Annotated in this window: 201 protein-coding genes, 1 tRNA gene and 2 pseudogenes (2 of these 204 cut by a window edge); 114 read left to right on the forward strand and 90 right to left on the reverse strand. The window is 63.3% G+C overall.

The window, feature by feature from the left end; all coding sequences use genetic code 11:
* The 3 genes in view from PanNE5_RS15405 to PanNE5_RS15415 are tightly spaced (at most 16 nt apart) and all read left to right on the forward strand, a layout consistent with a single transcriptional unit that may run on beyond the window.
* Positions 1–673, forward strand: the 3' end of a protein-coding gene (locus PanNE5_RS15405; protein ID WP_261938317.1) for an MFS transporter. It extends 680 nt beyond the left edge of the window; only the last 673 of its 1353 coding nucleotides appear in the window; its start codon lies off the left edge, out of view; it ends in the stop codon at positions 671–673.
* Between the two features lie 6 nt (positions 674–679).
* Positions 680–1696, forward strand: a complete 1017-nt coding sequence (locus PanNE5_RS15410) for a dipeptide epimerase (protein ID WP_261938318.1) — start codon at positions 680–682, stop codon at positions 1694–1696.
* A 16-nt stretch (positions 1697–1712) separates the two neighbouring features.
* Positions 1713–3401 carry a serine hydrolase domain-containing protein gene (locus PanNE5_RS15415; RefSeq protein WP_261938319.1) on the forward strand — a complete coding sequence of 563 codons (1689 nt, stop codon included), beginning with the start codon at positions 1713–1715 and terminating at the stop codon, positions 3399–3401.
* A gap of 67 nt (positions 3402–3468) precedes the next feature.
* On the opposite strand, the gene PanNE5_RS15420 is transcribed toward PanNE5_RS15415, so the two are convergent.
* Both PanNE5_RS15420 and PanNE5_RS15425 read right to left on the reverse strand, forming a co-directional pair.
* Entirely contained in the window at positions 3469–5103 is a 1635-nt protein-coding gene (locus PanNE5_RS15420) for a serine hydrolase domain-containing protein (RefSeq protein ID WP_261938320.1), read from the reverse strand.
* A gap of 30 nt (positions 5104–5133) precedes the next feature.
* Positions 5134–7452, reverse strand: a complete 2319-nt coding sequence (locus PanNE5_RS15425; protein ID WP_083902173.1) for a TonB-dependent receptor — start codon at positions 7450–7452, stop codon at positions 5134–5136.
* Between the two features lie 288 nt (positions 7453–7740).
* Here PanNE5_RS15425 and PanNE5_RS15430 point away from each other — a divergent pair, with 288 nt between their 5' ends.
* Both PanNE5_RS15430 and PanNE5_RS15435 read left to right on the forward strand, forming a co-directional pair.
* Positions 7741–8811, forward strand: coding sequence for an ATP-binding protein (locus tag PanNE5_RS15430; RefSeq protein ID WP_261938321.1), 1071 nt, complete (start codon positions 7741–7743; stop codon positions 8809–8811).
* Positions 8812–8935: 124 nt separating this feature from the next.
* The gene (locus tag PanNE5_RS15435) at positions 8936–10393 is read left to right on the forward strand and encodes a M81 family metallopeptidase (protein ID WP_261938322.1); all 1458 of its coding nucleotides are present in this window, start codon (positions 8936–8938) and stop codon (positions 10391–10393) included.
* Between the two features lie 180 nt (positions 10394–10573).
* Here PanNE5_RS15435 and PanNE5_RS15440 read toward each other — a convergent pair whose 3' ends face one another.
* Positions 10574–11806: an NAD(P)/FAD-dependent oxidoreductase gene (locus PanNE5_RS15440; protein WP_261938323.1), complete on the reverse strand. Its 1233-nt coding sequence runs from the start codon at positions 11804–11806 to the stop codon at positions 10574–10576.
* A gap of 147 nt (positions 11807–11953) precedes the next feature.
* Positions 11954–12307: a RidA family protein gene (locus PanNE5_RS15445; RefSeq protein WP_017231942.1), complete on the reverse strand. Its 354-nt coding sequence runs from the start codon at positions 12305–12307 to the stop codon at positions 11954–11956.
* A 185-nt stretch (positions 12308–12492) separates the two neighbouring features.
* On the opposite strand from PanNE5_RS15445, the gene PanNE5_RS15450 reads away from it, so the two are divergent.
* Complete coding sequence (locus tag PanNE5_RS15450; protein ID WP_017231943.1) at positions 12493–13149, forward strand: helix-turn-helix domain-containing protein; 657 nt, start codon at positions 12493–12495, stop codon at positions 13147–13149.
* Positions 13150–13381: 232 nt separating this feature from the next.
* On the opposite strand, the gene PanNE5_RS15455 is transcribed toward PanNE5_RS15450, so the two are convergent.
* From PanNE5_RS15455 to PanNE5_RS15465, 3 genes are all read right to left on the reverse strand, one after another.
* Positions 13382–13612 (reverse strand): hypothetical protein, encoded by a 231-nt coding sequence (locus tag PanNE5_RS15455; protein WP_017231944.1) that lies wholly within the window; start codon positions 13610–13612, stop codon positions 13382–13384.
* A 203-nt stretch (positions 13613–13815) separates the two neighbouring features.
* A complete protein-coding gene (locus PanNE5_RS15460; RefSeq protein ID WP_017231945.1) occupies positions 13816–14019 on the reverse strand; it encodes a cold-shock protein in 204 nt (67 codons plus the stop codon).
* A gap of 317 nt (positions 14020–14336) precedes the next feature.
* Positions 14337–15047: an IclR family transcriptional regulator gene (locus PanNE5_RS15465; protein ID WP_017231946.1), complete on the reverse strand. Its 711-nt coding sequence runs from the start codon at positions 15045–15047 to the stop codon at positions 14337–14339.
* Between the two features lie 161 nt (positions 15048–15208).
* Between PanNE5_RS15465 and PanNE5_RS15470 the strand changes: the two genes are divergently transcribed.
* The 10 genes from PanNE5_RS15470 (at position 15209) to PanNE5_RS15515 (ending at position 25434) form a co-directional block, all read left to right on the forward strand.
* The gene (locus PanNE5_RS15470) at positions 15209–15907 is read left to right on the forward strand and encodes an RraA family protein (protein ID WP_017231947.1); all 699 of its coding nucleotides are present in this window, start codon (positions 15209–15211) and stop codon (positions 15905–15907) included.
* Positions 15907–16854, forward strand: coding sequence for an NAD(P)-dependent oxidoreductase (locus tag PanNE5_RS15475; protein WP_261938324.1), 948 nt, complete (start codon positions 15907–15909; stop codon positions 16852–16854). The genes PanNE5_RS15470 and PanNE5_RS15475 overlap by 1 nt, the downstream gene beginning before the upstream one ends.
* Positions 16855–16877: 23 nt before the next feature.
* Positions 16878–17807 carry an SMP-30/gluconolactonase/LRE family protein gene (locus tag PanNE5_RS15480; protein WP_017231949.1) on the forward strand — a complete coding sequence of 310 codons (930 nt, stop codon included), beginning with the start codon at positions 16878–16880 and terminating at the stop codon, positions 17805–17807.
* A 77-nt stretch (positions 17808–17884) separates the two neighbouring features.
* Positions 17885–19303: an MFS transporter gene (locus tag PanNE5_RS15485; protein ID WP_017231950.1), complete on the forward strand. Its 1419-nt coding sequence runs from the start codon at positions 17885–17887 to the stop codon at positions 19301–19303.
* A 13-nt stretch (positions 19304–19316) separates the two neighbouring features.
* Positions 19317–20363 carry an amidohydrolase family protein gene (locus PanNE5_RS15490; protein ID WP_017231951.1) on the forward strand — a complete coding sequence of 349 codons (1047 nt, stop codon included), beginning with the start codon at positions 19317–19319 and terminating at the stop codon, positions 20361–20363.
* Entirely contained in the window at positions 20360–21640 is a 1281-nt protein-coding gene (locus PanNE5_RS15495) for an MFS transporter (RefSeq protein WP_261938325.1), read from the forward strand. The genes PanNE5_RS15490 and PanNE5_RS15495 overlap by 4 nt, the downstream gene beginning before the upstream one ends.
* 148 nt (positions 21641–21788) lie before the next feature.
* Positions 21789–23114 (forward strand): MFS transporter, encoded by a 1326-nt coding sequence (locus PanNE5_RS15500; RefSeq protein WP_017231953.1) that lies wholly within the window; start codon positions 21789–21791, stop codon positions 23112–23114.
* 118 nt (positions 23115–23232) lie between these two features.
* A complete protein-coding gene (locus PanNE5_RS15505; RefSeq protein WP_017231954.1) occupies positions 23233–23382 on the forward strand; it encodes a hypothetical protein in 150 nt (49 codons plus the stop codon).
* Between the two features lie 270 nt (positions 23383–23652).
* Positions 23653–24663, forward strand: coding sequence for an asparaginase (locus PanNE5_RS15510; protein WP_017231955.1), 1011 nt, complete (start codon positions 23653–23655; stop codon positions 24661–24663).
* Between the two features lie 18 nt (positions 24664–24681).
* The gene (locus PanNE5_RS15515) at positions 24682–25434 is read left to right on the forward strand and encodes a GntR family transcriptional regulator (RefSeq protein ID WP_083902174.1); all 753 of its coding nucleotides are present in this window, start codon (positions 24682–24684) and stop codon (positions 25432–25434) included.
* Between the two features lie 334 nt (positions 25435–25768).
* On the opposite strand, the gene PanNE5_RS15520 is transcribed toward PanNE5_RS15515, so the two are convergent.
* The gene (locus tag PanNE5_RS15520; protein WP_017231957.1) at positions 25769–27265 is read right to left on the reverse strand and encodes an acetyl-CoA hydrolase/transferase family protein; all 1497 of its coding nucleotides are present in this window, start codon (positions 27263–27265) and stop codon (positions 25769–25771) included.
* Between the two features lie 195 nt (positions 27266–27460).
* On the opposite strand from PanNE5_RS15520, the gene PanNE5_RS15525 reads away from it, so the two are divergent.
* Complete coding sequence (locus PanNE5_RS15525) at positions 27461–28378, forward strand: LysR family transcriptional regulator (protein ID WP_261938326.1); 918 nt, start codon at positions 27461–27463, stop codon at positions 28376–28378.
* Between the two features lie 34 nt (positions 28379–28412).
* On the opposite strand, the gene PanNE5_RS15530 is transcribed toward PanNE5_RS15525, so the two are convergent.
* On the reverse strand, positions 28413–28826 hold the full coding sequence (locus tag PanNE5_RS15530) for a hypothetical protein (RefSeq protein WP_261938327.1): 414 nt from the start codon (positions 28824–28826) through the stop codon (positions 28413–28415).
* 1290 nt (positions 28827–30116) lie between these two features.
* Between PanNE5_RS15530 and PanNE5_RS15535 the strand changes: the two genes are divergently transcribed.
* Both PanNE5_RS15535 and PanNE5_RS15540 read left to right on the forward strand, forming a co-directional pair.
* Complete coding sequence (locus tag PanNE5_RS15535; protein WP_017231961.1) at positions 30117–31472, forward strand: MFS transporter; 1356 nt, start codon at positions 30117–30119, stop codon at positions 31470–31472.
* 175 nt (positions 31473–31647) lie between these two features.
* Positions 31648–32862, forward strand: coding sequence for a multidrug effflux MFS transporter (locus PanNE5_RS15540; RefSeq protein ID WP_083902175.1), 1215 nt, complete (start codon positions 31648–31650; stop codon positions 32860–32862).
* Positions 32863–32896: 34 nt separating this feature from the next.
* Here the strand turns inward: PanNE5_RS15540 and PanNE5_RS15545 are convergent, their stop codons facing one another.
* The gene (locus PanNE5_RS15545; RefSeq protein WP_017231963.1) at positions 32897–35251 is read right to left on the reverse strand and encodes a cytochrome P450/oxidoreductase; all 2355 of its coding nucleotides are present in this window, start codon (positions 35249–35251) and stop codon (positions 32897–32899) included.
* A gap of 230 nt (positions 35252–35481) precedes the next feature.
* On the opposite strand from PanNE5_RS15545, the gene PanNE5_RS15550 reads away from it, so the two are divergent.
* The 3 genes from PanNE5_RS15550 to PanNE5_RS15560 all read left to right on the forward strand — a co-directional run bounded on the left by PanNE5_RS15550 (position 35482) and on the right by PanNE5_RS15560 (position 38676).
* A complete protein-coding gene (locus PanNE5_RS15550) occupies positions 35482–36405 on the forward strand; it encodes an IclR family transcriptional regulator (RefSeq protein ID WP_261938328.1) in 924 nt (307 codons plus the stop codon).
* Between the two features lie 150 nt (positions 36406–36555).
* Positions 36556–38160: an ABC transporter substrate-binding protein gene (locus PanNE5_RS15555; protein ID WP_261938329.1), complete on the forward strand. Its 1605-nt coding sequence runs from the start codon at positions 36556–36558 to the stop codon at positions 38158–38160.
* A gap of 390 nt (positions 38161–38550) precedes the next feature.
* A complete protein-coding gene (locus PanNE5_RS15560; RefSeq protein WP_017231966.1) occupies positions 38551–38676 on the forward strand; it encodes a hypothetical protein in 126 nt (41 codons plus the stop codon).
* A gap of 132 nt (positions 38677–38808) precedes the next feature.
* Here the strand turns inward: PanNE5_RS15560 and PanNE5_RS15565 are convergent, their stop codons facing one another.
* Positions 38809–39450 (reverse strand): hypothetical protein, encoded by a 642-nt coding sequence (locus tag PanNE5_RS15565; protein ID WP_261938330.1) that lies wholly within the window; start codon positions 39448–39450, stop codon positions 38809–38811.
* A 338-nt stretch (positions 39451–39788) separates the two neighbouring features.
* On the opposite strand from PanNE5_RS15565, the gene PanNE5_RS15570 reads away from it, so the two are divergent.
* The gene (locus PanNE5_RS15570) at positions 39789–40598 is read left to right on the forward strand and encodes a MetQ/NlpA family ABC transporter substrate-binding protein (RefSeq protein ID WP_017233376.1); all 810 of its coding nucleotides are present in this window, start codon (positions 39789–39791) and stop codon (positions 40596–40598) included.
* A gap of 167 nt (positions 40599–40765) precedes the next feature.
* Positions 40766–40927: a hypothetical protein gene (locus PanNE5_RS15575; RefSeq protein WP_017233377.1), complete on the forward strand. Its 162-nt coding sequence runs from the start codon at positions 40766–40768 to the stop codon at positions 40925–40927.
* Positions 40928–40955: 28 nt separating this feature from the next.
* On the opposite strand, the gene prpR is transcribed toward PanNE5_RS15575, so the two are convergent.
* A complete protein-coding gene (gene prpR, locus PanNE5_RS15580) occupies positions 40956–43085 on the reverse strand; it encodes a propionate catabolism operon regulatory protein PrpR (protein WP_261938331.1) in 2130 nt (709 codons plus the stop codon).
* 353 nt (positions 43086–43438) lie between these two features.
* Between prpR and prpB the strand changes: the two genes are divergently transcribed.
* The 5 genes from prpB (at position 43439) to PanNE5_RS15605 (ending at position 51067) form a co-directional block, all read left to right on the forward strand.
* Positions 43439–44329 (forward strand): methylisocitrate lyase, encoded by an 891-nt coding sequence (prpB, locus tag PanNE5_RS15585; RefSeq protein WP_017233380.1) that lies wholly within the window; start codon positions 43439–43441, stop codon positions 44327–44329.
* Between the two features lie 28 nt (positions 44330–44357).
* On the forward strand, positions 44358–45509 hold the full coding sequence (gene prpC, locus PanNE5_RS15590; protein ID WP_017233381.1) for a 2-methylcitrate synthase: 1152 nt from the start codon (positions 44358–44360) through the stop codon (positions 45507–45509).
* Between the two features lie 146 nt (positions 45510–45655).
* Positions 45656–48253, forward strand: a complete 2598-nt coding sequence (gene acnD, locus PanNE5_RS15595) for a Fe/S-dependent 2-methylisocitrate dehydratase AcnD (protein ID WP_261939855.1) — start codon at positions 45656–45658, stop codon at positions 48251–48253.
* A 20-nt stretch (positions 48254–48273) separates the two neighbouring features.
* Positions 48274–49464 (forward strand): 2-methylaconitate cis-trans isomerase PrpF, encoded by a 1191-nt coding sequence (gene prpF, locus PanNE5_RS15600; RefSeq protein WP_017233383.1) that lies wholly within the window; start codon positions 48274–48276, stop codon positions 49462–49464.
* Positions 49465–49618: 154 nt separating this feature from the next.
* Positions 49619–51067 (forward strand): bifunctional 2-methylcitrate dehydratase/aconitate hydratase, encoded by a 1449-nt coding sequence (locus tag PanNE5_RS15605; protein WP_150564022.1) that lies wholly within the window; start codon positions 49619–49621, stop codon positions 51065–51067.
* A 122-nt stretch (positions 51068–51189) separates the two neighbouring features.
* Here PanNE5_RS15605 and PanNE5_RS15610 read toward each other — a convergent pair whose 3' ends face one another.
* Positions 51190–52341, reverse strand: a complete 1152-nt coding sequence (locus PanNE5_RS15610; protein ID WP_150564023.1) for a glycerate kinase — start codon at positions 52339–52341, stop codon at positions 51190–51192.
* Between the two features lie 384 nt (positions 52342–52725).
* On the opposite strand from PanNE5_RS15610, the gene PanNE5_RS15615 reads away from it, so the two are divergent.
* From PanNE5_RS15615 to glpK, 4 genes are all read left to right on the forward strand, one after another.
* Positions 52726–53238 (forward strand): hypothetical protein, encoded by a 513-nt coding sequence (locus tag PanNE5_RS15615; protein ID WP_261938332.1) that lies wholly within the window; start codon positions 52726–52728, stop codon positions 53236–53238.
* A 130-nt stretch (positions 53239–53368) separates the two neighbouring features.
* Positions 53369–54193 carry a DeoR/GlpR family DNA-binding transcription regulator gene (locus PanNE5_RS15620; protein WP_017233387.1) on the forward strand — a complete coding sequence of 275 codons (825 nt, stop codon included), beginning with the start codon at positions 53369–53371 and terminating at the stop codon, positions 54191–54193.
* A gap of 177 nt (positions 54194–54370) precedes the next feature.
* Positions 54371–55909 carry a glycerol-3-phosphate dehydrogenase gene (gene glpD, locus PanNE5_RS15625; protein ID WP_017233388.1) on the forward strand — a complete coding sequence of 513 codons (1539 nt, stop codon included), beginning with the start codon at positions 54371–54373 and terminating at the stop codon, positions 55907–55909.
* Positions 55910–55939: 30 nt separating this feature from the next.
* Complete coding sequence (gene glpK / locus PanNE5_RS15630) at positions 55940–57451, forward strand: glycerol kinase GlpK (RefSeq protein ID WP_261938333.1); 1512 nt, start codon at positions 55940–55942, stop codon at positions 57449–57451.
* A 693-nt stretch (positions 57452–58144) separates the two neighbouring features.
* On the opposite strand, the gene PanNE5_RS15635 is transcribed toward glpK, so the two are convergent.
* Both PanNE5_RS15635 and PanNE5_RS15640 read right to left on the reverse strand, forming a co-directional pair.
* Positions 58145–58849 (reverse strand): fumarylacetoacetate hydrolase family protein, encoded by a 705-nt coding sequence (locus PanNE5_RS15635; RefSeq protein ID WP_017233390.1) that lies wholly within the window; start codon positions 58847–58849, stop codon positions 58145–58147.
* Between the two features lie 110 nt (positions 58850–58959).
* Entirely contained in the window at positions 58960–59379 is a 420-nt protein-coding gene (locus tag PanNE5_RS15640; RefSeq protein ID WP_017233391.1) for a VOC family protein, read from the reverse strand.
* Between the two features lie 179 nt (positions 59380–59558).
* Between PanNE5_RS15640 and PanNE5_RS15645 the strand changes: the two genes are divergently transcribed.
* Positions 59559–60476: a LysR family transcriptional regulator gene (locus PanNE5_RS15645; RefSeq protein ID WP_261938334.1), complete on the forward strand. Its 918-nt coding sequence runs from the start codon at positions 59559–59561 to the stop codon at positions 60474–60476.
* On the opposite strand, the gene PanNE5_RS15650 is transcribed toward PanNE5_RS15645, so the two are convergent.
* From PanNE5_RS15650 to PanNE5_RS15665, 4 genes are read right to left on the reverse strand one after another with little or no spacing between them, the layout of a single operon-like run.
* On the reverse strand, positions 60473–61981 hold the full coding sequence (locus PanNE5_RS15650; protein ID WP_261938335.1) for an efflux transporter outer membrane subunit: 1509 nt from the start codon (positions 61979–61981) through the stop codon (positions 60473–60475). The genes PanNE5_RS15645 and PanNE5_RS15650 overlap by 4 nt on opposite strands.
* Before the next feature lie 7 nt (positions 61982–61988).
* Positions 61989–63131, reverse strand: a complete 1143-nt coding sequence (locus tag PanNE5_RS15655) for an ABC transporter permease (protein ID WP_017233394.1) — start codon at positions 63129–63131, stop codon at positions 61989–61991.
* Complete coding sequence (locus tag PanNE5_RS15660) at positions 63128–64111, reverse strand: ABC transporter ATP-binding protein (protein ID WP_017233395.1); 984 nt, start codon at positions 64109–64111, stop codon at positions 63128–63130. The genes PanNE5_RS15655 and PanNE5_RS15660 overlap by 4 nt, the downstream gene beginning before the upstream one ends.
* Entirely contained in the window at positions 64108–65073 is a 966-nt protein-coding gene (locus PanNE5_RS15665; RefSeq protein ID WP_410007535.1) for an HlyD family secretion protein, read from the reverse strand. The genes PanNE5_RS15660 and PanNE5_RS15665 overlap by 4 nt, the downstream gene beginning before the upstream one ends.
* A 182-nt stretch (positions 65074–65255) precedes the next feature.
* On the opposite strand from PanNE5_RS15665, the gene folE reads away from it, so the two are divergent.
* Positions 65256–65822 carry a GTP cyclohydrolase I FolE gene (gene folE, locus PanNE5_RS15670; protein WP_150564032.1) on the forward strand — a complete coding sequence of 189 codons (567 nt, stop codon included), beginning with the start codon at positions 65256–65258 and terminating at the stop codon, positions 65820–65822.
* A gap of 78 nt (positions 65823–65900) precedes the next feature.
* Here the strand turns inward: folE and PanNE5_RS15675 are convergent, their stop codons facing one another.
* The 5 genes from PanNE5_RS15675 to PanNE5_RS15695 all read right to left on the reverse strand — a co-directional run bounded on the left by PanNE5_RS15675 (position 65901) and on the right by PanNE5_RS15695 (position 70045).
* Positions 65901–66479, reverse strand: coding sequence for a YbhB/YbcL family Raf kinase inhibitor-like protein (locus PanNE5_RS15675; protein ID WP_051060136.1), 579 nt, complete (start codon positions 66477–66479; stop codon positions 65901–65903).
* Between the two features lie 11 nt (positions 66480–66490).
* Complete coding sequence (locus tag PanNE5_RS15680) at positions 66491–66676, reverse strand: hypothetical protein (protein WP_157211419.1); 186 nt, start codon at positions 66674–66676, stop codon at positions 66491–66493.
* Positions 66660–67658 (reverse strand): cytochrome d ubiquinol oxidase subunit II, encoded by a 999-nt coding sequence (gene cydB / locus PanNE5_RS15685; protein ID WP_017233399.1) that lies wholly within the window; start codon positions 67656–67658, stop codon positions 66660–66662. Before cydB ends, PanNE5_RS15680 begins: the two co-directional genes overlap by 17 nt.
* Positions 67659–67697: 39 nt before the next feature.
* Positions 67698–69143 (reverse strand): cytochrome ubiquinol oxidase subunit I, encoded by a 1446-nt coding sequence (locus PanNE5_RS15690; RefSeq protein WP_261938336.1) that lies wholly within the window; start codon positions 69141–69143, stop codon positions 67698–67700.
* 230 nt (positions 69144–69373) lie between these two features.
* Positions 69374–70045, reverse strand: coding sequence for a DUF1345 domain-containing protein (locus tag PanNE5_RS15695; RefSeq protein WP_017233401.1), 672 nt, complete (start codon positions 70043–70045; stop codon positions 69374–69376).
* A 471-nt stretch (positions 70046–70516) separates the two neighbouring features.
* Here PanNE5_RS15695 and PanNE5_RS15700 point away from each other — a divergent pair, with 471 nt between their 5' ends.
* Positions 70517–71905, forward strand: a complete 1389-nt coding sequence (locus PanNE5_RS15700) for an MFS transporter (RefSeq protein WP_017233402.1) — start codon at positions 70517–70519, stop codon at positions 71903–71905.
* Between the two features lie 173 nt (positions 71906–72078).
* On the opposite strand, the gene PanNE5_RS15705 is transcribed toward PanNE5_RS15700, so the two are convergent.
* Complete coding sequence (locus PanNE5_RS15705; RefSeq protein WP_261938337.1) at positions 72079–72903, reverse strand: oxaloacetate decarboxylase; 825 nt, start codon at positions 72901–72903, stop codon at positions 72079–72081.
* 308 nt (positions 72904–73211) lie between these two features.
* Here PanNE5_RS15705 and PanNE5_RS15710 point away from each other — a divergent pair, with 308 nt between their 5' ends.
* The 4 genes from PanNE5_RS15710 to mnmH are packed head-to-tail and all read left to right on the forward strand — an operon-like array spanning position 73212 to position 77015.
* Entirely contained in the window at positions 73212–73793 is a 582-nt protein-coding gene (locus PanNE5_RS15710; RefSeq protein WP_017233404.1) for a cytochrome b, read from the forward strand.
* Positions 73790–75295 (forward strand): glycosyltransferase family 2 protein, encoded by a 1506-nt coding sequence (locus tag PanNE5_RS15715; protein WP_410007536.1) that lies wholly within the window; start codon positions 73790–73792, stop codon positions 75293–75295. The genes PanNE5_RS15710 and PanNE5_RS15715 overlap by 4 nt, the downstream gene beginning before the upstream one ends.
* Positions 75296–75318: 23 nt before the next feature.
* A complete protein-coding gene (locus PanNE5_RS15720) occupies positions 75319–75963 on the forward strand; it encodes a tetratricopeptide repeat protein (RefSeq protein ID WP_261938338.1) in 645 nt (214 codons plus the stop codon).
* Entirely contained in the window at positions 75960–77015 is a 1056-nt protein-coding gene (gene mnmH / locus PanNE5_RS15725) for a tRNA 2-selenouridine(34) synthase MnmH (protein ID WP_261938339.1), read from the forward strand. The genes PanNE5_RS15720 and mnmH overlap by 4 nt, the downstream gene beginning before the upstream one ends.
* Before the next feature lie 30 nt (positions 77016–77045).
* Here the strand turns inward: mnmH and arsH are convergent, their stop codons facing one another.
* From arsH to PanNE5_RS15750, 5 genes are all read right to left on the reverse strand, one after another.
* Entirely contained in the window at positions 77046–77810 is a 765-nt protein-coding gene (gene arsH / locus PanNE5_RS15730; protein WP_017233408.1) for an arsenical resistance protein ArsH, read from the reverse strand.
* The gene (gene arsC, locus PanNE5_RS15735; protein ID WP_261938340.1) at positions 77807–78229 is read right to left on the reverse strand and encodes an arsenate reductase (glutaredoxin); all 423 of its coding nucleotides are present in this window, start codon (positions 78227–78229) and stop codon (positions 77807–77809) included. The genes arsH and arsC overlap by 4 nt, the downstream gene beginning before the upstream one ends.
* 9 nt (positions 78230–78238) lie before the next feature.
* Positions 78239–79303, reverse strand: a complete 1065-nt coding sequence (arsB, locus tag PanNE5_RS15740; protein ID WP_017233410.1) for an ACR3 family arsenite efflux transporter — start codon at positions 79301–79303, stop codon at positions 78239–78241.
* Entirely contained in the window at positions 79300–79635 is a 336-nt protein-coding gene (locus tag PanNE5_RS15745; RefSeq protein WP_261938341.1) for an ArsR/SmtB family transcription factor, read from the reverse strand. Before PanNE5_RS15745 ends, arsB begins: the two co-directional genes overlap by 4 nt.
* An 87-nt stretch (positions 79636–79722) precedes the next feature.
* Positions 79723–80613 carry a LysR substrate-binding domain-containing protein gene (locus PanNE5_RS15750; protein ID WP_150564044.1) on the reverse strand — a complete coding sequence of 297 codons (891 nt, stop codon included), beginning with the start codon at positions 80611–80613 and terminating at the stop codon, positions 79723–79725.
* Positions 80614–80787: 174 nt separating this feature from the next.
* Between PanNE5_RS15750 and PanNE5_RS15755 the strand changes: the two genes are divergently transcribed.
* From PanNE5_RS15755 to PanNE5_RS15790, 8 genes are read left to right on the forward strand one after another with little or no spacing between them, the layout of a single operon-like run.
* Entirely contained in the window at positions 80788–81855 is a 1068-nt protein-coding gene (locus PanNE5_RS15755) for an ABC transporter substrate-binding protein (RefSeq protein ID WP_017233413.1), read from the forward strand.
* Between the two features lie 23 nt (positions 81856–81878).
* Positions 81879–82958 carry an ABC transporter ATP-binding protein gene (locus PanNE5_RS15760; RefSeq protein WP_261938342.1) on the forward strand — a complete coding sequence of 360 codons (1080 nt, stop codon included), beginning with the start codon at positions 81879–81881 and terminating at the stop codon, positions 82956–82958.
* A complete protein-coding gene (locus PanNE5_RS15765; protein ID WP_026131846.1) occupies positions 82955–83893 on the forward strand; it encodes an ABC transporter permease in 939 nt (312 codons plus the stop codon). Before PanNE5_RS15760 ends, PanNE5_RS15765 begins: the two co-directional genes overlap by 4 nt.
* A gap of 11 nt (positions 83894–83904) precedes the next feature.
* The gene (locus PanNE5_RS15770) at positions 83905–84720 is read left to right on the forward strand and encodes an ABC transporter permease (protein WP_039830192.1); all 816 of its coding nucleotides are present in this window, start codon (positions 83905–83907) and stop codon (positions 84718–84720) included.
* Positions 84721–84723: 3 nt separating this feature from the next.
* The gene (locus PanNE5_RS15775) at positions 84724–85824 is read left to right on the forward strand and encodes an NAD(P)/FAD-dependent oxidoreductase (RefSeq protein ID WP_017233417.1); all 1101 of its coding nucleotides are present in this window, start codon (positions 84724–84726) and stop codon (positions 85822–85824) included.
* On the forward strand, positions 85802–86110 hold the full coding sequence (locus PanNE5_RS15780; protein ID WP_261938343.1) for a (2Fe-2S)-binding protein: 309 nt from the start codon (positions 85802–85804) through the stop codon (positions 86108–86110). The genes PanNE5_RS15775 and PanNE5_RS15780 overlap by 23 nt, the downstream gene beginning before the upstream one ends.
* Entirely contained in the window at positions 86107–87540 is a 1434-nt protein-coding gene (locus PanNE5_RS15785; protein ID WP_261938344.1) for an NAD(P)/FAD-dependent oxidoreductase, read from the forward strand. The genes PanNE5_RS15780 and PanNE5_RS15785 overlap by 4 nt, the downstream gene beginning before the upstream one ends.
* Before the next feature lie 58 nt (positions 87541–87598).
* Positions 87599–87955, forward strand: coding sequence for a RidA family protein (locus tag PanNE5_RS15790; RefSeq protein ID WP_017233420.1), 357 nt, complete (start codon positions 87599–87601; stop codon positions 87953–87955).
* Between the two features lie 107 nt (positions 87956–88062).
* Here PanNE5_RS15790 and PanNE5_RS15795 read toward each other — a convergent pair whose 3' ends face one another.
* On the reverse strand, positions 88063–88734 hold the full coding sequence (locus PanNE5_RS15795) for a Crp/Fnr family transcriptional regulator (RefSeq protein WP_017233421.1): 672 nt from the start codon (positions 88732–88734) through the stop codon (positions 88063–88065).
* A gap of 334 nt (positions 88735–89068) precedes the next feature.
* On the opposite strand from PanNE5_RS15795, the gene PanNE5_RS15800 reads away from it, so the two are divergent.
* From PanNE5_RS15800 to PanNE5_RS15830, 7 genes are all read left to right on the forward strand, one after another.
* Entirely contained in the window at positions 89069–91042 is a 1974-nt protein-coding gene (locus PanNE5_RS15800; protein WP_261938345.1) for an AMP-dependent synthetase/ligase, read from the forward strand.
* Positions 91043–91108: 66 nt separating this feature from the next.
* Positions 91109–91915 (forward strand): ABC transporter ATP-binding protein, encoded by an 807-nt coding sequence (locus tag PanNE5_RS15805; protein ID WP_017233423.1) that lies wholly within the window; start codon positions 91109–91111, stop codon positions 91913–91915.
* Positions 91916–91967: 52 nt separating this feature from the next.
* The gene (locus tag PanNE5_RS15810) at positions 91968–92882 is read left to right on the forward strand and encodes a branched-chain amino acid ABC transporter permease (RefSeq protein WP_017233424.1); all 915 of its coding nucleotides are present in this window, start codon (positions 91968–91970) and stop codon (positions 92880–92882) included.
* 55 nt (positions 92883–92937) lie between these two features.
* Entirely contained in the window at positions 92938–94014 is a 1077-nt protein-coding gene (locus tag PanNE5_RS15815; protein ID WP_017233425.1) for a branched-chain amino acid ABC transporter permease, read from the forward strand.
* A 115-nt stretch (positions 94015–94129) separates the two neighbouring features.
* Entirely contained in the window at positions 94130–95422 is a 1293-nt protein-coding gene (locus tag PanNE5_RS15820) for an ABC transporter substrate-binding protein (protein WP_051060141.1), read from the forward strand.
* A gap of 80 nt (positions 95423–95502) precedes the next feature.
* Positions 95503–96315, forward strand: coding sequence for an ABC transporter ATP-binding protein (locus PanNE5_RS15825; RefSeq protein ID WP_017233427.1), 813 nt, complete (start codon positions 95503–95505; stop codon positions 96313–96315).
* 74 nt (positions 96316–96389) lie between these two features.
* On the forward strand, positions 96390–97628 hold the full coding sequence (locus PanNE5_RS15830) for a phenylacetate--CoA ligase family protein (RefSeq protein ID WP_017233428.1): 1239 nt from the start codon (positions 96390–96392) through the stop codon (positions 97626–97628).
* A 65-nt stretch (positions 97629–97693) separates the two neighbouring features.
* On the opposite strand, the gene PanNE5_RS15835 is transcribed toward PanNE5_RS15830, so the two are convergent.
* The 3 genes from PanNE5_RS15835 to PanNE5_RS15845 form a co-directional block, all read right to left on the reverse strand.
* Entirely contained in the window at positions 97694–99010 is a 1317-nt protein-coding gene (locus tag PanNE5_RS15835) for an MFS transporter (protein WP_261938346.1), read from the reverse strand.
* An 80-nt stretch (positions 99011–99090) separates the two neighbouring features.
* Entirely contained in the window at positions 99091–100281 is a 1191-nt protein-coding gene (locus tag PanNE5_RS15840; protein WP_261938347.1) for a CaiB/BaiF CoA transferase family protein, read from the reverse strand.
* Positions 100278–102032: an acyl-CoA dehydrogenase family protein gene (locus PanNE5_RS15845; protein WP_261938348.1), complete on the reverse strand. Its 1755-nt coding sequence runs from the start codon at positions 102030–102032 to the stop codon at positions 100278–100280. Before PanNE5_RS15845 ends, PanNE5_RS15840 begins: the two co-directional genes overlap by 4 nt.
* 142 nt (positions 102033–102174) lie before the next feature.
* Between PanNE5_RS15845 and PanNE5_RS15850 the strand changes: the two genes are divergently transcribed.
* From PanNE5_RS15850 to PanNE5_RS15895, 10 genes are all read left to right on the forward strand, one after another.
* Positions 102175–103068 carry a LysR family transcriptional regulator gene (locus PanNE5_RS15850; RefSeq protein ID WP_261938349.1) on the forward strand — a complete coding sequence of 298 codons (894 nt, stop codon included), beginning with the start codon at positions 102175–102177 and terminating at the stop codon, positions 103066–103068.
* A 186-nt stretch (positions 103069–103254) separates the two neighbouring features.
* Positions 103255–103764 carry a MaoC family dehydratase gene (locus tag PanNE5_RS15855; protein ID WP_150564050.1) on the forward strand — a complete coding sequence of 170 codons (510 nt, stop codon included), beginning with the start codon at positions 103255–103257 and terminating at the stop codon, positions 103762–103764.
* 112 nt (positions 103765–103876) lie between these two features.
* A complete protein-coding gene (locus PanNE5_RS15860) occupies positions 103877–104200 on the forward strand; it encodes a hypothetical protein (protein ID WP_017233434.1) in 324 nt (107 codons plus the stop codon).
* A complete protein-coding gene (locus tag PanNE5_RS15865; protein WP_261938350.1) occupies positions 104181–105692 on the forward strand; it encodes an amidase in 1512 nt (503 codons plus the stop codon). Before PanNE5_RS15860 ends, PanNE5_RS15865 begins: the two co-directional genes overlap by 20 nt.
* A gap of 105 nt (positions 105693–105797) precedes the next feature.
* Positions 105798–107195: an MFS transporter gene (locus tag PanNE5_RS15870; RefSeq protein ID WP_017233436.1), complete on the forward strand. Its 1398-nt coding sequence runs from the start codon at positions 105798–105800 to the stop codon at positions 107193–107195.
* A gap of 36 nt (positions 107196–107231) precedes the next feature.
* Positions 107232–108665, forward strand: a complete 1434-nt coding sequence (locus tag PanNE5_RS15875; protein ID WP_261938351.1) for an MmgE/PrpD family protein — start codon at positions 107232–107234, stop codon at positions 108663–108665.
* A gap of 29 nt (positions 108666–108694) precedes the next feature.
* Positions 108695–109867, forward strand: coding sequence for an acyl-CoA dehydrogenase family protein (locus PanNE5_RS15880; RefSeq protein ID WP_261938352.1), 1173 nt, complete (start codon positions 108695–108697; stop codon positions 109865–109867).
* Positions 109864–111054 (forward strand): CaiB/BaiF CoA transferase family protein, encoded by a 1191-nt coding sequence (locus tag PanNE5_RS15885; RefSeq protein WP_150610394.1) that lies wholly within the window; start codon positions 109864–109866, stop codon positions 111052–111054. Before PanNE5_RS15880 ends, PanNE5_RS15885 begins: the two co-directional genes overlap by 4 nt.
* A gap of 36 nt (positions 111055–111090) precedes the next feature.
* Positions 111091–111840 carry a GntR family transcriptional regulator gene (locus tag PanNE5_RS15890; RefSeq protein WP_261938353.1) on the forward strand — a complete coding sequence of 250 codons (750 nt, stop codon included), beginning with the start codon at positions 111091–111093 and terminating at the stop codon, positions 111838–111840.
* A 46-nt stretch (positions 111841–111886) separates the two neighbouring features.
* Positions 111887–112696, forward strand: a complete 810-nt coding sequence (locus PanNE5_RS15895; RefSeq protein WP_261938354.1) for an HpcH/HpaI aldolase/citrate lyase family protein — start codon at positions 111887–111889, stop codon at positions 112694–112696.
* Between the two features lie 33 nt (positions 112697–112729).
* Here the strand turns inward: PanNE5_RS15895 and PanNE5_RS15900 are convergent, their stop codons facing one another.
* Entirely contained in the window at positions 112730–113647 is a 918-nt protein-coding gene (locus tag PanNE5_RS15900) for a LysR family transcriptional regulator (RefSeq protein ID WP_150564057.1), read from the reverse strand.
* A 119-nt stretch (positions 113648–113766) separates the two neighbouring features.
* Here PanNE5_RS15900 and PanNE5_RS15905 point away from each other — a divergent pair, with 119 nt between their 5' ends.
* Together PanNE5_RS15905 and PanNE5_RS15910 are read left to right on the forward strand one after the other, a co-directional pair.
* Positions 113767–115053 (forward strand): MFS transporter, encoded by a 1287-nt coding sequence (locus PanNE5_RS15905; RefSeq protein ID WP_150564058.1) that lies wholly within the window; start codon positions 113767–113769, stop codon positions 115051–115053.
* Positions 115054–115103: 50 nt separating this feature from the next.
* Positions 115104–116606, forward strand: coding sequence for a M81 family metallopeptidase (locus PanNE5_RS15910; protein WP_261938355.1), 1503 nt, complete (start codon positions 115104–115106; stop codon positions 116604–116606).
* Between the two features lie 140 nt (positions 116607–116746).
* On the opposite strand, the gene PanNE5_RS15915 is transcribed toward PanNE5_RS15910, so the two are convergent.
* The 3 genes from PanNE5_RS15915 to PanNE5_RS15925 form a co-directional block, all read right to left on the reverse strand.
* Complete coding sequence (locus PanNE5_RS15915) at positions 116747–117025, reverse strand: hypothetical protein (protein ID WP_261938356.1); 279 nt, start codon at positions 117023–117025, stop codon at positions 116747–116749.
* Between the two features lie 28 nt (positions 117026–117053).
* Positions 117054–118223, reverse strand: a complete 1170-nt coding sequence (locus PanNE5_RS15920; RefSeq protein ID WP_261938357.1) for an HPP family protein — start codon at positions 118221–118223, stop codon at positions 117054–117056.
* Between the two features lie 86 nt (positions 118224–118309).
* Positions 118310–119587: an SAM-dependent methyltransferase gene (locus tag PanNE5_RS15925; RefSeq protein ID WP_261938358.1), complete on the reverse strand. Its 1278-nt coding sequence runs from the start codon at positions 119585–119587 to the stop codon at positions 118310–118312.
* 163 nt (positions 119588–119750) lie between these two features.
* On the opposite strand from PanNE5_RS15925, the gene cynR reads away from it, so the two are divergent.
* Positions 119751–120707, forward strand: a complete 957-nt coding sequence (gene cynR, locus PanNE5_RS15930) for a transcriptional regulator CynR (RefSeq protein WP_261938359.1) — start codon at positions 119751–119753, stop codon at positions 120705–120707.
* Here cynR and PanNE5_RS15935 read toward each other — a convergent pair.
* The 14 genes from PanNE5_RS15935 to PanNE5_RS16000 form a co-directional block, all read right to left on the reverse strand.
* Entirely contained in the window at positions 120688–121317 is a 630-nt protein-coding gene (locus PanNE5_RS15935; protein ID WP_286798178.1) for a methyltransferase family protein, read from the reverse strand. The two genes, cynR and PanNE5_RS15935, sit on opposite strands and share 20 nt — an antisense overlap.
* 214 nt (positions 121318–121531) lie before the next feature.
* A complete protein-coding gene (locus PanNE5_RS15940; protein ID WP_261938360.1) occupies positions 121532–122503 on the reverse strand; it encodes a type II secretion system F family protein in 972 nt (323 codons plus the stop codon).
* 23 nt (positions 122504–122526) lie between these two features.
* The gene (locus tag PanNE5_RS15945; RefSeq protein WP_261938361.1) at positions 122527–123504 is read right to left on the reverse strand and encodes a type II secretion system F family protein; all 978 of its coding nucleotides are present in this window, start codon (positions 123502–123504) and stop codon (positions 122527–122529) included.
* Between the two features lie 42 nt (positions 123505–123546).
* Positions 123547–124857: a CpaF family protein gene (locus tag PanNE5_RS15950; protein WP_261939858.1), complete on the reverse strand. Its 1311-nt coding sequence runs from the start codon at positions 124855–124857 to the stop codon at positions 123547–123549.
* 87 nt (positions 124858–124944) lie between these two features.
* Complete coding sequence (locus tag PanNE5_RS15955) at positions 124945–126153, reverse strand: AAA family ATPase (RefSeq protein WP_261938362.1); 1209 nt, start codon at positions 126151–126153, stop codon at positions 124945–124947.
* A 28-nt stretch (positions 126154–126181) separates the two neighbouring features.
* Positions 126182–126622 carry a TadE/TadG family type IV pilus assembly protein gene (locus PanNE5_RS15960; RefSeq protein ID WP_261938363.1) on the reverse strand — a complete coding sequence of 147 codons (441 nt, stop codon included), beginning with the start codon at positions 126620–126622 and terminating at the stop codon, positions 126182–126184.
* Positions 126619–127140: a TadE/TadG family type IV pilus assembly protein gene (locus PanNE5_RS15965; protein WP_130026360.1), complete on the reverse strand. Its 522-nt coding sequence runs from the start codon at positions 127138–127140 to the stop codon at positions 126619–126621. The genes PanNE5_RS15960 and PanNE5_RS15965 overlap by 4 nt, the downstream gene beginning before the upstream one ends.
* Before the next feature lie 9 nt (positions 127141–127149).
* Positions 127150–128382 (reverse strand): pilus assembly protein TadG-related protein, encoded by a 1233-nt coding sequence (locus tag PanNE5_RS15970; RefSeq protein WP_261938364.1) that lies wholly within the window; start codon positions 128380–128382, stop codon positions 127150–127152.
* 154 nt (positions 128383–128536) lie between these two features.
* Complete coding sequence (locus PanNE5_RS15975) at positions 128537–128869, reverse strand: hypothetical protein (protein ID WP_017233456.1); 333 nt, start codon at positions 128867–128869, stop codon at positions 128537–128539.
* Positions 128870–128893: 24 nt separating this feature from the next.
* The gene (locus tag PanNE5_RS15980; RefSeq protein WP_261938365.1) at positions 128894–130669 is read right to left on the reverse strand and encodes a type II and III secretion system protein family protein; all 1776 of its coding nucleotides are present in this window, start codon (positions 130667–130669) and stop codon (positions 128894–128896) included.
* 82 nt (positions 130670–130751) lie between these two features.
* Positions 130752–131594: a Flp pilus assembly protein CpaB gene (gene cpaB, locus PanNE5_RS15985; protein WP_017233458.1), complete on the reverse strand. Its 843-nt coding sequence runs from the start codon at positions 131592–131594 to the stop codon at positions 130752–130754.
* Positions 131595–131606: 12 nt separating this feature from the next.
* The gene (locus PanNE5_RS15990) at positions 131607–133040 is read right to left on the reverse strand and encodes an ATP-binding protein (protein ID WP_261938366.1); all 1434 of its coding nucleotides are present in this window, start codon (positions 133038–133040) and stop codon (positions 131607–131609) included.
* Positions 133041–133071: 31 nt separating this feature from the next.
* Entirely contained in the window at positions 133072–133611 is a 540-nt protein-coding gene (locus PanNE5_RS15995; RefSeq protein ID WP_261938367.1) for a prepilin peptidase, read from the reverse strand.
* Between the two features lie 120 nt (positions 133612–133731).
* Entirely contained in the window at positions 133732–133917 is a 186-nt protein-coding gene (locus PanNE5_RS16000; protein ID WP_017233461.1) for a Flp family type IVb pilin, read from the reverse strand.
* 1370 nt (positions 133918–135287) lie between these two features.
* On the opposite strand from PanNE5_RS16000, the gene PanNE5_RS16005 reads away from it, so the two are divergent.
* From PanNE5_RS16005 to PanNE5_RS16015, 3 genes are read left to right on the forward strand one after another with little or no spacing between them, the layout of a single operon-like run.
* Positions 135288–136418, forward strand: a complete 1131-nt coding sequence (locus PanNE5_RS16005; RefSeq protein WP_261938368.1) for a glycosyltransferase family 87 protein — start codon at positions 135288–135290, stop codon at positions 136416–136418.
* A complete protein-coding gene (locus PanNE5_RS16010; RefSeq protein WP_261938369.1) occupies positions 136415–137362 on the forward strand; it encodes a phosphatase PAP2 family protein in 948 nt (315 codons plus the stop codon). The genes PanNE5_RS16005 and PanNE5_RS16010 overlap by 4 nt, the downstream gene beginning before the upstream one ends.
* A complete protein-coding gene (locus tag PanNE5_RS16015; protein WP_261938370.1) occupies positions 137343–138404 on the forward strand; it encodes a glycosyltransferase family 2 protein in 1062 nt (353 codons plus the stop codon). Before PanNE5_RS16010 ends, PanNE5_RS16015 begins: the two co-directional genes overlap by 20 nt.
* 4 nt (positions 138405–138408) lie before the next feature.
* Here PanNE5_RS16015 and PanNE5_RS16020 read toward each other — a convergent pair whose 3' ends face one another.
* The 4 genes from PanNE5_RS16020 to PanNE5_RS16035 all read right to left on the reverse strand — a co-directional run bounded on the left by PanNE5_RS16020 (position 138409) and on the right by PanNE5_RS16035 (position 141033).
* On the reverse strand, positions 138409–138744 hold the full coding sequence (locus PanNE5_RS16020) for a GtrA family protein (protein ID WP_315973435.1): 336 nt from the start codon (positions 138742–138744) through the stop codon (positions 138409–138411).
* 42 nt (positions 138745–138786) lie between these two features.
* Complete coding sequence (locus PanNE5_RS16025; protein ID WP_261938372.1) at positions 138787–139524, reverse strand: class I SAM-dependent methyltransferase; 738 nt, start codon at positions 139522–139524, stop codon at positions 138787–138789.
* 178 nt (positions 139525–139702) lie between these two features.
* Positions 139703–140128, reverse strand: a complete 426-nt coding sequence (locus PanNE5_RS16030) for a cupin domain-containing protein (RefSeq protein WP_150610414.1) — start codon at positions 140126–140128, stop codon at positions 139703–139705.
* Between the two features lie 77 nt (positions 140129–140205).
* On the reverse strand, positions 140206–141033 hold the full coding sequence (locus PanNE5_RS16035; RefSeq protein ID WP_261938373.1) for an AraC family transcriptional regulator: 828 nt from the start codon (positions 141031–141033) through the stop codon (positions 140206–140208).
* A 213-nt stretch (positions 141034–141246) separates the two neighbouring features.
* Between PanNE5_RS16035 and PanNE5_RS16040 the strand changes: the two genes are divergently transcribed.
* Entirely contained in the window at positions 141247–142584 is a 1338-nt protein-coding gene (locus PanNE5_RS16040; RefSeq protein ID WP_261938374.1) for a DEAD/DEAH box helicase, read from the forward strand.
* Between the two features lie 265 nt (positions 142585–142849).
* Here PanNE5_RS16040 and PanNE5_RS16045 read toward each other — a convergent pair whose 3' ends face one another.
* Positions 142850–143869, reverse strand: coding sequence for an AraC family transcriptional regulator (locus tag PanNE5_RS16045; RefSeq protein ID WP_261938375.1), 1020 nt, complete (start codon positions 143867–143869; stop codon positions 142850–142852).
* A gap of 177 nt (positions 143870–144046) precedes the next feature.
* On the opposite strand from PanNE5_RS16045, the gene PanNE5_RS16050 reads away from it, so the two are divergent.
* From PanNE5_RS16050 to PanNE5_RS16125, 15 genes are all read left to right on the forward strand, one after another.
* Positions 144047–145027, forward strand: a complete 981-nt coding sequence (locus tag PanNE5_RS16050) for a quinone oxidoreductase family protein (RefSeq protein WP_261938376.1) — start codon at positions 144047–144049, stop codon at positions 145025–145027.
* 25 nt (positions 145028–145052) lie between these two features.
* Positions 145053–145901 (forward strand): TauD/TfdA dioxygenase family protein, encoded by an 849-nt coding sequence (locus PanNE5_RS16055; protein WP_261938377.1) that lies wholly within the window; start codon positions 145053–145055, stop codon positions 145899–145901.
* Positions 145902–145932: 31 nt separating this feature from the next.
* Positions 145933–146988: a 3-keto-5-aminohexanoate cleavage protein gene (locus PanNE5_RS16060; protein WP_261938378.1), complete on the forward strand. Its 1056-nt coding sequence runs from the start codon at positions 145933–145935 to the stop codon at positions 146986–146988.
* A 130-nt stretch (positions 146989–147118) separates the two neighbouring features.
* Positions 147119–148441, forward strand: a complete 1323-nt coding sequence (locus PanNE5_RS16065) for an MFS transporter (protein WP_410007591.1) — start codon at positions 147119–147121, stop codon at positions 148439–148441.
* A 40-nt stretch (positions 148442–148481) separates the two neighbouring features.
* Complete coding sequence (locus PanNE5_RS16070; RefSeq protein ID WP_261938380.1) at positions 148482–149045, forward strand: RBBP9/YdeN family alpha/beta hydrolase; 564 nt, start codon at positions 148482–148484, stop codon at positions 149043–149045.
* A gap of 151 nt (positions 149046–149196) precedes the next feature.
* Entirely contained in the window at positions 149197–149868 is a 672-nt protein-coding gene (locus PanNE5_RS16075) for a DsbA family oxidoreductase (protein WP_261938381.1), read from the forward strand.
* Positions 149869–149871: 3 nt separating this feature from the next.
* Positions 149872–150171, forward strand: a complete 300-nt coding sequence (locus PanNE5_RS22955) for a DUF1289 domain-containing protein (RefSeq protein ID WP_315973436.1) — start codon at positions 149872–149874, stop codon at positions 150169–150171.
* Positions 150168–151805 carry a 3-(methylthio)propionyl-CoA ligase gene (locus PanNE5_RS16085; protein ID WP_261939860.1) on the forward strand — a complete coding sequence of 546 codons (1638 nt, stop codon included), beginning with the start codon at positions 150168–150170 and terminating at the stop codon, positions 151803–151805. The genes PanNE5_RS22955 and PanNE5_RS16085 overlap by 4 nt, the downstream gene beginning before the upstream one ends.
* Positions 151806–151887: 82 nt before the next feature.
* Positions 151888–153015, forward strand: coding sequence for a porin (locus tag PanNE5_RS16090; protein WP_261939861.1), 1128 nt, complete (start codon positions 151888–151890; stop codon positions 153013–153015).
* A gap of 76 nt (positions 153016–153091) precedes the next feature.
* Positions 153092–154723, forward strand: a complete 1632-nt coding sequence (locus tag PanNE5_RS22960; RefSeq protein WP_315973437.1) for a methyl-accepting chemotaxis protein — start codon at positions 153092–153094, stop codon at positions 154721–154723.
* Positions 154720–155739, forward strand: coding sequence for an AraC family transcriptional regulator (locus PanNE5_RS16105; protein ID WP_261938382.1), 1020 nt, complete (start codon positions 154720–154722; stop codon positions 155737–155739). Before PanNE5_RS22960 ends, PanNE5_RS16105 begins: the two co-directional genes overlap by 4 nt.
* 152 nt (positions 155740–155891) lie before the next feature.
* Positions 155892–157682, forward strand: a complete 1791-nt coding sequence (locus PanNE5_RS16110; RefSeq protein WP_261938383.1) for an acyl-CoA dehydrogenase — start codon at positions 155892–155894, stop codon at positions 157680–157682.
* Between the two features lie 14 nt (positions 157683–157696).
* A complete protein-coding gene (locus PanNE5_RS16115; RefSeq protein ID WP_261938384.1) occupies positions 157697–159370 on the forward strand; it encodes an electron transfer flavoprotein-ubiquinone oxidoreductase in 1674 nt (557 codons plus the stop codon).
* A 57-nt stretch (positions 159371–159427) separates the two neighbouring features.
* A complete protein-coding gene (gene bktB / locus PanNE5_RS16120; RefSeq protein WP_261938385.1) occupies positions 159428–160621 on the forward strand; it encodes a beta-ketothiolase BktB in 1194 nt (397 codons plus the stop codon).
* A gap of 30 nt (positions 160622–160651) precedes the next feature.
* Positions 160652–161503 (forward strand): 3-hydroxybutyryl-CoA dehydrogenase, encoded by an 852-nt coding sequence (locus PanNE5_RS16125; protein ID WP_261938386.1) that lies wholly within the window; start codon positions 160652–160654, stop codon positions 161501–161503.
* Between the two features lie 229 nt (positions 161504–161732).
* Here the strand turns inward: PanNE5_RS16125 and PanNE5_RS16130 are convergent, their stop codons facing one another.
* The 8 genes from PanNE5_RS16130 to PanNE5_RS16165 form a co-directional block, all read right to left on the reverse strand.
* Positions 161733–163112, reverse strand: coding sequence for an MFS transporter (locus PanNE5_RS16130; RefSeq protein WP_261938387.1), 1380 nt, complete (start codon positions 163110–163112; stop codon positions 161733–161735).
* A 72-nt stretch (positions 163113–163184) separates the two neighbouring features.
* Positions 163185–164336: an FAD-dependent monooxygenase gene (locus PanNE5_RS16135; RefSeq protein ID WP_261938388.1), complete on the reverse strand. Its 1152-nt coding sequence runs from the start codon at positions 164334–164336 to the stop codon at positions 163185–163187.
* 41 nt (positions 164337–164377) lie between these two features.
* Entirely contained in the window at positions 164378–165157 is a 780-nt protein-coding gene (locus PanNE5_RS16140) for an Asp/Glu racemase (protein ID WP_261938389.1), read from the reverse strand.
* Positions 165154–165642: an acyl-CoA thioesterase gene (locus PanNE5_RS16145; protein ID WP_261938390.1), complete on the reverse strand. Its 489-nt coding sequence runs from the start codon at positions 165640–165642 to the stop codon at positions 165154–165156. The genes PanNE5_RS16140 and PanNE5_RS16145 overlap by 4 nt, the downstream gene beginning before the upstream one ends.
* Positions 165639–167348 (reverse strand): AMP-binding protein, encoded by a 1710-nt coding sequence (locus PanNE5_RS16150; protein WP_261938391.1) that lies wholly within the window; start codon positions 167346–167348, stop codon positions 165639–165641. Before PanNE5_RS16150 ends, PanNE5_RS16145 begins: the two co-directional genes overlap by 4 nt.
* Positions 167349–167377: 29 nt before the next feature.
* Positions 167378–167656: a hypothetical protein gene (locus PanNE5_RS16155; RefSeq protein WP_232424593.1), complete on the reverse strand. Its 279-nt coding sequence runs from the start codon at positions 167654–167656 to the stop codon at positions 167378–167380.
* Entirely contained in the window at positions 167653–168300 is a 648-nt protein-coding gene (locus tag PanNE5_RS16160) for a VOC family protein (RefSeq protein WP_254441123.1), read from the reverse strand. Before PanNE5_RS16160 ends, PanNE5_RS16155 begins: the two co-directional genes overlap by 4 nt.
* A gap of 52 nt (positions 168301–168352) precedes the next feature.
* Positions 168353–169639 carry an alpha/beta hydrolase gene (locus tag PanNE5_RS16165; protein ID WP_261938392.1) on the reverse strand — a complete coding sequence of 429 codons (1287 nt, stop codon included), beginning with the start codon at positions 169637–169639 and terminating at the stop codon, positions 168353–168355.
* 97 nt (positions 169640–169736) lie between these two features.
* Between PanNE5_RS16165 and PanNE5_RS16170 the strand changes: the two genes are divergently transcribed.
* Positions 169737–170507 (forward strand): TetR/AcrR family transcriptional regulator, encoded by a 771-nt coding sequence (locus PanNE5_RS16170; RefSeq protein WP_261938393.1) that lies wholly within the window; start codon positions 169737–169739, stop codon positions 170505–170507.
* Between the two features lie 360 nt (positions 170508–170867).
* Here PanNE5_RS16170 and PanNE5_RS16175 read toward each other — a convergent pair whose 3' ends face one another.
* Genes PanNE5_RS16175 through arsD form a run of 3 tightly spaced genes read right to left on the reverse strand, consistent with a single transcriptional unit; the run spans position 170868 to position 174615 of the window.
* Positions 170868–171920, reverse strand: a complete 1053-nt coding sequence (locus PanNE5_RS16175; protein WP_261938394.1) for an ArsO family NAD(P)H-dependent flavin-containing monooxygenase — start codon at positions 171918–171920, stop codon at positions 170868–170870.
* Positions 171921–171966: 46 nt separating this feature from the next.
* Positions 171967–173760, reverse strand: a complete 1794-nt coding sequence (gene arsA, locus PanNE5_RS16180; RefSeq protein WP_261938395.1) for an arsenical pump-driving ATPase — start codon at positions 173758–173760, stop codon at positions 171967–171969.
* A gap of 9 nt (positions 173761–173769) precedes the next feature.
* Positions 173770–174615, reverse strand: a complete 846-nt coding sequence (gene arsD / locus PanNE5_RS22965) for an arsenite efflux transporter metallochaperone ArsD (protein WP_150564084.1) — start codon at positions 174613–174615, stop codon at positions 173770–173772.
* A gap of 503 nt (positions 174616–175118) precedes the next feature.
* Between arsD and PanNE5_RS16200 the strand changes: the two genes are divergently transcribed.
* Both PanNE5_RS16200 and PanNE5_RS16205 read left to right on the forward strand, forming a co-directional pair.
* Complete coding sequence (locus PanNE5_RS16200) at positions 175119–176303, forward strand: thiolase family protein (protein ID WP_261938396.1); 1185 nt, start codon at positions 175119–175121, stop codon at positions 176301–176303.
* A 44-nt stretch (positions 176304–176347) separates the two neighbouring features.
* Positions 176348–176764 carry a DUF6088 family protein gene (locus PanNE5_RS16205; protein ID WP_261938397.1) on the forward strand — a complete coding sequence of 139 codons (417 nt, stop codon included), beginning with the start codon at positions 176348–176350 and terminating at the stop codon, positions 176762–176764.
* Positions 176765–176809: 45 nt separating this feature from the next.
* On the opposite strand, the gene PanNE5_RS16210 is transcribed toward PanNE5_RS16205, so the two are convergent.
* Positions 176810–177085, reverse strand: a complete 276-nt coding sequence (locus tag PanNE5_RS16210; RefSeq protein WP_410007592.1) for a BrnA antitoxin family protein — start codon at positions 177083–177085, stop codon at positions 176810–176812.
* A 52-nt stretch (positions 177086–177137) separates the two neighbouring features.
* The gene (locus tag PanNE5_RS16215) at positions 177138–177404 is read right to left on the reverse strand and encodes a BrnT family toxin (RefSeq protein WP_261938399.1); all 267 of its coding nucleotides are present in this window, start codon (positions 177402–177404) and stop codon (positions 177138–177140) included.
* 528 nt (positions 177405–177932) lie between these two features.
* Here PanNE5_RS16215 and PanNE5_RS16220 point away from each other — a divergent pair.
* On the forward strand, positions 177933–178733 hold the full coding sequence (locus tag PanNE5_RS16220; protein ID WP_261938400.1) for a tyrosine-type recombinase/integrase: 801 nt from the start codon (positions 177933–177935) through the stop codon (positions 178731–178733).
* A gap of 262 nt (positions 178734–178995) precedes the next feature.
* Here the strand turns inward: PanNE5_RS16220 and PanNE5_RS16225 are convergent, their stop codons facing one another.
* The 3 genes from PanNE5_RS16225 to PanNE5_RS16235 form a co-directional block, all read right to left on the reverse strand.
* Positions 178996–181971, reverse strand: coding sequence for a TrlF family AAA-like ATPase (locus tag PanNE5_RS16225; RefSeq protein WP_261938401.1), 2976 nt, complete (start codon positions 181969–181971; stop codon positions 178996–178998).
* A gap of 429 nt (positions 181972–182400) precedes the next feature.
* Positions 182401–187482: a hypothetical protein gene (locus PanNE5_RS16230; RefSeq protein WP_261938402.1), complete on the reverse strand. Its 5082-nt coding sequence runs from the start codon at positions 187480–187482 to the stop codon at positions 182401–182403.
* A 338-nt stretch (positions 187483–187820) separates the two neighbouring features.
* Positions 187821–187910, reverse strand: a tRNA-Ser gene (locus tag PanNE5_RS16235).
* Between the two features lie 313 nt (positions 187911–188223).
* On the opposite strand from PanNE5_RS16235, the gene PanNE5_RS16240 reads away from it, so the two are divergent.
* A complete protein-coding gene (locus PanNE5_RS16240) occupies positions 188224–189948 on the forward strand; it encodes an acyl-CoA synthetase (protein ID WP_261938403.1) in 1725 nt (574 codons plus the stop codon).
* 18 nt (positions 189949–189966) lie between these two features.
* Here PanNE5_RS16240 and hemW read toward each other — a convergent pair whose 3' ends face one another.
* The 3 genes from hemW to rph are packed head-to-tail and all read right to left on the reverse strand — an operon-like array spanning position 189967 to position 192541.
* Positions 189967–191187: a radical SAM family heme chaperone HemW gene (gene hemW, locus PanNE5_RS16245; RefSeq protein ID WP_261938404.1), complete on the reverse strand. Its 1221-nt coding sequence runs from the start codon at positions 191185–191187 to the stop codon at positions 189967–189969.
* A 5-nt stretch (positions 191188–191192) separates the two neighbouring features.
* Positions 191193–191810, reverse strand: coding sequence for an RdgB/HAM1 family non-canonical purine NTP pyrophosphatase (gene rdgB, locus PanNE5_RS16250; RefSeq protein WP_150564087.1), 618 nt, complete (start codon positions 191808–191810; stop codon positions 191193–191195).
* A 2-nt stretch (positions 191811–191812) separates the two neighbouring features.
* The gene (rph, locus tag PanNE5_RS16255; RefSeq protein WP_261938405.1) at positions 191813–192541 is read right to left on the reverse strand and encodes a ribonuclease PH; all 729 of its coding nucleotides are present in this window, start codon (positions 192539–192541) and stop codon (positions 191813–191815) included.
* Positions 192542–192752: 211 nt separating this feature from the next.
* Between rph and PanNE5_RS16260 the strand changes: the two genes are divergently transcribed.
* From PanNE5_RS16260 to PanNE5_RS16275, 4 genes are all read left to right on the forward strand, one after another.
* Positions 192753–193682, forward strand: a complete 930-nt coding sequence (locus PanNE5_RS16260) for a YicC/YloC family endoribonuclease (protein WP_165385319.1) — start codon at positions 192753–192755, stop codon at positions 193680–193682.
* Between the two features lie 5 nt (positions 193683–193687).
* Complete coding sequence (gene gmk / locus PanNE5_RS16265; RefSeq protein ID WP_017233498.1) at positions 193688–194365, forward strand: guanylate kinase; 678 nt, start codon at positions 193688–193690, stop codon at positions 194363–194365.
* 90 nt (positions 194366–194455) lie between these two features.
* On the forward strand, positions 194456–194662 hold the full coding sequence (rpoZ, locus tag PanNE5_RS16270) for a DNA-directed RNA polymerase subunit omega (protein ID WP_017233499.1): 207 nt from the start codon (positions 194456–194458) through the stop codon (positions 194660–194662).
* Between the two features lie 60 nt (positions 194663–194722).
* On the forward strand, positions 194723–197146 hold the full coding sequence (locus tag PanNE5_RS16275) for a RelA/SpoT family protein (protein WP_017233500.1): 2424 nt from the start codon (positions 194723–194725) through the stop codon (positions 197144–197146).
* 66 nt (positions 197147–197212) lie between these two features.
* On the opposite strand, the gene greB is transcribed toward PanNE5_RS16275, so the two are convergent.
* Positions 197213–197776 carry a transcription elongation factor GreB gene (greB, locus tag PanNE5_RS16280; RefSeq protein WP_017233501.1) on the reverse strand — a complete coding sequence of 188 codons (564 nt, stop codon included), beginning with the start codon at positions 197774–197776 and terminating at the stop codon, positions 197213–197215.
* 199 nt (positions 197777–197975) lie between these two features.
* On the opposite strand from greB, the gene PanNE5_RS16285 reads away from it, so the two are divergent.
* A complete protein-coding gene (locus PanNE5_RS16285) occupies positions 197976–198875 on the forward strand; it encodes a pirin family protein (RefSeq protein ID WP_150564088.1) in 900 nt (299 codons plus the stop codon).
* A 100-nt stretch (positions 198876–198975) separates the two neighbouring features.
* Here PanNE5_RS16285 and PanNE5_RS16290 read toward each other — a convergent pair whose 3' ends face one another.
* Positions 198976–201498, reverse strand: a complete 2523-nt coding sequence (locus tag PanNE5_RS16290; protein WP_261938406.1) for a cation:proton antiporter — start codon at positions 201496–201498, stop codon at positions 198976–198978.
* 191 nt (positions 201499–201689) lie between these two features.
* Between PanNE5_RS16290 and trxA the strand changes: the two genes are divergently transcribed.
* The 15 genes from trxA (at position 201690) to PanNE5_RS16365 (ending at position 218271) form a co-directional block, all read left to right on the forward strand.
* A complete protein-coding gene (gene trxA / locus PanNE5_RS16295) occupies positions 201690–202541 on the forward strand; it encodes a thioredoxin (protein ID WP_261939862.1) in 852 nt (283 codons plus the stop codon).
* A gap of 32 nt (positions 202542–202573) precedes the next feature.
* Positions 202574–202951 carry a cupin domain-containing protein gene (locus PanNE5_RS16300; RefSeq protein ID WP_017231675.1) on the forward strand — a complete coding sequence of 126 codons (378 nt, stop codon included), beginning with the start codon at positions 202574–202576 and terminating at the stop codon, positions 202949–202951.
* Positions 202948–203535 (forward strand): AAA family ATPase, encoded by a 588-nt coding sequence (locus PanNE5_RS16305; protein ID WP_017231676.1) that lies wholly within the window; start codon positions 202948–202950, stop codon positions 203533–203535. The genes PanNE5_RS16300 and PanNE5_RS16305 overlap by 4 nt, the downstream gene beginning before the upstream one ends.
* 110 nt (positions 203536–203645) lie before the next feature.
* Positions 203646–204791 carry an amino acid ABC transporter substrate-binding protein gene (locus PanNE5_RS16310; RefSeq protein WP_261938407.1) on the forward strand — a complete coding sequence of 382 codons (1146 nt, stop codon included), beginning with the start codon at positions 203646–203648 and terminating at the stop codon, positions 204789–204791.
* A 157-nt stretch (positions 204792–204948) separates the two neighbouring features.
* On the forward strand, positions 204949–205218 hold the full coding sequence (locus PanNE5_RS23075) for a hypothetical protein (protein ID WP_410007537.1): 270 nt from the start codon (positions 204949–204951) through the stop codon (positions 205216–205218).
* A gap of 98 nt (positions 205219–205316) precedes the next feature.
* A complete protein-coding gene (kdpF, locus tag PanNE5_RS16320; RefSeq protein ID WP_017231679.1) occupies positions 205317–205409 on the forward strand; it encodes a K(+)-transporting ATPase subunit F in 93 nt (30 codons plus the stop codon).
* Positions 205406–207211: a potassium-transporting ATPase subunit KdpA gene (gene kdpA, locus PanNE5_RS16325; protein ID WP_150550233.1), complete on the forward strand. Its 1806-nt coding sequence runs from the start codon at positions 205406–205408 to the stop codon at positions 207209–207211. Before kdpF ends, kdpA begins: the two co-directional genes overlap by 4 nt.
* Before the next feature lie 28 nt (positions 207212–207239).
* Entirely contained in the window at positions 207240–209366 is a 2127-nt protein-coding gene (gene kdpB, locus PanNE5_RS16330) for a potassium-transporting ATPase subunit KdpB (protein WP_150564094.1), read from the forward strand.
* Between the two features lie 77 nt (positions 209367–209443).
* Positions 209444–210028: a potassium-transporting ATPase subunit KdpC gene (gene kdpC / locus PanNE5_RS16335; RefSeq protein ID WP_017231682.1), complete on the forward strand. Its 585-nt coding sequence runs from the start codon at positions 209444–209446 to the stop codon at positions 210026–210028.
* Positions 210029–210211: 183 nt separating this feature from the next.
* Positions 210212–213028, forward strand: a complete 2817-nt coding sequence (locus tag PanNE5_RS16340; RefSeq protein ID WP_261938408.1) for a sensor histidine kinase — start codon at positions 210212–210214, stop codon at positions 213026–213028.
* Positions 213021–213731 (forward strand): two-component system response regulator KdpE, encoded by a 711-nt coding sequence (gene kdpE / locus PanNE5_RS16345; protein ID WP_017231396.1) that lies wholly within the window; start codon positions 213021–213023, stop codon positions 213729–213731. Before PanNE5_RS16340 ends, kdpE begins: the two co-directional genes overlap by 8 nt.
* Before the next feature lie 286 nt (positions 213732–214017).
* Positions 214018–214335, forward strand: coding sequence for a quaternary ammonium compound efflux SMR transporter SugE (sugE, locus tag PanNE5_RS16350; protein ID WP_017231395.1), 318 nt, complete (start codon positions 214018–214020; stop codon positions 214333–214335).
* A 280-nt stretch (positions 214336–214615) separates the two neighbouring features.
* Positions 214616–215212, forward strand: a complete 597-nt coding sequence (locus tag PanNE5_RS16355) for a DUF4126 domain-containing protein (protein ID WP_026131485.1) — start codon at positions 214616–214618, stop codon at positions 215210–215212.
* On the forward strand, positions 215199–217748 hold the full coding sequence (locus PanNE5_RS16360) for an ABC transporter permease (protein ID WP_261938409.1): 2550 nt from the start codon (positions 215199–215201) through the stop codon (positions 217746–217748). Before PanNE5_RS16355 ends, PanNE5_RS16360 begins: the two co-directional genes overlap by 14 nt.
* A 79-nt stretch (positions 217749–217827) precedes the next feature.
* Positions 217828–218271, forward strand: coding sequence for a group II truncated hemoglobin (locus PanNE5_RS16365; protein ID WP_017233267.1), 444 nt, complete (start codon positions 217828–217830; stop codon positions 218269–218271).
* Between the two features lie 67 nt (positions 218272–218338).
* On the opposite strand, the gene PanNE5_RS16370 is transcribed toward PanNE5_RS16365, so the two are convergent.
* The 4 genes from PanNE5_RS16370 to PanNE5_RS16385 form a co-directional block, all read right to left on the reverse strand.
* Positions 218339–219259: a hypothetical protein gene (locus PanNE5_RS16370; protein WP_261938410.1), complete on the reverse strand. Its 921-nt coding sequence runs from the start codon at positions 219257–219259 to the stop codon at positions 218339–218341.
* Between the two features lie 22 nt (positions 219260–219281).
* Positions 219282–219689 carry a hypothetical protein gene (locus PanNE5_RS16375; RefSeq protein WP_017233269.1) on the reverse strand — a complete coding sequence of 136 codons (408 nt, stop codon included), beginning with the start codon at positions 219687–219689 and terminating at the stop codon, positions 219282–219284.
* A 298-nt stretch (positions 219690–219987) separates the two neighbouring features.
* Complete coding sequence (locus PanNE5_RS16380) at positions 219988–221001, reverse strand: hypothetical protein (protein WP_017233270.1); 1014 nt, start codon at positions 220999–221001, stop codon at positions 219988–219990.
* 38 nt (positions 221002–221039) lie between these two features.
* The gene (locus PanNE5_RS16385) at positions 221040–221477 is read right to left on the reverse strand and encodes a tetratricopeptide repeat protein (protein ID WP_261938411.1); all 438 of its coding nucleotides are present in this window, start codon (positions 221475–221477) and stop codon (positions 221040–221042) included.
* Between the two features lie 369 nt (positions 221478–221846).
* On the opposite strand from PanNE5_RS16385, the gene PanNE5_RS16390 reads away from it, so the two are divergent.
* The gene (locus PanNE5_RS16390; RefSeq protein ID WP_017233272.1) at positions 221847–222578 is read left to right on the forward strand and encodes an alanyl-tRNA editing protein; all 732 of its coding nucleotides are present in this window, start codon (positions 221847–221849) and stop codon (positions 222576–222578) included.
* A gap of 55 nt (positions 222579–222633) precedes the next feature.
* A complete protein-coding gene (locus PanNE5_RS16395; RefSeq protein ID WP_039830161.1) occupies positions 222634–223245 on the forward strand; it encodes a DUF924 family protein in 612 nt (203 codons plus the stop codon).
* Positions 223246–223265: 20 nt separating this feature from the next.
* Here PanNE5_RS16395 and PanNE5_RS16400 read toward each other — a convergent pair whose 3' ends face one another.
* From PanNE5_RS16400 to PanNE5_RS16435, 8 genes and pseudogenes are all read right to left on the reverse strand, one after another.
* The gene (locus PanNE5_RS16400) at positions 223266–223799 is read right to left on the reverse strand and encodes a DUF2062 domain-containing protein (protein WP_261938412.1); all 534 of its coding nucleotides are present in this window, start codon (positions 223797–223799) and stop codon (positions 223266–223268) included.
* A gap of 267 nt (positions 223800–224066) precedes the next feature.
* Positions 224067–224663: a TIGR00730 family Rossman fold protein gene (locus tag PanNE5_RS16405; protein WP_017233275.1), complete on the reverse strand. Its 597-nt coding sequence runs from the start codon at positions 224661–224663 to the stop codon at positions 224067–224069.
* 3 nt (positions 224664–224666) lie between these two features.
* Entirely contained in the window at positions 224667–225335 is a 669-nt protein-coding gene (locus PanNE5_RS16410) for a TetR/AcrR family transcriptional regulator (RefSeq protein ID WP_017233276.1), read from the reverse strand.
* A gap of 142 nt (positions 225336–225477) precedes the next feature.
* Positions 225478–225873 (reverse strand): annotated as a pseudogene (locus tag PanNE5_RS16415) (diacylglycerol kinase); the annotation flags it as partial.
* Positions 225874–225950: 77 nt separating this feature from the next.
* Positions 225951–226985: a glycosyltransferase family 4 protein gene (locus tag PanNE5_RS16420; RefSeq protein WP_261938413.1), complete on the reverse strand. Its 1035-nt coding sequence runs from the start codon at positions 226983–226985 to the stop codon at positions 225951–225953.
* A gap of 205 nt (positions 226986–227190) precedes the next feature.
* A pseudogene (locus PanNE5_RS16425) lies at positions 227191–227961 on the reverse strand (UDP-2,3-diacylglucosamine diphosphatase); the annotation flags it as partial.
* A 320-nt stretch (positions 227962–228281) separates the two neighbouring features.
* Complete coding sequence (locus tag PanNE5_RS16430) at positions 228282–229238, reverse strand: esterase/lipase family protein (protein WP_017233280.1); 957 nt, start codon at positions 229236–229238, stop codon at positions 228282–228284.
* Positions 229235–229722: the 3' portion of an RDD family protein gene (locus PanNE5_RS16435; RefSeq protein WP_261938414.1), read on the reverse strand. 85 nt of this gene lie beyond the right edge of the window; only the last 488 of its 573 coding nucleotides appear in the window; its start codon lies off the right edge, out of view; it ends in the stop codon at positions 229235–229237. Before PanNE5_RS16435 ends, PanNE5_RS16430 begins: the two co-directional genes overlap by 4 nt.

A 229722-nucleotide genomic window follows, 5' to 3' on the forward strand; every position in this document is an offset into this window, starting at 1 on the left:
GGGCGCGACGGACAACGCGCTGGCACCCGGACTCGCGGCTCGGGAATACTTCCGCCGGGAGATGCCGATGATGATCCGCTTCTTTGGTGCGATCGCATTGGTCAACATGGCCTTCGCGGGCATTACGAGCTGGATGCCGGTCGTTGCCGTCCGCTTTTTTGGCGCAACGCCGGCAACGGCCGGCGCCGGACTGGGCGGCGCCGCGATGATCGGTAGCGTCATCGGATGCTTTCTCGGCTGGCTGCTCGCTCGCCGCCTTGGCACACGACTCGGCGTGCTCGCCCCGCTGCGCGTATGCGAGTGGGGCGCCCTCGGGGCCTGCGTCGTCAGCCTCGGCTATTTGATCGCGCCATCCGCGTCGTATGTCTACGTCCTGTTCGGCGCCCAGTTCATGTGCGTCGTGGCGGGCATGATCATGTTTCCCGGCTTGATGCAGAGCATTTGCCCGCCGTATCTGCGATCGAGAGTGGCGGCCATCGGGGTCCTGGCAACGGTGCTGATGCAGTCCGGCAGTCCTGTGGCCATCGGCCTGATGTCGGATCATCTTCATGGTACTGCCTCGGGTCTGATATGGGCCATCGTTGCCGTGGCGTTGACCGGATTCATCGTGGCCTGTCTCTTGATGCGCAGTGCGGCCAATACCGTACGTCTTGCCATCGAACGCTACGCCTGAGTTCACATGACCATTCCCTGCACACTTTCCGTTCGCATCGAACAGTGGCCGCTGGCCACGCCTTTTCACATCGCGGGTCACACGGTCGATGCGGCCCGCGTGTTAGTCGTGTCTTTGAGATCCGGCCAGTATGAAGGCCTAGGGGAAGCCGCCGGCGTCTACTACCGAGGCGAAACGCCGGACGCAATGGCTGAGCAGATTGCCGCGGTGCGCCCCGAAATTGAGCGCGGCATCTCGCGGGAGGACCTCATCAAGCTGCTGCCCGCTGGCGGTGCAAGAAATGCCATCGATGCGGCGCTATGGTCTCTGGCCGCTCAGCGTTGTGATACGACGGTCGCGCGATTGGCCGGACGCTCATGCCTGCGCCCACTGCGAACGTCATTCACGGTCGGTGTCGATGCCGCCGGGGCAATGGCCGACGCGGCTCGGGGTTACCAAGGCGCCATTGCGTTGAAGATCAAGCTGGACGGGAGCGTACTCGATGCAGACCGACTCCTCGCCATTCGAGCGGCTTGCCCTGGCGTTGCACTTTCCGTAGATGCCAACCAGGGATGGACGCCCGAACACATGATGCAATTGCTGCCGGTCATGCAGCGCGTCGGTGTCGACCTGCTCGAACAACCCTTGCCGGTCGGCGAGGACGAATGCCTTGAATCGATGCAGTACCCGATTCGCATGGCCGCGGATGAATCGTTTCAGGATCTGGACGATCTTGCCACTGTCGCGCGCAGGTACGACGTCGTCAACGTCAAGCTCGACAAATGCGGTGGACTCACCCGCGCGCTTTCGCTGGTTGCGCCAATTCGAGATCTCGGGCTTTCGGTCATGGTCGGCTGCATGCCTTGCACCTCGCTTGGCGTGGCCCCGGCCTACATCCTGGGACAGTCGTGCGACCGGGTTGACCTCGACGGGCCCTGCTTTCTGGCAAAAGATCGCAATCCCTCGTTCAGATACGGGAATGGATACGTACTAGGCCCTGATAGCCCCTGGGGCCTCGATGATGCGCAGCATGGGGGGCGTTGAGTCAGGAGAATATGCCGTGTCGGCACAGGAGAGATTTGACGGTAAAGCGCTTGCAGCGCTGTTTGAACCGTTCAGCCGAAGTGACGCGCCAGGCGTAGTCGTCGGTGCGGCCATTGATGGGGAGGTCGTGTTACGCAGTGCATTCGGCATGGCGAACGCTGAACTTGGACGGGGCCTGAATGTTCGAACCCGGCTGCGCATCGGATCCACCAGCAAGCACATGACTTGCCTCGCCGCCTTGCTGCTCCAGGAAGCGAACGCGCTGGATATCGATGCGCCGATGCGCCGATATTTGCCGGAGCTGACCGGGATAGCCGGTGACGCGACATTGCGCTCGCTCATGTTTCACACAAGCGGACAGCGCTGTGCGCTCGACATATCGCTCCTCACCAACGGATTGGCCGCGCCGCAGGCGGGCTACCTGCTCGACATTGAGCGTCGACAAACCAGCCTCAACTTTCCGGCCGGCGAGCGAATGATGTACTGCAACGGCGGATATCACCTGATTTCGCTGGCCATTGAGCGTGTCAGCGCGCAATCGTTCGCGGCGTTCCTCGCTTCCGAAATCTTCGAACCGTTGGGCATGAACGATACGTTCTGTTTGTCCGATGATTATCGGATTCGAAGCTATATGGCCACGTGCCATGTCAAAAACAGCGAAGGATCTTACAACCAAGGGATTTTCCCTTCGCGCGAGATTCTCGGGGAGGGCGGCATCGTCTCGTGCGTGGATGACATGCTCAAATGGTGCACGCATTTGCGCGGAGAAAAATCCGTCGGAAACGTCGCCACATGGGAAATGATGTTCTCGTCGCCGATGTTCTCCAGCGGTCTGCGTAGCGATTACATGATGGGCCTGAAGCGCACGCAATATCGCGGGTGTGAGGTGATCCACCATGCCGGAGGCGTCATCGGCGGCTCATGTCAAATGCTTTGCGTCCCCGCGCATGGCGTCGATGTCGTGTTGCTCAGTAACGGGGCAATTTCAGCGCCAACCGCGCTTTCGCTCCGCATGCTGGACGTCCTCTTGGACGATCCTATGAAGGGGTACCCAATTCCGACGCCCGCCACGAGGGTTTTCTCATCCGGACGCGTCGGCACCTATCGCGAAGCGAACGGAGACATCGTGTACGACATCGCCGAGCGCAGCGGCGACATCATGCTAAGCGGTCCGCTTGGACCGAGCGCCCCGTGGCTGTACCCGCTCGATTCCCCCGAAGGCGGCACGCGCGGATTTGCACTGGAGTCCACGGGCGACGGCACCTTCCTGTTGCAGTGGGGAACGGCCATCGAGCCGGAAGATGCAGCGCATTTGCGCATCGCGCATTGCGGACACACGACAACCTATCGCCGCGTCGAGAGGCCCGCGTCGGTCAGCATCGAAGACATCGATGTGCTGAGTGGCGCCTATGTCAGCGAAGAAGCAGACGCTCGCGCCACGCTACGCCCTGTGGAACTGGAGCAACAGGAATGCGGCGACGAGTGCGCGGTCATGTCGCTCGTGATCGCGGGGAGGGCGGGCGAATGCCACTACGATGTCTTTCCGGTCGACATCGGTCTTTTTCGCTTCTCGCCGAGCGAACCAAACGCCGTCACCGCCGGAACGCTTTCCATCGTCAGGCGCCCGGATACCGGGAACGTGGAAGGCTTTTCCATCAATACCCCCCGGACGCGAAACCTTCGATTCGTAAAGTCTCGCGCGTAAACGTTAGCGCCGGCCAACCGCGTCGGAGGGGAGGGGTGGGGACTGACGTTCCCACCCCGCTTTAACGTTATCCAATACGCGAGAACGTCAGAGCCCGCGTGCGGGACGTGTACAGGGAAAAGCGTGTCGCCTCGTCGCCACGACGCTCAATCAGTGCCGTGCCGGTCGACAGTGCCGAGGCATCGGCAGGCGCGAAGGTCCAAACATCACGGGTAAGCGCACTCAGGTGATAACGTGCATTTCCCGTGGCGCCACGAATGGACAACGTCAGAAGCCCCGCCTCATGGGAGAGACTGGCGTGGGCGTCGGCGTCGTGACTGAAGTATTGGCCGCAGATCCCATCCATCCCTAACGCCTCGGTCGGCGGGGCCACTTCGTATCGGCTCAGGGTAACGACATGTCCGCTCTCGATGAAATCGATGGCGGGAACTTCGCCTGCCGCCGTAAGCGCGTGGGGTACTACACGAGTCTGCGCACCCGCACCGTCGTCGATACGGAATTCGCGCTCAGCTGAGATAAGCGGCTGGGGATGGTGTGACTGGTTATGCGTCACAGCGTGCAATCGCTCGTCCCGCTCAACGATCTCCACAAACTGAAGGGGGGCCACGGACAGATATTTCCCGAGTAATCCGGGGTTTTCCGAAGTCGGTGCGGGGGCTTGTCGCGGCGGACCGAGCACGTCATCGCCAAGGACGATATCGACGATCTCGGTCGCCAACGCAGCGGGATCGACAGGCGCGCCGTTGCTCATCAGGACGATATCCAGGGCGTGCGAGGGAACCGTCAACATCTGGCTCGTTCCACCGAAAACCCCGCCTGCGTGATGAATGGTTTCGACGTTGCGGTACCGTGTGCGCATCAACCCCAACGCGTAGATGCCGAATTCCCCGCTGGAATATTGCGGCATCGTCAGCATCTCACGCCAAGTTTCCGGACGTCCGAGTCTGACGGGATCACGAAGATGCCTGGCCCACTTCAACATATCGTCGATCGTGGAGACGATACCGCCTTCACCCAACACGTCGACACTGGGAAACAATCCGCGCAAATACCCGCCAGCGCCGTCGGGAACATGCTGTGTGGCCATGCGTGGCCGGATTCGCAAGTCGTCACTGACCGATTCCGTGTCATGCATGCCCATGACGCGGAAGATCCGCTGGTCAAGAAACTGTTCGAACGGCATGCCACTGACGCGCCCGATGATCTGCGACAGAAGGTGGTAGCCCCCGTTGCAATAAATCATGCGCTCCCCCGGGGGGAAATTGACATCCCGCTGACGCAGCTCAACCGCCAGCGGCGTGCCTCGCGCAGTCATGGAAACCCCTTGCGTCATCACCGACAGGTCCAGATAGCATCGATATCCACTGGTATGTGTCATCAACTGGCGCAGCGTGGGTTCACCCGCCAACTCGGGCAGTTCCGGCATATACGTGCGAACACCCGCATCGATATCCAACTTGCCGTCCTCGGCAAGAAGCAGGGCGGCAAGGCAAGTGAAATGCTTGCTGGTCGAGCCAATCCGCATCCGGGTCGCCGGCGTGTTGGCGACGCCATGTTCGAGGCTCGTCATGCCGAACCCCTTGCGGAACAGTGCCCGTCCTTCACGGGCGACCCCGACCACGAGGCCCGGCGCGTCGCTCCGATTGAACCGCGCCAGATGCGCGTCGAGGCGAGCGTGCAAGTCTTTCTGCTGCAAAGTCATTTGAAGTTCTCCAATAGTCACTAACGCGTATCAGAACGGAACGGTGAGCACCGCGCCGATCGTGCGCGGCCGTTCCACGCTGACCAGTGCCGGCCCGCCAAGCGGCATCAACGCAGTCCCCGCGGCCAGAAGGGCGCGGCGGTCAAACAGATTGCGCACGTAGAAGTTCAGACTCGCCTTGCCGAAGTCGATCCCCGCCAGGAGGTCGGTCACTGCATAGCCAGGGAGCGGATAATCCGGCCGTCCGTTGCTGGTGCCGAACCCTGCGTGGCGACGGCCGACGAATCGTTGCGCAATACCCACGTATGAGGCATACGTGCCGAGCGAAAAGTGGTACGTCCCAGTTAGCGTGGCCGAGAACTTCGCGGAGTTCGGCAGGGGATCACCCGATTGCGTCCCGGTGGCAGCATTTCCCTGCGTCAACTTGGCGTCGATGTAGGAAAACCCCGCACCAAAATCCCAATGCCGATCGGGACGGAAGCTACTTGCCAACTCGAACCCTTTGATGCGCGCGTCCCCCGCATTGATCACCTGATTGACACCTTCCAGAGCGCCAAGCTGCTGGATGTTTTTCCACTCGATGTCATAGGCGGTTGCAGACAACGAAAGCCGCTTATCGAACAAATCTGCCTTGTAGCCTGCCTCATAGGTCCAAAGCGTATCGGGCTGAAACGTCGCACTCCCATTGCCGGGGCGCCCCGTGATGGGACTGACGAGCAGCGCGTTCGGCCCGCCCGGTCGATAGCCGCTTGCCGCGCGGACGTAGACGTTGCTGTTATCGGTCAATCCATAGCTGGCGGTCAGCATGTAGGTCTTGCTGGTATCGGACGACGGTGCGGAAATCGATTGAGGCGGTCCGCCCAGAAGGCCCGATGTGCTTTGGTTGTAACTCTGTTGGTTGTGGGCGATGCGAATACCGCCCGTGAGCGCCAGACGCTGTGTCACGTGATAGGTCAGATCTCCATATGCGGCGTATTCGGTATAGGTGCTGGGCGCCGTCAGTGCAGAGAGCGAAGGCGTGGTCCCGTCGGCAAATGCACCCACAATGCCCTGATCCGCCTCACTGCGCTCTCGGGTAAAGAAAAGCCCCCCGAGCCATTCAAGACGGCGGTTCGCGGGTGACGTCATGCGAAATTCCTGCGTCACCTTGTTCGTTGTCGCCAGGTTCATCGCGACAACCGAGTTCAGATTGAGCCCTTGCGCGGCCAGCGCCGGCACGTAGACCACTGACAGATCCTGAGGCTGGTCTGTCTTCACCGACTGATACGATGTGATCGAGTTGAAGCGCGACCATCCGAAGTCGTACTCCAAGCCGAGCGAGTAAAGTTCGACGTTTTGATGGAACGGTTCCGGCGCATAAATTCGCGTTGTCAGATCGCCATCGACGGGTTGGCCGCTCTTGTCGTATGCAACGTAATTGGGGGCGTTTCGATTGATGTTTTGCGTGATCGCGCTCAGACGCACGGTGAACTGACTCGTCGGCGTCAAGAGCAACGACGCGCGCGCGCCGTAGGTATCGCCTCTGTCGATTCGGCTACCCGCCTGCGGTCCGATGGCATCGACGTAACCTGCGTCGTGTTGGCTGAAAGCCGAAACGCGCACGGCAGCCACATCGTTCTTGATGGGAATATTCAGAACCGCGCTGGCAGTATTGCCAATACCGCCGTGCTTGGTTGCCGACATTCCCGCGCTCGCCTGGCCGGAGAATTCCTCCGTATCCGGCTCGTTGGTGACGTACTTCAGCAATCCGCCCATCGCCCCTGCGCCGTATAGCGTGCCCTGCGGCCCACGCAGCACTTCGATGTGATTCAGATCGAGCAGGCTCATGTCCAGCGCGAACGTCGCGCCTTGCGAGAAGACCGTGCTCCCACCGAAGGCGACGTCATCGACATAGACACCCACGGTCGGACCGGTTTGCTCCCCGGTCGTCACGCCGCGCATGCTGATCTGTCCGGCGCCGCTTCCGCCTTGGGAATTGAGGTCCACCCCAGGTTCCGACGAAAGATAATCAGACATCGTTTTCGCGCCGCTCTTCTGCAATGCGTCAGCCGAAATGACATTGATCTGCATAGGCACTTCGCGCGCGGGTTCACGGCGACGTGTTGCGGTCACCACCACAGTGTTGAGTGTCGCGCCGTCTTTGCCTGACGCTGGCGTCATGGTTTGCGCGTTGCCGTTCGTTCCGGCATTAGTGTCAGCCGATGATTTGGCGCTCTCGGCCTCGGCACTCACCGCCGAAGCCGCACTGGGCAGTGCGACCGTTTGCGCATGTCCATAGGCTGACGCAAGCCCCAGCAGTGAACCCACCAACCAGGTGCCCCCGCTCGGCCTAAGCCTGAATCGGCGCATAGTGACTGCGGTTTGCCTGCGATGCTGTCTGATTGCCACTGTCGTCTCCTTCGAGATTTCCGCACGTCGGCCGTCACAATCGCCTTCGCGGTATGGATCGTGTAGCGAGGGATGTCCACGCTGATTCGAGTCTTAGCTCTGGCTTCAACGTTATTTGTGCGATATTTCTGGTTCATGTGGACTTTGTATCTCGCGTGAAACATAGACCCACCGGCCGTGGCTTTCCATTGCTGCACAATCCAGGTGAGCGGTGATCCCTCCCGGATGTTTCCGTCCTGAAACAATCTGTTGACGAAGCGGCTACATAGGCGCCGGATAATAGCGACCATGTTCGCGTTTTCTTTCACGGCACCCGCCGCAACCATCATGCAAAAGCCATCGTTCGATTCCGCGTTCTATCGGCTACTGTTTGTCATGCTCGTCATGGTGGCGCTGACACAGGCTGGCACCGCGATATTGATGTACACGGTGTACTCCGCAGCGGCGTTCAAGGCGCCCCCCGGCATGTCGACCGGACTGCAGTTGAGCATCGCCGCTGCCGTGCAGATCGTTCCGCTGCTCTTCTCTTCCTGGGTCGGTGCGCGAATGCTGTCGGTACCGTTCAAGTCGCTGGCCGCAGGGGCCGCAGCCTTGTCTCGCAATATGGACGCGCCACCGATCCCGGAAGCGGGCCCGATTGAAGCGCGGCAGGCGGCTCGTGTTTTCAACTCGATGCAGGCGGCCATACGGCGCCAGGTCAACGATCGCAATCGCTTCCTTGCCGCCGTCTCGCATGATCTGCGCACGCCGCTTACGCGAATGCGTCTGCGGCTACGGACGCTTGAGCCCTCGGAGTTCAGCGATCGATTGGTTGCCGATATCGACGAAATGACGCAGTTGCTCGACGCAACGCTCTCGTTTCTACGCAATGAGGCCGTGACCGAAGCGTTCAGTCCAATTGACATCGACGCGCTCATGGATGCCATCGCGGAAGACGCGATGGAGCGTGGGCAGAAGGTCTCCGTTCACGGGGCGATCGCGCCTATGCTTGCGCAGCCCTTGGCGTTGAAACGTTGCCTGACCAATCTGGTCGCCAATGCGATTCGCTATGGAAGCGAAGCGCATATTCAATTGGTCGATGGCGATGAGCAAGTGCAGATCAACATCGTCGATCGCGGGCCCGGCATCCCGGAACGAGATCTCGAACGGGTGCTGGAGCCGTTCTTTCGACTCGAACAATCCCGTAATCGGGAAACCGGTGGTACCGGACTTGGGCTGGCCATTGCAAACGATGTCGTCAAGCGACATGGAGGCACGTTGACATTGCTCAATGGCAGCGACGTTGGGCTGATTGCACGCGTCGTGTTGCCAAGGCGATAGCCGCGAGCGCTTCGCAGACAATGCACCCGCTTCTGTGTCAATGTGGATACACACTGCTCACAATCAGGCAACGAGGTCCAAATACAGTGTGAAGGACACGCTTCTTCACACATCTGGACTCACCATGAAGATTTTCGCGGCACAACTCGCTACAGAAACCAACACCTTCGCGCCGTGCCCCACCGGGTGGGGGGGATTTCAGGAAAATGGGATTTTCCGGGGCGACGCCAGCATTCGCGCGCCGGAAGGCGTGGGCTATCTGATGGCGGAACTTCGGCGACTCGCCCGTTCGGACGGAAACGAAATCGCCGAAGGGCTCAGCGCCGAGGCGCAGCCGTCGGGCCCCGTCATTCGAGAGGTCTATGAAACGCTGCGTGACGAGATCGTCGCCGGTGTGCGCGCAGCGCTACCGCTCGACGCTGTCGTCCTCATGCTCCACGGTGCCATGGTGGCGCAGAATCATGACGACTGCGAAGGCGACCTGCTCGCGTGCATTCGTGAAGTTGTCGGCCCCGAGGTACCGATTGCCGCGACGCTTGATCCGCATTGCCACTTCACTGAGCTGATGCAGTGCGCGGCCAACATTCTTATCGCCTATAAAGAGTATCCGCATACCGATGCGATCGACCGATTGCGTGAAGTTTATCGACTTGTCACACAAGCCGCCGAGGGGGAGGTCACCCCGGTAACCGCCGTGCACGATTGCCGGATGGTGGGCGCTTGGCACACCACATCGGAACCCATGGCCGGCTTTGTGCGACGAATGCAGTCGTTCGAGGGGCGCGACGGCATTCTCTCTGTGTCGCTGGGCCATGGATTCCCCTGGGGCGATGTCCCCGAGGCCGGCGCAAAGCTTTGGGTGATTGCGGACGGTGACCCGGCGCGCGCCGGTGCGTTGGCGAAGCAACTCGGGAGTGAATTCTGGGCAATGCGACATGACGTCCAGCCCAAATGGTATGACCTGGATCAAGGGCTCGACGCCGCCTTGGCCGTCGGCCTCGGTCCGGTCGTCCTGGCAGATGTTGCCGACAACCCCGGTGGTGGCGCCCCTGGCGATAGCACCTTCATCCTTCGGCGAGTCGTCGAGCGATGCATTTCCGATGTTGCCCTGGGTTGCTTGTGGGATTTGGGGGCCATTCAAATCTGCGCGGACGCCGGCGTCGGCGCCACGCTGGATCTTCGCGTCGGTGGCAAATGCGGTGCCGCTTCAGGCGACCCCATTGACCTGCGCGTCACCGTTCGAGCCGTGCATGATACGCATTCGCAGAGCCTTGGCGGCATGTCGATTCCACTGGGCCGTTCGGTCTGGGTTGAAGGGCCAAACGGATTGGACATCGTGCTCGTTTCCGTACGAACCCAAGTCATTGGTGTGGACGCATTCACCGGCATAGGCGTTGCGATGGACGCGAAGCGACTTGTGATCGTGAAGTCGACACAGCACTTCCATGCCGAATTTGCCCCCCGGGCAAAAGCGATTCTTCACGTTGCAGCCCCTGGCGCACTGACCCCCGATTTCGCAAAACTCCCCTATCGACGCCGTAGCCTCGAGTACTGGCCTCGCGTCGAAAATCCGTTCGTCTGATCGGGTGGCGCCGCGACGCCACAGATCAATCCAATCGATCACGCGTAGGTTGACCCAATATTTTGCCGGGAATCGCCAAAACTCCGGCAAAGTTTGCCCTTCTTCTGGAAGGGCTTTTTTTCGACTGATGTGCCGCCTGGCGGCGGCACATCTCGAGTGGGGCGGCGAAGCGATACCGAGTCAGAAGCGATCGGCACGAAATGGAGAAGGGTCGACCAACGTCGGCGCGCCAGTGAGCATCTCGGCAATCAGACGCCCGGTCACGGGGCCGAGCGTCAGACCGTGATGCGCGTGACCGAAGGCGAACCAAAGATCCCGATGCCGGGGGGCCGGGCCGATGATCGGCAGCATATCGGGCGTGCACGGTCGACAACCCATCCATGGCTCGGATTCAACCGCTTTTCCCAGCGGGAACAGCCGTCTCGCCAGAGGTTCAACGGCCGCTAGCTGAACGGGCGTCCGCGGTGCATCGCGTAACGCAAGTTCGACGCCCGTTGTCAGACGAATTCCCTGGTTCATCGGTGCCAGCAAAAAGCCGCTCTCGGCATCCAATACCGGCTGATTCAGTTTTGTACCGATGTCGGGCAGGAAGTGCCGGTGATAGCCGCGCTTGACCGCCAGCGGCAGCCGGTAACCCAGCGCACGCGTAATCGTGTCGGACCAAGGCCCCATGGCCACGACGGCGTGCCGACCTTCGATTTCCCCCTCGAGGGTCTGTACGCGCCAATGGGGCTTCAACGTGGTCGCATCACCGCGCATGATCTGCCCACCTATCGCTGTGAAGTACTGCGCGTAGCGGGCAACCAATTCGCCGGGATCGCGAATCGAACTCGAAGCCGTATGGCGAATGGCGCCGATGAGCGTTGCCGAGAGCGACGGCTCATCCTTCTGAAGTTGCGCTGCATCGAGTCGCTCAAACGGTACGCCGTACTCACGTTGCCAGCGCTCGACATCGAGAAGCGCTGCGTCGAACGCATCACGCCGATGGAAGACCTTTAGCCACCCGCCTTCGCGTAGCAGATCATCCGCACCCGCACGTTTGATGAGTGCCTGGTGCTCGGTCAAGCAATGCTCGATCAGTGTGCTGTATTGACGGGCGATGCGGGCATGGCGTTGCGGCGCGGAGTGATGCCAATATCGTGCGAGAAATGGGGCGATGCTCGGCAGCGCCGACGGGTGATAACGCACATCCGTGGATTGATTCCGCGCATAGTGAAGCAGCGTTCCGATGTCGCGAGGAAACGCGTACGGATACACGCCTTCACGCTGTATCAATCCGGCGTTGCCAAATGACGTTTCCCGACCGGGCGTGCTGCGGTCGACGAGCGCGGTCGAAAGGCCACGACTCTGCAAATGGATAGCCGTCGAGACGCCGACGATCCCGGCGCCGAGTACGAGAACATCGAATTTCATGATGGAGACACTGTCGTTATCCCATTGCTGTGGCTAGCCGCGTGGTCGCGTCGCAATGCCACAGTGGACGGTTTGAATAGGTCAACCGATTCGCAATGGCGTCGTGAACGCCAAATCGTGGATGTCGCCTGGCAAATGTCGCACGGCCTAGGCCAACGCCGTCACGGCAACTTCCACGTCGAAGCCGGCTCTCATCAACAGCGATTGAACACACGCGCGCGTTGGTGCATGTCCCTGCGGAATCCAGGCGTCCCATACGCGGTTGAATTCGTCAAAATAACGAGCATCGGAAAGCCAGATGTTCGCCGTCAGAAGACGTGTTTTGTCGATGCCCGCCTCGGCGAGTAGCCCATCGATTTGCGTCAAGACTTCGTTCGTCTGCTCGGGAATCGTGGCGTATTGCGTCATCGGCACTTGCCCGGCCAGATATACGACACCCCCCGCAATGACCACCTGACTCATGCGGACATTGGTATGCAAACGTGTGATTTCTTTGTTCATTTTTTGGGCTCGGAGAAGAATGACAATGCGTCGGTCAACGCAGACGCAAGGCGTCCGTGACTGTTCCGGTTATCATATATGAGAATTTAAGTTCTCGTATACGAGAAAATGTCAAAAAATCAACGCAATCGGTTTCATGTGTTCGGTTCGTATTGTCTGGACCGTACACGCTCAGTGAAAGTCCTATGACGCCATCTACACCAAAGAAGCCTGCGTCGTCAGGCAAGCAGAAGCGCGACGACGGCCAGGTCAGTCATGAAACGGTGGGCGCCCGGCTGCGAAGCGCGCGCAAGGAGAACGGGCTGACACTCAAGACGTTGAGCGAGCGCTCAGGCGTCGCTGTATCGACCATCTCAAAGGCGGAGCGCGGCGACATTGCGCTCACCTACGACAAGTTTGGCGCGCTTGCCCGTGCACTCGGCCTGGATTACTCGGCCATCTTCGGGCATGGCAACGCCGAACTCAGCGCAGGGATGAGTCCATCGTTCACTGAAGCGGGAAAGCAAACGATATACGAGACCCCCAACTATCGCTATGGCATGATCGCTTCCGACCTTGCCAATAAGCGCATGGTGCCGATGCGTGCACACATTCGCGCGCGCAAGCTGGAAGATTTTCCTGACTATATTCGCCACGCGGGCGAAGAGTTCGTGTTTGTTTTGTCAGGCAGTTTGTTGCTGCAGTTTGAAAATGGCAGCGAATTTCGGCTGGCGCCAGGCGATAGTCTTTATTTCGACAGTGGCGTGGGGCACGTCTATCTGAGCGAGCACGATGCTGGCGTCGACGCCATCGTCTGCTGTGTAGACATGCATGTTCCACCCGCAATGTCGCGCTCGCGATGAGGGTCGCCAGGGACTCGCCACCCGTTGTTGAATCGGACACGCCGGCCGGACTGAGCGAACCTTTTCCGGTGGATCTCCACGTTTTTGTGGACGCCTATCGTCGGGTGCCGATCATCTGGGACTTCTGAGTGCTCGGGTATCCAGGCGGTGAAACGAAGTCAGTGAGCCCGCGACGGTGGCGTCAAGGGCTTTTTGCTTTTTGACTCAATCCGCTGCGAAATCGAAATGCGGTCTAGCCGCGATTGTCGACCCAGTCGCGCGCCCACGTGGTGGCGTGTCCCAGCGCCTGCGTTTCGTTGTCGAAATAGTCGAGCGCGTAGAAATTGTACGAAACCGGATCGGCGTCCAGGGGGCCGCCTCTGACGAGCACGAGGTTGGCCGCAAACCAGCCGTCCGATAGTTGGTGCGCGGATGGGGAAATTGAGTAGCCGTTGTATTGGTGGTGATGTTCGATATTTTGCATTAGCGATTGTCGAGCGCACACATGGCATTCGCGCCATACAAGCAAGACAATTTGAAAGTTGGGGGGAGACGGATTGTGTCTAAACGACAAACGATGCGCGCGTTGAGGTGTGGCGATCGGATCGGGGGGGAGCGTCGCTGCGCGAGGAAGCGCGCGCGTGAGGCAGACAAGCAAAGGGCCGGAAGACCGGCCCTTGAAATACGTTACAGCGGGGTGATATTCGAGGCTTGCATGCCCTTCGGGCCACGCTTCGTCTCGTAGCTTACCTTCTGGTTCTCCGCGAGCGTCTTGAATCCATCGCCGCGAACTTCCGAGAAGTGAGCGAAGAGATCATCGCCGCCAGCGTCAGGAGTAATGAAGCCAAAGCCCTTGCTATCGTTGAACCACTTAACAGTACCGGTATCCATATTGAATCCTTGAAATAAAAAAATACAGCTCCACCGCGGAGCGACAAAAACTTCAAGGAAGAGGAGAGGACAACGAGTACCGCGCAGACAAGGCGGAAAATGGTGATCAGCAATCGAGCTTCTTGAATATTTCGAGGCCCACAATACAGGGGCGGATCGGGAATGTCAAAGCATATCGTTATCCGCTCTCGCTATTGGGCAATACATTGTTTTGCGTAAGTCGTGCGCCAGAAAGGGGGGGCGGGCATCCACCGGCACCACACACGCGCATTTGATTGCGCTGCCGGCGTCAACAAGGATCCCACGTCCCACCGCGCTCATACGCCGTAGAACCGCTCGCAAAACGCGGCACTCGCCCCGAGCTTCCGCGACAAATCGGCCGCGGCGCGCAATTGCGGGACCACCAGCTCGCCGGATTCATGCGCAGCATTCAGTCTCGAGGCCGGACCGGAGAGCGTGAGTGCCGCCATGAACTTGTCATCGGTACCGAACACCGGCGTCGCAAACGCCGCGGTATGCACGTCGCGCGCACCCGACGTGAAGATGGGGATCGTCGGCGGTTGCTCGTACAGCGGCTCGTTCAACCCCCAGAACCGAATGACCTGGCCGATGGCCGTGTCGTCCAGCGGCAGCGACGTGCCCGGAAGGCGCGTCTCGCGCAGCCCCTCGGACGGCTCAACCCGGAACAGGCAAAGCCGGTTGCCATTCTCGTGCACGTAGTACGATGCGCTTTCCTTCGCCAGCGCAGCCAGATCAAACAACACCGGCTCGACCACCGTCGACAGGTGAAACGATTGCTCGAACAGCTTGCCCAGATATAGCAGTCGATGGCCGAGCGCATAGTTGCCCGATGACGAGCGCACCACATAGCCCATTCGTTCAAGCGAGTTCATCAGTCGGTACACGGTCGTCTTGTGCATCCCGGTCGCCTGCGAAAGCGTACCGAGAGAATGCGATTCCGCACCCGGCTTGAAACAGTCGAGCAGCGATAGCGCTTTCTCGACTGCGGCGACCCCGTCGTTCCCCATCCCGTTCCCCTGTCAAATAGATGCCATTTTACATGGTACAGCGACAATTTACCCAGTAAAAGGGTAAACGCTAGTGCCGGTCATGCGTCGCCTGTCTTATAGTTATTTCACTCTGTACATTAGCTCTGTACATCGTACAGCGCATCATTTGAGGTCAAATTATGAGCACGACTCCCGCAGGCACTTCCATCCAACGAAACATCGAGCGCGTCTCGCCCGAACTTGTCGAGGCGGCAGCCAAGTATCAGGCCGCCATTCTTGCCGACGTCGCTGGCCGTCGCGGCACGGTGCACGGGCGGGTGAAACCGCTGTCCCCCAAGATGAAAGTCGCGGGTCCGGCCATTACTGTCGAAGTCCGCCAGGGCGATAATCTGGCTATCCATGCCGCGTTGGCGATCGCCCAGCCGGGCGACGTCATCGTGGTCGACGGCAAGGGCGACGTGAGCTGCGCGCTGCTGGGAGAAATCATGGCCACTCAGGCAAAGGCGACCGGCATCGCGGGCATCATCATCGACGCTGCCGTGCGCGACGCGCACGAACTCGCCAACGGCGACTACCCGATTTTCTCGGCAGGCCTGAATCCGTGCGGCCCGACCAAGAGCGTGGCCGGCCTGGTGAACTCGCCCATCTCGCTGGGCGGCACCGCGGTGAATCCTGGTGACCTCGTGGTCGGCGATGCCGATGGCGTCGTCGTCATTGCACGGCAGGACGTGGCGCGCATCATCGATCTGGCGCAAAAGAAGCTCGAAGCAGAAACGGCGCGCATCGACGGCATTCTGCGCGGCGAGCAGTTGCGTCCGGCGTGGGTCGAGAAGGAATTGCGGGCCGCCGGCATGCTGGCCGAAGGTGAGACGCTGTAATGACTGCCGTGACGCAAAAGCCGGTTCTGCTGGTCACCGCCGCTGACCTCGCCCCCGAAGCCATCGCCATGCTCGATGCCTTCGAGCTGATCTTCGCGGGCAAGCAGCCCACGGAAGACGACATCGTCGCCCTGTGTGAACACCACAAGCCCGTTGCCATCATCGTGCGCTACGGGAAGATCAACGCCCGGATCATGGACGCGGCAGCGAATCTGCGCGTGATCTCCAAGCACGGCAGCGGCATAGACGTCATCGACCAAGCGGCGGCAAAGGAGCGGGGTATCGCCGTGCTGGCCGCCGTCGGGGCGAACGCCGCCGCCGTCGCCGAGCATGCCTGGGCGCTCATCCTCGCTTGCGCCAAGGCGGTCCCCCATCTGGACGCTCGCCTGCGAGCTGGCCATTGGGACAAGGCCACGCACAAGTCGGTCGAACTGGAGGGCCGCACGCTCGGTCTCGTGGGCTTGGGGGCCATTGGGCGCAGGGTCGCCGCCGTGGGCTTGTCATTCGGGATGACGGTCGTGGCGTTCGACCCGTATGCGAAAGAGGCACCGCAAGGCGTCAAGCTCGTGTCGCTCGAGGCGCTGTATGCGGCGTCGGACGTCGTGTCGCTGCACTGTCCGCTCACCGCTGAGAACCGCCAGATGCTCAACCGCGAAACGCTCAGCTGCTTCAAGCCGGGTGCCATTCTCGTCAACACGGCGCGCGGTGGCCTCATCGACGAAGCGGCGCTCGCGCAGGCACTCGCCAGCGGGCAACTGCGTGCGGCGGGTCTCGATAGTTTCGATGTCGAGCCGATGACCATGCCCCATCTGTTCCAGGGCATTCCCAACGTCATCTTGTCCCCGCACATCGGCGGCGTGAGCGACGCGGCCTACGTGAACATGGGGAAGGGCGCTGCCGCCAACGTGCTTGCCGTCTTCAACGCACAGGCGCGCGACGCCGCCTAGCGTTCGAATCCGGAGGGCAGAGCATGTTCTTTCTCACAACACCCGAAGTGCGCGAAGCGGAAGTCTTCACGCGCATGCCGGTGCGGTTCCGCAAGCCCGATGTCCAGACCGACTGGGCGCTAGCGAATCGCGGCGGCATGGCCACCGACTCGTTCCTGGAAGGACCCGTCTGGGATCCGGCCGGCTACCTGTTCGTGACCGACATTCCGCACGGGCGCATTTTCCGTATTTCGTCCTCGGGCGAATGGGATCTCGTCGTGCAGTACGACGGTGAACCGAATGGGATGAAGCGTTTCGACGACGCGCATCTGCTCATTACCGACTATCGCAACGGCCTGATGCTGCTCGATATCGCGCGCGGTGAGGTTCGTCCGTACCTCGAGCGTCGCAATACCGAGCGCTTTCGCGGTGTGAATGATCTCACCTTCGATTCGCGCGGCAACCTGTACTTCACCGATCAGGGACAGACCGGTCTGCACGACCCCACGGGCCGCGTCTATCGCCTCTCGCCAGACGGCAAGCTGGACACGCTGCTGAGCCAGTGCCCGAGCCCCAACGGGCTGGTGCTCTCGCCGGACGAAAAGGTCCTCTTCGTCGCCATGACGCGGGGCAACTGCGTCTGGCGTGTGCCATTGCAGTCCGACGGCTCGGTCAGCAAGGTCGGCCAGTTCTTCACCTCTTACGGCCCCAGTGGGCCTGATGGCCTGACGGTCGACGTCAACGGGCGGCTCTTTATCGCGAATCCGGGCCTCGGTCGCGCATGGGGGCTCAACCACCGCGCCGAGCCGGAGGTCATACTCATTAGCCCGGAAGGGGCGTCGCTCACGAATCTGTGCTTCGGTGGCCCCGACATGCAAACGCTGTTCATGACGGAGTCGGTCACGGGCACCGTGCTGAAAGCCGAGATGACGATTCCCGGGCCGTTGCCCAAACAGGCGAAGACGAAGTCCTGACGTTTGATCACCGGGTGGTCTGCCCGGTGCCCCCTATATCGATATCGCACCATAAGTAGTGCGGTGGAGGAGCAAGCATGACCCTTTCGCAAACCATCACCGCCGCGCCCGCCGCCACCGGGTGCGACACGCCGCACAGTCAGCACTTCGCGAGCGACGAGTATGCCGCGAGCGAGCGAACGCTTGCCAAGGCGTTCTGGCGGATTCTGCCTTTCATCTTTCTCTGCTATGTCGTGAGCTACCTCGACAGAACCAACGTCGGCTTCGCCGCGTTAACGATGAACAAGGATCTGGGGCTGACCGCAGAACAGTTTGGCCTTGGCGCAGGGTTGTTCTTCATCGGGTATTTCCTCTTCGAAATCCCCAGCAATCTCATCATGCAGAAGGTCGGCGCGCGCGTGTGGATCGCGCGCATCATGATTACCTGGGGCTTGTTCTCGATGGCCACGGCCTTCGTCGTCGGCCCCAAGAGCTTCGCGGCCGCGCGCTTTCTTCTCGGCCTCGCCGAAGCGGGCTTCACGCCCGGCATTTATCTCTATTTCACGCACTGGTTCCCGGGGAAATGGCGCGCGAAGGTCACCGCCGCGTTCCTCGTCGGCATTCCCGTCGCGAACATGATCGGCTCGCCAATTTCGGGGGCGTTGCTGCAACTGGGCGGCCTGCACGGTCTGCGCAGTTGGCAATGGCTGCTGCTCATGGAAGGCCTGCCAGCGGTGGTCCTCGGTGTGGTTTGCCTCTTCGTGCTGGCCGACCGGCCGGCGAAAGCGAAGTGGCTGACGCAGGCCGAGCGAACGCTCCTGGAGCGGCGCATCGCGCACGAGCAGCGCGACATCGGGACCAAGCATGGCAGCAGCCTGCGTGACGCCATGACGAACTGGCGAGTCTACGTGCTGGCGTTCATCAACTTCTGCGGCATCGTGGGGTCGCTGGGTGTCGGCCTCTGGATGCCGCAGATCATCAAGCAGTTTGGCGTTGCGCACTCGGTGGTGGGCTGGCTGACCGCGATTCCGTACGCCATCGGTGCGGTCGTCATGATCGTGTGGGCGCGCGTCGCGAATCGTGCGAAGCACCGCATTCCGTATGTCGCTGGCGCCCTGGGCGTCGCGGCGGTGGCGCTTTGCATCAGCACGTTCGTCGACGCGCCGGTGCTCAAGCTGATTGCGCTGAGCTTTACCGTGAGCGGCATTCTCGCGTTCCAGGCGACTTACTGGGCCATTCCGTCTGGCTTCCTCACAGGACGCGCCGCCGCCGGTGGCCTCGCGCTGATCGTCTCGGTCGGCAATCTCGGTGGGTTTGTCGGACCCTCGATGATCGGTGCGCTCAAGCAGTTCTCGGGCGGCTTCACCGCACCGTTGATTGCTGTGTCGGCCTTCTTGCTGGTGGGCGCACTGACCACGGCATGGCTGGCCGACCCCGGGGCGAACGCAGGCGAAGCGGTGTCCGATCCCGGACACGATCCGGTCGACGCCGCAAACGGCATGCGCTCGAACGGCTGACGGGGACCGCGCCATGCAAATTGTCCATGCGCCTCACCTGACGGTTCGCGAAGCGTGGCTGGCCTTGCGCGAAGAAGCCGCGCTCGAACCGGCGCTGCCCATCGTCGACGCGCATCACCATCTCTGGGACCGTCAAACCGGGCGGTATCTCGCCGATGAATTCGGCAAGGATGTCGCGAGCGGGCACCGCATTGTGTCGACGGTCTATGTCCAGTGTCGATCGATGCTCCGACGCGATGGTCCGGAGCCGATGAAACCGCTCGGAGAAGTCGAGTTCGCCAACGGTGTCGCGGCCATGTTCGCCAGTGGGGCTTACGGGCCGACGAGGGTCTGCCAGGCCATCGTCGGGGGCGCGGACCTGACGCTGGGGTGGGATCTGGAGGGCGTACTCGAGGCCATGCTGCAGGTGTCCGGGGGCAGGCTGCGCGGGATTCGCAATCCGCTCGCGTGGCACGAGAGTCCTGCGGTCAGTTCCAGTCCCGTCACGCCGCCGCGCGACCTCATGGAAAACCCGGCGTTTCAGCAGGGCGTGCGAACCCTCGCGAAGTACGGCCTGTCGCTCGATGCCTGGGTTTATCACACGCAACTCGATCAGCTGTATGCGCTGGCGCTGAGTGCACCGGAGGTGACTGTCGTCATCGATCACTTTGGCGGCCCCCTGGGCGTTGGGCCTCACGCCAACACCGCAGAGGACGTTTGGGCGCGCTGGACGCGCGGGCTGGCGCGACTGGCCAGTCTGCCGAACACCGTGATCAAGTTGGGTGGTGCGGGCCTGAGCGTGTTCGGTTTCGGGTTTGCCGCAAACGAATTGCCCCCGTCGTCCGACATGCTCGCCGCCGCATGGCGGCCGTATTTCGACACCTGCCTCGACCTCTTCGGTGCGAACCGCTGCCTGTTCGAGAGCAATTTCCCCGTCGACAAGGGGATGTTCAGCTACGGCGTTCTGTGGAATGCCTTCAAAAGATTGGCGAGTGCGATGTCGGCCGATGAAAAGGCGGCGCTGTTCAGCCGCACGGCCGCGTCAGTTTATCGCTTGGATATGTCAGGAGACAAAGAATGAAGACTAGTGCAAGCCTCTCCGAGGCAAGCCTCACCGATACGGGACACGCGAGCGGCTACAAGGCGATCACCAAGGGCGAATGGCGCTCGCTCTCGCTGGCTGGCCTGGGATGGACGTTCGAGAGCTACGACTCGTTCCTGCTCTCGCTTTTGCTGCCGACGCTGGCCCTTCAGTTTGGATTGAGCAAGGCGCAGCTCGGCCTGTTCACCAGCATCACGGCGGCCGGGCAGATCGTCGGCGGCATTCTCTTCGGCTACGTCTCCGACCGCTTGGGCCGCGTGCGCACGGCGCTGCTGTGCATTGGCATCTACTCACTGTTTTCCGGCTTGCTGGCGTTCGCGCCCAACGAGCATTGGTTTGCGACGCTGCGCTTTTTCGGGGCGTTGGGCATGGGCGGGACATGGACTGCCGGCGCAGCCCTCATTGCAGAGACCTGGCATGCGAGCCGTCGCGGCAAGGGTGGGGCGCTTATGCAGATGGGGCTGCCCATCGGCGCCATTCTCGCGATTGCGATTTCCGGCATCGTGAGCGCCGCGTACGGCGGTCTTGTCGACAGCGGTTGGCGTCTGCTTTTCCTGATTGGCGCGCTGCCGTTCTTCATCCTCTTCTGGGTGGCACGCAAGACGCCTGAGTCGCCCATCTGGCTCGAGCGGCGGCAGGCGAGCGCAACGCCCGCGAGTGGCACCCAGGCGGGCGACGAGAAGCTCAACGTTCGCGGTCTTCTGCTCGCGTTCACGTTCATCTTCTTCCTGCAATACCTCTACTGGGGTGTGTTCACCTGGACGCCGACATTCCTCGTCACGGTGAAACACATCGACTTCGTGCATAGCTTGAAGTTTGTGCTCGCGCTTCAGTTCGGCGCCATCACGGGGTTCCTGCTGTTCTCGGCCTTTGTCGACCGCCTTGGTCGCCGTCCGATGTTCCTGGCCTATCTGCTGGTGGGCGCGGGGGCTGTGCTCGTGTACATCCTGTCGTCGAACGCGATGCTGCTCATGGCGGCGATATTCCTCACGGGGTTCAGCGTCAACGGGATTTTTGCCGGCGCCGGGCCGTTCCTCGCAGAAATCATCGGAAACACCGCGAAGCGCGGTTTCTTCATGGGACTCGCCTACAACGGCGGACGACTTGGTGGCTTCATCGCACCGCTGGTCATCGGCGCGCTAGCGTCGACGTCGGGCGGCTTTGTCCTTGGGCTGTCCACGACGATCGTCGCCTTCATCGCCGCTGCGATCGTCGTCTTCTTCGCGCCGGAAACCCGCGGAACGACGCTTTCATAACGGCGTCGGACGCGCCAGGCGTGGGGACACCCATCGCGGCGATGGCTGCCGTATGGGACACCGTACTGGCCGCCGCGGGCGTGTCCGCTATCGCCACGCAACGACTCAGACAATAGCGCTCCGGTGCACAATAAATTGGGAGACAACGATGCAACTCACGGGTGTTAGGGAGCAATCCGCCATCGAGCGCGAGACCGTACGGAAGGTCGTGTGGCGTCTCGTCCCGTTCTTGATGGTGTGTTACCTGCTCGCCTTCATCGACCGAGGCAACGTCGGCATGGCCTCGCTCCAGATGAATCACGATCTTGGCATGTCGGCGCGCGTGTTCGGATTCGGTAGCAGCCTGTTCTTCATCTCCTACTTCTTCTGTGAAGTGCCGAGCAATCTCGCGCTTCAGAAGTATGGCGCGCGACTCTGGATCGCTCGCATCATGATCACGTGGGGCATTGTGTCGGCGGCGATGGCGTTGGTGCACAACGCGACGAGTTTCTACGTTCTTCGATTCCTGCTGGGTGCGGCCGAAGCCGGCTTCTTCCCGGGGGTCCTGCTGTACCTCTCGTACTGGATTCCGGCGTCGTATCGCGCGCGTATCGTGGCAACGTTCATGGTCGCCATTCCGGCAGCAAGTTTCATCGGTTCGCCGATTTCCGCGCTACTGCTTCAGATGGACGGTATCGCCGGTCTGCGCGGTTGGCACTGGCTCTTTATTCTCGAGGGTGTGCCCACGATCCTGCTGGGCATTGCCTGCCTGTTCCTCCTGGCCAACAAGCCGAAAGACGCGAAATGGCTAAATGAGGACGAGCGGACATGGCTCGCGAGCACGCTCGCCGCCGAGCACAAGGCGCCAAAGAAGGTCTTGTCGATGCCGTTGACGAAGCTCTTCCGCAACCGTTACGTGCTGTGCCTGGCACTCGTCGACACCTGTGCCTCGGCGGCGGGCAGCACGTTGTCCGTCTGGCAGCCGCAGTTGCTGAAATCGTTCGGCCTCACCGTCATGCAGACCGGCCTGCTGAACTCCGTGCCTTACGCGCTCTCATCCGTGCTGATGGTGTATTGGGGCCGCCGTTCGGACCGGCTCGGCGAACGCCGTTGGCATACGGTCGTGCCGATGCTGCTGATCGGTCTCGGGTTGTTTGGCACTTCGTTGAGCGGAACGCTGGTGCCGACGCTCGGTATGCTCTGCGCGGTGTTGGTCGGTGCGTACTCGTTCAAAGGCCCGTTCTGGGCACTGGCGACCGACATGCTTTCGAACAGTGCGGTTGCGGCCGGTCTTGCCACCGTCAACGCCATCGCCAACCTGCTTGGCGGCGGATTGATGGTGAATGTCTACGGATGGGTGAAGGCCGCGACGGGCAGCTATTCGCTCGCGCTGATGCCGCTCGCCGTGTTGACCCTCATCAGCGTGACGACGCTGCTGTTGCTGACGCGCAAGGGCGATGAAACACAACTGACCGGAAAGGCCGAGGTGGCTTGAGCCTGACGCACGGACATCGGCGTTATCGGTTCGCGTGACGGAGCAGTCCCCGTCACGCGCGGGCTTGCGAGACAGGTCACGGGTAGAATGACGACACATCATTCGGAGATACCCCCCAATGCGCAAGCTCTCCTTTCTGCTCGTCGCTACCACGGTCCTGCTGGCAAGTTGCGCCGTCTATCTTCCTGACGATGGCGGTTATGGCGGGCGTGGCGGCCCGGGGAATGGCTTCTGTCCGCCGGGACAGGCGAAGAAGGGCAACTGCTAAATGGCGTGAAGCGCCCGCCCCCGCATCGGTGGGCGAGCGCTTCACGTCGAATCAGGCCGATGCGTCCTGGCATCGCGCCGCCCCCCTTCCGGTCCAGCCCTTGACCGCACCGGCACAGCATCGCCAACACGCGCCCACCGCAGTCGCCACCGCAGTCGCGACAAACATCAACGAATAGCCGTATCTGGCTGACAGCATGCCGACGAGTGTCGATTATATATAATGCATAATGCATAATGCATATCGACTGAAATCAGATACCGATCCCCGATGCCCAATTCGCTTCCCGTGGTTGCCGTCGCCTCGCTTGGCGGCACGATCAGCATGACCCCCTCAGACGCCGCCGGTGGCGTCGTCCCCACGCTTGACGCCGCGCAACTGGCCCGCTCGGTGCCCGGATTGTCCGACGTGGCGATGATCACGACGGCATCGCTTCGACAACTGCCGAGCGCGTCGCTGCGCTATGACGACCTGATGGAGGCGCTCGCCTGGGCCGAGCAACAGGTCGCGGCAGGGGCAGTGGGCGTCGTGCTTACGCAGGGCACCGACACGCTCGAGGAAACGGCCTTCCTGCTGGATTTGTTCTGGACACTGCCCGCGCCGCTGATTCTCACGGGGGCGATGCGCGCGCCGCAGGCCGCAGGCGCGGACGGTCCTGCGAATCTGCTGGCGGCCGTCAGGGTAGCGGTGCATCCCGAGAGCGTCGAACGCGGCGTGCTCGTCGTGATGAACGACACGGCGCATTACGCGCGGTGGGTCAGCAAGGGCGATTCGCTCGCGGTGCAGGCGTTTGTGTCGCGCGACGGCGGCGTCGCCGCACGTCTCGTCGAAGGCGGCCCAGCGTTCTTTCATGCACGCCAGGCGCGCCCGCACGCCCTTACGCGACCCATGCGTGCGTGGCCGAAGGTCGCGCTGGTGGCAGCCGTGCTGGGCGATGACGGCGAACTGGCGGAGCTGGCGGTGAAGGGCGGCTACGAGGCCGTCGTGATTGCCGGGCAGGGCGCGGGACACGTCTCCTTTGGATTCGCGCAGCGCATCGGTGCGCTGGCCGAGCAAGTGCCGGTGGTGGTCGCCAGTCGCGCGGCGAGCGGGCCGACGGCGTGTGAAACCTATGGGTATGTCGGTGCTGAAATCGACCTGGTTCGGCGCGGCGCGCACATGGCCGGTTGGCTCTCGGCGCTCAAGGCCCGGCTTCTGGTGGCGGCGCTCATCGCGTCGGGCGTTGCGCCCGGCGCCGTTGGGGAAGCGCTGGCTAACTGGAGTACACTCGCGCGTCGATAATCCACACACGGCACTCCTTTGAAAAGCACGCCTTCTGCATCGGCCAGCGTGTCCGGCACACCGAGCCTATCGAGCGCATCGAGCGCATCGAGCGTCTCCGGCACGTCAGGCCGTCGCCGGCTCACGGCCTACCAATATGCCATCGAGACGTTGCGTGCTGAGATTCTGCAAGGCAAGTTGAAGGCGGGCGACCGGCTTCGGCAGGACGATCTCGCGCGGCGTCTGGAGATGTCGACGACGCCTGTGCGCGAAGCGCTGCGCACGCTGGTGTCCGAGGGGCTCGTGTTTTTCGACGTTCACCGTGGTGCCGTGGTACGCGGTCTTACGATCGACGACGTCAACGAGCTGTACCGTCTGCGCAAAACGCTCGAACCGATGATGGTCGAGCAAGCGATGGCCACGCTTCGGGAGGGGGACATCGCCAACGCCCAGGCGCTGCACACCGAGATGCTCGCGACGTCGGACGTCGCCAAATGGACCGAACTGAACCAGGCGTTTCACGCGGCGCTATGGGCGTCGCAGGACAACTCCCGACTGGCGCACCTGATCAAGACCCTGCGCGATGCGTCGGGCCCCTACATTGCGTTGTCGCTCCATATGCGTCCCGCGCATGTCGACGTGAGCAATGGGGAACACCAGACGATGCTCGACGAGTACCGCGCCCGCGACGTGGATGCGGCCCGGCGGCACATGCAATCACACCTCGACGCCACGCTGCGCATCATCGTCGAGGCCATCGAGCAGACTGAGGCCGAGGCGGCCAGCGAGTGACGGTCGCCGGTGGGACCTTCATGTGACGAAAGTGGCGACGCCGTGGAGAATTACCCACCCGCTGGATCGTCGAAGCAATGGCCGGTGCTTCCAGTTTCGATAACGACGCCACGCGCACACATATAAAAAGCGGCTCGCCTGCGCACGCCGGCGAGCCGCGAATGCCTGAACGCCCGCATCGGCGTTCGGCCCACAGGACCGCATGCGTCCCATGTTCTTCCCCGGCGTCGACAATGCGCGTCGGCGCCATCGCAATGGTTGAGCCCGTCGCATCCATCGCAACGGTCGTCGCATCCGGTCGCCCGCCCGTCGGCGTTGGCGACCGTCGGCGATGTCATCTGCCCGCCAGCATCGAGCCACGCTCGCGCAAGTTGACGTGCATGTCGAACGCGTGTTCCAGCGCGTGCGGCGTCTGCCCGCCATAGCGCAGGGCGTCGCGATAGTAGTCGCGCAACACTTCTCGGTAGCTCGGGTGCGCGCAATGATCGATCACCAGGTTCACGCGCTCGCGCGGGGCGAGCGTGCGCAGATCGGCCAGGCCTTGCTCCGTCACGAGGATGTCCACGTCGTGCTCGTTGTGGTCGACGTGCGGCACCATCGGCACGATGCTCGAGATCTTTCCGTCCTTTGCAATCGACTTGGTGGCGAAGATCGCCATGCGGGCGTTGCGAGCGAAGTCGCCCGAGCCGCCGATGCCGTTCATCATGTGCGTGCCACCGACGTGCGTGGAATTCACGTTGCCGTAAATGTCCGCTTCGAGCGCGGTGTTGAGTGCGATCAACCCCAGCCGTCGAATGACTTCAGGATGGTTGCTGACCTCCTGCGGACGCAGCACGAGCTTGTCGCGATAGCGCTCGAGATGCTTGAAAACACGATCCTGCACGGCTTGCGACACCGTGATCGACGACCCCGACGCGAACACCATCTTGCCCGCATCCATGAGTTCGAACGTCGAGTCCTGCAGCACCTCGGAGTACATCGTGAGGTTCTCGAACGGCGAGTCGATGAAGCCCGTGAGCACCGCATTGGCAATGGTGCCGATGCCCGACTGAATCGCAGGCAGCGTGCGCGGCAGGCGGCCGCGCGAGACTTCGTGCTGGAAAAATTCGATGAGGTGGCCGGCGATGTTCTGCGTGTCCGCATCGGGCGGCAGCGCGTTGGAGGCGCTGTCCGGCGTGTCGGTGATAACGATGGCGGCGATCTTCTCCGGCGCAATCTTCACCACGTTCGTGCCGACGCGATCGCGCACGTCGACGATGGGCAACGGTGCGCGATGCGGACGCTGACCCGGAATCCAGATGTCGTGCATGCCTTCGAAGGCGAGCGGCTGCGCGAGGTTGATCTCGACAATCACCTTGTCCGCGAGGATCGCAAAGCTCGCCGAATTGCCGACCGACGAACTCGGCACGAGCCCGCCGTCTTCCGTGATGGCGACCGCCTCGATCACGGCCACGTCGAGCGCGCCGAACTGTCCGGTGCGCAGGAATTCGACAGTCTCCGACAAATGCTGATCGACGAACATCACGTCGCCGCGATTGATCGCGCCGCGCAGTGTCGTGTCGACCTGGAACGGCAGACGCTTCGCCAGCACGCCCGCTTCGGTCAGCGTCTTGTCGGAATCGTGTCCGAGCGACGCCCCCGTGATCAGCGTGATCTTCATCGGGTGGGCCTTGGCCCGCTTGGCCAGCGCGATGGGCATGTCCTTGGCGTCGCCGGCGCGGGTGAACCCGCTCATGCCGACCACCATGCCGTCTCGCACCAACATTGCCGCTTCGTCGGCACTCATCACCCGGTCGCGCAGCGACGCCAGGCGGATGCGGTCTTCAAACATCTTCAGGCTCCTCGTCTCTCTTATTCGAATCCCTTGATCTTTCGGCGTGGCAGCTAAGGGCAAGCCTGTCCGCGCCTGATTCGCAGTGTATTGACCCATCGGTCACATTTCCAATATATTCAAGACGCTATTTGGATACCTTTTATGTATGAATGACGGGAACCCCAATGGGGCCGGGCAGACAGAGGAGCGGTCATGGAATTGCGACATTTGCAATATTTCATTGCGGTCGCCGAAGAACGCCACTTCACGCGGGCGGCGGCGCGTGTCGGCATTCAGCAACCGCCGTTGAGCTTGCAGATTCGGCAACTCGAGGCCGAATTGGGCGGGCCGTTGTTCGTGCGTCTGCCGCGCGATGTCGTCCTCACGGAGCTGGGGGAGGCGTTCCTGCCGGAAGCGCGGCAGGTGCTGGAGCGAGTAGAGCGCGTCAAGCGCCGGATGCAGCAGATCTCACGCGGCGAGGCGGGGCAGATCCGTATCGGGTTTGCGGGCGCGACCTACTTCGAGCCCCGCATTCCGGCGTGGATCCGTGACTTCCGCGCACGCTATCCGGACGTGCAACTGCATCCGCAACAGAGCAACACGGCCAGTCTGCTCACGGCGCTGGTCGACGAAGCGGTCGACGTGGCGTTTGTGCGCACGCCGTTCGAGGTGCCGCCCGGAATCGTCATGGTGCCGGTCGTCGACGAGCCGATGGTGCTGGTGTTGCCGCTCGGCCACGCGATGTGCGCGCGCAAGCGCGTGCCGCTGGCCGCGCTCGCCCGCGACGAGTTCATCCTGCTGCCGCGCGAGATCAGTCCCGCGCTGTATGACCGCACGATTGCGGCCTGCGAGTCGGCTGGATTTCACCCGAAGCTCGGGCAGGAGGCGCCGCAGATCACGTCGATCGTGCCCATGGTCGCGGCGGGGTTCGGGGTGTCGCTCGTGCCCGCGTCGGTCAGTCAGATCCGCACGCCCGGCATGGGGTTCTGGCCGATCGAGGGTGACGTGCCGCTCGCACCGATCAGCCTCGCTTATCGCGCCGAACACGCCTCGGCGGCGATCGATCGATTCATTGCAATGTCGCCGCAGGCCTCACCTGACACTGACGACAGCGTAACGTCGCCCGTCTGATCGCCTCGGTGCTGTTCGGGCACGGCTTGTCGCGTTACGCCGACGACTCGCCATCGTTGGCGGCAGGGCGTGGCGTCGCGGGGAGGGGGCGGCCTGCGTCCGCGCGCCGGAGGGCCGGCGCATCGCCGTACACGTCGTAGCCGCGCTGGCGAGGGCTGGGCACGGCGTCGTCGCGCGTGGGCAGCCAGCCATTCGCGCGCAGCTTGCCGATGAGCAGCGGATGAATCATCAGCGAGTAGAGCAGGCAAGTGGCGGGCAGCGAAAACGCTAACGCGGATTCCTTCCAGATCAACGCGGGTCCGATGGCGAGGAGGGTCCAGGCGAGCGCATGCCACGTGAATCCGTAGGCCATGAGGTAAAGCGGACCGAGGAAGAAGGCCGCGACACACGACAGACGCGTGATCTCGACGACATCTCCGTTCGCCGGATTGCGAAATTTGAGCGTCATGGCGAGGTCGTGGGAGGGAGGACGGGGAGCCTAACGTTACCGTAGCGCCGACCCCATTTCGTCCCCCCCTGTTTTGCGGTATCGGCTTGCCGGATTGTCGAGTATCTGCGGGCGATGTTGGCCGATGCGTTCCCTTCCGAGGACACGACGAGCGAGCGTGGCAGTCTCGCTTCGAGAACGACGTCGCGATGTCGACGACGGACAAACTATTTACGCCGGATCCGGACAATTACCGAGAATAGCGACAGTGATTCGGGGCTAGAGTGGAGTTGCCGTGGCTCAGATGTGCCCCCGACCTCCACGGACTATCCGGCTCGCCGATCAGGCGGGCCGCTTTTTTTTCGACCGTTTGTCGAGATTCCTTAACATGCTAGGATTTCCTGAAAAACAGCATCGGTCGGCAGCGTGATCGCTGCCGCTGGATTGAAGGGGACTTGTGATGCAATCTTTTCGGTTTTCCTGGCACTACGTCAGCCACACGCCGCCGGGGCGCCCGTTCGACTTGGAGGGGGCGGTTACGCCGCGTACCGACGAACGTTTTGATGGTGCCGTCGATGCCTATTGTGAGGGGCACTACATCGGACGTTGCGAATTTTCGAGCATCGATGCCCATGATGCGTCCGAGGCCGCGGCAATGGTCCGAAAACGGATCGAGCGCCGCATCGAAGATCGCGTCGCGCACGAGAGTCAGACATCCCACTGAATGCCCCTAAGGGCAGGATTGGCGAGCAAAAAAAACGGCCAGCAAGTTGCTGGCCGTGAAATCCACCAGGAGGAGGTGGAGGAGACAGGTGTAACTATATCAGGGAAATCCCTAGACGGGTTAACCTTCGTAAGAAAATTTGTAGAAAAACGCCAACTGCGACAATTCGTCGCTTTTCGTCGCATCCATCGCCCAATTCCCCCGCCTGTATAGCCCACTGGCATTTTGCCAGGGCGGCTCCCATCGTTCCGATGGAGAAAAACCACAAAGCTGAACGCCGTGTCCGTGAGCCGAGGTTCCACCGATCTCGCTCGGATTCCCGCACCCGTCGCGTTTGCATGTCCTGAAAATCTCAGTGTTAACACTAAGCATTGATTTACGTTTGGCGATATAAACTTCCGCAAAGCGTAATTTCATGCGCGACGGAATTGGGTGGATTCGCCGTTCGATCCGGCGCATGACATGCCTTGTTTGCTGGATTCGGGCAACGAGGCGCCTGGGACGAGGCCGCGACGGGAATATGCCGTCGCCAGCCCCTCGACCGGGAACGCAATGCCACGAAGTTGCGAAAAACGTTGGGAGACAAAATGAAAGCAGCAGAAGTGAATGTGGGCGCACTGATCGACGAGAGCCGTCTGGGCGCTTATCAGTGGTGGGTGATTGCATTGTGCGCGATGTGCCTGGTGGTCGATGGCTTCGATGTCCAGTCGATGGGGTATGTCGCGCCGGTGGTGATTCGGGAATGGGGCATTGCCAAGGAAACACTCTCGCCGGTATTCGGCGCGGGGCTGTTCGGCATGCTGGTCGGCTCGCTGACCTTTTCGGCGCTGGCCGACAAGCTGGGCCGTCGCCCGGTGCTCATTGGCGCGACCCTGTGCTTTTCGGCGTGCATGATCGTCACCGGTTTCGCCAACACGATTACGGAACTGGTCGTCTGGCGCTTTGCGGCCGGGCTGGGCCTGGGGTGCATCATGCCGAACGCGATGGCGCTTGCCGGCGAGTACAGCCCGCGCCGCATTCGCGTGTCGCTCATGATGATCGTGTCGTGCGGTTTCACGCTGGGCGGTGTGCTTGGCGGCCTCATCACGGCGGCGATCATTCCGAGCCTGGGCTGGCGCGCGGTGTTCTACATCGGTGGCGCCATTCCGTTGGTGCTCGGTGTGCTGATGTGGATCTCGCTGCCCGAGTCGATCCAGTTCCTGATGTTCGGCAAACGCGACAACGCACACATTCGCAAGCAACTGCTGCGCGTGGCACCCGGTGCCAACGTGCCGGTCGACGCCCGCTTCGTACTCGATGAGCAAAAGGCGAAAGGCGTGCCGTTCGTCGAGCTGTTCAAAGATGGCCGCGCACGGGTGACGCTGCTGCTCTGGGTCGTGAACTTCGCGAACTTGCTCGACATGTACTTCCTGTCGAACTGGTTGCCGACGGTGATTCGCGATGCGGGCTATTCGACACAGGTCGCCGTGATGGCGGGCACCGCGCTGTGGGCAGGCGGGGTGATCGGCACGCTACTGCTCGGCCGCGTGATCGATCGCGTCGGCTTCACGAGCGTGCTGGCCGTGACGTTCCTCATTGCGATGGCGGCGACGGCGGCGATCGGCAATCCGATGGTCATGGTGTCGATGGTCGCGGTGTTCATCGCCATATTCTTCGCGGGCTTCTCGATCATCGGCGGGCAACCGGCGCTCAACGCACTCGCCGCGACGTATTACCCCACCTCGTTGCGTTCCACCGGCATTGGCTGGAGCCTCGGTATCGGCCGCATCGGTTCAGTGCTCGGTCCGGTGCTGGGCGGCGCGCTGATGCATTGGCAATGGTCGTCGTCATCGCTGTTCCTGGCGGCGGCGGTGCCCGCGTGCGTTTCGTTGATCGGCGTGCTGGCGATTGCCCGCACGCAGCGCAGCGACGGCGGCAACCTGCAGGCGGCAACGGCCGGATGAGGTGGCGATGTCAAAAGATGCCGGACCCGAACGCTGCGCCATAAGCATTGGTTAGGGATCCGATAACCATCGAGTATGAAAGTGCGACGCCCGCCAGCGTTATCATGGCGGGCGTCGTTTTTTTGCGGCGTCTCCCGCGGCGCGACAGCCATTGCGCCGACTCATCAGAACGATCATGACATCGACGTCCGAACTCTCTCCTGCGTTGCCTTCCGAGCGTGTGTTGCTGGGCATTCTCGGCCTGTTCATGATGATCGCGCCCGCCTCCACGGACATGTATCTGCCGGGACTCGTGACGTTGCGCCACGAACTGGGTGCGAGTGTCGCGACCACGCAGCTCACGCTCTCCTACTTCTTCCTGGGGTTCGCCTTCGGGCAGCTCCTGTGGGGGCCGCTCGCGGACCGATTTGGGCGTCGTCGGCCGATGGCGGCGGGGATCGCGCTGTACATCTTCGGCAGCATCGGCTGTGCGTTTGCCGACACCATCGATCACATGATGGTGTGGCGCTTCGTGCAGGCGCTCGGTGGATGCGCCATGCCCGTGATTGCGCAAGCCATCGTGCGTGACGTCTACGGGCCGCGCCACAGTGCGCGCGCCTTTTCGATCATGCTGCTGGTGATGAGCGTTGCGCCGATCGTGGCGCCGCTCGTTGGCGGACAGATGCTGCGCGTCACGACGTGGCGCGCGATCTTCGGCATTCTCGCGGTGTTCGGCGCGGTGGCGATGCTGGCCTTGTGGCGTTTGCCGGAGACCGGGGCGGTGCATGCGCGTCAGTCGGGTGGACCGCGTGCCGTCCTGATGTCCTATTGGCATCTGTTGCGCGACCCGCATTTCGTCGGCTACATGCTGGCGGGCGGCGCGGTCTTTGGCGCGTCGTTCACCTACATTACGGGCACGCCGCTGGTGTACATGGAGTACTTCCATGTGTCGCCGCAGTTTTTCGGGGTGCTCTTCGGCATCAATATCGTCGGCATGGCCGCGATGACCATGTTCAACTCGCGCCGTGTGGGGCAGTTGGGTGCAGATCGCCTGATGCGTGCCGGCATTGTGGGCTGTGCGATCGTCACGACCGTGTTGTGCGCGAGCGCGTGGCTGGGGGGCGCGCGGCTGCCGTTGATGGTGGCACTACTGTTTCTGTTCATGTCGCTGCGCGGCATCATCACGGCGAATTCGGTGGCGGGGGCGCTCGCCAATCACCCGACCCGCGCCGGCGCGGCGGCGGCGCTCGTGGGCAGTGTGCAGTATGGTTTCGGCTTCGCGGCGGGCGGGCTGCTCGGCGTGCTCAACGACGGCTCGCCGCGTCCGCTCGCAACGGTCATGTGCGGTTTTGCATGGCTCGCGCTCGTCGCGCTGTTGGCGATGCTACGCAAGCCGCGGCACGCCCACTGAACCCATTGGGCGCGCCGGGCGCCGACGCGGCGACCTATAACGCCAGCACCAGCGATTTGCCGCAGGCGCGCGAGCAGCACGACATCATCTTCGTGTTCGCGTCGCGCTCGGCGCGTGTAAGCACCACATCGCGGTGATCCACGTCACCCTCCAGCACCTGCACCTCGCAGGAACCGCACAGTCCTTCCTCGCAGTCGCTCTGGACGTCGATGTTCGCCGCACGCAGCGCCGTGAGCAGCGTCTGATCGGCCGGCACCGTCACCGTAATGCCGGAATCCTTGAGCGTGACGTCGAACGCATGCTCCTTTGCGGGATCGAGCGTGCTCAGTTGCGACTGGAAGTGTTCGACGCGCAGCGTGTCGTCAGGCCAGGGCGCACAGCACTGTGCGAGGGCGTCGAGCATTCGCAGCGGGCCGCAGGCATAGACTTGCGTGCCGTCTTGCGGCGTGGCGAGCAGGCTGGCGTAGTCGGCGCGCTGGCCCTCGTCTTTCACCCACAAATGCAGGCGCTCGCCATGCAGCGCGTGGAGTTCGTCGATCAGCGCCATCGTGCGGCGGCTGCGGCCGCTGTAATGGATCACGTAGTCGATGCCCAGTGCTTTCGCGCGCCGCGCCATAGCGGCAATCGGCGTGACGCCGATGCCGCCCGCAACAAAGATGGCACGACGCGTCGTTTCATCGAGCCGGAAGTGATTGCGCGGACCGCGAATGCGCAGGCGGTCACCGACTTTCACTTGCGTATGAACCCAGTGCGAACCGCCACGGCCTTGCGGTTCGTGCAGGACGGCGATTTCCAGCGCGCCGGTGTCGGCCGGATCGCCGCACAGCGAATACTGACGCGACAGCCCCGTGTCGCCGCATTCGATGTCGATGTGCGAGCCCGGGGCCCAGCGCGGCATCGCGCGGCCGTCCGGGGCGACCAGGCGTAGCTTCACGATGCCGTCGGCCACCGGCAGCACGGACTCGACCACGACCGGACGCGTCACGCTGTGTCCCGAGGGTTCGCCAATGCGCACGGGCGAATGACGCGTGAGCACGGTGGGGTCGCGGCGCTCGGGGTTCTGCGCCGGATCCCACTCGACCCACACATGCTCCGGGCCGCGGAACGAGGTGTTCGGCACATACGTGAAGGTCTGCTTTGCCAGCGTCATGTGCGGCAGCCGGCGCGTGAATTCTTCGAGGAAGATCTGCATTTCCATGCGGGCGAGGTTCTTGCCCATGCATTGATGCGAGCCGTAGCCGAACGTCAACTGATCGCTCGCGTTTTCGCGGCGAATGTCGAACAGGTCGGCGTCGGCGAAGTGCGCTTCATCATGGTTTGCGGACGAGGTCACGATCAGCAGCTTCGCACCCGCGGCGATGTCGATGCCGCCAATGTTGACGTCCCGAGTGACCAGCCGGCGCCATGCGGCGACCGAGCCGTTATGACGCAGACACTCTTCGACGGCGTTCGGAATCAGCGATGGGTCGTCGCAGATCTCGCGCCAGACGTCCGGATGCTGGAGCAGCAGCTTCATGGCGTTCGCGGTGGCGTTGGCCGTCGTCTCGTGCGCGGCCACGATGCCCGCCATCATCATCGAATGCAGGTACGAATCGGTGACGACGTCGGGATAATCCTTTTGCTTGCGAATGCCGTACTGCATCCAGCCCGACCCCTCGGGGTGCTGGCGCATCTTGTCGAGAATCTTGCCCGCCAGTTGCCAGAAATTGCCTACGGCGTGGGCCACGGCCACCTGCTCTTCGGGCTTGGGGCGTCCCCATGTGTTGACCGTGTGCGCGATGGAATACTCGCGCAGCTTGTCCATGTCTTCCTCCGGCACGCCGAGGAAGTGCAGCGCTACCGTGAGCGGCACTTCCCACAGCATCTGGTCGACGAGATCGGCGCGGCCGTCGTTGATGAAGCGATCCACATAGTCGCGTGCGAGTTGGCGCACCAGCGGCTCGTGATGCTTGAGATGCTCGGGCGTGAACGGCTCCATCAACACGCGACGACGCGGCATGTGGGCGGGTTCGTCTTCGTTCACCAGCGTGCGGTTGAGCGCGAAGCCGTAGGAGGCGAGCACGGCATTCGCCTCCGGTCCGGTCGGCGTGATCTTTTCCAGCGCAATCGACGGGCTGAACGTGAGGTTGTCGCGGAAGATCGCCTTGATGTCGTCGTAGCGCGTGACAACCCAGTAGCCGAGCTTCGGGCTGTAGAACACCGGCTCTTGCTCGCGCGCCCAGCGCACGTACTCGGGCGGGTCTTGCTGGTAGCCGTCTTCGAACGGGTCGAAGTCCGCGGCACGGGCGCTCACAGGGCATCCGTTGGGGGCCGTGGCGGCAGGCGTCTGATGAAAGGGGCAGCCGCCGGCGGCGGCCGTGTCGGGGGTGGGGGCAATCGGTTGGCTCATCCGTTCACGCTCTCTGGGTCCGGTGTGACGAGCGCCGCGTTGGGCTCGCGACGACACGCGCAATATGGAACAAGTGTAGAGGAGCGATCACGCGATCGGGCGGTGCGCCTCTCCTCCCTGGAATTTATTAAGCGTAAATATAATACGCATTGCGTAATTTGGTGGACTGGGGTTAACCTCTAGCCTTGCCGATGCCGGACAATATCGCTTTGCATCATAAAATCTCGGCGATGACGACAAGCAAACGACCCACCGCAGACCTCCCGCGCAGCGCCGATACGCCTGTACGCGCGACGACCGGCCTCACGCCATCGCGCACCGATGCCCCTCATGACGACGATGTTACCGACGCACCGCGCGAGCGCGGGCGCCGTCAACGCGTGCAATCGGCCGAGACCGGCATGGTCGTGCTCAAGGGGCTGGCCCGGCTGGGCGGTCGCGCGAGCCTGACCGCGCTCGCCCAGCATGTACAGCAAAGTCCGGCCAAAGTGCATCGGTATCTAATGAGTCTCGTGGAGGAGGGCCTCGTCGCGCAGGACACCGACTCGCAGCACTACCATCTCGGACTCGAAGCGATGCTCATCGGCGTGGCGGCGATGCGGCAGGCCGACCCGGTGCGTGCGGCCGAACCGGCGCTCGTGCGCTTGCGCGAAGCCTTCGATGTCACCTGCTTCATCGCCGTCATGGGCAACAAGGGACCGACCATCGTGCGTTTCGAGGAGCCGGGCCTGCCCGTGACGATCAACGTGCGCATCGGGTCGGTAATGTCGATGCTCTGGTCGGCCGCCGGCCGTGTTTTTCTCGGATGCCTGGACGATCCGCAAGTGATGGCGATGGCCGAAGCCGAGTTGGCCCATGCCTCGCCGGAGCAACGCGCACAGCTCGATGCGTCCGATCCCATCGGCGCGCTGCGTGCCGAGGTGCGCGCCGCGCAGGGGGCAAGCGTTCGCGACACCAACCTGACGGGGATCAGCGCGCTGGCCGCGCCGGTCTTCAACTACGACGGCCGCTTGGTCGGCGTCGTCACCGCGCTGGGTGCCACGGGCGGGTTCGACGCGCGCATGGACGGCCCGATTGGCGAGGCGGTGCGCCGCGAAGCCTTGTCCGCAAGCCATGCGCTGGGCTATCGTCCGACGCTGCCGTCCGGCGCCTGATGGGGCGGCGTTTCGCAGAACTGACGATCGGTTTCAGGATTCGGGACAGCGAGTGTCGGCGCGGGCCCCAACGCAAGGGCGATTGGCCTGAATCTGCGCTATTCTGACCCGCTGTTTTTCACCGTCATCGACTTCCTGGAGGAGACACCCATGCGTCGTCGCTCGCGCCGTATTTTCGCTGCCGCTCTGACGGCCCTGTCGCTGCCGATGGTGCCGCTCGCCGTGCATGCCAAGGCGCTCACCGTATGCACCGAAGCCAGCCCCGAAGGCTTCGACGTCGTGCGCTACAACTCGCTGACGACGACCAATGCGTCGGCCGACCCGGTGTTCAATCGCCTGGTCGAGTTCGATGCGGCGCAACGCAAGGTCGTGCCCAGCCTGGCGACCCAGTGGAGCGTCAGCCCCGACGGCCTGACCTACACGTTCACGCTGCGCCCGAACGTGAGCTTCCACAGCAACAGCCTGTTCAAGCCGACGCGCGCGTTCAATGCCAACGACGTCGTCTTCACGTTCGAGCGCATGCTCGACGACAAGGCGCCGTGGCACAAGCTCACGCCGTCGGGCTTCCCGCATGCGCAATCGCTCTCGCTGGGCAAGCTGATCAAATCGGTGCAGAAGGTCGACGACCACACCGTTCGCTTCACGCTGTCCGAGCCGGATGCCGTGTTCCTGTCGATGCTCTCGATGGGCTTCGCGTCGATTTATTCGGCCGAGTACGCCGACAAGCTCATCGCGATCAACAAGCCGGGCGAGATGAACGCGCGGCCCATCGGCACGGGCCCGTTTGTCTTCCGTAGCTATCAGAAGGACAGCGTCGTGCGGTACGACGCCAACAAATCGTACTTCGGCGGCGCGCCGGCCTCGGATCGTCTCATCTACACGATTGTGCCGGACGCAGCCGTGCGCGCGCAGAAGGTGAAGGTGGGCGAGTGCCAGATCGCGCTCTCGCCCAAACCGGTCGACGTGCAGGCAGCGCGCAGCGACAAGGCGCTCCGGGTGGTCGAGACACCGGCATTCATGACGGCGTTCGTCGCGATCAACACCCAGCACAAGCCGCTCGACGATAAGCGAGTCCGTCAGGCGCTGAACATGGCGTTCGACCGCGCGAACTACGTCAAGCAGGTGTTCGAAGGGGCCGCAACGCCAGCCACCAACGTGTATCCGCCCAATACGTGGAGCTTCGCGAGGAATGTGGTCGCGTATCCGCTGGACATCGCCAAAGCGAAGCAGCTGCTCGCCGACGCGGGCTTCCCGCAAGGGTTCGAGACGACGATCTGGACGCGCCCGACGGGCAGTCTGTTGAACCCGAACCCACGTCTGAGCGCCGAGATGCTGCAAAGCGATCTCGCCAGGATTGGTGTTCGGGCGCGGATCAAGACCGTGGAGTGGGGCGAGCTGATTCGTCGCGGCAAGGCGGGAGAACATGATTTGCTCTTCATGGGCTGGTCGGGCGACAACGGCGACCCCGATAACTTTCTGACGCCGCAGTTCAGTTGCGCGGCCGTGCAATCAGGCACCAATTTCGCGCGCTTTTGCGACAAAGACCTTGACCAGTTGATCAGCGAAGGCAAACGCTCTCATGATCTCGCCGCGCGAACCGTGAAGTATCAGGTCGCGCAGCGCATGATCAAGGACGATGCGCTCTGGATTCCATTGGCGCACCCGATTGCTGCGGTCATCACGCGCGCGGACGTGACCGGATACGAGGTGAGTCCGTTCGGCCGACAGGACTTCTCCGCCGTGCAAGTCAAGTAAGCCCCACGCCGATGGTTCGACCATGCCCGCCGTCGGGGCATGGTCGAGCCGTTGGGTCCTTAAGGGCATTGTCGCGGCATCCCCCCCTCTGGCGAGCGCTCTGCTTCGCCAAACTGCACATCTGAAACCTTTCTGAATTCCACCATTTCGCGTTGAACGGCTACCGGGCGTTCTGTGACGCGAGCCGCTCATCATGCGCGCCTCATGCACCGCTCAACCTTGCCTCATGAACCGGTCGTCCGTGCGGTGGATTGCCACAATGATGGGGCGTGTTGTAGGCGTTTCAGGAACGATACGTTTTCGGCGCACCGCTTCACGATGTCTCGCAAATTAAGGTATTAATTTGTTTTAAATCAATAGTTTACAGTGATTGGCACGGAAATCGCGTATATGAATCGCGTATGGCGAAGCGCCAACCCGAACTTCCAGCAGGCTGTTGGCGAGGTACTCCTGTGCTCGCGTGCATGGGACGGCCAGCTATTGCCCGCGATTTTCGCTGACGTGCTCGCGCCGTAACGCAGCCTATGTTGGCCGAGGGGTGCGTGTGTCGAAGTGAGTGTGCGCGGGGAGGGAACCATGAACGGGTTCAAGGCGACTTTGGTGACGGCAGCCGCAGCGGTTGTGCTGTGCGGCATTTCGATCAACGCATTACATGCGGCGGGAGGCGGTGGGCACGGTGGTGGCGGTGGCATGGGCTTTGGTGGCGGCAGTAGCGGCGGGCTGGGTGCCTTTGGTGGCCCCGGAGGATTTGGGAATGGCTTTGGCGCCGGTGCCGGCATAGGTGGCGCAGGCGGCTGCGGTTGCGGCGGTCACAGTGGCGGCGGCGGTGGGCCCGGCGGCGGCGGAGGCGGGGGGCCCGGCGGCGGTGGCGGTGGTGGTGGTGGTGGTGGTGGTGGTGGTGGTGGTGGTGGTGGTGGCGGTGGTGGCGGTGGTGGCGGTGGCGGTGGCGGTGGCGGTGGCGGTGGCGGTGGCGGCGGCGGTGGCGGCGGTGGCGGTGGCGGTGGCGGTGGCGGCGGTGGCGGTGGCAACGCCCCCGGCGGCAGTGCCGGCGCCAGCAGCGGCGGAGGCGTGGGGGCTTCCGGACCGGGCGGTCGTGGCATCGGTGGCGCGGCCGGCGGAAACGGGCTTGCCGCGTTCGGCGGCCCCAGCGGTTTTGGCGGTGGCGGTGGATGTTCGATGAACGGCTTGAATGGTGAGGAGACGTGCCCCTGAGTCAGTCCCGCGTGGGCCGTCCGCGTTCGGCACAACGCGGGCGGGCGCTTGCCTGCGGCATTTGCCGATGCCTGCCAACGCGCTTTGCAGGTTTATCGTCGGTTCCTGATGCGACCGGCTGACGGCCTCGCCGTCAGCCGTGCCACCCCCCCGGCCCGTGATCAGGCAGTTCTCCCGGCGACACGCCCCTTCGGATGACCGAAGGGGCGTTTTTTTATGCGACCGATGAATCGACGCGCGGAGGATATCGAAATGCCGATTGTGTATTTCGCGTAAACCCGTATCTATGGCAGCATCCTGGGTCTGGGCCGTGCAAGGGCGTTGCCGTCCCTTGTGCGACCGTTGTGGACCCATCAAGTCCGCCCCATCGAACGGGCGCTCAACAGGCGCCAAATGAGCAATAGGAGAAATCGCACATGCTGTCCCGTCAACTGATTCACGCGTTCCTCGGCGCCACGTTTGCGCTGGCCTCTCTCGGTGCCACGGCCCAGACGGCCGCCAAACCCCTGAAGGTCGGCACCATGGCCGGCTCGGATGCGCAGATCTTCGAAGTCGTCAAGAAGGTCGCCCATCAGCGCGGCCTCGAGATCAAGATCATCGAGTTCAGTGACTACGCACAGCCGAACGCCGCGCTCGACGCCGGCGACCTGGACGCCAACGGCTTCCAGCACAAGCCGTTCCTCGACAGTCAGGTCAAGGATCGCGGCTACAAGATCGTGAGCGCCGGTCTCACGTACGTCTCACCGCTGGGCTACTACTCGAAGAAGTACAAGTCGCTGAAGGATCTGCCGAATGGCGCCAAGGTCGGTATTCAGAACGACCCGTCCAACGGCAACCGTGCGTTGCTCCTGCTGCAGAAGGAAGGCCTGATCAAGCTGCGTGCCGGTGCTGGCGTCAATGGCAAGAACGCGACCCCGCTGGACATCGCCGAGAACCCGAGGAAGCTGAAGATCGTGGAACTGGAAGCGGCGCAACTACCGCGTGCGCTGCCGGATCTGGATGCCGCCTCGATCAACACCAACTTCGCGGCACAAGCCGGTCTCGTGCCGAAGCGCGACGCGATCGCCATCGAAGATCTGAAGGGGCCCTACGCCAACCTGATTGCCGTGCGCGCACAAGACCTGAACAAGCCGTGGGTCAAGCAACTGGTCGACGCCTATCACTCCGACGAAGTGAAGGCATTCATCGAGACGCAGTTCAAGGGCGCGCTGATTCCCACGTGGTAATCGTCGGCGTTCCGTGCGATGCGCATCGCGCGCGTCGTTCGTCGTAGGTCATGGACCGGGGTTTCGACCCCGGTTTTTTTATGTCGTCGCGACGGACATATGGCTACGCAGGCATGACATCGTTTGACTAGAATGGAAAGTGAGATTCGGACCGACGGGAGGTCGCCATGTCCATGCTCAACGTTTCGATGATGCTTGTGGCGCTGCTTGTCGGCTTCGCCATCGGCATGTTCTTCGACCATTTCTGGGTAACGCATCACGACGAGCCGTCCCAGCACAGGCGCCTGGATTGGCACGAGATGTGGGACCGCATCCGTCACCAGCACTGACGAGCGGGCCGTACCTGAAGCGCAAGCCTCAGCCGTCGACAGTGTCGCGCAGTTTGCGCCAGAGCGTGGAGCGGCTGATGCCGAGTGCCTCGCAAGCGGCGCCGCGGTCGCCACCGCACGCCGCCAACGTGGCGTGAATGCGGGCAAGGTCTTCGGCTGCGCGACGGGCACGACCTGTCAGCGGCGCTGACGCTGAGTGTGATGTTTCGACGCCGGGGACGCGGGCGCGATGGGTGTCGTGCGCGCCAAATTCGCGTCCGTTGGTCGTGTTGATGACATCGGGCGGCATCGGTGTGCCCAGTTCATCGGTCATCGCGCCCAACTCCGGGGCAATCTCGACCAACCTTGCACGGCTGATCTCGTGCGCGTCGACGACATCCGCGCATACGACGGCAATGCGTTCCAGCAGGTTTTCCAGTTCGCGGACATTGCCCGGCCAGCGATAGGTCGCGAGCAGCGGCATGAGCGACGCCTGCAGCGCTTCGACGCTCATGCGCGCCCCCGCGCGGGCGAGTGCGCGTTCGAGAAAGAGGGGGGTGAGGCGCGGCAAGTCCTCCATGCGTTCGCGCAGTGCCGGCAGCACCATGCGCAGGATGTTGAGCCGGTAGTACAAGTCTTCGCGGAACCCCCCTGCAGCCACCCGCTGGCGAAGGTCGCGGTGAGTGGCCGCAATCACGCGCACGTCGCAGGGCACGGGCTCGGTCGCGCCAAGTCGCAGCACCTCGCGCTCCTGCAGCACCCGCAACAGACGCGTTTGCAGCGGCATCGGCATTTCACCGATTTCGTCGAGAAAAATGGTGCCGTTGTGCGCCGTCTCGAACAACCCCGCCTTGCCGCCGCGCCGCGCGCCCGAGAAGGCGCCGTCTTCATAGCCGAACAGTTCGCTCTCGAGCAGCGTTTCCGGAAACGCCGCGCAGTTGATGGCGACGAACGGATAGTCGCGCCGTCGACTGGCATTGTGAATGCCTTGTGCGAGCAGCTCCTTGCCGGTGCCGCTCTCGCCGTGGACGAGTACGGTCGAGTCGGTCTGGGCGTAGCGGCGTGCCAATGCACGCACCTGCGACATCGCGTCGGAATCGCCGATCAGATCGTCGAGGCGATAGCGCGCCACGAGATGGCGTGGGCGATGGCGCGAGCGTAGCGAGCGATCCACGCGCGCAAACGACTGCGAGTCCTGGCACGTCAGCAGCGCGCCCGTGAGCGTGCCCTGGTCGAGCAAGGGAATGCGATTGATGACCCACGTTTTGCCGGCCATCGAGACAATGGCCTCGAGTTCGGCGCTCGCGCTCTCCAGCGTGCGCGCGATGTCGAGCGCCGGGGCGATGGCATCGAGCGGACGGCCGACCGCATCGGCAACGCTCACGCCGAGCATGCCCGCCATCGGGGCGTTGATCGCTTCGATGCGCCCGTTCAGATCGACGGCAGCGACCCCTTCGTGCAAGTGTCGCAGCACGGTATCGAGCCGCTCGCGGCGTTGCGCTTCGATGCGTCCGAAGCGCGCGACTTCGAGTGCCGTGTCGAACGCGGCGCGCACCGAATCCTGCGAATAGAGAAAGACGCCCGCGAGTCCGGCTCGCTCGGCCAGTTCAGTCACCAGCCCGGGGCCGACAATGACCTCGATGCCTTCGTCGCGCAGCCGGTGCACAAGGTCTTCCGCATCGTGGCGGTCGAAATAGGCGTGTTGCGAGATGTCGAGGTGGAACGCGCTCTTGAAGCGCTCAAATTCTGGCGCGGGTCGGGCATACGACACCAGCGCGATACGCGACGCGGGCGAGGGCGCAGGCCGCGCGCGGCGCGCCCGTGCCAGCGCATGCATCACGTCGAAGCCCGTCACTTTCACGAGCACCACGGGCAGGGCAAGGCGCTCGCGCAGGAAGGCACCGTTCGAGCCAGCGGCGACAATGCCGTCAACACTGCCCGCGGGCAGGCGCTCCAAGGCTTCGATGACGGCTTCATAGCCTTTGTCGATGATCTGCACCTCGGCTTGCGCGGCGTAGTCCGGCACGATGTCGCGGTACAACTCGCCGAGCTTGCTGATGCCCACGGCCCAGATCACGGGTTTTCGAACGGCGGTGACCGGTTGCGCAAACCCCGCGCGCGCGGCGCTCGGAGCCGCCGTCGACAGGCGAGGGGGTATCGCGGGGGAGAAATCTGGCATGACCGGACTCATCGATAGGTGCAGGTGGGTGCGCGGCGCACGGACGCGGGCCACCGCAGGAGACTGACTCGAATCGTAGCATAATGCAACTACACGTTTCATATTATGTTTCAATATGAAACATAGTGCGACGAATGTCCGGCGCGAAGCGACGCATTCGACTTGACGCGCGCGTCACATCCGAGAAGAATTTCCGCTGCGAAATGAATGTCTTAGCGATGCGACGGTGCAGTTGGCGCGCGTCCGGATAGCGGGCTGGCACGGCCATTGCTAAGTACCTTGCCATCACTCAACCCATGTGCGATTTGGCAGCTTCCACCGCCGGCCGCACACGACACGATCGAGGCACTCACGTGACGCAAACCCATCGTTCGGCCGGCGCCGCTTTTCGCGAGGCCGTCAAGACCGAGCAACCCTTGCAGGTTGTCGGCGCCATTAACGCGAATCACGCCTTGCTGGCCAAGGCGGCTGGTTTCAAGGCGATCTATCTCTCCGGCGGCGGTGTCGCGGCGGGGTCGCTCGGCCTGCCCGATCTGGGCATCTCCACGCTCGACGACGTGCTCACCGACGTGCGCCGCATCACCGACGTATGCGATCTGCCGTTGCTCGTCGACGTCGATACCGGCTTCGGGCCGTCGGCGTTCAACATCGCGCGCACGGTGCAGTCGCTCATCAAGTTTGGCGCGGGCGCCATGCATATCGAGGATCAGGTCGGCGCGAAGCGTTGCGGCCATCGTCCCGGCAAGGCCATTGTGAGCCAGCAGGAGATGGTCGATCGCATCAAGGCGGCGGTCGACGCCCGCACCGACGAGAACTTCGTCATCATGGCGCGCACCGATGCACTGGCCGTGGAAGGTCTGCAGGGGGCCATCGATCGCGCATGCGCCTGCGTCGAAGCCGGCGCCGACATGATCTTCCCGGAAGCGATGACCGAGTTGCCGATGTACCGCCAGTTCGCCGATGCCGTGAAAGTGCCGGTGCTCGCGAACATCACGGAGTTCGGCGCGACACCGCTGTTCACTGTGGAAGAACTCAAGAGTGCGCAGGTCGGTCTTGTGCTGTACCCGCTCTCGGCCTTCCGCGCCATGAACAAGGCGGCGCAGAACGTCTATCAGACGATTCGCCGCGACGGCACGCAAAAGGCCGTGCTCGACACGATGCAAACCCGCGCCGAACTCTATGAGAGCATCGGCTACCACGCTTACGAACAGAAGCTCGACGCGCTGTTCGCCCAACAGAAATAACTGAATCCCTGATCCTGGAGGAATGAGCATGAGCGAGACGACTGCCACCGGCTTCAAGCCAAAGAAATCCGTCGCCCTGTCGGGGGTGACTGCGGGCAACACCGCGCTGTGTACGGTGGGCCGTTCGGGCAACGATCTGCATTACCGCGGCTACGATATTCTGGATCTGGCCCAGACCTCGGAGTTCGAGGAAATCGCGTACCTGCTCGTCTATGGCAAGCTGCCGAGCGTGGCGGAGCTGCGCGGCTACAAGGCCAAGCTCAAGGCGCTGCGCGGCCTGCCGGCCGCCGTCAAGGACGCGCTCGAGACCGTACCGGCCGCCGCCCACCCGATGGACGTGATGCGCACGGGCGTCTCGGTGCTGGGCACCGTGTTGCCGGAGAAGGACGATCACAATGTGCCGGGCGCGCGCGACATCGCCGACCGTCTGATGGCCAGCTTCGGCTCGATGCTGCTGTACTGGTACCACTTCAGCCACAACGGCGTGCGCATCGATGTGGAGACCGACGACGACAGCATCGGCGGCCACTTCCTGCACCTGCTGCACGGCGAAAAGCCGTCGGACTTGTGGGTGCGCGCCATGCACACGTCGCTGATCCTTTACGCGGAGCATGAATTCAACGCGTCCACGTTCACCGCGCGCGTGATCGCGGGCACGGGCTCGGACATGCACTCCGCCATCACCGGCGCCATTGGCGCCTTGCGCGGCCCGAAGCACGGCGGCGCGAACGAAGTGGCGTTCGAGATCCAGAAGCGCTATGACTCGCCCGACGACGCCGAGGCCGATATCCGCCGCCGCGTCGAGAACAAGGAAGTGATCATCGGCTTCGGTCACCCGGTCTACACCGTGAGCGATCCGCGCAACAAGGTCATCAAGGAAGTCGCGCACGAATTGTCGAAGGATCAGCAGAATACGAAGATGTACGACATTGCCGAGCGTCTGGAATCGGTGATGTGGGACGTCAAGAAGATGTTCCCGAACCTGGACTGGTTCAGCGCTGTGAGCTACCACATGATGGGCGTGCCCACCGCGATGTTCACGCCGCTGTTCGTGATTGCGCGCACGTCGGGCTGGAGCGCCCACGTCATCGAGCAGCGCATCGACAACAAGATCATTCGTCCGAGCGCCAATTACACCGGTCCGGAAGATCAGCAGTTCGTGCCGATCGACAAGCGCTGAGTCTGCCTGCGTCGGGCCTTCCTTGCCCGGAAGGCCCCGGGGCGGCGGTCGCTTCGCCGCTGTCCCGCGCAGGCGTCCGGCACGCAGGCGCATCGTCTGCTTACGGGTTACGCTGCCATCCACCGGGCCGATACTTTCCTCACATGATGAATTCCGAATACCGTAAATCCCTGCCCGGGACGTCGCTCGATTACTTCGACGCCCGCGCCGCTGTCGAGGCCATTGCGCCGGGCGCCTACGACACGCTGCCCTACACGTCGCGCGTGCTGGCCGAGAACCTCGTGCGCCGCTGCGATCCGGCGGCACTGACCGACGCCCTCAAGCAACTGATCGAGCGACGCCGCGATCTCGATTTCCCCTGGTTTCCTGCTCGCGTGGTGTGTCACGACATTCTCGGCCAGACCGCGCTGGTCGATCTCGCCGGGCTGCGCGACGCCATCGCGGCGCAAGGCGGCGATCCCGCGCTCGTCAATCCGGTCGTGCCGACGCAACTCGTCGTCGATCACTCGCTCGCCGTCGAGTGCGGCGGCTTCGATCCCAACGCGTTCGCCAAGAACCGCGCCATCGAAGATCGTCGCAATGAAGATCGTTTCGACTTCATCAACTGGACGAAGCAGGCGTTTCGCAACGTCGACGTGATTCCGCCGGGCAATGGCATCCTGCACCAGATCAATCTTGAGCGCATGAGCCCTGTGATCCAGGTCTCGGACGGCGTGGCTTATCCGGACACGCTCGTGGGCACCGACTCGCATACGCCGATGGTCGATGCGCTGGGCGTGATCGCCGTCGGTGTGGGCGGTCTGGAAGCCGAGAGTGTGATGCTCGGGCGCGCGTCGTGGATGCGTCTGCCGGATATCGTCGGCGTGGCACTGACGGGCAAGCCGCAGCCGGGGATCACGGCGACGGATATCGTGTTGGCGCTCACCGAATTCCTGCGCAAGGAGAAAGTGGTGTCCGCCTACCTGGAGTTCTATGGCGACGGGGCGGCAAACCTCACGCTGGGCGACCGCGCCACGATCTCGAACATGGCGCCCGAGTTCGGCGCCACGGCGGCGATGTTCTACATCGACGCGCAAACGATCAAGTATCTGAAGCTCACCGGTCGCGAGGACGCCCAGGTCGCGCTGGTCGAGACCTATGCGAAGCAGACCGGCCTCTGGGCCGACACGCTGACGCACGCGCAATACGAGCGCGTGCTTACGTTCGATCTGTCGAGCGTGGTGCGCAACATCGCTGGCCCATCGAATCCGCACAAGCGTGTGCCGACGAGTGAGTTGGCCGCGCGCGGCATCAGCGGCAAGGTCGAAAACGAACCGGGCCGGATGCCCGACGGCGCGGTCATCATCGCGGCGATCACGAGCTGCACGAATACCAACAACCCGCGCAACATGATTGCGGCGGGATTGTTCGCGCGCAACGCCAATCGCGCGGGCCTCACGCGCAAGCCGTGGGTGAAGAGCTCGCTCGCCCCGGGGTCGAAGGCCGTCACGCTGTATCTGGAGGCCGCCGGGTTGCTGCCGGAACTGGAGGCCCTCGGCTTCGGTGTGGTGGCCTATGCGTGTACGTCATGCAACGGCATGTCGGGCGCGCTCGACCCGGTCATCCAGCAGGAGATCATCGAGCGCGACCTCTATGCCACGGCTGTGCTCTCGGGCAACCGTAACTTCGACGGTCGCATTCATCCGTACGCGAAGCAGGCGTTTCTCGCGTCGCCGCCGCTGGTGGTGGCCTATGCCATCGCCGGGACGATCCGTTTCGACATCGAGAAGGATGTGCTCGGGGTCGATGCCAACGGCAAGCCGGTGCGCTTGGCCGACCTTTGGCCGAGCGACGAAGAGATCGACGCGATCATCGAGCGCAGCGTCAAGCCAGAGCAATTCCGTCGCGTCTATGAGCCGATGTTTGCCGCGTCGGTCCACGCGGGCGAGACGGCCGATCCGCTGTACGACTGGCGCGAGATGAGCACCTATATCCGTCGTCCGCCGTATTGGGAAGGGGCGCTCGCGGGTGAGCGTACGTTGCGCGGCATGCGCGCGCTGGCGGTGCTGGGCGACAACATCACGACCGACCACCTCTCGCCGTCGAACGCGATCATGGCCGACAGCGCGGCCGGTGAATACCTCGCGAAGATGGGCCTGCCGGAAGAGGATTTCAATTCCTACGCCACGCACCGCGGCGACCACCTGACGGCGCAGCGCGCCACGTTCGCCAACCCGACGCTCAAGAACGAGATGGTCGTGGTCGACGGGCAGGTCAAGGCGGGGTCGCTCGCGCGTATCGAGCCGGAAGGCAAGATCACCCGCATGTGGGAAGCGATCGAGACGTACATGGCGCGCAAGCAGCCGCTCATCATCATTGCCGGGGCCGATTACGGCCAGGGTTCGTCGCGCGACTGGGCGGCCAAGGGGGTGCGGCTGGCGGGCACTGAAGCCATCGTTGCCGAGGGTTTCGAGCGCATTCACCGCACCAATCTGGTCGGCATGGGCGTCTTGCCGCTCGAATTCAAGCCGGGCACGAACCGCAAGACGCTCGGCATCGACGGCAGCGAAACCTTCGACGTGACCGGTGAGCGCACGCCGCGCGCCGATCTCACGCTGGTCATCCATCGTCGCAATGGCGAGCGCGTGGAAGTGCCGGTGACCTGCCGTCTCGATACGGCCGAGGAAGTGTCGATCTACGAGGCGGGCGGGGTGCTGCAGCGCTTCGCGCAAGACTTTCTGGAATCGTCACAGGCGGCTGCCTGACCTGCCCGAGGAGAGACGTGATGGCGCATCAGCCACAAATTCGAATACCCGCCACCTACATGCGTGGCGGCACCAGCAAGGGCGTGTTCTTCCGCCTGCAAGACCTGCCCATCGCCGCACAGGTGCCGGGCACAGCGCGCGATGCGCTGCTCATGCGCGTGATCGGCAGCCCGGACCCCTACGGCAAGCAGATCGACGGCATGGGCGGGGCGACGTCGAGCACGAGCAAGACGGTCATCCTCGCGAAGAGCGAGCGACCGGAGCACGATGTGGACTATCTGTTCGGGCAGGTGTCGATCGATCAGACGTTCGTCGACTGGAGCGGCAACTGCGGCAATCTGTCGGCGGCCGTCGGCCCGTTCGCGATCAGCGGCGGCTTGGTGGATCCGGCGCGGGTGCCGCGCGATGGCGTGGCCGTCGTGCGTATCTGGCAGGCCAACATCGGCAAGACGATCATTGCGCACGTGCCGATGACGGACGGTGCGGTGCAGGAGACGGGGGATTTCGAACTCGACGGCGTGACGTTCCCGGCCGCCGAAGTCCAGCTCGAATTCCTCGATCCGGCCGCCGAGGACGACGGTGAGGGGGGAGCCATGTTCCCGACCGGCAACCTCGTCGATGACCTCGAAGTCCCCGGTGTGGGCACATTCAAGGCGACGATGATCAACGCCGGCATTCCCACCATCTTCCTCAATGCCGAGGACATTGGCTACCGGGGCACGGAGTTGCAGGACGCCATCAACAGCGACGCGAAGGCGCTGGCGATGTTCGAGACGATTCGAGCGCACGGTGCGATCCGCATGGGGCTGATCAAGGACGTGTCCGAAGCCGCGACGCGTCAGCACACGCCGAAGGTCGCGTTCGTGGCGAAGCCGGCGGGTTATACGGCCTCGAGCGGCAAGCAGGTGAACGCGGCCGATGTCGATCTGCTGGTGCGCGCGCTGTCGATGGGCAAGCTGCATCACGCGATGATGGGCACGGCAGCCGTTTGCATCGGTGCGGCGGCGGCGATACCGGGCACGCTCGTCAATCTCGCGGCCGGCGGCGGTGTGCGCGACGCCGTGCGCTTCGGGCATCCGTCGGGCACGTTGCGCGTGGGCGCGCAAGCGACGCAGGAAGGCGGCGAGTGGACGGTCACCAAGGCCCTCATGAGCCGCAGCGCCCGGGTATTGATGGAAGGATGGGTGCGCATTCCGGGCGACGCGTTCTGAGGGGGTAACCTTCGCCCCACGATGAGCGTGGGGCGGTGTGGCGATTCCGGCGGCCGGCGAGCATTGCGCTCTCCGGCCGCTTATCATGGGAGGTCTCGGCAAGCCGCTTCGTCTTCAGGATGGCGGCTTTCGTCAACGTCACAGGAGGCCGTCCATGTCCGCAGGCATCTCGAATGTGCGTCCCGCGCCCGACAAGGTGCTGACCGATATTGTCGACTATGTTCTCACCTATGAGATCCGCAGCGATCTCGCCTTTGAAACCGCTCGCCACTGTCTGATCGACACCCTCGGGTGCGGCTTCGAGGCGCTGTCCTATCCCGCGTGTACCAAGCTGCTCGGCCCCATTGTGCCGGGTACGGTCGTGCCGAACGGGGCAAAGGTTCCCGGCACGCCGTATCAGCTCGACCCGGTGCAGGCGGCGTTCAGCCTGGGCGCGATGATTCGCTGGCTCGACTTCAACGACACGTGGCTGGCGGCCGAATGGGGGCATCCGTCCGACAATCTCGGCGGCATTCTCATGACGGCCGACTGGCTCTCACGCACGGCGGTGGCGCAGGGGCAGCCGCCGCTGACGATGCGCCATGTGCTCGCCGCAATGATCAAGGCGCACGAGATCCAGGGCTGCCTGGCGCTGGAGAATTCGTTCAATCAGGTCGGACTCGATCATGTGGTGCTGGTGAAAGTCGCGTCGACGGCGGTCGTTGGGGAAATGCTCGGGCTTTCGCGCGATGAGCTGATCAACGCGCTCTCGCTCGCGTTCGTCGACGGGCAGAGCCTGCGCACCTATCGTCACGCGCCGAACACGGGCAGCCGCAAGTCATGGGCGGCGGGCGACGCCACCAGCCGCGCGGTGCGACTGGCCCTCATGGCACGTTCGGGCGAGATGGGCTACCCGTCGGTACTGACCGCCAAGACGTGGGGCTTCTACGACGTTTTGTTCAAAGGCCAGCCGTTCGCGTTCCAGCGGCCGTATGGCGAGTACGTGATGGAGAACGTGCTGTTCAAGATTTCATTCCCGGCGGAATTCCACGCGCAAACGGCGGCAGAGGCGGCGATGACGCTGCACGCTCAGTTGCAGGCGATGGGACGCAGCGCGCAGGACATCCGGTCGGTGAAGATTCGCACGCATGCGGCGGCGATTCGCATCATCGACAAGCAGGGGCCGCTCGCCAATCCGGCGGATCGCGATCACTGCATCCAGTACATGGTGGCGGTGCCGTTGCTGTTTGGGCGACTGACCGCGGGCGACTACGAGGAGGCAGTTGCCACCGACCCTCGCATCGATGCGCTGCGTGCGAAGATCGTCTGCGAGGAAGATCCGCAATTCACGCGGGATTATCACGATCCCGACAAGCGATCGATTGCCAACGGGCTGACCGTCACCCTGAGCGACGGGACGGCGCTCGACGAAGTGCTGGTCGAATACCCCATTGGCCACAAGCGTCGCCGAGCCGAGGGCATTCCCCTGCTCGTAGAGAAATTCAAGACGAATCTGACGCGGCGCTTCGCGGCGCGCGCGCAGGCCCGCATTCTCGACGTCGCGCTCGATCAGCAACGACTCGAGGCGATGCCGGTGCATCAATTCGTGGATCTGATGGTGTGAGCGCCGGGAGGCGTGCGTCGCACGCGCTGTGTTGTGCTGCGGCGGCGCTCGGGGTGGCGGATGTTTGATTGACGAGCGCGCGAGCGGCCCGATGACTGTCGGGCCGTCGCGGCGACTCGGATTCAGCCCTTGTGCGTGTAACGCAGGCGCGTCATTTGTTCCGCGCTGTCGGCCAGCAGGCCGGCCGCATCGGCAATCGCCTTCTCCAGCGTGGTCGGGCCGAACGTCAGCGAGAAGCATCCCGAGAACACGCGCGACAGGCTGTCGAGCGCGCTACGGTCGATGGCGCCCGAGAGCAGCGAGGCCGTCGCCCCGGCCTTGATCGCCACCTGCGCGGCAATCATCGGGGTCTTGCCGGAGAGCGTCTGACCGTCGCTGCGGCCTTCACCGGTGATGAGCCAGTCGGCCCCTTCCACCGCTTGCGGCAGCCCGACGCGCTCGGCCACGACTTCCGCACCAGAGCGAAACTTCGCACCCAGCAGGTGCAGCGCAAAGCCCAGGCCGCCCGCCGCCCCTGCGCCCGCGCGGCTGGCGGCTTCATTGGCGTTGAACGCGCGATGCGCATGGCCGGCGAAATGCGCGATGGCACGGTCGAGCGGCTCAACCTGCGCGTCGCTCACGCCCTTCTGCGGCCCGAAAATCGCCGTGGCGCCTTGCGGGCCGTTGAGCGGATTGTTCACGTCGGACATGGCGATCAGTTCGCAGTCCTTCAGGCGGGCGTCGAGTCCGTTCAGATCGATTGACGCCACGCGATGCAGCGCGGCGGGCACCGGCGGCACCGCTTCTCCCGACGCGTCGAGCAAGCGCGCACCGAGGCCGACGAGAAGGCCCGCGCCACCGTCGTTGGTGCTGCTGCCGCCCAGGCCGATGAGCACGCGGCGTGCGCCGGTATCCAGCAGTGCGCGCAGCAGTTCTCCCAGGCCGACCGTCGAGCGCTCGGCCACTGGCGTCTGCATTCCGACCGGGTCGGTAATGCTCACCACGTTGGCGCTTTCCAGCACACCCGTGCCGTCGGGCATGAGGCCATACTCGGCCATGACCGATGCCTGGCCGGCGCCACGCACCGAGAGTGGTACACGGCGTCCGCCTGCGGAGAGCAGGGCGTCGAGCGTGCCTTCGCCGCCATCTGCCATCGGACGCAAGCGCAGGTCGGCCTGCGGCAGTACCCGCGCAATGCCGGATGCGATGGCGCGCGCCACTTCCGGGGCACTCAGCGAACCTTTGAACGAATCGGGGGCGATGACGATGATTGGGGCTTGCGCATTGCTGGACATGGAAATCGGGACAGTCGCAAAAAGGTATACGGGTTGGCAGGATTCACGTGCGTGTCATGCCCGCGAGTTGTTATCGCTTATGACTTACCGGCCGGACGGTTGATCCTGGGCCCGGTAGACGGGATGGCACGTCGGCTCGCAGCAGGGTGGGGCGCGAGACGATGCGACGCAGTGTGACAGAAACCAGCAATATACGCGATTCGGGCCAGCGCGCATTGCGCGAATTGCCATGCTATGAATAACGCGGGTAAGATGAGCGCCAACTGACCGTGCGTCGCCCGAAAGGCCGCGCGGCCCGTGCAAGCCGGCGCCGATGCCTGGCTTGTTGCGGCAGAAGAACGACAATGCGTGTGCGACAGCCATTTGCGAGCGTGGAGCGGGGGCATGAACCGGGGCAAAGACAGGAATTCGGGCACGTCGCGCGTGTCGCGGCGCAGGGCGGCGCGCGCGATGGCCGCATCGGCCGCAGCGAGTATCGGGCTCGTCGTGTTGCTGGCTGGGTGTGCGCAGACGACGCCGGTCGTCGCGCACGACGATCCGCCGGTGGGCAGCGTGGCCGACGTTGCACCGGAAAATGTAAAAGTCGAGACGTTCCCCGCCTATCGCGACACCGTTGCGGATGCCCGTGGCAATGGTGCTGTCTGGCAAGGGTCGTCGAAGAAGACCACCGCCCGCGTGAGTACCTGCACGGCGCATCTGTGGAAGCGGCAACTGCCGCATGCACGGGTGCAACGCTCGAAGGCAGGCGCGGGCCAGACACTTGAACTCTCCTCCAGCAACGACGGCGTGCTCGCCGTGCTTGACCTGGCGCCGCACAAGCCGGGTAGCGAAGGCACGTTGTATCTCGGTTCGACGGCCTCCCAATCGCTCGCCGATGCCGTGCGCCGCTGCCTCTGACGGCGTCGCGCCAGGCGACGAGGCAGGCGCTCATGCGGCGGTCACGATAACGTCATACCCCGTCGGGGTATCATGACGGCGAACGCGTGGCCGGCCGGGCCGCGCGAAGGCTTTTACTGCGTGCGTGCCGATGTCTCATACTGAACCGATCGACGTCTCCGAGGCGCAAACGAATGCCGGCGATGCCGAGCAGGCGTCGCTGAATCCGCGCCAACAGGCGCTTTTCGACGCCGTTCGTCGCGATGGCTTTCTCACGGTCGATGAACTCGCCGCACGCTTCGAGGTAACGCCGCAGACGATCCGGCGGGACATCAATTTCCTGGCCGAACGCAAGTGGGTGCGTCGCTACCACGGCGGCGTCGGGCTGCCGGGCGGGGCCGAGAACGACGCCTACGATGCCCGTCAGACCCAGTTGGCCGACGAGAAGCGACGCATCGCCGTACGTCTTGCCGAACAAATTCCCGATCACGCCTCGCTCTTCATCAACCTGGGCACCACGACGGAAGCCGTGGCCCGTGCACTGTCGCGTCATCGTGGGTTGCGCGTCATTACCAACAATCTGCACGTCGCTGCCATGATGAGCGGCTATGCGGACGCCGAAGTCATCATTGCCGGCGGCGTGGTGCGCGCACGCGACCAGGGCGTGACGGGCGAAGCGACGCTCGATTTCATCCGTCAGTTCAAGGTCGATTTCGGCATCGTCGGTATCTCTGCCATCGATGCCGACGGCACGCTGCGCGACTTCGACTACCGCGAAGTGCGCGTGGCCGAGGCGATCATCGCGCACTCTCGTACCGTCTTTCTGGCCGCCGATCACAGCAAGTTCGGGCGCCCGGCGCTCGTTCGCCTGGGGCACCTGTCACAGGTTGATGCCCTGTTTACCGATCGCCCGGTGCCCGCTGGCATGGCCGACGTGATCGCCGAGGCCGGTACTCTGGTACACGTCGCGGACTGACGAGGGGGCATCAACCCCCGTCAGGCGCGTATTCGCGCATCGGGACCGTAGAATGCGCGAATTCGAAGCTCCAGTACGCCAATCTGTTAGAATTCGAACATTGATGTTCGTAAACGAATATAAAGCGAACATTTTCGAACTTTTCCTGATTTGACGCTCAACCCCCGGAGTGACGACGTGCAGACACCCGCTCAATCGCCATCGGACAACACACGGCCTCCCTACGACCTGCTGGTCGTGGGCGGCGGGATCAACGGAACGGGCATTGCGCGCGACGCGGCCGGTCGCGGCCTGCGCGTGTTGCTCGTCGAGCAGGACGATCTGGCGTCCCACACGTCATCCGCGAGTACCAAGCTGATTCACGGGGGGCTGCGCTATCTTGAGTATTACGAATTCGGCCTGGTGCGCAAGGCGTTGCAGGAGCGCGAGGTGCTGCTGCGCGCCGCGCCGCACATCATGTGGCCGCTGCGCTTCGTGATGCCACACATGCCGAATCTGCGACCGGCGTGGATGATTCGCGCGGGGTTGTTTCTCTACGATCACCTCGCCCGGCGTGAAATCCTGCCCGGCTCGCGCGGTATCGATTTGCGCCAGCATCCGGCGGGCGCTCCGCTGCGTCGCGATTTGACGCGCGGCTTCGTCTACTCGGACGGCTGGGTGCAGGACGCGCGTCTGGTCGTGCTCAATGCGCAGGACGCGGCCGAGCGCGGCGCGACGATTCTCACGCGCACGCGGCTCACGGGCGCCGAGCGTGGCGAGCGCCTGTGGACGGCCCAACTCGAGACGTCCGAAGGTGCGCACCAGACCGTGCGTGCGCGCGCCATCGTCAACGCGGCCGGGCCGTGGGTCGGTCATTTGCTTGGCGACGTGTTGCACCAGCAGGCCACGCATCGCGTGCGCATGGTCAAGGGCAGCCACATCGTGACACGCAAGCTGTTCGATCACGATCACGCCTACATCTTCCAGAATCCCGACAAGCGCATCATCTTCGCGATCCCCTACGAGCGCGACTTCACCCTGATCGGCACGACCGACATCGAATATCACGGCGATCCGGCGAACGTCGCGATCAACGACGATGAGATCGCCTATCTCTGCCAGTCCGCCAGCCAGTATTTCACCCGACAGATCGCGCCTGCGGATGTCGTCTGGACTTACGCGGGCGTGCGTCCGCTGATGGAGGAGGAAGTCTCCAACCCGTCGGCGGTCACGCGCGATTACAAGCTGGAACTGGACGCGCCCGGCACGCGCGCCCCGCTGTTGTCGGTGTTCGGCGGCAAGATCACGACCTACCGTCGACTCGCGGAAGAAGCGATGTTGCATTTGCGCGGCCCGCTGGGTTTCGCGCACGGCGATTGGACGGCGGGCGCGCCGCTGCCGGGCGGCGATATGGCCGAGCCGGATGCCGGTGCGTTCGAAACATCGCTGCGTGCGCAGACGTCGTGGCTGCCGCCGGCGCTCGCGCATCGATACGCGCGCACCTACGGCACGCGCACGCATGTGCTGCTTGGCGAGGCGAATTCGCTCGACGGACTGGGGCGGCGCATCTGCGGCGATCTCTACGAGGCCGAGCTGCGCTATCTTGCGCAATACGAATGGGCGCGCACGGCGCAAGACGTGCTGTGGCGCCGGACCAAACTCGGTCTGCATCTCGGCAAGGATGGCGAAGCCAGCGTGCAACAGTGGTTTGCCCAGCAGGCGGAAATGGCGGCCTGAGTTCCGCTGAATAAACAGGAGACGTCGGCAATGTCAGGAGGCGCGTACATCCTCGCGTTCGATCAGGGCACGACCAGCTCGCGAGCGTTGCTGTTCCATCGCGATGGCCATGTCGTGGCGACCGCGCAGAAGGAATTCCGTCAGATTTATCCGCATCCGGGCTGGGTCGAGCACGACCCGCGCGACATCTGGGCGACGCAGGCCGGGGTCGCGGCGGAAGCGCTGACGGACGCCGGTGTCGGGGGGCGCGACATCGCGGCCATCGGCATTACGAACCAGCGTGAGACGACCCTCGTATGGGATCGTCGTACGGGCGAGCCGGTGTACAACGCCATCGTCTGGCAGGACCGCCGCACGGCGGATTTCTGCGATGCGCTGCGTATGCAAGGGCACGACGATCTCGTTGCAAGCCGCACCGGGCTTCGGCTCGACGCCTATTTCTCGGGCAGCAAGATCCGCTGGATTCTCGACAACGTGGCCGGTGCGCGCGACGCCGCCAACGCCGGGCACCTGGCCTTCGGCACCGTCGATAGCTGGCTCGTGTGGCATCTGACCGGTGGCAAGTTGCATGTGACCGACGTGTCGAACGCGTCGCGCACGCTCCTGTTCAACATCCACACGCTCGACTGGGACGACGAACTGCTCGCGCTGCTCGATGTGCCGCGCAGCCTGTTGCCGGAGGTTCGCTCATCGAGTGAGGTATACGGACACACGGCCACGTCGCTGTTCTCCGTGCCGGTGCCGATTGCAGGCATCGCGGGCGATCAGCAGGCGGCGCTCTTCGGGCAAATGTGCCTCTCGCCTGGCATGGTGAAGAACACCTACGGTACGGGGTGCTTCATGGTGATGAACACCGGCGACAAGCCGCACGCGTCGCGCCATAATCTGCTCACGACGGTGGCCTGGAAGATCGGAGACCGCGTCGACTATGCCCTCGAGGGCAGCATCTTCATCGGTGGCGCGGTCGTGCAGTGGTTGCGCGACGGGCTGGGCATCATTCGCCATTCGCGCGATGTCGAGGCGCTCGCGACCAGCGTGCCCGACGCCGATGGTGTCGTGCTGGTGCCCGCGTTCGCCGGACTGGGCGCGCCGCACTGGCAACCGCGCGCGCGTGGCACGCTGTTCGGCGCAACGCGTGGCACGACGGCGGCGCACGTGGCCCGTGCCGCGCTCGACAGTATCGGATTCCAGACGCTCGATGTCTTGCGCGCGATGGAGGCCGACGCGGGGCTGCATGTGTCGGAGCTGCGTGTCGACGGCGGCGCCGCGGCCAACGATCTGCTGATGCAATGGCAAGCGGATTTGTTGGGCGCGGACGTGGTGCGCCCCAAGGTCATCGAGACGACGGCGGCCGGCGCCGCCTATCTGGCGGGGCTGGCCGTCGGCTTTTGGCCGGACATCGACACGTTGGCGCACCAATGGGAATTGCAGCAACGTTTTTCCCGCAAGCTGTCCGCGCAAGACATCAGTCGTGCCGTCAGCGGCTGGCAACGCGCGGTGCGCGCGGCGAAGTGCTGGGCGGAAGACGGCGAGGCTCCCTGACGAGGGTGAGCCTCAGCGCAATGCCCGACCGGGCGCGACGTGGCGCCGATCGACGGCGGCGTCGTGTCGCCGATGACGCCAGCTCGCACACCGCTCGCGCGGATGACGGCGGGCCGATTTGGCAGGACTCGCGGGCGCGAGCGATCTGACGCAGGGACTTAGGGCGCAAGGCCCCGTGCGGCGCATTTGCATGATCCCCTCCCTGACGATTTCCCATCGTCTGAACCGAATCGATCATCGGTGCAATCCGTCCGCGCTCGGGGCGCTCCCGGCGAGGGATAGGCATCGGGCGTGCCGGGGCCATGTGGCGTGCATGGCGTGATTCCCGAGGCAGTTGGCCCTGGCGATGAGGCTTCCCCGAGGGCGGACGGCTTGCATCGTTCATGATGCGAGAAGCGTGCCAGTGATAACAACGCCTTGAATCAAAAGGGAACTTGAACGCTCGACGCGAAGCGTATCTCGTCGTTCGATGAAAAACGTTTCAGGAATGAACGGCAAAGCGGGGAGGGCATGCTGAATGTGTCGCGGGTGACGGCAAATTAGGCAATGGACTTGACACCTAATGCCAGCGGGCGTTTGCGCCGTCGGCGGGACACTTATGCATAGGGTTATCAACAGTTGCTGTGGATATCCCGGTCGAGGTGTCCCGGCCGACGCACCGGTGCGGCGTTCGAAGCGATCGAACGACGCGCGTCAGGCGGCAGGCTTCTGGCCGATGGCGAAGGCGATCTCACCCACACCGGCCACGCCGGCGCTGACCTTGTCGCCGGGTTCGAGCGGCCCGACGCCGGCGGGGGTGCCGGTAAAGATCAGGTCGCCCGCGGCGAGCTTCACGCTGCGCGAGATCTCGGCAATCAGATCGGGGACCGACCAGATCAGTTCGTTGAGATCACCGGTCTGGCGGTTCTCGCCGTTCACGTCAAGCCACACGCGGCCTTCCTTCGGATGGCCGACCTCGGCCACGGCGTGCAGCGGGCCGCATGGGGCCGACGCATCGAACGCCTTGCCCCAGTCCCACGGACGGCGCGTGTCCTTGGCTTGCTGTTGCAGGTCGCGACGGGTCAGATCGACGCCAACGCCATATCCCCACACCAGCGAGAGCGCATGATCCGCATCGATGTTTTCGCCATCGGCACCGATGGCGACCACCAGTTCAATCTCGTGGTGCAGTTCGCTCGTGAGCGGCGGGTAGGGCAGCGTGCCGTTGGCGGCCACGACAGCGTCGGCCGGCTTCATGAAAAAGAACGGCGGCTCGCGATCCGGATTGCTGCCCATCTCGCGCGCGTGCGCAGCATAGTTGCGGCCGACGCAGAACACGCGACGCACGGGGAAACGGGCATCGCTGCCCGCCACGGCGACCGACGCCTGGGGCGGCGCCGAAATAACGAATTGGCTCATGAGAAGACTCTCGGCTGATACGAAACAATGACGGAAAAACACAGGCGCCGACACGAGGCGGCGCCTTGCATGCCGTCGCGCCTGACCGCGCGAACGACAGCGCAACAGTATTACTTGGCAAAGACCTGCGACATATCCGCGAACGCTTTGAACTCCAGCGCGTTGCCGGCCGGGTCATAGAAGAAGAGCGTCGCTTGCTCGCCCACCTGCCCGGCGAAGCGAATATGCGGCTCGATCACGAAGCGGGTGCCCGCGGCACGCAGGCGATCGGCCAGCGCGTGCCATGCCGGCATGTCAAGGATAACGCCGAAATGCGGGACGGGAACCTCATCGCCGTCGACCGGGTTCGTGATTCGCTTGCCGGCGTCTTCCGGCGCGAGATGGGCCACCAGTTGATGACCGAAGAAGTCGAAGTCGATCCAGTGATCCGAACTGCGGCCTTCGGCACAGCCCATCACGTCGCCGTAGAAGCGGCGGGCCGCATCGAGGTTGTCGACAGGGAACGCGAGATGAAAGAGCGGTGTTGCCATAGGAAACTCCAATGCCATTTGGTGAGAAGCGAGCACCGAATCCGGCGAGCGCTATCGGAAATGCTGTCCTGGGTCATCGGTGGCGTGAACGGCGTCACCGATTTGCGGTAAATTCTATCCATCGATAAAAACAATCCAAAACGAATAATTCGAACGCTCAGGCAGAAAATTTTCGATCCATGATCCGCTATCTGAAAACCTTCGTCACGGCAGCCGAAACCGCTTCGTTCTCGGCGGCGGGGGCGCGACTCGGATTGACCCAGTCGGCCGTGAGTGCGCAGATTCAGCGACTTGAAGACGATCTCGGTGTGCGACTTTTCGAGCGCACCGCCCGCGCCGTGACCTTGTCCGACGATGGCCGTCGATTGCTCGCCCAGGCGCAGGGAGTGATTGCCGGCTATCAGGCGATGCGCGGCGAGGCGGGCGTATACGGGGGGCAGGCGGCGCTCGCGCCGATCCACGTCGGCGCGATCCTCACGGTGCAACTGGGTCTCCTGCCCGGCGCGATGTCGCGCTGGACCGCGCTCGGCGCGATGCCGCATCTGAACATCGTGCCGGGCATGTCCGTGCAGCTGCTCGCGCAACTCGATGCCAAGGAACTCGATCTGGCGGTGATGATCCGTCCGCGTATCGGCGTGCCGGCCGATATGAAATGGCTCACCCTCATGCATGAGCCGTACGTGGCGATCGCGCCCAAAGGCACGGGCGGAACGGTGGCCGACTGGGCGCAAGCCCTGCCGTTCGTGCGTTACAACCGGCGCTCGTATGGCGGCGACCTCGTCGAGCGTTATCTGCGACGTCACCGGCTCTGGGTGCGCGAGGGCGTGGAGCTGGACGAGCCCGAAGTCATCTTGCGCATGGTGCGGGCGCGACTGGGATGGTCGATCGTGCCCGCGACGCTCATCGGTTTGCCGGTTGGCGGCAACGTGGGGGCGAAGCTTGCCAAGGGCGGTGCAACGGGCGTGCAGGTTCTCCCACTCAGCGGCGCGCCGCTCACGCGCGAGTTGGGGGTGTTGGTGCGTCAGCCAGCGCTTGGCCGCCCACCGGTCGCCACGCTGATGAAGTGTCTTGCGGACGAGGCGCAGTCGCGCGGCTAGGGCGTCGCCTGAACATTGGACGGCTCGACCATCGCTCCGCCCAACGCTTGCCACAATGCGGCCGTGTCCGTCAGGCGAGCCCCTTGCGCGTCGAGTCGCGCGCGTGTGGCGTCGAGCGCCTGACGCTGCACGTCGAGCCAGGCGAGATGACTGATGCCGCCCACCCGATATCGCTCGCTTGCGATCCGGAGCGCGGTTTCCGCTCGCCGGGCCGCGTCGGCACGTGCGGCCAGGGTGTCGGCATCGGAGGCCAGCGCGCGCAGGGCATCGGCGACCTGCACGAGGCCGAGCAGCACGGTGTCCTGATACGACGCCAGTGCGGCGTCGTATGCCGCGATGGCCGAACGCCGTTGCGCCTGCAATGCGCCGCCGCGAAAGAGCGGTTGCAGCAGGTTCATCCCGAGGTTCCAGATATTGATGCCATCGCCCAGATCGGCCAGTCGCATGCGCTGCGTGCCGAAGCTGCCGGAAAGCGTGAACTGGGGGTAGAGGTTCGCGGTGGCGACGCCGACATCGGCACTCGCCTTGTGCAGCAACGCCTCGGCGGCGCGGATATCCGGTCGGCGCCGGGCCAGCGTCGACGGTAGCGAGACGGGAACCGTCTGCGGTAAATGCAGGGTGTCGAGCTCGATGACGGGCGACGCGAACGCGCCAGGCGGCTGACCGGTCAAGCGCGCCAACTGGTGATCGTATTGCGCAATTTGCGTGCGCAACGCGGGCAGCTGGGCTTCGGTCTGGGCGACGAGTGTCGCCTGATTCTCGACGTCGAGCGTCGATACGCCCCCCGCGCGCTCGCGTGAGCGTGTGATATCGAGCTGCGCTCGTTGCGCCGCCACGATACCTTCGAGCGCCGAGAGCTGTGCCCGGGCACTGGCCTGGCGCAGGGCGGCCGTCACCACGTTGCCCGCGAGCGAGAGCCTGGCCGCGTCCAGCGTGAAGTGTTGATAGTCGATCTGAGCGGCGAGCCCTTCCAGCGCGCGGCGATTGGCGCCGAACACGTCGAGCGTGTAGGACACGTCGACGCTGGCGTTATACAAGGTGAACGGCCCGGGACTTGGCAAGCTCGTAATGCCGAACGACGCCGGATCGACCCGTTCGCGCGTGCCGGAGAGCTTCAGATTCGCCGAGGGCAGCGAGCGCGCGCCGTCTTGAGCACGAAAGTCCTCCTGCGCCTGACGCAGCTTCGCCTCGGCCTGACGTAGCGTTGGACTGTCGGTCAGCGCCTGGGCGACGAGGGCGTCCAGTGCGGGCGAGCCGAAGCGGGTCCACCAGGCGGACGGCACGTCCTCGCCGGCGACGAAGGTCTGCGCGGCGCTTTGCGCACCCGCCGCCCCGGCCGTCGTCGACGGTTGTGTGCCCGTGGTGTATTGCGCGACATGCGTAGCGTCGGGGGTGCGCCAGTCCGGTCCGAGCGCGCAGGCGGCAAGCATCGCGCTCAGCCCGAGCGCCAGCCACCGCGACCCGTAGGCGGGGCGGCGGCGATGCGCAAGTTGGGCAAGTCGCATGAGCGCCTCAGTCGAGGGTACGTTTGTAGAACTTCACGGCCACCATCATGAGGATGGCAGAGAAGGCCAGCAGCGGCCACAGATCGTGCCACGCATCGGCCCAGCCGTTGCCCTTGAGCAGAATGCCGCGAATGAGCCGGTTGAAATACGTCAGCGGCAGCAGGTTGCCGATGGCCTGCGCCCACGCGGGCATGCCGCCAAACGGGAACATGAAGCCCGAGAGCAGCATGCTCGGCAGAAAGTAGAACACGGTGAGTTGCATGGCCTGCAACTGGTTCTGTGCAAACGACGATAACGCGATCCCGACGATCAGGTTGGCCGCGATAAACACCAGCGCGGCGAGATAGATCGCGACGACACTGCCTTCGAACGGCACATGAAAGGCGAAGCGCGCGGCGATCAGAATGATGGTCGCCTGAAGCAAGCCAATGGCGACGTACGGCACGATCTTGCCGGTCATGACTTCGATGGGCAATACCGGCGTGGCGAGCAGGTTCTCCATCGTGCCGCGCTCGCGCTCGCGCACGATGGCAATGCCGGTCATCATCGCAAGCGTCATCGTCAGAATCACCCCCATCAGGCCGGGAATGATGTTGTATTGCGTGATGCCCTCCGCGTTATAGAGACGATGCACCTGCACGTCGAACGCCGCCTGCGAGCCGGCCAGATTCGCAAGCGGCCCCGTCAGGTCCTTTTGCGCGACGGACTGGGCGATGGCTGGCAAGGCGCCGAGCGCCGAGGCCATTGCCATTGGATCCGTCGCATCGGCCTCGATGAGCACGGCGGGCCGCTCGCCGCGCAACAGACGGCGAGTGAAATCGGCAGGAATGTTCAGCACGAACTGCGCGCGCCCCTGCGCGAGAGCGGCGCGTCCGGCATCTTCGCTGGTCAACGCCTCGGTAAAGCGAAAGTATCCCGAATGCTCCATCGCGGCCATGAAGCTGCGCGTGAACTCGCTGTCGTCGGCCACGAGCGTCGCGGTCGGCATATGCTTGGGATCGGAGTTGATGGCGAAGCCGAAGAGGGCCAGTTGCACAAGCGGCACACCCACGATCATCGCAAACGTCACGCGGTCGCGGCGCAGTTGCAGGAACTCCTTGCACACGATGCTCCACCACCGGGCGATCGAGAACCCGAGCGGCGCGCTCATGCCTTGTCTCCGAAGTTGTCTTTCGCGTGGCTCATCAGGTAAATGAACACGTCTTCCAGGCTCGTGTCGATGGGCGCGACCCGCAGCCCTCGTTCGCTGGCCAGGTCGTGCAGCAACTTGTCCAGGGCGGTGGCATCCCGCCCGCTCACATGCAGCGTATCGCCAAAGGCGACCGTCTGCGCCACGACGGGTTGCGCGCGCAGTTCGCGCGCCAGATCGATGAGGTTCTCGCCGTGCACCCGCCACGTCGACAACTGCTGGCGAGCGGTGACCTCGGCGGCCGTGCCTTGCGCGAGCAGTTCGCCATACGAGATGTAGGCGAGCTTGTGGCAGCGCTCGGCCTCGTCCATGTAATGCGTGCTCACGAGAACCGAGATGCCGCGCGAGGCCAACTCGTGCAATTCCTCCCAGAAGTCGCGCCGGGCGGTCGGGTCGACGCCGGCGGTCGGTTCGTCGAGCAGCAGCACCTGCGGCTCGTGCAGCATGCACGCCGCGAGCGCCAGGCGCTGCTTCCAGCCGCCGGAGAGCGACCCGGTCAGTTGCTTTGCGCGGCCCGTCAGGCCGAGCCGCTCGATGGCTCGCTCGACGGCGTCTCGCCGGTTCGGCATGCCATACACGCGCGCCACGAAGTCGAGGTTCTCGCGAATGGTCAGGTCTTCCCAGTACGAGAAGCGTTGCGTCATGTAGCCCACGTGACGCTTGATCTGCGCGCTCTCGCGCACGATATCGAAACCGAGGCACGTGCCGCTGCCCGAGTCGGGGGTGAGCAAGCCGCACATCATGCGAATGCAGGTTGTCTTGCCGCTGCCGTTCGGCCCGAGAAAGCCGAAGATTTCGCCGCGTTGTACTTGCAGCGACACATCCTTGACGACGTGCTTGTCGCCGAAGCGTTTGTTCAGACCCTTCACATCGATCGCGAGACGGCCCTCGTCGGCCGAGGGGGCGACGATCTCACGCGGGCGCGCATCGCGGCCGTTCATGGGCGCGTCACCTGCACCGGTTGCCCGGGATTGAGTTTGACGGCGTCTGCCGCGGCGGGATGTGCTTCGATCATGTAGACGAGCTTGTCGCGCGTGTCGTTGCTGTAGATGACGGGCGGCGTGTACTCGGCCTGATGGGCGACGTACGTGATGCGGGCGGGTACGCCTGCGCCGCATCCGTCGCAGGCGATGTGCACGGTCTGCCCCGCGCTCAGGGTGCCCAAGGCGGTCTCCGGCACGAAGAAGCGCACCTTGATGTTGCCTGGCGGCAGCAGACGCACGACGGGGCTGCCTGCCGCGACCCATTCGCCGATGCGGTACATCGTGTCGTACACGCGCCCGGCGGCGCTCGCGACGGCATGCTTCTGCGCGAGTTGCCAGTCGGCCTGCGCAAGCGCCGCGCGTGCCACATCGACCTGAGCGGCCTGCGCCTGGCGCTGCGCGTCGCGGCCCGGCAGTCGCGCGACCGCCAGACTGCTCTGCAACTCCTGCACGCGGGCGCTGCTGCTGCGGGCGTCGGCGCGGCTGGCGTCGAGCTGTTCGCGGGCAATTCCGCCGGCGGCGTATTGCGCCTGATCGCGGTCGAACTGCGCAAGCGACTTGTCGCGCACGGCGATGGCTTGCTTGAGTTGGGCGGCAGCGACGGCGATCTCGTCGGGGCGCTTGCCGGTTTCGAGATCGCGCAACTGGGCCTCGGCGCTGGCGAGCGTCTCGCGCGCGTGGGCCTGTGCGGCCAGTTCATAAGTGGCGTCGAGATCGAAGAGGGCCTCTCCCGCCTTGACCTCCTGGCCGCGGGTCACCGACAGCGTAGTCAGGGTGCCGGCCTGCGACGAGGCGACATAGACGAATTCGCCCTCCACATAGCCTTGCCACGGCCGGGCGGAGTGGTCGCCGCAGCCAGCCAGCGCGGCCATGGCGGCAAGGGTGATCGCGTTACTGCACATGCGGGGGCTTGCCGGCATGACGCGCCTCGTGCGTTGCGGTTGTTCGCTGCCACCTTAGCGCAAAAGCAGGGCAACGGGCAATCCGTCGCCATGCGCGGGCAGGGACTCTCTGCTATTGTGCGCACATGTCCGGCGGCGCACGGGGCGCGCGAACCTTAACAGCGCAGCGCACCGGACCTCATGCAAGGAGCTTGATTGATATGTCTCACGACACGTTCGACGAAAACGACTGGAAGCGATTCCTGAAACACATCGGCGAAGACCCGAACCGCCCCGGTCTACACGAAACGCCGTCGCGCGTTCAAAAGGCCTGGCGTCAATGGACGTCCGGTTACGGCCAGGATCCGGCCGAAGTGCTCAAGGTCTTCGAAGACGGCGCCGAGCAATACAACGAACTGATCGTCGTACGAGGGATTCCCGTCTACAGCCATTGCGAGCACCATCTTGCCCCGTTCTTCGGCAAGGCGACCATCGGCTACCTGCCCAACGGCAAGATCGTCGGATTGTCGAAGCTCACGCGTCTGGTCGACTGTTTTGCGCGCCGCCTGCAAGTGCAGGAGCGCCTGACCACGCAGATCGCCGAAGCGCTGATGACGCATCTGCAACCGAAGGCAGTCGGAGTGGTGGTGTCGTGTCGTCACATGTGCATGGAAAGCCGGGGTATTCGCACGGCCGGGGAAGAGACTGTGACGTCGGCGATGCTCGGTGAGTTGCAGCCGAACCTGGCGTTGCGCACGGAGTTTCTCGCGCTCGCTCGCGACAAATAGTCGCAGGAAGGCGTACCCACGAAAAGCGCTGGCGGGGATGTCCCGCCAGCGCTTTTTTTGCTGTGCGACGGCGAGCGCTTACCGGCCGTACCGCGCCACGACGGTCGAGCCGTTCAACGTGTGACCGGCCAGCGCAGCAGTCAGACCGTTGGCGTCGAGCCCCGGCGGCAGACGGCCCGGTTCCAGATCGGTGGCCGTCACCGTAATGATGTAGTGATGCGGCGAATCGCCGACCGGCGGACACGCGCCGCGATAGGCCATTGCGCCGCTGACGTTCTTGCCCAGCGTGACGTGCTCGTTCGTTTCATTGCCCGCCCCGGCCGCGAGCGACGAGACGGTCGCCGGAATGTTGTAGGCGAGCCAATGCACCACGCCGCCGCCTTTCGCGCCGTCCGGGTCCTTCATCGTGATGACCACGCTGCGCGTGGCTTGCGGCAGATGCTGCCACGCGAGCGGCGGGCTCACATTCTTGCCCCCGCACTCGCCCAGCCCGGCGTGGATCGCCGGCAGCATGCCGCCGTCGGCGAACGCGCTCGACGACACGCTCATGCCTTCGGCACAGGCCACCCCCGCGCCGGTGCCGAGCATCACGGCCACGGCTGCCGCGCCGGCGATTCGCAACGATTGCTTTCCCGTAGCGGATGAAAGTCGATTCATAAGCACGCCTCCTATTTGGCAGATGCAATGATGAGCTTGAATGGTAGTGCAAGCAGGGCGGTGCCGGCCACACCGGCGCACCAGAGCGCGACAAACCATCCCCAGCCAATCAACCGCACCCGCCAGGCGGGGTGGGCGACGGCTCGCTCGCGCCGCTGGCGCACGGCGGGCCGCACGAGGTCAGTGATAGTGCGCATCGTGAGCCACCTTGCCGCGAAATACCCAGTAGGCCAGCATCGTATAGCCGAGGATCACCGGAATAATGAAGGCCGCGCCCCATAGCGTGAACGACAGACTCGAGTGCGGGGCGGCGGCGTCCCACAGCGTGATGCCTGGGAGAATCGCGTACGGATACGCGCTGATCAGCAGCCCGCTGTACCCCAGAAACACGAGTCCGATGGCGAGCCAGAAGGGCGTGGCATCGTGCGAGCGGCGCAGCACGCGGCGCATGACGAGCGTGGCGCCCGCCACGAGGAACGGCACGGGCAGGCAGCGCCAGAACCACTGGTCGGCGAACCAGCGATCTGCCACGAGCGGCACGCGCAGCGGTGTCCACAGCGACACGACGGCCATCGTGGCCACGAGCCCGAGCGTCAGCGGCCAGGCGAGCACACGCAAGCGTCGCTGCAGATCGCCCTCGGTCTTGCCGATCAGCCAGCAGGCGCCGAGCAGCGCGTACGTCACGACCAGGCCCAGCCCGGTGAACAGGTTGAAGGCGGTGACCCAGGCGAAGGCGTCGCCCGCGAACTGGCCGTTCTCCACCGGAATGCCCGACAGATACGCGCCGAGCGAGACGCCCTGAAAGAACGTTGCGCCGGCCGAGCCACCGATGAATGCGAGATCCCACCACGGCCGGGTGCGCTGCGACTTGCCGCGAATCTCGAACGCCACGCCGCGGAAGATCAGGCACACGAGCATGAGCACGAGCGGCAGATACAGCGCCGAGAGGAGTACCGAATACACCATTGGGAACGCGGCGAGCAATCCGGCGCCCCCGAGTACGAGCCATGTTTCGTTGCCGTCCCAGACGGGGGCGACGGAGTGCATCATCGTGTCGCGTTCGCGCGCGTCGGGGAAGAACGGGAAAAGAATGCCGATGCCGAGGTCGAAGCCGTCGAGCACCACGTAGAGAAACAGGCCGAGCGCGATGATGGCGGCCCACGCCAAAGTCAGATCCATGAGAAGTCTCGGTAACGTCGATGTCGTGATGGGGGGCGATCAAGTGGCGTGCGCGCCGTCGGTGTCCATTCGTCCGGATAGCCCGGACAGGGCGGGGGCGGTTTGCGCCGCGAGGTGGCCGCGTGGCGACGTGTGATCGCTGCCGGACGCCGCCGACGGCTCGCCGGGCAACACCGGACCGACGCGCAGCCACTTGAGCAGGTAATAGATGCCCGTGCCGAACACGAGGCAGTAGGTCAGCACGAGCACCAGCAGCGAGACCTGCACCTGTTGGGCGCTCACCGGCGACACGGCGTGCGCGGTGCGCATCACCCCGTAGACGACCCACGGCTGGCGTCCGGCTTCGGTGGTGACCCAACCCGCCAGCAACGCAACGAAGCCGGTCGGCGATAGGACGAGCATGGCGCGGGCGAAGCGGCGCGACGTGAAGAGCGTGCCGCGACGGCGCAGCCACACGGCGGCTAGCGCAGCGGCGATCATGGCGAGGCCGAGACCGACCATGATGCGAAAACTCCAGAACACCAGCGGCACGTTGGGGCGTTCGTCCTTCGGGAATTCCTTCAGACCACGAATCTCGCCGTCCCAGCGATGCGTGAGGATGAGGCTGCCCAGGTGCGGTACTTCAAGCGCATAACGTGTGGTCTCGGCGGCCATGTCGGGCCAGCCGAACAGGTTGAGCGGCGTGCCGCCGGTCTTCGTATCCCAAAGCCCTTCGATGGCGGCGAGCTTGGCCGGTTGGTACTCACGCGTGTTCAGGCCATGAAGATCGCCGACGACGGCCTGCAACGGGGCGAAGATCAGCAGCAGCCACATGGCCATGGAAAACATGGTCTTGACGGCCGGGTCGCGGCGCCCGCGCAGCAAGTGCCATGCACCGGTGCCCGCCACGACCAGCGCGGCCACGACGAACGCCGCGATGCTCATATGCGCCAGCCGATACGGGAAGGACGGGTTGAAGATGACGTCCCACCACGACAGCACGACCACGCGGCCGTCGACGATCTCGACACCCTGCGGCGTTTGCATCCAGCTATTCGACGCGAGAATCCAGAACGTCGAAATCAACGTGCCGACGGCCACGCACAAGGTCGCGGCGAAGTGCGCACGCTCGCTGACGCGGTTCCAACCGAACAGCATGATGCCGAGAAAGCCCGCTTCGAGGAAGAACGCGGTCATCACCTCGTAAGTGAGCAGCGGCCCGGTGACCGCGCCGGCGAAACTCGAAAAGCCCGACCAGTTGGTGCCGAACTGATAGGCCATCACCACGCCGGAGACGACGCCCATGCCGAAGCAAACCGCGAAGGCCTTCGACCAGAAGCGACACAGATCGAGATAGTGCGGCTGACGTGTTTTGAGCCAGAGACCTTCCAGCACGGCGATGAAGCTCGCCAGACCAATGGAGACGGCGGGAAATACGATGTGAAACGAGACCGTGAACGCGAATTGCAGGCGCGCGAGGTCGACAGCTTCTGGAGCGGCAGTCATGTCGTGATCAATGTAGGCAAACCAACCCTGTCTATAGGGCGACCCTCACTGCCGACCGCCCCTTGTTTGCCTGCATGGTAGGACGTGCTGCACCGCAGCACGCGTGACAAGACGTCACATGCGGCGCATTGACGCGGCATCAATTGCCACGTCGATTTGCGCTAGTGGTCTGTTTTTGTGGGGATTCGCGTCCTCGCCGGGTGCGACCTCATGTCACACGCAGGCGGGCGCTACGCGAGCAATCCGGCGCCGATATTGATCGACAGGCCGAGCACGGCGAGATTGAAGAAGAACGAGAGAACGGCCTGCGCGAGCGCGGTGCGTCGCATGCGGCGCGATGTCAGCGCGATGTCTGCGGTTTGCGAGGCGACGGCGATGGTGAACGAGAAATACAGGAAATCCCAGTAATCCGGATCGCAGTCGCGCTCGGGCCAGGCCAGCGCGAAGGGCGACTCCGTATCCGTGAAGTACAACCGCGCGTAATGCAGCGTGTAGATCGTCGGCACGAGGAACCATCCGGCGATGAGCGTGGCGGCCGCGAACAGCACATGCTCCGAGGCCTGATGCGGGGCGCCGGTCTTGGCGCTCGCCAGCACGTGGATGATGGCGGCCACACTGGCGATGGCCGACAGGCTGACCACGGTGAGCACGATGGCCGCGCTCTGGTCTTCCTGCTCGGCAAAGCGCTCGATGCTGCGCTTGGGGGCGGTGACCATCATGAGCCAGATCATCGCGAGATAGGACCAGGCGCCTGTGTTCCAGCCGATCAATATGCGCGTTATCGTGCTGAACTCCCCGCTCACGAAGACCTGGACGAAGAGTCCGGCAAGCACGCCGAGAGCGATGGCGATGAGCAGTCGCGGATGGAAGCGAAGCAGATGCGGGAAAAGCTTGGCGTTCATGAGCAATGTCTGGACGGTGGCGATGGGCGGTTCGATTATCCACCAACCCGGTCATTCGCCGGTCGTGGGCGGAAATGCGGCCTGCTCGGCAGGCGGGCGGCACAGTTGTGGTGCGCCGCCGCATCGCGATGCGGCATCGTGCCCGTTGCGGTGTCACCGGGGGCGTCGCGCGCACAACGCCGCGCGGCCGATTGCGCGATTTTTCTGATGACCTCGACATCCTGCCTCGCCTTGTCCTGCGGGGCTTCGCCCAGTCTCGAGCCTATTCTGGCAAGCACATGGCACGCCATTTGCTAAGCAGTAGGCAAGGCCAACGACGGCCGAGAGAAGACAAGCGAATTTTCTGCACCGCACGCATGACTTCCGCGCGAGCGCGGACTTCGGGGCAACGGCGTCCCGAAGCCATAGGCCTGTTCACAGGCATACGGCTTCGGGGCGCTTTTTTTTTGGCATACGAACACGAGGGTATCCATGAGCACGCTCACGCAATCGTTGAAAAGTGGCAACTGGCGCGCGCTGGTTGCGTGTTTTCTCTACTTCGACACGGGTTTCACCGTCTGGGTGATGCTCGGCCCTCTGGCGCCGTTCATCAGCAAGGACATCGCGATGACGCCCGCACAAACGGGCTTTCTCGTGGCGGTGCCGGTGCTGGGCGCGGCGATTCTGCGCGTCACGCTGGGCAACCTGTATCAGGCCTACGACGGTCGCAAGATCGCGTTGATGGGCATCACCTTGTCGGCGATTCCGTCGGTCGTGCTGCTGCTGATGCCGGGTGCGCCGTCGTACACGCTGCTGCTTGTACTCGGTGTGCTCCTCGGCATCGGCGGCGCGAGCTTCGCCGTGGCGTTGCCGATGGCAGGCAGCAACTATCCGCCGAAGGTGCAGGGGCTGGTGTTGGGTCTCGCCGCGGCGGGCAACATTGGCGCGGTGCTCGATGGCTTCATGTTCCCGGGACTGGCCGAGCACTACGGCTGGGCACGAGCGGCCGGTGCCGCCCTGCCGTTGCTCGCGCTTGCTGCGCTGGCGCTGGTGTTCTGGGCAAAGGATCAGGGTGTGAAGTCGGGCAGCGCGCCGCGCGCGTTCACGAGCTTCTTCATTACCGTGTTCGGGCTAATCGCGCTCGTGTTGTGCGTGCATGCCGGCGCATTCGGCGAAGGCAAGGCCGGTGTGTTGCTGCTGCCGGTGCTGGGCGCGTTGCTGGCGATTGCCGTGTTGCCGCGTCACTATCGCGGCGTGCTCGGCGAACGGGACACGTGGGTCATCATGCTGGTCTACAGCATCACGTTCGGTGGTTTTGTCGGCATGTCGTCGTATGTGACCACGCTGCTCATCTCGCTGTACAGCATGCCGCGCATCGAGGCGGGGCTGTTCATGTCGCTGCTCGCGTTCCTCGGTGCGCTGGTGCGTCCCATCGGCGGAATGGTGGCCGACCGAATCTCTGGCGTGCGCGCGCTGGTGCTGCTGCTCGCGGCGATTTCGGTCATCGATTTTGTCTTTGCCGCGTGGATGCCCCCGCAAGGTGCCGGTGTCGCACTGCTCGTGCTGATCTACCTGTGCTTCGGTCTCGGTAACGGCGCCACGTTCCAGCTCGTGCCGCAACGCTGGCAAGGCAAGACGGGGCTGATGTCGGGCATCATCGGCGCGGCCGGTGGCATTGGCGGCTTCTACCTGCCGGTCATCATGGGCATGGCCAAGGAATCGACGGGCAGTTACCAGATGGGCTTCGCCACGTTCGGCGCACTGGCGGCGCTGGCGTTCTTGCTGGTCGTCGCCCTGCGCACGCGCTGGATGTCGTGGGCACTGCCCGCGGAGATGGTCGGTGGCGCGGTCCTCGCAGGCGGCGTGGCGCACGTCGAGTAAGCGAAACGCGTCCGCGCACTCGCGGCCCGTCGATGCTTCGGCACGACGGGCCGTTTGGCTTTCTGGCGCAGCTTCGCGCTCGATGTCTCAATCCAGACCGGCCGGCGCGTTTCCCCATCCATCGGCGCCTGTAGCCCAATGGCACCGTGGCTGTGCGCCAGAAGCATCACACGTCACACGCCCTGGCGGAACAGCCCGTTGAGCGTGGCGCCGCTGGTGGCGCCGTCGAACCCGTCGAAGCGCCCTTGGGCGAGCGCCTGCGCGGCGTGCATGAAGCCTCCCCATGCCGCGCGAGCCAGTGCACCGCCCACGCTTACGCGCCGCACGCCAAGTTCGGCAAGCGCCTGCAATGTCATCGGCGACGTCGCGCCAATCAGCACGTTCACCGGTTTGGGCGCCACGGCCGTGACGACGGCCCGGATTTGCTCGACCGATTGAATGCCCGGTGCGTAGAGGCAGTCGGCACCTGCCTCTGCATAGGCTTGAAGGCGTGCAATGGCGTCGTCGAGATCGGGCACGCCCGCGAAGAAATTCTCTGCACGACCGATGAGGAGGGTGTCGCCGCCCGTCTCGTCGATCGCTCGGCGCGCGGCTTTCATGCGCGCGACGGCTTCGTCGAGCGGGAAGAGCGGCGCGTTGACGTCGCCCGTCGAGTCTTCGATCGACAAGCCGGCCACGCCTGTTGCCACGGCCATCTTCACGCTGTGCGCGACTTCGTCCGGCGTGCTGCCGAAGCCGCTTTCGAAGTCGGCATTGACGGGCAGATCGGTGGCGTCGACGAGCGTGCGCAAATGCGCGAGTACGGTGTCGCGTGTCACGCCATTGTCGGGATGCCCGGTCGACCAGGCGAAGCCCGAGCTGGTCGAGGCAATCGCCTTGAAGCCCGCGTGTTCGAGATACCTCGCGCTGCCTGCGTCCCAGGGGTTCGGGATGACAAAGCAACCGGCGAGGTGGAGTTCGCGAAACGCGACGCGTTTTTCGGCGGTGCTACGTGACATGGTGTGTCTCCTGTAGGGGGGGGCGCAGCTCCGCTCACGCCGCGCACGCAAGCCCGATCATCGCGGTTTTGCACCGGCCTCGCAAGGCAGCCCCGAGGCGATCCAAGGCGTAATATCGACCGTCAGATGTTTTTATCTCGTACACCCGCGCGCAGCGTGTAATCCCGTGTAACACGTTTTTCGAGGGAACTTCAGGAATAAGCGCGATTCCATTGGCGTTATGTAATCATCCTCTTCTGTATTTTCAGGATCACCGACGTGAATTCTCAGCCCCCCTCCGCGACGTCCGTGTCTGCCCCCCGAGCGGCGTGGCCTTGCACGACGACGCCAAGTACACCCGTGTGGCGATGGTGTTGCACTGGGCGGTCGCCTTGCTGATGCTCGGCAACATCGCGATCGGCCAGACGATTGCCTTGCTGTCCGACGCCACGCTCGAAAAAATCGACGTGCGCTTCTGGATCGATCTGCACAAGTCCATCGGAATTACCGTGCTGGGGCTCGCGATTCTGCGCGTGCTGTGGCGCGCGACACATCGTCCGCCCGCGCTCTCGCACGTGTTTGCATCATGGGAGCGCACGGCGGCGCATCTCGCGCATTGGCTGCTTTATGTCTTGATCGTCGTGCTGCCGCTCACGGGCTGGGCGCACGATTCGGCGTGGGTCGCCGCCTCGACCCATCCGCTGGTGCTGTTCGGCATCGTGCCGTTCCCGCGCATGGGTTTTCTGATGGCGTTGAGCGATGCGAGCAAGGACTACTGGCACACCTTGCTGGGTAACGTCCATACCTACTGTGCTTATGTCTTGTACGTGCTGCTGGCGTTGCACATTGGCGGGGCGCTCAAGCATCAGTGGATCGACCGCCACCCGGTGCTTGGCCGGATGCTGCCGTGAGCGCGGAAACAACGGGGAAGGCGTCGCAGCTCGAAGTGGCCCGCGAGCTTCACTCACCGCGCTTCACGCGACCGCCGACGCCGCTGGCGAGTTGGCTGGTGCATACGGGCGTGGCAGCGCTGTGGTGTCTGTTGTTCGCGCAGGCATTCTTTCTCAAGGGCGTGTTCGCGTGGGGCACCGGGGTCGCCTATGTCGCGTACGACACGGTGCTGCTGGCATTCGTATTCTGGCAAGCGTGGCGTCTGATGCGCCCCGACCCCGACGAGACTTCCTCTGACGCAGGTCATGAAGGCGCCGCCGTTCGATTGACGCTCGGCGTGGTGGTCGCGGCGCACAACGAGGCGGCGGCGTTGCCGGTCACGTTGCGCGCGCTGATGACGGGGCGACGGGTCCCGGACGCCATTGTCATCGCCGACGACGGCTCGCGCGATGGCACGTTCGCATTGCTCACGGGCGAGTATGGGCTCATCGACCCCGGCGAAGGCGGGCTGAGCGCACCGAGTGCGCGCTACCCGAATCTGCAATGGCTGCGCGTGCCGCACGGGGGCAAGGCGCGTGCGCTCAACGCGGCGCTTGTGGATATCGATACGGACATCGTGATGACGGTCGACGCCGACACGTTGCTCGACGCCGAGGCGTGCGCCGCGATGCACGCCGCGTTCGCGCGTCGACCCGGGCTCGTGGCCGCGACTGGCGTGCTCACGCCGGTGTGCGGCCGCACGGCGAGCGCGCGCGTGTTACAGCTTTTCCAGACGTACGAGTACATCCGAAACTTCATCTCGCGTTATGCCTGGATGCACGCCGACGGCCTGCTGCTGATTTCGGGCGCGTTCGCGTGTTTCCGGCGCGAGGCGGTACTGGCCGTTGGCGGATTCGATCCGGCTTGTCTTGTCGAGGACTACGAACTGATCCATCGCCTGCGTCGCTATTCGGTCACGCATGGGCTTGGATGGGAGGTGCGCGTGGTGGGCGGTGCGCAAGCGATCACCGATGCGCCGAGCACGCTCACGAGCTTCCTGCGTCAGCGTCGCCGCTGGTTTGCGGGGTTTCTCCAGACGCAATACTGGTATCGCGATATGGTCGGCAACGGCCGCTATGGCAATCTCGGACGCTGGATGTTGCCGGTAAAGGCATTCGATACGCTTCAGCCGATCTACGGGCTCACCGCGTTCGCGCTGCTCGTCTCGTTCGCCTTCGACGGTCATGTCGGCGTGCTGCTGCCGGTCTCGGGCATCATTCTCGGCAAGATCGGCATCGATCTCGGCTTTCATCTCTGGTCGGTGCATGCGTACCGCCGCTGGACCGGACACAACACCGGTACGAGCTTCGGATGGGCGCTTGTCGCGGCAGTATTGGAGCCGTTTTCGTTCCAACTGATGCGACACACGGGCGCCGCGCTGGGCTGGGGGCACTTCCTGACCGGACGCCAGCGTTGGGGCGTTCAGGTGCGACGCGGTATCCTGTCGGGCGAGCGCGGGACGGGGGTGTCCCGCGAGGAATGATTTTCCGGCAGTGTTTTCTTCAAATGATTCGATTTTCAACGGGGTGGGTGATGGGATGCGCGCTCAGCGGCCTGTTGAGCGTGGCCGGGTGTAGTGTCCCCGAGCGCAAGCCGTCCGGTCCCGACTACGCTGCGCTGGGGGGCGCGGCCGAGGTGCGCGGCGACTGGGACGGCGCACGCCGGGCCTTCGGGCAGGCGGTGCTTGTGGCTGACCAGTCGGGCTGGCCGGCGTCGCATCGCGCGGCCATGCACTTCGACTATGGCCGGGCGCTGGGGGTGACCTGCTACTACCCCGAAGCCGAACGCGAGCTGAGCCTTGCGTACGATCTCGATATCCTCACCGGGCACTACCGGTATCCGGCGTTGATCGAGTTGGCGCGACTGTCGCTGGTTCAGCGGCAGTACGCAGCGTCGGTGAAGTACTTCAGCCGGGCGCTGGACGCGCTCGATCACATGGAGCTGGCCCGCAAGGTGCCGTTCGCTTACGCCGAGGTGCTCGACGACTACGCGCTGGCCCTGGGGGGCGCGGGCGACGCAGACGCCGCCACACACATCATCGATCGCGCCTCGAAAGTGCGCGCCGGCCTGGACGAGGCCGTGCGTGCGCAGGCGACATCGCGCACCCCATACGGTCAGCACTGCGGGCAACTGGCGGCGGGGGCAAGATGAACCCGATGCGCGTTTCCCTGGAAAGCGCGGGCGACTTTGACGACATCATTGACGTTCGCACACCGCTCGAATTTGCCGACGACCACATTCCCGGGGCGATCAACGCGCCGGTGCTCAGCAATGAGGAGCGCGTCATCGTCGGTACGATGTACAAGCAGGTATCGCCGTTCGATGCCTCGCGCGTGGGGGCCGCCATGGTGGCGCGCAACATCGCCGCCCATCTCGATACGACGTTCGCCGACCGGCCGCGCAATTGGCGGCCGCTCATCTATTGTTGGCGGGGCGGCAAGCGATCGGAGTCGATGACTCTCATCATGAACATGATCGGCTGGCGTGCGCGCCAGCTCGACGGCGGGTACAAGGCGTACCGGCGCGACGTTGTGTCGTCGCTCGGCACGCTGCCCTCGACGCTCGATTACATCGTGCTGGCCGGGCACACGGGCAGCGGCAAGACCCGTCTGCTGCACGCGCTGGCCGACGTGGGTGCCCAAACGCTCGATCTCGAGGCGCTGGCGAAGCATCGCGGGTCACTGCTTGGGGCAATGCCGGGCGTTGCGCAGCCGTCGCAAAAGGCGTTCGATACCTCGCTGATCGGCGCGTTGCGCGGGCTCGATCCGACGCGGCCGGTGTTCGTCGAAGCGGAGAGCCGCCGGATCGGACTGATTACGCTGCCCGAGTCGTTGATGTCGTCGCTGCGCGGGGCCACGATGTGTGTCGAGGTTCGCGTGGCGCTCGACGCGCGGGTCGACCTGTTGATGCAGGAGTACGGCCATTTGCTGGCGCGGCCGGAAGACTTTCGCACGCAGCTTCTCCGGCTGGTACCGCTGCATGGACGGGCGGTCATCGACCAATGGCTGACGTTGCTCGACGAGGGGCGGCAACGCGAACTCTCGGAGGTGCTCATTACCCGGCACTACGATCCGGCGTATTCGCGAAGCTCGCGCAAGATGTTGCAGGGGGTGCGCAACGCCCTCCCGTTTCCGTTTCATCCGACGGCGCAAGATCTGGGCGCACAGGCGCGGGCATTGCTTACGCAGTGCGGGATGGCTTGACCCCATCGTTCGCGGCTGGCTCGACGTCGCTCATTCGACTTCGCCGCTGTCGGTGTCGCCGATCTGCGCGTCTCGCTCATGAGACATGGCGGCCGCGGCGAGTGCCGTCGCGGTGGCTGGGGCTGCGTCCTTGCGCTCGCTATACCGGTCCGTGAGGTATTCGGTGCGATCCCTGACCAGAAGGGTGAACTTGTACAGTTCTTCCATCACATCGACGACCCGATCATAGTAGGACGATGGCTTCATGCGGCCCGTCGTATCGAATTCCTGATAAGCCTTGGCAACCGAGGACTGGTTAGGGATCGTCACCATGCGCATCCACCGGCCGAGTATGCGCAGCGCGTTGACCGCGTTGAAGGATTGCGAGCCGCCGCAGACCTGCATCACGGCGAGCGTGCGCCCCTGTGTTGGCCGAAGGCTGCCGATCTCCAGCGGCAGCCAGTCGATCTGGTTCTTGAAGACGGCGCTTAGCGTGCCATGGCGCTCCGGGCTGCACCATACCTGGCCTTCCGACCACGCCGAGAGCTTGCGAAGTTCGACGACCTTCGGATGATCGGCCGGCACGCTATCGGCCAAGGGCAACCCCTTGGGATCGAAGATGCGCGTTTCGGCCCCGAAGTGCTGCAGCAGGCGCTCGGCTTCCTGCACCAGCAACCGGCTGTACGACGTCTCACGCAACGAACCGTAGAGCAACAGGATGCGGGGAGGGTGGGGGCTGACGCTTCGGGGCTCGAGTTTGCGAAGATCCGGCAGGTCGAGCACCGCGCTACTGACGTTGGGCAGCGTGGCGCTCATTTCACTCGCTGTCCGCTGGCGTCGACGACGGCCTCGCCATCCTCTTTCGTGAAGGCCCCCTTTTGCGGCGAGGGCAGGATATCGAGCACGACTTCAGAGGGGCGGCACAGCCGCACGCCCAGCGGCGTGACGACGAACGGGCGGTTGATCAGGATCGGGTGCGCGAGCATGGCGTCGAGAAGCTGGTCGTCTGTGAGGGCCGGATCGGCGAGGCCCAGTTCTGCATAGGGCGTGCCATTCTCCCGGAGCGCTTCGCGCACGGTGAGTCCGGCGTCGCGAATCAGGCTTTGCAGTACCTCGCGCGTCGGAGGGGCACTCAGGTACTCGATGACCGTGGGTTCGATGTCTGCGTTGCGGATGAGCGCCAACGTATTGCGCGACGTGCCACAGGCCGGGTTGTGATAGATGGTGACGGACATGACGCTTCCTTATTTCGATTCGTACCAGTGCCGCGAGCGATTGACGACCCCGACCACGAGCAGCATCACGGGCACCTCGATCAGCACGCCGACGACCGTGGCGAGTGCTGCGCCCGACTGAAAGCCGAAGAGGCTGATGGCGGTGGCGACCGCCAGCTCGAAGAAGTTGCTGGCGCCTATCAGTGCTGACGGACCGGCGACGCAGTGCGCCACACCGAGCTTGCGGTTGAGTAAGTACGCCAGACCTGAGTTGAGCAGCACCTGAATGAGGATCGGGACGGCCAGCAGCAGGATGATCAGCGGTTGCTCGACGATGGCATTGCCCTGGAACCCGAAGAGCAGCACGAGCGTGGCGAGCAGCGCCGTGATGGCGTAGGGTCCCAATGCCCCGACAACACGTTGATACGTCGCTTCTCCTTGGGCCAGCAGGGCGCGTCGGATGGCTTGTGCGATCACGACCGGGGCGACGATGTAAAGCGCGACCGAAGTGATGAGCGTATCCCAGGGGACGGAAATCGAGGACAACCCGAGCAGCAGGCCGACGACCGGGGCGAAGGCCACGACCATGATGGTGTCGTTGAGGGCTACTTGAGAGAGCGTGAAGTAGGGATCGCCCTTGCAGAGCTGGGACCAGACAAAGACCATGGCGGTGCAGGGCGCGGCGGCCAGAAGGATCAGGCCGGCAAGGTAGCTGTCGAGTTGGTCGGCGGGCAGCCACGCGGCAAACACATGGCGCACGAAGATCCACCCCAGCAGCGCCATCGAGAATGGCTTGACGAGCCAGTTCACGAACAGCGTGACGCCGATGCCTCGCCAATGGCCGGCGACCTGGCCCATCGCGCTGAAGTCGATCTTGATCAGCATCGGGATGATCATCACCCAGATGAGCAGACCCACGGGCAGGTTGACCTGCGCGACTTCCATACCGCCGATGGCGTGGAAAAGGCCGGGTAGCCATTGACCGAGCAAGATGCCCGCGATGATGCATAGCGCGACCCAGGCGGTCAGATACCGCTCGAAGAAGCTGATGCTCGGGGGTTGCAGCGCGGGTGCGGCTTTGGGTGAGGCACTCATTGGTTGGACTCCGCAACGACGTTGCAGAACGAGGCGGGCGTGCAGGGGACACCGCCGCAGCAGTTCTGCGTGAGGTAGCCGAGCAGCGCGTTCATAGTTTCAAAGTGCGCCATGTAGATGATCGAGCGACCCTCCTGGCGGCTGGCGAGCAGCTTGGCGCGATGCAGTTCCTTGAGGTGGAACGACAGCGACGAGGCGGGCATGTCCAACAGTTCCGCGATGCGCCCGGCGGGCAGGCCCTCGGGGCCGGCCTGCATCAGAAGGCGGAACACCGCCAGACGAACGGCGTGGGCAAGCGCGGCAAGCGCTTCGAGCGCGGTATTGGTTTCCATATTTCGAATGTAGTGGAAATATGGAATTATTGCAAATTGTTGTCGCGATCCGATGTTGGGCGAGGAAGCGCGAGCGTTGGGAGCGTCTCAATCGCCGAACGCTTCGATCATGCGCTGTTTCGTGAACTCGACGAAGGCCTTCGCGAGTTGCGAGGGCGGGTGCTGGTTCGACGTGACCAGCGAGAAGCCCGACAAGACCGATGGCTCGAACGGCTTGACGATGACGCGTCCCGCCGCGTACCGGGCCGTCACCTGGTCGATGATCGACACGCCCGCGCCGTGCTGCACAAGCACGCAAATCGCCGCGGACAGTTGCGACTCCGCGCTCATCACCCGATCGATCCGTCGCTCGGCAAAGATCTGGTCGATATACATCCGCCCATCGAACTCCTTCGGGTACGACACGAACGATTCGCCGCGCAAATCCTCAGGATGGATCACGTCGCGATCCGCGAGTCGATGTCCGTGCGGCAGGATGCAACGCATGGGGGCGCGGTGCAGCGTTTCAATGTTCACGCCGGCATGCGTGATCGGGTGCGCGATGAACCCGACATCGCAACGCCGCCCGACCACCATATCGATAACGATGCTCGACGCGTGAATCAGCAACGTCGTGCTGATGCCCGGATGCTCGCGCATGAACTCCGTCATCGTGGTGGGCAGGAACTCCAGCGCGAGCGCGGGAGCGCCAGCGACATGCAGCGAACCGCGCCGCAGCGACTTGATCTGCTCGGCCGTCTGCGCAATGCGATCGATGCCCGCAAACGAACGCTCAACCTCCTCGAACAGCACCATCGCTTCGGGCGTCGGGTTCAGTCGGCCGTTGCTCCGGTCGAATAAGGAAAACCCTATATCCGCCTCGAGATCGTTGATCAGACGTGTGACCGCCGGTTGCGAAACGTGGAGCATGTCCGCCGCCCGAGTGACCGTCTGGCGCAGGATCAGCGCGCGAAATGCCTCCAACTGCCGGATCTTCATGGGAACCTCATCCCCCTCACGCCATAACATTTATGTATGGGCGGGCGAAAAAATGTGATTTGACGGTGCTTGCGTCGAAAATGAACCTACGTAAACCACGCAACTGGTTGTGGGTTTTTTGAAATTGCCGGGCCATAACATCACATAACCCTACTTCACGCAAGGAGCTTATCGATGAAGACTGTCGTTCCCCAAACGCTTCGCAAGCTTGCCCGCGCCGCGGCCATTTCGGTCGGTGTCGCCGGAACGGTATTCGGCGCCAGCGCTGCCTACGCCGACACCACGTTGTATGTCGGCGCTTACGGTGGTTCGTTTGAACAGATGCTCAAGAAGGACGTCATTCCCAGTTTCGAGCAGGCGAACCCCGGCACGAAGGTGGTGATCGTGCCCGGCGATTCGACGACCAACCTCGCGAAGTTGCAGGCGCAAAAAGGCAAGGCCGGCATGGATGTCGTCTTCCTCGATGACGGCCCCATGTATCAGGCCCTCCAGATGGGCTTTTGCGGCAAGCTCGCCGACGCGCCCGTCTATCACGATCTGTACGACATCGCGAAGTTCAAGGGCGGCAACGCCGTGGCGGCCGGCCTGATCGCCACAGGCATCGCCTACAACACGCGCGTGTTCCAGGCGAAGGGCTGGCCTGCGCCGACGTCGTGGCAGGACCTGTCGGATCCGAAGTACAAGGGCAGGCTCGTGATGCCGAGCATCAAGAACACGTATGGCCTGCACGGGCTGCTGGTCGAATCGAAGATCAACGGCGGCAGCGACAGCAACATCGAACCGGGCTTCCGCGCGATGGAGAAGATCGCGCCGAACGTGCTGTCGTTCGATCCGTCGCCGGGCAAGATCGCCGAGCTGTTCCAATCGGATGAGGTCGCCATCGCCGTGTGGGGCAACGGCCGCGTTCAGGCGTTGCGCCAACAGGGCATTCCGGCCGAGTTCGTGTATCCGAAGGAAGGGGCGGTGGCGCTTGCCATGGGCATGTGCGTGGTAGACAAATCCGCCAACGAAGCGCTGGCGCAGAAGTTCGTGCAAATGATTCTCTCGCCGCAGGCCCAGGCCATTCTTGCCGAAAGTGCAGGCGTTGCGCCGTCGAACAAGAAGACGCAACTCTCGATGGCGGTGGCTGCACGTGTGCCGTCGCCCGCACAGATCGACAAGCTCATCCGTGTCGACTGGGATGTCGTCAACGCGAAGCGTGCTGAGTGGACGCAGCGCTGGAACCGTCAGATCGAGCGTTAAGTCGCACGGAGACCCTAAGCGTCATGAGCACTCCATATTTGCGTCTCGAGCAACTCGGCAAGCGCTTCGGTGAGACCGTCGCGGTCGAGGGCGTCGATCTTTCGATTGAACAGGGCGAATTCATTTCCCTGTTGGGCCCGTCCGGCTGCGGCAAGACCACCACGTTGCAGATGATCGCCGGATTCGTCGCCCCCAGCAGCGGTCGTATTCTGCTGGAGGGCCGCGACCTCACGCCGGTACCGCCGGAAAAGCGCGGACTCGGGATCGTGTTCCAGAGCTACGCGCTGTTCCCCCACATGACCGTGGCGCAGAACGTTGCGTTCGGTCTGGACATGCGCCGCGTGGACCCCGGGCAGAAGCAGCGCCGCGTGCAGGACGCGCTGGAGCTGGTGCATCTCGGCCAGCACGCGCAGCGTTATCCGCGCGAACTCTCAGGCGGTCAGCGTCAGCGTGTGGCGTTGGCCCGGGCGCTGGTGATCGCACCGCCCGTGCTGTTGCTCGACGAACCGCTCTCGAATCTCGACGCCAAGCTGCGTGAGCAGATGCAGGACGAGTTGCGCGCGATTCAACGCAAGGTCGGCACGACGACCGTCATGGTGACGCACGATCAGGCCGAGGCGCTTGCGATCAGCGATCGCGTGGTGTTGCTCAACGCTGGGCATGTGGTGCGCATCGATACGCCACATGAGGTCTATGAAGACCCGCGCGCCACGTTCGCCGCGCATTTCATCGGGCAGACCAATCTCATCTCCGGTCAACTCGATGTGCGCGGCGGCGTGCCGGTGCTCGACGCACAAGGGCACCGGCTCGCCGTGTCGCCCGCGCATGCGGGGCAGGCATCGGCGGCGCAGGGCAATGGCCCGGCGACATTCAGTCTGCGGCCCGAACGCATTCGCCTGACGTCGGCGACGGCGGGGCGGCTCGCGGGCCGAGTGGGCCAGCGCAGCTTCCACGGCAACCATTGGGTGCTTACCGTATCGACGGCCCTGGGCGAGCTGCGTGTGCTCGTGTCCAACGATGGCGTGGTGGCAGCCAACGACGGCGAAGCGGTGGGGCTGGACTGGGCCGACGATGCCTTGCGTCTCGTGCGGGAGGGGGCATGAGTGCTGCGACGTCCACGCCACCGGAGGCATCGGCCATGCCGGAAATGAAAGCGACGGCGGCAATTTCGCCGGAGATCGCCAGCCAGCGCCGCTCGGCCTGGGCGCTCGTCATGCCGGCGACGCTGTACTTCCTCGTGCTGCTCGCGGTACCGCTCGTCCTGACGTTCGTGTTGAGCCTGCATGGCTTCGACGCGAACCTGGGCGGCGTGCTGCCGACGATCTCGCTGCAGCACTATGCCGACATTCTCACGGACAGTTATTTCTACGAGATCTTCCTGCGCACCTTGCTGCTCTCGGTCGGCGTGACCGTGCTCTGCGTGCTGGTCGGCGTGCCCGAAGCTTACTTCCTGTTCCGCATGCGCGATCCGTGGCGCTCGCTCTGCCTGGTGCTCGTGCTCGGGCCGCTGCTCATCTCGGTCGTTGTGCGAACGCTGGGTTGGTCGATCCTGCTGGGCCGCGAGGGGCTGGTGAACACGGTGCTCTTGAAGCTCGGGCTGATTGGACATCCCTTGCAGCTGCTCTTCACGATGGGCGCGGTGACGGTGGCGCTGGTGCATGTGCTGGTGCCGCTCATGGTGCTCTCGGTGTGGACCTCGCTCACCCGGCTCGATCCGGCCGTCGCGCATGCGGCGCGCTCGCTCGGGGCGGGGCGTGCGACGGTGATGTGGCGGGTGGTGTTGCCACAGATCACGCCGGGCATTCTCTCCGGCAGTCTGATCGTCTTCGCGTTGACGGCGAGCGCCTTCGCAACGCCGGCGCTGATTGGTGGCCGTCGCCTCAAAGTGGTCGCGACCACGGCTTACGACGAGTTCCTCGGTTCGCTGAACTGGCCGCTGGGGGCCGCGATTGCCATCGTCCTGCTGATCGTGAACGTGGCCATCATCACCGGATACAACCGCGCCATCGAGCGGCGCATTACGCGCCGTCTGGGCTGAGGGGAATACAGATGAATCAACAAGACTCTCGGTACGACCGCAATGGCGTGGGGGCGATCGCGTTTCACGTCGTGTTTCTCGTCTTCATCCTCGCGCCGCTGGTCGTGGTGTGTCTGGTCGCCTTCACGCCGGACGACTTCCTGTCCATTCCGACGCGGCACTTTTCGTTGCGCTGGTTCGCGTCGCTCATGAACGATGAAGACTTTCTGTCGGCGCTGCGCACGAGTCTGTGGCTGGGGGTGACGTCGGCCACCGTGTCGACGGTGTTGGCAGTGCCGGCGGCGATGGGGCTGGCGCGCTACCGCTTTCCGGGGCGCGCCGCGATCAACTCGTTCCTGCTTTCGCCGCTGATGATTCCGCCGGTGGTGCTCGGCATTGCGTTCCTGCGGCTGTTCACGTTGATGAACATGGGCGGCTCGTTCGTGAGCCTCGTCGCTTGCCACGCGCTGCTGATCTTTCCGTATGCGCTGCGCCTGATCATGGCGGCGCTCGTGGGGCAGGCCGACGAAAGCGAACGTGCGGCGCGCTCGCTCGGCGCCGGACGCTGGACGACGTTCCGCCGCATCACGCTACCGGCGATCCTGCCGGGGCTGGCGGGCGGATGGGTGCTCGCTTTCATCAACAGTTTCGACGAACTGACGGCCACGATCTTCGTGACGGCGCCCACCACGATCACCTTGCCGGTGCGCATCTACATGAACATGAGCGAGACAGTGGACCCGAGTGTGGCCGCCATCTCCACGCTGCTCATCGGGCTGACGTTGGCGGTGATGCTGATCCTCGATCGCGTCTACGGGCTGAACAAGGTTCTGATCGGAAATCACTAAAACATGCAAAAAACCTACGATATCGCCGTCATCGGCGGCGGCCTGGTCGGCATGGCGATTGCCTACGGGCTTGCCAAGCGCGGGCAACGCGTCGTCGTGTGCGATGGCGAAGACAACTCGCTGCGAGCCGCACGCGGCAACTTCGGACTGGTCTGGGTGCAGGGCAAAGGCGGTACGTGCACGGACTACGCCCGCTGGTCGCTGCACTCCGCCAACCTGTGGCAGAACCTGGCTGACGAGCTCTTCGCACGCACCGGCGTTTCCATCGGCTTTCAACGTCCCGGCGGGTTCAACATCGCCCAGACGCCGGAGGAGCTGGCGAGCAAGGTCGAGAACATGCGCAAGCTGCAGGAGGCCGAACCGACCCTCCGGTACGAAGTGCTCGATCACAAGGCGCTTGCCGAGCGTCTGCCGGCCATCGGCCCCGACGTGGTGGGTGCCATCTATTCTCCGAACGACGGTCACGTCAGCCCGCTTTATACGCTGCGCGCACTGTTCGCCGCGTTCGAGCAGGCGGGCGGCGAGTATGCACCGAACCTGCGTGTGACCGATATTCGTCAGACGGGCAGCGCGTTTCGCGTGAGCATGGGCGACGTGTCGCTGGAAGCCGGCCGCGTCGTGCTTGCGGCCGGTCTGGGCAATCGCGATCTCGCGCCGATGGTGGGTCTACGCGCGCCAGTCAAACCGTTGCGCGGCCAGATCATTGTGACCGAGCGCGTCAAGCCGTTTCTCGACTATCCGACCATCTACGTGCGTCAGACCGTCGAGGGCTCGGTCATGCTCGGCGACTCGGCCGAAGACGTGGGCTTCAACGACGGTGTGACGCCCGACGTGCTCGCCGATATTGCCCGGCGCGGTATTGCACCGTTCCCGCTGCTCAAGAACGTGCGCGTGGTGCGCGCGTGGGGGGCGTTGCGGGTGATGACGGACGACGGTCTGCCGATCTACGAGGCCTCCGAGGCCTGTCCGGGCGCGTTCCTCGCGACCTGTCACAGCGGCGTGACGCTTGCCGCTGCGCATTGTGAAACCCTCGCGCCGTGGATTCTCGGCGCGCCGCGTCCTGCGCTACTGGATCATTTCTATGCCAAACGTTTCGCTGCTTAAGTCGCTGGCGCGCAAGGATGGCGCGACGGTGAAAGTATTTTTCGAGGGCACGCCGGTCGATGTGCCGAGCGACATGAATGTGGCGGCCGCGCTGCTCTTCGTGGGCGTGACAGCGTGTCGGACCACACCGGTCACCGGCAGCGATCGCGCGCCGTTCTGCATGATGGGCGTGTGCTTCGATTGTCTCGTCGAGATCGACGGCGTGCCCAACCGGCAGGGGTGCATGACACCGGTGCGCGAAGGCATGCAGGTGCGTCGAATGAACGGTGCGAGGAGTGTGGCATGAGCACGAAAGTCGTGGATTTGTTGGTCGTCGGGGCTGGGCCTGCGGGATTGGCGGCGGCGCTCGAAGCGAAGCGTCATGGGCTCGAGCCGCTCGTCGTCGATGAGAACGGGTTGCCCGGCGGACAGATTTATCGCAGCGTGAGCCGCTCGCCGCTGGCCGACCCGGGCGTGCTCGGGCCGGACTATCTTCGTGGGCGTGGGCTCGTCGATGCCTTTACGTCGGCCGGCATCGCCTATTGGCCGCAGACGCTCGCGTGGCAGATCGGCGCCGACAGACGCGTGTCGGTCACGCGCCAGGGCGCGGGCGGCGGAACGCTGCAGATCGAGGCCGGCGCCATCGTGCTCGCTGGCGGCGCGCAAGAACGACCGTTCCCGATTCCCGGCTGGACGTTGCCCGGCGTAATGGGCGTGGGGGCGGCGCAAACGTTGCTCAAGGCGTCGGCGCTGGTGCCCGACTCCCCGGCGGTGCTCGCCGGCTGCGGCCCATTGCTCTATCTGTTTGCCTGGCAGCTCATCAATGCCGGCGTGCCGGTACGCGCCATTCTCGACACGGCCGAGGCAAGCGGGCGCCGCGAGGCGTTGCGTCACGCGGGCGGGGCGTTGCGCGCGCCGTCGTATCTGATGAAGGGCTTCAAGCTGCTGCGGGCCATTCGTGCGGCGGGCGTGCGGCACGTCAAACATGTCGAAGCGCTGCGCGTGCTGGGAACCACGCACGCCGAGGGCATCGAGTATGTCGTGGGCGGGCGTACCGAGCGCATCGACACGTCGCTGGTGTTGCTGCATCAAGGGGTGATTCCGAACACGCAGGTCACGCGCTCGATCGGGTGCGAGCATGCGTGGGACGACGCGCAACTGTGTTGGCATCCGAAGACGGACGCCTGGGGCGAGACGAGCCTGCCGGGCATTTTCGTCGCGGGGGATGGTGCGGGTATCGCCGGTGCGCTTGCCGCCGAACCGTCCGGACGACTCGCTGCCGTGCAGGCCGCGGTGAAGCTCGGCAAGCTCGACGCTGCGAAGCGCGACTCGCGCGCGCTGTCGCTGCGCCGTGAGCTGGCGGCACATACGGCGATCCGCCCGTTCCTCGATGCGCTGTACCGGCCGGCCGAGGCGTTTCGCATACCGGCCGACGACAGCACCCTCGTGTGCCGCTGCGAGGAGGTGACGGCGGGCGACGTGCGGCGCATGGCGGGCTTGGGTTGTGTCGGTCCGAATCAGACGAAAAGTTTTTCGCGTTGCGGCATGGGGCCATGTCAAGGCCGGTTCTGCGGCTTGACCGTGGCCGAACTGCTGGCGCAATCCCAGGGCTGTGCGGTGCCGGAGGTCGGGTACTATCGCATCCGTCCTCCGATCAAGCCGGTGACGTTGGGCGAGTTGGCCACCGCGGTCGGCGGCGCCGACGCCCTGAGCGAACGTGCAGACTTTCCCAAGTAGGTGAGGGGACTCGCGCCTCCCACCCGCTACTTTTTTGATTCTCTTGGAGATGTGGTTAATGAGCGATATTCAACGCCATCACACGAACGCACGGATGAGCCGTGTCGTGGTGCATAACGGGACGGTCTACATCGGCGGCCAGACGGCAGACGATCGCAGTCAGGACATCACTGGGCAGACGCAACAAGTGCTCGCAAAGATCGATGGCTATCTGAAGGACGCCGGCATCGACAAGTCGCGTCTGCTCTCGGCGCAGGTCTGGGTGAAGGACATCGAGGCCGACTTCGCCGGCATGAACGCCGTGTGGGATGCGTGGACGAGCCCGGGTAATACCCCGACGCGTGCTACGGTAGAGGCGCGTCTGGCAGCCCCCGATCTGCTCGTCGAGATTGCCGTGATCGCCGCTGCCAAGTAATCGGAGCAACCTTAAGGTGTAAGAATGGAGGGTCCGCGAATGTGAGCGGGCTTCTTCTTCTTCGTCAGTGTGCGATGCGCGGCGCCGTGATGCCATGTCGGCGCCGCTTACATCCCGAATTCGCGTAGCCCTTCGAGGTCGAGGATCGTCAACACGCCGTAGTCGACCTTGACGAGCTTGGCCTGCTCCAGCACCTTGAGCGCCAGGTTGACGCGCTGCCGTGAAACGCCGGCGAGATAGCTCAGCTCTTCCTGTGAAATCTGTACGGTGGTGTCGTCGGACGGATAGAGCGTCGGGTTGAACATCGACGACAGGGAGCGCGCAACGCGCGCGTCGGTGTCGAGTAATCGTTCGTGCTCGACCGCCGCGATGAACTGACCCAGCCGCTCATTGAGCTGAAGCGTGAGAAAGCGATTGAAGGGAATGCTCGTGTCGAGCAACCAGTCGAACGTGGCAATCGGCATATGGGCAAGGACGGAATCGCGCAGTGCCATCACATCGTATTTACGGTTCTCGCGCTTGAGCACCGACCCTTCCCCGAACCATGCCCCCGCAGGCACGCCCGTGAACGTGACGGACTTCCCGCTGGCCGATGCCGTCGCGATCTTCACCAGTCCGTCGATGACGCCAAACCAGGCGTGCGACGGGTCTCCCTTGCGGCACACATAGCCACCGCTCTCGACCGGCCGCACCTGAATCTCGGCCACGACACGTTCGCGTTGCGCGGGCGTTAGTCCTTGCGCCCATACGCTGCGTTGCAACAGGGTTTCGAGCGACATATAGGGACTTTCCCTTGATTGTCATCCGGGTGACAAATCCGTCGTGATCCATGAGGTATCGTCGCCTTGCCTGAGAGCGGCGCGACAAGTCTTCACGGCGATTCGTGCACGACGCCGAAGTGCAAGTATAGAAGCTGCCTGTCGCCAGGGATAGTCGTCGCCGCTCCATGGTGCCGACGATCACAAGCCATCGTGAATGACGAAGTGCCACTAAAAATGACGTCCGTCAGAGACGTTGCTAGCTGTAGGGAGCGTGCCACACGCACGCGCGCCGACCGAGCCACGCCACGCCCCTCGACACAAGTCGAATCGTGGCGAGACACAGGAGACAGGCATGCAGGAGCGGACCACTTTCCCGCGTTTGTTGTTGGCCCACGCGGCCACACGCGGCACCCGCACGGCATATCGGGAAAAAGATCTGGGGATCTGGCAATGCTGGACCTGGCACGCCGCCGCGCAAGAAGTCCGGATGCTGGCGTGCGCGCTGGCCGCCGCGGGCTTCAAGCGCGGAGATAACCTCGCCATTGTCGGTAATAACCGCGTTCGCCTGTACTGGGCAATGACGGCCGCGCAAGCGCTCGGCGGCGTCGCCGTGCCGCTCTATCAGGACGCCGTGGCAGCGGAAATGACGCATGTGCTCGACGAGGCCGAAATCGATTTCGCCATCGTCGAAGATCAGGAGCAGGTCGACAAGCTGTTGGCGCTGCGCGCCCAGGTGCCGAGGCTATCCCACATCATTTACGAAGATTCGCGAGGCCTGCGGGGCTACGATGCCGCGGGACTGCAGTCATACGTGTCGGCCATCGAGCAGGGGCGCGAGTTCGACGCCAGGCACCCGCGCTACTTTGACGATGCCGTGGCCGGCGGCGAGCCCGACGATACGGCGACCATCCTCTATACCTCCGGCACGACGGGCAAGCCCAAGGGCGTATGCCATTCGCACGCGGGGCTGATTGGCGCAGCGTTTCACGGAAGTGCATTCGATCGCCTCGGCCCCGGCGACGAAGTGCTGTCGTACCTGCCGATGGCTTGGGTGGGCGATCATCTGTTTTCTTACGCGCAGGCGCTGGTGGCGGGATTCACCGTCAACTGTCCGGAGTCGCCCGAAACCATCGCCACCGATATGCGCGAGATCGGGCCCACCTATTACTTTGCGCCGCCTCGCGTCTACGAGAACGTGCTCACGCAAGTGATGATTCGCATGGAAGATGCGAGTCGGGTCAAGCGCGTGATGTTCGCGCACTTCATGAACGTGGCGAACCGGTGCGGCGCGGCGGTGCTCGACGGTCGTGCGGTGTCGTGGCTCGATCGGGTCCAGTACGCACTCGGGAATCTTTGTGTGTACGGCCCGCTGCGCAACACGCTCGGCATGAGCCGGATTCGCACGGCATACACCGCTGGCGAGGCGATTGGTCCGGATCTGTTTCGGTTCTATCGCGCAATCGGTATCAATCTGAAGCAGTTCTACGGGCAGACGGAGACGTGCGCATATGTCTGCCTGCAACCGGATCGAGAGGTGCGATTCGACAGCGTGGGGCCGGTCGCGCCCGGGATGGACATCAAGATCGCCGACAACGGCGAAGTGCTGGTGCGCGGGGTGGGCTTGCTCAAGGCGTACTACAAGCGGCCCGATGCCACGTGCGAAGCCCTCGACGAGGCTGGCTATTTCCGCACGGGCGACGCCGGCATCATCGATGCCGATGGTCATCTGCGCATCATCGATCGGGCCAAGGATGTCGGCAAACTGGCCTGTGGGTCGTTGTTCGCGCCGAAGTTCATCGAGAACAAGCTCAAGTTCTTCGCGTACATCAAGGAGGCGGTGGCATTCGGCGACGGTCGCGACGGGGTGTGTGCCTTCATCAACATCGACATGGATGCCGTGGGGAACTGGGCGGAGCGGCAGAACCTCGCCTACGCCGGATATGTGGACCTGGCCTGCCATCCGCGCGTCGCCGAACTGATTCTGGGTTGCGTGGAGACTGTGAATGCGGATCTCGCCAAGGAGCGCGCCTTTTCCGCCGCGCAGGTTCAGCGCTTCGTCATTCTGCACAAGGAGCTGGACCCGGATGACGACGAACTGACGCGCACGCGCAAAGTGCGCCGCACGTTCATCGCGCAGAAATACGAGGTGCTGGTCGATGCCTTCTATTCTGGCAAGACGGTGCAATTCATCGAAACGCGCGTGAGGTTCGAGGACGGACGCGAAGGCAGCGTGAGTGCCACGCTCACGATACATCCGGCGCGTGTGATCGGTGCGCGCGAATCGACAGACGACCCTGCGCCTGCGGCATTGCGCTGCGCCGCTTGAGCGTCGCATCGACCAGCGCACCGACCTCAACATTGGCACTCAGCCAGGCACTTAGCGGGAGAAGGCATGCACGACATCCGGACATTTGGCGACGTTCTGCTCGATTTGCAGCACATCAGCCTGTCGTTTGGCGGCGTGAAGGCATTGACGGATATCTCGTTCGACGTTCGCGAGCACGAGATCCGCGCGATCATCGGCCCCAATGGCGCGGGCAAAAGTTCCATGCTCAACGTGATCAACGGCGTCTACCACCCGCAGCAGGGCGCGATTGTCTTCCGTGGGCAGTTGCGACAGCGAATGCATCCGACGTCGGCCGCGCGCCAGGGCGTGGCGCGCACGTTTCAGAACATCGCGCTGTTCAAGGGCATGACGGTGCTCGACAACATCATGACGGGCCGTAACACCCGAATGCGCTCGGGCCTGCTGGCCAGCGCGCTCTGGTGGGGCCGGGCGCGGCAAGAGGAAATGGCGAATCGCGTCAAGGTCGAAGAGATCATCGACTTTCTCGAAATTCAGCACATCCGGAAGACGCCGGTCGGACGTCTGCCTTACGGTCTGCAAAAGCGTGTCGAGTTGGCGCGCGCGCTTGCCGCCGAACCGGGGCTGCTGTTGCTCGACGAGCCGATGGCCGGCATGAATCTCGAAGAGAAGCGCGACATGTGCCGCTTCATCCTGGACGTCAACGAAGCGTTCGGCACGACGATTGTGTTGATCGAACACGACATGGGCGTAGTGATGGATATCTCCGATCGGGTCGTGGTGCTCGATTATGGCAAGAAGATCGGTGACGGAACTCCCGCTGAAGTCAGGGCGGACCCCGAAGTCATACGTGCCTATCTGGGGGTAGCGCACGGAATGCCCGCCGCCGCATGACGGCCAGGCGATAAGCGATTGCCGGCAACGCGTTGGCAACTGGGAGACATCGATGCAGTTCTTTATGGAAATCCTGATCGGCGGGCTGCTCTCCGGGGTGATGTATTCCCTCGTCGCGCTCGGCTTCGTGCTGATCTTCAAGGCATCTGGCGTGTTCAACTTTGCCCAGGGCGCGATGGTGTATTTTGCGGCGCTGTCGGTGGTCGGACTGATGGAGCACGGCTTGCCGCTGTGGCTGGCCGCGATTGGCGCATTCGGCGTCATGGTGTTGATGAGCCTGGCGACGGAGCGCTTCGTGCTGCGAAAGCTGGTGAACCAGTCGCCTATCACGTTGTTCATGGCGACGATCGGGCTGTCGTTCTTCCTCGAAGGCCTCGCGCCTTTGTTGTGGGGCAATGAGGTGCGCCCGCTGTCGCTGGGCATCGTCGACGAGCCCATCGCATCGATCCTGGACTCGACGGGCGTGCTCGTGAGCCGCTTCGATCTGGCCGCGGCCGGCATTGCCGCCGTGCTGGTGGCGTTGCTGGCGTTGTTCTTCAAGGCCACGCGCATCGGCCGCGCGCTTCGTGCCGTGGCCGACGATCACCAGGCGGCGCTCTCGCTGGGTATTCCATTGCAACGCATCTGGGTCGTGGTGTGGAGCGTCTCCGGGTTCGTTGCGCTCGTTGCCGGCATGCTCTGGGGATCGCGCAACGGCGTGCAGTTCGCGCTGACGATGACCGCGCTCAAGGCGCTGCCGGTGCTGATCCTGGGTGGCTTCACGTCGATTCCGGGGGCGATTGTCGGGGGATTGATCATCGGCGCGGCGGAAAAGCTCGCGGAGATCTACGTGCCGCAACTGCTGGAAAGTCAGTTCAGTGGGAATTTCGGGGGCATCGAGGGCTGGTTCCCTTATGTCTTTGCGCTGCTGTTCCTGCTGGTTCGCCCGGAAGGACTGTTTGGCGAGCGGCATATCGATCGGGTCTGAGCCGACGGCTGTCAACTCCAAACGAACGTACAAGCATTTACCGCAGAGGCCATCCATGTTCTATCGCGAAGCCGGGCAGTTCAAGACCTCTTACGAAGCCGATAGCCAGATCTTTCCGATCCGCCAGGATCGGTTCGCCGTCTGCGCTTTGCTTGCCGTCGCGTTCGGCGTGCTGCCGTGGGTCGCCTCCGAATACTGGCTTACGGCGATTTTCGTGCCGTTTCTCGTGTTCTCGCTCGCGGCGTTGGGCCTCAACATCCTGACAGGCTATGCGGGGCAGTTGTCTCTGGGAACGGCGGCGTTCATGGCGGTGGGCGCCTACGCGTCGTACAACTTCCAGTTGCGCATCGAGGGCATGCCTATTCTTGCTTCGTTCACGCTGGGTGGCGTTTGCGCCGCAATTGTGGGCGTGGCGTTCGGCTTGCCATCGCTTCGCATCAAGGGCTTCTACCTGGCGGTCGCCACGCTGGCGGCCCAGTTCTTTGTGCTCTGGGTGCTGACGAAATTTCCATGGCTCTCGAACCACAGTTCGTCCGGGGTGATCACCGCGCAGAAGATCTCGATGCTCGGCGTCGACGTTGACACGCCGGTACGCAAATACCTGTTCGTGCTCGGCGTCGTCACGGTGATGGCGCTCGTGGCGAAGAACCTGGTGCGATCGCACATCGGTCGCGCGTGGATGGCGGTACGCGACATGGACGTCGCTGCCGAGGTGATCGGTATTCCGCTGATGCGCGTCAAATTGCTTGCCTTCGCGGTCAGCTCCTTCTATTGCGGTGTGGCTGGCGCGCTGTATGCCTACTGTTACCTCGGTTCCGTCGAGCCGGACGGCTTCTCACTGGATCTGTCCTTTCGCATCCTGTTCATGATCATTATCGGCGGCGTTGGCAGCGTTCTGGGGAGCTTTCTGGGCGCTGCATTCATCCTGCTGTTGCCGATTCTGCTCGATAGCGCGTTGCCAGCGATGGCCACGCTTATGCACTTGCCGTTCACGAATGCGACCGTTTCGCACATTCAGTTGATGGTGTTTGGCGGGCTCATCATCTTCTTCCTGATTGTCGAGCCGCATGGGCTGGCGCGGCTTTGGCAAATTGCCAAGGAGAAGTTGCGCATCTGGCCCTTCCCGCATTGAGGTTGGACACGGTGGCGCACGGTGCGTCGTGCGGTACCGCAGCAGCGTTTGCCATGAAAAAAACCACAGACGGAGACACAGCATGAACACGAAACAATTGACGGCATCGTTAGGCATGGCGCTCGTGCTTGGCATGGGGGGCGCCGGCGCGTCGTTTGCGCAGTCGAACGATCAGTTCATCGCACTTGCCGACTACCGGGTCGGCCCGTATGGGGCGAACGGTCAGTCCTTCTATGGCGGCTTTATCGACTATCTGCAATACGTGAATCTCAAGCATGGCGGTGTCAACGGCGTGAAGTTGACATGGGAGGAGTGCGAGACCGAGTACAACAACGCCAAGGGCGTGGAGTGCTACGAGCGTCTCAAGGGAAAGAACCCGGTCACCAAGGGCACGGCGTACCACGTGATGGCGACGGGCATTTCGTACGCGCTGATCGACAAGACGGCGACGGACAAGGTGCCGCTCGTGATGATGGGCTACGGCCGTACCGATGCGGTGGATGGCTCGGTATTCCCGTGGGCGTTCCCGCTGGTCACGACGTACCAGATGCAAGCGTCGGCCATTATCAAGTTCCTGGCCGACAAGAACCATGGCTCGCTGAACGGGAAGAAGATCGTCTACCTGTATCACGACTCGGCGTATGGCAAGGAGCCGATTGTCGCCTTGCAGGCCGAATCGAAGATCCACAAGTTCAACCTGATCGAGATTCCGGTGGCGCATCCGGGGAACGAGCAGGGCGCGCAATGGTTGCGAATTCGTCAGGAAAACCCCGACTACGTCGTGTTCTGGGGCTGGGGCGTGATGAACCAGACCGCACTCAAGGCAGCGCAAAAGGTCGGTTATCCGCGCGACAGGATCGTCGGTAGCTGGTGGGCCGGCTCCGAGGAAGACACGATTCCGGCGGGCCCGGCGGCCAAGGGGTACATGAGCGCGACCTGGAACGTGGCGGGCAAGCAGGTGCCGCTGATCGCCGACATCGAGAAGGTGGTCTATGGCGCAGGCAAGGGCAATCTGCAAGATTCGTCGAAGGTTGGCTCCGTGCTCTACAACCGCGGCGTGTCTGCGGCGGTCGCTACGGTCGAGGCGCTCAATACCGCTCAGAATAAGTTCGGCAAGGGCCGGGTCATGACGCCGGAGCAGGTGCGTTGGGCGCTCGAGAATCTGAATATCGACGCGGCCCGCCTGAAGACCCTGGGCGCCACGGGGCTGCTGCCCGACATCAAGACGAGCTGTGAGGACCACGAGGGCTCAGGCAAGGTGCGCATCCAGCAATGGGATGGGGCCAAGTGGGTGATGGTATCCGACTGGATCGAGGGCAATCGGCGTCTGATTCACCCGTTGTTCGAAGCGTCGGCCAAGCAGTATGCGAAAGAGAAGGGAATGACACCCGCCTGCTACAAGATGTGATCGACGCCGTCGTCCGCACGGCGAAGCGCAGTGCGGACGACGGTCGACGACCTACCGTCGCATCGATCCTGGAGTCATGCATGGAAGCGAGTTTGAGCGTCAACAATATCGAAGTCATCTACGACCACGTCATTCTCGTGCTCAAGGGCGTGTCGCTGACGGTGCCCGAGGGCAAGATCGTTGCATTGCTCGGGGCCAATGGGGCTGGCAAGAGTACGACGCTCAAGGCGATTTCGAATCTGCTGCAGGCCGAGCGCGGCGAAGTGACGAAAGGCACGATCGACTATCGCGGCGAGCGCGTCGAGAAGCTTACGCCGAACGGCCTCGTCACACGGGGCGTGATCCAGGTAATGGAGGGACGTCATTGCTTCGCGCACCTGACCATTGAAGAAAACCTGCTGACGGGCGGCTATGTGCGTCACGCGTCGCGTAGCGCACAACAACATGCGCTGGAGCGCATCTACGCCTATTTCCCGCGCTTGAAGACGCGACGCAAATCACAGGCGGGCTACACCTCGGGGGGCGAACAGCAAATGTGCGCGATCGGGCGCGCGATGATGGCGCAGCCGTCGATGGTGCTGCTCGATGAGCCGTCGATGGGGCTTGCACCGCAGGTCGTCGAAGAGATCTTTGCGATCGTGCGTGATTTGAATCAGCGCGAGAACGTCAGTTTTCTGCTGGCAGAGCAGAACACGATGGTGGCGCTGCGCTATGCGGACTACGGTTACATCCTTGAGAACGGGCGTGTGGTGATGGACGGCGACGCGGCATCGCTGCGCGATAACGAGGACGTCAAGGAGTTCTATCTTGGCATCGCCAAGGACGGGGACAACAGTGCGGGGAGCTTCCGCAACGTCAAGAGTTATCGACGACGCAAGCGCTGGATTGCGTGAGCGCTTGAGCGCTCGCGCTTGCCCGTGTGGACGATTGTGCACCGATCGTTAATCCTCAACGTATTTCCGTCACTATGAACGATTACTTCGACAAACTGGAAACCCGTGCGCCGGAGGTTCGCGAAAAGGCGCTGTTGGCGGCGTTGCCGACGCAGGTCGGACACGCTCAGGCGCACGCGGCGTATTTTGCACAAGCGCTCGGGGCGGTGGACGCGCGAGAGATCGGTTCGCGCCATGCACTGGCGGGTCTGCCGGTGACGCGCAAGTCCGACCTGACGGCGTTCCAGGTGCGTCATCCGCCGCTGGGGGGCTTGAATGCCACGCCTGTCGGCGCCCTGGCGCACGTCTATCAATCGCCCGGGCCGATCTATGAGCCGGACGGGCGCGGCAGCGACTGGTGGCGGTTTGCGCGCGCGATGTTTGCGGCGGGACTGCGCGCCGGTGATCTGGTCTACAACACCTACTCGTATCACTTCACGCCGGCCGGGATGATGATCGAGACCGGCGCGGCGCGGTTGGGCTGCTGCGTATTTCCTGCGGGCGTCGGGCAGACCGAATTGCAGCTCGAGGCGATTCGTCATTTGCGACCGGTCGCCTATGCAGGCACGCCGTCATTCCTGAAGATCCTGATGGAGAAGAGCGAATCGGTCGGTGCGGATGTCGGCAGTATTCGACGCGCTACGGTGTCCGGCGAGGCGCTGCCGCCTTCGTTGCGTGAGTGGTTCCGTGCGCGTGGCGTGACGGCGCGGCAGTCGTATGGCACGGCGGATTTAGGATTGATTGCGTTCGAGAGCGACGCGCAGGCGGGGTTGATCGTTGACGAAAGCGTGCTCGTCGAGTTGGTGGAGCCAGGGGGCACGAAGCCGGTGCCCGAGGGCGAAATTGGCGAAGTGGTTGTCACGAATTTCAATCCGGACTATCCGCTGATTCGGTTTGCGACGGGGGATTTGTCTGCCGTGGAGGCGGGGATCAGCCCTTGCGGGCGCACCAATATGCGGCTCAAGGGCTGGCTCGGACGCGCCGACCAGACGGTGAAGGTGCGCGGCATGTTCGTTCATCCCGGGCAGATTGGCGAAATTGCCAAGCGCTATCCAGAGTTGGTGCGCCTGAGGCTAAGGGTGGAGGGGCGTGTCGGAGAGGATCGGATGCGCCTGATTTGCGAGACGAACACTGCGCCGCCGGAAGGCTTGGCTGCACGGGTGCAGCAAACGTTGCGCGACGTGACGCGACTGCGCGGGGACGTCGATTTCGTCACCGCCGGAACACTGCCGGTGGATGGGACGTGGGTCGAGGATGCGAGAGCTTACGACTGAGTGTCGTGTCGCGGCAACGCCGATCGTCACACCGACCGACGTTGCCGCCCGAAGCTGCCGAGGGCTTATTCGGGCACCGCCACCGACGCCGGTGCGCGATAGACGGACTTCTTCCATTGCAGCCCGATGAGGCAAACCAGCGACACGGCGGCAAGGGCGCTATAGAACAGAGCCAGCGGCCACCACTGCCCCGGCCACGCGTGGGCCAGCACGGTGCCGATCAATGGCGTCAGACCGCCGGCGATCGCCGCGCAGCACTGGTACGACAGTGAAATCGCGGAGTAGCGATAGCGTACGTCAAACGCATCGGTCATGAGCCCAGCCATCACGGCATACGAACCCGACATGCACACCACCGCAATCCCGATGCCGATGACGATGGCCACAGGCCGACCCGTCGACACCAGGGCGAACATGGGATATGGCGACAGCATCGCGAGCCCGGCGGCCCACGCAAGAAACTTGACCGGCCCGACGCGCTGCGCGATCCACCCGGAAAAGAGCTGGTTGAAGAAGTGAACGAACGCCACCACGAACAGGCAGTCCAGGATCATCTCGCGACTCAAGCCAAGCGTCTGGGTGGTGAAGCTGAGCATGAATGTGTTGAGGAACCATGCGCCGGCCACGCCGATCACGTTCGCGCCCAGGCACAGCAGGACGGTGCCCCATGCATTGCGCAGCACGTCGACGATGGGAAGGCGCGCAGGCTTCTCCCGTTCGATGGCTGCCGTGAACTCCGGGGATTCCGATACGCTCGCGCGGATGAATACGCCAATGACGAGCAGTACCGCGCTGGCCAGGAAGGGCAGGCGCCAGCCCCAGCCCATCAGCGTTTCGCGCGGAAGATGTCCCACTGTCTTGAAAGCGAGCAGCGCGAGAATCAATCCGGCGGGGCTGCCGAGCTGAGCGAATGACGCAAGGAAGGTGCGCTTGCGTTGCGGCGCATGCTCGCCCGCCATCAGCACCGCGCCGCCCCATTCGCCGCCGATCGCAATGCCCTGGGCGATGCGCAGCACGACGAGGAGCGTGGGCGCCAGTACCCCGGCGCTCGCATAAGTCGGCAGGAAACCGATGCCGACCGTGCCGATCCCCATGATCGCCAGCGTGGCGACCAAGGCTTTCTTTCGGCCGATCCGGTCGCCGATGTGGCCAAAGATCAAGCCCCCGAACGGACGCGCGAAGAACCCGACTGCAAACGTGCCGAACGATGCCAGCGTGGCGTAGAACGGATCGCCTTGCGGGAAAAAAAGCTTGTTGAAAATGAGCGCCGACGCCATCGCATAGATATAGAAGTCATACCATTCGATGGTGGTGCCGACGAAAGCGGCGAAGGCGGCACGGCCCGGCTGACGCGCCGGGCTGCCCTGAGCGTGGTTCTGCATGAAATGTCTCCAGGTAAGGATGGCCGGTCTCGATCGCCGGCTTGTTTCGAATGCTTGTTTCTGAGGGGGCGGGAGCGCGTTCAGCCTTTGAGCACCCCGGCGTCGAACAACCGCTGCTGCGTTGTTGCGTCGACACCGAGCGCGTCAAGCACGGCGCGGGTATCGCCGCCGAGGGTGGGCGGGGGCGTGCGATACGTCGCTGGCGTTCGCGAGAGCTTGATCGGGGTGCCGGTGCCGCGGTACGCGCCGATTTCGACGATCAGTTGGCGGTGGCGCGTATGCGGGTGCCGGGCGACGGCATCGACGGTTTGCACCGGCCCGCACGGCACGCCGCCACGAATCAGCTCGGCCGCGAGCGGCTCGCATGCATGGGCTTGCAGAAGCGTTTCCAGGATTTCCTTGAGCTCGCGGCGATGTTCGCAACGACTGCGGTTATCCACGAAACGCGCGTCTTCGGCGAGTTCCGGCGCGTTCAGATGCGACACCAGCTTCGCGAATTGTCGGTCGTTGCCGACAGCGAGAAAGATGGGCTCGGTCGCGGTTCGGTAGCTGTCGTACGGCGTGATGTTCGGATGCGCATTGCCGCTGCGTTGCGGCGTGCGGCCGTTGCCGAAGTAGTTGGGCAAGTGCGGATGCAGCAACGAGACGGCACAGTCGTACAGCGCGATATCGAGCGACTGACCCCGACCGCTCTTTTCGCGTTCCGCGAGCGCCAGCAGAATGCCCGACAGCGCATTGAGCCCGGTGACCATGTCCACCACCGGAAGACCGACGCGCAGCGCGGGTCCTTCACTTTCGCCATTCACGCTCATCAGTCCCGTCATCGCCTGAATGGCGGCATCGTAGCCGGGCAGGCCGCCGAGGGTGCCGTCCGGCCCGAAGCCCGAGATCGCGCAGTGAATCAAGCGCGGATAGCGCTCGGAGAGCCTGGCGTATTCCATCCCCCAACGCTCGAGCGTGCCGGGTTTGAAGTTCTCCACGAGCACGTCGGCGCCGTCGAGTAGTTGCCACAGCACTTCGCGACCTTCCTCGCGCGACAGGTCGACGCAAATCCCTTGTTTGTTCCGGTTGACGCCCACGAAATACGAGGCCGTCTCGCCAACGAAGGGAGGGCCCCAGCCGCGCGTTTCGTCGCCGCCCGGGGGTTCGAGCTTGATCACTTGGGCGCCGTGGTCAGCGAGCGCCTGCGTGCAGTACGGGCCGCCCAGCACCCGGCTCAGGTCGATGACGCGAAGTCCCTGAAGGGCGCCGGTCACACGAGCGGCGCTCATCGCGCACCGCCTTCCTGCGTGGGCATGAGCGACATCGCGGCGTCGAGGGAGACAGGCGTCTCATCGACCAACCGACGAAGCAACGGCGCATCGTCACGGACATCCTTCGGCGCGAGCGGGTCGCGCGGCAGCAACTTGTGTTCGACGATGAGGTGGGCAAGGGCAAGCCGGCGAAAGTCGGGGGCGAGGCGCGCCGCTTCCGTCGCCATGAACACTGCCGTTGTCGCGTTGTACACGGCGCTTGCCGCCTCGCGCACGTTCTCGTCGCGGCCGCACTCCGCCACGCTGTCGAGCGCGGCGCTGGCGCGCTCGAATACGTTGCGCAGCAAGGCGACGGTGGCCGGCGGCAATGCCGTATCGTCGAGCAGCGTATGAACATATTGGCCGAGCGATGCCAGCGCGCCTTCACGTCGCGTGGCCCGTGCCACGTCCAGCGCCACGATGTTGCTCGTGCCCTCCCAGATGGAGCCCAGATGCGCGTCGCGCACGAGTCGCGGGTCGGCCCACTCCTCGATATAGCCCACGCCGCCGCGCACTTCCATCGCGTCGCCGGTGGCCTGGCGAGCGTCTCGGCATGCGCGCAGCTTCACGAGCGGGGTGAGGATGCGCACGCATTTGGCCGCCAGCGCATCGCCGCGGTCGGCGCGGGGAAGGAGCGTCGCGATTTGCATGAACATCGATCGTGCCTGTTCCGCCGGCAACATGATCTTCAGCAACTGGCGCTGCATCAGCGGCATCTCGATGAGCTTGCGACCGAAGGCCGAACGATGTCTCGCCACATGAAGCGCTTCGGTGAGGGCGCGGCGCATCAGGCCGGCCGCACGTACGCCGTTGGACAGCCGCGACATGTTGATCATGTCCGCCATCTGCTGGAAGCCGCGGCCCACTTCGCCGATGAGGTAGGCCTCGGCGCCGTCGAGCACGATTTCGCCGCTTGCCATCGAGCGGCTGCCGAGTTTGTCTTTCAGCCGAACGATCTGATAGCGGTTGCGCGTGCCGTCTTCAAGCACCTTCGGGAGCAGGAACAGCGCCAGTCCCTTCATGCCTTCGGGCGCGCCGTCCGGACGGGCGAGGACCATGGCCAAATCGGCATCGGCGTTCGAGCAGAACCACTTGTCGCCGGTCAGCTTCCAGACCTCGTTGCCGTCGGCATCGACGCCGCGGGTCGCGCGCGTCACGGTGCGTCCGGTATCGGAGCCTGCCGCCTGCTCCGTCATGAACATCGCGCCCTGGAAGAGCGTGTCGAAGTCCTGCGACACGAGCCTCGGCAGATAGCGGTCCACGAGCGCCTTCGACCCGAACTTGCGCAGCGTGCGCGTGAGCGAATCGGTCATGCTGACCGGGCAGCAGAGGCCGAATTCGGCCTGGACGAACAGGAACGTGAGCGCGTACTTGACGAGCGGCGGCGGTGCGTCGCTGCGATGACTCATCGAGGCGAGGCCGAGTTCGCTGTACGCCACGCGTTCGAGCGCGACGTAATCGGGGTGTTTCTCGATGTGCTGGATCGCCTCGCCGCGGCGCGTGCGCGGGCGAAGCGCGGGCGGATGGTGGTCGGCGGTCGTCGCCCATGCGTCGAGTTCGTCGGACGCGCGTTGTCCCAGTGCGACGAGTCTGTCCTGGACCCCATGGAACACCGTCTCGCCCAGGTAGCTCTTGAGCAGCGCGCCGAACGATGGGTCGCTAAGGAAGAAATTGATGCCGCGGCTATCGGGGATGTTGGACGTCTCGGGCGTTTGCCGAAGTTCGAGCATTCACTGTCTCCTGGATTATCGTGCGGTGCCTCGGCACCGTACCTTCTTGGAGACCAGCGTACGTTTCAGTCTGATAATCGTCCAATACAATTAATGGCACGTACGATAAGATCTATTTATCGTTATCCGGGGGGGCGCTTTCATGGAACTGAGGCAACTCAGATACTTCGTCGCAGTCGCGGAGGAATTGCATTTCGGCCGGGCGTCGCGTCGGCTCTTCATCTCGCAACCCGCCTTGAGTTTCGACATTCGCCGTTTCGAAGAACAACTCGGCGTGAAGCTGCTCGAGCGCAGCAACAAGTCGGTGGCGCTGACCAATGCGGGGCAAGTGCTCTTGGGCGAAGCCCGGCGGCTGTTGGAGCAGGCGGAGGACGTGGCCAAGGTCACGCTGCAGTCCGCGCACGGGCTGGCGGGACGCCTGCGCATTGGGTTCGTCAATTCGATGCTCTACCGGGGGCTACCCGAAGCCGTGCAACAGTTCGAATCGGCGCATTCGTCGGTGGAGATCGTGCTCAAGGAGATGAACACGGCGGAGCAGGTGCGAGCGTTGCAGCAGTTGCAGATCGACCTGGGCTTTGCCCACTGGGGGCACTTTCCGGCCGAAGTCGAGACGCAGGTGTGGATGTCGGAGGCGCTGCTTTGTTGCCTGCCCGTCGATCACAAGCTGGCGAAGCGGCGGCGCATCGACTTGCGTCAACTCTCGGACGAGCCGTTCATCCTGTTCCCGCGCACGGTGTCTCCGCATTACCACGACCAGATCATTGCCACCTGTGTCGAGGCGGGGTTCAGTCCCCAGATCCGACATGAAGCAAGGCTGTGGCAAACGGTCGTGACAATGGTTGAATTTCAGATGGGGGTCGCCCTGGTGCCGGAAGCCTTGGCGCGCACCCGGTCTCAGCGGGCCGTCTTCATTCCGCTCGCGCGAAACACGTTCTCCTCGCAGATTCTGCGGTTGACGCGCGCCGGCAGCCAACTGGATCTGACCGAACGCTTTCTCGCCGCGCTCACGACGGACGATCGATCAAGGGCGCGCTGAATCCGCACCCCCACCGGATAGGCGACGGCCAACCCGCTGGATCGGCTGTACTCCCCCCACCTCTAAGGGTTTCCCATCATCTTGACTTCGGCTTTTCTTTCGCCAATACTTTGTCCGTACAAAGTAATAAACACCGAACAAAGTCGGTGAACCCAACCAAGCGATCGAATTCAGGAGGAGGGAGACATGGACGCACTGCAACCCCAGGCGGAGACTACGCGCCGCATTCGTGCGAGCTACGGGCGCTATCTCGAGGAGTTCGAGGTTGGCGATATCTATGAGCACCGCCCCGGGCGCACCATCACCGAGGCCGACAATATTCACTTCTCGCTGCTGACGATGAACTTCCATCCGATGCATTGCGATGCCGCCCACGCGGCCAAGAGCGAATTCGGCCAACTGCTCGTCAATAGCGGACTGACGGTCGCCATCGTCCTCGGCATGACCGTCAACGACGTGAGCGGCAAGGCCATCGCCAACCTCGGTTGGAAAGAGATCAAGCTCACCGCCCCGGTGTTCTGCAACGACACGCTCTACGCCGAATCGCAGGTACTGGAAAAGCGCGAATCGCGCTCGCGTCCCACGCAAGGTATCGTCACCGTGCACACCCGCGCGTTTAACCAGAACGGCGTGCAGGTCATGGAATTCGTACGCAGCGCACTGATTCCGAAACGCGGCCACGGCGTCGGCGACTGAGCCGGGCAGCGCGGCTCACACGGTACGTTCCAATCGACATCACGCGGGCTGCGCCGAGACGCTCGGCACCCGCGGCACGGCTCGCCGTGATGGCACGGCGATGGAGGCAAGGATGCAAGGCAACATCCGGCAAGGCGATGCAATGCCGATACCCGACGCCCTCGGTCAACCCCGAGACGTCGGCCCGACCGCAAGCCATTCCACACCCCCTACCGACGGATCCGGGCGGGTCGACGCGACCAGCGCCGCGCGCTGGGTCGATCAGTTCGGCTCGGCGCCGCTGAGCCCAGTGCATGCGGTCGCACTCGCCAACGCCGCACATGGCATCACCGACGCCGTCGCCCGCGCAGCTCGTGCGCTCGACTGGCTGACGCCCGACGCCTTCGACGCCACGCTGCGCCAGCAGGAGACATGCGATGCGCACGCTGCATGTTGATGCACCGGTCTCTGCAACGGCCTCAGCGCCGGGCCGCGAGATGTCCGACGCCACTTGCGTTGAACGAACCGCCCTGGCGCTCGACGCTGCGGGTGTCGCCGGTCTGACGGGCGGCTTCGTGCGCCTGCGTGGCGATGCAGCGCTCGACCAGGCGCGCACCGTCGACAACGCGGTCCGTGACGACGTCGCGCTGCCCAACAGCCGCGTGCTGGGGGCGACCCTCGCGCACAAGGACATGTTCTTCCGCGCCGGCGAGCTGACCGAGTGCGGTAGCCGCATCCTCGCTGGTAATCGACCATTGCATACGGCTACCGTGCTCGCGCGCCTCGATGCAGCAGGCGCGGTCGATCTCGGTGCCCTGCACATGGCGGAGTTCGCCATGAGCCCGACAGGCTTCAACGCGCACCTCGGGCATGGCCGCAACGCCTGGTCGCCGGAGCACGTCAGTGGCGGGTCGTCCAGCGGCAGCGGCGTGGCCGTCGCACGCGGTCTGGCGTTCGCCGCGCTCGGCTCCGATACCGGCGGCTCCGTCCGGATCCCAGCCGCCGTCAATGGCGTCACCGGCATCAAGCCGACCCAGCACGCGGTCTCGACCTACGGCGTGATGCCGCTGTCGCCAAGCCTCGATTGTGTCGGCGTGCTGGCGCGTACCGCGGCCGATGCGGCGGCGGTGCTCGAAACCGTCTGGGGGCCGGACGCCAACGATCCCCATTGCCTCGTCAGCCAAGCGCGTGATTTCACGACCGCGTTGGCGCAGCCCTTGAGCGAGCGCGACGTCGTCGCGGTGCCCGAGTTCGACACCACGGCACCGATCTCCGACGAAATCCGTGCTGCCGTTGCACGGGTGACGCAAGCGCTCGAAGCCTGCGGCGCGACCATTCGCAAAGTCGCGCTGCCCGATCTGCGCGAAGCCGGTGCGCTTGCCACGTTGGTGTTGGGCGCCGAAGCCGCCTCGATCCACGGTCAATGGCTGCGCGAGCGGCGTGACGAGTATGGCGAGCAGGTCTTGCGCCGGCTGGAGCGTGGCCTCCTGTATCCGGCCACTCGTTACTTCGACGCGCTGCGCCTGCGAGCCGGCTACACGCAGTCGTTTGTCGAGCGCTATCTGACAGGCGCACAAGCCCTGCTGCTGCCGACGTTGCCGTACGCGGTGCCGACCATTGCCGAGACGCTCGACGGCGATGCGGACGAGATCGAACGGCGCTTCGGCGACTTCTCCTACTGGACACGTGGCATCAACTACCTGGGGCTGCCGGCGGTTGCCGTACCGGCAGGGCGCACGCAGAACGGATTGCCGACCGGGGTTCAGTTGATCGGTCGCGCGTGGCACGAGGACACCCTGCTGCGTCTCGCGCATCAGTTGCAACAACATACAGACTGGCACCTGCCGTCAGTGGACCGTCTCGGGCCGCTCGATCACGCAGCGATGCCGGCGGGTCTTGATACGGCGCGATCGTCAGTGTCACAGTTAGCCATGGACAGGAAGAAGTAACGCAAGCCCAGAACGATGACGCCATCGTTCGCCGCAAGTCAATTTTTGCTCGCATCACGTTCGCTTCAGACGAACGGATGCCGCCAACGTTCAGGAGACAACCGTATGAACGCAACCTCCGTCAACGCTGGGGCCCGGCTCGACCGGCTTCCCCTGGCGAGGTTTCACTGGAAGATTCTCGGACTCATCAGTGGTGGCGCGCTACTCGACGCCTTCGATGTCTACCTCGCCGCCGGCGTGCTCGCGGCGCTGGTCAAGAGCGGCTTCTCGACGCTGCAGCTCAACGCGGCCTTCATCTCGGCCACCTTCTTCGGCATGCTGATCGGCTCTGCGCTGGCCGGCTACGTCGGCGATCGCTTCGGTCGACGCTATTCCTACCAGATCAACCTCGCCGTATTCGGCATCGCGTCGCTGTTCGCGTGCTTCGCGCCGAACATGGCCACGCTGATCGTGCTGCGTTTCATCATGGGCCTGGGCCTCGGTGCGGAGCTTGTCGTGGCCGCCGGCACGCTGTGCGAGTTCGTGCCGCCAGCCTACCGAGGACGCTGGATCTCATTGATGGGGCTCATCATCAACTCGGGTCTGCTGATCGCCACGAGTGTCGGGTACATCGTGATCCCGAACCTCGGCTGGCGCTGGATGTTTGCCATCGCAGGCGCGGGGGCGCTCGCCATCTGGATCATGCGCAAGCGCATGCCGGAATCGCCGCGCTGGCTCGAATCGGTGGGTCGCACCCAGGAAGCGGAAGCCACGCTGGCCGAGATCGAGGGCCAGGTGAAGCGTCAGTTCGGCGCGCTGCCGCCGGTGCCGCCCGCGCAGCCGGTGATGGCGCGCAACGTGCCCCTGTCGGTGCTGTTCACGAAGCCCGTGATCGGCCGCACGCTCACCGCTGCGCTCACCTGTGTCGCGATCAATGTGGCCGTGTATGGCTTCGTGGCCTGGCTGCCGACCTTCTTCGTGAAGCAGGGACTGACGGTGGTGCAATCGCTCGGATTCACCACGCTGATGGCCTTTGGCGCCCCGGGCGGTGCGTTGGTCGGTTACCTGCTGGGCGATCGCCTTGGACGTCAGCGCGGCCTCGTGCTGTTCTCGGCGGCCACGATCGTGCTCGGCTTCCTGTATCCGCAAATGCGTGATGCGGTGTCGATCTCGGTGGTCGGTTTCTGCCTGGTCACGTCGATCTATACAGTCGTCACGCTCGGTCTGTATGGCTATATCCCCGAGTTGTTCCCGACGGCGTTCCGTTTGCGTGGCACGGGCTTTGCCGGCGTGTGTGGCCGTGCGGCGTCGATGAGCACGCCGTATCTGGCTGTCGCCCTGTTCCAGCACTTCGGCATCTCCGGTGTACTGGCGATGGTGAGCGGCGTGCTGGGCCTGCTGATCGTCGCGCTGCTGGTGCTGCGCGTGGAAACCAATCAACAGTCGCTCGAAGATATCAGCGTGCCCAACGACGTCGGTCTCGGTGGCACCGCGACAACCCGCGCCATGCGTGTAGAGCACTAGCCCCAACACCTTGCATCCGTTCAGAAAGGAGACAGCATGACTTCAGAAGTGAACCACACGCCCCAGGGGATCTCGGCGACGCTGGCCTCGTTCGCTCTGGGCCTTTCGCTCGACGCCGTGCCCACGGTTGTGCGCGAACGCGCCAAGCACTTGCTGCTCGACGCGATCGGCCTGGCCTATGCGTCACAGCCGGCCGACTTCACCCGGGTCGCGCTCGAAGGTCTCACGGCCCTGAGCGCCGGAGACAAAGCGGGCGCGACGGTGATCGGCCGTGGCCAACGCCTCAACACACGCGACGCAATGGTCATGAACGGCGTGCTCGTGCATGGCCTCGACTTCGACGACACGCATTCGCGCGGCGTGATCCATGCCACCGCGAGCGTGTTGCCGTGCGTGTTCGGCGTGTCGGAGCTGCGCGGTGTCGATGGCGCCCAGACGCTGGCGGCTTACATCGCCGGCATGGAAGCGGCCACGCGCATCGGCTCGGTGGCGAAGGGGGGATTCCATCAGGTGGGATTCCATCCGACCGGTGTCGTGGGGATCTTCGGCTGCACGCTGGCGGCCTCACGCCTGTTGGGCCTGACCGCACAGCAGACTGCAATGGCGCAGGGCATTGCGCTGTCGATGGCCAGCGGCAGCCTCGAATTCCTGCAAGACGGCGCCTGGACCAAACGCTTGCATCCGGGCTGGGCAGCACAGTCGGCGTTCACCGCGGCGACCATGGCCGCGCACGGCTACATCGGCGCATCCGCACCGTATGAAGGGCGTTTCGGCCTGTTTTCGAGCTACCTCGGCGAACAGCGCGGCAATGCCGATCTGGCGCTCGCGACTGAAGGCCTGGGCGAGCAATGGCAGATCGAAGAAGTCGCGATCAAGCCGGTGCCAGCCTGCCATTTCACGCATGCGTTCGCCGACGCCGGCACGGCGTTGCACAAGGTCTGGCAGCAACGGGGCGCGAGGATCAGCGAACTGGGCGATCAGGTCGAGCGCATTCGCGTGAAGGTGCCCGAGGCGGTCGTCAAAACAGTGTGCGAGCCGGTGGCCAACAAGCGCCGTCCGGCCAACAGCTACGACGCGCAGTTCAGCGTACCTTATGTGGTATCGAGTGCTTTGATCAAGGGCCGCTTCACGCTCGACGAACTCGAACCGGCGGCGCTGCGCAATGACGCGGTACTCGCGCTGGCCGCGAAGGTCGAGTACGAGATCGACCCGGCCAGCACTTTCCCGCGCCACTATACGGGGGAAGTCGTGTTGGAACTGCGCGACGGCAGCACGCTCGCGCACCGCGAGGCGATCAATCGCGGCAGCGCGGATCGTCCGCTCAGCAATGCGGAAATCGTGGAGAAGTATGTCGCCAATGCCGCGCGTGTACTACCGCAGGCACGCGTTGACAGGGTGCGCGAGACCGTGCTCGCTCTCGACCGCCTGCCGGCGGGCGCCCTGCAAGCCGTGCTCGGCGAGGCGGTCTAGGCCGTGAGTGAATGTCTGGAGATAGTGAGATGACGCAAGTGGAAAACAACACCGCAGGGCAAGGCGAGGACGATACCCTGATCCTCGACATGCTCGACCGCTTCCTCAAGGTGGAGGTCAAGCCCTACGTGCATGCCCTGGAGAAAGCCGACGAGTATCCCGCCGAGATCGTCGAGCAGATGAAGGAGATGGGGCTGTTCGGTTGCCTGATCGCGCCCGAGTATGGCGGATTGGGGCTCTCGACCCGCACCTATGCGCGCATGATCGAGCGCATGTCGGCGGTGTGGATGTCGCTCAGCGGCATCGTCAATTCGCATCTGATCATGGCGATGACGGTGCAGCGCAACGGCACACCGGACCAGAAGGCCGCGTTCCTGCCGCGCTTCGCGACCGGCGAGTTGCGCGGCGGTATCGGCCTGACCGAGCCGGATTGTGGCACCGATCTGCAGGCGATCCGCACGACCGCCACGCGCGACGGCGATCATTACTTGGTCAATGGCGCGAAGACCTGGATTACCAACAGTTTGTACGGCAATTGCCTGGTGCTGCTGGTCAAGACCGATACGACGGCACAGCCGCGACATCGCGGCATGAGCCTGCTCATAGCGGAGAAGGGACCCGGCTTCGAAGTGAGCCGCAAGCTGGAAAAGCTCGGTTACAAGGGCATCGATACTTGCGAGCTCAATTTCGACAACTACCGCGTGCCGGTCGATCGCCTGATCGGCGGCGAGGAAGGGCGTGGCCTGAAGCAGATCCTGAGCGGGCTGGAACTGGGTCGCATCAACGTCGCGGCGCGCGGTCTCGGCATCGCGGTGGCGGCACTCGACGCCTCGGTCGCGTACAGTCAGCAACGCAAGACCTTCGGCAAGCCGATCTGCGAGCATCAGGCGATTCAGCTCAAGCTCGGCGAGATGGCGACACGCGTGCATGCCTCGCGGTTGCTCGTCGATGCGGCGGCGCAGGCGTATGACCGCGGCGAACGGTGCGACATGGAAGCGGGCATGGCGAAGTACTTCGCCACGGAGGCCGGCGTCGAGAACAGCACCGAGGCGATGCGCATCCATGGCGCCTATGGCTATTCGAAGGAATTCGACATCGAGCGTCTGTATCGCGATGCGCCGCTGCTCGTGATCGGCGAGGGGACCAACGAGCTGCAACGCATCATCATCGCGAAGCAACTGATCGAGAGGAATCCGGTATGAGCCTGCCACTGTCCGGACTGCGGGTGATCGCAGTCGAGCAATACGGTGCCGGTCCGTTCGCCACGCAGCATCTGGCCGATCTCGGCGCCGACATCATCAAGATCGAGAACGCGAAGGACGGCGGCGACGTCGGCCGCGCGGTCGGCCCGCACTTCTTCGGCGAGGGCGACAGCCACTTCTACGAAGCGTTCAATCGCAACAAGCGCAGCATGGCGCTCGACCTCAAGAGCGCGGAAGGCCGGGAGATCCTGCTCAAGCTGGTCGAGTCCGCGGACGCCGTGTTCGACAATCTGCGCGGCGACCTCCCCGTCAAGCTCGGCCTCGACTATGCGTCGCTGGCGCGCGCGAACCCCGCGCTGGTATGCGTGCACTTGTCGGCCTACGGCCGCACCGGTTCGCGCAAGGCGTGGCCCGGCTACGACTACCTGATGCAGGCCGAGGCCGGCTATCTGTCGCTCACCGGCGAGCCGGACGGTCCGCCCGCGCGCTTCGGCCTGTCGATCATCGACTTGATGACCGGCACGACCGCCTCGATGGCGTTGCTCGCCGGGGTGCTCGAAGCACGCAAGACGGGCACGGGGCGCGACCTCGATGTCAGTCTGTTCGACGTGGCGCTGCATAACCTGGCCTATGTGGCGACGTGGTACCTGAACGGCGGACACATGACGCGGCGCGAACCGCGTTCGAGCCATCCGTCGCTCACGCCCAGCGAGTTGTACCGTACGCGCGACGGTTGGATTTTCCTGATGTGCAACAAGGAGAAGTTCTGGGGCGTGCTGGCGCAGGAGATCGGCAAGCCAGAATGGATCACCGACCCCGAGCTTTGCAACTATGCGGCGCGGCTGAAGCATCGCAATCGCGTGCGCCGCGAACTCGACGACGTGTTGATGACCGAGGACACGGCGACGTGGATGCAGCGCTTCGCGGGCAAGGTGCCGGCGGCGCCGGTGCACGATGTTGCGCAGGCCCTCGACAATCCGTTCGTAGCCGAGCAGGCGCGCGTGATGGACTTCGAGCACCCGGAACATGGCCCGATCAAGGGCGTGGCGTCGCCGGTGCGCATCGACACGCCGCTGCCGGCACGCGCGGCGCCGCGAATGGGCGAGCATACGGACGAGGTACTGCGCGAAGCCGGGTTCGGCGACGACGCGATTGCTTGGCTGCGCGAACAAGCTGTGGTGCAATGACACCATTACTCCTCACCGGCAACGCCGATCACGCGCATGACCCCATTGCTTAACCAGCAGCCACGCTATCTTCAGCTCGCGCAGACGCTGATCCACGAGATCCGCAATGGTCGATACGCGGTCGGTGACTTCCTGCCGACCGAATTCGATCTGTGTGAGCAGTTCGGTGCCAGCCGCTTCACGGTGCGCGAGGCGGTCAAGCGTCTGGTGCAGATGGGGCTGGTGGATCGCCAGCCCGGTGTCGGCACGCGCGTGTTGGCGCGCGAGGCGGTCAGCGGCTACCAGCAGGTGATGCGCCAACTGGGCGACTTGCAGCAATACACGGCCGACACCGAGCTGGAGATCCTCGCGCGCGATCTGGTCGAAGTCGACGAGACACTGGCGCCGGTGCTGCGCGCCGGTAATGGTGAATCGTGGCTGCATCTATCGGCGCTGCGGCGCAGTGGCGGCGAGCCGGACCCCATTTGTGTCAGCGACATCTATATCCATCCGGCGTTTCGTGCGCTGGAGGGGATCGCGGACAGTTCGCACGTGCCGATCTACACGCTGATCGAAGAACAGTTCGGTGAGAAGATCGCGGCGGTGCAGCAGGAGATTCGCGCCACGCTTATCACGCCGGCGCAGGCGCGCTGGCTCAACGTGAAGCCGAAGTCGGCGGCCTTGTGGATTTGCCGGCGGTATCTGAACCGCCGCGAGGAAATCGTCGAGGCGGCGATCAGCATTCACCCGGCCGACCGCTTCAGTTATTCGGAAACATTTCAACGCGACTGGCGCGCCGCCTCCTGACACCCCGTCAATGCGTCGGGAAGGGCGCCCGCGCAAAGGGGCACCCATGAACGCTGTATCCACGTATCTGTTCGTTCCCGGCGACCGTCCGGATCGCTTCGACAAGGCGCTCGCCACCGACGCGGCACGCGTGATCCTCGATCTCGAGGACGCCGTTTCTCCCGACAACAAACAAGCGGCGCGCGACGCGCTGTTTCAATGGCTGGCGCAACACGGTGAAGACGCGCGCGTATTGGTGCGCATCAATGGCGTGCATACGCCCTGGCACGCCGACGATCTGCGATTGGCCGAGATGCCGGGCGTCGCGGGGATCATGTTGCCAAAGACGGAGCGGGCCGACGAGATGCAGTCGTTGCGCGCCCGCTTGCGCGAGACGCAGACGCTTTACGCGCTGATCGAGACGGTCGACGCGGTGGTACGTTTGCGCGAACTTGCAGGGGCGCCGGGGGTGACGCGCCTGGCGTTCGGTACGGTTGACTTCTGCGCGGACGCCGGCATCGGCGACGACGGTGCCGCGCTCGATGCGATTCGAACGCAGTTCGTGATCGAGTCACGCTATGCGCGGTTGCCGGCGCCCATCGATGGGGTGACGGTCGCCATCGGCGACGACGACGCGTTGCGTGCCGATGTGCGTCATTCACGCGCGTTTGGTTTCGGGGCAAAGCTTTGTATTCACCCGAGGCAAGTCGGGATCGTGCGCGACGGTTTCTTGCCGACGCAACAGGAAGCCGAGTGGGCGACGCGGGTGCTCGATGCGGTCGCCGCAGGAGGCGCAGGCGCGATCGCCGTGGACGGCAAGCTCGTTGACCGGCCGGTTGTGGAACGTGCCAAGGCGATCGTGGCGCAACTGGTTTAGGGGCTGCGCCAAAAGCGCCCGTTGACCCCAGGTTCAATGGCTCTCCGAAAACATCGTCATCCGCTTCAGAATCCACGTCAGCAACGTTTCCGCCGCCGGGGAAAGCGGACGACGAGACTTCACCAGCACCCGCGCCTTCGCTGCTTCGAAGAGGGGATGTGCGATGGGCAGTGCGACGAGTTCGCCGGCATCGATTTCGCGGTACACGGAGAAGGCGCCGATCAGCGTCGCGCCTTCTCCGCGAGTCACGAAGTGGCGTAGTACCTGAAGCGAGTTTGTGGTCAGCGTTCGGCGGATGTCGACGTTTTCCGTGTAAGCCAGCATCTCGACAACCTGTCCAAGCCCGAATGCGGGCGGCATCAGCGCCAACGGATATTGCAGCATTTCCTCGACGGTGACGGTACCGCCTCGCAGTGCGAGCGGATGCCGGGTATTGACGAGCAGCACGATCGGCTGCGACGACGTTGCGCGGAATTCAATCTCCGGGTGGGCGGGCGGGTTATAGGCCAGACCGATGTGCGCGCGGCTCTGCGCCACCTCCTCCAGCACGTTGTTGACCGGCAGGACATCGACGATCACGTCGAGTCCGGGGAACTGCATGCAGAAGTCGTTGAGCACCTCTTCCATCAGGCCGTCGATGTAACCCTCGCTGATCGCGAGCCGGACATTGCCCCGCTTCAAACCGCGCAGCGCCTCAAGCCGATCTTCGAACTGCTCCTGTTGAGACTGGCATCCCCGCCAATATTCGAGGAGGTGCATGGCCGCTTCGGTCGGCCGGACACCCCGCGCGCGCCGCTCGAAAAGCGGTGCGCCAATCTCATCCTCGAGCAGCCGGATCTGCCGAGTGATCACCGACGCCGCCGTATTGAGGCTGTCGGCTGCCGCGCGGATCGAGCCGTGCGTGAGCACTTCGTGAAAATACCGCAAACGCCGTTGATTCAGTTCACGCACCGTGTCCGTCCTCGGTTAAGTGTTGCCAAATGAGCAACGATAACCGACTTAGGTTGCTCTTGCTCTTCGGTTTTTGGCTGTTAATGATGAATTCATCCTAAGCACACCGGAGAACGCTCTTGTCCGCTATTCCTTCCACGCCTCTCACTGAACGGCACGCGGCGCTTTATCGCAAGCTGAACTGGCGGCTGCTTCCGTTTCTGCTGCTTTGCTACACGTTTGCGTACCTCGACCGGGTAAATATTGGTTTCGCGAAGCTTCAGATGCAAAGCGATCTTGGCTTCTCCGATGCCGTGTACGGTCTCGGCGCGGGTATTTTCTTCCTCGGCTATGTGTTGTTCGAAGTCCCCAGCAATCTCCTCTTGCCGAAGGTGGGCGCGCGCAAGACCATCAGCCGGATCATGGTGTTGTGGGGGGTGACTTCGGCGTCGATGGTGTTCGTGCGTTCGGAGCCGATGTTCTACACGATGCGGTTTCTGCTCGGCGTCTTCGAGGCGGGATTCGCACCCGGCATGATCTTCTACTTGACCTATTGGTACGGTCGCGCGCGCATGGCGCAGGTCATGGCGATTGTCATGCTGGCAGGTCCGATCGGCGGCATGTTTGGCGGCCCCCTGTCGACGTGGATCATGACGGCGTTCTCCGGCGCGCACGGCCTTGACGGCTGGCAGTGGATGTTCTTGATCGAGGGATTGCCGTGCGTGGTGTTCGGCGTGCTCGCGCTGTTTGTGCTCGACGACCGGCCAGCCGACGCACGTTGGCTGAGCGCCGACGAAAAGCGCCTGCTCGCGTCGGAACTCGATGCCCGGGGCGGCTCACATCATTCGTTCGCGCAGGTCGCCAAGGATCCGCGGGTCTATTGGCTCGCGTTGCCATACTTCTGCTTTATCTGTGGGATCTACGCGGTGAGCTTCTGGCTGCCGTCGATCATCAAGGCGGCCGGCGTGCGAGACACCCTGCAGATCGGCTTTTACTCGGCGATACCTTACGTCGCGGCGGCCGTCGCGATGCTGCTCGTCGGCCGCAGTTCCGACCGGCGCGGCGAGCGTCGCTATCACAGCGCAGTGCCCGCACTCATCGGTTCGGTGACGCTGGCGCTCGCCACGCTCTTCAGCAGCGATCTCGCGCTCTCGCTGACCTGCATGACGATTGCGACCGCCATGATGTGGGTCGCCTATACCGTGTTCTGGGCGATGCCGTCCGAATACCTCAAGGGCGACGCGGCATCGGGCGGCATTGCGCTCATTAACACGATCGGGCTGATGGGCGGTTTCCTGAGTCCGACGATCATCGGCTGGGCGCAGGGTGCGACCGGCAGTCTGCACGCCGGGCTGTATGTGATGGTCGCGCTGCTGGCCATCGGCGCCATCGTATTGATCGCGATGCGTCCGGCACGCACCGCTTGACGTCCGTGACGCCCGATCCCGCCCCCCTCAATCTCACCAGAGGTCTGATTTTGTCCCGTACCCCTCCGACCATTTTGATCGCCGGTTTCCAACACGAAACCAATACCTTTGCGCCGTCGAAAGCCGCTTACGAGAACTTCGAGCGTGGCGAAGGCTTTCCGTCGATGTCGCGCGGCAGCGACGTACTCGCGCTGCGCGACGTCAACATTCCCGCCGGCGGCTTCATTCGAGCGGCGGAGGCTGCCGGATATGCGCTCTCGCCGGTCATCTGGGCAGGCGCGAGTCCGTCGGCGCACGTGACGCGCGACGCATTCGAGCGAATCGCGGGCGAGATCGTGGAGGCGGCGCGCACGCAGCGGTTCGATGCGGTGTATCTCGATCTGCACGGGGCGATGGTTGCCGAACATGTCGACGATGGGGAAGGCGAGCTGCTGGCGCGCGTACGCGAGGTCGTCGGCCCGAGCGTGCCCATCGTCGCGTCGCTCGACCTGCACGCGAACGTCACCGAACGAATGTTGCGCAGCGCGAATGCACTCGTCGCGTATCGCACGTATCCGCACGTGGATATGGCCGAGACGGGGGCGCGTGCCGCCGATCTGCTTGCACGGTTGATATCGGGGGAAGGGCTGCATCGCGCGTCGCGGCGATTGCCCTTTCTCATTCCGATCAATGGCATGTGTACGCTGCTCGAACCATCGCGCGGGATGTACCAGCGCGTCGGCGAGGCGGAAGTGGGCGATGTCGTATCGGCATCGTTCGCACCGGGGTTTCCGGCAGCGGATTTTCCTGAATGCGGTCCGGTGATCTGGGCGTACGGACACGCGGCCGACGCCACGGATGCTGCCGTCGACGCGCTTTACCGGCGCATGATCGACGAGGAGTCTGCGTGGCGCGTCACGTTCCTGTCCCCCGATGCCGCGGTGCAAGAAGCGATGCGATTATCCGAAGGGGCGAGTCGTCCGGTCGTCATTGCCGATACGCAGGACAATCCCGGGGCCGGTGGCGATGCCAACACGATGGAGATGCTGCGAGCGCTTGTTCGTCATGGGGCGAAGCGTGCAGCTATCGGCCTGATATACGATCCGGAGGCTGCGGCGTTAGCGCATCGCGCGGGCATAGGCGCGCAGATCGAGACGTCGTTGGGCGGGCAGTCGGGCGTGCCTGGCGATCAACCGTTCGTCGGCAAGTTCGAAGTCACGTTCCTCTCCGAGGGTCGGTGCCGCTATGACGGCCCCATGATGAACGGCATGCAAGCCGAACTTGGCCCGGTCGCGTGCTTGCGCATCGACGACGTGTTGATTGCGATCAGTTCCAGCAAGGCGCAGATGCTGGACCGCAATCTGTATCGCGTGGCGGGAATCCAGCCGGAGGAGATGCGCATCCTCGTGAACAAGAGCTCGGTGCATTTTCGCGCGGACTTCGAGCCAATCGCCGAGGCGGTGTTGGTGGCGAAGGCGCCGGGCCCCATGACCGCCGATCCCGCCGATCTGCCCTGGACGCGTCTCGCACCCGGCATGCGCACCCGCCCCGGCGGTGAGCCTTTTGGCGGGTAGCGTCGGTGCTACACATCAAATACCAGGACGTCTGGGCGGATGGCGCCATGCACGACACCGTCGTTAGGCTGGCCTGACTGAGAAATAGGCGAGAGGCATAGGGAAGGGCGATAGTCGCCCGTCCCGGACCACCGCTCGCTCTATGGCATCCGTGGCGACGCTTGCGGCGCCCGGTGAACCCGCCTTGGGTCTTCCGTGGCGTCGCCGCGTCGGATCATCTCGTCAATCTCAGCCCGCAATTGCTTGACGAGGACATCCACCGCCTCAAAGCATTTCCCGACGGATGGCGCCACTTGTCGGTGCGCGACGATCCTGCGCCTGTCGCGATAGCGTATCCACGCGATGTACCCGTGATGCTCAAGCTCGAGCGCAGCCTCGATGTGGACGGACCGATAGGTCTCGATGGTTCTCAGGTTCATGCCCCCTCCTGGTAAATGCCGCGAAGATCTACGCGGCTTCGAGCTGGTGAATTTGCGTTCCCGCGTGAAGTCCCGCAATCAAGTCGCTCTCCGTAATCATTCCGATGACACGATTGCCGTCATCAACCACTGGAATATGGTGGTGCCCGGTCGTGGAGAACGTGGGCAGCAGGTCGAGAATGGAATCTGAGCCCTTTGCGGTGCACACCCGGGTCGTCATGACCGAGCCGACCGATCGGGTGTTGTCCTTCCCGGGGAGAAGCCAACCGAGCGCGTTGCCAATGCTTTGCGGTCCGGCCGCACGTCCAAGCTCGCGATGGATGTCATACCGCGTCACGATGCCGACGATCCGATGATCGGTGTCGCGCACCGGAAGCGCCTTGATGGCGCGACGCTCCAGCAACTTGAGCGCCACCGAGCAATCCGTCTCCTTGAGCACCGTCAATGGCGACTTCGTCATGATGTCCTCGCACGTCAGGCCGTGAAATGTTCGGCGGCAGGCGGCGAGCTGGGTTTCTCGCAGGAGCGCCTCCAGGTCGTCGATGTCCACGTCGATGAATTCATTTCGACGCGCCAGCACGGCTTCCAGATCTTTACGCGTGAATCCGCCGCCGGTTTCCATCGAAGCATCCGCCGATTCCGTCGCCTTGATCTTTACCACGCGATGCGGATAGCGGTGCCCCGTGAGCGAGTGATAAATGATGGCGAGCGACACCAGCACCGTCGACTGCAGGGCAACGGGGGCAATGGCGAAGGCATAGCCCATTCCATGGATGCCGGCCCCGCCGAACACGGCGGTCAGTGCCACGGCACCGGCGGGCGGATGCACGCAACGCGCTGCAAACATCGCCAGAATGGCCACGGAAACGGCGATTGCGCCGGCAATCGGCACATTCGTAATGACGATGCCGCACGTGACGCCGACAATGGCGGCGATGACGTTGCCGCCAATCACCGACCACGGTTGAGCGAGCGGGCTGGCGGGTACGGCAAAGAGCAGCACCGAGGAGGCCCCCATCGGGGCGATCAGCAGCGGAAAGCGACTGGAGAATCCGGGGAATAGATGGATGCTCAGCCCGGCAATCGTCAGCGCTGCTGCTGCGCCCAAGCCAGACCGCAGGCGCTCCCGTGCACTGAGGCCCGTGGCGTTCGGCAGGAACGCGCCGAACCATGCTTGCATTTGCTTTTGAGTCAACATAACCTTTCGAATCGTTAAACCACAATGTGGCATCGACGTTCACATGGCTAGTGGCATGAACGCCAGTGCCGGAGGAAATATTCCGTCTATTGCACCTCGGCGGTAGCGTTGCGCTCGGTTGTGTCCGATGGTTGACGCGCAAGTGAATAAGGCGAGTACATATAACGTCGTGCGCGGGGTATTGCGTCGGCGCTTTGCCGTGACCGTTGGCAGAGCACCTGGAAAATAGCTACGTTGTCGACCTCGAACGCGTACGCGCACCCCGCCAGATACACCCGCCAAATCCGGTATTTCTCCTCGCCCACCAGACGTCGAATTGCCTCGCCGTTGCGCTCGTACCGCGTAGTCCACTCTCGCAACGTTTGGGCGTAATGGCGCCGAAGGTTTTCCACGTCCAGGACTTCGAGGCCGCCTTCCTGCATGGCCTGGATGGCTAGAGAGAGGTGGGGGAGTTCGCCTGCGGGGAATACATAGCGGTCGATGAAGGTGCCGCCGCCAAAGGGCGTATCACCGCTTTGCGCGTCAGTTGACGTGATGCCATGGTTCAGCGCGATGCCATCTTCCGCGAGCAGATTTCCGACAGTTCTGAAGTACGACGGCAGGTTCGCCAGCCCAACGTGCTCAAACATGCCAACGCTCGTGATTCGGTCAAAAACACCTTTCACATCGCGATAATCCTGCAAGCGAAGCTCGATGAGATCGGTTAAACCCGCTTGCTCGACACGCTGTCGCCCCAACGCCAATTGCCTTTCCGACAACGTGACGCCAACGCACTTCACGCCGAATCGTTGGGCGGCGCGAATCACCAGCGCGCCCCATCCGCATCCAATATCCAGCAGCGTGTTACCGGGCGCTATGCGGATTTTGTTGAGGATGTGGTCAATCTTCTTGAGCTGCGCTGCCTCCAGGGTCTCGTTGCCGTCCTCGAAGTACGCGCAGGAATACACCATGCGTTCATCAAGCCACAGCCGGTAGAAGTCGTTCGATACGTCATAGTGGTACTGGACGGCATCTTTGTCGTCTTTGCGCGTATGGGAAAAACGACGAGCCAGTCTGGCGACGGCGCTCGGCTTTTTCACCGAGGACGACGTCAGCTGATAGGCCACCCGAACGACATCCGACAAATCGCCATCAATGTCGATGTGTGCGCGGATGTAGGCTTCGCCCAGCGTGTCGAGCGACGGTTCCAGCAGCGCGGACAGGGCTTCCGAGTGATTCACCCGGAGGGCGACCTTGGGGGTGGGGGAGTCGCCTAAGTTGTATGCCTTTCCCGAGGGGAGGGACAGTTGAATGGGGAGATTGAGTTCTTCGCGGATTCTTTCCGACCAGCGACCCACCGTGACGTCCAAGACCTTGTCGAGCATCGCACTTGCCTTATTCGAATTGTTATGGTGTAAAGGAAAAAGCGCCTCGCCGCACGAGTGACTTCGATCGGCTGGCCGTCCATGATTCTGCATCTGCGCGTCAATAGAGTCCAAGACGTGGTTGCAATGGTCCCGATAAGTTCAAGTTATGGAGAACCGCACCGTGGTCCCGCGTCAAATACGGTATTTGCTCGCTGTTGCAGAGCACAAGAACTTCACGCGCGCTGCGGACGCGTTGGGCGTTTCCCAGCCCGGGTTGTCGCAGCAAATCAAGCAGCTCGAGGACTACCTCGGCACGACGTTGTTTGACAGAACCGGACGGTCGATCCGACTCACCGATGCTGGCGAGACATACGTTGCGCATGCGCGCAAGGCGCTGTTCGAGCTTGAAGCCGGATGGCGGGCATTGCAGGAGGTTGAGGATCTGTCGCGTGGGGTACTTCGCGTGGCGTGTACGCCTTCATTTACCGAATCGCTGATGCCGAAATGGGTGCACTCGTTTCACGAGCACTATCCGAACGTCCATGTGTATTTGTCGGAGATGTCGCTCGACGCCATCGAAGCGGCGTTGTGCGCGGACGAAAGCGACATTGGCGTTGGATTCACCGATGTTCGAACCGAAGGCATCCAGGTGACGCCCCTATTCGAGGAGCGGGCAACGCTTGTCGTCAGCTCGACGCATCCATTGCGCTGCGAAGGGGTTGCCATCACCTCGGCGCAATTGGCGAGCCTGCCGCTTGTGATGCTCGTCGAAGGTTTCGCCGCTAGAACGTATGCGGATGCGTATTTCCGAGCGCACAAAATCGCGCCTAACATCGCCGTCGAGGCCAACTCCATCAGTGCGGTACTGAGAATTGTCCAGCTTGGGGGGATGGCCACCGTATTGCCCCAGGTCAGCGGGGATGTGCCGACAGGACTCTCGCATCTCGATCTGCCGGAGCCCATCACGAGCCGTACCGTGGCCATTCTGGAGCGGCAGCGGGTCCACCGAACCGCGGCCGCAAAGGCCTTTGCGAACATCGTGATGTCGTCGACGCGTCAGCTTGGGCTTGCGTCGTCATTCATCGACGACGACCTTCGTCGGCCCGACGGCACTGTCGTCAGAACACCCCGGGAATGACGCGGTAACGCACGATCGCTCGATAGGCCCGATATTCCGGGTCGTGGGACAAGAGCCGTTCTTCCCGAAGCAGACGTCCAATCTGAAGGGCGTACAAGCCGGCATAGACGAGCAGGTTGCGCCAACCGAAGTTCGTCGACAGAAAGCCTATGTCCGTGATGAAGTAGCCGAGATAGATCGGATGCCGGACAAGACGATAGGCACCGCGGGTCACGATGCCCCGGTTTGCTGGCAAGATGCCGAACGACCGGCGCAACGACGCCTTGGCGAACAGTTGCCACAGAATGCCGGCACAACACAGGGTTGCACCCACCGGCTCCGGAATAAGCCGGATGCCCGGCGCCAGCTCGATAGCCAGGAAGTAGAACGTGCCGCCGACCGACAGCGCAATGCTCACCGGTCGCCAGTCGCGCTTCTCGGGAATGCGGGCAAACAGCGACAGACCGACGGTCAACGACGACGCAAGCGCAAGCAGCAGCACCGTCAGACGGGCGGGGTCCAGGCGCCATTGCAGGATGGCCGAATACGCAAAGATGCTTAGCAGCAGCGCGGAGCCCACCCGCACCGATATCTCCACCGCCATTTCGCGCCACTGAGGTCGAGACTGCATGCCCGATTCGTCACGGGGCAGGGCACCGTCCAGGGGTAGATCCACATAGTTTTTGCTTTCCATGATCCAGGTCCTTGATGCTGGTCACGTCGGCACCTCGCGTGCCGGTCGTTTTTGCTCTGTCCCCCGCGCCGCAAACAACGCGGGGTGTTGCCGTCAAGCGATGCCGGTGTAGTTCCGGAGCCGGCGTCATCGTGGTAATGCCATGCCCGCGCTAATTGATCGAGCCGGAAAGCGAAGGCAGCAACACCCGGTAGATCTGAAGGAACGCCGGGCCAAGCAGCACCAGCAGCAACGTCGGGAAGATGAAAAAGATCAGCGGGAACAGTAGTTTCAGCGCGATTTTGGCCGCGCGCTCCTCGGCCCGTAGCCGCCGCTTCATTCGCAAGGTCTCCGACAACACCCGCAACGACGCCCCGATGCTGGTCCCGAAGCGCTCGGCCTGGATCAGCATCGACACGAACGTATCGATATCCTCGACGCCCGTTCGCAGGCTCAGATTGCGCAAGGCACGCTCCTTTGAATAGCCCGACCGGAGTTCGAGCAACATCAAGTCGAATTCGCGCGCGAGCACCGCGCTGCGAACGTGGATTTCCTTCGCGACACGGGCCAGCGCCGCATCCAGGCTCAAGCCCGCTTCGACACACACGGTCAACAGATCGAGTGCGTCCGGAAAATCCTCGAAAATCACGCGTTGGCGCCAGGCGATTCGGCGCGTCAGAATGCCGTTCGGCAAATAGTAGCCGATCGCACCGAGCAACAACAGAACGCTTAGGAGCAGCGTGCGGTTGATCGTCGTGTAGTGCGTGCTCGCAATGTAGTAGCCGATCAACGGCAGCACCAGCGCCAGCAATGTCTTGGCCGCGAAGTAGAGCGCGGGCGCCGACGCATCGCGCCAGCCGGCGTTCATGAACTGCACACGCAGGACGGAACTCTCCCACCCCTCTTTGGGCAATGAGAGTTTAGAGATCGGTTGCGACCATTCGGCGAGGCGCTCAATCCATTCGCGTGTGCCGGTTGGCTCGCCGGGCGCGTCCGCTGACGTGCCGGCGCCGAGGGCCCCCACGCGAGCACGCGTTTTCGTTTTCTGGGGCCAGAACCAGATCGCTGCGACCAGCGCAATGCTGAACGAGATCACGAAGACGCCGACCAGCAGGACCATTTGGCCTTGATTGAGTTGTGGCATGACAGTTCCCCCGCCGTCGCCGTTCACACGCGGATGCGAATAATCATGCGCATCCACACCATTCCCAACGCCATCAGCACCAGCGCCACCACGGCCAGCTTGATGCCGGCGGGGTCGTGCCAGAGAATTTCAAGAAACGCCGGGTTGACCACCATGATGATGCCGGCGGCGCCGAACGGCAGCACCTCCAGAATATTGGCGGACAGACGTCCTTCGGCCGACAGCACCTTGACCTTTTCATACAGCTTGAGCCGCTCTCGCGTGAGCTCGGCGATGTTGCCCATGATCTCGGCGAGATTGCCGCCGCTCTCGCGCTGAATCATCACCGCGATGATGAAGTAGCGCAGATCGGCGACAGGCACGCGTGTCGCGAGGTTCAGCAGGGCGTCGTTTAGGCTGACGCCGTAGTTGATTTCGTCGAACATGATGTGAAACTCGCCGCCGATAGGGGCCGACATTTCATCGCCGACCATCTCGATCGCCCCCGTGAACGCATGTCCCGCGCGCAATGCGCGGGCGATCATGTCGGCAGCTTCCGGCAACTGGCGTTCGAGCTGCGCTAGCCGACGTCTGCGACGACGCATCACATACAGGACCGGCAAGCATGCCGCCAGCGGCCCCGCGATGAGCGCCAGGCGCCACGGCAGCGGCAATATCAGCACCAGGATCACTGCCCCGGCGCCCAGTAGCAGCATGAACGTCAGCAGGCGGCTCACCGACCACGAAAGCCCCGACTGTATGATGAACAGATCGAGACTGTGGACCCGCGGCATGCGCATCAGAAGCTGTTCCAGTCTCGGCGAATCGCTCAGCATCCGCGTCTTCAGGATCGACGTGTGCTCCCGATCGACATGGCCGCCGGCCGAGAGCGAGCGAATGCGCGACTCGATCCGTTTGGCGGCCGCGCTGTGCTGGTTGCTCCACCACTGATAGACGGCTTCGATGGCCAGTACCACGGCCGCGAAGAGCAGAATCGCGAAAATGTAGAAGTACGGACTCATCGTTTCCTCCCACTGCGGGACGCCTGTCGGGCGCGGGTATCGTCACACTTCCAAGCGGCGCGACGGATCGTAGATGGCATCCGGCAAAGCGACGCCGAACGCCTGAAGGCGCTCGGAGAACTTCGGACGTACACCGCTGGCGACGAAATGACCTTTCACCTCACCATTGCCACCGACCCCCGTCCGCTTGAACGTGAAAATCTCCTGCATGGAGATGATGTCGCCCTCCATCCCCGTGATTTCCTGCAGGCTGACCAGCCGACGACGTCCATCTGTGAGGCGTGCCGTCTGCACGATCACGGTGATGGCCGAAGCGATCTGCTGACGCATCGCCTTGGGCGGTAGTTGCAGGCCCGACATGCTGATCATGTTTTCCATTCGGGTCAGGGCATCGCGCGGGGTATTCGCGTGGATCGTGGCGAGCGACCCCTCGTGACCGGTATTCATGGCATTGAGCATGTCGAGCGCTTCCGCGCCGCGCACTTCGCCAAGGATGATGCGATCAGGGCGCATCCGCAACGCGTTGCGGACCAGCGTGCGCTGCGTGATTTCGCCCTTGCCCTCGATGTTCGGCGGACGCGTTTCGAGCCGCAGCACATGCAACTGGTGCAACTGCAGTTCGGCGGCATCTTCGATGGTCACGATGCGTTCGGTGTCCGGGATGAAGCTCGAGAGGATATTGAGCAACGTTGTCTTGCCGCTGCCCGTGCCGCCTGAGATCAGCATGTTGACCTTGGCGTGCGTCAGCGCGGACAGTACTTCGGCCATCGGCTCCGTGAGTGTGCCGAGACGGACGAGGTCGGCCATCTGCAACGCGGTGGTGCCGAAGCGGCGAATCGACAGCAGCGGACCGTCAATCGCCGACGGGGGAATGATGGCGTTGATACGCGAGCCATCCGGCAGGCGGGCGTCGACCATCGGACTCGACTCGTCGATGCGGCGCCCCACGCGCGAAACGATCTTCTCGATGATCTTCATCAGGTGTGCGTCGTCGTAGAACGTCACGGCCGTCGATTCGAGCTTGCCGAAGCGCTCGACATACGTGCGTTTGTGCGTGTTGACGAGAATGTCGGAGATGGTCGGATCGCGCAACAGGGCTTCGAGCGGCCCCAGGCCGAACATCTCGTCGTAGATGTCGCCGGCGAGCTGCCGGCGTTCCGCGTCATTGACGAGCACGTTCTGCTCGCCCACCACACGATCGATCAACTGCACAAGTTCGTGTTTGACTTGCGTGTCCGACAGGCGTGCGAGCTTTTCCAGCTCGACGCGTGCCAGCACCATCTCGTGCATCTTGCGCTTGAGCTCACCGTAATGCGGACCGATGCCGGAGGCGACCTGGAGCGGTGCAGCCATGCGCTCCGACGACGTGGCCGGACTCAGCAAAGACGGGGCATCGAGGATTGGCGACATGATGATCTCCCAGAGGCAAAGTTGCGACGATCAAACGAGGGTGGGCCGCCCGGCGGACGCCTTGCGGAAGAGCTTGCCGATGAACGAACCACCATTCGCCGGCGTGATGCCTGGGCTCGCGTGGGCGCCCGCCATGCTCGATGCCAGACCGCCCAGCGCCCGGGTCAAGGCACTGCGCTTGAACAACTTGAGCACCGGCACGCCCTGACTGGTGGCGGCGGCCGCGACGGCGCCATCGTCGGGCAACACCACCAGTGCCGGCTTGCCGATCACCTTCGCCACCTCCTTGGCCGCGACGGCATCGTGCCGTCCCGCCCGATTGAGCACGTAGTGGACCGTGTCCATGGCGACGCCCTGACGGCGCAGCAAGTCGAACAGCCGACGACTCGCCCGCAGGAATGGCATGTTCGCCCGCAGGACCACGTAGATGTGATCGCTGCGTTGCAATGCATAGAGGGTGAGTGGGTTGAGGATCTGGCCGATGTCGAAGACCACAAGGTCGTAACGGCTCGCGGCTGCGGCGAGAATGCGCTTCAGGCAAGCTTCCGTCACACCGAGCGCGGCGACCGGATCGCCCGCGCCGGCCAGGACATCGAAGCCGTCATCGACGTGCGTCACGCACCCTTCGAGGAACGAGGCGTCGATGCGATCGGCTTGCGCGCAAACGTCCGGCAGGGTTGTCGGCGGCGTCTTGTCGCTTATCAGGAACGCCGCGTCGCCGAACTCCTGGGCGAGATCAATCAGCAGCACGCGGCTGCCGGTCTGCATCGCAAACTGATAGGACGCGTTGCTAGCCACGAAGCTGGTGCCGGCGCCGCCCTTGCACGACATGAACGAGACGGCGCGCATCGGGTGCGGCGCATCATGCCCGTGCTGCATCGACGCCCGGGCGAGGGCGTCGGTCAGCGCGTGTTGATCGACCGGCCAGGGCAGCACGTCGCGGGCGCCGGCGCGCATCGCCGAAATCAGCAAGGCGGGCGACGACTCCGCCGACACGAGGATGCAAATCAGTTTCGGCAACTGCTGGCAGAGCATCTGAATGTCGTGCAGTTCACCCTGTTGCATGCCTGGCAAATCGATCACCGCGACATCATGCTCGCCCAGCCGTGCGGCCGACGTGAGCAACTGGGCCGGCGTGGCGAGCAGCGTCGAGCAATCGTACTCGGGGCGGTCGCGCGCGAGGCGGGCGATCAACGCCAAACGGTCCGATGCTTGCGAAACGAGCAATACTTTCAGCATGATGGCCTCGTCTGTCTTTTTGCGTTGTTCAACTGCACACGTTCCCACCGGACGCGCTAGTCAGGCTTTCGCGCGGCAACGTCGTAGTGAATGGGGGCAACGTGACCGAAATCGGGACAAAGGGAATGAAGGTGTTGACGGTTAGCCCTGTGTAGCTGACCGTGACGAGCGAGCAACTGCTCGTGTCGCAACCCGACGGCGTGTACGCCACCTGGATATTGGCCGTGGCGAGTTGTGGCATGAGGCTGATCATCTTGCTCTGCACCGCGCTCGCGCCCACATCGCAGACGACCGCTACGCGTGCCCCCAATCGCGCCGCTTCCGCAGCGGTATTCCAATAGAAGAGAATGCGCGCGAACTCCATCAGGCCGATCAGCAAGGTAATGAACAAGGCCGACACAATGGCGAATTCGACGGCGGCCGCACCGCGCTGGGCGTCGCGCCGACAGGTTAGGCGAGGGGGCTTCATAGCACTTGCCTCATGACGGTCTTGATATCGCCGAACGTCAGACCGGAGAAGTTCAGGATCGCCTGGATCGGCGAGTACTGATATCCCGAAATTTTGACCGACACCAGATTGATGGTGCCGACCGACGTGCCCGCGTTGCTGTTGTTGGTGGCGTCGTACACCATGTAATTGGCGTAGGTCAGGTCCTGGCAGCTTGGCGCGGTGGTGCTGCTGCGATCGCAGACCACCACGTTCGATGTCGTCAGATTGCCGATCAGCGGCGTTCCAGTGCATCCGGTATTGCCATACACGGCCAGGCATTTGGCCCCTGCGAGGGGGTAGTTCGGGTCTATCGGCGAGAACTCGGACAGATAGCGCGTGGCGTTGCGAACCGATTTCGTCAAGGTGTCGTACTGGTAGATGGCGTGTCCCATCTCGACCATCCCGCCGAATAGCCCGAGCAGCACGGGCAGCACGAGACCGAACTCAACCGCGACCACACCGCGCTGATTTCCGTGACGATGACGCAGGGGTGTCATGGTCGCCTCCTATTGCACGAGAACCGGCACCAGCGGCCCGACCGCGCCGACCGCCCCAGGCGTGCCTTGCGTCGCGCACGGGCTGCCGACATCGCCCGCTTTGCCGCGGTACTCGAGATGGACCGAGTCGATGTCGCCGCCCTGTTGCATCGGATCGAGCATCAGCACGCAGGCCCAGCCTGTGAGCGTGAATATGGCACCGCCGCTGCCGGTCCCAGGGTTCGAGCAGTCGACCATCGGCGCTATCGGCAACCGCCGATCCGCGCCCGCCTGATAGACCGACTTCGCCGCGGCGGTTCCTTTGGTCTTCAGCCCGGTGGCCGTATCGCCCTGATACGCCGCGTTGTTTTTGCGCTGTGTCACGAAATCGCTGTAGGCGTTCGCCTGCGCGCTCCACGTCTTGGCGTCATAGGCGAAGCCTGTGAAGTCCGTGGTGGACGTGCCATCGTTGGGCGGTGTCCCGCCCTGGTAGATGCCGAAGCGCGTGTTGTAGGCGGTATCGAGCGACGCCTTGTTGCCCGCGGTGCCGACCGTGGTGCCCACCACGGGCAGGTTGCATTGCCCCGACCCCGTGAGTTCGCCCGAGAGCGACGGCGTGCCGCTGTTACCGCTGCCGGTGAGGTTCGCCCAGCCGAAATCGCCGCCCGCATAAGTCCCGGTGGAGCTGTCGCCCTTGCCCACCAGCCATTGGCCGATGCTGTAGCTGCTTGCCGGCGAGAATTTCGACGGATCGCAAACGAAGACGGGGATCGCACATGTCGTCTGCGCCGAGGTCGTGGTGGCCACGGCGCGTGCCGACACAGAACCGGGGCCGATGCTGACACCCGGCAGCACGTTGAGCACCTCGATGAGCCAGTTGGCGATGCCGCTCATCGCGGTGGTGCATTGCACGTACTTGATACTGGCCAACGATCCGGTCACGCTGCCCTTGTCGACATAGGCGCCGGTCGCCGTCGTGCTGTACGTCACGCTGCTATCTACCGTCATGGTCACGGGGGTCGACTGGAACAGGGCGGTATTGATATGCCCGGCGGCGATGCCGGCGGCTTCGGACACTGACAGCGGGGTTGCGCCGGTCAGGTCTCGCGCGGCCGACAGCGCGCACGCATCGGCGCTGTTTTGCAGTTCGCTGCGTGTGACATAGAGCTTGCCGAGATCAAGCGCGAGACCGGCGAAACCGATCAGAACCGCCAGCATCAGCCCCACGACAATCGCGATGGCGCCGCCTTCGCGTCGCGGCATCCGACCTCGGGCACGGCGTCGAGTAGGGAGGTTTCGCATGATGAGCAGGCCTCGCTTGAGCGTCAGGGTGATGGAGTGGTGCGCGACGGTCGCGCCTGTCGCGCCCGCCGCACACGCAGCGTTAGGAGTGCGTGAAGAACGTGTTACGGACGCGCTACTGACCGGTATCCCCGGACGGCGCCGACATGGGCGAGCCGCCGCTGCTTACTCCGATGACGAACGGGCTGGCCGTTGGCGTTGGCGAGCGCAGCGACTTGTCGTAGTTCTTCATCGCGGCCACGGCAGCACGACCGTCTGTGCCGCGCGCGTCGTCATCCGTCGGCGGCCCGGGATGAATGATCTGGGCGTGCATGACATTTCTCACCGACTCGCCCATATGCGCATCCCAGATCGGCGATGAACTCATGCAGCCGGCAAGCGTGAGGCAAACCGCAGTGCTCGCGCCGATGGCGGCGCAGCGCAACATCATCGTGGTGACTGTTTTCATGATGGTTCCCCAGGATCACGGGTCTCAATGGGTATAAAGCTGGCGCATCGGATCGATCGACGCGGTGCGTTGGGGCGTGCCGACCTCGGGCGCGACGCTCACGTCACTGCGCACGGCGTTCGGCGCCGGCTTGGCCGGGACACTTGGTAACGAAGCATCGCGCGCCGCGTTCACCGACGGACTGGCGCCATCGGCGGGCCGGGTGACGGGCGTCGGTTGCAAGCTCGACGGCGGCACGCCCGGTTGCGGCGGCGGTGCGGCGGGCGTGTCTTGTGCCGGGGATTGCGCCGGGGCAGGGGCCTGGACGGGCGCCACTTTGCGACGTCCTTCCATATTGCCGGTGGCGTAGACGTCGATGGCGCTGGGTGTGGTAAAGCTGTCCGTCGGCAATGGCGGGGTTGACGCCGTGCGCAGAGGCTTCACGAGATGCGGCGTGATGATGAACACCAGTTCGGTCAGGTCGTTCTGGAACGACGTGCTGCGCATCAGCGCGCCGAGCACGGGGACTTCGCCGAGACCCGGGAACGCTTTGAGCGCACCGCTCACGTTGTTCTGCAGCAGGCCGCCGATGGCGAACGTCTCGCCGTCGCGCATCTGCACGGTGGTGGATGCGCGGCGTGTCGTAATCAGCGGCAGGATGTTCACGCCGCTGACATTGGTGGACGTGAGCGTTACGCCCGTCGGCGACAGCTCGGAGACTTCCGGTGCCACCTTCAGGTTGATGCGGTCGCCGTCAAGCACGGTCGGCAGGAACCGCAGGGCCACGCCGAACTCTTCTTGCTGAAGCGTGATCGTGGTGGTGCCGTTGGAGCTGCTCTGCGGCACCGGGATGAAAATCTTCCCGCCGGACAGGAAGCTGGCCTCTTGTCCAGACAGCGTCACCAGATTCGGTTCCGCGAGAATCTTCACGAGGTTGTCGGTCTTCTGGGCATCCAGTTGCATATTCAGCGGCAGCCGGTTCGATTTTGACGCCGACAGGAGGGTCCCCGCGCCCGACAGCAGGCTGCTTACGATCCCGCCGGTCCAACTCCCGAAGCCGCCCTGCAGGTTCAGTGCCGACCCCATCTGGTTGATGAGGGTTTTGGAGACTTCCGCGACCTTCACCTCGAGCATGACCTGTTGCGGCGCGTCGACCGACAGCATGTTCAGCACGTTGCCTTCGGTTTTGCCGCGCTTGGCGTACGCCTTCGCGATCTCGACCACCTGCTGGGCGGACGCGGCGCTCGAGACGCGTCCCGCCAACACCAGGTCACCCCCCGCGCTCGTCACACGGACGTTTCGTTCGTCGGGCATCAACTGTGCGATCGACGACTGCAATCCGCCGGCATCGCTGTTGACGGCGACATTGATCACATCGCAGCCGCCACTGCGTCCCTGCACGATCATGTTGGTCGTGCCGACCGCGAGACCGAGCAGGTACATGGTCTTGGGCGCCACCATCGCGGCCTGTACCACCGTCGGATCGCCGAGCGTGCGGTTGCGCACCGGCTCGTCGAGCTGAAGTATCGTCGACTTCCCGATCGGTACGGTGACGTCGCGTGTGCTCCGCAGATTTCCCGTGCAGTTGGGGCCGCGCACGTTCACGGCCGGTTGCGCTGGGGCCGTCGGCGCCATGCTGATCGTCATCTGCACCGGCCCGCCGGCGGCGACCGGTTTGCCGGGCGAGGATGTCCCGTTGGCAATCACACCGTACTCCGCAGCGGTCTGCGCCCCGGCGTGCGACATCGCGGCGAGCGCGCAACAAGCGACCGCGGCGATGGCCATGCGGCGAGCCTGACAGGTTTTGCGAATGTTTTTCATGATGTTCCCCGGGGTAGCGCGCCTTGGCGCGCAGTTCGGCATTGCCGTGTGACTCGTGACAGCGTTGACAGGCCTGTTGTAATTAGAAGCACTCCACGCCGCCGTGCGCGCCCGACAGCACACCCACGCAGTCGCCCGCGCGGGCCGGCGCGGGCCGCGAAGGCTTGCGTATCACCGCGGCACGCACGGGCTCACGGGCAGCGACTGGCGGTGCCGCCACCGGTTCGTTCAGCAGCGTCATCTTGGTCGCGCCTGTGGTCGCCAATGCCGCGCCGTCGACCTGGTTGCGCAGTACCAGCGACAACGTGCCGACACTGCGCGCGAGGTCGAGCTTTTCGGCCTGCTCGGGCGTGACTTCGAGCGTTACGGCGTTGACGACCTTCGGCGCGGTATCGTCGCGGCTGACTTGCTGTGCCACGGCGAGCACCAGGATCTTCTCCAGCACGATCTTGGAAATGCTCTGATCGGTCGGCCCTTTGCGCTCGGTCTCGCTGGTGTTGACGATGACGTCGACGTAGTTGCCGGGCAACGCGAAGCCGGCCACGCCGACCACGTCGTTGACTCTCACCGTGATGGCTCGCTTGCCCTCGCCGATGACCGCCGACAGACCGCCCTTGGTCCCCAGCGGGGCGAGCTTCGATTCGAGAATCGGCTCGCCGCGCTGCATGCCGACGCGCGCGACTCGGCCATCGAGCAGCTTCGGATCGTGGAACGCCCCTTGTGGAATGCTGTCGGCGGGCCAGTTGGTCATCTTGATGAGTTCGGTGTTGAGGGGCTGGCCGAGGCTGACGTCGCCGGCGGCTACGGCAACGGAGGTCACCGAAGCCGCGGACTGACGCGACAGCCATTGGGCGGCAAATACCACCGAGGCCAACCCGGCCACGATGGCGATCAGCAACATCGATAACGCCTTCGGGTTTTTCATGATCGTTGCTCCTCAGTGATGATCGAACGGTGTGGCGAAAGGGGCGTCGCCAAGTGAGCGCATGCCATCGTCCTGCCAGCTTCGACGTCCCCGGTGATTCATGTCGAAGTAACGGCGCCATGCATCGTCGAGCAGGTCCGCGGTGACCGTCATCGCGCTTTCCATATAGCGACACTCAGCTTCGACCTGCAGCAGCAAGTCGCGCGGGTAGCAGGCCATCAGCGGCGTGGCGGACATGCCATGGAGCTTTTGCGTCAGGTAGTCGAAGGCATCCTCCCCCGCGACGAGCCCAAGGCGCCGGCATTCGGCATCGAAGATGCGGCGGTAGGCGTCGGGCTCCATCGCGCCCACGTAAAGCTTGCAGCCCAGCCTGCGCAGGAACGGTTCGTCGCAAAGCTCCCACGGATTGAGGTTCGACGAAAACACGGGCCATACGTCGAACGGCACGATGAAGCGACGTCCGGTGTGGAGCGTATGGACATCGATGTTGCGATCCAGTGGCACGATCCAGCGATTGGCGAGTGCCTGGGGCGGCGCCATCTGCCGGCCGAAGTCATCGATGATGTAGATACCGCCGTTCGCCTTCATGTGCGGGGGCGCCTGATAGAAGCCGGTGGAGGCGTCGTAGCAGACCTCCAGCATGTCGAGCGTCAGCTCGCCGCCCGAGATCACGAGCGGGCGCTCGCACCAGAGCCAGCGGCGGTCCCGCAGGTGCGGCTGACCGGCGATAGTCGCGTCGGCTACTGGAACATGCACGAGCGGATCGAACACCTGGATGACCTCGCCCGACACCGAGATGGCGAAGGGGATCGGCGCCGCGCCTTGAAGCAGCGTGCCCAGGCGCTCGGCCAGATAGGTCTTGCCGCTGCCTGCCGGACCGAACAGCATCAGGGGGCGTCCGGCGTTGAGCGACGACGCGATCTCATCGAGCAAGCGAGCATCCAACGTCGTGCCCTTGAAAGCTTGTTTGACGAACGTGCGCTTGACCTGCAATTTGCGCACCGAGTGGGCCTTGACGGACGTTACATAGGCGTCGAGCGTCACCGGTGCCGGGCCGACATAGCTGCACAGGTTCATCGCTTCGCGTGCTCGCGCATGGCCGGCATCGGTCAGCCGAACGTGAACGTCCGCGTCCAGGGCGCCCCGATGGGTGATTTCCATCAGGTGTTCGCGCACGGTGAAGGCGATCAGCTCGTCGAGCACGCTCAGCGGTAGCTTGAGACCGTCCATCAGCGCCAGCAGCGTTGTCTTGCCGCTGACGAAGCAGGATTTGCTGACGAGATCAACGAGAAACGACATGTCGAGTCCCGTATCCGCCACCGACCGGAGCGCGGGCGCTGCGTTGGCGCCTGCCTCGTGGCCGTTCGCAAGATGCGATGGCGTCAATGGCGACATGCCGTCGTTGCCTTGCGGCGTCGTCGAATCGGTTACGCTGTGTTGATCCATGATGCGTACCCCGTGACTGTTTCCGTGGAGTTCAGGCCTGTGCGAACAGGACGCCAATCGTGCCCAGCGCGATCGCCAGTCCGTAGGGAATGGCGCCAACTGATGCGGCAGCCCTCCCTGGAGCCGGCGCGTCGTACCTGCGCGGCCCCCATTGGCCGACGATGGCGCGGGTATTTCTGAACAGTTGCACGGCGTTTCCGTGCAAGAGCGACAAACCGATGCTCCAGACGCCGCCGAGCACGAAGGTGGCGATCGCTGCATCGAAGGCCTGATGTGCACCGATCCATGCGCCGACGGCCATCATCAGCTTCACATCGCCGGCGGCCATGCCGCGCAGCAGATAGAACGGCAGGAACATCGCCAATCCAGTCAGCCAGCCAAGCGCCCAGGCGGCGCTCCCGTCAAGCCAACCGTGGACCCAGATCTGCATCGCCAGCGCGGCGAGCCATGCGCTCCCGACCAGGCGATTGGGAATGCGTCGGGATTGCCAGTCGCAGGCGGCGGCCACGACGACCAGCGTCACCGTGCCGAATGCGCTCAGGTTCGGTGCCATGAAAGGGCTGTCGAGCATGATCGTTACCTCGCCTATCGTTCGGAATCCGCGGCTCGCACTTGCGAGGGGAAATATTGCGGGTGACCGGGGGGGAGCGGGGTTCGCTCCTTGAGGCCACCCGCCTTGATATCGGCTCGCTCAACCGTTCGCCGACGTCAGCGCGGAACCAATCTTGCTGAACGTCGAGTTGAGCTGAGTGCCGACGATCGTCACCGAAGCGAGGATCACGACGGCGATCAACGCGGCGATGAGTCCGTACTCCACGGCGGTGACGCCGCTTTCGTCCTGGATGAAACGTTGGCAAAACTTGACGATGGTTTTCATGACAGTCTCCTTGCACTTGAGGTGGCGGGATATCCTTCGTTGGCACGACGGATTGGGAATGAAGGGCTGCGGGATGCGTTAGGGCAGCCCTTCGAAAGCAGTGACGTGACGGCACGACCCCGAACAGGGGCGACACCGTGACGTGCTAGACGAGAGGTAGCAGGGACGTGGCGCGTAGCGCGGCGGGGCATCACATGCCGCCGCACGTTGCAAAGCAGGCTCGCCGAAGGCGCAGGGCTTGCGTGCCCGTACGGAAGCCCTCGGCGATCTGCTGACAAGCATGGATCGGGTCCACACATTTTCTAATCCCCCTAACGGGCGACCGCATGGCTTGACGACTTCGCCTGCGGCTATTCGCCGGCGCCGCCTCATCCTGCGAGATCCTCATCTCGCTCGGACCGGAGGGGCCTGCCGCGTACGGCTACGATCCTCAACCGGTCCGCCCCGTGATTGAGCGGCACGCCAGGGACTGAGCAAGAGACAGGCCAGCCCCCCCCGGGAGGCTGATTCGGCGTGCCTCTCACGGGGGCGTTGCCTCAGCGCAGGGCTGCCAGCCCAGGAATGTTTCGCGAAAAATGTTTCAGAACTGAAACATGCAAGCGCAAACCCTGCCGTTTCCACGCCTTATTCGCTAAATCGATGAAACGTGGTTTTTAGCTTTTTTCTAGTGGAAACCCTTTGTTTTCTTCCGGAAGGTAAGGGGGACTACGGGTCGGGAAATCAGCTAAATACATTCACCAATATCTGTATTGAATAAGGGGTATCACTGACAAAAAATGATCCCATTGATCCCATGGATTTTCTTCCTGAAATAACCATGAAATCCAACAGACAAGCCAATCTTCACGGGATTTAACGTATGACGATGATCTGGATTAGACACTGGTATTCGTTATTTGTTAGACGTTGCTGAGAATCCTTAGCCAACCTAAAAGATGGGGTATAGAAAGCTGCAGGAAAATGAAGCAAATTTGAAACGCGCAGTCGTCAATTGACCTAAGCAGAAGATTATTTGGGAGAAACACTGACTTGATATTTGTTTGGGAAGCAGCAAACAATGGTTTTCATAAAGCGCACGACATCCCGAGCCGTCAGCAACGACACTCGCCACGCGCTGCACCGTGGCGATGCACAGTCAAATGAAAAACGAAGCGGCATCGGTTTCACGCAAACGTAGCGTTGAAGTGATCTTTCGGGGATTCAGCATGAAGGCCAGACGCCGGACGGACGTCCATCGTGCGCGCACGGTCATGCGGACCGGCATTGGGTCGTCCGCACGCGGCTGCGGCGCCGCGCCGCCGCATTGGCTCGATGTGCGGCGCTTGAGGCTATACCCTCTCACTGCCCTGATTTGCTACGTCATCCTGGTAATGGGATGGATCGTCCGTCGATCCGTCCTTCATCAACCCGATGTACCGCCGCTCGCCCTCGACTTCCTGCCGTTCTGGAGTGCTTCCTATCTGGGGCTTCACGGGCACGCGCTGGACGCCTATGACGTCATCAAGTTGACGCGGATCGAGACCGTCGTCGAACCGTACATGCGCGACCTGAACGGGATATTGCCGTGGTTGTATCCACCCACCATGCTGCTGTTGGTGCTGCCGCTTGCGTGGTTGCCGTACTGGATGGCGTATGGCGTGTTCGCGATTGCCGCGTTGCTGCTGTTCATTCGTGTCGTGCGTAAGATCGCGCCATGGCCACAGGCGATTTGGCCGATCCTTGGGTTCCCCGGCATTGCGTTGGTCCTCGTCGCCGGGCAAGCCGCCTGCTTCACCGCCGGACTCGCTGGGCTTTCGCTCTGGCTCTTGCGTCGGCACGCCGGGTGGGCTGGGGTTTGTGCGGGCTTGCTGTTCGTGAAGCCGCATCTCGCCATTCTTTTTCCGTTGGCCTTTCTTTGCTGCCACGCCTGGCGCGCGCTCGCGGCATGCCTTGCAACCGTCCTGGCAACCTGGCTGCTCAGCCTCGTGGCGTTCGGTCCGGACACCCTGCTGGCGTTCCTGCACGGTGTACAGGCGGCACAAGGGACGGTTGCCGAAGGGCAAGCGCATCTCTTCAGGATGCCGACCGTTTTCATCATGGTCCGCATGATGCATGCGCCGATATGGGTCGCGTATGCCTTGCATGCCGTGGCGGCGCTAGCGGCGGTCGCGGTCGTCGCGAATGCCTGGCGCAAGCCGTGCGCCTATCCCTTGCGCGCCGCCGCGCTCGTTACCGCCAGCCTGCTGATCAGTCCTTATCTCTATGACTACGACATGGTGTGGCTGGGGCTGGTGATCGCGTGGCTATGTGTTCACGGCGTGACGCGTGGCTGGCAGGTCGGCGAACGCGAGTGGCTGGTGGTGCTCTGGCTTGCGCCGTTGCTGGGCCTCGTCGTGGTGGATTTTGTCGGCTTCCAGTTCCTGCCGTTCGTCACGTTGACGACCCTCGTCGGCATCCACCTCAAGATCCGTTCCGGAGCACAGGCAGTCCTTACACCACCGATCGGCGGGGTGGCGTCATGAACTGGCTTCGGATCAATGTCTGCGTTGCCTTGGCCGCCGCCATCGGATTGGCCGTGCTGCGGATCGGTATCGTCCCGGGTAGCCTCGTCCTGCCGGCAATGGCCTGCGTGACGCTTGCCGGCGTGTGGCTTGTCTACACGCGTTATCGCCCGGACGAACGGATTCGCACCGCGTGTTCCCAGGTCATCCTCCTGATCGTCTTCAGTCATGTCGCGGCACTGCTCAGCTATGTCGTGGTCGCGACCGATGCGCCGCTTGTCGATGTCACCCTCGTGAAAATGGATGCCTGGCTGCATTTCGACTGGCCGGCCTGGCACGCGTTTGTGCGTGCCCATCGACCGCTGTCACTGGCGCTCGCGCTCGCCTACGCCAGCGGCATGCTGCAGATCGCTTTCGTGGTGGTGTTCCTCTCGTTGACCGGGCGGTTGGTCGAGGTGCGCGTGTTCTCGACGGCCATGGTGTTGTCTTGTCTGGTGACGATCGCCGTCTCGGGCATCGTGCCGGCGGCCGGCGCTTTCGTGCATTTCGGTGGAGACCCGGCGAAGCTCGCCGATCTGACTCATTTCGACGCGCTTCGACAGCATCGACTCGCGGTCGTCGATCTCGGGCAACTTCAGGGACTGATCTCGATACCGTCCTATCACGCGGTGCTGTCGGTCCTGCTCATCCACGCTGCCTGTGGATCCCGGCGGCTCGCTCGGGTGTTCCTGCCCTTGAACCTGCTGGTGATCGTGTCTGCCATCAGCGAGGGCGGTCACTATCTGGTCGATATTCTCGCCGGCATCGGCGTCGCTGTCCTTGCCATCCTCGTCGCGCGTCGTCTCCTTGGCGTCGTGCCGGAAACCACGATGGCGACGCGTCATGTCATCGCGCGCTCAAGCGGCGCCGTGCCGCCCATCGGCCCTTCGGAACAGGGAGCCCCTCATGTCCAAATCCACGGATAAAAAGCGGATTTCGCTCGTCGTGCCGTGCTTCAACGAGAGCGAAGCCATCGACCCGTTCTTCCGAGGCATATTGCCGATTCTGGAGGGCATGACATCGATCGCTTTCGAGATTGTTTTCGTCAACGACGGCAGCCACGACGACACGCTGGAGCGACTTCTAGCCTATCGTAGACGCGACGCTCGCATACGCGTCATCGACCTGACGAGAAACTTCGGCAAGGAAGCCGCGCTCACTGCAGGTATTAGCGAAGCGACCGGCGATGCGGTCATCCCGATCGACGTCGACCTGCAGGACCCGCCGGAGTTGATGGTGCGGATGGTGACGTTGTGGCAGGAGGGCGCCGACGTGGTCCTCGCCAAACGAGCGAACCGCGCTTGCGACCCTTACCTCAAACGGGTCACGGCGGGCATGTATTACCGTGTCCACAACTGGCTTTCCGACGTGAAGTTGCCGGAGAACGTTGGCGACTACCGTTTGATGGACCGCCGTGTGGTGAACGCGCTCAAACGTTTGCCCGAGCGACGCCGGTTCATGAAGGGATTGTTTGCGTGGGTCGGATATCGCACTGCCGTCATCGAGTACGAACGCCTGCCTCGCAGCGCGGGTCAATCGAAGTTCTCGGGATGGCGCTTGTGGAACTTCGCGCTCGAGGGCATCACGAGCTTCAGCACGTGGCCGCTGCGAAGCTGGACCTACGCGGGGCTTTCCATTGCACTCATCGCCTTTTTGTATGGATCGTTCATCATTGTGCGCACCTTCATCCTCGGTATCGATGTGCCGGGCTATGCGTCGTTACTGAGCGTGCTCCTGTTCATGGGGGGCATCCAACTGATCGGCATCGGTGTCGTGGGCGAATACGTGGGCCGTATTTACGACGAATCCAAAGGACGGCCGGTGTACCTGGTGCGGCACCGGTATCAGGGCAGTGGCAAGGTGAGTCAGCTTCCCACGCAGGCGCTGCCGCGCGCTCGCCAAGCCACGACACGCCTGCGTGAACATCGGTCGCACACGGTCGCCGCGAGGCATTGGGGCACGCACTGAGCGTTTAGCGATACGTCCAGTGGCGATGCATCAGGTACGTGACGGGTGGCACTGTCGCTACGACCGTGGCAATGCCGAGCCATGCTGCGCCCCCCATTGCGGCCACGGCTTGGGCAATCGCCGTGGTCATGCTCAGCCCGACCAGTGACACCAACGCAAAGCGGACGACGTTGGCGTGATCGATACGCGAGGAGAAGCTCCACAACGTGTTGAGCAAATAGGAGCAGATCGTAGCGGTGCAGAACGCGGCGGCGTTCGCGTACGTCGGTCCCACCGGCGTCGTCGCGAGCAACGTCGCCGCAGTCGCCACGTGCACGCCGGTCGATGCGACGCCCGACATCCCGAATCGAACGAAACGCCCCTGCATCACCGGGATCATGGGCTAGGGATTCGCGCGCAGCACGGCCAGCAGCGACACGCCGAACGGCAGGTCGACGTAAGGCAGGACCCAACGCTCCGCACTGAAAATCCGGTAGAGCGAGGTGTTGAGCCACGAGGCGGGGAGGTTGGTGCCGGACGCCATCTTGGCGTGAAGGAGCCGATCTTTCATGCGCGCGACGACCGCCAGGGGGAACAGGGCGGTGTTGAAGTAGGTCACGCGCTCGATGGCGAGCCCGGCGGATTCAACGGTCTTTCTCAACGTCTGCCGGCTGTAGCGCCGATGATGGTGCAGCATCACGTCATGCTGGCTCCACATCCATGCGTTCGCGGGCACGGAAACCAGGACGGCGCCGCCCGGCGCGAGGCGATCGCGGACGCATTGCAGCGAAGCGACATCGGGCCCGATGTGTTCCAGGCAGTCGAACAGGCAGACCAGATCGAAGCGGGCGCCCCCGAAGGGCATGTCGTCGGGGCAGTGCCCTTGCCGAATGTCGAAGCGTCCACCGGTCTTTCGACGGGCGATGGCACATGCCTCGGTGTCCATCTCGACAGCATGGACACGCCCGTGGGCGGCAAGCATGTCGAGGTTGCCGCCGGTGCCCGAACCGATTTCCAGAATCGCGGCATTCGCAGGCAAGGACAAGCGACGGATGACATCGCCGAGAATGCTTCTGCGGCCTTGAAACCACCAGTGATGGTCTTCGGTGCCGGCCATATCGAGATAGGCTTCAGGCGACATGGCGCTTTTCTCCCCCCGTAGTCACCACTGCGCCGCAGGTTCGATGGCAGTGTGCGTTCAGTATAGGCAGGCGGAGCGGTCTAAGCCAGACGGTATCGGGTAATCCTGAGTCGATGCCGGCAGGCTAGATGCACAGAAGTTCCAATTTCTTGATCTGACCAGTGCGCCGGAGACCGGCTTAAATCCATTGATCGTTCTCGACGGTACGCTCGCCCGTCGCGCCCTCGCCTGTGTTCACCACACCTCGTGGTTCGATCAGCAGCAGTTTCACTTCTGCATTTGCACTGGGCTTGTGCTCGACGCCTTTGGGCACTACTGCCATTTGACCGGCATGCAGCACGATCGAACCGTCGCCCGAAGGCCCGGTACGAAAATCGATACGCAACTCGCCTTCGAGCACAATAAACGTCTCGTCAGTATCGGCATGCCGGTGCCACAGGAACTCGCCTTCAACCTTCACGACCTTGAACTGATAGTCATTCATTTCAGCGACGACGCGCGGTTGCCAGTGACCGTCGATCTGCGCAATCTTGCCGATCAGATCGATGGTCTGGCACTGGCCGCGCTCGGCAGGCGCGGCGATGTGGTTCGAAGATTGGGACATCGTTCTCTCCATTCAGGGGGCAATGCGCCGAGGGTACGCATGTTCCTTGCAGCCGTATTGAACGATCGTGGGTGTTTTCAACCGTGCGGGACGCCACCCGCGATCTGGCGCCAGCGCCCCGGCGTCAGCCCGAACGTCCTCGCGAAATGTCGCGTCATGTGGCTCTGGTCTGCAAAACCCGCGGCGACAGCGGCGTGAGCAAGCGTGGTGCCGGCAAGCAGCATGCGGCGTACCATATCGAGGCGCCGCATCGTCAGATAACGATACGGGCTCGTACCGTAGAACGAACGAAAGTCGTGCGAAAGGCTCCAGCGATCACGGCCCGTCGCCACTTCCAGTTCATCCAGCGTGACGACGCGCGTGCAGTTCGTGTGTAGAAAGTCGCGCGCGCGCCGCGCCGCGAAAAAGTCGCCTTTCAAGCCTCGTGCGGGCATGCCGGCAACGGCGGCAAGCGCGTGCGCCAGCTCGGCGAGCGCATCGCTCTGTTCGAGCCGATCGAGCGTAGCTCCGACATGCTGCAGCAACGTGGTGGTCGCAGCAGCAAGGCGCGGATCGGTCGTCACGCCGCCTTCGAGGAACGGCAGCGCGCGTCCGCCGAGCACGTCCTGAAAGAACGCGGGCTCGACGTAAATCATCCGGTACTGGAACCCTTCGTCGGTGCCCGCCTGACCGTCATGAGCCTCGTCGGGATGTAACACCATCGTATTGCCTGGCAGGCCGTTTCGCCGGGCGCGCCGATAAGTGAAACTCTGGACGCCGGCGAGCGTGCGGCCGATCGCATAGGTATCGTGGCGGTGCATGGCATACGCTTTGCCGTGAAACCGTGCTTCGATGCGCTCGACGCCATCTGTCGGCTCGGCGCACTTCACCCAGTCGGGGCGTGAGCGCGATGCTGATCGGTTCATGATGTGTGGCCTTGGATGGCATGAGATGTCGCTAAGCGGCGGGGGCACTCGGGCGCGGTACGGTGCTCAGCCGCTGCTCGAATTGTCGCATGAGACAGCCCACGCGCGACGACACGCTACGGTCGCCGTCGATCTATTTGACCATTGATCTGCCTGCGAGGTGCAACCCGCGCGGTAACCGCTAGAATTACGGTTTTAGCCTGAAATACGTCCATGTCTTTTGCCTCGCTTGGCCTGATCGATCCGTTGCTGCGTAACGTGCAGGATCTCAATTACCAGACGCCTACACCGGTGCAGGCCAAGGCGATTCCTGCCGTGCTCAGTGGCAAGGACGTCATGGCGGAGGCACAGACCGGCACTGGCAAAACCGCCGCTTTTGCGCTGCCGCTGTTGCAACGACTGGTGCAACACGGCCCGGCGGTGTCGAGCAACCGTGTGCGTGTTCTTGTTCTGGTGCCCACGCGTGAACTGGCTGAACAATTGCTGCAAAGCTTTATCGCTTATGGCAAAGGCCTCGACTTACGATTTCTGGCTGCCTACGGTGGAGTGAGTCTCAACCCGCAGATGATGAAGTTGCGCAAAGGCGTGGATGTGCTCGTCGCTACGCCGGGTCGTTTGCTCGATCTCAATCGCCAGAATGCAGTGCAGTTTGATCAAGTGCAAACGCTCGTGCTGGATGAAGCCGACCGCATGCTGGATCTGGGCTTTGCGCGCGAACTCAATGCCGTCTTTGCTGCCTTGCCCGCTCAGCGCCAGACGCTGCTGTTCTCCGCCACATTTACCGAAGATATCCGCGCCATGGCGGCGAGCATTTTGCGCGGTCCGATCAATATCAGCGTCAGCCCGCCCAACGCCACGGCCAGCAAGATCAAGCAGTGGGTGGTGACGGTGGATAAAAAGAACAAGCCGGACCTCTTCATGCACCTTGTGGCGGAGAACCACTGGGATCACGCGCTGGTGTTTGTCAAAACCCGCAATGGGGTGGATTATCTGGCGGCCATGCTGGATGAAGCGGGCTATGCGGTCGACACCATCCACGGAGACAAACCCCAACCCGCGCGCTTGCGTGCGCTGGAGCGCTTCAAGACGGGCGACGTTCAAATGCTGGTAGCCACCGATGTGGCTGCGCGCGGGCTGGATATCGACGACCTGCCGCTGGTGATCAACGTTGATCTGCCGATCGTTGCGCAGGACTATGTACACCGGATTGGCCGTACCGGCCGCGCGGGCGCCAGCGGCGTGGCGGTGTCCCTCGTATGTGCCGATGAAGCGCCGCAACTGGCCGCGATTGAAGCGCTGATCCGGCAAACCCTGCGCCGTGAAGAAGCGCCGGGTTTTGAAGCCGAACACCGTGTGCCGCAAACCAGCGCGACGGGCCAGATCATCAAGAAACCTAAAAAGCCCAAGAAGCCCAAAGTGCCGTTGGCCGGGCCGGTTACGGTGCAGACGCTCAGCAAAAAGCCGCGCACAAAACCCGCCGGCAAACCCGCTACGGGGTCGCGCAAACCCACCGGTAAACTCGCGGGTGGTCGCGGCAACCGCCGGCCCTGATTTCTGCCTTTGCGGCGCAACCCCGGGAAAAATTGCGGGGCACAGGTCACGAACGCCAGTAACCACAACCGATAAGAATTACGAAAGCTGGCAGAGGGGGGCGCGCGCTTCCCCGGGCACTGAAACCACGCCATCGCCAAACGCTCATCACGGAACTTCTTATATGGGGAAGCGCTTATAAAGCGGAGGCGCTAAATGTCAGGGGGCGGGGCGCTTTCACGACGCTGCCCTGACGATAGCAATATCAGTTGGCGTCTTACCCGTTCTAATCAGGGTGCGACTCGGTGCTCGATGGAGAAGCGCGCCAACGGGTTGGCGAGCGGCCGTATTCGCTCTTGAACCAACGCGCAAATGCGCTCTGGCTTGTGTACCCAAGCAGCGTGGCGACATGCTCGATCGAGTACCGCTTGTTCATCAGGTACTGTGCGGCCAGATCACGTCGTAGCGTGCCCACAAGATCGGAGAATTGCTGCGCCTCGTCGTCAAGGCGACGTTGCAAGGTCCTCACGCTCATATGAAGATGGTCCGCCACCTGATTGATGGATGCACGGCCAACAGGGAGGAGCAGCACGATCGCTCGCTGTACCGCAAGGGTTACCGAGTCGCGGTCGACTTCAAGTCGCGACTGAATACTTCGCTCAAGTTGCTCGACCATGAATGGATCAGCGAGCGGGTTCAAGCCATCGAGATCGCGGCTAAAACACGTGAAACCGTTGAGCTCGCTGTCGAACGCCACTTCGCATCCGAACACCCGCTCATGGAACATCAGTTCCGATGGCGGCGAGTGCGTAAAGTGCATCGAAAGGGGGCGCCATTTTGCTCCGAGCAGCAGTCGGCACGCGTTAACCAAAACCCCCATGGCAAGCTCCGTCGCCTGACGTGAGTAGTGTCCTGTTACGGGCATGACCTCCTGACGAATAAACACGACATTGCCGTTGTCAGTGATGTCGGTGACCAACATCGCATTGAGCAATTGCCGGTATTCGATCAGCGTCTCGATCGCGTCGCGCAAGGTACGTCGATGCGGAAGCAGCATACCGACAACCCCCATTCCGGAGGCTTTTCGTTGGTCTGCCATGCGCAGCCCGAAATTGATCTTCCCCGTCTGCACAGCGGACTCTTCGATCAACCAAACCATCGCTTTGGCGGAGATCAACTGTTCCGGCGTCGCCAAGACGGCGGGATCTATTCCAGCCTTGCGCAGCAGTTCATGAGGACTGAAGTGAAGCGCCTGGGCAACTTCGAGATAGCCACTGAACGTGGCCGCGCGAATCTGCAAATCCATTAGAAAGCTCCGTCGCCCGACACACCGTCGCTGCGATGCAATCAACGCGCTGTGGCGTGAAATGTTTAATGAAAGGCATCAAAAGTATAACCATTTTCTGTCAATCCCATAAGCTGGCAAAAAATCGCTGCCGTAAGTTTCCCGCATGGTGGCCCAGGGATAGTCAAAGGAAATAGCATGGCTCAGATTGTTCGCTTTCACGAAACCGGTGGTCCGGAGGTCTTGCGCGTCGAGGCGCTTGAAATAGGGGAACCGGGGCCGGATGAGGTCCGGTTGCGTCACGTTGCGGTCGGCCTGAACTTTGCCGACATTTACTTCCGCACCGGGCTCTATCCGGCGCCGTTGCCATCAGGCCTGGGGACCGAGGCCGCAGGCATCGTCGAAGCCGTTGGCAAGAACGTGACGAATGTTGTCGTTGGCGATCGCGTGACCTACACGGGTGCGTATAACACCTTGGGCGCGTACAGCACTGAGCGTCTCATTTCAGCCGCGCCGCTGATCAAGCTGCCAGACGCGATTACATGCGAGACAGCGGCTGCGATGACGATGCGAGGTCTCACGTCGGCCTACCTGTTGCGACGCATCTACGACTTTAAGGAAGGGGACGTCATCCTGCTACACGCTGCCGCTGGTGGTGTCGGGTTGATCGTCTCTCAGTGGGCCAAGCTGCTCGGTCTTACGGTGATTGGCACCGTATCGAGCGAAGCCAAGGCCGAAATTGCCCGCGCTCATGGTTGCGATCATACGATCAACTACAGCCTTGAGGACGTCGCAAAGCGTGTTCGTGAACTGACCGGGGGCGTCGGTGTGAGCGTGGTGTTCGACAGCGTTGGCAAGGATACCTTTGACGCGTCGCTCGATTCCCTCAAACGCCGTGGGTTGATGGTCTGCGTAGGAACCGCGTCGGGTCCGATCGCCCCGTTTAACCCCCAGATACTGGCCATGAAAGGCTCACTCTTCCTCACGCGGCCGGCCTTGGCGGACTATATCTCCGATCCGACGGAGAAGGCCGCGCTTGCGCGGGAGCTGTTCGATCACGTCGGCGCTGGCCGTATCAAGATCGAGGTCAACCAGCAGTACGCGCTTCAAGACGCCGCGCACGCGCATCGCGACCTGGAATCGCGCAAGACCACTGGTTCGTCGATTTTCGTGATCTGAACCCACCACGAGGAATGAGTGAACCATGCAAATTGAGCAACTGACGTATTCGATTGGCGCCGAGTTGACCGGTGTCAAGCTGGCCGACGCTGTTCACGACGACGGCCTGTTCGACGAAATCCGCACCGCTCTCGTCAAACATCGGGTTTTGTTCCTGCGCGGCCAGGATTTTACGCGCGCCGAACACGTCGCCTTCGCGCGCCGGTTTGGCGATCTTGAAGATCACCCTGTGGCAGGCAGCGACCCTGAGCATTCCGGGCTCGTGCGGATCTACAAGTCGCCCGAGCAGCCCAACGACCGCTATGAAAATGCCTGGCATACCGATGCCACATGGCGAAATGCGCCTCCGTTCGGATGCGTGTTGCGCTGCGTCGAATGTCCCCCCTTCGGCGGCGACACGATGTGGGCGAACATGGTGCTGGCTTACGAAAAACTCCCCGACGACATCAAGCTCCAGATAGCTGATCTGCGCGCACGTCACAGTATCGAAGCCAGTTTCGGTGCCGCCATGCCGATTGAAAAACGACTCGAACTGAAAGCGCGCTTCCCGGATGCAGAACACCCCGTTGTGCGCATTCATCCGGATACCGGCGAAAAGATCTTGTTCGTCAACGCATTCACGACACACTTCACGAACTACCACACCGCGGCCCGAGTCCGCTTCGGGCAGGACGCCAATCCCGGCGCCGCACAGTTGCTCAGCTACCTGATCAGCCAAGCCTACATCCCTGAATTCCAGGTGCGCTGGCGCTGGCAGCCAAACAGCGTCGCCATCTGGGACAACCGGAGTACGCAGCACTATGCCGTTATGGACTACCCGCCGAGCCACCGAAAGATGGAACGCGCGGGCATCATCGGCGATATTCCTTTCTGACCTTCGAACAGGCAAGCACCAGGAGTAGAAGATGCAATTTTTTGACGATTCCCTGCACCCAGAAAACCAGGAAAAGGTGGTCATCACCGTCGCGCCATACGGCCCTGAGTGGATGCCTGCCGATTTTCCGGAAGACATTCCGGTGACGATGGACGAGCAGATCCAGAAGGCCGTCGATTGCTACGAGGCCGGCGCCACCGTGCTCCATTTGCATGTGCGCGAACTCGACGGTAAAGGCTCCAAGCGCCTGTCGAAGTTCAACGAACTGATCGCGGGCGTGCGCGCTGCCGTGCCCGACATGATCATTCAGGTCGGCGGATCGATTTCGTTTGCGCCCGAGGACGACGGACAGGCCGCGAAGTGGCTGTCCGACGATACTCGTCATATGCTGGCCGATCTCGATCCGAAGCCGGATCAGGTGACCGTGGCGATCAACACCACGCAGATGAACATCATGGAGCTCCTGTATCCGGAATACCTGGAAGGAACCTCGCTGGCCCACCCTGCGCTCATGGCAGCCTACAGCGAAATGACCGTGCCCGCAGGGCCGGCCTGGGTGGAGGAACATCTGCGCCGTCTTCAGGTCTCGGGCATCCAGCCTCACTTCCAACTGACCGGCATCCACGCATTCGAGACACTCGAACGCCTTGTGCGCAGGGGCGTCTACAAGGGGCCGCTGAACCTGACGTGGATCGGCATCGGCGGCGGCTTCGACGGGCCGAATCCGTTCAACTTCTTCAACTTCGTGCATCGGGCGCCGGACGGCTGCACGCTGACGGCCGAATCGCTGCTGAAAAACGTGCTGCCGTTCAACATGATGGCAATGGCCATGGGGCTTCATCCGCGGTGCGGCATTGAAGACACCATCATCGATCAGCACGGCAAACGCATGACCTCCGTGCAGCAGATCGCGCAATGTGTCCGCGTTGCACACGAGTTGGGGCGGGACGTGGCCAACGGCAAGGACGCGCGCAAGATCTACAAGATTGGCGAGCAATACCAGACGGCCGATGAAACGTTGGTCAAGCTTGGCATGTCGCCCAACCGTACGCCTGGTGTGAAAGGCGTGCCGATGCGTTTGAACTGAGCTTGGTAGTACCGGGTGCGGCCGAAGTTGCCGCTTGACTGAAAGACTCCCCCGGCGCGCACAGGAAGCAATCCGCTGCACTCGTATGCAGATGAGAAAGCCCGGCCGCTGGGACCTGGAGGAGACAATCTTGGACGTCCATTGCTTTGACACCGCCGTGAGCGGTGTTCCTGCGACTCCCACCGTCGGTCGTACCTATGCGTGGGTCGTATTCGCGCTGACATTTGGTCTGCTGCTGTCGGACTACATGTCGCGTCAGGTGTTGAACGCGGTTTTCCCGTTGCTGAAGAGTGCGTGGGGACTCTCGGATACCCGGCTCGGCTCGCTGAGCGGTATCGTGGCCTTGATCGTCGGATTATTGACCTTCCCGCTTTCGGTGATCGCCGATCGATTGGGGCGCGTCAGAAGCATTGTCGCGATGGCAATGGTCTGGAGTCTTGCGACGCTGGGTTGCGCCCTGGCGACGAACTTTGGTGAACTGTTTGTCGCACGCGCGTTCGTCGGGCTTGGCGAAGCCGCCTACGGCAGCGTGGGCGTTGCCCTGATCCTGAGTATCTTTCCTGCCCACCTGCGTTCCACCCTGACCGCAGCATTCATGGCGGGCGGCGCTTTCGGCTCCGTGCTCGGTATGTCGCTCGGCGGTGCTGTCGCCGTACATCTGGGCTGGCGATGGTCTTTCGGCACGATGGCGCTCCTGGGTATTCTGCTGACCACGGCATTCTGGCTGGTCGTCACCGAGAAGCGGATCGGAACCGATGCTCGTGGACTTCGCCAGCAACGATCGAATGGTCAAGGTATCGGTACCAGTCTTCGTGTGCTGATCAATGGGCTCTTTTCTACCGTCTCCGTGGTCTGTGCCTATGTCGGGAGCGGGCTGCAGTTGTTCATTCTCGGCTCGCTGTTCGTCTGGATGCCAAGTTACCTGAACCGCTACTACGACATGGCGCCCGATAAGGCCGGTGCTGCCGCGGCGGCATTCGTCATGATCGGCGCGGTCGGCATGGTCATGTGCGGCATGGTGACCGATCGTGTGAGCCGTCAGGAACCGTCCCGCAAGTGGGTGAGCGCAATCGCCTATTGCCTCATCTCGTTCGTCTTGCTGGGGATCGGCTTTCACGTGAAGCCCGGCGCATTGCAGCTCGTATTGATTGGCGTTGGCATGCTGGTCGTGGCCGGAACATCTGGGCCCGCCGGGGCGATGGTGGCCAATCTCACGCCGACAACCATTCACGCCTCGGCATTTGCCACGTTGACGCTTGCGAACAACCTGCTTGGCCTGGCACCTGGCCCCTTCCTCACAGGCGTGGTTGCCGACAAGGTAGGCCTGCACGGGGCGTTGCAATTGATTCCGTTCATGGCGCTGCTTGCCGCGGTGGCGTTTTCGGTCGGCAAGGCGAGCTACGCAAACGATCTACGTCGCCTCAATGAGTTGCGCAGCGCCGCGAAGCGTTAATGCTGACTGCCGCACTCTACAAAATCAACAGAGATTCCCAATGAATACCGTGGTGTCGTCTCCAACCGTCTTGATTGTCCCTGGCCTGCGGGATTACGTTGCTGACCACTGGCAAACGCATTTGGCGTGCAGACTGCCCAATGCCCGTGCGGTGCCGCCGTTGGAACATGACAAGTTGTCGTTGGCAGCGCGGGTTGCGGTGCTCGATGCAACGCTTGCGTCGATCGAGGGACCGGTCATCCTGGTTGCCCACAGTGCGGGCGTGATGATCGTGGCGCATTGGGCGATGCGCCACAACCGAGCCATCCTCGGCGCGCTGCTGGCAACCCCGCCCGACCTCGAAGCGCCAATGCCCGACGGCTACCCGCGCCTGGACGACCTTCGCGCACAGGGCTGGCTCCCAATGCCACGCCGGAAATTGCCCTTCCCGAGCATCGTCGCGGCAAGCACGAATGATCCGCTCGCACGGGTCGAGCGTGTTGCGGAGTTGGCTCAAGTATGGGGTAGCCGGTTTGTGGATCTCGGTGCGGTGGGGCACTTGAACCCGGCGGGCGGTTACGGCGTGTGGCCGCGTGCCACCGAGCTTATCGCCGAACTGTCCTGAATCTCGTGTCGTCGACGTAGCGTCCACACCCCGCGCATTCGGCAACGGGTCGGAGGGCTCGCGTGCGCATCCCGGCGGAAGTGACGTCGAACGCTGATGCGTGGACGTTTATTGAGTTTGCGGCATTCGTGTTGCCAAGGCGGAAATGGGTATGAAACAAGCGCTGAACATTGATGTTTTTTTTGATCTGATTTGCCCTTGGTGTTTGATCGGTAAACGGAATTTGGCCGTCGCGCGGGACAGCTTTGCAGTGCTCCATCCCGAAGTGCAAGTGTCTGTGAAATGGCACCCGCACCGCTTGCTACCCGACATGCCGCGCGAGGGCGTGCCTTTTGAGGCTTTCTACCTTGCGCGGCTGGGAAGTCCGGAAGCCGTTGCGATGCGTCGGGAGCAAGTACGGCGGGCAGGAACTGCCGCTGGCATCTCGTTTGCGTTTGATCGAATTCAAATGATGCCGAATACGCGCGCAGCCCATCGCCTGATCAACTTTGCGCAGCGCTTCGGCACAACCAAACAACACGAGAGGCTCATCGAGCGCCTGTTCGTCGGGTACTTCCTGCTTGGGGAAAACATCGGCGATACGGCGACGTTGGCACGTATCGCACTTGAATGCGGCTTCACCGGCGCGTCCAAAGCTTACCTCGATGTCTCGACTGAACGCGGGCGTATTGCCAGCCCTGAACGGACGTACGAAATGCCACCGGGCAGCGGTGTGCCGTACTTCGTGTTCGATCGGCGCCAGGCGTTGTCCGGCGCCCAGCAGCCGCAAACGCTCTTGACCGCCATGCAGGCCATGGTTTGCGCTGAACGGTTGGAGCGCTAAGCGATGGAGCCGCTGATGGAGGCGTTGCCGATGACTGACGTTTTGCAAGGCGTTGCCGACGCGGACGCAACGTGCAGCGGTCCTCCGATTGCCAATCCGTGTATCAACATTTGCCGAATGGATCTGAGCGGCAAGTTCTGTCAAGGGTGTCGGCGCACCGCGGTCGAAATCGGGCTATGGGATCGCATGTCTGCGTCGCAAAAGATGGAAATTGTTTGCCGCATCGAGCGCCGCGGACACGTTCAGAAGCGTGGTGCCAACGCGATCTTAGGTCCTTCAATAGAAAGTGGAATGCAAAAATGAACGGATTGATGCTTGAAAAGCAGTTGCTGATCTCCTCGTTGATCGCACACGCCGATCGTCACCACGGCGATACGGAGATCGTGTCGCGACGAGTGGAGGGTGACATCCATCGCTATACCTTCCGAGACTGTCACCGCCGCGCACGTCAGATGGCCAATGCGCTTACCCGCCTGGGCGTAAGCGCATCCGAGCGCGTCGGCACGCTGGCATGGAACGGTTATCGGCACATGGAGCTGTACTACGGCATCTCCGGCATGGGTGCGGTCATGCACACGATTAACCCGAGATTGCACGTTGACCAGATCACGTACATCGCCAATCACGCACAAGACCAGTACATCTTCTTCGATCTCAGCTTTCTGCCGTTGGTCGAGGAGATCGCCGGTCGCTGTGAGTCGGTCAAGGCATTTGTCGCCATGACCGACCGCGCGCACATGCCGCAAGCCCCCCGCATTGCCAACCTGCTGTGTTACGAAGACCTGATCGACGAGAGCTCACCTGACTACACCTGGCCGGAATTTGACGAACGTAGTGCATGCGCGCTGTGCTACACGTCGGGCACCACCGGCAATCCTAAGGGCGTCCTGTACTCTCACCGATCCTCGTTGCTCCACACTTATGCCGCCGCGTTGCCGGATGCGCTGAACTGCTCCGCAAAAGACGTGCTGCTGCCAGTGGTGCCGATGTTTCACGTGAATGCGTGGGGCATTCCGTACGTCGCGTGCATGGTCGGTGCCAAGCTGGTGTTCCCCGGCCCGGGGTTGGACGGGAAATCGCTGTACGAACTCATCGAAGCGGAACAAGTGACGTTCGCGGCTGGCGTTCCGACAGTTTGGCAAGGCCTGCTAAACCATGTAGGGGAGGGCGATCTGACATTCTCGACCTTCAAGCGCACCGTCATTGGCGGAGCGGCATGCCCGTCGTCCATGCTTCGTACTTTCCAGGAAGCCCATGGCATCGAGGTCGTGCACGCATGGGGAATGACCGAACTGAGTCCGATCGGCACCGTTGGCGCGATGAAGGCGAAACACCGGGCAACGTCACCCGAAGATCGTTACACCACACAAGCGAAGCAAGGTCGAGCCGTATTTGGTGTCGACATGAAAATCGTTGACGGACTCGGAAACGAGCTTGCGTGGGATGGTGCAACGGCGGGCGATTTGCTGGTGCGCGGGCCGTGGATTGCGAGCGACTACTTCCTCAATCAGGGCGATAGCCCATTGGTGCGCGATGCCGCCGGGCAGGGTTGGTTCCCCACCGGCGACGTTGCGACGATCGACGCCGATGGCTTCATGCAGATCACCGACCGCAGCAAGGACGTGATCAAGTCCGGCGGTGAATGGATCAGTTCGATCGAGATCGAGAACATCGCCATATCGCATCCCGCCATCGAGAGTGCCGCATGCATCGCCGCCAGGCATCCGAAGTGGGACGAGCGACCGCTTCTCCTCGTTGTAAAGCGCGCGGGTGAGCCACTGACGGCCGACGAAGTGCTGACATACCTGCGGGGAAGAATTGCGAAGTGGTGGACGCCGGACGCTGTTGTGTTTATTGACGCGCTGCCGATCGGTGCCACCGGCAAGGTATTGAAGAACAGGCTGCGAGAAGCATTCCAGGATTACCTGCTGAGGTAGTGAATCGGCCGGCGGCGAGCATGCCATCGGCGTGTGTTGGATTGGCAACTTGAAATTTTACAAAAAAGAGATTGGAGGAGACATGAAGTTGAAGTGGATTGCAGTGGCCGCGCTGGCCGCAACGGGGCATGTGGCTTACGCACAATCGTCGGTAACTCTGTACGGTAACGTCGATACAGGGATGTTGTATCAAAGTACCTCCGCGGCGACGTTCAACCCTGCGTCGGCCAACCTTGGCAAGGTCTATCGCGCCAAGGATGGCGGCATCTACGCCAGTAATTGGGGCATCAGGGGCACCGAAGACATTGGCGGTGGTTATCACGTGAACTTCAAACTGCAAGGCACGTTCGATACCACCAGCGGAAAGTTGGGCCTTGCGGACACAACCGGCGGCACGGCGATCTTCAATCAGCAGGCCAACGTCGGTATTTCGGGGCCGTTCGGCAGCGTGACCGCTGGGCGTCAAATTGTGCCAATGGCCTGGGCAATGGCGGAAACGGACGTTCGCTCCGCACAATACTTTGGCAGCATTTTGACCGCGTGGTTGGGTATGAACCAAGCCGCAGGTTGGCCCGGCACCAATACCAACGCGCCCATCGGCGCGCTGTACGACAGTAGCGCGATCGTTTATGAATCACCCAAGTTCGGCGGCGTCTCCGCCGTACTCGAATACGCGCCGGGCGGTTCGCCGGGCAGCTTCCAGGGCGGCACGCGAGAGTCGGCCGTACTCAAGTACTCGAACTACGGACTTGCCGTGTCGGCCGTTTATTACAACGGGCACGATACGAATCCGATGCCCGGTGCTTCCGCAACCGGCGTCGACAACAACCGCTTCATCTATCTGGGCGCGAAATATACCTTCAGCAACGGCCTTTCGGCATCCGCGTCATACAGCAATGGCAGGAATCCATCGAATTCCGGAGCCGTCAATATCGATATGTATTCAGCGGGGTTGGGCTATCGGATCACGCCCGCGTTGCAGCTCACCAGCGCCGTTTATTACCTGAGGGACAAAAACAACTCGACCAACCACTCGACCGAGTTCGCAGCGGGGGCGGAATATCACCTCTCCAAAACGACCATGGTCTATGGACAGTACGGGTATGTGAACAACAAGGGCACGATGACCACCACGATTACCTACGGTCAGCCGGTCGCGCCTGCCATGGCGACAACGGCGGTCATGCTGGGTATGCGGCACTCCTTCTAATCGCCCCGCGCGGGGCTCGCATGTGCCGGACGCGTGCGAGCCCCCGCCGCTTGCTCAATCACTCCCCGATTCCCGGATGAATAACTTCAGCATCAAGACCCGTCTGGTTCTGTTGGTGACTGCACTGCTTGCCTTATTTTTGCTCGTCGCCAGTCAGAGTGTGCTTCGACTTCACAACGCCAATGCGTCGATCGAGATCCTCTACAACGATCGCGTTCTGCCGCTTGGCGAGCTCAAGGTGGTATCGGATGGATATACGCGGAGCATTGCGGGTGCGGCGCGCAAGGTAAGCGATGGCACCCTGCCCGCCACCGACGCCGTCAAGGTAATCGATGAGGCACGAGCGCGCATGGATAAAGCGTGGACGAATTACGCGGCGACCCAACTGACTGCGGATGAAAAGCAGCTTGTCAACGAGGCGGCTCCGCTCAGAGACCGGGGCGACTCGGCTGTCGCCCGTTTGCGGGAGCTGTTGCGCACAGACGATAAGGACGGCTTGAGAGAATTCATCGACAGTGAAATGTCTCCGGCGATCGAACCGATGACGCGTCTGCTTGACCGGTTGGTCAAACTTCAGATGGATGCCGCACGCCAGGCGTATGAGCAGGCCGATGCGACCTATCGACGCGTGGTGTGGACAAACGTCATTGGAACCACACTCATTGTCGGCACTTTCGGGTTCATCTGCTGGGCGCTGATTCGCTCCATCTCCCGACCGCTTGCGGAAGCGGTACGCATTGCGGAAACGGTTTCAGCGGGTGACCTGACTTCTCACATCGAGCCGTCGGGGCGCGACGAGACAAGTCATTTGTTGGTTGCGCTCAAGTGCATGAACGACAACCTCGTTGGCATCGTCAGTGGCGTTCGCACGAGCGGTGAATCAGTTGGGACGGCGACGCGTCAGATCGCGGCGGGCAATATCGACTTGTCTTCACGCACCGAACAACAGGCGGCGTCGCTCGAACAGACGTCAGCGACCATGGACGAGTTGACGGGCACGGTGCAGCATAACGCTGAAAACGCCCGGAAGGCGAGCGTGCTGGCGGCCAACGCAGCGGAAATCGCCAATCGCGGAAATGCGTCCGTGGCCCGTGTCGTGGACACCATGGGCGAGATCAGTGAGAGCGCGTCCAGGATCGTCGATATCATTGGTCTTATCGAAAGCATCGCGTTTCAAACGAACATTCTGGCACTCAACGCAGCGGTAGAAGCCGCGCGTGCCGGCGAGCACGGGCGCGGTTTTGCGGTCGTTGCCGGCGAGGTCAGGGTGTTGGCGCAACGTACGTCAAGTGCATCAAAGGAAATCAAGGGGTTGATCAACGCGTCGGTCGCTCGCGTCGCAGTGGGAACGGAACTCGCGAATCGAGCCGGTCACACCATGTACGAAATCGATCAGGCCGTCTCCAGAGTCACGAACATCATGGGCGAGATCGCAGCGGCTTCGGACGAGCAGAGCCGGGGAATTGAGCAGGTCGGGCAGGCCATAGCGCAGATGGACAGTGTGACCCAACAGAACGCCGCGTTAGTCGAGGAGGCGGCGGCAGCCGCACAGTCGCTCGAACAGCAGGCGACAACGCTCATCTCGGCCGTGACTGTGTTCAAGCTGAACGACGCCGTTTCCAGGCCACTGCCTGTGACGATCGCCCAACGACACCGCGGCCCCCGCCTGATCCCGCGATTACGCAGCGTGTTGGCACAAAGCCATTGAATCCGCTTTCGGCTACCGTTCCCGTCTCGCTCGTAAACAGCATTCTTGTCGGTGCTGCTCGGAGCGAAATCGAGCGTCTGGCCGGCTGCGCGGGCATTTCCTACGAATTGCTCCGCGAGCCCGGCGCCCGCCTGACGGAAGAGCAATTCGCAATACTCTACCGGATGCGTGCCCATGCGCTGGACGACGAAATGCCGGGCATCTTCGGCCGGCCGTTGCGCAACGGCACCTTGAAATACCTCAGCTTGAGCCTACTCGATGCACCGAATCTAGAAGTTGCGATGCATCGGTTCGGCCAGTTCCTGCGTCTGCTCATCGACGAGTTCAGCGTCAAGACGCGACGCGAAGGGAATGTCTGCAGTATTGAACTCGTCGCCAAGCACGAGGGTTCCACCTCGAGCAGGCTTGGTAGGGAACTGATACTCAAGCTCGCTCACGGCTTGGCGTCATGGCTGATTGGTCAACGGATCCCGCTGCTCGGCGTAGATTTCGATTTTCCGCGTCCGCCGCATGCGGTTGACTACCGCTATCTGTTCCCGGGGCCAGTTCGCTTCGATTGTTCGCGAACGCTTATGCGTTTCGACGTCAACTTTCTCGACATGGTTATCCGGCGGCAAAAGTCGGATTTACGGGTGTTCCTGGCACATGCGCCAAAGGACTGGCTCTTCGTGTCGTCGGCGGAGCCCATGGTGTGCCATCGGGTTCGCGACTACCTGAATGCATATCTGCCAACGATGCCAACTATCGAGATCGTGGCACGGGATCTGCATCTCTCTGTCCGCACCCTATGCCGCCGACTTTCGGCCGAAGGGACCACCTTCCAAGCTATCAAGGACGAGTTACGGCGTGATCTCGCGATTCACCGCCTGACGCGCTCGGCGGACGCCATTGCGGCCATCGCCTACGACATCGGCTTCGACGATCCCAGCGCGTTTCACCGGGCGTTTCGGCATTGGACGGGAAGCACGCCGCAAGCCTACCGAAAGGCAGGGCCGCGCACGCCACCATTGCGATGAAACATGGCACGTTTTGTCAATGAAAGGGCGGCGTTTGGCATTGGTGTTCAAACGGCAGATCGCTACGATGGCTCGTCTGGGTCGAGTCGCCGCGGGATCACGTCCGTGCGCTGGCCTCCCATTTCGCAAAGATCACACAGGAAGGACGCGCGATGAGCTACGCCGCACCATTGAAGGACATGCTGTTCGTCATGAACGAGCTTGCCGGACTCGACGACGTGGCGACGTTGCCGGGCTTCGAGGAGGCCAATCTTGAAACAGCGCAGGCAGTGCTGGAAGAGGCGGCAAAGCTATGCAGCGACGTGCTGGCGCCATTGAATGCGCAAGGGGACCGCAACCCAAGCGCATGGAAAGACGGTAGCGTGAGCGCATCACCTGGTTTTGCGCAGGCATTCCGCCAATTTGCAGAAGGGGGGTGGCAGGGATTGCAACACCCGGTTGCCTATGACGGCCAGGGATTGCCCAAGCTGATCTCGACGCCCTGTGTGGAAATGCTGAACGCGTCGAACCTGTCGTTTGCGCTGTGTCCGCTCCTGACCGACGGTGCGATCGAAGCCTTGCTCACGGCCGGCTCCGATACGCTGAAGCAGGCCTATGTACCGAAGCTTGTCTCAGGCGAGTGGACCGGCACGATGAACCTGACCGAGCCGCAGGCAGGCTCGGATCTTGGGCTGTTGCGCGCTCGCGCAGAGCGGCAGGAAGACGGCAATTATCGCGTGTTCGGGACAAAGATCTTTATTACGTGGGGCGAGCACGACATGGCCCGGAACATCGTGCATCTCGTCCTTGCACGCACACCGGATGCTCCGGAAGGCATCAAGGGCATCTCGCTCTTTGTCGTGCCGAAGTTTCTTGTCGGCGCCGACGGCTCGCTTGGTGAGCGTAACGATGTGGATTGCGTGTCCATCGAGCACAAGCTGGGCATCAAGGCGAGCCCGACGGCCGTGCTGCAATTTGGCGATCATGGCGGGGCGATTGGCCATCTGGTCGGCGAGGAAAATCGCGGCCTAGAGTACATGTTCATCATGATGAACGCCGCACGCTTCGGTGTAGGCATCCAGGGCATCGGCCTGTCCGATCGCGCCTATCAGCAGGCGGCCGCCTACGCGAAAGAGCGCGTGCAGAGCCGCCCGGTCGACGGTTCGGCCCGAAAATCTGTGACGATCATTCACCACCCGGACGTGCGTCGCGTGCTGGCGACGATGCGAGCGGCAACCGAAGCCGCGCGTGCGCTCGCCTATGTCGCGGCAGCGCATTCGGACATCGCACATGCGCATCCGGACGAACTCACGCGTGCCCAGCACAAGGCTCGGTATGAATTCTTGGTGCCAATCGTGAAGGGTTGGAGCACGGAGACATCCGTCGATGTAACCAGCCTCGGCCTACAGGTGCACGGCGGTATGGGCTACATCGAAGAGACGGGTGCCGCTCAGCTTTACCGCGACGCTCGCATTTTGCCGATCTACGAAGGCACGACCGCGATTCAGGCAAACGACCTGATCGGCCGAAAGACGTTGCTTGACGGCGGCGCAGCGGTACGGTCCTTGCTCAGTGATGTCGCGACAACGCTCGAACAGATCGAACCGCTGGAGGGTCCGGCGTTTCGCTCGACACAGCGCTATTTGAAACAGGGTCTGCGCTCGCTGGAAGCCGCGTTGGCATTCGTGCTCGAAAATGCCAAGCACAGTCCGAACGCGGTGTATTCGGGGGGCGTCGCTTACCTGAAGCTTGCGGGCGTTGTGCTCGGTGGCTGGCAGATGGCGCGGGCGCTGATTGTCGCGACCGACAAGCTCGACGAAGACCCTGCCTTCTATGGCGCAAAGATTGCGACGGCGCAATGCTACGCGGAACATATCCTGCCGCAAGCGTCCGCGCTTGAGGCCGCGATTGTCTGCGCCAGGGAAAATGAAGGGCTGCTTGCCTTGTCCGAAGATCAGTTTTAAGGCCGCGGCTAACGATGTCTCCCGAACACCTGCTTGAAAAATTTGGTCCCCGTGAGTCCATGCAGTACGACGTGGTCGTGGTTGGCGGGGGGCCCGCGGGGTTGTCTGCCGCGATTCAGTTGAAGAAGCGCGCACTGGCGCTGGGCCGCGAGATCGGCGTTTGCGTGTTGGAGAAAGGTTCGGAGATTGGCGCCCACATCCTCTCGGGGGCGGTGATGGATCCACGCGCGCTTGATGAGCTGATTCCTGACTGGAAGGCACGTGGCGCACCGCTGAATGTCCCGGTCACGGAGGATCGCTTCCTGTTTTTGAGAGAGGGTGGCGCAAACGCGGTCCCCAACTGGGCATTGCCCGACAATTTCAAGAATCACGGCAACTATGTCGTCAGTCTGGCTAACGTCACCCGTTGGCTCGGGCAGCAAGCCGAGGCGATGGGTGTCGAGATGTTCCCCGGATTTCCCGCGGCCGATGTCATTTATCACGACGATGGTGCGGTGAAGGGCGTGGTGACCGGTGACATGGGACTCGGCAAGGACGGCGAACCCACCGCCAACTTCCAGCTTGGCATCGCGCTGCATGCCAAGTACACGTTGTTCGCCGAAGGGGCGCGCGGTCATCTTGGCCGAGAGCTTCAAGATCGCTTTGCGTTGCGTAACGGCGTCGATCCGCAGGTTCACGGCATTGGCATCAAGGAGCTGTGGGAGATCGCCCCGGAAGTGCACCAACCCGGTCTCGTCATCCACACTGCGGGATGGCCGCTGCGAAGCGACACCTACGGCGGATCGTTTCTCTACCATCTGGACAATCGCCAGGTCATGGTGGGGTTCGTGGTGGGTTTAGGCTATCAGAACCCGTATCTGTCTCCTTTCGACGAGTTCCAACGCTACAAGACACACCCGTCGATCCGAAAATACCTCGAAGGCGGCAAGCGCTTGTCCTACGGCGCACGAGCCATCACGGCGGGCGGTTTGGTGTCATTGCCGAAGCTGACATTTCCAGGAGGGGCGCTTATCGGCGATGATGCCGGGTTCCTCAACGCCTCACGCATCAAGGGCAGCCATGCCGCGATCAAGACCGGCATGCTCGCGGCCGACGCGGCCTTCGACGCGGTGCAAGGCGGTCGCCAATCGGATGAGTTGTTCGCTTACCCGGAGGCCTTCCGGAAATCGTGGCTGTACGCCGAGCTTCGCCGAGCTCGCAATTTCAAGCAGTGGATGGGCAAGGGTCTCTATTTGGGAGCGCTGATGGTCGGCGTCGAGCAGAAGCTGCTAGGCGGCAAGATGCCTTGGACGCTGCACCATAAGCACGCCGATCACGAGACGCTTAAACCGGCTGCTCAGTGCAAGCCGATTTCGTATCCGAAGCCAGACGGAAAATTGACGTTCGACAGGCTCTCATCCGTGTTCGTCTCCAACACGAATCACGAGGAAAACCAGCCATCTCATTTGAGGCTGAAAGACGCAGCCAGACCGGTCAACATCAACCTGCGCACGTACGCCGGTCCTGAAAGCCGCTACTGCCCCGCAGGCGTGTACGAATTTACAAAGCACGACGACGGTGCGCACCGATTGACGATCAACGCCCAGAATTGTGTGCATTGCAAGACCTGCGACATCAAGGACCCTACGCAGAACATTATCTGGACGCCCCCGGAAGGCGGCGGGGGGCCGAACTATCCAAATATGTGAATTGCCGTGCGAGGCCAGCGAGCTGGCGCACTTGGCCGATAAATCGAGGAGCGTGACGTGAAAAAAGAAGTCGTGGTGGTGAGTGGCGTGCGAACGGCAATCGGGAAGTTCGGCGGCAGCCTGAAAGCGTTTGCCCCTACCGAATTGGGCGCACTGGTCGTGCGAGAAGTGCTGGCACGTGCAACGGTCGGCGGGGATGAAGTCGGGCATGTCGTATTTGGCAACGTACTTGCCACCGAGCCCAAGGATCTGTATTTGGCGCGCGTTGCCGCAGTCAATGGCGGTGTTGCGGTAGCCACGCCAGCCCTGACTGTCAATCGGCTGTGTGGTTCCGGCTTGCAGGCAATCATATCGGCGGCACAAACGATCCTGCTCGGCGACGCCGACATCGCCATCGGCGGCGGGGCCGAGAGCATGAGCCGCGCCCCCTACGTCACGCCTGATGCACGGTTCGGCGCTCGCATGGGCGATGCTCGTTTGATCGATATGTTGCTTGGTGCGTTAGACGACCCGTTTCACAGCGTTCCAATGGGAGTCACGGCGGAGAACGTTGCTCGGAAATACACCATCCACCGGGAGCAGCAGGATGCCCTGGCCGTCGAATCGCACCGGCGCGCTGCACGAGCGATCGACGAGGGACGGTTCAAGACGCAGATCCTGCCCATCAGCCGCGATGTGAAAGGGCAGGTGCTCACGTTCGACACCGACGAGCACGTTCGTCGACAGCTTGATCCGAGCGAGCTTTCCGGACTGCGGCCGGTGTTCCAGAAGGATGGGGGCACGGTTACGGCGGGCAACGCCTCAGGCATCAACGATGCGGCGGCGGCTGTCCTCATGATGTCCCGGGACGCCGCCGAGGCGCGGGGTGTGAAGGCAATGGCGCGTTTGGTGTCTTATGCGCACGCCGGCGTTGATCCGCTGTACATGGGGATTGGCCCGGTCCCCGCTACCCGCATTGCACTTCAGCGCGCAGGGCTGGAAATCTCGGACCTGGATGTCATCGAGGCCAATGAAGCGTTTGCGGCACAGGCATGCGCGGTAATGCAAGCGTTGCAACTCGATCCGGCCAAGGTGAATCCGAACGGGTCGGGTATTTCGCTCGGCCATCCAATCGGGGCCACCGGCGCACTGATTACCGTCAAGGCGTTATACGAGTTGCAGCGAATCAATGGTCGCTACGCCTTGGTCACCATGTGCATTGGTGGCGGGCAAGGCATTGCTGCCGTGTTCGAGAACCTTCAGCAGGTGTAATTCGGCAAGTTGAAGACCATGGAAGTCCCAATGACAATTGAATCCGTAGGCATCGTTGGTGCTGGTGCGATGGGCAGCGGCATCGCACAGATCGTCGCCACTGCTGGCCTGAACACAGTTCTGATCGACATTAACGAATACGCACTTGCTGGCGGCATTGAGTCGTTGACCGCCAGCCTTGACCGGATGGTGACCAAAGGTAAGCTTGACACCGCACAGCGAGCCGTCGCCATTTCGAGGGTTGAAGCATCGACAGATTATCGGCGACTTGCGGACGTTGATCTAATCATCGAGGCCGCGACCGAAAATCGCGAACTCAAGATGCGCATCCTGACCCAGATTGAGTCGATCGTCCGCCCCTGGGCAATCATCGCTTCAAATACCTCGTCAATCTCGATCACCGCGCTTGGCGCGGCGATGTCGGACCCATCGCGCTTTATCGGTATGCATTTCTTCAACCCGGTGCCATTGCTACCGCTTGTCGAGATCATTAAAGGCGTTCAGACAAATGCCGAAACCGTGCGCGCGGTGCACGAGTTAGCGCTACAGCTGAGCAAAGCGCCTATCAACGTCAAGAATTCGCCGGGTTTCGTGGTCAACCGGATTCTGGTGCCGATGATCAACGAGGCTTTTTTTGTGCTGGCGGAGGGCATTGCAAGCGCAGAAGAAATCGACGCGGGAATGCGACTTGGCGCCAATCATCCACTCGGACCGCTGGCGCTTGCCGACCTGGTCGGGCTCGACGTATGCCTGTCGGTCATGGACGTCTTCTCGAAAGACTTCGGTGACCCTAAGTACCGAGCCTGTCCGTTACTGCGCGAGTTAGTGGCCGCGGGGCGCTTGGGCAGAAAGTCGGGCTATGGTGTGTATCGCTACGCATAGATACCGCTACTGAAACAGCAACGGAGCATCGCTGCGATTGCGCGGCAAGGTCAATTTTGTCGCCGCCAAGATGCTTCCGATCGATGGAAATCTGGTTGGGGATACGCGGGCTCAGGATTGATTTTCAGTCCGCGTGCAAGACATCGAGCGCGGCGCGTTGTCCCGCATTCACGAACTGGCCCGACGCAAGCAACGACGTCCGTCGCTACCTCAGGCCGGTTCGCCATCGTCAAATCTCCGAGAGCGACACGGGCGACTGGGTGGTGATGGCCTCACTCTCCACGGCTCGCCCATGCTTTGCGCCCGCGAGCAGAATCCCCAGCGCGGCCAGCACTGCCGGTATCGCGAGAATCATGAACAGTCCGGCATTGCTCCAACCCGCCGCGAGCAGCATGGCGCCACCGAGCGATCCCGCCACCGCCCCGATGCGGCCGATGCCGAGCGCCCACGCCACGCCGGTCGCGCGATTGGATGTCGGGTAATAGGCGGATGCAATCACGTTCGCGCAGACCTGCGAACCGCTCACGCAGAATCCTGTCACGAAGATGCCCAGCGCCAGCCATACCGCATCGCCGGCAATCGCCAGCGACGCTAGCGCGAACGCACCCACGACATAGGCTGCGGCGACCACTTTGTAAGGATGGAACCGGTCGATCAGCACGCCCAGCACAATCGCACCCAGCACGCCGCCGCCTTGCAACAGTCCGGCAAACATCGACGCCTGCTTGAGCGTCAGGCCGCTGCGCTCCGCCAGGATCGGCAGCCAATTGATGAGCAGGTACAGCAACAGCAAACTCATGAAGAATGCGAGCCAGAGCAGCAGCGTGCCGCGCCGGTAGTCGCGATGGAACAGTTGCACCACGGGCGACGACGGGAGGCGATCGTCGGCAGCGGTGTACTGCGGACCGGCCACAACCCGTTGCGGCGCGACGCGCGCCAGAATCGAGATGATCTGCGTCTGCGTGCCGCCTCGGATTGCCAAAAAGCGCACCGACTCCGGCAGCGTGAACCACAGCACCGGCACAAGCGCCAGCGACAGCAGGCCGCCGACGGCGAGCAAGCCGCGCCAGCCGATCCCCGCCACGAGGTACGCCGTCACTACGCCGCCGAGCGCCGAGCCGAGCGAGAAGCCGCAGAACATCAGCGTGAGCAGAGTGCCGCGACGCCGCTCGGGACTGAACTCGGACGTCAGCGTGATCGCGTTGGGCATGGCACCGCCCAATCCTAGGCCGGTCAGGAAGCGAAGCGCGATCAGCCATTCGACGTTCGGCGCGAACGCAGCCCCTACGCTTGCCGCACCGAACCATGCGACAGACAAGATCAAGACACGGCGGCGTCCGATACGGTCCGCCATCGGCCCGCTACAGAACGCGCCCACCATCAGTCCCAGCAGCCCGGCGCTGAACAGGGGGCCGAGCGAGACCATCGACAACTGCCATTCGGCGCGAATGTGAGGGGCGATAAAGCCGATGATCGCGATGTCGAACCCGTCCAGCGCCACGATCAGGAAGCACATCGCGCTGATCATGATCTGGAAGCGCGACACTGGGATCGCGTTGATGAAGTCCCGTACGTCCACTGACGTGTGCCGGGTGTCTTGCTTGTCCATGAAAGTGTCTCCTGTCTCGATGCGGCGATACGATGTCGCCCTTTATGTGGATGTGCTGAATGCGGCTGGCAGCTATGCGGCGCGCCCGTGCACTGGGACGGCGGCATTGGTCTCTACTTGTGCGATGAACGCAGGATCTCGCCGACGAAGGTCTTCGTGACTGACGCGTCCCGTGCGCAGCATGTAGTCGTATGCAAAGCTCACGGGATCGAGGTGCATGCGCTGGCCAACGGACTCGTACCAGTCGAGGCTCCGTCTGGCGGCATCCTGAAAGCGATCAGAGGCGCTGCGACGGCTTTGCTCGAACGAAGCGAACGCCGATTGCACGTCATTCCGATGCGCCGACAGCGCTTCGAACAAGGCGATGGCATCCTGCATGGCCATGCGCGTGCCCGAGCCGAGCGAGAAGTGCACACTGCGCAGGGCGTCGCCAAGCAGAACCACGTTGCCGTGCGACCAGCGCGCATTGCTGACCACCCGTGCCTGAAACCAGTTCGACCGGTTGGTCAGCAACGAATGACCTTGCAGGTCGTCGGCAAAGATCTGCTCGCAGAACGCGCGGCTCTCGTCCTCGGCGGCGGTGTCGAGGCCGCAGCGCTGCCATGTCTCGGGATCGACTTCCACGAGGAACGTTGAGCGATCGGGACTGTATTGATACGCGTGCGCCATGAACACGCCGTGCGGCGTCTGACGGAAGATCAACGACACCGGGTGGAAGCGCTGCGACGTGCCATACCACGCGAACTTGTTGCGTCGCTCGTCGAAGCTCGGCATGAAGTGTTCGGCCAGATGGGTGCGCACTTCGCTGTTCACGCCGTCGGCGGCGATGATCACGTCGGCGTCGGGCAGTTGGGCCGGATCGGTGACGTGGCTTTGATAGCGAACATCGACACCGGCTTGCGCGCAGGCTTGCTGTAGTACGCGCAGCATATCGATGCGGGACGTGCGCGAAAAGTGATTGTTGCTCAGGCGCACCGGCACGCTTTGATGCACGATCTCCATGTAATCGCAGCGGGTATGGTGCGCGGTGAACTTGCGGAAGAATGCCTCGTCCGCCTCTTTCAGGAACGCAAGTGCGATGTCGGAGAAGACAACGCCCCAGCCATAAGTGGCATTGGCGGCGTTGCGCTCGTGCACGACGATCTCGTCTTGCGGATGACGCTGTTTCATCAACAGCGAGAAGTACAGGCCGGCAGGCCCGCCACCGATGACGGCGATTCTCATGATGGGCTCCTTGATTTTTGGCTGGCGAAGATGGCGGGGCGTCAGGCTATACGTGTCAGCGGTCGTGCGCTCGGCACGGCCAGCAGGGCACCGGCGTTGGGCACCTCAGGGGCCAGACCGAGGTGATCGAGCATCTGGCGCACCGTACTCACGGCGGTCGACGTCACGGGAAGGCCGAGCCGGTCCTGCGCGAGCTGGATCGCAGGCAGCGACGGCATCTGCACGCAGGCGGACAGCACCACGACGTCTGCATTGGCCGTATTGAGCCGCTTGACGTCGTTGAGCAACTGCATGGGGTCGCGGCGTCCGACCTCAAGGTTGTCGGGAATTTCGAACGACAGAGCATCGAGCACCTCGATGCCCTCGTGCTCGATATACTCGACCACAGCTTGCGTGAGCGGCTTCATGTACGGCGCCATCAGCGCGATCTTGCGCGCGCCCAGCGTCTTCAACCCGGCGACGAGTGCACCGGCCGACGTCATGATGGCGGCTGTGCAGTGGTTCTCGCGGCTGACGCGGCGCAGGTCTTCCTCAACCTGGCGGTGGTAGCCCGGCCCCATCGCCATGATGGCCACGAGGCAAGCGGTACTCATGACATCCACACGCGCGTCGGCGAGTTCGGCGGCACAGCGCAGGCCCTCGGCGTTCATCGCCGCAAGTTCCTCCTTCACCACGCGATGCATGCGCATGCGGCTCGAATGGAAGGTGAAGCGCTCGGGCAGGACCTGTTCACGCGCGCGCAGCATGGCGGGAATCTCGGTCTCCATCGTGGTGTTGGAACTGGGCACGATCTGACCAATGCGAAATGGGGTAGGCGTCATAGGGTGATGTCTCCGGCGAGTGAGGGGGCTGCGGCGTGTTCGTTGCGGGCTCGGTATTGTTCGAGCGCCGCGCGCAGCACCGACGGCATCTCGATCGACTCGCGCGCGCCGCGCTGGATGCAGATCGGCGTGAGTCGTGCAATGAAGGCGATGTCGTTGTCGGCTTTGCGCGCCGTCATCAACAAGGTGAAGGTTCGGGTGCGAACTTCGGCGACTTCCACGGTGACGTCGAACGCGTCGTCCGGCCAGAGCGAGCGGTGGAAGTCGAATGTCAGCGCGCGGGTCGGGGTGCCGAATCCGTGTCGGTTCTTGACGGCCTGTGGTGTGCCGCCAAAGAGCGATCCATAGAACAATTCGGCGATGGAGATGACATAGTCGGAAAAGGTGGCCGTGTAGACGACGCCAGCCGGGTCGCACTCGCCCCATCGCACCTGACGGCGCACTACGAAGGGCTGCTCGCTCACCACGTATTCGGTGCTGATCATGCGCCCGCCTTTGCCGTCTGGGCGGTGATGGTGCGCGCGGTTTCGGTGGCAAGGCGTTCGGCGATGGCCGCCCGCAGCGATGCCTTGTCGACCTTGCCGACGCGGGTCACCGGAAATTCGTCGACCGTCTCGATACGCTCCGGGCACTTGAACTTCGCCAGCCCCTGGCCGATGAGAAACGCGGCGAGTTCGGTGACGGAAGGCGCGACATGTCCGGGGCGCAGGATGAGATAGACACAACCCCGCTCGCCGTAAATCGAATCGGGCATGGCGACCAGCTTGGCGTCGGCAACGGCCGGATGATGGCTGACAAACGCTTCGACCTCTTCGCAGCCGATCTTCTCGCCACCGCGATTGATGTTGTCGCGCAGACGCCCTTCGAAGGCGAAGCAGCGCACGCCGTCGATGACCTTTTCCGTGACCATGTCGCCGGTGCGCACGAAACCGTCCGGCGTGAGCGTCTGAGCCGTTGCGTCGTGCGCCTTGTAGTAGCCGCGCAGGCTCGACGGCCCACGAAAGCAGAGTTCGCCTGCGGTACCTGCTTCGGTGGGCGTATCCGTGCCCGGAAACAGCACACGAATATCGTCGTCGTCGCACCCGGATAGCCCTTGCGTGTGGTGACGCAACGTCGCTGGCAGATGCGCGCCGGCCCCCATGAGCAGGCCTTCGGTCGTGCCGTAGAGGTTGAAGCACGGTACGCCGAGGTGGGCTTCAAGCGAGTCGGCGCGGCTCATCGTGCCGAAGAGTTGCAGCGACGAAAGATCGTGTTTGCCAACATCCTTGTACGCGATCATTTGCGGTGCGACTGGCCCGATGGAGAGGCCATGCGTGACGCGGTGCATCTCGATCAGCGTGAGCATGCGGGCGATGTCGACACGGGGCATCAGCACGGTCGTCATGCCGGTTGCCACGGTGGACGCAAGCACGTAGAGCTGGCCGGCGTTGTGCAGCAATGGCAGCGACCAGATCATGCGGCTGTGTTCGGACATGCCGATATGGCGCATCCATGTCAGCGAGTGACCGATGTACTCCGCATGAAAGCGTGGGATGATCTTCGGCACACCGGTCGTGCCGCCCGAGAGTTGGAAGCTCAGCACGTCCTCGCTACCGATGCGAAGGTTGCCCAGCACGTCGCGCGCGCGCTCGAGTGGCATCGCGTCGATAAGACGTTCGATGGCGTGATGGCCGGTGCCGGCACGATCATCCTGCTTCCCGCGCGCCACCAGCAGATGCTCCAGCGACGCGTGCCGCGCCATCATTTGACGGGCAAACCCGACGAGATCGAACGCGGAGAAATCCGCTTGCACGAAGTAGCCGCGCGCCTCGGACTGTGAAACCAGTTGGCCGATTTCCACTTCACGGTATTGCGGCACCGCACACACGGGAACGACGCCCGCCTTGTAGGCCCCCATCAGTGCGACGACGGTGTCGACGTTGGTGCCCATTTGGAAGACCGCTCGGTCGCCCGGGCGCAGGCCCAGTTCGATGAGCGCCGCACCAAGCCGTTCGCTGCGCGAGTCGAGTTCGACGAAGGTCAGCGTAGCCTCATCACTGAGGTAGGCCGAGCGTGCCGGGACACGCGCGGCGGTCGCCCGCAACGCGTCGCCGAGGGTGGTGTCGACCCAGGCGTTCGACGCGAAATAGCGCTGCGCCAGGTCCGGCGGACAGTACGTCACGCCGTCGATACGGTGATAAATACCGCTCATAGTGTCTCCTGCACGTTCCGGTGGCGACGTTATGCGCGCGGGGCGATCCGCACGATGTCGCGTTCATAGCTTTCGATTCGGCCGTCGAGGCCGCCCGTGAACAATCCGTACCAGACGGCGGGCTTCAGGCCCAGTGCGCGACGCTCGAAAGCAATCGGCACATCGCTGGAAATCACGGTGTAGTCGCCGCGGGCTTCGACCCGGCACGACGGCAACTGCCGTGCGGCTTCGGTCAGCGGCGCAAATTCGGGCACATTAAGGACGAAGATTTGCAGCGGTTGGCGGGGCTGTGGCGTTTGAGTCCTCATGACTGACGCTCCCCATGCAGACGTTGGCCGAGGCGTTGAGCCTTGCGTTGCCAAACGGTGTCGATGCAGGTGAAGGGGGCGCCTCCTGCGAGGGCTTCATCTTCGATTTCCATGGCGGACTCGAGCGTGGCCGACGCGTCGCGCGCATCGATGCCTTCCAGCGCGCGCAGCTTACGGGTGATCTCGATGAAGTAGCCGTTCGGGTCGCGAAAGTAGATCGACTCGATCACCTCGTGCGCCGTCTCGGTCGAGACTTCCACGCCACGCGCTTCCAGCCGGGTCTTCCAGGCCCGCAATGCCTCCGGGCTGTCGACCCGCCATGCGGTGTGCGTGGCGTCGAATACGTGGTCGTCGGGCAACGGTGCCCGGCCAGGACGATTGGCGAGGAATGCCGGTTCCGCACTGCCCAGGTAGTAGAAGAAGGCGATCGTGCTGCCGTGGCCGCTATCGAAGAAGAAGTGCAGGAAGTCGGGGTGCGTTGCTGGCCCCCAGCCGCGAGCGGAAATCGTGTGAATCAGCGGCAGGCCGAGAATGTCGCGATAGAACTCGACGGTTTGCCGCAGTCGCCAGGTCGGCCGCGCCGTGTGATCCACGCCGTGCAGACGCAAGGCGAGATCAGCTGCGGGGATGTCGTTCAACTTCATGTCGGGTCTCCCGAAGTTCGGTAGTGCATTGGGGGGGTAGGGGCCGCGCGTGTCATTGCGGGAAGGTCTCGCGCAGCCAGTCCTGCAGCAGGCGACCGGCGATGTAGCGTCCGGCTTCTTCGCCATCGGCCAGCGCGCGGCCGTGGTGGTCGCCGCGTACACGCCGGTGCGACTTCCGCGTCGAGCCGAGACTGGCGTAGATGTCGGCGATGACGCTGGGAAAGCAGGCCTGATCGCCCGTGTACTCGATGAGCAGCGTAGGCTGCACGATGGCCGATGCGGTTTTCGACAGCAATGCGTTCGAGGACAACCCGGACCATGTGGAGAGCCACGCCTCGGGAGAGCAGACGCGGCCGAAACCGACCGAACCGTAGTTCGAGGTGAACGGATCGCTGCCCCAGAGTGAGCCGAAACGCCGGTCGGACGGGTCCAGCGTCAGATCGAAGCAGCGCAGGTCGGCGTCGGTTCGCCAGATCGTCATCACGGGCGTGTGCGCGGCTATGCGGCGCAGGCGTGCGTCGGTCCGATCCGAGTCGTGTTTGAGGCGCTCGCGTGCGCCTTGACGCGTCGCGATGAGATCGCGCGCCATGGCGTCGAGACGCGCCACACGAGCGGTTTGCGCGACGCGGTAGCGCGCTACGAAGTCGGCGTTGTAACGTGTCGCGGTGGCGACCCCCGACTGCCGCGGCGAGAACCCGTTGGCCGGGTCGAACGGGTCGAGCGTCGGGTCGACGGATAGCGCATCCTGCTCGTTGGTCACCGACGGATCGATGCAGGTTTGCAGCAGGGCACCTTGTCCGGGGTGGGGGGCGACGAAAACCACACCGTCGATGGCCGGCATGTCGAGCGAAGCCAGTTTCGTCGGACGTCCGCCTGGTGTGCGCTCGATTCGCGCTTCCGGCGCCAGCCCGGATTGCTGCGCGTAGAGGGCGTAGAGGCCACTTCCGCCCGAGTTGCCGAGCAGGATGATGCGTTTGAACCCCGCCTCGCGCAGGAATCGCATGCTGGCGGCGACGTCGTAGAGCGCGAACTCATGTTCCAGCCGCATGTCGTTGCCGACGGATCGCGGGGCCTGTGTCCATGCGGCATAGCCGGCATTCACGATATCCGGGATCAGGTAATGACATGCCATGAACTCACGCGGATGCATGATGCAGACAACAGTATCGGGCGAACCTTCGGTATAGAGTGCGCCGCTCGTTGCCGCGCCGTCTGCCGTGCGAAGGACGACATTACGCGTCGTCGCGCCCAATGGCAGATCTCGCGGATTCCAGTCCGTGTTGAGAAATCCCGCCGTCGCGCCGTGACCGACGTTACGACCTTGCAGTTGTTGACTCATCTCCTCACCTCCTTTTTTACATATTAGTCCAGTTTTTTACGAATGAGTAAACATTCGTGTTGAAATTTGACGGAGATGTAAAAAAGTCTGGGGCGAAATGCTTGCGGGGCTTTGCGCTGTAAGGGAATTTGGTTATCGTTGGGGTTTTCTGACGCCTGCGTCAAAAGAGGAACTGAAGGTCGTCATGAGCAAAGCACAGACAAAGAGCGACGCGTTGCGGGAGAACATTCTGGAGGTCGCAACGCGGCTGTTTATCGAGCGGGGTTTCGACGGGACGAGCTTCAACGACATTGCGGATGTCGTGGGCGTGAGTCGTCCGGCGCTGTACTACTACTTCAAGAGCAAGGAAGCGATTCTCGAAGTGTTGACCACGGTGGTCACGCGCGCGGCGGGGGAGTTGGCCTCCGAGGCGTTACCGGAGGATTTGCGGCAACCGGCCGCGATGTTGCGGCATCTAGTGTTGCGGCATGCTCATCTGATCCTCACGCATCCGTTGCAATTTCGTGTGGTGGAGCGCAATGAGGACAACTTGCCGCTCAAGCAAAGGAAGCTCGCCGAGCAATCGCGGCGCGCGGTGCTTGAACAGTTCCGGCAGGCGATTGAGTTGGGTATCGAGCGCGGTCAGTTTCGCATGATGGACGCCAAGGTCGCCGCGTTCTCGATCATCGGCATGTGCAACTGGACAGCCTGGTGGTTCACGCCGTCCGGCCCGCGTAAGGTTGACGAGATCGCGGAGCAGATTGCCGACATGGCGCTGCGCTCGGTCGAGCAAGATGCGGGGCGGCAGCTCAGCGAGCAAAGTGTGGCGGGCGTGTTGAAGCTATTGCGTGACGATATTGATTTGCTCGAGCGACATGTCAAGCCGTAAGTGAAGGGGACTACCAGCGAGCTATGTGACTCGATTCTGATGACCCGCAACGAAGTCGAACTTCATTGGCAGGAAAAAAAGGCGCGACAGGACTTTTGATCGTTTCCCAATTCAGCTCGTCCGTAGCGACGCGGCGCCGAGCGCATCGGGCGGGGTGGTCGAGGCGTTGATGCAATGGGACATCGATCAGTGGATGCTCGAATCCATCGCCTTTCAAGTGCGGCGCCCTGTGTAATGGCTCATGGCCGGTGGCGCACACACGGGAAAGGCCGAAATCGGCTGTGGATTCAACCGGTCATTCGCAGGCGGCTCCATACGGCCTTGCGAGCGTCCGCTTAACGCGAAGGAACGGTCCTGTTTTCATCGTACATATTGGACTATGTTCCCCGCCGCCTCTCGAGCGCTACGCATTACACCAATGAGCGTGGCCGACGCAGCCCCGCACCACTCGCCGTAGCCGACCAACCACAAGCGCTCCTCGTTTCGGGCGTGCGTCCCATCTGTCCTTGGTAATCCGTCGCTGTCGCAGATCTGCAGCGGGTCAAGATGTCTGAGTGCGGGGCGGAACCCTGTGCACCAGATCACGACATCGACGCGGGCGTGCGTGCCGTTGCTCCACACGACGCCGTCTGCATCGAAGTGGTTGAACGGACGCATTGAGTGCAGAACGCCTCGCGCACGCGCGTCGCGTACAGGCGGAACCATGACGATGTCGCCCAAACCGCCCACCGGCGCCGTCATCGTGTGCCCATCGCGAAGCGCCTGCCATTTGGCTGTCGCGCGTTCGAACAAGACTCGGCCATCCACGTCATCTGGAAGAAAAGCGGGCTCCTGCAATGTCACCCACATAGCGTTGCAGACTGTCGATACCTCCGCCAGGATTTGCGCACCCGAGTTGCCGCCGCCCACCACCAGCACGTTTTTTCCGCGCAGATCGTCCGGGTTGCGATACTGCGCCGAATGCATCTGGCGACCTCGAAAGATCTCGCGTCCAGCGTAGTCTGGGATATAGGGTGCGCTCCACGTACCGGTCGCGCTCACCACTGCCTTAGCCAGCCATTCCCCACGATCAGTGGTAACCAGCAAGCCATTCTGTACACGTGAAACGGATTCGACATGAACGGGGCGCCGCACTGGGAAGTGATAACGATCCTCGTATCTCGCCAGATAGTCGATGACCTCGTTGCGCGTCGGGTACGTGTCTTGTGATACGGGCATCGGCCAGCCTGGCAGCGAACTCCATTGTGCCGGCGAAAACAGATGCAGCGAGTCCCAGGTATGTCGCCAGGCGCCTCCGGGGGCGCTCTGGTCATCCAGCACGATATGGTCGAGTCCCGCACGGCGCAGGAAGTAGGAGGTGGCAAGCCCGGCCTGGCCACCTCCGATGACTACGGCGTTAATGTCTGTAGGCATGCGTTTTCGTTCCATCTCCTGATTCGAATTTCAGCGGTGTCGCAGCCTATTGCGCTTCAAGGCGTTGGTCGGCGCACGACGTGGCCGCCCGCGACGTGATCACATGCTTGAGGCCGGCTTCCCCGACCGGTGCCTCGGCAAGCCACGGAATCAATGCGGTGCGCTGCGCCAGATTGTCCGCCACGCGGCGCACGAACGGCACCTCGCAAGTCCCTCGCTGACATAGCATCGGATCGGTCGTGCCGCTCGCCAGCAACGACTGGTTGATGACCCACGCGTACGGCGAAATCCCGGCGCGCGCGAGGTCGGCGCGCAGGCGCTCCGCTTCGTGAACCGGCGTCGCTTCCGGCAACGTGACGATGAGGATTCGGCTGTAGTCCGGGTCGCGCAGGCGCGGCAGCAACTGACGGACCGACTCCGGCATGTCACCCTGTGTACGCATCACTTCGCGGTGATAAGCCTCGGCTGCATCGAGCAGCAGGATGGTGTGCCCGGTGGGCGCGGTGTCCAGAACCACAAAGCCGGATTTGCCTTGATCGACGGTACGCGCGAAGGCCCTGAAGATGGCGATCTCTTCGGTGCAGGGCGAGCGCAGATCTTCTTCGAGCATCGCCCGGCCGCCCGCGTCGAGATGCGATGCCGCTTTGCCCAGCACTTCCTCGGTGTACTGCTGCACTTCGCGCGCCGGGTCGATGCGGGTGACGCTCAGCCGAGGCACGACGCCATCGACGGTGGCGGCTACATGCGAGGCCGGGTCGGTGGTTGAGAGGATGACGTCGTGTCCACGGCCCGCCAGCGCGACAGCGATAGCCGCCGCTACTGTAGTCTTGCCCACGCCGCCTTTTCCCATCGTCATGATTACGCCGTGGCCCGTGGTTGCCAGCTCGTCGACGAGTCTCCCCAAGCCCGGCGGCAAGGCGGTTTCGGGCATCCGGCGCTCGGTCGGCATGCGCACGCGCTCGGGATGCGCCATGTCGCGCAGCGCGTCCAGGCCGACCGTGCCGCGCGGCAGAAACGGAGTGCGCGTCTGCGGCAAGCCAGCCAGTTCTCGCGGCATGTCGGCCAGCGCCTGCTGCGCACGCTGCGCCATGGCGGTCGCGATGGCGTCGTCACGCCGGTCCGTGGCAAAGAGCCCATTGATGGCCAGCACCTGGTTGTGAATGCCGAGTTCGGCCAGTTCGTGCCGTGTGCGATTCGCTTCGCGCAACGCCGCAACTTCCGGGCGACTCACCAGAACGACGGTGGTCTGCGCTGCGTTCGAGAGGCGTTCGACAGTCGCCGCGTACAGCGCCTTCTGTTTCTCTAGCCCGGCCAGTGGCCCGAGGCACGAGGCGCCCCCAGTCGACGACGAGATGAACTCGTTCCACGCCGACGGCAACGTCAACAAACGCAGCGTGTGGCCCGTCGGGGCGGTATCGAAAATCACGTGATCGAAATCGACCGTTGCCGCCGGGTCGCCGAGCAGTTTGGAGAATTCGTCGAAGGCCGCTATCTCGACCGTGCAGGCCCCGGAAAACTGTTCCTCCATGTTGCGGATCGCCGCGGCAGGCAAGACGCCGCGATACGGCCCGACCATGCGTTCCCGGTAGGCCTGCGCGGCGGCTTCGGGATCGATATTCAACGCGAACAGGCCCGCGGCGCCGGGCACTGCCGTCGGCAACTGACTCAGACCGACGCCAAGTACCTCGTCGAGATTGGAGGCCGGATCCGTGCTGACGATGAGCACCCGCTTGCCGGCATCCGCTAGGGCGAGCCCCGTGGCACAGGAAAGCGATGTCTTGCCGACGCCGCCTTTTCCGGTGAAGAACAGATATCGGGTCTGCGTTTCAGGAAGGGACATGAGCGCCCCCTAGCAGCAGCCTGAACCCGGCGTGCAGCAGTTGCCGGCCTTGATGTGCGGCTTTTCCGCCGCAGTCAGCGCAATGCCGAGTTTCTGCGCGAGTTGCTGGCGGGACGGATACATGCCCGTCGATACGATGTGGCCGTCGATCACGAGGATCGGCAGCCGTTCCATACCGGCTTCCATTTCCTTGACCACCGCCGCGTTGGCGGCGAACGCTTGCGGCGCCTGGCCGAGGTTGTAGCGGGCCACGGTGACGCCGTGCGCGTCGACCCACTTCAGGTCAGCAGCGAATTGCGCCAGCACGGGGTCCACGTCCACACCGCAAACGCCTGTCGAGCAACACATGGCGGGATCAAACACTTCGAGTTTCTTCATGGCAGGCACCTTGGAGCCATCGGGATTCAGCGGTTTCCACAAGCACGGGTGCGTCTGCGGGCAGAGATGAGTGAATTCGGGCAGAGCGCGGATCGCTTCGGGAATGTGGTTTCGCTCGATGCGAATGAACCCGCGCCGTGCAAAGAATGTGTGGGCGGATTCGTCGTTCGGAATAAGGTACAGCGCGCGCAGCGATCGCGTTTGCGCTAGCGCAATAGAAGCGTCGATAAGGCGACTACCGAGACCGGACGCGCGCAGCCGCGGGTGAACAGCGACCGAACGCAGCAGGGCTGCCATGCCGGCCTGTTCCAGTCCCGCCACCCCGACAATCCCGGCGTCGCGCACGGCGACGTGGAAGCCGTCGAGGCTTTGCGTCGTGAGGTCGCTGGCGGGTAGCCCGCAGGTGTCCAGCAACGCGCGGATGGCATCGAAGTCGGTGGCGGCTGCCGGGCGAATTTCGTCATCACGTGTGCTCATGCCGATGCTCCTCTACGGTCATTGCCGGGACATCACGGACATGTCTGTCGGAGGGTGATGCATCGCGCCCGGATCGTGTCCAGCTATCGCATCGTGCCCATAATCGCACAACTGGGGCATCGAACCCGTCGTGCAGCGCGGCGACGAGGCGCACCTTCCGCAGCGAATTTGCCCCAGTGCTTCCTGCAATAGCCCCGGGCGTCGGCGCTCGGGTTCGACAGAGCATCCAGCGCAAACGGGTTGATACGGCCGCTTGGCGCGCTGCCGGCGCCATACGTGTCTTGACATACGTCAAGAAGGCCACGACTGCCTCTGCCATCATAGAAGGCCGTCAACGCGGAAACAGAACCGCACGGGTGCCCAGGGATCCGGACAAGCCTGTAGTGTCATCTGAACCTGAAGAAAGGCGGGACGGTCCTTAACACCCTCGTACCGGGACTGCATTGGCCGGCATCATCTTCCGTATTACCTGATTCCGCGTCATTCCTTTGAGGAGCAAGGTCATGAGCAACGTTGAAGTGGTCCTATGCAGCCCTGTGCGTACGGCGATCGGCACCTACGCCGGGACACTCAAGGACGTGCCAGCGCCGACGCTTGGCGCTGCCGTTATCCGCGAAAGCCTCGGGCGCGCTGGATTGGCCGCCGACAAGGTCCATTCGCTGGTCATGGGCAATGTGATTCAGGCCGGCGTAAAAATGAATCCGGCGCGGCAGGCGGGCATCGGCGGGGGATTGCCGGTCGACGTTCCGGCGCTTACGGTCAACCGCGTCTGTGGGTCGGGAGCGCAGGCCATCGTCAGTGCGGCCACCGAAATCTGGGCTGGCATGATCGAGTGCGCGATCGCAGGTGGCATGGAAAACATGGATCGCAGCCCCTATCTGCTACCGCAAGGGCGCTGGGGTGCTCGAATGGGCGACGTGACGTTGTTCGACAGCATGCTGCTCGACGGGCTCAATGACGCCTTCAGCGGTCAGCATTCAGGCTGGCACACTGAGGATCTCGTAGCAAAGTGTGGCATCTCTCGTGAAGACCAGGACCGTTGGGCGCTGCGATCTCAACAGCGCTTCGCACAGGCTCAGGCAGCTGGACGCTTCGATGCTGAAATCGTCCCGGTGGAGGTGCCAGGTCGCAAAGGCCCAACGGTGTTCGACCGCGACGAGCACAATCGGCCGGATACCAGCGCCGAATCGCTTGCCAGGCTCAAGCCGGCCTTTCGCAAGGACGGGACGATTACCGCAGGCAACGCGCCCGGCCTGAACAGCGGCGCGGCTGCGATGGTCGTCGCCGAGCGGGGCTGGGCCGAACGCAATGGCCTGACACCAATGGCCCGGCTGGTCAGTTATGGCGTGGGAGCGGTGGAGCCGGGTTTCTTCGGCCTGGGCCCGATCCCTGCGGTGCGACAGGCTATTGCGCGCGCCGGCTGGTCTATATCGGACGTGGATCGCGTAGAAATCAACGAGGCGTTCGCGGCCATCGCACTGGCGTGTCTGCGCGAGCTGGGCTTTGCGGAAGACGTTGTAAATGTAGAGGGCGGCGCGATTGCTCATGGACATCCGATCGGTGCGAGCGGCGCTGTGCTGACTACGCGACTGTTACATCAGATGCAGCGTGGCGGCGGTCGGCGCGGGATCGTGACGCTTTGCATTGGCGGAGGACAGGGCATCGCGCTGGCACTCGAACTGCTGTGAACGCTCGTAGCCGTTGCGCGCGCAAGCCATGACTCGTTGAAGCGGTGAACCTGCGAGACAAACTGAAAACATCGCTCCGTAAGCGGAAAGCGGATGTCTTTCTGCGGGCCGACTTCGCGCAAATGGGGAGCGAGGCACAACTTAGCCGCGCGCTGCGGGAGTTGGTTGACGAGGGCACGATCGTCAAATTAGGCGTCGGGGTGTACGCCAAGGCCAAACCTAGTGTCCTGTCCGGCAAACCAATCCCCGTGCGTCCGATCGAAGTCTTGGCACCGCAGGCGCTCAAGAGGCTTGGCGTTAGGGCATACCCAAGCAGAATGGTCGCCGCTTACAACGCTGGTGACACCACTCAGTTGCCAACGAGTGCTGTCGTCAATACGGGGAATCGCCGCATCGCCCGCAAGCTGGGGTTTGGTCGGCAATTCATTCAGTATGAGAGCGATGTCGGAATCGCCAATTGAGCGTATCGGCGCATCGGTCACGGGAAAATATCTCGGCGGCGCCCATCACGCCAAATGCGGATGCTCCGCAATGAACTGCCGTAATGCCGCATCGATTCTCGTCTGCCAACCACTACCCGACGCCTTGAAGTAATCGACAACCTCCGGCGACAGCCGAATGTTGATTCGCTCCTTGGTGACCTCGGCCTTGGGTCGACCGCGAGGCTTGAGCAGTTTCTCGGCAGCTTCCTTGCCAACAATCCCCGGCAATACCTCACGAGCAGGTTGCGCCTTAGCGAAGTCCTTCTTCGTCCATTCCGGATTCTGCGAATCCTGACGCATCTGCTTCTTGATCTTGGCGTCCTCAGCCGGTGTAGGGAGGACGGTTCCGGGCTTAAGTTTCGGCATAGCGTTTCACCTCTCGCGAATTCGCCTTGCGCAAGCTGATGACGTGTATTTTTTCTGCGCGAGGCGTGAAGGCCAATGCGAAAAGCCGGTCACCGATGTACCCGAAGGCCGGGTAGCGTCTTTCGCCATAGTCGACTCGAACATCCTCTTCGATCACCGCGCTGTCCCACTCGAAGTCCTGGGCCATCGTGAACGGCAAACCCCGTTCCTGCACATTCCGGTCACTTTTCGTCGGGTCGAAACTGATATCCATGGGCATTTATTGTGCGCACAAAAATTCTCGCCCATCAACTATTTTTTGTGGCGACAATAAATAGGAAAGTTTCCCGACGGCGCGGCGCCAATTCTCTCCAGATCCTGCTCGGCAATCCGTTTTTCACCCCCAGTAAACACGCGGGCTTCCGGCTTTTCACGGCCTCCCGTTTTCGAGGCGAAGCCACCCTTAACCTCTTACCCCACAACGATTTCCCAGTGGGACTTGAAAACCAGCGAAGGGGTAACCCTTCCGTGAGTTCGAATCTCACCGCCTCCGCCAGATTTTTTCGATTTCCCCGAGAGTAGCGTCGGGACTGTCTTCTATTACTACGACGCAGGAGTCACGCCTCGCCGTGAAATTCCGCTGGGTTCGGATTTCGTGCAGGCGGTGCGGAAGTGGACGGAATTGGAGGCAGATGCCAAGCCGATTCACCGTAAGCCGATTACGTTCCGCTATGTTTCGGAGCGCTATGTTCGGAAGGTGCTACCGAACATAGCACTCAACACTCGAGAAGGGGATCGGCTGATGCTGGCAAAGCTCTACGCGTTCTTTGACGATCCGCCAGCGCCATTGGATGAGATTAAGCCGATCAACGTCCGCCAGTATCTGGATTGGCGTGTGCGAAGCAGGGTGGACGCCCTGCGCGCAGCCGGAAAGGCGATCAAAGGAACTGAGGGGCAGGTGCGGGCGAACCGGGAGAAGGCCCTGTTCTCGCATATCTGGAACAAGGCCCGAGAATGGGGCTACACAGATCAACCGAATCCATGTGCGGGCATCAAGGGTTATCGAGAGCGTCCGCGAGACGTGTACATCGAGGACGACGAATATCGCGTCATGCACGAGCACGCTCGTCAGCCATTACGCGATGCGATGGACTTGGCCTATCTGACCGGGCAACGCCCCTCCGACGTTCTCAAAATGAGTGAGCGCGATTTATCGGATGGCTGCCTGGTAATCCAACAGGGAAAAACGAAATCGAAGCTCCGTATTCGTGTCGCAGGTCGGCTTAAGGCAACCCTTGATCGGATTTCCAAGCAGAAAATTGGACATAATCCACGTAGCTTTTTCTTGGTGGTGAACGAGCGCGGTCGACGGGTTGGCCTCAAGTCGATCCAATCGATGTTTGTGGAGGCTCGTCTTGCGGCAGGGTTGCCCGATCCGAAGAAGTATCAATTCCGCGATCTGCGAGCAAAAGCGGGTACGGACAAAGCCGAGGGCGTTGGTGACATACGCGCCGCGCAGAAGCAACTCGGGCATACAAGCGTCATGACTACCGAGCGCTATATGCGGAACCGTCGGGGCGCTAAGATTGAGCCGACGCGATGATTCTTGGTTCCAACGCCTGATATCGACCCGATGCTGCCGTTCGAGTTCGCTGCACGAGGTTCGCTCTGCAGTGGGTTGCGGTCGTTCGCCCTACAGCCAAGCGCTTCGCTGCTCAGCGATTCAGCTCTGACATCCCTTGCCCGCAACGGCCGCTTCAACGCATCGCCTATCGTTCGTCGAATGTTCGGAAGAGCGCTTAACCTCCTTATGGCCTAGATGCGCTTGCCGCACCGTTGCATCGTCATTCCTCAATCCGGACGTGCTATCTCTCGAGGCGGACCCGCAAACGGCGCGCTCGTTCGCGGAATGCTTTTTCTCCCCCTTCCAGGATGTCACAAACGATTTTCCGGATTTCGGCGTCTTCCAGGCCTCCGGCGGTGTACGTGAACGACGGTAGGCCGCCGCTTCCCGACGGGCTAGCGTTGGCTACGATGATCTGATCGGCATCAGTGTTAATCACCAAGTTGGCGTTGTGTGTCACCATGATTACTTGGCGCTTTGATTTGGCCGAGATGAAGAGCGATACCAGTTCGTCAAAGACGGACTTAGGATCAAGATTCTCTTCCGGTTGATCAATGATCAACGGCCGGTCATCGGCATCGTCCAGCGCCAAGTAAAGGAGCAGGAGAACAATACCGCGGGTGCCTGGCGAGAGCTTCCGGATGTCGATGCCGTCATACAAAATTTCGTACCTGACCATGATGTGGTCCGTACTGAAAAGCCAATGAGCGAATCGCTTGGACCACTGCCGGAAAGCTTCTTGCTCGGCTGGAGCGAGCGGTGCTTGAGCGCGCAGCGCTTTGTAGTGGGCGGAGATGAACCCACTCATGGCAGTTTGCACGTCTGCGGCAGTACCTGTTTCCCAAGCAGATAGCAGTTCAGCGCGCACCGTCTTCTCCAACGCACCTCGACCATAAAAATCGCCAGCCTTGCGGCAGTCAATCAAATCGTTCTCACCGACGCTGGCCCATTGAGACACGTCGGCAATCCGCGATACCCTGAAGCTCAGCTTCTTCAGCGTCCCCTGCATGGCGCTGAGGCGTTCCATAAGTGGCGCGTACAGTTCGGTCAGGGCGTTTTGCTCCTTCACTATGGCGTCGAATAAGCGACCATATGCAGCTTCCCGCTCCTGTTGGAAGATCTTGCGCCGTTCCCCTGCCCCCTTCGCGTCGTCCAATCGCGTCTTTAGAGCCTGAAGGGCCGCCTTCTCAGTAGCGATCTTCTTGGACAACGTGGTGTACTGGTTCCGCACCACGGTGTCGGCACTGATGCGCTTTTCGAGGCGGGCCATCTCTGCCTTAAGAACGGCCAACTGAACCGTCTTCAAGTCTGCGTCCGCCTGTATCAGCGGGACGGCGGGATCCCCCTCTGGAGGGACAACACCGTTTAGCTTTGCGATCTCCTTGTCCGCCCAGGCGCGATAGTCCGTGAGTGCTCTGTCAACGTCACCTTGGTAGACCAGTAGGAAGTCATCCCATTGCTTCTGGTCGAGGCCGCTGTTTGGATGACGCGCCATGGCCTGTCGCAGCATCTCCGGCGCCTTCGATGCCCGCGTGCTTTTTACCTCGTCCTGCATTGCGGCGAACGTCCTACGCTGATTCGCTAGCGTATTAACCCGCGTAGTCAAGGCCTGCGCGGCTTCGGTGAGATCGGTGTGCCGCTGAACCTGCGCTTCAGCACCCTTGATCACGAGCTTAGACAAGTCGACCGCATAGCCGGCCAGCAGCTTTTCCTTCGCCGCGACTTGGGCTGCGAGGCTAGTGACGATGGCTTCTTTCTCTAGTTCCTCGGCAATGCGGTCAGACGTCGCCACTATAGCTTCGGCCTCTAGGCGACGTGCTTGGCGGAAGCGAGTTGTACGCTGGTCACGCAGTTCCTCAAAGCTATAAGCGCCGTCTTGGCCCTGTGCCGCATGGGCCTCAAAGATCACGCGCTCGATTTCCCGCACGAGCCCTTCAGACGCGCCTTTTGAGGAACAGAGTTCTTCGACGAACTGTTGCGACAAATATCGAGCGCGAGGAATGGCCAAGACGTCGTCGGCATTTCGACCATCGAGGTAACAGCCTGATTCATCTCCGCCGCCCCAGCCGAGCTTGACCGTCGCCTCCCCGATGAGCGGGCGCGCGCGAACCAGGAACGATGGGCTGACGTCGCCGTCGGCTGCCAATGCAGCCTCCGAGATGGCGTCACATCCGGCGGCAATAACGTCTGCCAGAGCAGTCTTTCCTGACCCGCGTGCGCCAATGATGGCAACCAAACCGGGATTCAGCGGCACAACTTTGGTCGCGGCCCAAGACGCATCAAAGATTCGTACATCCGATATCACCTGCGACGGCATTGCACCGGTCGGCGGCTCGCGCCCGACATAGGCGCGTCCGTCTGGATCAATGCAAGCCTGTTTCAGGCTGTCGAATGTCAACGCACCCTTTATCCAAGAGAACCTGTCATCCTCCGGTTTCCCGATGGAGGACAGGTCGTGAGCATCGCTCCCATGCAAGCAGGGTTTGCATCCACCATATCTGTCGTGCATTTGGTCCAAGCTCACCGCGCGCTTTCCCAGCCAGAATTCGCGCTGCGCTGGACTGCTCGCAAAGATGACGTGTGCAAATTTTTCTAGCTCTTGTCGAATCGTCTTGTCCGCAGCTTGGCGCACGCCAGATGTGCCGTCACCTTCGCCGCCAGCTATGGCGATGAGGATGTTGTTATTGGCCCAGGCACTCTCTTTGAACGCCTTGCGCAGCGAATCAAAATTGACCTTGAACTGCGTGGTTCCTTCAATCAAAGCGGATCGATCGTCCTTGATGGCACTGTCAGAAGCCTTGCCCAGGCGAATCAGGTCTGCCTTAGTACAGTCAAAGCGATCATCAAAAGCATTGAATTGGAGCCGGGAAAGAAAACGCTTGATCTCCTCAACGTGAGTAGGGTCGGTCGGATTGACCAGCAGATGCACGTTTACAAAGCCCTTCTTCGCGGCGATATCGAGGCGTAGCTCGACGTTGGGAAACAGGAACTTGACGTTGGGCAGTCGATCGGCGGCCTTTCGGCGAACGACCTCTTCATAGGTGTCCGTTGTGTAGTAGTCCGTGACCGCAAGGGCCTCTATCACTGGCGAGCAGCTTTCCAGTGCAGTCAGATAACTGTCCCATGGGTCTCCCCCGCCAAACTGATTGTTCAGTACGGTGCCAGGGCCGTGAATATGCGGCTCCCAACGATGCCATTCCGATCCCCGGCTCATCATCTGTCTTCCCCGTTTATGGTGTCGTGGACGTTGATTTTGGCTGAATGACTGCCGATGCAGGCCACAATCGCAAACCGCGCGGTCGGCAATGCACGGCGAAGCCGCCCAAAGCGGGACTACTTGCCCCTGGGTTCCGTACCTGATCGCTGGCGGGCTGGGAGAATCCGGAGTGCTAGTTTTTCGCGCTTCCTGAGTCTATGGATCGCCCGCCGAGCGTAACGGCCTCTCTCAGCCTACATCGGCCGCCCAGATTTTATCTTTTAATGACGGTTCTTGGCCGAAAACGGTCACGCGCCAGGGGCAGTTTTCGACCCGAAACGGCCACTGGGTGACCGGCTTACATGCAGCGATCCGAGCGCACGGCGTTCATCGTTTAGTCAACCCACTTCGCGTCTTTCAGCCAGTTTGTCGGCAAAGGATCGGGGAGCGTCAGACGGCCGGCGTCACGAAATCGTCCCGCATCCTGAACGCAGCGGAAGAACCGCTCTCGACAAGAACATCGAGCACATACAGAATCGCCTCGCGCAGGACTGGATCGCGCTTGAGTTCCAGCGGCCGTGCGTACACATGCCGCTGGAGAAGAACTTCGAGCATGAAGACGGTGTTGGACTCGCGCAGCATGTCGGCGGGATTTCCGCGCCTGAGCACGTTCGCGATGCGCACGAACGCTGCGGGCATGGAACGCTCGCCGATGTGGTAAAGGAAGCGCACGTAGCTGTCCAGCACGATCCAGACAGGCGGCAGCGCATCGAAGAGCGCGTCGACGTTGTGCGCGTAGCCTTCAAGGCTTCGCCAGTGAAGGACGTTGTCCTTCCACCACGAGGTCAGGAAGATCGTCGACAGCACCTCACTGCCGTGCGGATCCTCCCTGTCCAGATGCGCGAGCCACTCGGCGCCCTTGATCCGCTCAGCAAACAGGTTCCATAGGAACCAGTAATGCGGCGTATTGGGGTTGCTGTCCTCGCTGCTAGTGAACCCCTGAATGACGTTGTGGACCTCGCGCGGATGCCGGTCAACGGCCTCGAGGATCGGCTGAAGGACTTGCTCGGCATCGGCGTCTGACGCGCGCATCACAAATTGCTGAATGCGGTCGGATATGGCCTGCTCCCCGTGAAAATCCCTGTCGCGCCGGTCGGGAGAACGATCGTGCTCATGGTTCCAGCACTCCACGAGGTCTTCGCTGGCGCGCCGGTGTGCGGCCACGGCCAGAGGCTCGTTAGGAACCTGGCCTAGGATCGCGAGGACCTTCGCGTGCGCCTCGGCTCCAAATATCTCGGTGATGTCGAACCTGACGTGCGCATCTTCGGCAATTTCCCCTTCGGTCCAGAACCGCCGGCGGACGTCTTCGGCCGCGGCAGCAGAGATCGTGTCCGGCGTGCGTCGCTTGTCGTAACGCTTCTTTTCGCCGACGGTCCAATCGCGGTCGGCAAGAGCGGCCTCGGTTGCGATGGCATTGACGGCGCGAAGGGCAAGAGTGGGGTTCGCGGCCCATACTTTGTCGTTCATGCCCCAGATGGCGTACCAGCGGACCTCTTCGATCGGATGGGTTAGCGCGGCAATAAAGGCCTGGCGCACGCGCGGCGTCTGGGCTTCCGTCAGGGGCTTGGAGAGCAGCAGCGGCACGACGAAGGCACAGGGGCGATCAGCCAGCATCGAAAACCGCTGCACGCGGTCGATGGTTCCCCACTGGTCCGCGTGTCTGGAGATTTCGGAGCAGGTGACGTCGATGCACCACGCCTTCTCTTCCGGCAACATCTCGTCCCAATGATCGCGGACACAGACGGCAGCTACAAATCCCGGAGCGTTGCGGCTGTTGTCGGGATGTTCCGCAGTGCGGTCCATGCCCTTGGCACTTCCCAGCTTCTCCCGCCACCGCGCAGGGTCCGCAGAGCCGGCTTCGCGCTGGAAGATCTGGAGGCCCCACATGTAAACACCCAGACGGGCATTCATCTCGCCCATCTTCTTCGCGCTCTCGTCAATGAGTTGCTGAACTTCCGGAGCCGCGGGCTTGGGTTCGAGGCGGATGCAGTTCTTCGGCGGCCCCTCGCCGTCCGCTGCCGATGTTTCGCCCGCTGCGGGCTGATCGAGGGCCACGTCGTACTGGCGGAAGTCCATCCGGTGAAGGGCGAGCTGCCATGTGAGATCGTGCTTGTTGCGTTTGTCCGGCGCGGGCAGTGCCACGATGTAGCGGTCGATGATGGCGTGAGCCCGCGGGGCCAAAGGACCGAGTTGCAGGTTTGCGATGGCCACTTCAAGGTCGTGCTTGCGGTGCGGCAGCGCGTTCGACTTCTTCCGCTCCTCTTCGTAGATCTTGTTTTCGGCGCGGAGAGCCGGGAACAATCCCGTGAGGCTCGAAGTCTGGTGCTCGCCGGCCATGCGGCTGCGATCGATCTCGATGTAGTCCTGCACCGACAGCAACACCAGAAGGGCCTCGCCTGACCGGTGAGGATGGGCGGTCGCCACGCTTGCGACGACGGCTGCGAGCGCGGAGGAATCGCTGCGCTGGAGGATTTCGAGGAGTACCGCGTCGAGCCCCTCGGGATGGGATTCGGCGTAGTCGAGCAACCACTTCTCGAAGGCCATCAGCAGCGACTGGAGCGAATAAGGCCCGACGCTCATCCCGCGATAGAGGCCCCAGAGACGCGGGTTCACCCATTGCTTCCGAGTGGTCCCGTTGGCAAACGTGAGCTCGACTTCCCAGGCAGCTTCAAGGGGGGCATCGAGACGCGGATGCGCGTACCACTCGGCACTGTGGTTGAAGACTTGGATCAGGAAGTTGAGGCCCTTTCTCGGATGGTTCGTGAGCAGATTGATCCACGGCCCCCGGAAGGCACTGGCAGGGAAGAAATCATGGCGCAGGTGTTCCTTGATGCCGAAGCAAAGGTCAACGTCGATGGATGAGCGGCCATAGGGTTCCGCGCGTAAATATTCCTCCGTGGCGAGGAGGGTATCCAGTGCGACGGAGATCAAGAGGTCCGGCAGATCGCGCGCGGCGGGCGCACCGTCGAGGCCAGCAAGGAGGATGTCGCGGAATTCCTCGGCGACGGGATCGCGTCTGCGCCTCTCCCTGACCTGCCCGCGCAGGACGGCTTCGAAGCGCGCGGGGTTGGCCTTCGGGATCTTCGCAATCACCTTCAGAATGCGTTTGCGCGTGTCTCCGCCCCTGTAATGGTCAAACCGCGGTAGGAGCCAATGGGCAATGTCGGCAACATGGTCGGCCCCGTCGATGTCCGGTGCCCACCAACTGACGCCGCGGACGGCATCCTCGATCAATGCGAGAAGCAGCGGCGCGTCTTCCGGTCCAAAGCTGCCGATGTTGCGATGAACCAGCCCCACGACGGTTGCCCAGACCGTGCCTTCCGGCACACTCAGTATCGAGCTGTGGCCGCGAACGTCGGCAAGCCAGGCGGGCGACGTTACGCAAGCAACGCGCAGGAGGTGGATGACCCGCTTGAGGATGGCGCGGTCATTGGCGAGCAGTTCGGCCTCGTGCCGCGTCAGGAATTCGGAGGCGGACGGTGCCTTCAGCAGCGACACCAGCGTGTCGTCGCGGAACTGGGCGGGCACGTCGGCTTGCGCGATGGCCGCGCTGAACAGCCGGTCTGCTGCGGGTGCGTCGCGGTCGACCAGTTCGGCAACCCACTTCCGGTAAGAGCGGCGCACCGCAGGGTGAGGCCCTATCGCTGACGACAGAGAATTGAACGACGTCTCATCCGTGAGGTGCTGTTCCTCGATCCATTGCAGGATGGCCCAATCCTCGAGGACGTCGTGCGCCGTCGCGACGAGCAGAGCGTTGCTGTCCGGCGAAACGACGAGGGAATCTTGCTTCAGGAGGGCGATGGCCGCGGCATTGAGTCCTGTCGCAGGCACGTAATCCGAAAGCGCGCGCGCCCTGCGCACCGCCAGTTCCTGCAAGGCCTCCTCGCGCAGGCGCGGCATGCCATCGGCCAGATTGTGGTCCGCGCGCACGATCTGCCGCCAGAAGACGGCCCGGAAATCACGCTCGTTCTCCGGTAGCGGACGTCCCGCGTCCCACGGAATCTGCAATGCCTTGTCGATGAAGTACGGGTTGCGCAGGATATCGCGGAGTGCGGGGTTGGCAAGCGGCACTGCCAACGACGGAAAGGCGGCCTGGATCTCCTGCAATTCGGTGTCGTTGAGCGGCGGAACCTCGATGACGGCGTGATCAATGCCCGCGGGTCGAAGGAAGCTGGCCTGCACCTGCTCCACGGAATAGTCGCGGCAGGTCATGACGATGCCTAGGCCATCGTCACCCTGGGCGAGCGTCATGAGGTCGCTGAAGGCGTCGCGCGTTGGCTTTTCGAGCAGGCGTTCGACGCTCTCGATGACGAGCACCTTGCGGGCCTGCGCGCCGATGATGGCCTGAAGCTCGGTGGTGCGCGCCGGAATCTGGCTGTTGTGTAGCGTCTCGTCGATGTGAGCGACGGCGAATTCCTCGACCCGGAACCCGAAGGCGAAGAATTCGCGTGAGAGAAAAGACACCGCCTCCTTGCCGATGACGGATTTGCCGCTACCGGCCGGACCTGCGATCAGGACCACTTGCTTCGCGTAGATGGCCGCAAGCACCTTCTGGACGATGCCCGTGCGTCGCAGGTGGAAGGCAGGCCCGATTGTGGTGCGGATCTTCCGCAGGACGAATTCGGTGTGGTTTTTCAATGCCGTAAGTACGCGCTGCTCGTTCGCGCCTACCTCGCCGTACGCCTGGACGAGGGCGGCCGGAAGGTCGACGCGTTTCAGGCTCCGCGCGGCCGGTCCCGCCTCGCTGGCGAAGGTCAAGAGAGCGTCCCACGTTGACGTTGCGCTGGCGACGGGATCTGGGTTGGTAGCCTTGAGGGCGAGCAGCGTCTTTGTGTGCGCCTCGGTCTGGCGGGTGGAGGTGTGCAGGTCGAGGCTCAGGGTGTGCAGCACGCGCAGGAAGGACCACAGGTCTTTGGCGGTGACGGGCATTCCTTCCAGCGCGCTGACGATCTGGCAGAGCTCGTTGCACTGGTGGACCGACTTCTTCGAAATGAACCCGTCGAGAGATAGCCGCCGTTGAAACTCTTCGCCGTCGGCCGCGCCCCGCGCGCAGTCGAGCAGGCCGACGAAATTTTCGAGAAGCGTATTCGTGCCGCGCAGAGTGACGAGGACGAAGCGATCGTTCTCGGGATTGAACGGGTCGGCCTTCTTGAAGTCTTTCCAGAAATCGCCAATCGCCTTCTTGCATTCCCCGTCGGCGGCACTGATCGTGAAGCTACGCTTCACCTGGCCGACGAGCCGTGCGGCCGGTGCGCCTGCACGCGCGCAGACAATGAGGAAATCGTCGGTGTTGAAGCCGAGATGCTCGGTCTGGAAATGGACTTCGGTGACGCCTCTGTCAGTCAGGATGGGTGGAATGCTTCGCACGAGGAGGTGGGCCAGCCAGTACGCCGCGACGTGCTGCTCGAAGAACACACCCTCCCCGCCGGTGGAGATCGGACTTGAAACTCGCTTCTGGCTCAGGTCATCCATTCAATCCACCAAATGTTTCACCGTTTCGCTAGTCGGGGAAAGCCGTTCAAAGGCTAGCTTGATGATGACCTCATGCGAGCGGTTACACGGCCCGCCGGATGGGCCAGCAGATTAGTGTATCAAGAACGCTGGATGTCATTGGTTTGGTGGTGCTCCTACTGAGAGTCCGGTCTTGGCCGAAAGCTGCCACCAATTGGACCAAACCGCACTCGCCGGAGCCTTAGCCAAGCGACGCGTCACACGGTGCGATTTCCTGCTTTTGCGGAGCACCCTCAGAATTTTTGCGGAGCATCACCCACAAAAGTCAGCAACCACTACCGGGAAAACCAAGGAAAAACTGGCGGAGGCGGTGAGATTCGAACTCACGGAAGGGTTACCCCTTCGCTGGTTTTCAAGACCAGTCCATTAAACCACTCTGGCACGCCTCCGAGGCGTTGCGCACGACCGGGTGTCGTGGCAGGGGAGGTCGTCTGGTGCGACGACTTGGGATGCGTGCGGTCCGGGAGAATCGGCGTCGGAACCCCGGCGCAGACCGGTACCGCACGGCAGCCGGCATTATACCCGCTCATCCCGCCGTGTGAAGCCTTCATTCCACCCAAATCGCCTCACACCCCGCCCAAACGCTCACGCTTCCCCCGTCCCCCTCTTGTTTTGTGCCCGTCCGGCATGCATCATGCTTGAAGACGTACGGTGAACGCCCCTCGCGTTACCGTGCGAGGCCTGACATGACCGGAGACACTCATGGATGCCGACACCTCCCGCGATTCCGCCCAAGAGACGTCAAATGACGCCAGCGGCGAGCGCGCGACCGACACGCCGACGGCCAACGCCTTCACCTGGCAGATTCCGATCCTGTTCAACATCGGTGTCGACGTTTGCGACAAGTGGGCCGATGGCACCAACCGGCTCGCCCTCATCCACGAAAGCGCCGACGGCTCGCACGTGCGACTCACGTTCGATGTCCTGAAACAACTCTCGAATCAGCTCGCCAACGAATGGCGCGCCCACGGCGTCAAGGCCGGCGACCGCGTCGGCATCTTCCTGCCGCAATCGCCCGCCACCCTCGTTGCCCACGTCGCCGCCTACAAGCTCGGCGCCATCGCCGTCCCGCTCTTCACCCTCTTTGGCCCCGAGGCGCTCGCCTATCGTCTGCAAAACTCCGGCGCCGCCGTGCTCGTGACCGACCTCGCGAGCGTTGCGAAGATCGACGACATTCGCGCCGAACTGCCCGACCTGCGCCTCGTATATGTCGTCCACGACGACCTCCCCGAAGCCCATCATCACGTCGCCGACGACCAGGACTGGGGCGTCGCCGAAGATGGCCTGCTCGCGCTCTGGCCCGCCATTGCATCGCGCGACACCCATTTCGAACCCGTCCAAACCCGCGCCGACGCCCCCGCGCTGATCATCTACACCTCCGGCACCACCGGCAAACCCAAAGGCGCACTGCATGCGCACCGGGTACTGCTCGGCCACTTGCCCGGCGTCGAGACGTCGCACAACGGCTTTCCGCAAGACGGCGACCTGATCTGGACCCCTGCCGACTGGGCCTGGATCGGCGGACTGCTGGACGTTCTGCTCCCCGCGCTGCATCACGGCGTGCCCGTGCTCTCGCGACGCTTCGAGAAGTTTGATCCGGTCGCCGCGTTCGATCTGATGGCCCGCCACGGCGTGCGCAATACCTTCCTGCCGCCCACCGCGCTCAAGATGCTGCGCACCGTCCCGTCGCCGCGCGAACACTGGCCGCTGCAACTTCGTTCCGTCGCCAGCGGTGGCGAGTCACTCGGCCCCGAACTGCTGGCCTGGGGGCGCGAGCACCTCGGTGTCGATATCAATGAGTTCTACGGGCAGACGGAGTGCAATATGGTCGTCTCGTCATGCGCGGCTGAATTTCCGGCGCTGCCCGGCGCTATCGGACGCGCTGTTCGCGGGCATGACGTGACCATCGTCGACGACGACGGCACGCCGCTGCCGGTGGGCGCCGTCGGCAACATCGCGATTGCAAGACCCAACCCGGTCATGTTCCTCGGCTACTGGCATAACCCGGAAGCCACGATGGACAAGTATCGCGGCGACTTCCTGCTCACGGGGGACTCGGGATTCGTCGATGCGCAGGGCTACATCACGTTCACCGGACGCTCGGACGATGTGATCACCAGCGCCGGATACCGTATCGGCCCCGGGCCCATCGAAGACTGCTTGATCCGACATCCGTCGGTGCAGTTCGCCGCTGTCATCGGTGAGCCGGATGAACTCCGCACGGAGATCGTCAAGGCCTTCGTCGTGCTGCGCGAGGGGTATGAGCCGTCCGCCGCACTGGCCAAGGAAATTCAGGATTTCGTGAAGCACCGTCTGGCAGCCCACGAGTACCCGCGCACGGTGGTGTTCCTGCCGGAATTGCCAATGACCGTCACCGGCAAGATCATCCGCAAGGCGCTGCGCGAGATGGGCACCGTGCTGGGGTAACGCAGCGGTGCCAGGCCGTCACTTCGTGTCGCGCTCGAGGAACATTCCCTGAAGGTCGTTCAGGAAGCGCTGCCCCAGCTCGGTTGGGGCGATGCGCAGCGGGTCGTCGACGAGCAACCCCTTCTCGACACCGGCCGCCAGCGCCTTGGCAAGCCGTGCCATCGGCAACCCGGTGCGATCGGCGAACAGCTCGCTCTTCACGCCTTCGGTCAGCCGCAAGGCGTTGAGCATGAACTCGAACGGCAAATCACGCACGTCGACCTCGTTTTCCTCCTGCACCGCGTTGCCAGCCGCAGCCGCGTCCATGAAGCGCTGCGGATGCTTGTGGCGGATCTGTCTCAGCACCCGGTGCGGGAACGAAATCTTGCTGTGCGCGCCGGCGCCGATGCCGAGATAGTCGCCAAACTCCCAATAATTGAGGTTGTGCTTGGCGCGTCGGTGCGGTTGCGCATAGGCCGACACCTCGTACTGTCCATACCCGGCCAGCGCGGTGCGCTCGGCAATCCAGTCCTGCATGTCGGCGGCCGTGTCGTCGTCGGGCACGGTGGGCGGGTATTTGTGGAACTGTGTGTTCGGCTCCAGCGTGAGGTGATACAGCGACAAGTGCGGCGGCGCGAACGACAACGCCGTCTCCACATCCTGCTGGCACTGCGCCAAGGTCTGGTTCGGCAACGCGAACATCAGATCGAGGTTGAAGTTGTCAAAGTTCGCCTGGGCGATCTCGATGGCATGACGCGCTTCGTCGCCATCGTGAATGCGCCCGAGCGCCTTCAGATGCTCGCTATTGAAGCTCTGAATGCCGATCGACAAACGATTGATGCCGCTTGCGCGGAAGCTGCGGAACTTGTCCGCCTCGAACGTGCCGGGGTTCGCTTCCATGGTGATTTCGGCATCGGCGTCGAGCGGCAGCAGCGCGCGCAGATCCGAGAGCAGGCGGTCCAGACCGGCGGCCGACAGCAGGCTCGGCGTGCCGCCCCCGATGAACACTGTGTGCACGGGACGACCCCACACCAGCGGCAACGCCTGCTCCAGATCCTGACGCAATGCATCGAGATAAGCTTGCTCGGGGAACGCTTGCGCGCCCCCGTCGCCACGCCACTCATGCGAGTTGAAGTCGCAATACGGACACTTGCGCACGCACCACGGAAAGTGCACGTACAACGACATCGGCGGCAGCGCCGGCAGACTGATCTTGCCGGGTCGCAGGAAGTTCTGCACGGGCAACTCGGATTGACTCATGCCGTTCACGCCTCCCGGCCCAGCTTTTCCAACAACACGCGCAGCGCGCGCGCCCGATGGCTGTGCGCATTCTTCACAGCGGGATCGAGTTCGGCCGCCGTCTGATTCAACGCGCGGATGAGAAAGTGCGGATCGTAGCCGAAGCCATGCGCGCCGCGCGGCGTGTCGATAATTTCGCCATCCCAGCGGCCTTCGGCAATGATCGGCTGCGGATCTTCGGCGTGACGCACCAGCACGAGCGCGGCGAAGTAGTATGCGTCGCGATAACCGGGGGTGTCGGCGTGCGGCGCGAGTTGCTCGATCAAGTGGCGATTGTTCGCGGCATCCGATTTCTCGCGTCCGGCGCGTGCCGCGTAGCGCGCGGAATACACGCCCGGCGCGCCGCCGAGGATCGGCACGCACAGACCGGAGTCGTCCGCCAGCGCCGGCAGCCCCGTCGCGGCCGACGCATGACGCGCCTTCGCCAGCGCATTCTCGACGAAGGTCACATGGGGCTCGTCGGCTTCGGACACGCCGAGCATTCCCTGCGGTACCAGCTCGATGCCGAGCGGCGCGAACAATGACGCGAACTCGCGCAACTTGCCCGGGTTGTTCGACGCCAGCACGATCTTCTGCATGCCCATCCTCAGACTCCGAGCGCGCGCTTCTGGGCGTCGATCAACTGACGAATGCCGGCGTCCGCCAGATCGAGCAGCACGTTGCTTTGCGCACGGGTGAACGGCGCGCCTTCGGCCGTACCCTGAATTTCCACGAAGCCGCCCTCGCTCGTCATGATGACGTTCATGTCGGTGTCGCACGCGGAATCTTCGACGTAGTTCAGATCGAGCACCGGAGCGCCCTGATACAGCCCGACCGAAACGGCGGCGACGTGCGCGCGAATGGGCGACGTTTCGAGTTTGCCGTCGGCGAGGAGTTTCGAGACCGCGTCGTGGGCAGCGACGAAGGCGCCGGTGATCGAGGCGCAACGCGTGCCGCCGTCGGCCTGGATGACGTCGCAATCGATCTGGATGGTGCGCGAGCCGAAGGCCTCGAGGTCGAACACGGCGCGCAGCGAGCGGCCGATCAGGCGCTGGATCTCCTGCGTGCGTCCGCTCTGCTTGCCGCGCGCGGCCTCACGATCGCCGCGGGTGTGCGTGGCGCGCGGCAACATGCCGTACTCGGCCGTGAGCCAACCCTGGCCGGAGTCGCGCAGGAAGCCCGGGACTTTCTCTTCCACGCTGGCGGTGCAGATGACCTTGGTATCGCCGCATTCGATCAGCACCGAACCTTCGGCGTAGCGGGTGTATTGGCGGGTGATGCGCACGGGGCGCAATGCGTCGTGCGCACGGCCGTCCGGGCGGGGAATTTGCGTCATGAGTGAGTGTCCTGCAAGGTGAATGGGTGCGGCAATACCCGAATGGTATCGCTAAACGCCGCAGGCTTGGCGGCGCGGCCCGGCAGCGCGGGCCGATTCGGGAGCACAACGCTGGAAAGTGCGATAATCGCGTTTCATCCATGCATGCGAATCCGGTTGCTGCATTGCCTCGCGACAATACTGCCGCGCGGCTGTGGTTCCGGTCACCCCGATGAAAGACAATAATATTTTCAGTATGACCGGCTACGCCAGCGTCACGCGCGACATTGCGCATGCCGATGGTGCCGCAGGCGCGAGCGTGTCGGTCGAATTACGTACGGTCAACTCGCGTTTCCTCGATCTGGCATTCCGTATGCCCGAAGAGGCGCGTGCCTGCGAACCGGTACTGCGCGAAGCGCTCACCGGCAAGCTCTCGCGCGGCAAAGTCGACATCCGTATCAACGTGCAGCGCCCCGAGAATGGCACGAACGGTGCCCTCAATCTCGATGCCGTCAAACAGCTCGCCGATCTTGAACGGCAAGTGCTCGCGTGCTTCCCGGATGCCGAGCGCATGCGCACCGGTGAGATCCTGCGCTGGCCGGGCGTGCTCGGCGAAGAGTCGGTCACGGCCGACGCGCTGCGCGATGCCGTGATCGACGCCGGACGTGCCGCCATTGGCGACCTCGTCGACGTGCGCAAGCGCGAAGGCGCTCAGCTCAAGGCAAGCCTCATCGAGCGCATCGAGTTCATGGAGAAGATCCTCGTGGGCCTGCAGCCGATGGTGCCGGAGCTGATCGCACGTCATCAACAGAAGATCGTCGACCGACTTCTGGAAGCGCTGGGTCTTGTGGTGCCGGAAGGTTCCGCCGCGCCGAGCAAGGACGAAATCGCCGAGCGCATTCGTCAGGAAGTCACGATTTACGGTGTGCGCATCGACGTCGCGGAAGAACTTACCCGACTCGACGCCCACCTGAAGGAAACCCGCCATATCCTCGACAAGGGGGGCTTGGTGGGCAAACGGCTGGACTTCATGATGCAGGAGCTCAATCGCGAAGCGAACACGCTCGGCTCGAAGGCCGCCTCGAAGGAACTCGCCGATGCCTCGATGGCGCTCAAGCTGTACATCGAGCAGATGCGCGAGCAAGTGCAGAATCTGGAGTAAGCCGCATGTCCGCGTCATCGCCAATCCCGCAAGCTACCCTGCACGCCGAGTATCCCGGCAATCTGTTCATGGTGGTCGCCCCCTCGGGGGCGGGCAAGTCCACGCTCGTCAACGCGCTGCTCGCGCAGGACGCCGACATCTGCCTGTCGATCTCCAGCACCACGCGCGCGCCGCGTCCGAATGAGGAAGAGGGCGTGCATTACCACTTCATTTCGGTCGAGCAGTTCCTGGCAAGCCGGAAGGCCGGCGAGTTCCTGGAAAGCGCCGAAGTGCACGGCAACTATTACGGCACGTCGCGCGTATGGATCGAGGACCAGATGCGTGAAGGTCGTGACGTGTTGCTGGAAATCGACTGGCAAGGCGCACAGCAGGTGCGCAAGCGCTTTTCGAACGCGGTTGGGATCTTCATCCTGCCGCCGTCCATCGCGGCGCTCGAGGAGCGCTTGAAGAAGCGTGGGACGGACGAGCCTAATGTCATTGCGCGTCGTCTGTTGGCGGCCGGCGGCGAAATCGCCCACGCGCCCGAAGCGGATTTCATCATCATCAACGACGAATTCCAGCGCGCGCTCGATCAACTGCAATCGGTGTTCACCGCCGTGCGTCTGCGCTTCGCGTCGCAGTATGCGCGGCACCGAACCTTGTTCACCGACCTGGACATTCACGCACCGAACGATCCCTCGTAACACCCTCGCATTCGCCGAGCGCGCTGGCGTTTTTCGCGAGCGTGCCGCGGCTGCGATAGAATACGCCTCATATCAAGAAGGAAACTCCTTATGGCCCGAATTACCGTTGAAGATTGCCTGAAACGTATCCCCAATCGCTTTGAGCTGGCGCTCGCCGCGACGTACCGCGCGCGCCAGTTGGCGCAAGGTCACACGCCGAAGCTCGAGAACAACAAAGACAAGCCGACCGTTGTCGCGCTGCGCGAAATCGCGGCGGGTCAGGTGGGTGTCGAGATGCTCAAGAAAGTGCCGCTCTGATCGGGAGACAGCACTGATGCGATGTGACGTTCCGGGCCGCTCGACGATGCAGGTACACGTATGAGTCATGCAAAATCACCGGCCGCGTCCATCGCTGCGGATGAACCCAAAGCGGGGGAGCCGAAGCCCGAGCGTAAAAAGAAAAAGGGCGAAAGCGCCACGCGGCAGTACATTGACGCGCTGCTCGAGCAGTCGTATCGGCACCTCTTCGGTCCGACGGCGACGCCAGAGCAGCCGCGCAAGCATGAGGTCGTCTCGATCGCCCGTCTGAAGGGCATGCTTGGGGAGTACCTCAAGGAGAGCGACCTCGCGCAAATCAAGGAAGCTTTCCAGTTCAGCGACGAAGCCCACCTGGGCCAGTATCGCCAGAGCGGACAACCCTACATTACCCATCCCGTCGCCGTTGCCGAGATCTGTGCCGAGTGGAAGCTCGACGCGCAGTCGATCATGGCCGCCTTGTTGCACGACGTGATGGAAGACCAGGGCGTGACCAAGGCCGAACTCGCCGAGCGATTCGGCCCGAAGGTCGCGGAACTGGTCGATGGTCTGTCGAAACTCGACAAGATGGAGTTCAGCAGCCGCGAAGAGGCGCAAGCCGAGAGTTTCCGCAAGATGCTGCTGGCGATGGCGCGCGACGTTCGTGTCATTCTCGTCAAGCTTGCGGACCGGCTGCACAACATGCGCACGCTGGGCGTCACGTCGACGGAGAAGCAGCGCCGTGTGGCGCGCGAGACGCTCGATATCTACGCGCCCATCGCGCACCGCCTGGGCCTGAACAATACTTACCGCGAGCTGCAGGATCTGAGCTTCGCGAATTACCATCCGCGTCGCTACGCCGTGCTCGACAAGGCCGTGAAGGCCGCGCGCGGCAACCGGCGCGAAGTGGTCGGCAAGATTCTCGACGCCGTCGAGAAAGCGCTCACGGAAGGTGAGGTAAGTGCCGACGTTTTCGGTCGCGAGAAGACGCTCTTCAGCATCTACAACAAGATGCAGGAGAAGCAATTGTCGTTCTCGCAGGTGCTCGACGTGTACGGCTTCCGCGTCGTCGTCGAGTCCAATGCGCAGTGCTACCTCGCGCTCGGCGTATTGCACGCGCTCTACAAGCCGGTGCCGGGCAAGTTCAAGGACTACATTGCGATCCCGAAGGTCAACGGCTATCAGTCGCTGCATACGACGCTCGTCGGCCCCTTCGGCACCCCGATCGAATTCCAGATTCGTACGCGCCGCATGCATGAAATTGCGGAAGCGGGCGTAGCCGCTCACTGGCTATACAAGAATGGCGGCGCGGATATGAACGATGTGCAGAAGCACGCGCATCGTTGGCTGCAATCGCTGCTCGACATCCAGAGCGAGACCGGCGATTCGACCGAATTCCTCGAACACGTCAAGATCGACCTGTTCCCCGATGCCGTCTACGTCTTCACGCCGAAGGCGCGCATCATGGCGCTGCCGCGCGGTGCCACGGCGCTCGACTTCGCGTATTCGGTCCACAGCGACCTGGGCAATCAGTGTGTCGCCGTCAAGATCAACAACGAACTGCTGCCGCTGCGCACCGAACTGAAGAACGGCGACATCGTGGAAGTCATCACGGCGCCGTATTCGAAGCCGAACCCCGTCTGGCTTGGGTTCGTGCGTACCGGCAAGGCGCGCTCGGCGATTCGCCATTACCTCAAGACGATGCGCTTCGCCGAGTCGGTGCAACTGGGCGAACGGCTGGTGGAGCAAGCGCTCAAGGGCTACGGCCTGACAATGAGCGAAATTTCGCCGGAGACCTGGGACAAGCTCGCACAGTGGACGGGCAACAAGGATCAAGAGGATATCTTCGCGGACATTGGTCTGGGCCGTCGGGTCGCGGCGGTCATGGCCAAGCGCCTCGCGGTGCTCTCGTCGGGCAAGGAAAGCGAGAACGACACCGACAGCCCGGACGATCCGGACTCCCCGCGTAACGGCGACGAGACGGTCGGGCCGCCGGTGCTCATTACTGGCACGGAAGGCATGTCGGTGCAGTTCTCGGCGTGCTGCCGCCCGATTCCCGGCGACGCGATCATGGGGTATATCGGCATCGGGCTGGGTATGGCGATCCACACGACCGATTGCCCGGTCGCGCGTCGCATTCACCGCAAGGACCGAACCCGCTGGATCGATGTGGCGTGGTCCCCGCAGCCGGGGCGTCTGTTCGATGTGGGCATCAAGGTGCTCGTGCGTCACAATCGCGGCGTGTTTTCGCGAGTGGCGGCCGACATTACCGCCTCGGACGCGAACATCGTGCACATTGGCATGGATGAAGTGGTGCCGGACGAATCGGCAACGCTGCGCTTCCTCATTCAGGTGAGCGACCGCGTGCATCTGGCCAACGTCATGCGCCGCATCCGCGTGAATCCGGATGTGATGCGCGTGGCGCGCGAGCGACCGAGCGAGCGCCATCAGGAAGAGCTGCACGCCAATCACGCCATGCGCATCACGCGCGAACGCGGCGACTACTGACGCGCGGGCCGGTGCCCCCGTCGAACGGGCGCGCGCCGGCACACACCGCCTGGATGGCCTGATTCGCTAGCCGTCCGACGGCGGGTAGTGCACGTCCAGGATCTCGATCTGTTCGAGCCCGGCCGGCGTGCGCAGCGGCACGGTGTCGCCCACTTTCGCTTTGGTGATCGCGCGGGCCATCGGCGAAATCCAGCTCACATATCCCCGGTCGAGATCGACTTCGTCGATGCCGACGATCCTGATCGTGTGCTCGTCGCCCTTGCCGTCGGCATAGGTCACTTGGGCCCCGAAAAACACCTGATCGACGTTCTCCTGACGCCGCGTATCGACCACCTCGGCGTTATCGAGGCGTCGCGTAAGAAAGCGGATACGCCGATCGATCTCGCGCAAGCGCCGCTTGCCGTAGATGTAATCGCCGTTCTCCGAGCGGTCGCCGTTGGACGCCGCCCACGACACGATCTTCACCACCTCGGGGCGTTGATTGTCGATGAGGTCGAGCAATTCGTTCTTCAGACGTTGATAGCCCGTCGGCGTGATGTAGTTCTTGGTGCCCGCGGGAATGTCCGGGGTGCCGGCGTCGAGATCGTCATCGTCGTCGCCACTGTCTTCCTTGACAAAGGCTTTGTTCATAAGTCGATGCACGCGCTGCGCGCGTGTGGGGAGCGTTTCGGGATCCCTGCATTATAGGAGCGATGCGCATCGTCCATGGGCGCAGGCGCGAAAAGCCGCTCGGCAATCATGCACAGGTGTCATGGAGCGAGCCGGCAATGTCCTCTACAATCGGTTCACATTCGCCCCATTGCCCATCCGAACGCAGGAGAGCTGCACCATGACCGATTCCACCAGCCCCTTCCTCGCCGTGCTCAAGCCGCACCTGAGCGACATCGGCGCCTTTACCGTGCAGCGCAGTCTGCCCAGTCTGCCGTTCAAGACGGTCGGGCCGTTCATTTTCTTCGACCACATGGGGCCGGCCACGCTGTCGCCGGGCCAGGGCATGGACGTTCGTCCGCACCCGCACATTGGGCTGGCGACGGTCACGTATCTGTTCGACGGCGAGATCTGGCATCGCGACAGTCTTGGCAGCGATCAGCGTATCACCCCGGGCGCGGTGAACTGGATGACGGCGGGGCGCGGCATCGTTCATTCCGAACGCACGCCGCACGATGTGCGCGAGCGCGGCGGCGACGTTCACGGGATTCAGACGTGGGTGGCCCTGCCGCAGGCCGACGAGGAAACCGAGCCGTCGTTTGCGCATCACGAGGCGTCGTCGCTGCCGGACATCTTCCTGCCCGGCGTGCATATGCGCCTGATTCTCGGCCAGGCGTTTGGCCAGACGGCGCCGGTGAAGGTGTTTTCGCCGATCTTTTATCTGGCTGTCGATATGGCGCCGTGCTCGGCGTTCGTGCTGCCGCCCGAGTATGCGGAGCGCGCCGTGTACACCGTGCAGGGCGAGGTGACGGTGAACGACGAGGTGCTGCCCGAACATCGTATGGGCGTGCTCGCTCAGGGCGCGGATATGCGTATTGTGGCAGGCGACCAACCGGCGCGATTGATGCTGCTCGGCGGCGCGCCGCTCGACGGCGATCGGTTCATCTTCTGGAACTTCGTATCGTCGAGTCGCGAGCGCATCGAACAGGCCAAGGCCGCCTGGACGGCCCAGCAGATGGGCACGGTGCCCGGCGAGACGGAGTGGATTCCGCTGCCGGAGCGAAAGCCGTCGGCTAACTAAGCTTCGTTGGCGCGTCTCGACGCCGGTTGCCGAAACGTTCGGCCGCCGGCGTTTTTATTCGGGGACGTGGGCGCTGGTGGGCAATGCCGCACGGCCCACCTCACGCGCTCAGCACGATGACCGAGCACCGGCGGTCTTCCAGCAGACGGTGCGAGACGGCGCCGAAGTTGAGGCGGTCGCCGAAGCGGGGTTGCACGCCGAGCACCAGCAGATTGTGTTTGCCGTGATGGATCTGGTGCAGCACGGCTTCGTCGACCTTCCCGCCGGCGAGCAGACGGGTGCGAAGCTTCACACCGTTGCGCCTGGCCAGCGCATGCAGGTTCTCCATCATGGCGGCTTCGGCGGCATCAGGCTTCAGTACGCGTGGGCGCCAGCGCCGATGCAGCATGCCGGGCGCAACCCGCGCGGACACGTGGAGCGCCGTGACGGGCGCGTTCGCCGCGCGCGCCAGCGTGATCGCGAGTTCGGCCGCGTGCCGCGAGTAGTCGGTGCCCGATACGGGCACGAGGATGTTGAGCGGCGCATCGGGCTTGCGCGCATGCTCGCCGTGGGCCAGCACAATGCCGATCGCGCCATCGAACGCCTTGGTGAGCGGCAGCACGCCCGTGGGCAAGGGCAGCGGCGGGACGTCGGAATCCGTCTCCTCGCCCGGGGCGTCGAATCCGGCGATCACGAAGCCGTAGCCCTTGGCGATTTCGTCGGAAATGCGATTGGCTTCGTGGCTGCGGTCGGGTTGCAATGCTTCCTGCTCGCGCGCCGCGTCCGACGGATCGCTCGCCACGAACGCGCCTGTCTCGGTCGCGTTGCTCACGCGCTTGTCGTCGTGCGCTTCACCCACCGGTTCATGTTTCGGGGCGCCATGATCGTTCGACGCGTCTGCCGATGGCACCTTGCCGGCGCTCTCCTTGACAGGCCCATGCGGCAAATCCGGCGTCTTCTGCGGCGCCTTGCCCGTGCGCTCGCGCAGCACCAGACGCGCCGCCTCGCGCGCCTTGTCGGCGCCTGAATCGTCTTCGACCCCCGGTGTGCCGGGCGCGCGTGGCGCCGCCAGTGTGGCGGCCGCGAGCGCGATATCGTAGGCGTCGCGCCCGTCGCTTTCGCCGTCGGCCGCGTGGGCGGGTGTGTCCTGGCCGGCTGGCTTGTCCGAGGCTTCAGAGGGCTCGCGGGTGTCACGCGCCGCCGCGCCGTCGTTCGTCTTGGTGGGCGATGGGGCGAGTACGGTCGTCAGTGTGCCGCGCACGCCGGCCGTCAGCCCGGCGATCCATGCGGCGAAGCGCCCGTTGGCGCTGCCGTCCACGGCGGCCAGAATCCGTTCGACGTTCGGCAGGAAGTCCTTCTCCTCGGCCGCCTCTTTCTCGAGCCGCGCTTTCTCCTGCGCCGAGAGCGGAATGCGCACGAGTGCCCGTCGCAGCACAGGCGGCATGATGAGTGTGGTGATCAGCGCCATGACGACGACCATGGTGAACAGGTCCTGGCTGAGCACGCCCAGCGAAAGCCCGATGCTCGCCACGATGATCTCGGTGGAGCCGCGCGCGTTCATGCCGGTCGCGAGTGCCAGCGCTTCGGCCGACGACATGCCGCCCAGGCGCGCGCCAGCGAAGCCGCCGGTGAATTTGCCCACGCTCGCGATCAGGATCAATCCGGCGACCAGACCGAGCATGCGCCAGTCGAGCAGGATCGTCAGATCCACCGACAGGCCCGCAACCCCGAAGAACACCGGCGCGAAGAGCGCAACGATCAACCCGCGCAGCTGTGCCTCGATCTGTTCGGTGAGAATTGGCGACTGCCCAATCATGACGCCGGCCATGAACGCGCCCAGGGCGGTATGCACGCCGAGCTTGTCGGTGGCGAGCGCCAGCACGAAGGTGATGACGAGAATCGCGCTGAGCGCGGGCATCTCGGCGGTGAAGCGATCATTGGTCCAGCGAATGGCGACGGCCACGGCACGTTTGCCCACGGTGAAGCACAGCACGATGAACAGCAACGTGCCCCCCAGGCTGATCGACAGATGGCCGAGATCGATCGAGCCGCTCGCCCCCAGGCCGGCGATGGCAGCGATGATGATCCAGCCGGTGGTGTCGTCGAGAATGGCGGCCGCCAGGATGATCTGGCCGATGTTGCGGCGCAGATAGTCGACTTCGCGAATGACCGTCGCCACGACTTTGACGGACGAGATCGACAGCGCGGTGCCGAGGAAGAGGGAGGTGACCAGCCGGGCCTCGGGATGCGGCAGGAGATCGTCGGGTAGATGCCAGCCAAGCGCAAAGCCGCAGGCGAAGGGGACCACCATGCCGCCGGCCGACGCGAAGATGGCCATTCGCTTCATGCGGCGAACGAGGCCCAGATCGGTTTCCAGCCCGGTGGAAAGCAGCAGTAGCAGTACGCCCAGTTCGGCGACCGCGTCGAGCATCCTTTTCTGCGCTTCGGTATCGGGAAAGACGGCGTGCTGCCAGGCGGGCATCAGGGCGCCGAAGACGGACGGGCCGAGCAGCACGCCGGCCAGCAACTGCCCCATGACCGCCGGCTGGCGCAGGCGCTGCATGACCTCGCCCAGCAATCTGCCGACAAGGACCAAGAGGAGTAGTTGGGTGAAGAAAATTGCCGTGCCATGGCCTGCGTGCATGTGCCTCCCTGCAAGTCGTCCGACAGGTGGGACGACGCACGGCCGGGTCGGGAACCCGGCGCGCGCATGCGCGTCCGTACCGATTTGCCCAGTTTTGCGATTACCATGCATACCATGCGTCAAGCGGGCGGCTGCATTCGATGAGTGACGGCCACCGTCCACGCAATTTACCACGCTCGATAGGACCTATGATCGATACCCAACTCGCCAGTTTCGATGCCGACGTGCTGGCCGTCTCGCATCAAGTGCCGGTGCTCGCCGATTTTTGGGCGCCGTGGTGCGGCCCGTGCAACGTGCTCGGACCGTTGCTGGAAAAGCTGGAAGCCGAAGCGCAGGGTCGCATTCGTCTCGTGAAGATCAACGCCGATGAGAACGCGCAGCTTTGCGCGGAGTATGGCGTGCGCAGCCTGCCGACGGTGGTCGCCTTCGTCGACGGCGAGCCGGTCGACCAGTTCGTAGGCGCCTTGCCCGAGGGGCAGTTGCGCGCGTTCATCGATCGGATCGTGCCGAATCCGGCGGAGATGGCGCGCCGCGTGGCGCGCGAGGCGTTGACGGCAGGTAAGCCCGAGGTCGCGCGCGACGCGTTGCAAGCCGCGCTGGCGCTGGATCCCGCGCATGACGAAGTGCGTCTCGATCTGGTCGACGTGCTGCTCGGCATGGGCGAGGTCGACGGCGCGCGCGCGGAGCTGACGCTGCTCTCGCCGCGCACGGCGGCCAGTGGCGACGCTCGCATCGCCGCGCTGAGCACGCGCATTGCCGCCGCCGAGCAGGCGAGTCATCTGCCGCCCGCGCAGGCGCTGCTTGCGCGCGTGCAAGCGGATCCTGACAATCTGCAGGCGCGGCTCGATCTTGCCAACCGCTATCTGGCGGATCGCACCTACGAACCGGCATTGCAGGCGTTGCTGGACATCGTGCAGCGCGACCGCGCGTTTGGCGACGACGCCGCACGCAAGTCGATGCTGGCCATCTTCGATGCGCTCTCGGAGACGGACCCGGCCACGGTGGCCGCGTGGCGCCGCAAGCTGAGCGCGGCGCTCAATTGAGTCCACTTTGTTGACATTTTTTCCTAACGCTGATGACTGCTCCCGCTCTGATCACTTTCGCACCCGCCCAGGCGGGTGAAGCCATCTTCGACCACCCCGCGCAAGCGCGTCGCCTCGAAGGCAATCCGCAACGGGTGACGCGACCGTTCTACACGGACGCGCTGGGCGAGTTCGATTGCGGCGAATGGACGTGCGAACCCGGCGCGTGGCGCATTGCCTTTGGTCCGCATCGTCAGGAATATTTTTCGGTGATCGAAGGACGTATTCGCATCAGCGACCTCGACGGCAACGCGTCGGAGTTCGGGCCGGGGGACGCCTGTGTGATTCCGGCGGGCTTCGAGGGCGTGTTCGAGGTTGTCGAACCGGTGCGCAAACACTTCGTGATGTTCGAGCGCAAGGCGCAATCATGAGGCGCCTCATTTTTTTCTGCGGTCACGCCGGGGCGGGCAAGACGACGCTGGCGAAGCGCCTGATCGGCCCGCTGATTGCGCGCAGTGGGGAAGCGTTTTGTCTGCTCGATAAAGACACGCTTTATGGTGCTTACAGTGCTTCGGTGATGGGCGCGTTGACGGGCAATCCGAATGACCGCGACAGTCCAGTGTATTTGCAGACGTTGCGCGACCCCGAGTACGCGGGACTGCTGGACACGGCGCGCGAGAATCTTCGTCTCGGGGTGAACGTGCTGGTGGTCGGACCGTTCTCGCGCGAGTTGCGCGAAGGGCGGTTGTTCGATCGCGCGTGGCTGGGTGTCGATGACGACGTGGGCGTGCATGTGGTCTGGGTCGAGCTCGGCGAGGCCGATGCGAAGGCGCGCATCGTGAGCCGAGGCAATCCGAACGACGCTTATAAGCTGGCGCATTGGGACGATTACCGGCTGCGCCGGTTCTCGCCGTCCGCCGAGGCGTTCCCGCAGCTGGCGCGCTACGACAATACCGCGCCGACGGCGGAAGACGACGAGCGTCTGCTGCAAACGTTGCTGGTGCAGACTCGCTGATATTCGAAATACGTTCCTAGGGAATTGTCCGAAAAGGGATTCCCGCGAGGAAGATCGGGGCAGGGCGTTGCTAAGGTACGGACACTTTTCGCTCTGTCCCCGCCTCGATCATGTTCCTGCCACCTTGCTGGTTGTCATCGTCTGCGGCCCGTGTCGCAGGTATTCTGCGTTCATTCCTGTACCCATTCCTGCGCTGGGTGCTGACGGCGGCGGCCGGGCTGGCGCTCGTCATCCCGGCGGTGGCCCCCGCAGGCGAGCCGCCAGTGCCCGGGCTACCGCGGGTGAGCACGGCGGCGATCCCGTGGTCGATAGCGGACTCGGCCGCGGCGTCGGGCGACGGCACGGCGGTGCTCGCCGAGATTACCGAAGCGTCCCCGACGATGGCACGCATTCGCGAACGCGGACGCATCGTGCTGGGCTATCGGCAAACGGCGGTTCCATTTTCTTATGTGGATGCGCAGGATCAGCCAATGGGGCTGGCGTGGGCGCTGTGCCAACGCGTTGTGCAAGCGTTGCAACGCGAAATGGCGATGCCCGACCTGCGCATTACCCCCGTGCGCGTGATCGAGCAGATGCGCGGGCCGCTGATCAAGGGGGATGCCATCGACATCGATTGCGCGCCGTCGACCGTCACGGCCGCGCGCGAGCGACAGGTGGCCTTCAGTCTGCCGTATTACGCCGCGAATGTCCGCCTCATGGTTCGGCAGGGCGCCGGGATTCGTTCGATCGACGATATGCGAGGATTGCGGCTGGCCGTGGTGCAAGGCACGACCGCCGAGCGGCTGGTGCGCGCCCGGCACGCGCGGGCAGGCTTTCAGCTCTTGATGGCGCGCGACTACGACGACGCGTTTCGTATGCTGCGCGAGCATCGCGCCCAAGCGCTCGCGCTCGACGACGTGCTGCTCGAAGGCCTGCGCGCCACCAGCAAGTCGCCTGACGCTTTCCGTATCGTCGGACCACCGCTGGCGACTCAGCCCGAGCACTACGCCCTCGCGCTGCCCAAGGACGATCCGGCGTTCAAGACGCGTGTCGATGCCGCACTCGCGGACATCTTCCGCAGCGACGGCATGCGGCAACTCCAACGCGAGTCGCTTCAGACCGCCGTGCCGCCTTTTGGGCATGTCCTCCGGGTCGTCCCGTCGCCCGACGTGCTCGCGATTTGGGAAGCCGGGGCGCGTTACGGGGTAAGCGCTGACGGCATCACCCACGCCCCGGAGCACGACACCTCCGCTGCGTCTTCCTCCCCACGCGGCTGACTCGCCTCGGGAATCCACTCGCGCCCCCTCCCTCAAGACGCGATATCGCCCCTCCTCGACGGACCGAGGCCCCTTTCCGCTTCTCAGACATAAACCCAACTCGCTGCAGAAAGGGGCCCCGGTCCGTCTCTTCCCCGCCCGCGATCACGGCGAGTCGATGTTGACGCTGAAAACCGGCCGCGCCAAAGCCTTCGCCCTGGACGACGTGCTGCTCGCCGGTCTGCGCGCCACCGCGCGCAAGCCAGGCGACTTTGTCATTGTCGGTGGGCTTTTTGTATTGTCGGGGCGCTGTTTTTACGCGTTGTTTACACCCCGTTTATCCCTTTTATCTCCGTCTTTACGCGTCGATCCGTATCGTTCAAGGCACGGCTGGCATGCGCATGCAAGGGCGCGTCGCGTCCGTGGCGTGCCAGCCGCCACACGATAGGGAGTTGTCATGGACTGGCTATATCTCGGCGTCATCGCGGTGTTTGCTGCCTCGACCGTCGGCTTTGTCGCGTTTTGCGCGTCGGTAGGAGGGCAGCAATGACCGCCATGTATTGGCTGAGCGGCGGACTCACGATCGCGCTGCTCGCTTATCTCGTCTACGCGCTCTTCAAGCCGGAGGATCTGGCATGACGCTCAACGCCTGGATTCAGCTCGGCGTTTTCCTCGTCGTGCTGCTGGTGCTGGCACGCCCGCTCGGCCGCTTCATGGCCGACGTGCTCGCCGGCGAATCTCGCGTGAACCGCTGGTTCGCGCCCATGGAACGCGCGCTCTACCGCCTGTGTGGCATCGATCCCGAAAAGGAAATGCACTGGCGCGCGTACGCGATCGCGCTCGTCGGCTTCAACGCGCTCGGCGCCTTGGCCGTCTACGCCCTGCAACGCTGGCAAGTCTGGCTGCCGTTCAATCCGCAAGGGTTGGGGGCCGTTACCCCGGACTCGTCGATGAATACGGCCGTGAGCTTTGTGTCCAATACCAACTGGCAAGGCTACAGCGGTGAGTCGACCATGAGCTATCTCACGCAGATGCTCGGTCTGGCGGTACAGAACTTCATGTCGGCTGCCACCGGCATTGCCGTGGTGGTCGCACTCATTCGCGGCTTTGCCCGTCACACGGCACAGACGATCGGCAACTTCTGGGTCGATATGACCCGCATTACGCTCTACATTCTGGTGCCGCTTTCGGTCTTGCTGGCAGCGGCTTTCATGAGTCAGGGCGTGATTCAGAACTTCAGCGCTTATCAGGATGTCACCACGCTGCAAGCCACGCATTACGACAATCCGGTGCTTGGCCCGGACGGTCAGCCGAAGCTCGACGCCGCCGGCAAGCCGGTGACAACGCCCGCCGTGACGCAGACGCAAACCCTGCCGATGGGCCCGGTCGCCTCGCAGGAAGCGATCAAGATGCTCGGCACGAACGGTGGCGGCTTCTTCAATGCGAATTCGGCGCACCCGTTCGAAAACCCGACGCCGCTGTCGAACTTCCTTCAGATTCTGGCGATCTTCCTGATCCCGGCGGCGCTTTGTCATATGTTCGGACGCATGGTCGGCGATCGTCGCCAGGGCCTGGCGCTGCTCGCCGCGATGACGATTGCGTTCTCGATTGCCGCCGTGGCCACGGTCTCTGCCGAGCAGGCCGGCAATCCGGTGCTGACGACGCTCGGTGTCGATCAGCAAGCGAGCGCCACGCAGGCAGGCGGCAACATGGAAGGCAAGGAGACGCGCTTCGGTATCGCGGCCTCGGGCATTTTCGCCACGGTGACGACGGCGGCGTCGTGCGGCGCGGTCAACGCGATGCACGATTCGCTCACGCCGCTGGGCGGGCTGGTGCCGATGCTGCTGATGCAGTTGGGCGAGGTGATCTTCGGTGGGGTGGGCTCGGGCCTGTACGGCATGCTCGTCTTCGCGATGCTCGCGGTGTTCGTGGCCGGGCTGATGATCGGCCGCACGCCGGAGTATCTCGGCAAGAAGATCGAAGCGTTCGAGATGAAGATGGTCGCCGTGGCCGTGCTCATGACGCCGCTGCTGGTGCTGCTCGGCACGGCGCTTGCGGTGCTGGTACCGGCAGGGCAGGCGGGCGTAGCGAATCCGGCGACGCACGGCTTCTCGGAAATTCTCTACGCCTATAGTTCGGCCGCGAACAATAACGGCAGCGCATTTGCCGGGCTGTCGGCCAACACGCCGTTCTACAACAGCACGCTGGCGATCGCGATGTGGTTCGGCCGCTTCTGGGTGATTGTGCCGGTGTTGGCGATTGCCGGTGCCCTCGCCCGCAAGAAGCGCATCGCCGCGACCTCGGGCACGTTGCCTACGCATGGTCCGCTGTTCGTCGTGCTGCTGCTCGGTACGGTGCTGTTGGTGGGCGCGCTGACGTATATGCCCGCGCTCGCACTCGGTCCGGTCGCCGAACATCTGACGATGATCGGCGCGCATTGATTATTGAAATGAGGCATTCGAGGCACTCATGAATCAACCCTCAGGAAATACCGTCACCCGGCCGGCGGGCAAAGGGCACACGTCGACGTCACTGTCGATGTTCGACCCCGCGATCGTCAAGCCGGCCATTGTCGACTCGTTCCGCAAGCTGCATCCGCTCACGCAAGCCCGAAACCCGGTGATGTTCGTGGTGTACGTGGGCAGCCTGCTCACGACGGTGCTGTTCGGCATGGCTGTGGCGGGCCACGCCGAGGCGAGCGCGCCGTTCATCCTCGCCATTACGCTGTGGCTGTGGTTCACGGTCTTGTTCGCGAATTTTGCCGAAGCCCTGGCGGAAGGCCGCAGCAAGGCGCAGGCCGCCTCGTTGCGCCAGGCCAAGAAGAACGTGCCGGCCAAGCAATTGCGCTCGGCCCGGCGCGACGCGGAGTGTCTGGTTATCGATAGTGCCAGTCTGCGTCGCGGGGATTTCGTGCTGGTCGAGGCGGGCGATGTGGTCCCGGCCGACGGCGAAGTGGTGGAAGGCGTAGCGTCGGTCGACGAATCGGCGATCACAGGCGAATCCGCGCCCGTGATTCGTGAGTCGGGCGGCGATTTTTCGGCCGTCACCGGTGGCACGCGCGTGCTCTCGGACTGGCTGGTCATGCGCGTGACGGTCAACCCGGGCGAGGCATTCCTCGACCGCATGATCGCCATGGTGGAAGGCGCGAAGCGGCAGAAGACGCCGAATGAAATCGCGCTCACGATCCTGCTCGTCGCGCTTACGCTGGTGCTGCTGCTCGCCACGGCGACGCTGCTGCCGTATTCGATCTACAGCGTGTTCGTCACGCAAGCGGGGCATCCGGTCACGATTACCGTACTCGTCGCGCTGCTGGTGTGTCTGATTCCGACGACGATCGGCGGGCTGCTCTCGGCCATCGGCGTGGCCGGCATGAGCCGCATGATGCAAGCGAATGTGATCGCCACTTCGGGGCGCGCCGTGGAAGCCGCGGGCGACGTGGATGTGCTGCTGCTCGACAAGACCGGCACGATTACGCTGGGCAACCGTCAGGCATCGCAATTCGTGCCGGCCCCGGGCGTGGACGAGCGCACGCTGGCCGACGCCGCGCAACTCGCCTCGCTGGCCGACGAGACGCCCGAAGGGCGCAGCATCGCTGTGCTCGCCAAGCAGCGTTTCAATCTCCGTGAGCGCGAAATGGGCGGTCTGCACGCGCTGTTCATCCCGTTCTCGGCGCAAACGCGCATGAGCGGGGTGGACCTTGCGGACAAGCAGATCCGCAAGGGCGCAGCAGACGCGCTCAAGCGCTACGTGGAATCGGCCGGCGGCGTATGGCCGGTGGCGCTGGCCAGCGCGGTCGACGAGATTGCGCGTCGCGGCAGCACGCCCCTGGTGGTGGCCGAGCAAGACACACTCGGGACCCGCGCGCTGGGCGTGATCGAGCTGAAGGACGTGGTCAAGGGCGGCATCAAGGAGCGCTTCGCCGAACTTCGCCAGATGGGCATCACGACGCTGATGGTGACGGGCGACAACCGTTTGACGGCGGCAGCCATTGCGGCCGAAGCCGGGGTCGACGACTTCCTCGCCGAAGCCACGCCGGAAGCGAAGCTCGCGACGATTCGCAAGTACCAGGCCGAAGGCAAGCTGGTGGCGATGACCGGCGACGGCACGAACGACGCCCCGGCGCTTGCCCAGGCGGATGTGGCGGTGGCGATGAACTCGGGCACGCAAGCCGCGAAGGAAGCGGGCAACATGGTCGACCTGGATTCGAATCCGACCAAGCTGATCGAGATCGTCGAGATCGGCAAGCAGATGCTGATGACGCGCGGCAGCCTCACCACGTTCTCGATTGCGAACGACGTGGCGAAGTACTTCGCGATTATTCCGGCGGCGTTTGCCACGACGTATCCGCAACTCGATGCGCTCAACGTGATGCGCCTGGCGAGCCCGTCGTCGGCGATTCTGTCGGCCGTGATCTTCAACGCGCTGATCATCGTGGTGCTGATTCCTCTGGCGCTCAAGGGCGTGAAGTATCGCCCGGTCGGGGCCGCGACGCTGCTGCGCCGCAATCTTCTGATTTACGGTCTGGGCGGGATCCTGGTGCCGTTCGTCGGCATCAAGGTCATCGACATGTTCATTGCCGCGATGGGCTGGGCCTGATCGCGCGGCGCCCGAACGCAATGGCCGATGGGTCTTGCGTTCGGGCCACATTGCTGAAACTTCAAGGAATCGATGTCATGAAATCCCTTTTGCGTCCGATGCTCAGTTTGTTCGTCGTGCTGTCGGTCATTACAGGGCTGGTGTATCCGCTGGTCGTGACCGGCATCGGCCGCGCGGCATTTTCTCGCGAAGCCGTCGGCAGCCTCATCTACAAAGACGGCAAGGCGGTCGGCTCGTCGCTGATCGGCCAGAATTTCGATGAACCGAAGTACTTCTGGGGACGTCTGTCGGCCACCGCGCCGATGCCCAATAACGGCGTGTCCTCGGGTGGCTCGAACTTCGGCCCGCTCAACCCCGCCCTCGCCGACGCCGTAAAGGCACGCATCGCCGCGTTGCGCGCGGCGGATCCGAGCGCAACCCTGCCGGTGCCGGGCGATCTGGTCACGGCCTCGGCCAGCGGTCTCGATCCGGCCATCAGCCCGGCGGCCGCCGAGTATCAGGTCACGCGCGTGGCGAAGGCGCGTGGCCTCGCCCCCGACGCCGTGCGCGCGCTGGTTGCGCGATACACGCAAGGCCGTCAGTGGGGCATATTCGGAGAGCCCCGGGTGAATGTTCTGGCGCTGAACCTCGCGTTGGACGCCCTGACGCACGGCAGCGTCTGAAATGGGTATCCACCGGGCGAGGCAGACCGGAGAATGGCTGGTCTTGCCTCGCCGCCTGCGGTAGATTGGCGGCACGCCCGGCGCGTATCGCCTTTTGACGTCATCGGGCAACCGATGCATCGACGCGAGCCTCGCCTGATGGCGAGGCGCTCGCTTTTCTGATGGATGAATTCGATGGCTGGCATGGAACGCCCTGATCCCGATGAACTGCTCGGCAAGCTGCAGCGCGAGGAAGCCCGCGAGCAGCGTGGCCGGCTGAAGATTTTCTTCGGCGCGTCCGCCGGGGTGGGCAAGACGTTCGCGATGTTACAGGCGGCGCGCAAGCTCAGCGAGGAGGGTACCGACGTGGTGGTCGGTGTGCTGGAGACGCATGGCCGCGACGAAACGGCGCGCTTGCTGGCGGGGCTGGAAGTCCTGCCGCAGAAGTCGGTCGACTACCGCGGCCGCGTGCTGCGCGAATTCGATCTCGACGGCATGCTGGCGCGCAAACCGGCCGTGGCGCTGATCGACGAACTCGCCCATGCAAACGTGCCGGGCATGCGTCACCTGAAGCGCTGGCAGGACGTGCAGGAATTGCTCGCCGCCGGCATCGACGTGTACACCACGCTCAATGTGCAGCATCTGGAGCGACTCAATGACGTGGTCGGACAAATCACCGGCATTCGTGTGTGGGAGACGGTGCCCGATCGCATCTTCGATCTGGCCGACGAAGTGAAGTTGGTCGACCTGCCGCCGGACGAACTGCTCGAGCGCATGCGCGAGGGCAAGGTGTACATGGCCGCGCAGGCCGAGCGCGCGGTGCGCAACTTCTTCCGCAAGGGCAATCTCATCGCATTGCGCGAACTGGCGCTGCGTCGCACGGCCGATCGCGTCGATGCGCAAATGCGCGAGTACCGCGCCGATCAATCGATCAGCCAGGTGTGGCAAGCCCGTGAGCGGCTGCTCGTCGCTATTGGCCCGGGCCCGGAGGGCGTGGCGCTCGCCCGCGCGGCCGCGCGGCTCGCCGCGAGCCTGCGTGCCGACTGGCTGGCCGTACATGTCGAGACGCCCGCCATCCTGCGGCAATCGCCGGTGCGTCGAGAAAGCACCTACGCAACGCTCAAACTCGCTCAGGAATTGGGCGCCGAAACGCTCACGCTCGATGGCGCGGACGCGGCGACCACGCTGCTCGCCTACGCCCAGATGCGCAACGTCTCGAGATTGGTGGTGGGCGCGAGCGGCGCACGGCGCGGGTGGACTGCCCGCACGCCGCTGCACGAGCAACTTTTGCGTCGCGCACGCGGCGTGGACGTCGTGTTGATCGGACCGGCGGCAGGGGACGCCGTGGCCGACAAGCGCGTGGTGCGCGGCGACTGGCGCGGCTGGTTCGAAACGGCCCCGGAGCTGGGGCTCGTGGGCGGGCCCTGGCGTGCCTATGCATGGGCCGTCGGTATCTGCGGCGCCGTGTCGCTTGTCGCGGCGGAACTCACGTCGTTCCTCGATCTGGCCAATATCGCCATGTTGTACCTGCTCGGCGTGATCGTGGCGGCCATGCGGCTTGGGCGTGGTCCAGGGGTGCTCGCGTCGTTTCTGTCGGTGCTGGCGTTCGACTTCTTTTTCGTGCCACCGAAGATGTCGCTGTCGGTGTCCGACACCCAGTACCTGCTGACGTTCGCCGTCATGCTCACCGTCGCCCTGGTCATCAGCCATCTGACAACCAGCTTGCGGTTCCAGGCGCGGCTGGCCACGTGGCGCGAGCGTCGCACGGGCGCGGTGTACGCCATGGCCCGCGAACTGGCGGCGGCGCTCACTACGCCACAGATCGTGGAAATCGGGTCGCGCCACGTGCGCGAAGTGTTCCAGGCGCGCGTGGCGCTGCTGCTACCCGACAGCCAGGGCAGTGTGCGCCAGCCGGTCGAGAACGCGCAGTCGGAAACCATGCCGGCGCACATCGATACCGATGTCGCCCAGTGGGTGTATGACCGTCAGCAAGCGGCGGGGCGGGGGACCAACACGTTGCCCGCGTCGGACGCCTACTATCTCCCGCTTCGCGCGCCGATGCGCACGCGGGGGGTGCTGGTGGTCGCCCCGGCGCCGGAGGGCGGCGGCGCCATCGACACGCCGGATCAGCAGCGTTTGCTCGATACGTTTGCCGCGCAGATCGCGCTCGCGCTCGAGCGTGTTCATTACGTCGAGATCGCGCAGGATGCACTGGTGACGATGGAGTCCGAGCGGCTACGCAATTCCCTGCTCTCGGCGATCTCGCACGATCTGCGAACACCATTGACGTCCATCGTGGGTTTTGCCAGCATGCTGAGCCGCAATGCCCAGACGCCCGGGCCGTTGCGCACCGAACTCGTCGAGGCCATTCACGAGGAGGCGCAGCGCATGACGGGGCTCGTGACCAATCTGCTCGACATGGCGAAGTTGCAAGCGGGCGGCGTGCAGCTCAACCGTCAGTGGCAGATGCTCGAGGAAGTGGTGGGTACGTCGTTGCGCGCCTGCCGCCGATCGCTCGCCGGGCATGAGGTGAGCACGCGGCTGCCGGCCGACTTGCCGTTGCTGCGCTTCGATGCCGTGCTGATGGAGCGGTTGTTCACCAACCTGCTGGAGAATGCCGCGAAGTATTCGCCCGCGGGCTCGCATATCGAAATCGCCGCATGCGTGCAGGGCGACGAGGTCGAAGTGAGCGTAAGCGACGACGGGCCGGGTCTGCCCCCGGGCATGGAAGGGCGTATCTTCGAGAAATTCATGCGCGGGGAAAAGGAGTCGGCCAAGCCCGGTATCGGACTCGGACTAGCGATCTGTCGCGCCATCGTGGAAGCGCACGGCGGTAGAATTCACGCCACCAACGGACCCGACGGTCGTGGCGCGCGCTTCATCTTCACGTTGCCGATCGAAACGCCGCCGATGGCGCCGGAGAGTCTGGAGGGCCCGGAAGACGTCCATGCGGATTTGCCCGCCGACCCGCCGCAGACATCCCGTACCCCCGACGCCAACGCGACCCAACAACATGAGTGAACCGACCATCACCGTCGTGGTGATTGAAGACGAACGACAGATCCGCCGGTTTTTGCGCACCTCGCTTGAGGCCGAAGGCATGGTCGTGCACGAGGCGGAAACGGGGCGGCAGGGCATGGTCGAGGCCGCTACGCGCAAGCCGGATCTGCTCATCGTCGATCTGGGACTGCCGGATGTCGACGGCGTGGAGGTCATTCGCGAAGTGCGAAGCTGGACCGATATGCCGATCATCGTGCTGTCCGCTCGCAACGAGGAGGCAGAGAAGGTCGTGGCGCTCGATGTCGGTGCGGACGACTACCTCACCAAACCGTTCGGGGTGTCGGAACTGCTCGCGCGGATACGGGCGCAATTGCGACGTCATCATCGTGGCGGCAATTCGGAAACGCTCGACGAAGCGTTCTCGTTCGGCGACATCCACATCGATCTGGCGAGACGCAAGGTCACGCGCGCGGGAGACCCGGTGCATCTGACACCGATCGAGTACCGGCTGCTGATCACGCTGGTGCGTCATGCGGGGCGCGTGTTGACACACCGGCAATTGCTCAAGGAGGTGTGGGGGCCGTCGCACGTCGAGAGCCATCACTACCTGCGCATCTACATGGGACACCTGCGGCAGAAACTGGAGGTCGATCCGGCACAGCCGCAACACATTCTCACGGAGACGGGGGTCGGCTACCGGCTCGAGATCGACGCCATCGGCTGAGTGCTTGCGGAGCATGCCGCAAGGGCGAGTTCGCGTAGCGGTGCGATCCCGGAGGCCTGGGCATCGGTGCAAGGGGTGACCGCGGCGCGCGAGCTTTGCTAAAATCGTGCGGTTCCCTGAGCGATGTCCGGCGATCGCCCTGGCGGTGAGATGCCAAGTTGCAGCTTCGCGACGTTGGCGTTCTGCCATGTCATTCGACATCCAAAGGAACCCCGTGACGGGACGACCCGTTACGAGGATCGCTTGTCTTCCGGGGACGACCCCGATTTCTCTATCGGAGTCAGTCATGGCCTGGATGCTATTGGTTATTGCCGGTTTGCTGGAAGTGGCGTGGGCCGTCGGCCTCAAGTACACGCAGGGTTTTTCGCGTCTCTGGCCGTCGGTGTTCACGATTGGCGCAATGATCGGCAGTGTCTGGCTGCTCGCATTGGCCGTGCGTTCGCTGCCATTGGGCACGGCATACGCGATCTGGACCGGTATTGGCGCCGTCGGTGCATTCGTGCTGGGCATTATGCTGTTCGGCGAGTCGGCCTCCGCCGCCCGGATTGCCAGCGTGACGCTGATTCTGGCGGGCCTGGTCGGGTTGAAGTTGACCGCAGCCTGAAGGGCGCCTGCCGTTTGCGCCGGCCACGCCAAATCCTCAATGTCCGGCATCGGTGGTGCGTTGCCCCAGCGCGCGGCATAATGACGCGGTAGCGGTCGAGTGACCGTTCGGTGGCTGTTCCGCGAGGGTCGTTCGCCGACTGTACGCCACCGACGCGTCACTTGTGACGTCAGTCCGGCGGGTAGGGGCGGTTCGCGTCCTCCCCGATGGCCATTGCCGCGTCGGCGGTACCCGACGCGTGATCGTGCGACGCCGTCATATCGGCGGCAGTGAGGTCGCCATGCTTGAATCGATTGCACTGGGTGCGGGGCTGTCTTGGGGCAGTGGCCTGCGGTTGTACCTGACGGTGTTCTGCGCGGGAATGGCTGCGCGTCTGGGCTGGTTGCATCTGCCGCCCTCGTTGGTGGTGCTGACGTCGACGTGGGTGATTGCCACGGCCGGCGTGCTGGCGGCCATCGAGTTCTTCGCCGATAAAATTCCCTTTGTCGACAGTGCCTGGGACGCCGTCCACACGTTCATCCGCATTCCGGCCGGCATCGTGCTCGGCGCGGCGGCGCTGGGACAAATGGATCCGACCGTCACGGTGCTGGCGGGGCTGGCGGGCGGTGCGTTGGCAGGCACGGCCCATCTGGCAAAAGCGGGTAGCCGGGCGCTGATCAACACGTCGCCGGAACCTTTCTCCAATGTCGCGGCCTCAGCCGGCGAAGATGTGTCGACGGTGGGCGGACTGGCGCTGGCGTTTTTCCTTCCCGCCGTTTTTCTCGTGATGTTATTGATCTTCGTCGTGCTGGCGTGGTGGTGGCTGCCCCGCGTGTGGCGAGGTTGGCGCTCATTGCTGGCGCGGGTCAAAGGATTGAAAAACGATGGGGTTCACTGACGTTGCTCGCCAGGCATGGCGGATGTTCCTGCGCGATTGGCGCGCAGGCGAGTTGCATCTGCTTCTCGTGGCGTTGTTGCTGGCGGTCGGTGCACTCTCCAGCGTGGGGTTTCTCTCGGATCGGATGCAGGGCGGGCTTGAACGCGACGCCCGCCAGATGCTCGCCGCCGACCTCGTCGTGCGCAGCGACGCCCCCCTGTCGCCGGCATTTGCGCGTCAGGCGCAGGCCGATGGGCTGGCCACCGCCGTCGTCGCCAACTTTCCCAGCATGGCCAGCGTCCCGGGCGAACACGGGCAAGTCGGCGCGAGCCGTCTATCGTCGCTCAAGGCCGTGAGCGACGGCTATCCATTGCGCGGGCGAGTGCGCACCGCCCCCGATGCCGGCGCCGATACGCCGGATGCGCCCGCCGCGGCCATCCCCGCGCCAGGCACGGTGTGGGTCGACGCCGCGTTGCTCGATGCCCTGCACGTCAAGCCCGGCGAGTCCATTCGCGTGGGCAACCGCACGTTGCGCATCGCCGCCGTCATCACGCGAGAAATGGATCGCGGTTTCGGCTTCGGATCGCTGGCCCCACGCGTCATGATGCGCTTCGACGAATTGCCGTCGACGGGGCTGGTGCAGTTCGGCAGCCGGATCACCTACCGGCTGCTGGTGGCGGGCACGGACGCGCAGGTCGCCAGATTCGCCGCGTGGGCGCGGCCGGCCGCTGAACAGGCGCGCGGCGTGCATCTCGAATCGCTCGAGGAAGGACAGCCGCAGGTGCGCCAGACGCTCGATCGCGCCGAGCGTTTTCTCTCGCTGGTAGCCTTGCTCGCCGCCGTGCTGGCGGCGGTGGCGGTGGGCATCGCGTCGCGTCGGTACAGCGAGCGCCATCTCGATGCCTGCGCCGTCATGCGTTGCCTGGGCTTGTCGCGCCGCGCGTTGCGCGGGATGGTGACGCTTGAATTCATCGGGCTTGGCCTAATCGGTGGCGTATTGGGCATCGCGCTCGGCTACGCGGCGCATTGGGTGCTGCTCGCCCAGTTGGGAGACGTGATCCCGGCGGGGTTGCCGGCGCCGACGTGGCGACCGGCGGTCGTCGGTCTGGCGAGTGCGCTGGTCATGCTGCTCGGTTTCGCGTTGCCGCCGTTGCTGCCGCTCTCCGAAGTCGCGCCCCTGCATGTGTTGCGTCGCGATGTCGTGGGTGGGGCGCGCAGGCAAGGGTGGCTGGCGTATGGCGCGAGTGCGCTGGCCTTCGGCGCGCTGTTGCTGTTCGCGGCGCGAGACCTGCGTCTCGGGGCGATGGTGGCGGGCGGCTTCGCGGCGGGCGCGGTGGTGTTCGGCGTGCTCGCCTGGCTCGCCATCCGCCTGCTGGCAGCCTGGGCCAGGCGTCGCGGTGCGGCGGGCGGGGCGATGGGCGGCATCGGGTGGCGCTACGCCGTGGCGGGATTGCGTCGCCGCGGGCTCGGCAGTGCGTTGCAGGTGGTGGCGCTCGGGCTCGGGTTGATGGCGCTGTTGCTGCTTGCCGTCACGCGTAACGACCTGGTCGCGGGCTGGCGTCAGTCGAGCCCGCCCGACGCGCCGAACCGCTTCGTCATCGATATTCAGCCGGGGCAGGACGCGCCGGTGTTGGCTCAGTTGCGCGCGGCGGGACTGCCAAACGTGCAGCTCTCGCCGATGATTCGTGCGCGTCTGACGGCGATCAACGGCAAGCCGGTGACGGGCGATAGCTACGCGGAAGTGCGGGCGCGGCGACTTGCGGAGCGTGAGTTCAACCTGTCGTACACGGCGGTGCTGCCCGAAGGCAATCGCGTGACGGCCGGACAGTGGTACGGCGATGCCTCGACGCCCCAGGTCTCGATGGAAGAGGGCATCGCAAAGACGCTCGGGCTGACCCTTGGCGACACGCTGCGCTTTGAAGTCGCGGGCCAGCACATCGACGCACCGATCACGAGTCTTCGCAAGCTGGACTGGGGATCGATGCGCGTGAATTTCTTCGTGGTGATGCCGCCCGCCGCGCTGCGTGATTTTCCGATGACGTGGATCACGTCGTTCCATCTCGCGCCAAAGCAACAGGGCGTGGCCGATGCTCTGGTGCGCCAGTTCCCCAATGTGACGGTGATCGACACGGGCGCCTTGCTCGCGCAGATCCAGCAAATCCTGTCGCAAGTCATCGACGCCGTGCAAGCGCTCTTTGTCTTTACGCTCGCGGCGGGCGTGCTGGTGCTGTATGCGGCGCTTGCGGGCACGCGAGACGAGCGCATGCGCGAGAGCGGTATCTTGCGCGCGTTGGGGGCGTCGTCGCGGCAGCTTCGCGATGTGCATCTGGCGGAACTGGTGACCGTGGGCGCGTTGGCCGGGTTGCTGGCCGCGTTGGGCGCCGGCGCTCTCGGATGGGCGCTGGCACGCTACGTCTTCGAGTTCGCGCTGCACTTCAATCCATGGCTGCCCGCGCTGGGCGTCGGGGCGGGCGTGCTGTGCGCGCTGATCGGCGGATGGAGCGGTCTGCGGGCGGTCCTGCGTCAATCGGCGCTGCGCACGTTGCGCGAGGCCTGACGCCCGTCAGGGAAGGTGCGGCATCGTGCCGCTCGCGCACGCGTGGCAGACGCGATGGGCCTGGGGCACAATAGCGGGCATGACGACCGAAAACACTCCGCAAACTCCGCAGACGGACGACGACGCGCAGGACGCTGCCGCGCAACCGACGGCCTTTACCCTGCTTGGCGGCGAGGATCGCGTGCGCGAACTCGTCGACCGCTTCTACGACCTGATGGACCTCGAGTCCGAGTTCGCGGGCATTCGTAGCCTGCACCCAGAGTCACTTGGCGATTCGCGCGACAAGCTCTTCTGGTTCCTGTGCGGATGGCTGGGCGGACCGAATCACTACATCGAACGGTTCGGGCATCCGATGTTGCGCGCCCGCCATCTGCCGTTCCCAATTGCCACGAGCGAGCGCGACCAATGGTTGCGCTGCATGGCGTGGGCCATGCAGGACATTGGCGTCGAAGCATCGCTACAGGAACGGCTGATGCAGGCGTTCCATGGCACGGCGGATTGGATGCGCAATCGGGCGGGTTGAGGCAACCGGTAGCGCCTCGGCAGGCACCCTTTGCCCCCGTCGCGGCGACAGGGGCGATTGGGATGTGTCAGACGTTCGTGGCTCGATCGGGCAGGGCGGCACGGGCGTGCGACGACGGCGGGTTCGGATCGGGCGCGCCAGCGCTTTGCGTTGCCTGTCCGAATTCGGATGTGTCCGATCGGTATCGGCCTTCCTGTCCGAACGGGCTCTCATAATTCAACTGATGCTCGACGAGATCCAGCGATCGACGCGCCTCCATCGCCGTCATCCACTCGATCAGCCCTTCGGCGGCGATGCCCCCGAACGCACGATAAGCGGCAGCCGAAAACCCCATGCAGGATTGCAGCGAGTCGATGTCGAGCGTGTCGCCGGGCGGCGCTTCCGACGGGGCCGCAGACGGCGTTGGCCCGACACGGTTCGATAACTCGTCCATGGCGTGATGCTCACCGGCGATTCTGCCGGCCTGATTGAAGAACACCATCATCGAGGCGCCCAGCAAGGTCGTCTGGTATTTGGCCCCATACCGCTCGAGGTGTTTCGACCCCAGAAGGGCACCCGCCGAGGTCAGCCAGGCGGTGTTCTTGATGTCGGCCGTCGTCGTCGAGGGCGTGCAGTACTTGCCAATGGCGACCGTCAAATCCATCAGGCTGGACAGCGTCGCCAGGGACGCCGTTGCGAGCGTCACGTTGTGGGCGGTCGCCAAGGCACTGTCGTCGTAGATCTCCTTGATGTTGTTCAGGCTGGCCACGCTTAACGACGCCAGGCTGAGTCCGAAATTTCCCACGTGTTGCATCAAGGCGGTAAAGCGGCCAACGGTGGACGGCGACGGCCGTAGTCGATGCGTCGAGTGTGCGTCGTCTTGCATCGCGCCGAGGGCGATACGCACTTCGCCCGCAAGCGATGCTTCGTTCGTCGCAGTGGCCGACGCGTTGACGGGGGCAGGTTGGGAGACGTAGTGGGGCGTGGGCAGGGCGTCAAGTCTGGGCATGAATGGGCTCCGAGGGATGGGGTCAGGGGGCGTCGATCAGACGCGTCAGCTTGTCGTGTAGATCAGAGGGGCGGCCGGTGCGACGCACCATGTCGAGCGCATCGCTTGCCATCTCGCGGGCGGTCTCGACATCGCCATTGCGCTGCATGCACACGGCGGCGAAATACAAGGGCTCGGGGTCGCCATAGTCCCGCGCGACCGCGATCATCAAGGGGGCGACGGCGTGTCGATAATCGCCGAGCTGACAAAGCACGTAGCCGAACGCCTTGTGGGCATCCGTGCGTTCCGGGTAGGCGAGGCAGAGGTCGGCAAAGGCGCGTGCGGCACCGACGAAGTCGTTGGCCGCGCAGAGGGCATACGCATGAGAGAAGGCTTGCGACGCGATCGGCGAATCGATCGACGATGTGGCCGGTGATGCGGTCGGCGACACGTTGGGTGAAACCGCGTCAGAGGCGCAACGCTGGGCGCCGTCGGTTCTTGGGGGGAAATGCGTTTGGCCGTTTGGCACCGTGCGGCTGGCCCGGACGTGGGTTTCACCGGCGGCGTGGGGGGCTGAATATCGCTGCATGGAACGTCGTTCCTCCTAAGGGTTACGGCATGGATCCGGCTGCGGCACGCGCGCGCCTGCGGCGCGGCGGGGGGGCGTGTGCACCCCGTTTGGTCCTGTCGGTGCGCGCGTGGCCGCGTTTCATCCTGGACTGCGCAGGCGCAGCCCATTGCGATGACGCTTACGGGCGCGAACCGACGTCAGGTGTGACGGTGTCCAGCGCATCGTGAAAGGCCTCGTTCGACAGATCGGAGACGACCGAATGCAAATCCGATTCGGCATCGAAGAACTCGTCGTCGACGCCGGTCGCGAGTGACTGGATGTCCGCGTTGTCGCCCGGGATGGCCGGTGGCACCGGGATGGACGAGATGGACGCGAGCGCCGAGTCGTCCCGAGACAGTCTCGGGACGACGGTCACCCCCTCAAGTTCATAGTCGAGCTGCGGGCGGGGGGCCATGTGCACGTAGTCGCGTTCGCCGTCCAGCACGACGTAGTTCACGGTGGTCTCGGCCGCCGTGACCCTGTCCACGGACGCGCGCCGCTCACGGCCATCGATGATCGTGCCGAGCACGCGGTTTTGTAGGAAATCGGTTGCGGTCGCCACCCCGTCGGCGATGGCCGAACTCGCATCGTCAACGGCGGCGTCTTTCAGCCATGACGGCACCGGGATACCCAGCGTCTCGAGCAACGGTGCGGCGCCATTGTGAACGGCGCCAAACACCAGCGGACCGTTGGTGATCGCCAAATTGACCACCCCGCCGTACTCCCGCAGCAGGTCGATGCCGGTCCACTGGCCGATGGTCTGGAAGAAGTTGGTGTCGCGAATCTCCGCGCCCGGGATGTCGTCAGGGCCGTGCCAGAACTTGCTGGCTGCGAGCATCAGGCTCGCGATTTCCGTGGATGCCGCGAGCACATGGAGGGGGATGTCGACGTATCCCTTCCAGTCGTCGTCCATCGTGGCGATCGCGAAGCCCAGTGCGGTGCTCTTTGCGATGGCGTTGACGACGTGTCCGATGAGGGCCGCGTTGCGCGCGCCGCGATGCGTTTGAATGGCGCTTTGAAACTGCTCCCAGCACCCTGCCATCAGGTCCTTCGGCGGCTCCGGCATCGCAATGTGTACTTGCGGGTTCGCGCCGACATTGCTGGCGTTCGAGAGGGACTGGAGGGGCGTCGGCAGAGGGGAAGACGAGGGCATACCTATCGTCATGGGGGGCTCCCGGGAATGAATTGGCGTTAAATCGTGGCGAGAAAACGTTCGGCGCGCGCACCGATGTCGGCATGCGCCGCGTTCTGCCGAGAGGTCTCGAGCGCCTGTATGGCGAGATCGCGAGCGAGCGCGCCATCGCCCAACTTCGCCAGGCAATGCGCGCAAATCAGTATCGGTTCGGGGTCGTCGGGTGTGAAAAGTGCCGCCGAGGTGAGCGGCACCAGCGCGAGCGCATAGTCTTCGCGCCCGAAATGCGCGTAGCCGATCAGCTTGTTCACGCTGACGTCCAGCGGAAGTTCCTTGAGCAGGGGATAGAGCACATCCAGTGCCCTTTCGTAATCGGCGGCGAGGTACGCGTCGCGTGCTTGCTGGTAGCGCTGGGGCGCGGTGTCGCCAGCGTCGGGCGGCAGACGCCCGGCGACATCGTGGCGGGGCAGCGAGGGGGGAGGGTGCGTGACATGCATGAGAGGATGGGGGCCGGTTGACAACGTTTCGGATTTTTCCAGGCGCCATGGGTGGGGCGCCTGGGCGGATCCTACGGTTGACGCGGTATCCGTCTCTTTCGATTCGAGGACAAAGCTGTCGTCCGATCGCTCGGTGGGCGCGCATTGGGAAAAGCATGGCGTACCGTACGCCGCGTATGCCCAATTGGCTGGTGTTGGGCCGATGCCGCGAAACCTTTGCCCGGCCAGCAGTGTCGGCGGCTCGCCGTTTCGGCGGTGACGTTGCCGCAAGTGGCGTACCGACCGTACTGGCGTTGCGGCGCAGGATTGTCCCTTGTCACTCAGGCCCGGTTCGCGCGACCATGGCGGATCACCTATGGAGACGCCCCAATGACCACCGAAGCCCTTTTTCGGCAGGACGCCTATCTGCGCCAGTGCGAGGCGCGCATCACGCATATCGACGAGACCGGCATCAGGCTCGATCGCACCGTCTTCTATCCGCTGGGCGGGGGACAAGCGGGCGATGCCGGTGAGTTGGTGCTGGTGGACGGCACTCGCCTCGCCATTGCCGACACGCGCAAGTCAAAACACGAGGGCGCGACGCCCGACGATGCGGTCCATGTGCCCGGCGAGGGCCAGCACGATGTGCTGGCGCGACTCTCGGTCGGCGATATCGTGCAGGCGGAGATCGACTGGGCGCGACGCTTTCGTCACATGCGCTTTCACACGGCGTCGCATCTGATGTGTGCGGTGTTGCCGCATCCGGTGGATGGGTGCAGCATCACCACGGAGTACGCTCGGCTCGATTTCGTGACGAACGAGCCGATCGAGCGCGAGACCGTTGAAGCCGGGTTGGCGGCGCTCGTGGCGGCTGCACGGCCGGTGGCTATCGACAGCATCAGCGACGACGAGATGGCGGCGCGTCCCGAACTGGTGCGCACCATGAGCGTGAAGCCGCCGGTGGGCCTGGGACGCGTGCGTCTGGTGCGTATCGAGGGTATCGATTTGCAGCCGTGCGGTGGCACGCACGTGGCCAATACGGCGGAAATCGGCGCGCTGCGCGTGGCCAAGATCGAGAAGAAGACGTCACGCACGCGTCGTGTGGTATTGGCCTTTGCGTGAGTCTGGCATCATGAGCGCCATCCTTCTCACGCGCGCTCACCTTTCAGGATGATCGATGACGACACCCGCAGGAGCACCTGCTTCGCAGGTACCCCCGTGGCAAACGGTGCTCGATTTCTGGTTCGGCCGTCCGGACGCTCCCGAGTATGGGATGGCGCGGCCCGAGTGGTTCCGTAAGTCGGACGCGTACGACGCGTCGATCCGTACCCACTTCGGCGTGTTGCACGCGCAGGCGCTCGACGGCGAACTCGACGACTGGGCGCAGACGCCGCTCGGGGCGTGCGCGCTGATCGTGGTGCTCGACCAGTTCTCGCGCAATCTCTTTCGGGGGCACGCGAAGGCGTTTGCGGGCGACGCACGGGCGTTGGCCGTGGCGCGGCGCCTGGTCGAGGCGGGCGACGATCAGCGCCTGCCGACACCACAGCATCGTGTTTTCGTCTATCTGCCGTTCGAACACGACGAATCGCTGGAGAGCCAGCACCTTTCGCTGGCCCTGTACGAACCCTTGGCGAAGGCGTTCGGGCTGGTCGATAACCTCGATTACGCGCGCAAGCATGCGGTCGTCATCGAGCGTTTTGGGCGATACCCTCACCGCAACCAGGCCTTGGGACGGACATCGACGCCAGAGGAAATCGCGTTTCTGAAGACGCCGGGATCGTCGTTCTGACGACGGGGATGACGTGTCGCTCAGTCCCGGGGGGCGTCAGACGCCCTCAGCGTTGTCCCGACGCGGCAACGTTGGTGCCAACGGATCGCGCAGAAGCCGATCACGTAGGCGAGCGCTCCGCCGGCCGCCGCACAGGCGGCGAGGCCAGTCGCGAGATGCAGCGTTGCGGTGCCGAAATCGAGGTTCGTCAACTGCGTCCACAAGCTCTCTCTCGCCTGTGTCGCGGCGGCCACCGTCGCTTCGATCTCGGTCTGCGGTGGCCACTCGAACATCCAGCGGCCCAGACGGTGCGCGCCCCAATAGACAAAGGGCGCCGTCAGTGGATTGGTCACCAGCGTGCCGACCGCCGCGAGGAATAGATTTCCGCGTAACAGCGCTGCGGCGAGTATCGCCACGAGCATCTGGCCGACGGGAATCAGAATCCCGAAAAAAACACCGCATGCCAGCCCGATGGCCACGCCTCGCGGCGTGGCTTGCCACAAGGCGCGGCGCAGCAGCAAGCCGGCGTGTGGGCGCAGCCAGCGTGAACGCAGCAGTCGCATCGGGCGAAGCATCTTTAACATCATAGGCAGGTTGCACGTCGAGGAAAGCGTTGACCCAGGCGGGCATGGGGCAGGCGCGCACACGGTGGTCCGCATGCAACGGATGTCTGAGTCCCGGGGGCGGCAGGAGTTCAATCACGCCGCGGGCGACGGCGTGCCGAGCGGTCGTGGTCCCGTGTCTGGCACGAAGAACGGGCGACGGGTGAGGGGGAGGGCTGAAGCGCTAGGGGAACCGACACTGCGCAGCCGATGGACTGCGCAGCGATGACGCGGCTGCGCTTAGATCTGTGAACGCTGGTGGGACCAGCGATCGATTTGCGACGGCGTGAAGTGCCGCAGGGTATCGAGCAACGCTTCGGGCGACGCACTGATCTGCAACTGATCCAACTGCGGCCCCTTGAGGAACTGCTCCGTCACCATCGATTTGAGGAACACAATCAACGGATCGTAATACTGATCGACGTTGAGCAGACCGATCGGTTTCGCGTGATAACCGATCTGCAGCCACGTAAAGACTTCGAACAGTTCTTCGCAAGTGCCGATGCCGCCGGGCATGGCAATGAAAGCCTCCGACAGATCGGCCATCATCTGCTTGCGCTGATGCATGTTCTCGACAACATGCAATTGCGTCAGCCCGGTGTGACCGACTTCCCGTTCCATCAGGGCTTTCGGGATGATGCCGATGACTTCGCCGCCGTGCGCCAGCGCGGCGTCGGCAATGATGCCCATCAGCCCGACCTTGCCGCCGCCATACACGAGACGAATGCCCGCTTGCGCCATGCGTCGGCCCAGGTCACGCGCCGCCTCGGCGTAGGCAGGACGTACCCCCGGGGCGGCACCGCAGTAAATACAGATCGATTTGACTTCCGACGCCATGCCTTAATGCGCCCCCTTAGCCGACGATTCTCGCGCCATCCTGTCGTACATCTCGCGCGAGCTGCCTTTCAGATACGGGGCCATTTGCGAGAGGATGTGATAGCTCGACTGATGCAACCCGGCACCGATCTCCGCCGGGTCGTTGTACTTGCGCGGATTCATCACGAACTGGTAGGACAACCAATAGGTGGAGATCACCACCATGTTGGTCGTGACCACCTCGATCTGCTCGGGCGTGATTTCCATTTCGCCCTCGGCCACGAGCAGGTCGCACATTTCGCGCGCAAACCGTTTCTTGTGGCCGACGATCACCTTGAAGTGCGTCTCCAGTGTGCGGTTGCGCGCAAGCAGGTCGTTGAGGTCGCGGTAAAGAAAGCGGAAGCGCCACAGAAATTCGGACATGTATTGCAGGTACGTCCAGACTTCGTCGAGCTTGGGCTTGTGATCGTCGGGCAGCCGCAGTCGCCGTTCGATTTCCTGCTCGAACTGGGCGAAGATGCTGTTGATGATGTCGTCTTTATTGCGGAAGTGATAGTACAGATTGCCCGGGCTGATTTTCATCTCCTCGGCAATCGTGGTGGTCGTGACGTTCGGTTCGCCGATGTCGTTGAAGAGCCGGAGTGACACCTCAAGAATTCGTTCGCGGGTACGGCGCGGCGGCTTTGCTTCCATGTCTGTCGGCCCCGGTAAGCGGCAAGCGTGACGAACGATGTTCTCCGCTTGCGTCTATGAGTTGAATATCAGGTATACGGCGACCGATTATACCCGGCAGCCGCGCGCTGCCAAGCATGGGGGAGGAGGGCGGCGAACGTTATCAGAAAAACGCTGTACGTACCCGTTCGACAATGACGGGCCCGGCGAGCAAGGCCCAGGTGAGCAGGCAAAGGCCGAGCGCGATGAGGACCGCCGCGCTGCCGAAATCCTTGGCACGTTTGGACAGTTCGTGCCGTTCCAGCGAAATGCGGTCGATGGCCGCCTCGATGCTGGAGTTGACCAGCTCGATGATGAGCACGAGCAGCACCGAGCCGATGAGCAGCACGCGCTCGACGGAGGTCACGGGCAGGAAGACCGCCGCCGGCAAGAGGATGGCGGCGAGCGCCAGTTCCTGCCGGAAGGCGCTCTCTTCGAACACGGCGAACTTGAAGCCGGACAAGGAGTATTTCAGGGCACGCCAGGCACGCATGATGCCCCGATTGCCCTTGTACGGATTCGGTTGTTTGTCGCGTGGCGGCGGGTGATCGATGAACAAGCGTCGGGTTCCTCGCCGCAACGGGCTCTGGAGGTGGATCAGACCGCGCTCGCGAGCGACAGCTCGGGTTTGCGCGGATGCAGATGCGAGGCGAACTCTTCGGAGGCCGCCTGCCACGAGAACCGCTCGGCCCAGGCACGCGCACTCGGGCGCGAGACCTTGAGCGCATCGAGACAAGCCTCGCGCAAGTCCTCTCGCAGCGCGCCGCCTTCGCCTTCCGGGCAGCCGTTGAGGACATCGACCGGGCCGGTCACCGGGAAGGCCGCGACCGGAAGGCCGCAAGCCATCGCTTCGAGCAGCACCAGGCCGAACGTGTCGGTACGGCTGGGAAAGACGAATACGTCGGCCGACGCGTAGACCTTCGCGAGTTCGGGCTGCGAAAGCATGCCAAGGTAATTCACGTCGGGGTAGCGCGAGCGCAGTTCGGCCAGTTGCGGCCCTTCGCCCGCAACCCATTTCGAGCCCGGCAAATCCAGTTTCAGGAAGGCCTCGATGTTCTTCTCCACGGCGACACGCCCCACGTAGAGGAAAATCGGATGTGCCGAATTTAGCACATGTGCGTCTTGCGCACGGAAGATGTCAAGGTCGACGCCACGCGTCCAAAGCACCACATTCTGGAAGCCGTTCGCTTCGAGATCGCGCTTGACCACTGGCGTGGGTGCCATCACGGCGTGCGACGCCTTGTGGAACCAGCGCAGAAAGCGGTAGGTTGTCGAGAGTGCAAAGCCGAAGCGCGCCTGCACATACTCCGGGAAGCGCGTGTGATAGGCCGTGGTGAACGGGAAGTCGTTGCGCAGGGCCCATTTGCGCGCGGCCATGCCGAGCGGGCCTTCGGTGGCGATGTGCAGGGCGTCCGGTGCGAAGTCTTCGATGCGCCGTGTCACGCGTGCGCCGGCGAAGAACGCGAGACGGATTTCCGGGTAGGTCGGGCACGGCATCGTGCGGAATTCCTGCGGCGTGAGCAGCTCGACACGATGGCCGGCCGCCTCCAACTGAGCGCGCGTGTTCTTCAACGTGCGGACCACGCCGTTGATCTGCGGATCCCAGGCGTCGGTGACGATCATGATTTTCATCGGGCGCTCCTTCGCGCACATGGCGCGCTTCGGTGACACGCGCGAACTCGCGCGTGAGGGCGCACGTACGACAGCACAGTGCCGTGCGTGCGCGGGGTAAGCGGGGTGAATTCGGGCAAGTGTCTTGGGCCAGCGTCTCGGACTGGCGTCTCCCGAGGTGTGGCGATCATGGCGGCGCGAGGCCGGCCAGGTTCACGGTGCGGGCTCAAGTGCTGACCGTCGCGGTTTTCGCGCGGGCGCGCACGTTGCGTTTTTGCGTCCAGTGGATGATGCGCAGCTCGCCCTCGGTCGTCTCGACCAGCGCTGAGAGGCTCTCCACCCAGTCGCCGTCGTTGCAGTAGAGCAAGCCGTCGATCTCGCGAATCTCGGGCTTGTGGATGTGTCCGCACACCACGCCATCGCAGCCACGGCGGCGCGCTTCGTCGGCCATCACATGCTCGAAGGCCGAAATGAAGTTCACGGCGTTTTTCACCTGGTGTTTCAGATACTGCGACAGCGACCAGTACGGGAAGCCGAAGCGCGTGCGCACACGATTGAACCAGCGGTTGAGTAGCAGGGTGAGGGTGTAGAGCGAGTCGCCCAGATACGCGAGCCACTTGGCGTGCTGAATCACGCCGTCGAACAGATCGCCGTGGGTAACCCACAGACGTTTGCCCGACAGTGTGGTGTGGAACGCCTCGTCGCGCACCGCAATGTCGCCGAACGCCAACCCGCAGAACTGACGTGCCGCTTCGTCGTGATTGCCGGGTACGTAGATCACCTGCGTACCCTTGCGTGCGCGGCGCAGCATTTTCTGCACAACGTCGTTGTGCGCCTGCGGCCAGTGCCAGCCGCGCCGCAGATGCCAGCCGTCGATGATGTCGCCGACCAGGTACAGGTAGTCGGACTCGTGATGACGCAGGAAGTCGAGCAGGTAGTCTGCCTGACACCCTTGGGTGCCGAGGTGGATGTCCGAGAGCCAGATCGTACGGAAGCGGGTGATGCCGTCGGGGGGCGGGTCGAAGGGATCGGGCGTGTCGGGCGGCAGTTCGATCGTGTCGGGCGGGCTGATGGGCGGGGCGGCGGGGCGGCCTGGCGGGGTGTCTGCGAAGTGACCGGCGCGAGCCGCAGACGTTGGGATCGGCAACTCAAAGGTGGGGGTCGTCGTCATACCGGCTCGCACGTCGCGTTGAACATGCGTGCATTGCGCCACGATTTCGTGAAGCGACGATGACAGTCACGATCATGTCGCGAAAGTGGCGTCCAACGTCGCGACGACGCGACAGCGGGACCCGCGCCAGCCAGGGACGCCTCGGATCAGACGGCGCGTGGCAATCCCTGGGCCACGCGCTCGAGCGTCTCGAGCACATGGGCGCGCGCGCGTGGATGCGTGCCCAGCGACACATGTCCGAGCCGGTCGAGCGCGATGTTGTGGGCACCGGGCAGCACGCAAGTGCGCACCGGATAGACGACGTTGTCGTGAAACGTGTAAATCGACGTGATGCGCGCGCGTTGCGTTTGCGTTTCGCGACTGGCGAGCGCCGCGAGCCATTCGCTGCCGACGCCCATCTGGCGAGCGTTGGTGCCGAGGCCATGGCGCGCATGCAGGGTGCCGAAGTGCGGCGAGCCGAGCGTGATGGTGTGAGCGACCGGCAGGGTGGGCGCGTGGCGCAGGCAGGCACGCGCTGCGAGTCCGCCCATGCTGTGGCCGATGATGACGACGGGCAGCCGGGTGCGTTCGGCAAGGGCGCGCGTGGCATTGGCAATCGTGGGGGCGTAATCGTCGATGTCGCCGAACATTGGGCCAAGATTGACGGCGTCGCAGTCGTAGCCCGCGTCGGCGAGATGGCGCGAGAAACGCAGCCAGAACGCGCGATTGCAGCCGTAACCATGCAACAGCAATACCGAGACGGGGCGCGCCGGGCCACGCGGCAGCGGCAGCCGGGCGGTGCTGAACCACGGTTGGCAGAGATCGAGCAGGAAGATCGACGCCGCGCATTCGTAGGCCCATACGGCCGCATGGGTGCCGGCGGTGGCGCGCCGCTCCGGCGACGGGTCGCCCTGGGCGGCCATGACGAAGCCGGCCGCAAGGCCGATGGCGTGGGCGACGGGCAACCATAGCACCGTCCATAACAAAGTCGTCCAGGGGCTATGCCAAACGGTCCACGTGGCGACGGCGACGATGAGCGATAGCCCGATTTCGATGCCGCCGTAGATCAGGTGGGCGCGCGAGGCGCGCGGGGCAGGGCGGGCAGCGGGGGGCGCTGTGGTCATTTGCCCAGCACGCTCACGAGACGCGTGCCGGCGAGCCGGTCATGAATGAACTGGTGATCCGGCATCACGCGCATGGCCAAGGCCCAGAGCACGATCCAGCCGGTGAGCAACGCCACGCTGCCCCAGCCCGTGATTCCGAGTCCCCAGTCGAGCGCCATGGCCGGCAGCACCCACAACCATGCGAGCGCGTAACGCGCGACAGCGCGGGCAGTGCGCACCGGTTGTCCATGCGCGTCGACCAGACGGATTTTCCACGTCTTCATCGCGAGCGTCTGGCCACCGTGGGTCCAGAACCAGACGAAGTACGCGCCAAGTACAAGAAACAGCCAGGCTTGCATGGCATGCCGGTGCATCAGGCCGCTGCGCTGCTGGGTGAGGGCGCTGAACAGGTAGCCGGCAAGGAACAGCACGCCGAAGAGCAGCAGCGATTCGTAGAGCATCGAGAGCAGGCGGCGGCGTAGCGTCGGCACAGCGTAGCCATCCG

This window comes from Pandoraea sp. NE5 (assembly GCF_024363545.1).
Classification (GTDB): domain Bacteria; phylum Pseudomonadota; class Gammaproteobacteria; order Burkholderiales; family Burkholderiaceae; genus Pandoraea; species Pandoraea cepalis.

What these genes read in the sequence shown, in the direction of transcription:
- PanNE5_RS15410 (WP_261938318.1), top strand. Translation starts at nt 680, where the DNA reads ATGACCATTCCCTGCACACTTTCCGTTCGCATCGAACAGTGGCCGCTG.
- PanNE5_RS15420 (WP_261938320.1), bottom strand. Translation starts at nt 5,103, where the DNA reads ATGACTTTGCAGCAGAAAGACTTGCACGCTCGCCTCGACGCGCATCTG.
- PanNE5_RS15425 (WP_083902173.1), bottom strand. Translation starts at nt 7,452, where the DNA reads ATGCGCCGATTCAGGCTTAGGCCGAGCGGGGGCACCTGGTTGGTGGGT.
- PanNE5_RS15435 (WP_261938322.1), top strand. Translation starts at nt 8,936, where the DNA reads ATGAAGATTTTCGCGGCACAACTCGCTACAGAAACCAACACCTTCGCG.
- PanNE5_RS15440 (WP_261938323.1), bottom strand. Translation starts at nt 11,806, where the DNA reads ATGAAATTCGATGTTCTCGTACTCGGCGCCGGGATCGTCGGCGTCTCG.
- PanNE5_RS15445 (WP_017231942.1), bottom strand. Translation starts at nt 12,307, where the DNA reads ATGAACAAAGAAATCACACGTTTGCATACCAATGTCCGCATGAGTCAG.
- PanNE5_RS15450 (WP_017231943.1), top strand. Translation starts at nt 12,493, where the DNA reads ATGACGCCATCTACACCAAAGAAGCCTGCGTCGTCAGGCAAGCAGAAG.
- PanNE5_RS15455 (WP_017231944.1), bottom strand. Translation starts at nt 13,612, where the DNA reads ATGCAAAATATCGAACATCACCACCAATACAACGGCTACTCAATTTCC.
- PanNE5_RS15460 (WP_017231945.1), bottom strand. Translation starts at nt 14,019, where the DNA reads ATGGATACCGGTACTGTTAAGTGGTTCAACGATAGCAAGGGCTTTGGC.
- PanNE5_RS15465 (WP_017231946.1), bottom strand. Translation starts at nt 15,047, where the DNA reads ATGGGGAACGACGGGGTCGCCGCAGTCGAGAAAGCGCTATCGCTGCTC.
- PanNE5_RS15470 (WP_017231947.1), top strand. Translation starts at nt 15,209, where the DNA reads ATGAGCACGACTCCCGCAGGCACTTCCATCCAACGAAACATCGAGCGC.
- PanNE5_RS15475 (WP_261938324.1), top strand. Translation starts at nt 15,907, where the DNA reads ATGACTGCCGTGACGCAAAAGCCGGTTCTGCTGGTCACCGCCGCTGAC.
- PanNE5_RS15480 (WP_017231949.1), top strand. Translation starts at nt 16,878, where the DNA reads ATGTTCTTTCTCACAACACCCGAAGTGCGCGAAGCGGAAGTCTTCACG.
- PanNE5_RS15485 (WP_017231950.1), top strand. Translation starts at nt 17,885, where the DNA reads ATGACCCTTTCGCAAACCATCACCGCCGCGCCCGCCGCCACCGGGTGC.
- PanNE5_RS15490 (WP_017231951.1), top strand. Translation starts at nt 19,317, where the DNA reads ATGCAAATTGTCCATGCGCCTCACCTGACGGTTCGCGAAGCGTGGCTG.
- PanNE5_RS15495 (WP_261938325.1), top strand. Translation starts at nt 20,360, where the DNA reads ATGAAGACTAGTGCAAGCCTCTCCGAGGCAAGCCTCACCGATACGGGA.
- PanNE5_RS15500 (WP_017231953.1), top strand. Translation starts at nt 21,789, where the DNA reads ATGCAACTCACGGGTGTTAGGGAGCAATCCGCCATCGAGCGCGAGACC.
- PanNE5_RS15505 (WP_017231954.1), top strand. Translation starts at nt 23,233, where the DNA reads ATGCGCAAGCTCTCCTTTCTGCTCGTCGCTACCACGGTCCTGCTGGCA.
- PanNE5_RS15510 (WP_017231955.1), top strand. Translation starts at nt 23,653, where the DNA reads ATGCCCAATTCGCTTCCCGTGGTTGCCGTCGCCTCGCTTGGCGGCACG.
- PanNE5_RS15520 (WP_017231957.1), bottom strand. Translation starts at nt 27,265, where the DNA reads ATGTTTGAAGACCGCATCCGCCTGGCGTCGCTGCGCGACCGGGTGATG.
- PanNE5_RS15525 (WP_261938326.1), top strand. Translation starts at nt 27,461, where the DNA reads ATGGAATTGCGACATTTGCAATATTTCATTGCGGTCGCCGAAGAACGC.
- PanNE5_RS15530 (WP_261938327.1), bottom strand. Translation starts at nt 28,826, where the DNA reads ATGACGCTCAAATTTCGCAATCCGGCGAACGGAGATGTCGTCGAGATC.
- PanNE5_RS15535 (WP_017231961.1), top strand. Translation starts at nt 30,117, where the DNA reads ATGAAAGCAGCAGAAGTGAATGTGGGCGCACTGATCGACGAGAGCCGT.
- PanNE5_RS15540 (WP_083902175.1), top strand. Translation starts at nt 31,648, where the DNA reads ATGACATCGACGTCCGAACTCTCTCCTGCGTTGCCTTCCGAGCGTGTG.
- PanNE5_RS15545 (WP_017231963.1), bottom strand. Translation starts at nt 35,251, where the DNA reads ATGAGCCAACCGATTGCCCCCACCCCCGACACGGCCGCCGCCGGCGGC.
- PanNE5_RS15550 (WP_261938328.1), top strand. Translation starts at nt 35,482, where the DNA reads ATGACGACAAGCAAACGACCCACCGCAGACCTCCCGCGCAGCGCCGAT.
- PanNE5_RS15555 (WP_261938329.1), top strand. Translation starts at nt 36,556, where the DNA reads ATGCGTCGTCGCTCGCGCCGTATTTTCGCTGCCGCTCTGACGGCCCTG.
- PanNE5_RS15560 (WP_017231966.1), top strand. Translation starts at nt 38,551, where the DNA reads ATGAATCGCGTATGGCGAAGCGCCAACCCGAACTTCCAGCAGGCTGTT.
- PanNE5_RS15570 (WP_017233376.1), top strand. Translation starts at nt 39,789, where the DNA reads ATGCTGTCCCGTCAACTGATTCACGCGTTCCTCGGCGCCACGTTTGCG.
- PanNE5_RS15575 (WP_017233377.1), top strand. Translation starts at nt 40,766, where the DNA reads ATGTCCATGCTCAACGTTTCGATGATGCTTGTGGCGCTGCTTGTCGGC.
- prpR (WP_261938331.1), bottom strand. Translation starts at nt 43,085, where the DNA reads ATGCCAGATTTCTCCCCCGCGATACCCCCTCGCCTGTCGACGGCGGCT.
- prpC (WP_017233381.1), top strand. Translation starts at nt 44,358, where the DNA reads ATGAGCGAGACGACTGCCACCGGCTTCAAGCCAAAGAAATCCGTCGCC.
- acnD (WP_261939855.1), top strand. Translation starts at nt 45,656, where the DNA reads ATGAATTCCGAATACCGTAAATCCCTGCCCGGGACGTCGCTCGATTAC.
- prpF (WP_017233383.1), top strand. Translation starts at nt 48,274, where the DNA reads ATGGCGCATCAGCCACAAATTCGAATACCCGCCACCTACATGCGTGGC.
- PanNE5_RS15605 (WP_150564022.1), top strand. Translation starts at nt 49,619, where the DNA reads ATGTCCGCAGGCATCTCGAATGTGCGTCCCGCGCCCGACAAGGTGCTG.
- PanNE5_RS15610 (WP_150564023.1), bottom strand. Translation starts at nt 52,341, where the DNA reads ATGTCCAGCAATGCGCAAGCCCCAATCATCGTCATCGCCCCCGATTCG.
- PanNE5_RS15615 (WP_261938332.1), top strand. Translation starts at nt 52,726, where the DNA reads ATGAACCGGGGCAAAGACAGGAATTCGGGCACGTCGCGCGTGTCGCGG.
- PanNE5_RS15620 (WP_017233387.1), top strand. Translation starts at nt 53,369, where the DNA reads ATGTCTCATACTGAACCGATCGACGTCTCCGAGGCGCAAACGAATGCC.
- glpK (WP_261938333.1), top strand. Translation starts at nt 55,940, where the DNA reads ATGTCAGGAGGCGCGTACATCCTCGCGTTCGATCAGGGCACGACCAGC.
- PanNE5_RS15635 (WP_017233390.1), bottom strand. Translation starts at nt 58,849, where the DNA reads ATGAGCCAATTCGTTATTTCGGCGCCGCCCCAGGCGTCGGTCGCCGTG.
- PanNE5_RS15640 (WP_017233391.1), bottom strand. Translation starts at nt 59,379, where the DNA reads ATGGCAACACCGCTCTTTCATCTCGCGTTCCCTGTCGACAACCTCGAT.
- PanNE5_RS15645 (WP_261938334.1), top strand. Translation starts at nt 59,559, where the DNA reads ATGATCCGCTATCTGAAAACCTTCGTCACGGCAGCCGAAACCGCTTCG.
- PanNE5_RS15650 (WP_261938335.1), bottom strand. Translation starts at nt 61,981, where the DNA reads ATGCGACTTGCCCAACTTGCGCATCGCCGCCGCCCCGCCTACGGGTCG.
- PanNE5_RS15655 (WP_017233394.1), bottom strand. Translation starts at nt 63,131, where the DNA reads ATGAGCGCGCCGCTCGGGTTCTCGATCGCCCGGTGGTGGAGCATCGTG.
- PanNE5_RS15660 (WP_017233395.1), bottom strand. Translation starts at nt 64,111, where the DNA reads ATGAACGGCCGCGATGCGCGCCCGCGTGAGATCGTCGCCCCCTCGGCC.
- PanNE5_RS15665 (WP_410007535.1), bottom strand. Translation starts at nt 65,073, where the DNA reads ATGCCGGCAAGCCCCCGCATGTGCAGTAACGCGATCACCCTTGCCGCC.
- folE (WP_150564032.1), top strand. Translation starts at nt 65,256, where the DNA reads ATGTCTCACGACACGTTCGACGAAAACGACTGGAAGCGATTCCTGAAA.
- PanNE5_RS15675 (WP_051060136.1), bottom strand. Translation starts at nt 66,479, where the DNA reads ATGAATCGACTTTCATCCGCTACGGGAAAGCAATCGTTGCGAATCGCC.
- PanNE5_RS15680 (WP_157211419.1), bottom strand. Translation starts at nt 66,676, where the DNA reads ATGCGCACTATCACTGACCTCGTGCGGCCCGCCGTGCGCCAGCGGCGC.
- cydB (WP_017233399.1), bottom strand. Translation starts at nt 67,658, where the DNA reads ATGGATCTGACTTTGGCGTGGGCCGCCATCATCGCGCTCGGCCTGTTT.
- PanNE5_RS15690 (WP_261938336.1), bottom strand. Translation starts at nt 69,143, where the DNA reads ATGACTGCCGCTCCAGAAGCTGTCGACCTCGCGCGCCTGCAATTCGCG.
- PanNE5_RS15695 (WP_017233401.1), bottom strand. Translation starts at nt 70,045, where the DNA reads ATGAACGCCAAGCTTTTCCCGCATCTGCTTCGCTTCCATCCGCGACTG.
- PanNE5_RS15700 (WP_017233402.1), top strand. Translation starts at nt 70,517, where the DNA reads ATGAGCACGCTCACGCAATCGTTGAAAAGTGGCAACTGGCGCGCGCTG.
- PanNE5_RS15705 (WP_261938337.1), bottom strand. Translation starts at nt 72,903, where the DNA reads ATGTCACGTAGCACCGCCGAAAAACGCGTCGCGTTTCGCGAACTCCAC.
- PanNE5_RS15720 (WP_261938338.1), top strand. Translation starts at nt 75,319, where the DNA reads ATGATTCGATTTTCAACGGGGTGGGTGATGGGATGCGCGCTCAGCGGC.
- mnmH (WP_261938339.1), top strand. Translation starts at nt 75,960, where the DNA reads ATGAACCCGATGCGCGTTTCCCTGGAAAGCGCGGGCGACTTTGACGAC.
- arsH (WP_017233408.1), bottom strand. Translation starts at nt 77,810, where the DNA reads ATGAGCGCCACGCTGCCCAACGTCAGTAGCGCGGTGCTCGACCTGCCG.
- arsC (WP_261938340.1), bottom strand. Translation starts at nt 78,229, where the DNA reads ATGTCCGTCACCATCTATCACAACCCGGCCTGTGGCACGTCGCGCAAT.
- arsB (WP_017233410.1), bottom strand. Translation starts at nt 79,303, where the DNA reads ATGAGTGCCTCACCCAAAGCCGCACCCGCGCTGCAACCCCCGAGCATC.
- PanNE5_RS15745 (WP_261938341.1), bottom strand. Translation starts at nt 79,635, where the DNA reads ATGGAAACCAATACCGCGCTCGAAGCGCTTGCCGCGCTTGCCCACGCC.
- PanNE5_RS15750 (WP_150564044.1), bottom strand. Translation starts at nt 80,613, where the DNA reads ATGAAGATCCGGCAGTTGGAGGCATTTCGCGCGCTGATCCTGCGCCAG.
- PanNE5_RS15755 (WP_017233413.1), top strand. Translation starts at nt 80,788, where the DNA reads ATGAAGACTGTCGTTCCCCAAACGCTTCGCAAGCTTGCCCGCGCCGCG.
- PanNE5_RS15760 (WP_261938342.1), top strand. Translation starts at nt 81,879, where the DNA reads ATGAGCACTCCATATTTGCGTCTCGAGCAACTCGGCAAGCGCTTCGGT.
- PanNE5_RS15765 (WP_026131846.1), top strand. Translation starts at nt 82,955, where the DNA reads ATGAGTGCTGCGACGTCCACGCCACCGGAGGCATCGGCCATGCCGGAA.
- PanNE5_RS15770 (WP_039830192.1), top strand. Translation starts at nt 83,905, where the DNA reads ATGAATCAACAAGACTCTCGGTACGACCGCAATGGCGTGGGGGCGATC.
- PanNE5_RS15775 (WP_017233417.1), top strand. Translation starts at nt 84,724, where the DNA reads ATGCAAAAAACCTACGATATCGCCGTCATCGGCGGCGGCCTGGTCGGC.
- PanNE5_RS15780 (WP_261938343.1), top strand. Translation starts at nt 85,802, where the DNA reads ATGCCAAACGTTTCGCTGCTTAAGTCGCTGGCGCGCAAGGATGGCGCG.
- PanNE5_RS15785 (WP_261938344.1), top strand. Translation starts at nt 86,107, where the DNA reads ATGAGCACGAAAGTCGTGGATTTGTTGGTCGTCGGGGCTGGGCCTGCG.
- PanNE5_RS15790 (WP_017233420.1), top strand. Translation starts at nt 87,599, where the DNA reads ATGAGCGATATTCAACGCCATCACACGAACGCACGGATGAGCCGTGTC.
- PanNE5_RS15795 (WP_017233421.1), bottom strand. Translation starts at nt 88,734, where the DNA reads ATGTCGCTCGAAACCCTGTTGCAACGCAGCGTATGGGCGCAAGGACTA.
- PanNE5_RS15800 (WP_261938345.1), top strand. Translation starts at nt 89,069, where the DNA reads ATGCAGGAGCGGACCACTTTCCCGCGTTTGTTGTTGGCCCACGCGGCC.
- PanNE5_RS15805 (WP_017233423.1), top strand. Translation starts at nt 91,109, where the DNA reads ATGCACGACATCCGGACATTTGGCGACGTTCTGCTCGATTTGCAGCAC.
- PanNE5_RS15810 (WP_017233424.1), top strand. Translation starts at nt 91,968, where the DNA reads ATGCAGTTCTTTATGGAAATCCTGATCGGCGGGCTGCTCTCCGGGGTG.
- PanNE5_RS15815 (WP_017233425.1), top strand. Translation starts at nt 92,938, where the DNA reads ATGTTCTATCGCGAAGCCGGGCAGTTCAAGACCTCTTACGAAGCCGAT.
- PanNE5_RS15820 (WP_051060141.1), top strand. Translation starts at nt 94,130, where the DNA reads ATGGCGCTCGTGCTTGGCATGGGGGGCGCCGGCGCGTCGTTTGCGCAG.
- PanNE5_RS15825 (WP_017233427.1), top strand. Translation starts at nt 95,503, where the DNA reads ATGGAAGCGAGTTTGAGCGTCAACAATATCGAAGTCATCTACGACCAC.
- PanNE5_RS15830 (WP_017233428.1), top strand. Translation starts at nt 96,390, where the DNA reads ATGAACGATTACTTCGACAAACTGGAAACCCGTGCGCCGGAGGTTCGC.
- PanNE5_RS15835 (WP_261938346.1), bottom strand. Translation starts at nt 99,010, where the DNA reads ATGCAGAACCACGCTCAGGGCAGCCCGGCGCGTCAGCCGGGCCGTGCC.
- PanNE5_RS15840 (WP_261938347.1), bottom strand. Translation starts at nt 100,281, where the DNA reads ATGAGCGCCGCTCGTGTGACCGGCGCCCTTCAGGGACTTCGCGTCATC.
- PanNE5_RS15845 (WP_261938348.1), bottom strand. Translation starts at nt 102,032, where the DNA reads ATGCTCGAACTTCGGCAAACGCCCGAGACGTCCAACATCCCCGATAGC.
- PanNE5_RS15850 (WP_261938349.1), top strand. Translation starts at nt 102,175, where the DNA reads ATGGAACTGAGGCAACTCAGATACTTCGTCGCAGTCGCGGAGGAATTG.
- PanNE5_RS15855 (WP_150564050.1), top strand. Translation starts at nt 103,255, where the DNA reads ATGGACGCACTGCAACCCCAGGCGGAGACTACGCGCCGCATTCGTGCG.
- PanNE5_RS15860 (WP_017233434.1), top strand. Translation starts at nt 103,877, where the DNA reads ATGCAAGGCAACATCCGGCAAGGCGATGCAATGCCGATACCCGACGCC.
- PanNE5_RS15865 (WP_261938350.1), top strand. Translation starts at nt 104,181, where the DNA reads ATGCGCACGCTGCATGTTGATGCACCGGTCTCTGCAACGGCCTCAGCG.
- PanNE5_RS15870 (WP_017233436.1), top strand. Translation starts at nt 105,798, where the DNA reads ATGAACGCAACCTCCGTCAACGCTGGGGCCCGGCTCGACCGGCTTCCC.
- PanNE5_RS15875 (WP_261938351.1), top strand. Translation starts at nt 107,232, where the DNA reads ATGACTTCAGAAGTGAACCACACGCCCCAGGGGATCTCGGCGACGCTG.
- PanNE5_RS15880 (WP_261938352.1), top strand. Translation starts at nt 108,695, where the DNA reads ATGACGCAAGTGGAAAACAACACCGCAGGGCAAGGCGAGGACGATACC.
- PanNE5_RS15885 (WP_150610394.1), top strand. Translation starts at nt 109,864, where the DNA reads ATGAGCCTGCCACTGTCCGGACTGCGGGTGATCGCAGTCGAGCAATAC.
- PanNE5_RS15890 (WP_261938353.1), top strand. Translation starts at nt 111,091, where the DNA reads ATGACCCCATTGCTTAACCAGCAGCCACGCTATCTTCAGCTCGCGCAG.
- PanNE5_RS15895 (WP_261938354.1), top strand. Translation starts at nt 111,887, where the DNA reads ATGAACGCTGTATCCACGTATCTGTTCGTTCCCGGCGACCGTCCGGAT.
- PanNE5_RS15915 (WP_261938356.1), bottom strand. Translation starts at nt 117,025, where the DNA reads ATGAACCTGAGAACCATCGAGACCTATCGGTCCGTCCACATCGAGGCT.
- PanNE5_RS15920 (WP_261938357.1), bottom strand. Translation starts at nt 118,223, where the DNA reads ATGTTGACTCAAAAGCAAATGCAAGCATGGTTCGGCGCGTTCCTGCCG.
- PanNE5_RS15925 (WP_261938358.1), bottom strand. Translation starts at nt 119,587, where the DNA reads ATGCTCGACAAGGTCTTGGACGTCACGGTGGGTCGCTGGTCGGAAAGA.
- PanNE5_RS15935 (WP_286798178.1), bottom strand. Translation starts at nt 121,317, where the DNA reads ATGCAGTCTCGACCTCAGTGGCGCGAAATGGCGGTGGAGATATCGGTG.
- PanNE5_RS15940 (WP_261938360.1), bottom strand. Translation starts at nt 122,503, where the DNA reads ATGCCACAACTCAATCAAGGCCAAATGGTCCTGCTGGTCGGCGTCTTC.
- PanNE5_RS15945 (WP_261938361.1), bottom strand. Translation starts at nt 123,504, where the DNA reads ATGAGTCCGTACTTCTACATTTTCGCGATTCTGCTCTTCGCGGCCGTG.
- PanNE5_RS15950 (WP_261939858.1), bottom strand. Translation starts at nt 124,857, where the DNA reads ATGGCTGCACCGCTCCAGGTCGCCTCCGGCATCGGTCCGCATTACGGT.
- PanNE5_RS15955 (WP_261938362.1), bottom strand. Translation starts at nt 126,153, where the DNA reads ATGCTGAAAGTATTGCTCGTTTCGCAAGCATCGGACCGTTTGGCGTTG.
- PanNE5_RS15960 (WP_261938363.1), bottom strand. Translation starts at nt 126,622, where the DNA reads ATGAAGCCCCCTCGCCTAACCTGTCGGCGCGACGCCCAGCGCGGTGCG.
- PanNE5_RS15965 (WP_130026360.1), bottom strand. Translation starts at nt 127,140, where the DNA reads ATGACACCCCTGCGTCATCGTCACGGAAATCAGCGCGGTGTGGTCGCG.
- PanNE5_RS15970 (WP_261938364.1), bottom strand. Translation starts at nt 128,382, where the DNA reads ATGCCGCGACGCGAAGGCGGCGCCATCGCGATTGTCGTGGGGCTGATG.
- PanNE5_RS15975 (WP_017233456.1), bottom strand. Translation starts at nt 128,869, where the DNA reads ATGAAAACAGTCACCACGATGATGTTGCGCTGCGCCGCCATCGGCGCG.
- PanNE5_RS15980 (WP_261938365.1), bottom strand. Translation starts at nt 130,669, where the DNA reads ATGAAAAACATTCGCAAAACCTGTCAGGCTCGCCGCATGGCCATCGCC.
- cpaB (WP_017233458.1), bottom strand. Translation starts at nt 131,594, where the DNA reads ATGAAAAACCCGAAGGCGTTATCGATGTTGCTGATCGCCATCGTGGCC.
- PanNE5_RS15990 (WP_261938366.1), bottom strand. Translation starts at nt 133,040, where the DNA reads ATGGATCAACACAGCGTAACCGATTCGACGACGCCGCAAGGCAACGAC.
- PanNE5_RS15995 (WP_261938367.1), bottom strand. Translation starts at nt 133,611, where the DNA reads ATGCTCGACAGCCCTTTCATGGCACCGAACCTGAGCGCATTCGGCACG.
- PanNE5_RS16000 (WP_017233461.1), bottom strand. Translation starts at nt 133,917, where the DNA reads ATGAAAACCATCGTCAAGTTTTGCCAACGTTTCATCCAGGACGAAAGC.
- PanNE5_RS16005 (WP_261938368.1), top strand. Translation starts at nt 135,288, where the DNA reads ATGGGATGGATCGTCCGTCGATCCGTCCTTCATCAACCCGATGTACCG.
- PanNE5_RS16010 (WP_261938369.1), top strand. Translation starts at nt 136,415, where the DNA reads ATGAACTGGCTTCGGATCAATGTCTGCGTTGCCTTGGCCGCCGCCATC.
- PanNE5_RS16015 (WP_261938370.1), top strand. Translation starts at nt 137,343, where the DNA reads ATGTCCAAATCCACGGATAAAAAGCGGATTTCGCTCGTCGTGCCGTGC.
- PanNE5_RS16020 (WP_315973435.1), bottom strand. Translation starts at nt 138,744, where the DNA reads ATGTCGGGCGTCGCATCGACCGGCGTGCACGTGGCGACTGCGGCGACG.
- PanNE5_RS16025 (WP_261938372.1), bottom strand. Translation starts at nt 139,524, where the DNA reads ATGTCGCCTGAAGCCTATCTCGATATGGCCGGCACCGAAGACCATCAC.
- PanNE5_RS16030 (WP_150610414.1), bottom strand. Translation starts at nt 140,128, where the DNA reads ATGTCCCAATCTTCGAACCACATCGCCGCGCCTGCCGAGCGCGGCCAG.
- PanNE5_RS16035 (WP_261938373.1), bottom strand. Translation starts at nt 141,033, where the DNA reads ATGAACCGATCAGCATCGCGCTCACGCCCCGACTGGGTGAAGTGCGCC.
- PanNE5_RS16040 (WP_261938374.1), top strand. Translation starts at nt 141,247, where the DNA reads ATGTCTTTTGCCTCGCTTGGCCTGATCGATCCGTTGCTGCGTAACGTG.
- PanNE5_RS16045 (WP_261938375.1), bottom strand. Translation starts at nt 143,869, where the DNA reads ATGGATTTGCAGATTCGCGCGGCCACGTTCAGTGGCTATCTCGAAGTT.
- PanNE5_RS16050 (WP_261938376.1), top strand. Translation starts at nt 144,047, where the DNA reads ATGGCTCAGATTGTTCGCTTTCACGAAACCGGTGGTCCGGAGGTCTTG.
- PanNE5_RS16055 (WP_261938377.1), top strand. Translation starts at nt 145,053, where the DNA reads ATGCAAATTGAGCAACTGACGTATTCGATTGGCGCCGAGTTGACCGGT.
- PanNE5_RS16060 (WP_261938378.1), top strand. Translation starts at nt 145,933, where the DNA reads ATGCAATTTTTTGACGATTCCCTGCACCCAGAAAACCAGGAAAAGGTG.
- PanNE5_RS16070 (WP_261938380.1), top strand. Translation starts at nt 148,482, where the DNA reads ATGAATACCGTGGTGTCGTCTCCAACCGTCTTGATTGTCCCTGGCCTG.
- PanNE5_RS16075 (WP_261938381.1), top strand. Translation starts at nt 149,197, where the DNA reads ATGAAACAAGCGCTGAACATTGATGTTTTTTTTGATCTGATTTGCCCT.
- PanNE5_RS22955 (WP_315973436.1), top strand. Translation starts at nt 149,872, where the DNA reads ATGGAGCCGCTGATGGAGGCGTTGCCGATGACTGACGTTTTGCAAGGC.
- PanNE5_RS16085 (WP_261939860.1), top strand. Translation starts at nt 150,168, where the DNA reads ATGAACGGATTGATGCTTGAAAAGCAGTTGCTGATCTCCTCGTTGATC.
- PanNE5_RS16090 (WP_261939861.1), top strand. Translation starts at nt 151,888, where the DNA reads ATGAAGTTGAAGTGGATTGCAGTGGCCGCGCTGGCCGCAACGGGGCAT.
- PanNE5_RS22960 (WP_315973437.1), top strand. Translation starts at nt 153,092, where the DNA reads ATGAATAACTTCAGCATCAAGACCCGTCTGGTTCTGTTGGTGACTGCA.
- PanNE5_RS16110 (WP_261938383.1), top strand. Translation starts at nt 155,892, where the DNA reads ATGAGCTACGCCGCACCATTGAAGGACATGCTGTTCGTCATGAACGAG.
- PanNE5_RS16115 (WP_261938384.1), top strand. Translation starts at nt 157,697, where the DNA reads ATGTCTCCCGAACACCTGCTTGAAAAATTTGGTCCCCGTGAGTCCATG.
- PanNE5_RS16125 (WP_261938386.1), top strand. Translation starts at nt 160,652, where the DNA reads ATGACAATTGAATCCGTAGGCATCGTTGGTGCTGGTGCGATGGGCAGC.
- PanNE5_RS16130 (WP_261938387.1), bottom strand. Translation starts at nt 163,112, where the DNA reads ATGGACAAGCAAGACACCCGGCACACGTCAGTGGACGTACGGGACTTC.
- PanNE5_RS16135 (WP_261938388.1), bottom strand. Translation starts at nt 164,336, where the DNA reads ATGAGAATCGCCGTCATCGGTGGCGGGCCTGCCGGCCTGTACTTCTCG.
- PanNE5_RS16140 (WP_261938389.1), bottom strand. Translation starts at nt 165,157, where the DNA reads ATGACGCCTACCCCATTTCGCATTGGTCAGATCGTGCCCAGTTCCAAC.
- PanNE5_RS16145 (WP_261938390.1), bottom strand. Translation starts at nt 165,642, where the DNA reads ATGATCAGCACCGAATACGTGGTGAGCGAGCAGCCCTTCGTAGTGCGC.
- PanNE5_RS16150 (WP_261938391.1), bottom strand. Translation starts at nt 167,348, where the DNA reads ATGAGCGGTATTTATCACCGTATCGACGGCGTGACGTACTGTCCGCCG.
- PanNE5_RS16155 (WP_232424593.1), bottom strand. Translation starts at nt 167,656, where the DNA reads ATGAGGACTCAAACGCCACAGCCCCGCCAACCGCTGCAAATCTTCGTC.
- PanNE5_RS16160 (WP_254441123.1), bottom strand. Translation starts at nt 168,300, where the DNA reads ATGAAGTTGAACGACATCCCCGCAGCTGATCTCGCCTTGCGTCTGCAC.
- PanNE5_RS16165 (WP_261938392.1), bottom strand. Translation starts at nt 169,639, where the DNA reads ATGAGTCAACAACTGCAAGGTCGTAACGTCGGTCACGGCGCGACGGCG.
- PanNE5_RS16170 (WP_261938393.1), top strand. Translation starts at nt 169,737, where the DNA reads ATGCTTGCGGGGCTTTGCGCTGTAAGGGAATTTGGTTATCGTTGGGGT.
- PanNE5_RS16175 (WP_261938394.1), bottom strand. Translation starts at nt 171,920, where the DNA reads ATGCCTACAGACATTAACGCCGTAGTCATCGGAGGTGGCCAGGCCGGG.
- arsA (WP_261938395.1), bottom strand. Translation starts at nt 173,760, where the DNA reads ATGTCCCTTCCTGAAACGCAGACCCGATATCTGTTCTTCACCGGAAAA.
- arsD (WP_150564084.1), bottom strand. Translation starts at nt 174,615, where the DNA reads ATGAGCACACGTGATGACGAAATTCGCCCGGCAGCCGCCACCGACTTC.
- PanNE5_RS16200 (WP_261938396.1), top strand. Translation starts at nt 175,119, where the DNA reads ATGAGCAACGTTGAAGTGGTCCTATGCAGCCCTGTGCGTACGGCGATC.
- PanNE5_RS16210 (WP_410007592.1), bottom strand. Translation starts at nt 177,085, where the DNA reads ATGCGTCAGGATTCGCAGAATCCGGAATGGACGAAGAAGGACTTCGCT.
- PanNE5_RS16215 (WP_261938399.1), bottom strand. Translation starts at nt 177,404, where the DNA reads ATGGATATCAGTTTCGACCCGACGAAAAGTGACCGGAATGTGCAGGAA.
- PanNE5_RS16220 (WP_261938400.1), top strand. Translation starts at nt 177,933, where the DNA reads ATGCTGGCAAAGCTCTACGCGTTCTTTGACGATCCGCCAGCGCCATTG.
- PanNE5_RS16225 (WP_261938401.1), bottom strand. Translation starts at nt 181,971, where the DNA reads ATGATGAGCCGGGGATCGGAATGGCATCGTTGGGAGCCGCATATTCAC.
- PanNE5_RS16230 (WP_261938402.1), bottom strand. Translation starts at nt 187,482, where the DNA reads ATGGATGACCTGAGCCAGAAGCGAGTTTCAAGTCCGATCTCCACCGGC.
- PanNE5_RS16240 (WP_261938403.1), top strand. Translation starts at nt 188,224, where the DNA reads ATGGATGCCGACACCTCCCGCGATTCCGCCCAAGAGACGTCAAATGAC.
- hemW (WP_261938404.1), bottom strand. Translation starts at nt 191,187, where the DNA reads ATGAGTCAATCCGAGTTGCCCGTGCAGAACTTCCTGCGACCCGGCAAG.
- rdgB (WP_150564087.1), bottom strand. Translation starts at nt 191,810, where the DNA reads ATGGGCATGCAGAAGATCGTGCTGGCGTCGAACAACCCGGGCAAGTTG.
- rph (WP_261938405.1), bottom strand. Translation starts at nt 192,541, where the DNA reads ATGACGCAAATTCCCCGCCCGGACGGCCGTGCGCACGACGCATTGCGC.
- PanNE5_RS16260 (WP_165385319.1), top strand. Translation starts at nt 192,753, where the DNA reads ATGAAAGACAATAATATTTTCAGTATGACCGGCTACGCCAGCGTCACG.
- gmk (WP_017233498.1), top strand. Translation starts at nt 193,688, where the DNA reads ATGTCCGCGTCATCGCCAATCCCGCAAGCTACCCTGCACGCCGAGTAT.
- rpoZ (WP_017233499.1), top strand. Translation starts at nt 194,456, where the DNA reads ATGGCCCGAATTACCGTTGAAGATTGCCTGAAACGTATCCCCAATCGC.
- PanNE5_RS16275 (WP_017233500.1), top strand. Translation starts at nt 194,723, where the DNA reads ATGAGTCATGCAAAATCACCGGCCGCGTCCATCGCTGCGGATGAACCC.
- greB (WP_017233501.1), bottom strand. Translation starts at nt 197,776, where the DNA reads ATGAACAAAGCCTTTGTCAAGGAAGACAGTGGCGACGACGATGACGAT.
- PanNE5_RS16285 (WP_150564088.1), top strand. Translation starts at nt 197,976, where the DNA reads ATGACCGATTCCACCAGCCCCTTCCTCGCCGTGCTCAAGCCGCACCTG.
- PanNE5_RS16290 (WP_261938406.1), bottom strand. Translation starts at nt 201,498, where the DNA reads ATGCACGCAGGCCATGGCACGGCAATTTTCTTCACCCAACTACTCCTC.
- PanNE5_RS16300 (WP_017231675.1), top strand. Translation starts at nt 202,574, where the DNA reads ATGACTGCTCCCGCTCTGATCACTTTCGCACCCGCCCAGGCGGGTGAA.
- PanNE5_RS16305 (WP_017231676.1), top strand. Translation starts at nt 202,948, where the DNA reads ATGAGGCGCCTCATTTTTTTCTGCGGTCACGCCGGGGCGGGCAAGACG.
- PanNE5_RS16310 (WP_261938407.1), top strand. Translation starts at nt 203,646, where the DNA reads ATGTTCCTGCCACCTTGCTGGTTGTCATCGTCTGCGGCCCGTGTCGCA.
- PanNE5_RS23075 (WP_410007537.1), top strand. Translation starts at nt 204,949, where the DNA reads ATGTTGACGCTGAAAACCGGCCGCGCCAAAGCCTTCGCCCTGGACGAC.
- kdpF (WP_017231679.1), top strand. Translation starts at nt 205,317, where the DNA reads ATGACCGCCATGTATTGGCTGAGCGGCGGACTCACGATCGCGCTGCTC.
- kdpA (WP_150550233.1), top strand. Translation starts at nt 205,406, where the DNA reads ATGACGCTCAACGCCTGGATTCAGCTCGGCGTTTTCCTCGTCGTGCTG.
- kdpB (WP_150564094.1), top strand. Translation starts at nt 207,240, where the DNA reads ATGAATCAACCCTCAGGAAATACCGTCACCCGGCCGGCGGGCAAAGGG.
- kdpC (WP_017231682.1), top strand. Translation starts at nt 209,444, where the DNA reads ATGAAATCCCTTTTGCGTCCGATGCTCAGTTTGTTCGTCGTGCTGTCG.
- PanNE5_RS16340 (WP_261938408.1), top strand. Translation starts at nt 210,212, where the DNA reads ATGGAACGCCCTGATCCCGATGAACTGCTCGGCAAGCTGCAGCGCGAG.
- kdpE (WP_017231396.1), top strand. Translation starts at nt 213,021, where the DNA reads ATGAGTGAACCGACCATCACCGTCGTGGTGATTGAAGACGAACGACAG.
- sugE (WP_017231395.1), top strand. Translation starts at nt 214,018, where the DNA reads ATGGCCTGGATGCTATTGGTTATTGCCGGTTTGCTGGAAGTGGCGTGG.
- PanNE5_RS16355 (WP_026131485.1), top strand. Translation starts at nt 214,616, where the DNA reads ATGCTTGAATCGATTGCACTGGGTGCGGGGCTGTCTTGGGGCAGTGGC.
- PanNE5_RS16360 (WP_261938409.1), top strand. Translation starts at nt 215,199, where the DNA reads ATGGGGTTCACTGACGTTGCTCGCCAGGCATGGCGGATGTTCCTGCGC.
- PanNE5_RS16365 (WP_017233267.1), top strand. Translation starts at nt 217,828, where the DNA reads ATGACGACCGAAAACACTCCGCAAACTCCGCAGACGGACGACGACGCG.
- PanNE5_RS16370 (WP_261938410.1), bottom strand. Translation starts at nt 219,259, where the DNA reads ATGCCCAGACTTGACGCCCTGCCCACGCCCCACTACGTCTCCCAACCT.
- PanNE5_RS16380 (WP_017233270.1), bottom strand. Translation starts at nt 221,001, where the DNA reads ATGCCCTCGTCTTCCCCTCTGCCGACGCCCCTCCAGTCCCTCTCGAAC.
- PanNE5_RS16385 (WP_261938411.1), bottom strand. Translation starts at nt 221,477, where the DNA reads ATGCATGTCACGCACCCTCCCCCCTCGCTGCCCCGCCACGATGTCGCC.
- PanNE5_RS16390 (WP_017233272.1), top strand. Translation starts at nt 221,847, where the DNA reads ATGACCACCGAAGCCCTTTTTCGGCAGGACGCCTATCTGCGCCAGTGC.
- PanNE5_RS16395 (WP_039830161.1), top strand. Translation starts at nt 222,634, where the DNA reads ATGACGACACCCGCAGGAGCACCTGCTTCGCAGGTACCCCCGTGGCAA.
- PanNE5_RS16400 (WP_261938412.1), bottom strand. Translation starts at nt 223,799, where the DNA reads ATGCTTCGCCCGATGCGACTGCTGCGTTCACGCTGGCTGCGCCCACAC.
- PanNE5_RS16405 (WP_017233275.1), bottom strand. Translation starts at nt 224,663, where the DNA reads ATGGCGTCGGAAGTCAAATCGATCTGTATTTACTGCGGTGCCGCCCCG.
- PanNE5_RS16410 (WP_017233276.1), bottom strand. Translation starts at nt 225,335, where the DNA reads ATGGAAGCAAAGCCGCCGCGCCGTACCCGCGAACGAATTCTTGAGGTG.
- PanNE5_RS16420 (WP_261938413.1), bottom strand. Translation starts at nt 226,985, where the DNA reads ATGAAAATCATGATCGTCACCGACGCCTGGGATCCGCAGATCAACGGC.
- PanNE5_RS16430 (WP_017233280.1), bottom strand. Translation starts at nt 229,238, where the DNA reads ATGACCACAGCGCCCCCCGCTGCCCGCCCTGCCCCGCGCGCCTCGCGC.